Below are 230686 nucleotides of genomic sequence, written 5' to 3' on the forward strand. Positions count from 1 at the left end.
TCTATAGGGTTTCAACGAAGTAAACTGAACTGTGTCTCCAATATTATACCCCCAAAGTCCGGCATTAGTGGAAATTATTAAAACATAATTCACTCCCATTTCAACTTCGCCAATGGTATATCGTCTAGGTTTATCCGTATAAAATTCATCACTTTTTACAAATTCGTAAAAAATACCCGCGTTCAATAAAAGCAACATTCCCTTTTCTTTTTGGGAATCTTGGTATGCAAAAAATCCCTCCGAAGCTGGGAAAAGTTCGATACTGTCGACTTTTCGACCTATTAAATTTTCGAATTTCGCTCTATAAGGTTCGTAATTCACTCCTCCATATATGAACAAATTGAAATTCTTGAAAATTTCACCTACGTTCTTCCCGCCTTTTTGCTGCAAGCGTTCAAAGTACATTTGTACCCAAGAAGGAATTCCAGAAATCACTGTCATGTTTTTATCGAATGTTTCTTCGACAATGGCATCAATCTTAGTTTCCCAGTCTTCAATGCAATTTGTTTCTAACGATGGCATTCGGTTTTTTTGTAAATATTTTGGAACAAAATGAGCCACAATTCCTGACAATCGTCCAAATTGTATTCCGTGTTTTTCTTCTAATATTGGACTTCCCTGCAGGAATATCATCTTACCATCCACAAAGTCTGAATTTCCAGTTTCGTGTATGTAATGTAAAATGGCGTTTCTAGCCGCTTCAATATGATACGGCATTGATTCCTTAGTTAAGGGAATGTATTTGGCACCGGAAGTAGTTCCAGACGTTTTGGCAAAATACAAAGGTTTCCCTTTCCATAAGATGTTGGCTTCTCCTTTTACCACTTTTTCGATATAAGGCTTCAAATCTTCGTAATCCCGAATCGGAACCTGATTTGCAAAATCTTCTGTGGTTTTTATTTTTGCAAAATGATGGTCAACACCAAATTCAGTGTTTTTGGCATCTTTGATTAATTGGGCAAAAACAGCTTTTTGGGTCGCAATTGGATTACTGGCCCAGGCTAGAGTTTTCGCATATATTTTTTTGGCAAATAGTTTTGCCGAGACTGATTTTATGGACATTTATTTTGAAAATTTATTTTTTAATTCTTTTTCGGTACTAACAATAACATAAGCAACTGAAATTATTATGGCAATTAAACCTCCTATTGTAAATATTTCTTTTTCCAAGATAATTCTTGAACCTATTATTGAAAATAAAATCAAAAACACCCCTGCTTGAATTAGTTTTACTGAAGAGTACTTTTGTGAGTATTTCCATTTCTCAGGGGAACTCATAGAATTTGAAGTTCTGTATCCGTAAAGGTAATTTATCTTTTTTGGCGGAAAGAAATACGTTATAATTCCTGCGATCAAAAATATTATCCCCGAAACAATGGCGGGATTGATATATTCGTTAATTGTTTCCATCCTTATTTTTTATTGCTTTTTTTATCTTTCTTGACTTCTTTATCGACTTCTTTCCTTAATTCCAGTTCTTCCTCTGAAGGGGTTAATTTCCCGTGAGGAACCACTTCTTCTGTAGAGGCCATTATGGAATCTTTATTGAATTTTGCATATTCTAATTCTCCATTTAGCACTTTTTGAATGGATTGAATATAGGCTTCGTTTTTCTTTAAAGCTAACGTTAAAGAATCTGATTTTAAAGCTAATACTGTAGCGTCTTTTTTTAATTTAGAGGAAGAATAACCCGGTATAAACTCTCTTAGAGGTGTAAAAGCAATAATTAAAGTGGTGATTGAAATTAGAATAATAGCCCCTATTGACGCTACCACAAATACGTTCATCATTGTCAGTTTTAAAGAAAAAGTTTCTTCAAAAGTATCTTCATTAAGTATTATTAAACGCCTTTTGTTGAATAGATTTTCCTTGAGTTTTTTTCTTTTTAATCTTTTCTCGGACATAAAATTTGATTATTTAACAAATATAACAATTTAACTTAATAATTGTATCGGCTGGCCTATATCCCTTTTAATCTATTGATTGAAATTGTTTTAATATTTATTTAACTTTATTGAAACCAAATAATTGCCTATAAATAGAATCTTATTAAGTTATTCTTTTTACCTTTGTACCTTATTCTAAAAATTAGAAAGATGAATTTTTTAACTATAACATTAGCTCTAATGCCCGGCGGATCAGAGTGGATATTAATTATTGCAGTTGTTTTATTACTTTTTGGAGGTAAAAAAATTCCAGAATTAATGAAAGGATTGGGAAGCGGAATTAAAGAATTTAAAAATGCCGCCAAAACTGAAGAGTCAGCTGATAAAAAAGAAGAAAGCGAAAGCGAAAAAAAATAAAAAAAGTCCCGAAATTTCGGGACTTTTTTTATAGGTTTAAATTATCATCGTCAACTGAATTCGTTTTCGATCCTCATCCACTTCCGTGACTTTTACCTGAACGTGTTGGTGTAACTTCACCACTTCGTTTACGTCGCTTACAAAACCTGCTTTTAGCTGTGAGATGTGAACCAAACCACTTTCTTTCACTCCGATATCCACAAAACAACCAAAATTAGTGATGTTATTCACAATCCCCGGCAAAATCATTCCTGATTTTACGTCTTTTATCGTTTTTACGTTGGGATCAAATTCAAATACTTTGGCTGATTTTCTTGGATCCAATCCCGGTTTTTCCAGTTCTTTAATAATATCTTTCAATCCCAATAAACCAATTTCTGCAGTGATGTAATTCTCCGGTTTTATCAAAGCCGTTTTTTCTTTATTGGCAATCAAATCATTGACGGTTAATTTTAAATCTTTAGCCATTTTCTCCACAATTCCATACGCTTCAGGATGTACGGCTGAATTATCCAAAGGATTTTTCGCATTAGCTATTCGAATAAAAGCAACCCCTTGTTGATAGGCTTTTTCTCCAAGTCTTGGTACTTTTTTTAATTGTTTTCTATTTTCAAAAGGACCGTTTTCTGAGCGATAATTAACAATGTTTTCGGCCAGCTTCTCTCCTATTCCACTCACATAACTCAACAAATGTTTACTTGCGGTGTTGATGTTTATCCCTACCGAATTTACGCAACGAATTACCGTATTATCCAGTTCTTCTTTCAGTTTGGTTTGGTCAACATCGTGTTGGTATTGGCCTACGCCAATGGCTTTCGGGTCGATTTTAACCAATTCGGCCAAAGGATCACTCAATCGTCTCCCAATAGATACTGATCCACGAACGGTTACATCATAATCCGGAAACTCCTCACGGGCAATTTTAGAAGCTGAATAAACCGAAGCTCCAGCCTCGGAAACGATGAAAACTTGCACGGGTTTGTCAAAAGCTATTTTCTTGATAAAGAATTCGGTTTCTCTTGAAGCGGTTCCGTTTCCTATTGAAATAGCATCTATTTTATACGAATTCACCATCGAACGGATTTTTTTCATCGCCATTGCCTCCTCTTTTTGAGGAGCGTGTGGATATATGGTTTCGTTGTACAACAAATCCCCTTTTTCATCCAAACAAACGATTTTACAACCCGATCTAAAACCAGGATCAATAGCCAAAATTCTTTTTTCTCCTAATGGCGGCGCTAATAAAAGTTGTCCCAGATTATTGGCGAAAACCTGAATCGAATTGGCATCCGCTTTTGCTTTGGCTTCTTGCAAAGCTTCATTGGAAATTGCTGGATTCAGCAATCTTTTATAACTGTCTTCAATGGCCAGTTGAACGTGTGGCGTGGTTTTATTTTGACCTTTTAAAACTAATTCGTCTATAATTGAATAGGCATCATCAATGTCAACTTCGACTTTAAATTTAATAAAACCTTCGTTTTCAGCACGAAGCATCGCTAATAATCGGTGAGATGGCGCTTTAGTCAACGGTTCTGACCAATCAAAATATTGATTGAATTTTTGTGCTCCTTCTTCGTCTTTTTTAGTTTTTACAACCTTAGTGGTTATGGTAGCTTTTCGTTCGAATAAACGTCTTAATTGTTTTCGAACATAGATGTTTTCATTAATCCATTCGGCAATAATATCACGCGCCCCTTGCAAAGCCGCTTCTTCATTTTCTACATTTTCATTCAAATATTGAGTGGAAATAAAATCGACATCATCATTATTTTGCGCCATAATGATTTTAGCTAAAGGCTCTAATCCTTTCTCGCGTGCCATATCGGCTTTTGTTTTTTTCTTCTTTTTATAAGGAAGGTAGAAATCCTCCAGTTCCTGTAAATCAAAACTTTTATCAATTTTAGCAAATAAACCTTCGTTCATAGCGCCTTGCTCTGTAATCGATTTTAAAATCGCTTCTTTGCGTTTTACTATAACTTCATATTCTTTTTGAAGTTTGGCTATATTTTCAATCTGCACTTCATCAAGATTTCCGGTTGTATCTTTTCGATAACGGGAAATAAAGGGAATGGTACAGTCTTCTTGTAAAAGCGCTACCGTTTTTTGAATATTAATCGCTGCCGTAGCAACAATTTTTGAGATGAATTGTATGTTAGTCATTTTACTTTTTTTCGAACAGCTAAAATAATATCTTTGAACCTTAAATTGAGTTAAATGACTGTTTTATTCTACTGTATTTTGATTATAAATAGTTTTGCCTTTGTATTAACCGGTTATGATAAGCGACTGGCAATAAAAAATAAAAGAAGAGTATCTGAGAAAACGCTTTTAAGTATTGTGGCTTTCGGAGGTACTGTTGGAGCCGGAATTGCAATGGGACTTTTTAGACATAAAACAGCTAAAAGATCTTTTTTATTTAAGTATTTCGGAATCCTGTTAATTCAAGTTTTGTTACTTTATTATTATTGTAAGCTCTAAAATAAAAATAAAAAAGCCGAATTTAAAAATTCGGCTTGATTAATATTATAAGGTGCTAAGCACCCAAAAAAATTTATCGTTAACAATAAATCTTATCAATTCTATTTTGATGTCTTCCTCCTTCAAAATTAGTATCTAAAAAAGTCTCAACCATTTCTACTGCTTGATGAATAGAAGTAAAACGTCCAGGGACGCATATAATATTAGCATCATTATGCTGACGTGATAATGCAGCTATTTCTTTATTCCAACATAGAGCGGCACGCACTTTTTGGTATTTGTTTGCTGTCATGGCAATTCCGTTTCCGCTTCCGCAAATTAAAACTCCAAAATCAACATTTCCATGTGCTACATCTTTTGCAACTGCATGGCCAAAATCAGGATAATCCACACTGTCGCTTGAATCTGTACCGTAATTAGTAACCTCATGTCCTTTTGCTTTAAGCATTTCAACAATGGCTTTTTTGTAATCTGGACCAGCGTGATCGTTTCCTATTGCTATTTTCATTATATATATATTAAGTTGTGTGGTGCAAATTTACCAAAAGATTATTAAAATTTATATTATAGATGATTTTGTTTATTGGATATAAAAAAAGTTTTTATAATTATATATGGATATGTGTGTTTAAGTGCCACATTACTAATAAACTAGTAGTTATTAACAATTCTTAATAATATATAAAACACTGTAAATCAATACGTTTTCAATAATTAAAATGTTAAAATTTTACATTGTTAATAACCAAACTTAAATCCTTGAAAATCAAGGAAACGTATGTTGATGAAAAATGTTGATAACTTGAGATAGAAAATAAGAAGTTTATTTTGGTGTTTATTAAAAAAAATGTAATCCAAAACCCATATTTATAAACCTAATAAAGTTTGATGAATTTTTAGAATAGTTATCAATACTCAAAAACAGTTTATCAACATAAATTTTAAAAATACTTATTTACAATTTGGTTAGTTTTTAGTTTATCAACCATTGTTAATTAAAACTTAAAAACACTTTAAAACTAGAACTTTAGATAAATATAACATTGTTGATAACTCAGAATAACATCCTTAAACTTGATATCATAGCATTTCTAAATAAATTTATTGCCACTATTAACACACTATAATAACCATAAATTAATTAATTAAATTTAAATTTTCTTTTTGTTGTATTATATATATGTTGACAACTTTGAAAAATTTAAACGATTTTTAAATTGTTATCGTACTTCATTTCCTGAAGAATAGTTTTGACACTCAAAAAATCATTAGGATGAATTTTAAGTTTAATTCCTCCAAGAGCGTTTGAGTACATTGGAACAATCGATGACATCATTTCATTCTCAAAAAAGTATTTCAATCCTTCTTGATCTAAACGATGTTTAAGAATTTCTATTTCATGAATGTAATCAAAAATAGCAATGGTGATAAATGCTTCCATTTTTGTTGTTTTTATAAAGATACAACTATTCTTGAAAGTTATTTTTTCTTTAAAACTGGGAGCTATTTTCTTATAACTGTTAACTATTTCGTAATTTTCGACTTTTAAGAAACGATTTATGAGTAAAAGATTAAGAAAGCCGGTAAAAAAAGAGATAGATTTCTCTGAAAAAATTATAAAAATATTATCGCAAAGTGCTAATAAAGCATTCAATTATAAACAAATAGTAGCAAAGCTTGACCTTGATGATACACAAAGTAGAAATCAAATTATCAAAGATTTAAAGATAATGGCTGCTGCAAAATTAATTATAGAATCAGAACCAGGGAAGTATTTAATTAAAGCCGAAAGTAAAGAATATTACGAAGGTAAAATTGATATGACAGGGCGAAGAACTGCTTACTTTGTTTGTAGTGAATTAGATGAAGATGTCTTTATTCCAACAAATAATTTAAACCATGCACTAGATAAAGATATCGTAAAAGTGTATGTTTATAACAAACGAAAAGGGAAAAAACCAGAAGGTGAGGTTATTGAAGTTATCGAAAGAAACAAAACTGATTTTGTGGGAGTAATTGATATTCAAAAGAATTTCTCTTTTGTATCTACTGCCAATCCAAAAATGTATACCGATATTTTTATCCCAAAAGATAAAATAGGGGAGGCGGAACAAGGAGATGTAGTTTTAGTTCATATCGAAGACTGGCCTGCTAGAGCGGATAGCCCTTTTGGTAAAGTAATAAAAGTACTAGGAAAACCAGGAGAACACGATACAGAGATTCATGCTATTTTAGCCGAATATGGTTTGCCATCAGAGTTTCCTATTGAAGTGGAAACCTATGCTCAAAAAATAGATACTTCTATAGATGAGACTGAGATTGCGAAACGTCGTGATATGCGGGATACACTAACTTTTACAATCGATCCAAAAGATGCTAAAGATTTTGATGATGCATTATCATTTAAAATATTAGAAAATGGAAATTACGAAATAGGTATTCATATTGCCGATGTTTCCCATTATCTTGAAGAAGGAACCATCCTTGATGATGAAGCGTATCAAAGAGCAACATCAGTATATTTAGTGGATAGGGTAGTACCTATGTTACCTGAGGTGTTATCTAATTTCGCATGTTCTTTGCGTCCAAATGAAGAAAAGTATACATTCTCGGCTGTTTTTGAAATTTCACAAAAAGCCGAAGTTGTTAACCAATGGTTTGGTAGAACTGTTATTTATTCTGATCAACGATTTGCGTATGAAGAAGCACAATACATTATTGAAACCAAAGATGATGTAATTCCTGAGGAAATTTCAATAACAAATTCATCTTATAAAGTATCAGAGAATATTGTAAATGCTACTTTAAAACTAGATGAGTTAGCTAAAATTCTTAGAAAAAGAAGAATGGCTGAAGGTGCTATTTCATTTGATAAAGTAGAAGTAAAATTCAATTTAAATCAAGAAGGAGAACCTGAAGGTGTTTATTTTAAAATATCAAAAGATGCCAATCATTTGATTGAAGAGTTTATGCTTTTAGCTAATAAAAAAGTGGCTGAATACATTGGAAAACAAAAGAAAACTTTCATTTATAGAATTCACGATGAACCAAATGAAGATAAACTGTTTGCTATGCAAGCTGTTATTGCAAAATTTGGACATAAAATTGATTTCAAACAAGGTTCTATTTCCCAGGCTTTAAATAAGTTAATGGCAGATGTTAATGGAACTAAAGAACAAAATCTTATTGATACTCTAGCTATTAGAAGTATGAGTAAAGCCAAGTATTCTACCGATAATATAGGTCATTACGGATTGGCTTTTGATTATTATTCTCATTTTACTTCCCCTATTCGTCGTTATCCTGACGTTATGGTACACCGTTTGCTACAGTTTTATTTAGACGGAGGTAAATCAGTAGATGAAGAAACTTATGAAGTAAAATGTTTGCACTCTTCCACAATGGAAGGTTTAGCTACAAATGCTGAAAGAGATTCTATCAAATACATGCAAGTAAAATACATGCAAGATCATCAGGATCAAGAGTTTTTAGGTGTAATTTCTGGAGTTACCGAATGGGGTATCTATGTAGAAATTATTGAAAACAAATGTGAAGGAATGGTGCGTATTCGTGATATAAAAGACGATTATTACACATTTGATGAAAAGCAATATGCACTAGTTGGAGCAACTTCTAGCAAGTTGTTACAATTAGGGGATGAAATCTTCGTTAAGGTTAAAACTGCCGATTTAGTTAAAAAACAATTGGATTTTAACTTTATAAGAAGAATGGAATAATCAATAAATTATAGAATATGAAAAAGATAATGATACTAGCATTGGCTTTTGTTACTCAAGTAACATTTGCCCAAGTGACTAAAAATATAGGTGATTTTAATCAAGTTAAAGTTTATGATAAACTGAACGTAAAATTGATTTCATCATCTGAAAACAAAGTAATTATAACAGGGGAGAGGGAAGATGAAGTAGAGTTTGTTAATAAAAATGGGGAATTAAAAATTAGAATGCCTTTTCCTAAACTTTTATCCGGTACTGATATTTCTATTAAGTTATATTATAAAAACATAGAAAGTATTTCCGCTAGTGAAGGATCTCTTGTTTCCAGTGAAGATGTTTTTAAACAAACTATTATGGATTTGAATTCTAGAGAAGGTTCAGAGATTAATCTACAATTAGATGTTCAAAAAGTAAATGTAAAAGCAGTAACTGGTGGAAAAGTGGTGTTATCAGGAAAAGCGATAAACCAAGATGTAGTGATAATGTCAGGTGGAGTTTTAGAATCAAGAGATTTACATAGCTCACAAACCACAATAACTGTTTCTGCGGGAGGAAATGCTGAAATATATGCTACTACTCTTGTTGACGCAAAAGTTAAAGCAGGAGGCTTTATTTATGTTTATGGTAATCCAAAACAGATCAATAAAGAAACATTACTTGGTGGAAAAATTATTGAGAAAAATTAATCTTTTACCGATTTCACAAAAACAAATTTTGATTATTCATGATTAACGATATTTTATCCGGAATTCCCTGGGGAATTTTCTTGAGTTTTATGATAGGTCCTGTTTTTTTTATTTTACTTGAAACTAGTATTATAAAAGGATTTAGAGCTGCATTTGTATTTGATTTAGGAGTTGTATTAGGAGACATTGTATTTATTGCTATTGCTTATTTAGGGAGTTATAGATTAATTCAAAGTTTAAAAGACAAGCCGGCTCTTTTTATTTTTGGAGGAATACTGATGTTATCTTATGGTTTAATTTCTTTTATCAGTTTACGGAAAGAGAAAAAAGTTGATACTAAAGCAATTGACCGGGAAATAATAAAGAAAGACTACTTAAGTCTTTTTATTAAAGGTTTTTTTTTAAATATTATCAACATTGGAGTTCTTGGGTTTTGGTTGGCTGTTATTATTTCTGTAGGGCCAAAACTAGAAATGCAAAGCTCCAGAATGATAACTTTCTTTACAACTGTTATTGTAACTTATCTAATTATTGATTCTATTAAAATTGTATTGGCTAAGCAGTTAAAAACTAAAATGACTCCTTCTAATATTCTTAAAATTAAAAAAATAATTAGTGTTGTTTTAATGGTTTTTGGATTGGTTTTAATTACTCAGGGTTGGTTTCCAAACGAAAAAGAAATGGTCAAAAGAGCTTTCGAAAAAATAGAAAAAAAATAATTATAAAGATTTCTAAACCTCTCTATTCGAGAGGTTTTTTTATGCTTTTTTTCTTCGAAGGTCATCGAATAAACAAGCAGATTCGAACCTACATTTATCTAAGGTTTATTAATATTTAATATAATAATACGTCTTAATTTCTTAGAAGGTTATCGAATAATAGAGCAGATGTGAACATTCCTTTACTTAATTTTCTTAAAAATTAAATATAAAAATAACTTTCAAATTTCTTTTAAGGTTATTGAAGTAACGAGCAGATTCGAACATTCCTTTACCTAATTTTTATTACAAATTAAGTATAAAAAAACACCTTCAAATTTCTTTTAAGGTTATTGGATATTCCGCTGCAAAGGTCGCCACGATTCCGCTACAAAGTACGCCACCCATTCCGCTACAAAGGTCGCCACGATTCCGCTGGAAAGGTCGCCACTTATTCCGGAGCAAAGTACGCCACTTTACTCTTGGTTTAACACTTTTAACGGACTGACATTCCGGCACAAAGGTCGCCACCTATCCCGGGTCCATTATCTCACTAAGTAGAGATTTAACCGCCAATTACTATAAGTTTGGTTTATAATCAAAAAACCACTTGCAGTATGGCAAATAAACTACTTAGTATGATTAAGATAAGACAGATACTTTTATTCTTAGAACGTAGTGTTTCACAGCGTTCTATAGAAAAGGAAGTGAAAATTTCTAGAAAAACAATCGCACTGTATTTGCAAAAATTTGCGCAAACTGGAGTTGATTTTAAAGAATTATTAAAGCGTTCCGATCAGGAGCTTGAGCAAATACTTGGGCTTATAAAGCCTGTTGTGGTAGACGATACTGACCCTCGGAAAGATCATTTTAACAATCTGAGTGGGTATTTTAATAAGGAACTCAATCGAACCGGTGTTACGCGTCTACTGCTTTGGGAAGAATATATTAAAGAATATCCATCAGGATTTCAGTATTCCAGGTTCTGTGAACTTTTACAGGATCAGGAGAAGGTTAACAATGCGGTGATGCATTTCGTCCATACCCCTGCAAAGCTACTCGAAGTAGACTTTGCGGGTGATATGCTTCACTATGTAGATACTTCAACAGGAGAACTAATTGCGTGCCCGGTATATGTTGCAGTGCTTCCTTTTAGTGGTTATGGTTATGTAGAGGCTTTACCGGATGCAAAATTACCTCAAGTGGTTAAAGCTTTGAACCATACTATTGCGTACTTTGGAGGGGTTCCCCTGACTGTTAAATCGGACAACATGAGGCAATGGGTGTCAAAAAGTTGTAAATATGAACCTGTATTTACTGATATGCTCGAGCAATGGGCAAACCACAATAATATCGCTCTGCTGGCAGCTCGTCCCTATAAACCAAAAGATAAACCCTCTGTTGAAAATAATGTAAAGATCACCTATAGGCGCATTTATGCCACTCTGCGTAACGATACTTTTCATAGTCTTTCTGAACTTAACAAGGCCATTAGAGAGAAACTCGATAGTCATCATCAGTTGAACTTTCAGAAGAAAGTATTCAGTAGACTTGAGTTGTTTGAAAGCCAAGAGAAAATAGCACTACAACCCTTGCCAGAATCCCCATACAGTATCAGACATTACACCAAGGCAAAGGTGCAAAAGCATTACCATGTGCTTGTGGGTGAAGACTGGCACTTTTACTCTGTTCCATACCGCTACATTGGAAAAGAGGTACGCATTTCTTATGATCAAGACATCGTAGAGATCTATTCTGATGGACAAAGAATTGCTGTGCATACTAGGAATTATACCAGCCATGGCTATACCAGTACTAGGGAACATATGCCCGAAAGACACCAGGCCATAAGTAATCAACGTGGATGGAGCCCTGAATACTATCTCAAAAAAGCCGAAGAAAATGGACCGTATAGTTTTGAATTCTTCAAAAAAGTAATGGACAGTAAACTGATAATCGACCAGTCCTATACCGCTTGTTTGGGTCTGCTGAGATTAATGAATTCGTATGGCAGTATCCGAATGGAGGCTGCATGTAAGCGGGGTTTAAGAGGTAACAAAATCAGCTATGGTGTCATTAAAAATATCCTGGAAAACAATATGGATTTACTCGAAGAAGAGGCTCCTGCTGAATTCCGTATCCCTGACCACAAAAACCTCAGAGGCCCTGAAGCCTATAATTAAACAACTTAAATAAATCCTAATAGAAATGAATACACAAAACACATTAGAACAGCTTAAAGGTCTTAAATTAACGGGCATGGCCAAAAGGTATGAAGCCGCACTATCACTTCCTGTACATGAAATAGAGGATGTCCATTCTTTGATTGCTATGATTACTCAGGCAGAAGTAGAATACAGAGAGTACACCAGAACACAAAAGTATCTAAAGGTTAGTAAACTGCGTTACCATGCATTACCAGAAGATATAATCTGTAATGCAGAAAGAGGCATTACACGAGAACAGGTATTAAGACTTTCTGATGGCATGTTTATAGAAAAAGGCGAAAACGTTCTGATAACTGGTGCCACTGGTTGTGGTAAATCTTTTATGGCCTGCGCCTTAGGGCGCAGTGCTTGTTTGCTTGGTTACCGTACTCAGTACTTTAGTATGAATAAGTTCATGGATGCCGTGACCCAAGCAAGGCTCGATGGTTCGTATCTGAAATGGATTAGGGGTATCTCTGCAAATAAGCTGCTGATCCTAGATGACTTTGGGTTGAAAGCCCTGAACAATGACGCAAGGATTGCATTGCTTGATATTCTCGAAGATAGATATGGTTTAGGGTCAACTATGATTACTTCACAGTTACCCGTGGACACTTGGTACAACTTCATTGAGGAGCCAACTCTGGCCGACGCTATTATGGACAGATTGTCAGCTTCGGCACACAGAATAGCACTAACAGGCAAATCTTTGAGAACTAAAAAAAATCATTAACTTTGAAAAATATCATCTTTACTTAGTGATGATAAAGGACGGTTTGACTGGCGTACTTTACTCCGGAATAAATGGCGACCTTTAGCGCGGAATGGTGGCGTACTTTCGTCGGAATATCTAGTTATTGAAGTAACGAGCAGATTCGAACATTCCTTTACCTAATTTTTATTAAAAATTAAACATTAAAAAAATCTTCAAATTCCTTTTAAGGTTATTGAAGTTACGAGCAGATTCGAACATTCCTTTACCTAATTTTTTCTAAAAATTAAACTTAAAAAGACTCTACAAATTTCTTTTAAGGTTATCGAAGTTACGAGCAGATTCGAACATTCCTTTACCTAATTTTTTCTAAAAATTAAACTTAAAAAGACTCTACAAATTTCTTTTAAGGTTATCGAAGTTACGAGCAGTTTCGAACATTCCTTTACCTAATTTTTAATAAAAATTAAACATAAAAAAAACCTTCAAATTTCTTTGAAGGTTTTAGAGGCATCGAGCAGATTCGAACTGCTGTAGGAGCTTTTGCAGAGCCCAGCCTAGCCACTCGGCCACGACGCCCATTGTTGAATGGATGGCAAAAGTAGGTAAAAAGTTTAAAAATTTAATACTAAATCTTGAAAAATTTTAAAAAACTTTTGTTTCATCCTTTCTGAATTAGTTTAAATTCTCTTGGCTTCACTCTAATTTATGATCTGTATTCTTCCAGTTCTATAGTAACTGCTTCTACATCACCACCAATAGGAGGATTCAATTTAGAAACACCCAAAAGTATTCTTGATACCGATGCTATTTCATTAAATATTCTACTTATAATTCTATGACCCACATGTTCTAATAAATTAGCACGAATTGCCATTTCTTCCACTACAATCTTATTTAATAACACATAATCTACTGTATCATTCAAATCATCTGATAGGCAAGATTTCCTTAAATCAGTCTTGATTTCTAAATCTACGGAGTAATCCGAACCTATTTTTCCTTCTTCAATCAAACATCCATGATAGGAGTAGGTTCTTATATTTTTTAGTTTTATAGTGCTCATTTTGCTGTTATTTTAAAAATTGTTTTTCCTTTATTCGATAAAAGTACGAAGTTATTTAAGTTTTATCCATATATAGTTAAATTACCAAAACATCAATTAACTAATTAACGAACTATTTTGGTAACTTTGCTCTTTTAATATACAAACATGTCAACTGAAGAAAAATCACTCCATTTTATAGAACAAATCATTGAAGAAAATTTAGCTAACGGTTTTCCTAAGGAGAATCTACGTTTTCGTTTTCCACCAGAACCTAATGGGTATTTACACATAGGTCATGCTAAATCAATTTGTTTGCAATTTGGTTTAGGATTGCGTTATAACGCCCCTGTAAATTTACGTTTTGATGATACTAATCCTGCTAAAGAAGAGCAAGAATATGTTGATGCCATCAAGGATGATTTGCTATGGTTAGGTTTTAATTGGGCCGAAGAACGCTACGCTTCTGATTACTTTCAGCAATTGTATGATTGGGCTGTTGCTATGATAAAAAACGGTAAAGCATATATAGATAGTCAGTCTTCTGAAGATATGGCTATTCAAAAAGGGACACCTACACAACCCGGAGTTGATGGTCCTTATAGAAACCGTTCAATTGAAGAGAATCTTACTTTATTCGAAGGAATGAAAAACGGTGATTTTCCGGAAGGAAGTCATGTTTTAAGAGCAAAAATTGACATGAAATCAACTAATATGTTGATGCGTGATCCATTGATGTATAGAATTTTACACCGTCATCATCATAGAACAGGAAATGATTGGAAAATCTATCCTATGTATGATTATGCGCATGGTGAAAGTGATTATATAGAACAAATATCACATTCTATTTGTACGCTAGAATTTGTAATGCATAAGGAATTATACAACTGGTTTTTAGATCAAATTGCTGATGTTTCTAAAGTAAGACCACATCAATATGAATTTGCTCGTTTGAATCTTAATTATACTGTAATGAGCAAGCGTAAATTATTACAACTTGTTCAGGATAAAATTGTTAATGGCTGGGACGATCCTAGAATGCCAACTATTTCGGGTTTACGCAGACGTGGTTATACAGCTAATTCTATTCGTAAATTTTGTGAAATTATAGGTGTTGCAAAACGTGAGAATGTGATTGATGTATCACTTTTAGAATTTTGTTTACGGGAAGATTTAAACAAAACAGCGCCTAGAGTCATGGCTGTTTTAGATCCAGTAAAATTAGTAATTACGAATTATCCTTCTAGAAAAGAAGAATGGTTTGATGCCGAAAATAATCAGGAAGATGAGGCAGCAGGTTTTAGAAAAGTACCTTTTTCAGGTGAATTATATATTGAGAGAGAAGATTTTTTAGAAGTTGCTCCAGCTAAATTTTTCCGTTTGAGTATTGGTAATGAAGTTCGTCTTAAAAATGGGTACATCATTAAAGGTGAAAGTGTTACTAAGGATAAAAATGGCGTAATTACTGAAATTCAAGTAACATATGATGAAGACAGCCGAAGCGGAAGCGGGAGTGAAGCTTCACAAAGAAAAGTTGCTGGTACCTTACACTGGGTTTCTATTCCTCATGCTTTAGAGGTGGAAGTTCGTATGTACGACCGCTTGTTTATTGATGAAGCTCCGGATACTCATAAAGAGAAAAATTTCCTTGAATTTATGAATACTTCTTCACTTGAAACCGTAAAAGGGTATGTGGAACCAAGTTTAACTACTATTCAACCTGGCGACAAATTCCAATTTCAACGTTTGGGTTATTTTAATGTTGATAAAGATTCAACTACCTCTAAATTAGTGTTTAACAAGACAGTTGGTTTAAAAGATGCTTGGGAAGAAAAAGGAAAAAAAGAAGCTAATTTATTGATGAATACCCAAAAAGAAATCAATAAATATGTAAAAGAGAAAGATGAAAACAACGCTGCTGTATTATTAAATAGCATTGTTGATAACATAGAGAGTATTGACAATTTCAGTTTATTAACTCAAACTGTTGTCAAGAATGTCAAGAATGACAATAACTCATTATTGTTTGCTAATTTGATTTTACTAAATTCTGATAAAATTTCATCTAAGGATATCGAAAAAGATCCTTTATTGAAATTATATGGAATGTCATTGAAAAGTCAGTTGGCGTCTGTTCGAATTTTAGCCATTCAAAATATTTTAAGTGATATTCAGAATAGTGTAGATTTTAAAACTCAACTCTCAGATTTAAAAAATTTAGAGAAAAATGAAAAAGTACTTGAAATTTTAAATTACTTTTATCCAGTATAGTTTTTACCAATTGAAAGCGTCTTTTATAAGGCGCTTTTTTTATTATTGTATTTTACTATTACTTATTGAATTATTATAATATTTTTCGATTATAATCGACCTTCATATATTGAATTTAATTAATTAAAAAACATTATTTGTATTCATATGTGTTTTGGTGTTTTTGTGTCCAGAAACAGCTTTATATGCGTTTTTACCGCATTTATTTTCAATTTAACTGCTTATTAACAACAAGATGTTAATAAATATTGTATCTTTAGAATAATATTAACAATAATCATAAAATTTATGTCAAGTAATACAGGGAATACATTATTAGCTCTTTTAACTGGAGCGGCTATTGGAGCAGGAGTAGGAATTTTGTTTGCTCCGGATAAAGGTTCAAAAACTAGAGTAAAAATTAAAGACGGATATAAAGTAGCAAAAAAAGATTTGAAATTTAAAATTGACGACGTATCATCAGATTTGAAAAGTAAAATGAAAATAGCAAAATTAGACCTGGAAGAAACCTATGATGATATGCTTTGTAATATGAGTGTAAAAACAGAAGAGGTTATTACTTTTTTGGAAGCTAAACTAGCAGACTTAAAAACACAAAACGCAAAACTTCAAAAATAAATTATTTTTCAAATTACTATTGATAACTTAAAAATCAAAATATGGCTTTTGAAGAATTAAAAGAAAACGCTGAAGACATTCAAGAACAAGCAAAAGCTTATATTGAAACTAATGTTGCTTTTTTAAAATTATGGGGTTTCAAGATGATTATGAAATCCACAACAACAATATTGAAATTTATTTTAATACTTTCCTTTTTTTTAATTTTTATTTTATTTCTTTCAATTGCAGGAGCTTATGCATTAGCTGATATTTTAGACAGTTTTGCATTAGGTTTTCTTATTGTTGCTGGAATTTATTTGGTTTTAATAATTTTAATTTACATTTTTAAAAATAAAATAATTGAAAAACCGTTTTTAAAGAAATTTTCCGATATCTATTTTAATGACTAATCTATGAAAAACAAACAATACACTTCTTTCGATCAGATTGACAGAGAATTGGAAATTTTAAGAATTGAAAAAGAAATCAATCATCAAAAATTACTTTTAGTCGTTCAAAAAACAAAAGAAAGTTTACAACTTCTTAATATGGTTAGTGGTTTAGTGGGTACTATTAGTGCTCCTTTTTCTAATGCTTATACAGGTATTTTAAAAATGGGTATTCCACTGATTATCAAATTTCTAAGGCGTAAAAAAAGAGGCTGTTAAGCCTCTTTTTTATTTTATGGTAAAAACTATTCCTCTTCAGATTCGTCCTCTTCAGACTTTTTTTCTGGTAGATTGTCAGTATATTTATCCTCTTTTTTAGTTACAATTCTTTTATTTTTTTTCATCATTTCTCCTACTTGATTAGAAGCGCTAAATGAAGCCACCATATTATTTAGCATATCGCTTCCAGCTTGTGGTGAATTAGGTAATAATATTAAATTCGAATTTGTGTCTGCACCAATTGCTTGTAAAGTATCATAATGTTGTGTAACTACAATCAATGCCGAGGCTTCTTGTGAGTTAATACCAACTCTATTTAATACATCAACACTTTCTACTAATCCTCTCGCAATCTCTCTTCTTTGGTCTGCAATACCTTGTCCTTGAAGACGTTTACTTTCCGCTTCGGCTTTTGCTTTAGCTACAATTCTAATTCTAGATGCTTCGGCTTCAAATTCTGCTACCGTTTTCTCTCTGTCTGCAGCATTTATTCTATTCATTGCATTTTTTACTTGAATGTCTGGATCAATATCAGTAACCAAAGTATTAATGATCGTATAACCGTAAGTAGTCATTGCTTCATTTAATTCTCTTTTTACCGCTATTGCAATATCGTCTTTTCTTTCGAATACATCATCCAGTTTCAACTTTGGAACTTCAGCTCTAACTACATCAAACACATAAGAAGTAATTTGATCATGAGCATATTCTAATTTATAAAAAGCATCATAAACCGTTTCTTTTACAACCATAAATTGTACAGATACTTTTAGTTTTACAAAAACATTATCTTTTGTTTTTGTTTCGATGATAACATCCAATTGTTGGATTTTTAAATTCACACGTCCTGCAATACGGTCTATCAAAGGTATTTTTAATTGTAATCCAGAATGTCTTACACTGTGAAATTTACCAAATCGTTCCACAATAACGGATGTTTGTTGTTTGACTGTGAAAAAGGAGGATAGAAAAATAAATAATCCAAATACAAGAAAAATAATAAGAGCAATGTCCATAATTAGTATATTTTAGTTAAAAAACACTGTTAAATTACAAAAAAACTTTAGGTTTGTCACGGATTATAATTTTTATTGTGGTTTTGCCTTAATATCAATAACATAACCATTAATAGATTTTCAGTTTTAACCCATTATAATACCACAATAATGAAAAAGTTATTTATTAGCTTAGTTTTTTTTATACTAAGTAGTTCCGTTTTTGCACAATATTACTATAGAGATTCTAATCGAATTGGAATTACAGTAGGAGTTAATCAACTTTCTTTAAACACTGAAAATTTTACCACTAATCCTGAAATGGGATGGAATGCAGGACTTTCTATGCGTGGAAATTATTATAATAATTGGGATATGGTTTATTCCCTACAGTTTAGCGAAAACAATTTTACAGTACCAACAAGAAAATTAGGTATACTGGCTCAGGACGTTAATTATAAATTAGCTTCTGCTCAGGTATCTTTACAAATGAGTTATAGGTTAATTGAAAATCATCTAACTTTTGAGTTTGGTCCTATAGTTCAGGTCAATGGAAAATTAAAATTGGATGCAGACAAAGAAAATAATATTATAAACGGTACAACACTGTTGGCCAAAAATATAGTTGATGTTTCTAATTTTAATTTTTATCCTAGTGTGGGTTTTACCGCTGGAGTTAAACATTTTCGATTTAATGTTTCCTACCAATACGGTCTAAATAACTTTCTTGGGAATTTAAACAAGAATAATTTAGGGGTAGATTTTAAAGGAAACCCGGGTATTTTAAATGGCAATATTATTATTTATTTATAAAAAAAGCTCCCAATTTATTGGGAGCTTTTGGTTTTATAGAGTAGCTATTGCTTTCTGAATTCTGCTTATAGTTTCTTTTTTTCCTATAACTTCAACGATATCAAATAGGTGAGGACCTTTAAGGGCTCCAACTAAACTCAATCGAAAAGGCTGCATTACTTTACCCATCCCAATTTCGTTTTTCGTCATCCAGTCTTTTACAATAGTTTCGATATTCATAGATGTAAAATTTTCGATGTTTTCAAGAACAGTTGTCAGTTCCTGCATTAATGCTGGCGTCTCTGCTTTCCAGTTTTTAGATGCTTTCTCATCAAAAACTGTAGGAGCCACAAAAAAGAAATCACTCATTTCCCAAAACTCTGACACAAAATGCGCTCTTTCTTTGATTAATGAAACGATTTTTACAACTACATCATCTGCAATTGTAATCCCTTTTGATTCTAAAATAGGAGTGAAGTCTTTAGCTAAATCTTCGTTTTTTGCATTAATTAAGTATTGATGATTGAACCATTTGTTTTTCTCAGGATCAAATTTTGCTCCCGCTTTATGCACTCTATTCAAGTCAAAAGATTCTATTAGTTCGTCTAAAGAATATAATTCTTTTTCTGTTCCGTCATTCCAACCTAATAAGGCCAAGAAGTTAACAACTGCCTCTGGGAAAAATCCTTTCTCTCTGTATCCTGATGAAATCCCTTCTTCGGTATTCCATTCTAATGGAAATACAGGAAATCCTAATTTATCTCCATCACGTTTTGATAATTTTCCGTTTCCTACTGGTTTTAATATCAAAGGCAAATGAGCAAATTTAGGAGCTTTCCAATCAAATGCTCTGTATAATAAAACGTGTAATGGCATTGAAGGCAACCATTCCTCTCCACGAATAACGTGTGAAGTTTCCATTAAATGGTCATCCACGATATTTGCTAAATGATACGTTGGCATACCATCACTTTTAAACAATACTTTATCATCAAGTAAGTTGGTTTCAAACTTTACATCACCACGAATGATATCCTTTAAATGAAGTGTTTCATCAACCGGAGTTTTAAAACGGATAACATAATGTTCTCCATCAGCAATTCTTTTAGCTGTTTCTTCCACAGAAATCACTAAAGAAGTGTCCATTTTTTCTCTGATGGTATGGTTGTATATGAATGTTTTTCCTTGTTCTTCATCTGCTTTTCGTTGTGCATCTAATGCCTCTGCAGTATCAAATGCATAGTATGCCCAATCTGAATTGATTAATTGATCAGCATATTCCTTGTACAAATGTTTTCTTTCGCTTTGACGGTAAGGACCAAATTTTTCATTTTTACCAATAGTTTCGTCTGGAGAAATCCCTAACCATTCCAAGGCTTCCATAATATAGGCTTCAGCACCTGGAACAAAACGATTTTGATCAGTATCTTCAATTCTTAGAAAGAAGGTACCGCCATTTTTTTTGGCAAATAAATAATTAAATAGGGCAGTACGGACACCACCAATATGTAAAGGTCCTGTAGGACTTGGTGCAAAACGCACACGAACTGGATTCGACATTTTTAGTAAATTTTGCTGCAAAGATACAATTTCATACAGTCAAATTGATTGTTTGAAAATGAGATTGTTTATAGACTGTTTAATTATTTGAATTTGTATTAACATTTCTATATTGATATAAATTGTTACTTTTATAGGTTATAATATAATAACTTATATATTTTGGATACTTCAAATGTTATTTATCAAAAGCTGGAACAGTTTATTAGTAAATATTATACTAATGAATTGATACGTGGAACCCTCTTATTTATAGGTTTTGGGTTGTTGTATTTCTTGTTCACGCTCTTTGTGGAATATTTTCTTTGGCTTAAGCCAATGGGTAGAACGCTTTTGTTTTGGACATTTATAGGTGTTGAAGCGTTCCTTTTGTTTCGTTTTATTTTGTTTCCAATATTCAAACTATTAAAAATTAAAAAAGGTATTGGGTATACAGATGCTTCTGTTATTATTGGTAATCATTTCTCGGAAGTGAAAGATTCACTTACTAATTTTATTCAATTGATGGATTCTGGAAATCATCAAAAATCAGAATTGTTATTGGCTTCCATTGAACAAAAAGCCAATTCGTTGCAACCCATTCCTTTTAGTAAAGCTGTAAATTTTAATTCGAATCAAAGATATTTACCCCTTGCTATTATTCCCATTTTGTTTTTTGCTGTCTTTTATCTCTCGGGAAACAACTCAATAATCTCTCAAAGTTTAAATAGGGTAGTGCATTTTAATTCTGTTTTTCTTCCTCCAGCACCTTTTCAATTTGTGGTTTTAAATTCTAAATTACAAACAGAACAGAATCAAGATTTCATTCTTAAGGTTAAAACAACAGGTAAGGTGGTTCCTGAGAATGCTATGATTTATTTAGGAGACGAAAGTTATTTTATGGAGGCTGGTAAATCAGGTGAATTCGAATATAAGATTACTAAACCTATTGCCGATATTTCATTTCATCTTGAAGCAAATTCAGTTTCTTCTAAGGAATATGAACTCAATGTTATTACGGTTCCCTCAATTGCAAATTTCGAAATGCAGTTGAATTACCCTTCGTATCTTAAGAAAAAACCTGAAGTAGTTAAAGGAACTGGGAATGCTATAATTCCTGAAGGAACTCTCGTTTCTTGGAGAATAAACACTTTGGCAACCGAAAATATGGTTTGGATGGATGCAAAAGCGGTTTTTCCTTTTGTAAAAGCGGAAAACAACTTTTCTTTATCTAAAAACATTACTCAAAACACAGAATATCAAATTATTACGTCAAATAACAAAATAAAAAACCACGAAAAACTGAATTATCAACTTACTGTCATCAAAGATCAGTATCCCACCATTAATGTTAACCACGCTCCAGACAGTTTGAAGGTAGATAAGAGTTTTTTTTTGGGTCAAATATCAGATGATTATGGTTTATCCAAGTTGCACATTATTTACTATCCAAAGAGTAAACCTGAAGGAGTCAAACGTGGAACAATTGCAATTAAGCAAGATATAAATGACCGTTTTGTTTTTTCTTTTCCAGGGAATCTTCCTGTTGAAAAAGGGGTTTCTTATGAGTATTATTTTGAAGTTTTTGATAACGATAGTGCTCATAATTTTAAAAGTACTAAGTCTTCTATTTTCTCTAATCGCGTTGCTACTGATGAAGAGAAGGAAGATCAGATATTGAAAAACCAAAAAGATAATATCAACAGTTTAAATAAGTCAATAAAAAATCAAGACAAGCAAATAGCTGAATTGGATAAGTTGCAAAAATCAGGAATGGAGAAGAAGAGTTTTGAATTCAAAGACCAACAAAAAGCTAATGATTTCATCGATCGTCAAAAAATTCAGGACAATATGATGAAGGAGTTTGCGGAGAAAATGAAAGACAATTTGGATCAATTCAAAACGGATAAAAAAGATGAGTTTAAAGAAGAACTTCAAAAGAGGTTAGATAAAGCTGCTAATGATTTAGAAAAAAATCAAAAACTATTGGATGAACTTAAAGAGCTTAATGATAAAATAAAGAGTGAAGATCTAATGGAAAAGTTAGATAAGTTTAAACAAAATAGTAAGAACCAGATCAAGAATTTACAACAGTTAGTAGAACTTACTAAGAAGTATTACGTAGAAAAGAAAGCAGAACAAATTGTAGATAAATTAGAAAAGCTTTCGGAGAAACAAGATGCGCTTTCTAACAAGGAGAAAGAAAATACGTTAGACAAACAAAAGGATATCAATAAGACATTCGATAAAATACAAGAAGATTTAAAAGACCTGCATAAGGAGAATAAGGAGTTGAAATCTCCTATGGATATCCCTACAGATTTAGAGAAAGAACAAAGTATAGACGATGATTTAAACAAAGCTTCTGAAGAATTACAGAAAGACAATGCCGCTAAAGCAAAACCAAAACAGAAAAGTGCTGCCAAGAAAATGAAAGAAATGGCCGGAAAAATGGCAAAGGGTATGGAAGGTGCTGAGCAGGAACAAATGGAAGAAGATGTGAAAATGCTAAGACAGATTCTGGATAATTTATTGACTTTTTCTTTGTCTCAAGAAGATTTAATGAAGCAGTTTAAAAGTCTTAGAATAGGTTCTCCTGCATTCAATAAGAATATTAAAATTCAACAAAATCTCAAACAACAGTTCAAACACATTGACGATAGTTTGTTTTCTATGTCACTGCGTAATCCTAAAATCACTGAAGATGTAACTAAAGAAATTGGGAATGTGCATTACAATATAGACAAATCTTTAGAGAATTTTTCAGATGCCCAGTTTCCAAAAGGATTGTCGCATCAACAATATACAATTTCATCAGCTAATAAATTAGGTGATTTCTTAAGTGAGTTATTGAATAATATGAAACAGTCTTTATCAGGAATGGGTTCAGGCAAACCAAAACCGGGGAGTGGAAGTGGAATGCAATTGCCAGACATCATTAAAAAGCAAGAAGGATTGTCTGAAAAAATGAAAGAAGGTATGAAACCCGGACAAAAACCGGGAGAAGGAAAAGACGGCAAAGATGGCAAAGAAGGTTCTGGAAACACAAAGGGTTCTGGTAATGGTCAAAATGGTGAGGATGGAGAAGGGGATGCCAAAGCGATTATGGAAATTTACAAAGAACAAAAACTCCTTCGAGAATCACTTCAAAACGAATTAAACAAACAAGGATTAGGTGGTAGTGGCCAAAATGCAATGGAGCAGATGAAGCAAATCGAAAAGCAATTATTGAATAAAGGTTTTAATAATGAATCCCTTCAAATGATGTTGAATTTAAAGTATGAATTATTAAAATTAGATACCGCCGTTCAACAACAAGGACAAGAAAACAAAAGGCAGTCTGAGGCCAATAAAAGAGAATTCAATAATCGTTCTAATGTACTGCCGGAAGCTTTGTTAGATTATTTAAACAGTATTGAGATTTTAAATAGACAATCATTACCTTTGCGCTCCAATTTTAACCTTAAGGTTCAAGAATATTTTAATAAAAAATGATTAATTTCAATTACGAATCCGACTTTAATTTAGACAATGAAGAGGTTATTGCTTCTTGGTTGTCTAATGTGATTTTATCCGAGAACAAGAAAGAAGGAGAGATCAATTACATCTTCTGTGATGACGAATATCTTCACAACATCAATATGGAGTATTTAAACCACGACACCTTAACTGACATAATTAGTTTTGATTACTCTATGGGTAATGAATTACACGGTGATATTTTTGTTTCCGTGGAGCGTGTCGCAGACAATGCCGCTGATTTTAAAGTTTCTTTTGATGAGGAACTGAAGCGTGTTTTAGTTCACGGTGTTTTACATTATTGCGGTTACAAGGACAAAAGCGAAGAGGATGCTGCTTTAATGCGTTCAAAAGAAGACGAAAAGATTGCGTTGTTCCACGTGGAACAGTAAACATCGATTCATAAATAAAACATAATGTTTCACGTGGAACATTATGCTTTGATTAGTTTTGCAGAACAATTAGTTTCACGTGGAACAATGTATAAATAAAAAGGTGTTTAACGGGGTGAAACCCTGATAACAAAGCCTTCGCCCGACGTCAGTCGGGACAAATAATTAAGAATATGTTTTTAGAGGAATACGATGTTATTGTAGTTGGTGCTGGTCACGCAGGTTCTGAGGCAGCCGCTGCCGCTGCTAATTTGGGTTCGAAAACTTTATTGGTTACTATGAGTTTGCAAAACATCGCGCAGATGTCTTGCAATCCTGCGATGGGTGGTATTGCAAAAGGCCAGATCGTTCGTGAGATTGATGCCCTTGGCGGATACTCCGGAATTGTATCTGATAAAACCGCGATCCAATTCAAAATGTTGAATAAATCGAAAGGTCCTGCGATGTGGTCGCCAAGAGTTCAAAGTGACCGTATGCGTTTTGCTGAAGAGTGGCGTATGATGTTAGAGGGAACTCCAAATCTTGATTTTTATCAAGAGATGGTTCAAGGGTTGATTATTGAAGGTGGGAAGATAAAAGGAATTCGAACTTCGCTTGGAATTGAAATCAAAGCGAAATCAGTTGTTTTGACCAATGGAACTTTTTTGAACGGTTTGATCCATATTGGGGAGAAACAATTCGGTGGAGGTAGAGCGGGCGAAAGTGCTGCTTATGGAATCACTGAAGATTTGATTAAAGTAGGTTTTGAATCCGGAAGAATGAAAACAGGAACGCCTCCAAGAGTGGACGGACGTTCTTTGGATTATTCAAAAATGAACGAAGAAAAAGGAGATGCGAAGCCAGATAAGTTTTCCTATTCGGATATGACCACGCCGTTAATTCATCAAAGATCTTGTCATATGACGTACACGTCTTTGGATGTGCACGATATTTTAAGGGAAGGTTTTGATCGTTCTCCTATGTTTAATGGAAGGATAAAAAGTATGGGCCCGAGATATTGTCCTTCAATCGAGGACAAGATTAATAGGTTTGCTGATAAAGAAAGACATCAATTATTTGTTGAACCAGAAGGTTGGAAAACGTGTGAGGTTTATGTGAATGGTTTTTCTACTTCTCTTCCTGCGGACATTCAATATAAAGCTATGAAATCTGTTGCTGGTTTTGAAAACGTAAAATTTCTTCGTGCGGGATATGCAATCGAATACGATTATTTTCCACCAACACAATTAAAACATACTTTAGAAACGAAGTTAGTGGAAGGGTTGTATTTTGCTGGACAAATTAACGGAACTACGGGATATGAAGAAGCAGCTTCTCAAGGATTGATGGCTGGTATAAATGCACATTTAAAAGTTCACGAAAAAGCGCCTTTAATTTTAAAAAGAGACGAAGCGTATATCGGGGTTTTAATTGATGACTTAATTACTAAAGGAACCGAAGAGCCGTATAGAATGTTTACCTCTCGTGCAGAGTATAGAACTTTGTTGCGTCAGGATAATGCCGATTTCAGATTGACGCCAATGTCACACGAAATAGGATTGGCTTCTGAGAAACGTTTACGTCGTATGGAGCATAAATTAAAAGCTTCCGAAAAAATGGTAGCTTTCTTTAAAGAGACAAGTGTGTCGATTGCTGAGGCAAATCCTGTTTTGGAATCTAAAGGAACTGCTTTAATTTCTCAAGGGGATAAAATGTTTAAAGTTTTCTCTCGTCCACAAATAGATTTAGAGGATATGCTTAAGTTTGATAAAGTTCAAGATTACATTAACGAGAATGAGGTGGATCAGGAAATTCTGGAACAAGCCGAAATTCAAGTAAAGTATTCTGGCTATATAGAGAAAGAAAGAAATAATGCTGATAAGCTAACGCGTTTAGAAGATGTGAAGATTCCTGAAAACTTCGATTATGAAAAAATTAAATCGATGTCTATTGAAGCAAAACAAAAACTAAATCGTATTCGTCCTGTAACGATTTCTCAAGCATCAAGAATTTCAGGAGTGTCACCAAGTGATATTTCTGTACTGTTGATTTATATGGGACGTTAAGAGTTTGTTAGTGATCAGTGGTCAGTGTACAGTTTGTAGGGGTCTGTTTAATCTGCGGTCTATTTTGGCCACTGAATACTGATCACTGTTTACTGAACACTGAATAAAGAACACTGAACACTGAACACTGAATACTGATTACTAAAATTGTTCCACGTGAAACTATTGCCGAAAGCCAGGCTGTGACTGAAGAGTTGTTGAAATAAAATTATGGAGCCTCAAGGAAATTTTATTTCTTTTGGTTTTCGAATAAAAGAAGAATAATTACAATTAAACTAATTAATGGATATTTCAGAAAAAAAGCATTTTCTAACCTTGAAGGATTATTCCGTTTCCAAAGAAACTTTCGATTTGTATCAGGACGAAGCCTTGGATATGTTAGTTACTTTTCCGCAGCCTGATGAAAATAATCTGGCTCGTTATTACGAAAGCGCCGATTACATTTCGCACACCGATTCAAAAAGATCGTTATTTGAAAAAGCGTATCATTTTGTAAAAAACATTGCTTTAAAAAACAAACTGGATTTGATTAATTCACTTCAGTCTAATAAAGGAAGGATTTTGGATATTGGAGCCGGAACAGGAGAATTCCTTTCGGTGACTAAACAAAACGGTTGGCAGACAACAGGAGTGGAGCCAAGTGATAAAGCCAAGTCCATTGCAATGAATAAGGGAATTTCGTTTGTTGAAAACACATCCGAGTTGGAAAGCAACACTTTTGACGTGATTACAATGTGGCACGTTTTAGAACACGTACCTGATTTAGATAAACAACTAAAAGAATTAAAGCGCTTGTTGAAAGTGGACGGAACTTTAATTGTGGCGGTTCCTAATTTTAAATCTTTCGATGCAAAGCACTACGGAAAATTTTGGGCGGCTTACGATGTACCCATTCATTTTTGGCATTTTTCAAAAACTTCAATTAAATTACTTTTCGAAAAAGAAGGAATGCAATTGAAAAAAGTGCTTCCTATGAAATTTGATTCTTTTTATGTGAGTCTTTTATCGGAAAAATATAAAACCGGGAAAATGAATTTCATTAAAGCTTTTTTTGTCGGTTTACGGTCGAATTGGAAAGGGAAACGAAATTTTGAATATTCGTCTCACATTTACGTCATAAAAAACAGCTAATTTTGATTTTAAGCCTGTTTAAGCTTGTTTTTAATCCGTATTGAGTATTTCATATGCTCTTTTATAGAAATTCGCTTAAATTAAACCCTGTAAGGTCAATTTTTATAATTATGTTTTATAGCTATTGTTATATCGATAATTAAAATTTATACCATAAAAAATGTCGCATTTATCAAACTTTTTGAGGATGCTGTCTATTTTTTTATATTTTTGTCATCAATACTTAAAAAAACTAGAAATACACCAAAATGAAAAAAGGATTATTAATTATCGCATTATCTATATCACTTTTCGCTTGTAATAAAACTGCGGAAGTAAAAGAAGTTAAAACCGCTTATGTAGATACTTCTATTTTAATGAAAGAGTATACAGAAGCAAAAGATCTTGAAGCTAAATATAAAGCACAGTCTGAAGAAAAAGGAAGATTGCTTGAAGCAGAAATAAAACGTTTCAAACAAGATGCTGCCAATTTTCAATCTCAAGCACAGGCTAACGGTCAATCTTGGGCACAACAAAGAGGAGCTGAATTACAAAAAAGAGAACAAGAATTGAGTTATGCTCAACAAGCCTTGTCTCAACAATTACAACAAGAAAGTGGAGCCGAAATGGATTCATTAGTAAGTGGAGTAAAGAAATTCATCAAATCTTACGGTAAAGAAAAAGGATATTCTTATATCTATGGAACTGGAGACGCTGCGACTGTTTTGTATGCTGAAGATAAATTTGACATCACAAAAGATATCATTAAAGCATTGAATGACAAGTACAAATCTGCTGCTAAAACTGAAGATAAAAAAGAAGAAAAAGCAGAAGCTAAGAAATAATACTTTCTGTTTCTATTACATCAAAATGCCTTCATCTGAAATTCAGAATTGAAGGCATTTTTTATATAAGATATTGAAAATAATATGGTGTTATTTTCAATATCTTTATCTTTTAATTATACGCCTAATGCAAGAACTCTCTGAAGCAGCTGCTTACACACTGCAATTCATCAATCAAACACAACGTTCTGTTTTTTTAACAGGAAAGGCTGGTACCGGTAAAACAACTCTGTTACGTGAAATTATAGCTACCACCCATAAAAACACGGTAGTTGTTGCGCCTACAGGAATTGCGGCTTTAAATGCTGGTGGAGTTACAATTCACTCCATGTTCCAACTTCCTTTTGGTGGATTTATTCCTTCTTTTAACGTGGAATCCCAATTTACGGAATCGATTAAATTTGAGTCCAAAGACACTTTGCGCAGGCATTTTAAAATGGGAGGTTTAAAGAAAGCGGTGATTCGCAATATGGAACTCCTGATTATAGACGAAGTGAGTATGCTCCGTGCGGATTTATTAGACGCAATGGATTATATGATGCAAACCGTTCGAAAAAAAACAACTCCTTTTGGTGGAGTTCAAGTATTGTATATAGGAGATTTATTACAATTACCTCCCGTTATTCGCGACGAGGAATGGCGAACGTTGCGCAATTATTACAAAGGGAAATTCTTTTTCCATTCCCACGTGGTGCAACAAAATCCGCCTTTGTATATTGAATTATCTAAAATTTTCCGTCAAACGGATGATGCATTTATAGCCGTTTTAAATAATCTGCGTAACAACCAGATTTCGCCCCAGGATATTCAGGTGCTGAACAAGTTTGTAAAACCAGACTTTGATTTAAAAGCCAACAAAGGTTACATTACATTAACCACCCATAATGTCAAAGCCGATGCTATCAATGCCCAGGCTTTGCAAGACCTGAAAGGGGAATTAATAACATATAAGCCTGATGTAGTAGGGGACTTTCCTGAAAAAATATTTCCAGTTGAAGAGCGATTACAACTTAAACTTGGTGCCCAAGTGATGTTTGTAAAAAACGATCTGTCTCCTGAAAAGAATTATTTCAATGGGAAAATGGGGGTTATCCAGTCGCTTTCGTCTCAGGAAATTCTGGTTCATTTTCCTGAAGAAGACAAAACCATCGAAGTGGATAAATACGAATGGCAAAACATTCGCTACAAAGTGGATGAAATGACAAAGGAAATCGAAGAAGAGGTTTTGGGAACTTTCGTCCATTATCCTTTAAAATTGGCCTGGGCCATTACGGTACATAAAAGTCAGGGATTAACTTTTGATAAGGCTGCAATTGATGTGTCGCAAGTTTTTCTTCCGGGACAAGCATATGTGGCGCTTTCCCGTTTACGTTCGTTAGAAGGGCTTATTTTGCTCTCACCGTTGCGTATGAACGGAATTTCTAACGATCAAGATGTGATGGATTATTCGCTGAATAAAGCTTCAGATGAATTATTAAAGAATTCGCTGCATTTCGAAACCAAGAATTTCATCCATAATTACCTGATTAACACCTTCGAATGGGCTGATTTGGCACAGGAATGGCGCAATCACAAGTACAGCTATACTGAAAATTCAGAAAGTTCGGCCAAATCAAAGCACGCACTTTGGGCAACCAAGCAAATGGAGGCTATCGATTCCCTTTTGGATCCATCCAAAAAATTCATCATCCAGCTGAATAAAATATTCGCTTCTGAAACGGTGGATTTAATTCACGTTTCCGAGAGAATACAGGCGGCTTTCTCTTATTTCTTGAAACCAATGGACGAATTGGTTTTTGAACTTATTTGGAAACTGGAAGAAGTAAAGCGCGTCAAAAAAGCAAAAGCATTCCACGATGAGTTAGTGGTGCTCGAAGAATTGCAAACCAAAGCGGTATTGCGATTAATGAAAGCGAAACTTTTAATAGAAACGGTAGTTTCCGGGGAAACCATCTCCAAGGAAAAACTTACTTCCGAAGAAATTAAACAATACAAAACACGCAAAACGGATGCTATTCAAAAACAATTCAAGGAGCTAAATATTACTTTGATTGAGGATGATGCGGCTATTGAGCGTTATACATCCAAGAAAAAATCAGATACAAAAGCGCCCAAAAAATCGACGGTAGAGGAAACCCACGAATTGTGGCTGGCTAAAAATTCGATTCAGGATATCGCCACGATACGAAAACTAACCACACAAACGATTGAAAGTCATCTGGTGAAGTTGATACAGTCTAAAAAAGTAGTCATCAGGGACGTTTTGCCCCAGGATAAAATCGAGGAACTTACGGAAGCTTTCCGTTACCACAAAGAAGAATCGCTAAACGGTTTAAAGGAGCAACACGGCGATAAATTCTCTTGGGACGAACTTAGGATGTATAAAGCGAGTTTGAATTAGGAACACCACGATCGGGTTTTTTAAGGAGCATTGTTCCCGCTATTCGTTATAATCTTGTGGGGCAAAACAAAAGCCCCACAAGGATTTCCACTGCTATCGGGGTTAGGGAATAAGATTTGGTGATTTAAGTGTCATTCCAACCTGCCAAATTAAAAGCGCAATCTGAGTTATAAACACGTGATGCAGCAGCCGTGATTGCTTCGTTCCTCGCAAAGACACAAACCACGTTATTGGCGATCCCGATAACTATCGGGAGAAGCAATCACACTAACAATGATAACAGAAAGACGATGAAAGATAAATCAAATCGCTGCGTTTTTCATCCTTAGGCAAAGGACAAAGCTCATAAAAAAAATCCCCCAAAAAGTAAAAACTATTTGGGGGATTTTAAACCTTAAAAAGGGTTGTTATTATAATGATTCTATCAAAATCCAAGCTTCTGGATTATGTGTTTTTTGAATTTCATTTTTAGCTTTTTCCGCTTCAGCAAAAGTTTTGTAGCTACCGTATAAAACGGGAAATAAACCGTGCTTGTTGATATCTATTCTTCGGGCTTTAAAACCTAATTTGTTTAAGTTTTTAAATATTTTCTCCGCATTTTTTTCGTCTCTAAAAGCACCTGCCATAATGTGGTACGGTAATTTCCCTTCTTTTATGGAAAGTGTAACCGCTGGAATTGGGCTTTCGATGAAAAATGTAGCTTCTTGTATTTTTTGTTCTACTTGTTTTTGTACCGCTGATTCTACTAATAAAGTTTCAGATGCAATTTGGTTTTGGTATAATGGGTATCCAACACTTCCCGTTAATCCTAATCCAAGTACAAAGATCGCTGCATATCGTAAATAAGGACGACTTCTTCTTTCCTCAAGTTCCACAATTTCTGAAACAAAAACATCTTCTTCTAAAGCTTCTATTTTTTGTTCGAAAATTTCTCTTTTTACAAGTGGGGAAACAAAAGAATTTAAACCAAAAGAACTTGACAAATAATTCGTTTGATCGTAAGGGGTGAATATCACGCCATTGTCTACATTCAAACGCAAGTCACCCACGTTTTTAATCGAACAAATTCCAGTTTCCTGAAGCGTTTTTTTCCAATTCAAAACCTCATATTGGATAGCGCTTACCGCATAATCGTAAGATGTCTTTTCTGATTGCGCAATATGATTTGCTAACAAGCCATCATTATTTTTAATGTTGGCATTAAAAGAAATCATTTTTTTCGGTGGAAAAAATGAATTTGAGCTTTCATTCAGCTGTGCCGACTGAATTTCGGTCAAAAAAGCGCCGAAACCAGGAACGGTAACACATTGATAACGATATAAAAGCTGGGCGATGTAAGGTTGGATATTCATACTTACAAAGTTATACAATGAAAATAGTTATCAAAATTTTATTCACAATTTTTATTAACAATTGCCAGAAATAATTTATACTTTTCAGAAACAATAGGTTAGCCTTAAAAACCTATTTATAAAAAAATGTTTTATTTGAGTTTAAGGATGCTTTTTGTGGTGGCCAACAGTACTATTTTATAAATTGTAATATCGTTTTTATAATGACAGACCAGGATTTATTTCATTTAATGGCCTTGCAAAGGGTAGAAGGAGTTGGGGACATAATGGCCAAAAAACTGCTGACTCATTGCGGAACTGCCGAAGCCGTTTTTAATTCCAAGACCTCTCAACTTGCCGCAATTGACGGAGTGGGAGCTATGTTGTTAAAAAGTTTAAAAGACAAATCGGTTTTTGAAAAGGCCAATCGGGAATTGGAGTTTATAAAATCCAATGACATTAAGGTGTCCTGTTTTCTGGACGAAGATTATCCTGATCGACTAAAACATTGCTTTGACGGCCCCGTTTTATTATTCACTTCGGGGAACATCGATTTAAAAAACCGAAAGATCATTAGTATTGTGGGCACACGACAAATCACTTCTTACGGAACGGAGTTTTGCAGAAAACTGATTGAGGATATCGCGCCGCTGGATCCCATTATCGTGAGCGGTTTTGCGTATGGAGTGGATATCGTGGCACACCAGTTGGCTATGGATAACAATCTCCAAACGATAGGTGTGGTGGCGCACGGTTTGAACCAAATATACCCCAAAACTCATAAGAAGTACGTCGCCAAAGTCGAAGAAAACGGTGGTTTCATGACCGAATTTTGGAGCTCTTCGAATCCCGACAAGGAAAACTTCGTGCGCAGAAACAGAATCGTGGCCGGAATGTCTGAAGCCACAATCGTGATTGAATCCGCGGATAGGGGAGGTTCGTTGATTACCGCTAATATGGCAAACGATTACAACCGCGATGTATTTGCCGTTCCGGGACGCGTAACTGACAAGTACAGCGCAGGCTGCAACAACCTGATAAAAACCCAAAAAGCCAATGTGCTCACCAGCGCCGCCGACTTGGTTTACATCCTGAATTGGGACTTGGAGAAAGAAACCAAATCCGTGCAAAAACAATTGTTTGTTACCCTGGACGACGATGAACAAAAAGTCTATGACTACCTCTTAAAAACTGGTAAAGAAATTATGGACATCATTGCCTTGCGTTGTGATTTCCCCATTTATAGGATTTCAGGACTGCTATTGAATATGGAACTCAAGGGCGTGGTAAGGCCGTTGCCGGGGAAATTGTTTGAGGCGATATAGAATTATTTAACCGCAAAGTTCACAAAGAAAACACTAAGGCCACAAAGTTTTTTAAATGAAAAAACGCAAAGAATTATTCTATTAAATAATTCTTTGCGTTCCTAGTGAAACCCTTTGGGCTCTTTGTGGTTAAGTATAAAGTTTTCTCGCTAAAACTTAATTATAGACCCCATCAAAATACTCATTAATAACAACCCATTTACCATCTTTTTTTTCTAAAACATATACTCCCCCAGCTGATGAGTCTCTAAAAATAATTGTATAGGAATAAAAATATAAAAGCGCATATTTATTATTTGAAAACAATAAAGGTCGCGATATCTTATACCCTTTACTAAGGTTTTTTAGATGTTGATCAATTTCACTTTCTTGAAATTGCTTATTGTATTCCATAATTGGAATATGCAATAGGTCGAAATCTGTTTTTTTCCAATAATAGGGAATAGTATCATTTTTGTATTTAGCCTTCAATATGGCAATCCCTTTTCTATTTATTGACCAATAATCTTTTTCTTTTAAATTATTATTTAAGTAATAGTTTACGTCTCTTTTGTTATATACTTCTTCATAAGTCTCTATTGCTCGATTTCTAGTAAGCGATTGATTTATAAGGTAAATCATCTTTACGTATTTTTCATTCTTATATTTTTCATTTAAAAAATCTTTAACGATTTCATTCTCTAGTTTAGTAGTGGAACAGGAGAATAATATAAAACAAAGGAGGGATAGTGACAGGTATGTTTTCATTATTCAATGGGTTTATTCAATTTCAATACCCGATTCTACGTGTATATATTCTGTTTTTTTAGTGGAGTTCTTTACTAAAAACACGACATAATTACTAAATAAAGCAGCAAGTTTTTGATCCTCCAATTTTTTATTTTTATCATAAAACTTTGATGAACGCACATATTTTTTAAGTGACAGAATTTTTTTGGGATTTAGATTGTTTTTTACCTCACCTTTTTTAAAGAAAAAAGACCCGTTGTTGCCACCACTACTGTCATCTAGATAAAAATGACTAGGGATTTCAACATATGCATTTATATATGTTTTGTCATATTTAAAAAAAAGTGTGTCTTTTGGTTTTTCTTGAGCCTTTAATTTCGATGTCGAAATTAAAGAAAGTAAAATAATAATAACGGTTTTCATTTTTAAATTTTTATTAGACTTTAATTAATTCTCATAAAATAGCGTAATATCCACAAAGTCTTTTAAATGAAAGAACGCAAAGAATTACTTGATATAATAACTCTTTGCGTTCCTAGTGAAACCCTTTGCACTCTTTATTGCTAAATAAAATCGTTTCCGTTATTTTAAAGCATTGTATAATATCTCAACAGGATGTCCCGCTTTTCGGCCCGTACCGTCCGCTATTTGATGTCTGCAGCTGGTTCCAGATGCTGAAATCAAAGTGGCTTCTTGTTCTGAACGAATGGCCGGAAACAAAACCAGTTCCCCAATTTTCATCGAAATGTCATAATGCTCCGTTTCGTATCCAAAAGAACCCGCCATACCGCAACATCCGCTTGGGATATTCAGCACGGTATAGTTTTTAGGCAACATCAATATTTTCTTTAACGGCACTAAGGACGACAGGGCTTTCTGGAAACAATGTCCGTGCATGCGCACGCGTTCTTCTTTATCGGTAAAACTATCAGATGTAATGCGTCCTTCGTCCAGTTCTTTAGCCAGGAACTCTTCGATCAGGAAGGTTCTGCCGGCAAATGCTTTGGCTTTGACTTTCAAATCACCACGACACAAATCAGGATATTCATCCCTAAATGACAATATCGCCGAGGGTTCGATCCCTATTAATACCGCATTCTCCGGTATGGATTTGGCGAAAGCCGCCGTATTTTTTTCGGCAATATCACGCGCTTCTTTCAGCATTCCTTTCGAAAGATAGGTTCTTCCGCTGATGCCTATTTCAGGAATCACGACTTGGTAACCCAAACGGTTCAACAGGTAAATTGCTGTCTGGCCTATTTCAACATCATAATAGTTCAAAAACTCATCATTGTACAAATACACCGTACCGTTGACAAAGTCTCCTTTTTGACTGTGTTTTTTAATCCACTTGGCAAAAGTGATTTTGTGCATCAAAGGCAGTTTTCGCTCGGTTGCAAAACCGGTCAATTTCTTGATGATATTTCCTAAAATCCCTTTGGTCGATAAATTATACGCCCAAGGAATGGAAGCAAAAAGCCAGTTTATTTTTGGTGTATTTCCTATCAATTTAGAACGGAATTTCACCCCGTTCTTATCGTGGTATTGTTGTAATGTTTCCGCTTTCAGTTTTGCCATATCCACATTCGAAGGACATTCGGATTTACATCCTTTACAACTCAAACATAAGTCAAGCACTTCAAGAAGGCCTTCATCATCAAATCTATTTTCTTTGGTAGAGTTGGTGATGGTTTCCCTAAGGATATTGGCTCTGGCACGCGTGGTGTGTTTTTCGTCACGGGTGGCCATATAACTTGGGCACATCGTTCCACCACTTTTTTCGGTTTTTCTACAGTCCCCAGATCCGTTACACATCTCGGCAGCACGCAGGATTCCGTTGTGTTCCGAGAAATCAAAATAGGTTTCTGGCATAGGCGTATCCTGACCCGGTGTGTACCTTAGGCTGGTGTCCATAGGCGGCGTGTTCACAATTTTCCCGGGGTTGAAAACGCCCCAAGGGTCCCAAGTTTGTTTCACTTGAATGAACAATTGGTAGATTTCCTCGCCAAGCATTAAGGGGATAAATTCCCCGCGAAGTCTTCCGTCACCGTGTTCCCCGCTCAGCGAACCTTTGTATTTTTTTACTAAATGGGCTATATCGGTCGCTATGGTTCTAAAAAGTCCGGCGCCTTCTTTGGTTTTTAGGTCAATGATAGGGCGAAGGTGCAATTCTCCCGTTGCCGCGTGCGCATAATGCACGCAGTTTAGGTTTCTTTCTTTCAGGATGGCATTGAAATCTTCGATGAAATCAGGTAAATCATTCACGTCAACCGCTGTGTCTTCTATTACCGCAACGGCTTTAGCGTCACCAGGAATATTAGACAACAATCCAAGACCAGCTTTTCTTAGTGTCCATACTTTGTTTGTGTCTTCTCCATAAACAATAGGGAAATGATAGCCCAGATTTTTAGAACGCATCAAAGCTTCCATTTCTTTGGCAATACTATCGATTTCTTCTTGGGTATCTCTTAAAAATTCAACGGCCAAAATAGCCTGAGGATCTCCTTTTACGAAGAAACGGTTCTTGCTTTGCTCTATATTTTCCTTGGTACATTCCAGAATATAATGGTCAATTAACTCGACACTGTCCGGATTAAATTTTAGTGCTTCTAAGTTGGCTTTCAACGATTCGTTGATGCTGTCAAAATGCACGCAAACCAAGGCTGCGAAAGGTTTTAAGGCATCAACCAAATTCAGTTTTATGGCAGTTGAAAAGAACAAAGTTCCTTCAGACCCTGCAATTAATTTACAAAAATTGAATTTTTCGTTCGGATCGCCAAAAGGCATACTGTCTGCCAATAAATCCAAGGCATAACCGGTATTTCTTCTCGGTATTGATTTTTTAGGGAAATTATCGTCGAATAAAGTTCGGTTTGTTGTAGATGACAATATATCTTTGGCCTGAACATAAATGGCCTGTTCGAGCGGGCTAACTACATTAATTCCGTTGCATTTGTCTTCAAATTCTGCATTTGTCAAAGCGCCAAAAGTCACTTCGTTACCATCAGCCAAGAATCCTTTGATTTCAAGCAAATGCTCCCGCGTAGAACCGTAAATAACGGATCTCGCTCCACAGGCATTGTTTCCTACCATTCCGCCAATCATACAGCGGTTACTGGTGGAAGTCTCAGGACCAAAAAACAATTTATAAGATTTTAAATGAAGATTCAGTTCGTCCCGAATCACTCCCGGTTCTACCCAAGCCGTTTTATTGGCTTGATCTACCGAAAGGATTTTGGTGAATTCTTGCGAAATATCAACCACAATTCCGTTCCCAACAACCTGTCCAGCAAGCGAAGTTCCTGCCGCACGAGGAATCACGCTGCTGTTGTTTTCTCTGACAAAAGCAATGATTTTTTGGATGTCTTCCTTTGTTTTAGGAATGGCTACCGCCAAAGGCATTTCTTTATACGCACTCGCATCCGTGGCGTAAAGCGTACGCATGGTGTGGTCATAAAATAATTTACCGTCTAATTGCTTCTCTAAACTTTCAAGTTTGCTATTGTTGATGGAAAGGGTGTTGTTATTTTTCATTTAAAACAAAATCGTATTTTTAATATAGAATTCTATATCGAATGGTATTTGGAATCTTTTTTAATTTTTTCTCCAGCTCTTTGTTATGGAAATTATCAATATCCGTAATCACGTAACCTAAAGTTTCGTTTGTTTTTAGATACTGACCTAGAATATTATTGTCATATTCAGAGAGTATGGTGTTGATTTGTGCCAATATTCCTTTTACATTTTCATGAACGTGCATAATACGGTGCGCACTTTGAAGTTCAGGAAGTTGAATTTCAGGAAGGTTGACACTTCCGTAAGTGGTTCCTGTATTGATGTATTGGATTATTTTTCGGGCTACATAATGGCCAATGTCAAATTGTGCTTCTTCGGTACTTCCACCAATGTGTGGCGTAAGAATCACATTAGACATTCCGCGCAAGGATGATAAAAATGGCTCTTCATTGTTACTAGGCTCTTCAGGGAAAACATCCACTGCCGCTCCGCGAATTTTACCGCTTTTTAAATTGGCTGTCAAGGCTTCAATATCCACCACATGACCTCTAGAAAGATTCAAGAAAATCACTCCTGGTTTCATATATTCAAAAGCTTCGGCATCGATTATATTTTTATTGCTTGCTCGTCCATCAACGTGTAGCGAAACCACATCTGAAAGTGCTAATAGTTCTTTCAAAGAAGAACATTTCTTAGCGTTTCCAAGTGCCAGTTTATCAACAGAATCATAGAAATATACTTTCATTCCCATTGCTTCAGCAATGATGGAAAGTTGGGACCCGATACTTCCGTATCCTACGATTCCCAATTTTTTACCGCGAATCTCCACGCTATTTGTGGCTGATTTGTCCCAGATACCTGCATGCATTTTTGTGCTTTTGTCGAATGTATTTCGAACCAACATAATAATTTCACCAATGGCAAGTTCCACAACAGAACGGGTATTGCTATACGGCGCATTGAATACAGACACTCCTTTCATGCTACACGCAGTAAGGTCTACCTGATTTGTACCAATGCAAAAAGTTCCAATGGCATGCAGTTTTTTAGCACATTCCAAAACCTTCTCCGTAACATGGGTTTTAGAACGGATTCCAAGGATGGAAACTCCTTTTATTTTTTCACACAATTCATCTTCAGATAATGCGCCTTTGATCACTTCTACATTGTAGCCTTCGTGTTCAAATATTTTCACGGCATCTTCATGCACGTTTTCTAATAAAAGTACTTTTATTCTGTTTTTTGGGTAAGAAACCGAAGCTTTATACGACAAATCATAAAGAATTTCATCTAATGATGGCGCAATTCTATCCGCTTTTTCAACAACTATTGGTCGGCTCACGTTTTCTGTAAAAGCAAAAAACTTAGATACGGCACCACCTTCCAGCGTTTCATAATCCGTATATCCATCACCTATCATAATCACCTCTCCAGGTAGATTAAGTGATTTTATTTTGTACACTTTCCCTTTGTTCTCACACAACTGGTCTTTCTCGTCAAAACCGATGATTTTTCCATCATGATCGAATTTGAAAGTATTGGCCAAAACATGTTCTGGTTTGATACCATACTCTTGAACGATAGGGATAATGATTTCTTTAAACCCATTAGAAATAATATATATATTTTCTGAATGTTGCTTGAAGAAAGCTCTGTTTCTTATGACTGATGCGGTTACTTTATTTTTTAATTCTTCGATTACAGCTCCTAAATGATCTCTATTTGCTTCTAATAAATTAATTCTGCTGGTTAAGGATTCTTTTAAGGATAGTTTTCCTTCCATCCCAAGATCAGTTAATCGTTGGATTTCGCTTAATATTTGTGTTCCTGCAGCGCTATTGTCATAAATTACTTCGCATAATACATCAAGTGCTTCCACTCGAATAAAAGTACTGTCAAAATCGAATATGAATGTTTCTGGATTCTCTGTCATTATCTTATTAGTTGAGTGTTTGTAGTAGTCAGTTAAAACGGTTAATTATTTGCTCAAAGATAAGACCTCAATTGGAACTGAAAAAATATAACCTTATAATCCTTTGCTAGTTGAATAAGAAATGGTGTTATTGTAGTAATTGTACTTTTTAATTATACATATTAAATCAAATAGCTGTTTTTAATATTAATAATAAGATTATAGATAATGTAATTTACTGTTCTAGTGACTTTTTTTCTAAGTCAAAAACTATTAATAAGTTGGTTTAGGAAGTATTCGACCTTTTTTAATATATAAAATTCCCCTTTTTCAGGAGGGGAATTCGATGTGTTTATATTCTAAATGTGTAATTAGAATTATGTTGTGACGAATTATGCGTTTTGCAACTTAACATCAGTACTTTCAAAAATCTTATCAGCAGATGCTGCGATAAAACCTTGGTACAATTCTCCGTTTGGCATTGCATAACGAAGTGCAAATTCATAATAACAAGATGGAATTTCAAACGTTCCCTCATCAAAATTCACCGTATACAAATCAGCTAAAGTGCTTGATTGCTCTAGCAATTGTTCTGGTGTACCTTTAATTTTTCCTCCTGATGCGTTTAGTTTCCATCCTTGAGCTTCCAAGAAATCATTCAATTCCTCTAAAGTGTCAAAATCTCTTAATGCATTAGTGTTTATGGTAAAGTGATTAGCACGGAATCCGTAGATATACATCCAAGCGGCATATTCAGATTCTTCCAACAATGATTTATATATTGCCTGAGAATTTGCTTCCCAAACTGATCCACTCAATACCAATTCAGGATTGTTAAAGATGTTTTGGTCGCAATTGTCCAACATGTTTTTTACAGTTTCTTGCAATTCTGTCGAACATTTTTCCAACTCTAATTCAGAGATAAAAATTCTTGGGGCATCTTTGTCCGTAGTGTGTTCGTAATGTTTTGCAAATAATTTTTTCGAATCAAAATTATAGTCACCTCTTGCTTCGTAACCAACATTTAAGAATGGTTTTTCCAATACTTCGATATTGACACGCTTATCATTAAAGGTACGAATTGCAATATGGTCGTTTTTGATTTTTTCTCCTTTTTCTTCTAATAAAGCATGGATTTTTTTTGCAGATGGGGTAATATCAGCGTATTGTTCCCATAATTTCGAAAGTAGTTGATTTTTGTCCATTTCTAAGTATTTTTTATCGTTGTGATTATGACACAAAATTATATACAATTGTGGTATTGTAACATATTTATTGTTCGAATATTTATAAATAGACATTTTGATTCTTTTTTATTGTAATTTTGACACTATAAAACTCTGTTTTAACAAAAGAATTGTCAAAATAATAGAATCGACTATATCAACTTTAGCTACGCAATTATGAAACACCATGAAAATACTGACTATTTAGACCAAGAAATCATTAGAAAGCTTAGTGAAAACGGAAGAATGCCATTTTCTGAATTGGCTAAAGAATTAAATATTTCCAATTCATTAGTGCATTTGCGTGTTCGAAAACTGCAAGAATCTGGAGTTATTACTGGATTTTCGGTGAAATTGAATGCCAAGCAAATTGGTTTTGAAACGATAACTTATACTGGGATAGCGACTAAAGAAGCGCGTTTTGCATATGCCATTTCAGAGCAATTAAAAATGATTCCTGAAGTGGTGGAATGCCATTGGGTTTCCGGTAAATACGCGCTTTTCATAAAGATTGTTGCGGCAAATAATGAAGCACTTCGAAAGGTACTTTACGATCAAATTCACGCCATAGAAGGAGTAGGGGGAACCGATTCCTTTATTTCTTTTGGTTCAGCGTTTGAGAAGAACCTGCCTATGAAATAAAAAAAGACCCTTAAAACATAAATTAATTATGCTTTAAGGGTCTACTATTTTAAAGGTTGTTTTGGGTAATAGATTCTCAAAAGATAGCTTTTTCATTAATTGACATTTGATCCCTAAAATTATCATAATCACTCCACTTTTACCATATTTCTAACTCAATCTTTTTCTCTATTTTCCAATGATTATTTATTTTTTTTAATAAAAAAGCATTAACAACTCCGTCTTTTTGAGAAGATTGCTTTGAATAGAATAGTATTGCATAATCATCACTGATATATGGTTGATATAACCTTATTAATCCTACATATCTCTCTCTAAAAGCCTTGCTCATCTTGAAATTTAAGAATTCAACAATTTCGAACTTTCCAGTTTTCTTTAATCTACTTAGATCAATAGATTCTATTTTGACTTTTGGTTTTTCATTCAGTAATTTTAAATATTCAGGGTATTCCCCGTTTTTTAATTCACTTACTACACCACTACTGTACTCATCTGAAGAAGCAATTTTTTTATCTACACATATTTTATAATCTTTGAAGACCCTTTGTTTTACCGGATCATTTGGAGTTAAAAAAAAAGTATGATAATCATAAGCTATTGTATCTGTTAATACAAGAAAATTATCATTCAAAATATCGTAAAAAGCATCATTTTGATTTTTTTTACAACTCAAAATTGCTGTAAGGACAAAACAGTAATATATATACCTTTTCATAATAATAAAAGAATTAAAAATATTTACTAAATTTAATCACAACGATCCCTGCATTGTCATACTCAATAAGCACATTAAAAGCATCTCTTTCAAAACCTTTACCAAAATCATAAACACCTTCACTTTTTTTATTTTGAATGATTGGAGCTTTAAAAAATTGTATCCCATTTTTTCTAAAATATCTTTGAATTTACCACTCACTAAAAGTTTTGAATTAAATCCAATACTAGGACAACTAACCAAATCTGTTAATTTGGCTTTTTATTTCCAAAATAGCATTAGAAGTTATTGGTTCAAAATCTATTTTTTCAAAATTAATATGCCCAATAAATTTGGGTTCTTCCCAAACATGACAATTATGTACCGCATTAATAGCATGGAAAAACTTACCTACAATTTTTTTGTTCATACTTTCTTGAATGATATAATACATAACTTAAAAATTTAATTGATTAATAGGTGTATTAGGATTATTTGCTATTTCTGTTCTAATTTGTGAAATAATTTCATTGACTTTATTATAACATTGACTAGGAGTAGCATTCGGATTTGCTTCTTCAAAAAGTTTTAGTTTCTGAAAAATTAAATCATCATAATGACCGTGACTACCTCTATGAACTGCCGTACTCAAAGGAATTCCCTTTAATGCTTCGTTCATATGAAAAGCATCAGCAGATTTAGCTGCTTTTTGTACGATAGGATTTTTTTTATTGCTAAATAAAATTATTTATTAATCTACATTTTTAGTAAAATAAGTACATCCCAATTCAAACCAACTTTGTCCAATCTTTATAGGTTTCATTTCAACTTCTATATCTTCTCCTTTGTATCCAAAGCCTTGCAAATCATCTTCTCCCATATACTCGTCTAATTCATCATCAAATAAGAATTCAAGTTTGTTTTTTACTAGAAATATTGCCATTAGGACCTGACTTCTTATATCTTCTTCTTTTTGATCAGTAAATCGGATTATGCCAAGTTGTTCATAAACTGAAATTGGATCATAAAAATGATAGTCAACTACTTGAATCATTTCACGACTTTCTATATCATCAGGATACTTTGGCAGTTCATATTCTTCACACAATGTATGAAAAGCAATATTAGCTTGCTCCTTATGAGACTTTGTTTGACTTTCAATTTCTTTTAATATTTTAGATAGTTTTGCATCGGTATTTATCCATTCCTGCAATGGATTGTGTTCATTATTACTTTGCTTTTCCATATATTTTTTCTCTTTCGCCTCCTTGAAGCCATTCATTTAGTGATAATTCTATAGGTTGAAATTCGATGCCGGTACAACCAGCATCTTCTATTTCTTGTTTTAGTTTTTCAGAAACAAAGTATATTCCTGAAAACGAATATCTAATCATAAAAAAATCGTTATTGATTTTATCCTTTGATAATACTAATTTTTCAATCCTCAAATTACATTCTTTTTTACCTCTTACTTCTTCAATTTTCAATTCATAATCTTTCAGACTATTTATGCTTAAGTATAAGCTATTAATATTTTCAGATGTTATTTCTTCAAGCAAAATTTTTGAATTTAAAAAATCAACGTAATCATTGTTGAATTCATACATATTCAAAATCCAATAATCTTCGGCTAATAAATTGTTTTGAATTATTGGTGATTTAAAAAATTGCATTCCATTTTTTCTGTTTTTTTCTAAAATTGTTTTCAATTTCCCACTAATTAATAGTTTGTTTGAAAAACCCATTGCAGAATTCGTATCTATCAAATCTGTTTGTTTTGATTTTGGGTGTAAAATTGCATTTGCTATTATGGGTTCAAAATCAATCTTTTCAAAATGTATCTGTTCAATGAATTTTGGCTCGTTCCAAACATCACAATTGTACTGAATACCTTTTGTTTGAGGATATTTTCCAATAATTTTTAAATTTCCAGATTCTTGTATGATATAATAATTCATATTAGAAAATTAATTGATTAATTGGTGTATTTGGATTATAACAATACAATACTTACTTTTAAGAGTGTTGTGAATACTAAAATAATACCCCATTCTGTTTGAAATAGTATGGTGTTGAGTGTCATTTTTTTAAGAATTAAACGGCTTCAAAACCTTTATTAGAAGGAGTACAAGGTTATTGTGTTAGTTCTAAGTGACAAAATAAGCCTAAACTTAAAGACATTTCGCGCTAGCGAGGTATTAAAATATCACTGGATTTCCGATCTGCATAATTCCCATGATTTATTCGAACAATGATGCTTGAATTATTTTCTGTAACACTTCCTACTTTTATGTTAATCAGGTTTTCAACAATAAATAATTTGCAAATCAACAACTCTCCACTTTGGCAGTTTGAAATATAAATAGTATCTGAAACTTCACCCGTTTCTGGATTGCCGGCACTCCCGGACGGATTTGAAGTGATAATAGTTTTAACAAAATTTTCTTTTAATTCAAACCGTTGACAATCAATAATACTCCCTGCAAATTGATTTAATTCAGAGCTTCTAACTTCTTTATATTTTAAAGATTGAGCTTTACACCCAATTGATAAAACAGAAAGAAACAAGAATATAAATGTTTTCATAAATAATAATTTTAGTTTAATTGCTTTGCACTGAAACATGAATATGTTCTTGATGTCCACCTACAGGCCAATATGTTTTAAATAGATAAAAATAATTTCAAATTTAACTATGGCCAATTAACAAAACAATACCCACTTTTAGTGATTTTTTAATTTATAAAACAATACCCCGTTCTGTTTGAAATAGAACGGGGTATTGTGTGTCATTTTTTATGAATTAAACGGTTTCAAAACCTAATTTTTCTCTCACTCTAGCCAAAACACCATTGGCAACAATTTCGGCCTTATTTGCGCCTATTTTTAACAAACCATCTACTTCAGCAAGGTTGTTCATATAGTAATTGTATTTTTCTCTTTCTGTTTTGAATGTTTCTGTTATGAGTTCAAACAATGCTTGTTTAGCATGGCCGTAACCATAATTTCCACCTAGATAATTAGCAGTCATAGCATCTAATTGCTCTTGGTTTGCCAATAGTTTATATATAGCAAAGGCATTACAGGTTTCCGGGTTTTTTGGGTCTTCCAGTGGAGTGCTGTCGGTATCAATACCCATCACTTGCTTGCGCAACGCTTTGTCGTCAAGGAATATATTGATAATGTTATTGGCTGATTTGCTCATTTTCCCGCCATTGGTTCCTGGAATAAGCATACTGTCTTCCTGAATTTTAGCTTCTGGAATGACAAAGGTCTCTCCCATTTGGTGGTTGAATCTTGAAGCCACATCACGTGTGATTTCAAGGTGTTGCAACTGGTCTTTCCCAACGGGAACCAATTGTGCATCGTATAATAAAATATCGGCAGCCATCAGCATTGGATACGAAAACAAACCTGCATTTACATCTTCCAGTCTATCCGCTTTGTCCTTGAATGAATGCGCTAATGTCAAACGTTGAAAAGGGAAGAAACAGCTCAAATACCAAGACAATTCCGCAGTTTGAGGCACATCGGATTGTCTGTAAAAAACAACTTTATTCACGTCTAAACCACAAGCAAGCCAAGCCGCAGCCGTGCTATAAGTATTGGTTCTCAATAAAGCACCATTTTTTATTTGTGTAATCGAATGCAAATCTGCTATAAAAAGGAATGATTCGTTTTTGGGATCGTTAGATAATGCTATTGCCGGAATAATTGCTCCTAGTAAGTTTCCTAAATGTGGTGTTCCTGTACTCTGAACTCCCGTAAGTATTTTTGCCATTATGATTTTTTTCTGAACCGCAAAGTTCGTAAAGATTTTTACAATTTACACATAGTTATTTTTTTTAACCCTAATGGATTTAAAGTTTTTAATTTTAGAGATGATTTTTTTGTGTAAAAAGAAGATAAAAATCAATCGTTGCTGTAATTAAAAATTATAATACCGCAAATTCACAAATTTTAAATGCACTGAGAAACCTATGTAATTTGCGAATTTGCGGTTGTAACTTTAGATTCTCAATTTTAATACATTTTGTGCTCTTTATGGTTATTAATAGCAAATTCAATTGTTTTTAATAAAAGTTACATAGGATTCCCTATTTTTGGACATATGAAAGGAATGAAGATTGTTTTTTGGACATTATGGCGTGTATGGTTTTATATTTTAATGACCATTCCCATACTTATTATGTTTCCGTTTTTATTGGTTTCCATAACTTCTGACAAAGGCTATAAATATTTTTTTAAAATGGCTCGAATATGGGCCCGGTTTATCCTTTTTGGGATGGGGTTTTATTATAAAATTGACAAGTCACAGGAATTAGATTCCCATAAAAGTTATATGCTTGTGGCTAATCACACTTCCATGACTGATATTATGCTGATGCTTGTTACCGTAAAGAACCCTTTTGTTTTTGTGGGTAAAGTAGAATTGGCTAAAATTCCTTTATTTGGATTTTTCTATAAACGAACTTGTATTTTAGTGGATCGTTCCTGTTCAAAAAGCAAGTTGGGGGTTTTTAACAGTGCCCAGGAAAGAATCAATCAAGGTTTAAGTATTTGTATTTTTCCAGAAGGTGGAGTTCCTGATGATGAATCGGTACTATTGGACACCTTTAAAGACGGAGCTTTCCGACTGGCAATCGAGCATCAATTACCAATTGTCCCTATCGTTTTTGCCGACAATAAAAAGAGGCTGTCTTACACGTTCTTTAGCGGAAGCCCAGGAGTTATGCGTGTTAAAATTCTTTCTAAAATTGACACATTAGAAAAAACTAGTGTAAATAGAAAGGAAATTAGAGACCATGTTAGAGAAGAAATGTATTCTCAACTAATAAAATACGAAAATAAAAGTTAGCAAAGGGTTTTTAAAGACCGTTTCTGTTTGTATTATAAAAAAAAAGAGCTGACCGTAGTCAGCTCTTTTTTTAGTTATTAGCAAGCTCTAAAATGTGAGCTTTGATTTTCACTTCTAATTCATCAGCTAATTCTGGGTTGTCTTTAATTAAAGACTTCACAGCATCACGACCTTGTCCTAACTTGGTGTCACCATAGCTAAACCAAGAACCTGCTTTTTTAATGATGTCAAATTCTACTGCTAAATCTAAGATTTCTCCAGTTTTAGAAACTCCTTCTCCATACATGATGTCAAATTCAGCCACTTTAAAAGGCGGAGCCACTTTGTTTTTAACCACTTTTACTTTAGTTCTGTTTCCTATTACATTATCACCGTCTTTTATTTGAGTAGAACGACGAATATCTAAACGAACCGAAGCGTAAAATTTCAATGCATTTCCTCCCGTTGTTGTTTCTGGATTTCCGAACATTACTCCAATTTTCTCTCTCAATTGGTTAATGAAAAACACAGTACAGTTTGTTTTGCTGATAGTTCCAGTTAATTTTCTCAAAGCTTGAGACATTAAACGAGCGTGTAATCCCATTTTAGAATCTCCCATTTCACCTTCAATTTCACTTTTTGGTGTCAAAGCGGCAACCGAGTCAATAACAACAATATCAATTGCTCCTGAACGAATCAAGTTTTCAGCAATTTCAAGTGCTTGTTCCCCATTATCTGGTTGCGAAATGATTAAATTTTCGATATCAACACCTAATTTTTCAGCATAATTTCTGTCGAATGCGTGTTCAGCATCGATAAAAGCAGCAATTCCACCCGCTTTTTGAGCTTCGGCAATAGCATGAAGTGTTAATGTGGTTTTTCCAGATGATTCCGGACCGTATATTTCTATAATTCTACCTCTTGGATATCCACCAACTCCTAAAGCTAAATCGATTCCTAATGATCCTGATGAAATGGTTTCTACCTCTTCAATGGCTTTATCACCCATTTTCATCACCGTTCCTTTTCCGTAGGTTTTGTCTAGTTTGTCAAGCGTAAGTTGTAGCGCTTTTAATTTGGCTTCTTTTTCTGAACTCATCTTTTCTTTTACCTTTTCTTTCATCAATTTATGTTTTTTAAAACTCTAAGAGATTGACAGTTTGTATTAATTAACTGTCGGTTTTATGTTTATCGTAATTTATATACTCGTAAAAATACTTCTTTTTTTGTTTCGAAAACACAATAAGAAGTAATTAGTGTTTTACGTTTAAATGAAGAGCGCTTTTAACTCTGTAGCTTCTTCAGGTTTGATTTTTCCGGCTAATAGTAAACTTAGTTGTTTTCTTCTTAGTGCGGCATCAAAACGTTGTTTTTCTAATTCTGTTTCAGGAATAATTTGAGGGACTTCTACCGGTCTTCCAGCATCATCAACCGCTACAAAAGTATAGATAGCTTCATTCGCTTTAGATTTGATTCCTGATTCGCGGTCCTCAATCCAAACATCTATGAAAATTTCCATAGAACTTCTAAAAGATCTCGAAACTTTGGCTTCAACCGTAACCACACTTCCTAGTGGGATTGCCTGGTTAAAAGCAACGTGATTTACAGAGGCGGTAACGGCAACTCTTCTGGAATGTCTACGCGCAGTGATACTTGCGGCACGATCCATACGCGCCAATAATTCACCTCCAAAAAGATTGTTTAAAGGATTAGTTTCGCTTGGTAATACTAAATCGGTTAATATTGTTAACGATTCCGAAGGATGTTTAGGTGTCATTTTTTTATTTGTAAAAAGGATTACGGTTTTTTTAATTTAACCAATATACTGCCATAACAGCAGGAATAAAATACATAACGATAGTTCTGGCTCCGTCATAATCTTTTGCTAATCGTTGACCAAAAAGCAACATAAGCAAAGTGATACAAGAAAAAACAGCTCCGTAAAACCCGAATATTCGACCATTATTTATTAATAATTCGATACAGCCTACAATACATAAAATTCCTGCGATTAATTCTAAAACAAGAATGTTCATAAGCGCCAGAGGGACGTGGTTTCTTAAAGGAGTATTGGCAAAATGACCTTTCAACCAGTCGACATTGTCTTTCCAATAAAATAACTTGTCATAACCGGATTGAAGAAATGAAATAGCCAAAAAGACTAAAATTAACATAGAGGCAACGTTGTTCATATTTATTATTTTTTATGGATTAGACGTGTGAGTTTTATGGATAAATCAGTTAATATGATTTTTGCATTTCCGTTTCGTTCCACATGATACATAGCATCAGATAGTTCCTTGAAAATGTCTTGAATGTTATTCCCGTTCACGAAAGGCGCGAAATTCTCCAGTTTAAATTTATCTACTTTTGGTTCGAAGTAAACTAAACTTTTGGTTTCATAATTAATCAATAAAGCTTGACGGAACATTTCAATGCAAAACTGCAGAAATTTTTTCTGGGTTTCTCTTCCCAATCCAGCAATTTTTTCGCTCCAAAGAATTAAATCTTGTATGGCTGCAGCATTTCCTTTGGCTTTAAAAGCAGCACGAACCCAGGTTACAAACCATTGTTCAAATGGGAATTCGTCATTGTCATCATGCAATAAATGCAAAGCAACATTATAATTTCCTTGTGCTTGATGTGCAATTTTAGCGGCTAATTTTGGCTCGGTGTTTTCTCGAGTGACTAAAGCTTCAGCAATTATAGGTTCGGTCAATCCATTGAAATGTAAAACTTGACATCTGGATCGAATGGTTTGGATAATATCTTCTTCGTTTTCGGAGATTAAAATGAAAACCGTTTTTTCTGGTGGCTCTTCCAGTAATTTTAGCAGTTTGTTTGAAGCAGCGATATTCAATTTATCGGCCATCCATACAATCATTATTTTATGACCGCCTTCATACGATTTTAAGGATAATGCTTTTAAAATTTCCTGCGCATCATCGACTCTGATTTCTCCTTGTTTATTTTGAACTCCTAATATAGCATACCATTCAAACAAGCCACCGTAAGGGTTTTGCAAAATGAATTGTCTCCAGTCAGTTATGAAATCAAGGCTTTTTGGACTTTTTTTCACTTCTTCGGTGGTAACCGTAGGATAAGCAAAATGCAAATCAGGATGTGAAATTTTATCAAACTTCAAGTTACAGGCTGTATTAGAACCTGTATTTTCTCCGTTTTGATTGCTGCATAAAATATATTGCGCATAGGCAATTGCCATTGCCAATGTGCCACTTCCTTCAGGACCCACAAACAATTGTGCGTGAGGAATTCTACCTAAATTGGCACTTCTTGTCAAATGACTTTTGATGTGTTCCTGTCCTAGAATTTCTGAAAATCGCATGAAGCAAAGATAGAAGAAAATGGGTTAGTCTAAAATTTTCAACTGTAAAGTTTAAGAAAAGAAAATCTCAAAACGGAATCCTTTTAACAGCTGTTATTTAATCTTTATGGAGGTTGTTTTGAGGACAGAAAGGGCAACCTGATTAAACTTCATTTTATTTATTAATTTACAACGATTTCGTTGATTTTATGCTAAATTTTTTGATTTTTTCAGATTTAGGGGTGCTTTAAAAGTTCTATATTTGCTATTCTTTAAAAAACAAAAACACACAACAAAATGAAAACTTTAAACAACTTTGATTTTAAAAATAAAAAAGCAATAATTCGCGTTGATTTTAATGTACCCTTAGATGAGAATTTTAATGTAACGGATGCCACTCGTATTGAAGCGGCAAAACCTACTATTGATGCGATTCTTGCTCAAGGTGGAAGCGTGATTTTAATGTCGCATTTAGGAAGACCAAAAGGAGTTGAAGAGAAATATTCATTAAAGCATATATTAAAAAAAACAGCTGAAATTCTTGGAGTACCGGTTCAGTTTGCTGCTAACTGTATTGGTGAAGAAGCTGCAACTGCGGCTTCAAACTTACAAGCGGGAAGTGTTTTATTATTAGAAAATTTACGTTTCCACAGTGAAGAAGAGGCTGGAGATGTTGTATTCGCTAAAGAATTAGCTTCTCTAGGGGATATTTATGTTAATGATGCTTTTGGAACTGCTCACAGAGCCCATGCTTCCACAACAATTATCGCTCAGTTTTTCCCGAATGAAAAATGTTTCGGATTATTATTGGCTAAAGAAATTGAGAGTTTAAACAAGGTTTTGAAAAACAGTCAAAAACCAGTTACTGCTGTTTTAGGCGGATCTAAAGTATCTTCTAAAATCACGGTTATTGAAAATATACTTGACAAAGTAGACCACATGATTATAGGTGGCGGAATGACTTTTACTTTTGTAAAAGCATTAGGAGGTAAAATAGGAAATTCTATTTGTGAAGACGATAAGCAGGAATTAGCATTGGAAATATTAAGATTGGCCAAAGAAAAAGGAGTGCAAATACATCTTCCAGTTGATGTTGTTGCAGCCAATGCTTTTTCTAATGATGCCGATATTCAAATTATAGGCGTTAATGAAATTCCTGATGGATGGCAAGGACTTGATGCGGGACCTAAATCACTAGCCATTTTTGAAAAAGTGATAATGGAATCTAAAACTATTCTTTGGAATGGTCCTTTAGGTGTTTTCGAATTAGAAAAATTTGCAAACGGTACAATTGAACTTGGAAACTATATTGCTGCTTCCACTAAGACTGGAGCTTTTTCTCTAGTAGGTGGTGGTGATTCAGTTGCCGCAGTGAAGCAATTTGGTCTGGAAGACAAAATGAGTTATGTTTCTACAGGTGGAGGCGCTATGTTAGAGATGTTAGAAGGTAAAGTATTGCCTGGTATTGCTGCAATTTTAGACTAAAGTTTCATTTTTAACAATATTTATTGATTTATTTAGTTTTAACCTATTAAGTTTGTATTCACGATTTTTCATAATCGTTTGTAATTTAGTAAGTTGATAAAAAATAAAATGAATATAAAAAATACCACAGTAATATTTTTACTATTATTATCAATCCCTTTGTTTTCACAAAAATTTGTCGAAAACAAAGGGATTTCTAATGCAGTTTATTTAGATTCCATAAAACGTTCTTTTGTCAATGATGAACTGGCTACTTGTGTAGACAGTATGTGGATGAAAGAATTGACTAATTTAGACTTGTATAATGATATAACCTATGATATTGAGAACCTCAATGTCGATAAAAAAGTCGATTATGATTTGCCAACAGACTTGTTGAAATCAAGACTTTTAGCTATGAATGCCAAGTCCCCTTTCCGTATTGAATATAATGAGAGTCTGGAAAACGTGATTAAGTCTTTTTTAAAATACCGAAAAAGATCTTTTGAAAGATTAATGGCCATTTCTGAATACTATTTCCCAATGTTTGAAGAGGCTTTCGCCAAACAAAATGTACCCCTTGAGATCAAATATCTTGCGGTCGTAGAATCAGCTTTAAATCCTAAAGCAGTTTCTAAAATGGGCGCAACTGGTCTTTGGCAGTTTATGTATCAAACAGGAAAACAATACAATCTTAAGATTGACTCCTATGTGGATGAACGAAGCGATCCTTTGAAAGCTACAGCAGCTGCCGCACAATATATGACCAACATGCATTCTATTTTTGGCGACTGGGAATTAGTTTTAGCTTCGTATAATTCGGGTCCTGGAAATGTTTCTAAAGCAATTAGACGTTCTGGAGGTCAGCAAAATTATTGGAATATTCGAAAAAACCTACCTAAGGAAACACAAGGATATGTTCCTGCTTTCCTTGCAACAATGTACATTTATGAATACCATAAAGAACATGGAATAAAACCGGATAGAGCTATTTTGCCTCATTTTGCAACAGACACGGTTATGCTTAAAAGACAAATGTCATTCAAGCAAATTTCTGACTTACTGGATGTTCCTATGACACAATTGCAACTTTTAAATCCTTCTTATAAGTTAAACGTGATTCCGTTTTATGAAGATCGTAGTCATTTTTTAAGATTGCCAAAAGACAAGATTGCCGTTTTTACTTCTAATGAAGATAAAATTTATACCTACGTTCAACACGAAATGGATCTTCGTGAAAAACCTTTTCAATTTTCTAAAGCAATTGCTGTAAAAGAAACTACGAGTTCATCAATGCAGAATAACATTGGAACCAAAACAAACTTTTACAAGGTGAAACGTGGGGATAACCTTGGGGTAATTGCCACTAAATACAATGTTGATATTTCCGATTTAAAAAAATGGAACGGACTTAAAAGCAATGCTATCGTTTCTGGGGCCAATTTGAAAATTATGGTGACCGAATCTATTGCTGCTGTTAAAAAAGAAGTGGTTGCTGAAAAATTAACTACCGATAACCATAGAATTGTTACCGCTGAGACAAAAGCACATAAAGAGGATAAAATTAAAAAAACGGATTCCATTGCCACTGGCCATACCACTTATTATGTGGTTCAAAAAGGGGATAACCTTGGTAATATCGCAAAAAAACACAATGTTACCATCGCCGATATCACGAACTGGAACCATATTTCAGGAAACACTATAAATCTAGGCGCTTCATTACAAGTTTCGGCAGCTGATGTGGAGTCTAAAACTGAAATAGCTTCTGCTCCTGAATTAAAAGACATTGAATATGTAGTTCAAAAAGGGGACAACCTTGGGAATATTTCTAAAAAATTCGGAACCGCTTTAGCCGATTTAAGAGAATGGAATAAATTACAAGATAATAACATCGCATTAGGGAGCACGTTAATCGTTGCCAAAAATGAAATAGCAATTATTACATCCAATGCCGTTGCGAGTTCATATAAGAAAAATGAATTGTCAACCGCTAAAAAAATGGAGGCTGATTACCATGTAAAAAAAGGAGATTCTTTATATAGTATCGCCAAAAAGTACCCTGGAGTGACCATTTCCGACTTGAAAAAATGGAACGATATCAAACCCGAAGGAATAAAACCCGGAATGAAATTAAAAATCAACGGATAATACAATAATCTTCTATAAATTTGGGTTTTATTTTATAATTGAATTATAATGAATAAAGCCCATTTTTTATTTCTCTTCGTTTTCCTTTTAATAATATCCTGTAAAAAGGATGACCATGTTCTTGCCAGAAAAACAACAGGATCAATCAACACTATATCAGTTATTATAGATGATCAGTTATGGAATGGCGAGATAGGAGACACTATTCGCAATAAGTTTGCTTCTCCCGTTGTAGGATTACCTCAAGAAGAACCTCTTTTTACCATAAATCAATATCCAGTTAAACTTATGGAAGGTTTTATGACCGATAGCCGAAATATTATCGTGGTTAAGAAGGAAGGAAAAAACAAATTTGAAATCAATAAAAATCAGTACGCCAGTCCTCAAAATGTTTTTCATATTTCAGGAAAAACGGCAGACGATATAATAGCTATTATTGAAAAAAACAGTTCTGAAATAATTAAGATTATCAGACAAACGGAAATTGAAGAAAACCAAAGAATCAATAATAAGTCTCAGTTTAAAACAAAAATTATTACTGATAAATTTCATATTTCGCTACAAATCCCTTCTAATTATAAATATGTATTTCAAGAAAGTGATTTTATTTGGTTGAAAAAAGAAATTGTTAGCGGGAACACAAGTTTGTTGATTTATCAGGTTCCGATAAATGCCATTAAAAACGACAAGAATATTGTATCCAATATTATAAAAATGCGTGATTCTATTGGTGAATTGTATATTCACGGAAAAGAACCTGATGCGGATATGAGGACTGAAGAGGCCTATTCTCCCTATTTTTTTAAGATAAAAATTGATGGTAAGGAAGCTTATGAAACTAAGGGGACATGGGAACTGAAGAACGATTTTATGTCAGGCCCTTTTATCAATTATGCTATTATTGATAAAGAAAATGACAGAGTATTGGTTTTAGAGGGATTTTGTTATTCACCATCAAAAGAAAAAAGAGATTTGATGCATGAACTGGAATCTATAATAAAATCAATTCAAATTATTGAAAAATGATATTTAGAATTTATAACACAAACAACTTATGGCTATACAGTGGCAAATAAAGGCTTTTGAGGGGCTTTCAGTGCATGAATTATATGATTTACTGAGATTAAGAAGCGAGATCTTTGTCGTGGAGCAAAACTGTGTTTATTTGGACCTCGACGGAAAGGATAAAGTGGCGCTACATCTTTTCGCAGAATATGAAGGGAAAATTGTGGCATATGCCCGTCTTTTTAAAGCAGGAATTAGTTTTGATAATGCATCAATAGGCAGGGTAGTTGTCGATGCCAATTATCGAGACAGGAAATGGGGACATGATTTAATGAGGGAGGCAATTTCCGGAATCGCACATCATTTTGGCGAAAGCCAGATTACAATAGGAGCTCAATTATACTTAAAAAAATTCTACGAAAGTCACGGTTTTGTTCAAACAAGCGAGATGTATCTGGAAGATGATATTCCACATATTGAGATGAAACGAGAATAATTATATTTTTGTAATTAGAAATTCAACTCTACGATCTAGTGCTTCCCCCATTCCAAGGGGGAATTTGTTTCCAGAACCTCTGTAAGACATTCGGAGGCTATTGATGTTTTTTGATATTAAATAGTGGAAAACAGCTTTGGCTCTGTTAACAGAAAGTTTTCGTTCTCTGGTTTTCTGGTCTATAGCGTCTTCATAATAACTAGGCGTGCAGCACACATGGCCTCTTATTTCAAATTCTAATGTTGGTTTTTTTTGAAGAATAGCTACGATTTTGTCTAACTCCTCTTCAGATTGTTTGCTAATTACACTGCTTCCTAAATTAAAATAGATCTTCTCAAAATAAATCCGATCACCTATAGAATGCTTTTCTTGAATGGAGTTGTAGATTCCTTTTCCAAAAGTGTTTTTCTTTACGATTAATAAATCGACACGCCTGTTTTTGGTCCTCACATCCATAAGGTTTTCTACCTCGTCATTTTTGATGATAACACGTCCTCGGCCTTCAATGATAACAATTTTGTTTTTATTAAAACCATTATTTGTAAGTAGGGTTCTTACTGTGCTTACCCTGTTTTCAGATAGTTTATAATTGTAGTCATTGCTACCTCTATCATCACAGTATCCATAAATTTGTATCGATTCAATTTTAGATGTATCAGCCTTTTTGACAAATTCAAGGATTTTGTTTTCCTGAAACTGATCAATAGCATATTTATCAAATTCAAAATATACTGTTTCTACCTTTTCCCCTTGAGCCATAAGAGAATTAAGCGTTGTAAAAACAAGAAAAAACAAGAATTTTTTCATCATATTTTTAAGATGCTTTTATATTGAGTTGAATTGTTTAAGATACTCACGGCTTTCTTTATTTCGATATTGTTTTTTATATAATAGTTATAAACGCCTTCTTGATATTGAAATCTTTTTATGATTTCATCTACCATCAGACTTTTAATTTCATTTTGATTTTTATCTAACAATTTTTCCTCGCTTTTTTGGACAGAGGTTAATAATTGTTGGTATTCTGCTATAATAGCATCGTCTATTTTTTCTTTTTTGGCTACAGCCAATGTGTTTTTCAAAGCGATTTCGGTTTCGGTATCAAAACTGATATTTCGTGCTTTTAGAAAATTCTTGAATTCTTGAAAATCGGTATCAGTTATAGTTGGGATTTGCTCTCCTAAATTTGGGTTTTTATAATAGTAATCCGTTACATAATTAAAGATGCCGTCATTTTTAATTAATGCATTTGTAATAGCGCTTTTTTTAGATTCCTCAAGTTCCACATCAGGCAATATGCCGCCTCCGTCATAAACCGTTCTGCCTTTACGGGTTTTAAAGGCGTTGTAGTTTTTGCCTTCAGTTCTTGTGGCCAGTCCGTTTTTGTCTTTATGCGCATAATCTAAAGCCTGAATGCATCTTCCGGAAGGAGTGTAATAACGGGAAATAGTAACCTTAAGCTGTGTTCCATAGGTAAGATCCACAGGTTTTTGCACTAATCCTTTTCCAAAACTTCTGCTTCCTAATACAACGGCGCGATCTAAATCTTGTAGTGCTCCTGATACAATTTCTGATGCTGAGGCGCTATTGCCGTTAACGATGATAACCAGTGGAATTTCGGTGTCTACAGCTTCGTTAACTGTTTTATAAGTGTAGTTGTTTTTTTCGTTTTTAGATTTAGTGGTAACAATGATCTCATTCTTTGGAACAAATAAATTGCAAATGTTTACCGCTTCATTCAATAGCCCTCCTGGGTTGTCTCTTAAATCTAAGATGATCCTCTCAGCACCTTGTTTTTTTAAATCTTCTAAAGCTTCTTTGGTTTCCAGTGCCGCTTTTTTATTGAAATGGGCAAGAACAATATACCCGGTATTTGCGTCTATTTTCGCGTAAAAAGGGACTGATTTAACGGCCACTTCATCTAGTATAAGTTGGGTAGTAAGTGTTTTTCCCTGACGCAGGTATTTAATGTCGATTTTAGTGTTTTTTGTTCCTTTTAAGAGCTGTGAAGCCTCGTCTTTGAAATCAGCCAGAAGCACATCTCCTATTTGGATGATTTCATCACCCGCTTTTAAACCTGCTTTGTCCGCGGGAAAATTTTTGTAGATTTCCTTAATGGTTAATTTGTCTTCTTTTCGAGTGATTAATGCTCCAATACCGGTATACTCTCCGGAATTGTTTATTTTAAATCGAAGTACATCCTGTTCGTTAAAATAAACGGTATAGGGATCTAAACTGGCGAGCATACCCTTGATGGCTTTGTCCATAAGTTCCCCAGGATTTGCCTCGTCAACATAATTAGTGTTTAATTCTTTAAAAAGAGTAGTGAATATTTCTATTTGTTTGGCGATTTCAAAAAAGTCATCTTTGAAGCTGCTGCCCACAAAAAGAAATGCTGAGGCAACAATAGGAATTACGAATTTTTTTTTGAAAAAAGAGGCCATGTTTATTGTCTTTAATTATTGATGACTAAAATAGCAATTATTCATCAATAACAATACCAATACAATAAGGAATCTCTTAACGGAGCTCAAATATCAAGAAAAGTTATTCTGGTTTTAATTCGTTTTTGTCACTTGGAGTCGTGTTTTTTCCTGTTTGGATTAAAAACTTTTCAAACAACTGGATGGTTTTAGTGTTGATTTCTTCATAAGATAAACGGTCCTTCGTTTGATAAAACAACATAAAAGCATAGGGTTTGTCTAGATTATCGATAAGAATATGTTTGTTAAGACGATAGGTTTCTCTTAATATTCTTTTGTAATAATTTCGGTCCACAGCCCTCTTGAAGTTTTTCTTGGAAACGGAGACTCCCATTTTAATTTTTTCCTTATCACTTAATTTCCCGGAATAATAAACCAATCGCAATGGATATTTTGACACTGATTTTCCTTCAGAAAACAGTAATCCTATAGTGATTTTGCTTTTTAATTTTTCGTTTTTTGGATAAGTGAAGTTCATTTGTATAAAAAAAGGACAAAGATTTAAGTCTACAAAGGTACAATTAAACCCCAAACCTATTAAAGTTTAGCTTTTAAATACCACTAAAAAAATATTTCTTACTTTTGCGGCTAATTTTTTAAGCATGAAGAAACTTTTTTCGTATCCCATATCGGTAATTTATTATTTGTGTTTTGGATTAATGCTGGTTATTTTTCACCCTATACAATGGGTTTGTTTCAATTGGTTTGGATATCAGGCACACAAAAAAAGCGTTGATTATTTGAATTTTTTCTTAGTAAAATGCACAAACATATTAGGGACAACCTATAAATTTGAAAACATAGAAAGTATCCCTAAAAATGCTCCTTTGATTTTTGTGGCTAACCATCAAAGCTTGTATGATATTGTTGCTATGATCTGGTTTTTACGCAGGTTTCATTGTAAGTTTGTCAGTAAGAAGGAATTAGGTAAAGGGATTCCAAGTGTATCTTATAATTTAAGACACGGAGGATCAGTGTTAATTGACAGGAAAGACCCTAAACAAGCTATCCCTACAATAAAAGGGCTGTCTGAATATATAGAAAAACACAATCGTTCAGCGGTGATTTTTCCGGAAGGAACAAGAAGTAAAACAGGAAAACCAAAAGAGTTTGCTCAAAGTGGTTTGAAAATATTGTGTAAGTATGCACCCTCTGCCTATGTGGTTCCCGTGAGTATTAATAATTCATGGAAAATCGTTAAATACGGATTTTTTCCGCTTGGTTTAGGAAATCGTCTTACCTTTGTAATACATAAGCCTTTAGCAGTGAAAGATCATAATTTTGCTGAACTAATGGAAAAAACAGAATTTGCAGTAGTAAATGGAATAAAAATTTAAATTATATAAAATGTCTATTAAAAACATTCGATTAGAAGTAATGCAGTTTTTAGAGAAAAACGTTGACAGTTTTGTTGATCAGTATTTAATACCGGTTGAGAAAATTTGGCAACCTTCTGATTTCTTGCCTAATTCTGAAAGTGACACTTTCTTTGATGAAGTAAAGGAGTTAAGAGAAATCGCAAAAGATTTACCTTATGATTTCTGGGTTACTTTAGTAGGGGATACCATTACTGAAGAAGCTTTGCCAACATACGAATCATGGTTGATGGATGTAGAAGGGATCAATCAAATTGAAGGCGGCGGAAATGGTTGGTCTAAATGGATCAGACAATGGACTGGGGAAGAAAACCGTCATGGAGACTTGTTGAATAAGTATTTGTATTTGTCAGGGCGTGTTAATATGCGCGAGATTGAAATGACAACACAACATCTTATCAATGATGGTTTTGATATTGGTACGGGAAGCGATCCATACAAGAACTTTGTTTACACTAGTTTTCAAGAATTAGCAACTTATGTTTCTCACAACAGAGTGGCACAAATGGCTAAAAAGTATGGAGACAATAAACTTTCAAAGATGTGTAAAATGATTGCTGGAGACGAGATGCGTCACCATCATGCATACAGTGAGTTTGTAACCCGTATTTTCCAAGTGGACCCTAGTGAAATGATGCTTGCTTTTCAATATATGATGAAGCAAAAAATCGTAATGCCAGCGCATTTCTTGAGAGAATCTGGACAAAAGATTAGCACTGCGTTTGAGCAGTTTTCTGACTCAGCACAACGTATTGGTGTTTATACAGCTGCTGATTACGTTGATATTATGCAAAAATTAATTGACAAATGGGAAATCGACAAGATTACTGGTTTGACTGACGAAGCCGAAAAAGCGCGTGACTATCTAATGAAATTACCTGCAAGAATGGCTAGAATTTCTGAGAGAATTGTTATTCCTCAAGAATCTCATATTTTCAAATGGGTGGAACCAGCCAGAATGTAATTTTTAGTTTCATAAATTTAAAGTGTTGATTTTTGAAGTTTCCAACTTTGAAAATCAACATTTTTTTTAAAAGTATAAATAATGATCAATACGGATATAGTAAGTAAAACAATCAGTTTTGTAAAAGAAAAGCTTAATGATGCCGAAGGCGGACACGACTGGTTTCACATCGAAAGGGTTTATAAAAATGCTTTGTTGATTGCTAATGATGAAAATTGTGATGTAACGGTTGTCAAATTAGGCGCTCTACTTCATGATATAGCCGACAGTAAATTTCACAATGGGGACGAATCAGTTGGACCAAAAGTAGCTCGCGAATTCTTGGAATCTTTGAACGTGTCTGAAGAGGTAATCGTTCACGTGGTTAACATCATTGATAATATCTCTTATAAAGGAGGCAATTTTGAAAAGAAATTCACTTCTATTGAGTTGGATATAGTTCAAGACGCGGATCGTTTAGATGCTATAGGAGCTGTTGGGATTGCCCGAGCGTTCAATTATGGCGGATTTAAAAACAGAGCGCTTTACGACCCTAAAATCGCTCCAAACACATCAATGACAAAAGAAGAGTACAAAAGCAGCAATGCGCCTACCTTAAATCATTTTTACGAGAAGTTATTGCTATTAAAAGACAAAATGAATACCCCAACCGGAAAACAAATAGCACAAGAAAGACACCGATATATGGAAGGGTTTTTATCTCAGTTTTATGCGGAATGGGATGGGGAAAAATAAGTGTTCAGTGTTCAGTGTTCAGTTTTTTGTACTTCCCTGATATAGGTTGACCACAAAAGTCAAGTTATATGAATGCAAATTTAAAAGAAATTAGGAAACTCCGAGTTTATTCGGAAGAGTTTAAAAAAGGAATCGTAAGTTTTTACGAAAGCGGGAAGTATAGTGTTCTGCAATTAGAACGACTTTACGGAGTAAATAACGTTACAATCTACAATTGGATTTATAAATTTTCTACTTTTAATGAAAAAGGAATTAGAGTTGTAGAAATGAAAGATAGTAACATTGATAAGCTAAAACAGTTAGAACTCAAGATAAAAGAACTTGAACAAGCGGTTGGTCAGAAGCAAATAAAAATTGATTATCTCGAAAAGATGATTGATATAGCTAAAGATGAATTTAATATCGACATAAAAAAAAACTCCAACACCCCACAATCAGCTGGTTCGTTGAGAACCAGAAAGTAATAAGTTTTTCTTTAAATCAGCTTTACGAAACACTTGAAATAAGCAAGCAAGCAGTTAATCAGTATTCAAAAAGACAGGTTGCTTTTGAAAGAAAGATAGAATGTCTGATTTTAGAAGCAGAGGAACTAAGGAAAGAACACCCTGGTTGTGGGGTTGAGAAAATGTATTATGCTTTGCGTCCTAATTTCATAGGAAGAGATAGATTTATCGATACGTTTATGGATTTAGGGTTCAGGATAAAAAGGCATAAAAATTACAGGAGAACAACGTTTTCTGTGAAAGTTTATTTTCCGAATCTAATAAAGTCAATGTCTGTATATGCTCCGTCGACGATTTGGCAATCGGATATAACTTATATTTATGTTGGAGAAAGATTTTATTACGCAGTGTTTATAATAGATGTTTATACAAAGAAAATCGTTGGACATCAACTATCTAATCATATGAGAGCTACTGCTAATACCAAACACATGTATTATATGGCCCAAATTTTATCTAAAAATACATAGCTATATCCACAGATACTCATTACCTCTTTTTTGCTTGTAGCTTTTACGACATTAGTAATGAAATCTTCTACATCTTCCAATGAATTATAAAATTTATTAGAAAATTCTCGTTTGTATTTTGCCCACATTTTTTCAGCGGGATTAAGTTCTGGACTATATGGTGGTAGAAAAACCAAAACAATATTTTCAGGAATGATTAATTTTTTTGCCTTATGAAACCTTCCATTATCCAGCACCATTATTTTGAGTTCTTTCGGATTTTCCTTTGAGAAATTATCTAAAAAAACTTGAAAATTATCAGCGTTGCAATGTGGGAGTATTAATTGAAAATGGTCTCCAGTTATGGGCGAAAAAGCTCCAGAAAGCCAAGTTGATTTAAAAACTTGTTGGAAAGCACAAATCGGCTTAACACTAATAGCAGTAACTGATTTTCCGTTTCGAGTGAACAAACCAAAACGCGATTCATCTTGAAAATACAAGTTTACAGAGTCAAAATCACCCACCGTATTTAGTGCTATTTCTTGACAGATTCGTCCGAAGTCTTTTTAAAAGAGATTCCCTGATCTTCGTCTTTTTTGACATGACTTTTGCGGGCTACTTTTACACTTGATTTAAAATTCCTGATGCAATAATAAAGCAACGTATTGTAATTGAAAGTCTTCCCTGATTCTTTTTCAATCCAATCTTTAAGCTCAACATAGCCTTGAAGTCCATTTTGAGGGTCGTTGAGTTTTGTTTCCAACATATTGTGTTCAATAGCATTAAAAGCCGACGGCTTAAAACCTGTTTTTTGATGCTTCATCAAACCCTCAATTCCAGAATTAAGGTATAATGTCCTCCAATTCTGAACGCTATTAGGGTCAACCACAGCTAATTTAGCAACCTCACGTTTAGAAATCCCTACTTTTTCGTTTTGCTTCAAAATCAGCAGAACTCTCAAACGTTGACCAATAAACGGAATAGATTGTTTGAGCAGATTTTTTATTTCTTTTTCGGTTTCCTTAATTACCAAAATTTTTGCATGCGCCATGATTACTTTTATAATATAGTCCAAATATAACATAAAAAAACCAATTATCAAAATTGGTATATATTATATTTTCGTTTGGTATAATTTAAGCGCAATGCAAATGGCATTAGAAAACAATCAAGCTCCAATGATACACCACTCTGATAGAGGTAGTCAGTATATTTACAATGAATATATAGCTCTTCTCAAAGTGAGTGGATGCGAAATCAGCATGGCATTGTCAGGACAAGACAATGCTTATGCAGAAAGGATTAACAGAACAATAAAAGAAGAGTATATAGACCATTGGAAACCTAAAACATTTGAACAATTAAAAAAGGATGTAGATAGAGCAGTTGAACATTATAATAATAAGAGACCTCATAACAACATAGGGAAATTAAGCCCTGTTGATTTTGAAAATAATTGGTTCAATAATCCTCTTTTTTCTAAGCCTATTATTACTATTTTTGACAATGATAAATTAATAGAAATCGGTCAACTTTAATTAGGGACGTGCATGATCAGTAATACTGCCAACTAATTACTGCCAACTGAACACTAAATAATCCCCTTCGCTTTCATTTCTATAATTACATCCGCAGCATTCTTAAATGTGGGTGCTTGTTCAACAATACTTCCCACTCTTTTCTTGTTGAGTTTAAAAGTGATATCATTTTCTGTAGTGAATAATAACGCGGTTAAAAACGGGTTATTCATATATGGAGCCAAAACGATAAAAGCTTCGTCAAGCGTATGGAAACTCTCTATTTCTTCGGTTTTGTATCGGGCTGTGACTGATAAAGTATAGCCGCCTTCTTCCAGTAAAACGGGTCTTACATAGATGTTTTTTAATTCCGTATCCCCAATGGTTTTAGCCAAAGTTAATTTAGCATAAGTACCGTTTTGGACACTTTCTTTTACTTTTTCCCAAAATTGAACGAATACAGGTTGAAAAGACATAAACTTATTTTTAAACGTTGGATTATTTTCCAATATCGATTTGCAAAATTAAGATTTGTAAATCAGAATTACAGTCTATTAAATGAAAATTTAAACTGTGAATAACTTTATTAAACAAAAACCGCCCATTCTCAATGTGAATGGGCGGTTTGTTATTTATTTTTAACTTGAAAACAGCAAAAAGGATTTTCAAGTTGTAAAGGATTATTCTCCCGTAAACACTGCTTTCCTTTTTTCTAAAAAGGCAGTTGTTCCTTCTTTGAAATCTCCGGTACCAAAACATTTTCCGAATGCTTTTATTTCGGTTTCATATCCGTTTTCTCCGTCTTTAAAATTAGCATTAATTGCGTTGATGGCTTTAGTAATGGCCAAAGGAGAGTTTTTCATAATTCGTTGAGCGATACCATTACAATAATCTAAAAGTTCAGCTTGAGGAACCACGTGGTTTACTAATCCTGTCCTGTAAGCTTCGTCAGCAGTTACCATTCCGGCTGTCATAATCATTTCCATAGCGCGTCCTTTACCTATCAATTGTGGTAAACGTTGGGTTCCTCCATATCCAGGAATTACTCCTAATGAAACTTCCGGCAATCCCATTTTGGCATTGTCAGAAGCGATTCTAAAATGACAGGCCATAGCCAGTTCTAATCCGCCTCCAAGTGCGAAACCATTCACTGCCGCAATTACAGGGATTTTTAAGTTCTCAACAAAGTTGAATAATATTTCTTGTCCTTGTGCGGCTAATTGAACTCCTTCTTCTATTGAAAAGTGAGCAAATTCAGCGATATCAGCACCAGCTACAAAAGCTTTTTCTCCGCTACCAGTTAAAATAATTACACGCGTATCGTAACTTTTCTCCAAAGTTTCAAAGGCGCTGTGTAATTCTAATATCGTTGCTTTGTTTAATGCATTGAGTTTAGTAGGACGATTTATAGTTATGGTTGTAATGTTATTTTCGGTAGCGATTAAAATGTTTTCGTAGTTCATTATAATGATTTAAGAGTTAGTTATTGGAAGGCTAACCGTAAAACGAGTTCCTTTTCCAAGTTCAGTATCAAAGGTAATTGTTCCTTTGTAATTTTCAATAATATTTTTAATAATACCTAGACCTAAGCCCATTCCACTGCTTTTGGTGGTAAATTTAGGTTCGAATATTCGGCTTATATCCTGAGGGTTTATTCCTATTCCGTTGTCTTCCACAGTAATCAATACATTGTTTGACTCTTTGTTTACAGTCACAAAGATTACCTTATTTTCCTGTTCCTCGGGAATAGATTGAATAGCGTTTTTGACCAAATTTGTAATGATACGAATAAGTTGGGTACGGTCTATTTTCGAAATAATCTCTGGTGATTCACTTTTAAAAATGATAAGTTCGTCATTAAAAATGTCTAATGCCAGTTCAACGACATCTACCACATTCAGTGTTTCGTTTTGTTGGGCCGGCATGGAAGCAAAATTCGAAAAAGCAGAAGCAACTGCATTCATTGTGTCAATTTGCTGTATTAATGTTTCTGAGTAATCCTTCATTTTTCGCATTATTTCTGGATCATTCGGGTTGAATTTTCTTTCGAAACTCTGTACCGTCAAACGCATTGGAGTAAGCGGGTTTTTGATTTCGTGTGCCACTTGTTTGGCCATTTCGCGCCAAGCTTCTTCTCGTTCACTCTGGGCTAGTTTTACGGCGCTTATTTCTAGTTCATCAACCATTCGATTATAAGCGGTAATCAACAGATTAATTTCTTTACTGCTGGCTTCCAAAACAATTTTCTTGTTCTTTTGATTCAAACTTGTTTCGTTCAGCCTGTCGGAAATCGTTTTTAGTGATTTTGTTATATAGGAAGAAAGAAAATAGGCCAGTGCAAAAGCGACAATCAGCATAAAAGAATACACTTGTCCTAATCGAATAAGGAAATTGTTTAGCTCATTTTGATAAAAACTTTCGTCTTCCAGATAAGGCAGGTTTAAAACACCCAAAGGCTTGAATTTATCATCTTTTATCTGGCTAAAAGAAGATCTTTTCTTCGTTCCATCTATGGTTTTAATATCAACATATCGTTTTTCTATTGAAGAACGCACGAGTTTTAAAATGTATTTTGGAATAGGAGGCGCTTCTTTGTCAACAGAGAAAGATTCTTTGGAGGATTTTAAAAGTTGGCCATCCAGACCATAAATATTTATCTCTATGTTGTGAATATGCGCCAGTTCATGAATTTTATCCTTGAAAATAAGGTCTAAATTCTCAGTGGTTAACGGGTACGTTGTTGTTGAAAGCACATAATTAATATGTTCTTTTATCGCGTTTTCCTTGCGTTCCAGTCGTTCCTGATGGTATTCTTTGGCTTCGTTTTTAAATTGAATAATCGATATGGTGGCCAGCAAAACAGATGCTACCACAATAAGTACGATCATCGAAAGGAATATTCGAATTCGCAGCGAAAGCATAGATATTTTGAAGCCTTTTAACATAGTGTTCAGTATTCAGATTTCTTAGTGTTCAGTATTTAAATTTTCAATATTCAGTATTTCTACTGATTACTAAAGTTCTGCTTACTGATCACTATTTTTCTCACGAATTCGTTTGTAAAATTTAAACCCTAACATTATAGTTATCGAAAATAAAAATATCCCGACAACTCCGTAAATCCAGTTCACGGCATTTTTTAAAATTACTAAAAATACTACTGCAAAAAGAATTATTGTTGCGCCTTCATTCCACAATCGCATAAAAGTAGTTGTGTGTTTTACTTCGTCATTTTGTAATTGCGTGAATATCTGCTGGCATTTTCCATGGTATAAGTACAACAAGAATACAAATCCAAGTTTTACGTGCATCCAGGGCATTTGTAGCCATATTGCTCCAGCATCAGTGAAAAACAACATCCAAAAAGCAAATATACTTGCCAATACCGCTGAAGGCCAAGTGATGATATACCACAAGCGATAGGTCATTATTTTGTATTGTTTTTGTAATATTTCTTTTTCAGGTGAAGGTTTGTCTGCAGCTTCAATTTGGTAAACAAACAAGCGTACGATATAAAACAAACCGGCAAACCAGGTAATTACAAAAATAAGGTGCAGGGATTTTAAGTAATTATAATATTCCATCACTATTTATTATTTGGCGGAAGCCCATTCATTAATCCAGTTACTTACCGTTTTACACCAATCATCGCTGTCGTTTAAACAAGGTACCGCCGTGAATTCTTCACCTCCATGCGCTTTAAATTCGTGATTTGCTTCCATAGCTATTTCTTCTAATGTTTCTAAACAATCAGCGACAAAAGCAGGGGTTACAACAGCTAATTTCTTGATTCCCTTTTCAGGCATTTTATTCACTTCCACATCCGTGTAAGGTTCAAGCCATTTGTCACCCGCTAAACGCGATTGAAAAGTTTGACTGTATTTTCCTTCTGGAATACCAAGTTCTTTAATTACTAATCTTGTAGTTTCATAACACTGGTGACGGTAACAAAATTCATGCGCTGGCGAAGGAGTGTTGCAACACGATCCGTCAATTTTACAATGTGATTTTGTAATGTCGGTCTTGCGAATGTGACGTTCCGGCAAGCCGTGATAGGAGAACAATAAGTGATCGTATTCAATGTTTTCTAGATGATTTTTAATGGAATCAGATAGGTTTTTTATATAATCAGGTTTGTTGTAGAATGCAGGAACGGAAGAGAATTTCATATTAGGAAAATATTCTTTTCTAATTTCTTCTGCTTTTTCTAAAACCGTAACAGTCGATGACATCGCGTGATGAGGATACAATGGAAAAAGCAATACTTCAGTTACTCCCTTATCAGCTAATTCTTTTAACCCAGAATGGATATTAGGATTTCCGTATCGCATTGATAAAGCCATTGGCACTTTTACCTGAGGTATAACTTTATCAAACATTCTTCTGGATAAAACCACTAAAGGAGATCCTTCTTCCCACCATATTTTTGCATAAGCTTCGGCTGATTTTGCAGGTCTTTTTCTAAGGATAATTCCTCTTACAAGTAATGCTCTTAATAGAAAGGGAACGTCAATTACGTATTTATCCATTAAAAATTCATCTAAATAGGGCTTTACATCTTTAGCTGTTGGACTTTCCGGGGAACCTAGATTTACTAATAATACACCTTTCATTTTATATGTTTTTGTTTCGTAAAAGTAACTAAACTTACTTTTTTATAAATTTGGATTAACTATTTTTTATTGATTGTAATATAGAAAATCAATCTTGATTATGTTGTAGGATTGATTGACATCAAATATTTTTTGGGCGTGGTTGCAAATTTCTTTTTGAAAGCAGCTATGAAATGACTTCCTGTGCTGTAACCTATTTTCAGTCCTACTTCATTTACGTTATAGGAACCGCTGTCTAATAGTTTTCGGGCAAAATCCATTTTGTAGTCAAACAGAAAGCCGTAAACCGTGTCGCCGTATATTTGCTTGAAACCCATCTTTAGTTTCTTTAGATTCAATCCTACCTGATCTGCGAGTTCCTGTAGTCCTGGTGGCTCGACCATATTGGCAATGATGATTTCCTTTGCCTTTCTTATTTTTAGCACATTGTCTTCGTCAGTTAGAAACGGACATTGTTCTGCATTGGGATCTTCTGTCCTATTAAAATACAAACTTAATAATTCGTACCCTTTTCCTTTATAATACAAGTTTTTAATGGAAGGATGTAAACTGTAATGAAACAACTGACTTAATACAATCGCCATTGACGGACTCACATTTCCTTCATTGTAATATTTCTTGTCTTTGTTTTCCCCGCTTAAAAAAGTGATGTAATCCGCTTCTGTTGAAAATAAGGCGTGGAATTTTTTGATGGAAATGATTACCGATATCACCCATGAATTAGGAGCCAACTCTAAATTTAAAGGCAATTCCTTCTGGGGATTGTACAGTAGCAAGGATTTCTCCTCTTTAAGTTCCAATGCGTAATTCCCTTGATTGAAAATAAATTTAGCACTTCCTTTCAGTCCAAAGTGAAACTGAATCAGTCCGCTGCTTACTTCACGCTGTGCATGAAATACCTCAGTGCCGTCATTTAGAAAACGTATTAATGTAAAATCATCTTCAATTTTTATAATTTCTTGAGAACCCATAGCGACATTTTTAAATTAAAAATATGACAATTATCAGTATTTATTATTTAGAGTCACTCTAAACAAACCAGCTCAAACACCCTGATAATAGAGCAAAAATAGTGTTTTTTAGATAAAAATAGCTGTTTAGGAACAAAAATACATGTAGCGATACAAAAAGAACTTCTAGCGTTACTTTTATAAATAGTATAGTGATAATTTTGTTTCACTTTTTAGAAAGTAGTAATATGGAAAATAATAACCTATCTAAGCATCATTATTTTTACTCTGTTGGATTAAGCTATAAAAAAGCAGACGCCGATATGAGAGGGAAATTTAGTCTTGATGCATCAGCAATAATACGTTTACTTGAGCAGGCAAAAAGCGAAGGAATAGAAAGCCTAATCGTAAGTTCTACTTGTAATCGTACAGAAATTTACGGATTTGCTGAGCACCCTTTTCAATTGATAAAATTGATTTGTGAAAATAGTAACGGTACTGTTGAAGAGTTTCAAAAAGTAGGTTTTGTATATAAAAATCAAGAAGCGATAAGCCATATGTTTCGTGTAGGAACAGGTTTAGACAGTCAGATTTTAGGAGATTTTGAAATCATTTCTCAAATAAAAAGCAGCTTTATCCAATCTAAAGCAATGGGATTAGCTAATAATTTCATGGAACGTTTAGTAAATGCGGTTATTCAGGCCAGCAAAAAAATCAAAACAGATACCGAAATAAGTTCAGGGGCTACTTCAGTCTCTTTTGCCTCTGTTCAGTACATCATTAAAAACGTTGAAAACATCGGTAATAAAAACATCTTGTTGTTTGGTACCGGTAAAATAGGGAGAAACACCTGTGAAAACTTGGTAAAACACACCAAAAACGAGCATATTACCTTAATTAACAGAACGAAGGACAAGGCCGAAAGATTAGCTGGAAAACTAAATTTAATAGTAAAAGATTATTCTGAATTGCATCTGGAACTTCAAAAAGCAGATGTGGTGGTTGTTGCAACGGGAGCTCAAAACCCTACGGTTGACAAAGCCATACTGAATTTAAAAAAGCCATTGTTGATTTTAGATTTATCGATTCCTAAAAACGTACATGAAAATGTGGCCGATTTAGAAGGAGTTACTTTAATCCATATGGATCATTTGTCTCAAATGACAGATGAAACCTTAGAGAACAGAAAAAATCATATTCCTGCAGCCGAGGCAATTATCGAAGAAATAAAAGAAGAATTTAATATTTGGACCAAAGGAAGAAAATTTGCTCCAACAATCAATGCGCTTAAAGAAAAACTGAATGCCATTAAAAATTCTGAATTGGATTTCCAAAGCAGAAAAATCGTTGGCTTCAATGAAGAACAAGCTGAAATTATAAGCGCAAGAATCATTCAAAAAATAACCACACACTTTGCTAACCACTTAAAAGATGATGACACTATGGTGGATGAAAGCATCGAGTGGATTGAAAAAGTTTTTAAAATAGGTGTTTTAGCAAAATAAAAATTGATAACATTAAGAAATTAAGATACATTTAGTGTTTTAACTATCTTAAAATTCAAATTTATGACGCAGAAGCAAGTTACACAACTGTCTTACGAAATAACAGGTTTTGCCATTAAAGTACACAAAAATCTAGGGCCTGGACTTTTAGAAAGCGTTTATGAACAATGTTTGAAATTTGAGTTAGAAAAAAATGGTTATGAAGTAAAACAGCAATTGATTGTTAAGATTGATTACGATGGTCTCGAATTAGAATCAAATTTAAGGATAGATCTTTTAGTAAACGATTGTATAGTTGTGGAATTAAAAGCGATAGAAAATGTGTTACCAATTCATGAAGCTCAATTATTGACTTATATGAAGTTACTTGAAAAACCTCAAGGGTTGCTAATTAATTTTAATACAATGAATATAACAAAATCATTAAAACCCCTTGTGAATGAATATTTTTCAAGATTGGATAGTTATTGAAAAGGAACTTAATGCTCCTTAACTTCTTAATGGTTTAATAAAAAATCAAATGATTATTTATCATTTGTAAAAACAAAAATGGCAGAAAAAACAATACGAATAGGAACTCGCGATAGCGAACTCGCGCTTTGGCAAGCTCATACAGTAGAAAAAAAACTGAATGATTTAGGATATAAAACCGAAATTGTTGCCGTAAAATCTACGGGAGATATCATCCTTGATAAACCTCTTTACGAACTTGGAATCACCGGAATTTTCACTAAAACGCTCGATGTTGCCATGATCACCGGTCAGGTGGATATCGCAGTGCATTCTATGAAAGATGTTCCTACGGCTTTGCCTATAGGGATTGTCCAAGCCGCAGTTTTAGAAAGAGCAAATACAGTTGATGTGTTGGCCTATAAAGAAAATTTAGATTTTTTGGAATCGAATGGAACTATTGCTACCGGAAGTTTACGACGCCAAGCTCAATGGTTAAATAGATACCCAAATCATAAAGTAGTTGATTTAAGAGGGAATGTTAATTTGCGTATGCGAAAATTAGCAGACAATGACTGGAATGGCGCTGTGTTTGCAGCAGCCGGACTGGAAAGAATAAATCTTAAATCCGAAAACCAAATTGCTTTGGACTGGATGATTCCAGCTCCTGCACAAGGCGCAATGTTAGTTGTAGCTATGGGAAATGACAATTTTACTTTGGATGCCTTATCGCATTTAAATGATATAGAAACTGAGATAGCCACTTATATTGAACGTCAGTTTTTGAAAACATTAGAAGGTGGTTGTACGGCTCCTATTGGTGCTTTGGCAAAATATAATGAAGAAGAGGACACTATCCATTTTCAAGGTGCTTTATTCTCATTAGACGGAAAAGAAAAAATTGAAATCGATAAAATTGTTCCTATCGAAGAATGGAAAAAATTAGGTTTCTATTCAGCACAGGAAATTTTAAATAATGGAGGAACAAAATTGATGACGGAAATTAAAAATAATTTGAAGAAATAATGAGCCAAATAAGCATTTTATCAACCAAAACATTGTCAACTGAACAAAGGCAAGCATTTCTTGAGGCTAATTTAGATGTTTTAGAACAAGATTTCATCGAAATAAAAAACAACATTTTCGAATTGAATAAAATCAACACTAATTTGATTTTTAGTAGTCAAAATGCTGTTTTAAGTTTAATGGAACAAAACGATTGGGAAGTTCTTAAAACTAAAAGTGTTTTTTGTGTTGGAATTAAAACCAAAGAATTACTTGAATTGAATGGTTTTCAAGTGGATGTTTATATGGATTATGCATCTGAACTGGCTGAAATTATTACTTTAATTTATAACAAGGAAAGTTATACTTTTTTAAGCGGGAATTTGCGCAAGGAAACGTTGCCGAAAGCGTTAAAAAGAGGAGGAATAACATTTAATGAAATAGAAGTTTATCAAACCAAGTTAGCGCCTTTCAAAATATCGGATAAAGAGAAATTTGATGGAATTATGTTTTTCAGCCCATCTGCCGTTGAAAGTTATTTGACAAACAACAAAATCAAGAACGAAATTTGTTTTTGCGTAGGCAATACTACGGCAAAAACATTAGAAACAAATAAAATTAAAAACATTGTAATTGCCGAAACACCTACAATTGAAGAGGTGATTGAGGAAGTTATTGAATATTATAAAACAGAAAGTATCTAGCATTCAGCTAAAATTAAAGTATATGATAAAGAACGACTTATTTTTAAAAGCATTAAAAGGAGAAACAGTTGAACGCCCACCAGTTTGGATGATGCGTCAAGCAGGTAGATATTTACCGGAATTTATCGCATTGCGTGATAAATATGATTTTTTCACCCGTTGTCAAACTCCAGAATTAGCTGCTGAAATCACCGTACAACCCATTCGTAGAATTGCTCCAGATGCAGCTATTTTGTTTTCGGATATTTTGGTGATTCCACAAGCAATGGGAATTGAAGTGTTGATGAAAGAAAATTTTGGTCCGTTTTTGCCAAATCCTATTCGTACGATTCAGGATGTGGAAAAAGTAATTGTTCCTGATGTTCACGAAACGCTTGGTTACGTTTTTGATGCTATCAAATTGACGAAGGAAATGTTGAATGATGAGGTGCCGTTAATAGGTTTCGCAGGTTCTCCTTGGACAATTATGTGTTATGCAGTAGAAGGGCAAGGTTCTAAAAGCTTTGATAAAGCAAAAGGATTTTGTTTCCAATATCCTGAAGCAGCACACGTTTTATTGCAAAAAATTACCGATACCACTATTTTATACCTAAAAGAAAAAGTAAAAGCGGGAGTAAATGCCGTTCAAATTTTTGACTCTTGGGGAGGAATGTTATCACCAGTTGATTATCAAGAATTCTCTTGGAAATACATCAACCAGATTGTTGAGGCATTGGCCGATGATGCTCCGGTAATTGTTTTCGGAAAAGGATGCTGGTTCGCTCTAGGCGAAATGGGAAAAAGTAGAGCTTCTGCATTAGGAGTTGACTGGACTTGTTCACCAAGAAACGCTAGATATCTTTCAGGAGGAAATATCACATTACAAGGAAATTTTGATCCATCAAGATTATTGTCTCCAATTCCTGTTATCAAAAAAATGGTACACGAAATGATCGACGAATTCGGGAAAGACAAATACATCGTGAATTTAGGTCATGGTATATTACCAAATATTCCTGTTGATCACGCGAAAGCATTTATTGATGCTGTGAAAGAGTATAAGCAATAATTACAACGAGTATTCCTGTAAGGTGTTTAACCTTGCAGGATATCAAAAATCACAATGAAAGAACAATTCTTTAAATACATACAAAACCTTCAAGACACCATAGTCGCAGGACTAGAAGCGGTGGACGGTCAAGCCAAATTCCGTGAGGATATTTGGGAACGTCCTGAAGGTGGAGGAGGAAGAACCCGCGTTATAGAAAATGGTGCCGTTTTTGAAAAAGGCGGCGTGAATATTTCTGCTGTTCATGGTAAATTACCGGACAGCATGCAAAAGCTGTTCAATGTAGGCGAAGCAGACTTTTTTGCGTGCGGACTAAGTTTGGTTTTGCATCCAAAAAACCCAATGGTTCCCACAGTACATGCTAATTGGAGGTATTTCGAAATGTACGATGATAAAGGAAATGTAATCCAACAGTGGTTTGGCGGAGGACAGGATTTAACACCTTATTATTTGTTTGAAGAAGATGCGATTCATTTTCACCAAACCTGTAAAACGGCTTGTGACAAACACAATCCCGAGTTTTACCCAAAATATAAAAAACAATGCGATGCTTATTTTTGGAATGCACATCGAAATGAAGCCAGAGGAATAGGCGGATTGTTCTTTGACTATTGCAAAGAAACAGAAACGATGTCAATGCAGGACTGGTTCAATTTTGTGTCTGAAGTGGGAAATAGTTTCCTGGAAGCGTATGTTCCCATTGTCGAAAAAAGAAAAACATTGTCGTGTTCTGCTGAACAAAGAACTTGGCAGGAAATTCGCCGTGGTCGTTATGTGGAGTTTAATTTGGTTCACGATAAAGGAACTCTTTTTGGACTAAAAACTAACGGAAGAATCGAAAGTATCTTGATGAGTTTGCCGCCTAATGTACAATGGGTTTATGATCATCATCCTGAAGCAGGAAGTGAAGAGGAGAAATTAGTTCAGGTTTTAGAAAACCCAGTCGATTGGATTAGTTTGGAATAAGTATTTCGAACACAATAAATTGTGATGAAGTTAAAGGTTGTTTTTATTGTCTTACTATTTTGTAATTTGCTTTCAGCTCAAGAAGGTGAATTATTACATGCTGAGCGCCATAAATACAACCCTTTATATCGGGCAAACTACTTTAATAAGATGATTTTTAAAGTAGATTTAAACAGTGATATAGATAATTTTTATGTGGCAAATCTAAATAGTACTGAGAATAGTCAAAGCAGTTTTATTCCAAATCAACGTTTGAAATTGAGACTGTCATTCGATTATAAATTTTTGGGTGTGTTTCTGTCAACATCCCCAAGTTTTTTGCCGGGAAACAATCGTGATTCTGATAAAGGGAAAACAAAAACACTTGATTTAAGTTTTAAATTTTTTTATTCAGACAGGCTAAGACAAGAAATAGATTTTAAAAAAACAAAAGGGTTTTATCTAGCAAATCCACTTAAACCGTCCTCTGTGGATATTTATCCGGATTTACAGATAAATACAATTGGTGGGCGAACTTTCTATATTCTAAATAATAATTTTTCATATAGAGCTTTCGAGAATATGACCGAAAGACAATTAGTAAGTGCGGGAAGTTTGATTCCTTCTTTAAGTTATTATTTTAATAATTTAATTACTAGCGAATATAATACGGGCAAAAAAAATCTGTTACAAATTCATTCTTTTGATAGTTTATTGCAACTGGGTTATATGTATAATTTTGTACTTGGAAAAAAGTGGTATGCAACTGTAGGGTGGCATCCTGGAATTGGATATAATGCTTCAAAAAGTTTTTTTAACGATAAAGAAAAAGAAGCTGATTTTGAGATTAAATCGACAAATTTTAATTTTAATTTCGATTTCAACATATCTTTAGGGTACAACAATAAAAATTTATTTTCAGGGGTGAAATTCAATTACAGAGACTATGAATATAATAATCAAAGAACAGCCGAATTGATAAACTCTAAAGCTCATTTCGAACTGTTTATAGGATATCGTTTTAAGACTGTGAAGTCTGTTGAAAAAGTATTTGAGTCTGTAGAAGACGTTTTTTAAGTTAATTAACAAAAAATATATATGTTTCCATTACAAAGAAATCGCCGTTTAAGAACTAATGAGTCTATTCGTTCTTTAGTTCGTGAGACTAGTTTAAGTCCCAATGACTTTATGCTACCTATGTTTGTAGCCGAAGGGAAAGATGTGAAAATCGCCATTCCATCTATGCCAGGAATTTACCGTCATTCATTGGATAATACAATAAAAGAAGTAAAGGAAGCTTGGGATTTAGGAATCAAGGCTGTTAATATATATGTCAAAGTAAGCGAGAGTCTTAAGGATAACGCCGGGAATGAAGCTTGGAACAAAAACGGATTGATGCAACAAACCATCCGCGCCATAAAAGATGCAGTTCCGGAAATGATAGTAATGCCAGACGTGGCTTTAGATCCTTATTCGATCTACGGACACGACGGAATCATAGAAAACGGACAAGTAATCAATGACGCAACAGTTGATGCTTTAACGCGAATGAGTTTAAGCCATGCTGAAGCTGGTGCCGACTTTGTAGCGCCAAGCGATATGATGGACGGACGCGTTTTAGCCATTCGTAAAGCATTAGAACAAAACGGTCACCATAACGTGGGGATTATGAGTTACAGTGCTAAATACGCCTCGGCTTTTTACGGACCTTTCCGTGATGCTTTGGATTCTGCACCCGTGAATTCTTCAAATGTTCCCAAAGACAAAAAAACATACCAAATGGATTATGCAAATCGCATCGAAGGAATTCGTGAGGCTTTGCTAGACGTGGAAGAAGGTGCTGATATCGTTATGGTAAAGCCAGGAATGGCTTACTTAGATATAGTGCGTGAAGTAAAAAATGCCGTTCACGTTCCAGTAGCTGTTTTTCAGGTTTCTGGGGAGTATGCTATGGTCAAAGCCGCTGCCGAAAGAGGCTGGTTAGACCACGATAAAATTATGATTGAGCAGTTGTATTGCATTAAAAGAGCCGGAGCGAGTATTATTTCGACCTACTTTGCTAAAGAAGCTGCAGCAATATTAAATAGATAGATTTTAAATTAGGGTTAAGATCCACAGGGTGTTACAAAATAATTAACTTTGAGATATAAATGATAAATTATGAAAAAAACACTTATAATTGGATTTGTAGCTCTTTTAGTTTTTGCTTGTAAAAATAAAGAAGAAGAGTCATTTGGTAAACAAGAAGAAACTTCTACTGTAGAATCCGCATCTTCTGAAGGGATGAAAGCAGCTACTCCAGAAAAAATGGGAGAATCATTATTTAACGGTAAAGGGAATTGTTTTAGCTGTCATAAAATTGACACTAAATCCATTGGTCCCAGTGTTCAAGAAATCGCTAAAATATACAAGGATAAAAATCAGAACATGGTCAGTTTTCTTAGAGGGGAAAGCGATGCCATCGTAGATCCAACTCAATTTGAAGTGATGAAAGCTAATTTTGCCATTACAAAAGCGATGTCTGAAGAGGAATTAAAAGCTATTGAAGCTTATTTTTATAGCCATTTAAAATAAATAGTAGATTGCTTTTTTAAGAAGCAATTCCCGCTATCCGCTATATCTTTATATTTTTAAAGAAAAAACATAAAGGATGCCGCTTTTATCGGGGCTAAAAACAAAAACCATTCGTTCATCCGAATGGTTTTTTTATGTAAAAGAACTTCTGAATTATTTTATTTCAGTCATCAACCTCTTTTTGCGCCATTGTGTTTTATTTTTTCTATTTTTATTTAATGGAAACAGCATACATAAAAACACCTTTGGGTACAGCTACAATTATTGGAGACGAAGACGGAATTTCAGTAATTTCCGTTTCTGATGATGGTGAAATATCTGTGACTATTCCAGTAGTGCTTCAAGAGGCAGTTTCTCAATTAAACGATTATTTCGACAAAAAACGAAATGATTTCAGTTTCAAACTTAATCCTAAAGGAACTGAATTTCAGCAAAAAGTGTGGAATGCATTATTAGATATCCCTTATGGGAAAACGAGAACCTATCTTGAGCAGTCCAAGATTTTGGGAGATGTTAAAGCCATTCGTGCTGTAGCTTCCGCCAACGGGAAAAACCCGTTGTGGATAGTGGTTCCCTGCCACAGAGTCATCGGTTCTGACGGTTCACTTACGGGTTATGCAGGTGGTTTATGGCGTAAAAAATGGTTGTTGGAACACGAAAACCCTACAAACCAACAAAGTTTATTTTAAAAATATTTTTATGATAGAAAAAATCCGCTTAGACAACATCTTATTTCTTGACATAGAAACTGTTCCGGAAGAGGAAGATTTTAATGCTTTGGATTCAGAGATGAAAGACCTTTGGGAACACAAAACCCAGTACCAACGCAAAGACGAATTCACTCCAGAAGATTTTTACGATCGAGCAGGTATTTGGGCCGAGTTCGGGAAAATCGTTTGTATTTCAGTTGGTTATTTTGTAACCAAAAGTGATATTCGTAATTTCAGGGTGACTTCCTTTTTTGGTGAAGAAAAGAAAATACTACACGATTTCAATAATCTGCTAAACAATCATTTCAATCAACCGCAACATGTATTATGTGGACATAACGCAAAGGAATTTGACATTCCTTTTATCGCGCGCCGAATGATCATCAACCAAATAGCCATTCCTAATAAACTGAATCTTTTTGGTAAAAAACCTTGGGAAATTCCGCATTTGGATACTTTAGAACTTTGGAAATTTGGCGATTATAAACATTATACGTCCTTAAAGTTGATGTGTAAAGTGCTTGGAATCCCTTCTCCAAAAGGAGATATTGACGGAAGTCAAGTAGGCCACGTATTTTATGTTGACAAAGACATTGATAGGATTGTAACCTATTGTGAAAAAGACACTATCGCCGTTGCCCAGATTTTCCTTCGATTAAGAAGAGAAGATTTATTGATAGAGGAAGAGATTTTTCACGTTTAAAGAAGTATTTATTGACATTGTAATTGTTTCTTGCAATTGTTATTGATTTATTACATTTACAAAAATTATAAGATATGGTATTGAGTAGATTTTGGTTGGTGATCTTTATTTCGTCAATTGTTTTTATTGTAGCGAGTTTGTTTACCGGAAACAGTTACACTATTGATTTTGTTTTAAACGGTAAGAAAGACGATCCTATTTTAATATCCGAAAAATACGTAGACCAATTGCCTGCTTTTATAAAAGACAGCATCGCTAGCGCTCCTAATAAAACGATGGTGATTAACAATATCACAACAAACCCTGATACAACTTATGTTTATTCTGCCAAGACAGTAAAAATCTATAGTGGTGTTCAAAAATCAGACGGTTTATTACCCACTTGTAAAAACACCTTACTCGATTTAATAATTCCGCTTATTGCTTATTTAGCCTTTTTCTGCGGATTGATGGAGTTGTTGATTATTTCTGGGGCTTCGGGTAAATTAGCTGTGGTTCTGAGTCCCGTATTTGTGAAAGTCTTTCCTAGTATACCTAAAAATCATCCGTCAATATCTTATATGACTCTAAATTTCGCCGCTAATTTCTTGGGTCTTGATTCAGCAGCTACGCCATTTGGACTAAAAGCAATGGAAAGTTTACAGGAACTCAACCCCGAAAAAGACAAAGCCAGTGATGCACAAATTATGTTTATGTGTCTCCATGCTTCTGGACTAACATTGATTGCCACTTCTATTATTGGTTATCGTGCTGCTGCCAATGCCAGCAATCCAGCCGATGTGATGTTGCCTTGTATTATAACTTCGTTCATTGGTACTATTGCCGCTTTTCTTATTGTAGGTGTCAAACAAAAAATCAATTTCAAGAGCGCTTCCTTAGTGGTAGCCTTGTTTTCTTTAATAGCTGCTATAATTGGTTTGTTGATGTATATAAACCATTTGGATTTAATAGAAAAAAATTATTTTACAGCTAATCTTTCAAGTTTGATATTAGTGGGAATAATTGTTTTCACTTTGATCTTTTCATTTATTAAAGAGAAGAAATTCGCTGATGCAAACACTACTGTTTTTGATTCTTTTGTTGTTGGAGCTAATAATGGTGTTAAAACAGGAGTGGTTATTTTTCCTTATGTTTTAGGAATGTTAGTAGCCATTTCTTTATTTAGAAACAGTGGTTTATTTGAAATAATTAGCAACTGGATTGCTTTTATCTTCTCTAATATGGGTGTTAGTAAACAAATTACGGATGCTTTGCCAGTTGCTTTGCTTAGGCCGTTTAGTTCTGCTGGATCACGTGGATTTTTGATTGACTCTATGAATACTTTTGGAGCTGATTCTTTAACAGGAAGATTGAGTAGTATTTTTCAATGTAGTGCTGAAAGTACTTTCTATGTAATTGCGGTTTACTTTGGATCCGTAAATATAAAAAACACTCGTTATGCCTTGCCTATAATGTTATGGGTTGATTTAATTTGTGTTATAACAGCTATCTTTGTGGCAAGTTGGTTTTTTTAAACCGCTATGAATAGTTCTCCATAAATATTTAAAATATATATATTTAAGTTCATTGAAGTTTGACTATTATTGGTCGGATTCCAATGAGCTTTTTTTGTTTTGGGTGTTTCTTTTTATAATTATTTAAACAAGAAAACAGACAATTAAGGACTTATATCACAATAAATTCCCTCTACAATTCTTATATTTGGCGTTTAAATAATCATCATATATTATGGAATTTATATACCAGGATCCTTATCCAATTTTAAAAGACGATACACAATACCGTAAAATCAGTTCTGATTTTGTAAAAATGGAACAACTTGGAGACAGAGAGATTTTAACTGTTGACCCTAAAGGGTTAGAGTTATTAGCTCAGGAAGCGTTGAAAGATGTTTCTTTTATGTTGCGAACAACGCATTTAGAAAAATTGAAAGCGATTCTAGATGATCCGGAAGCGACGGATAACGATCGCTTTGTGGCTTATAATTTATTGCAAAATGCCGTTGTGGCTATAGAAGGTGAATTACCTTCTTGTCAAGACACCGGAACAGCGATTGTAATGGCTAAAAAAGGAGAAAACGTATATACAGGTGTCGATGATGCTGAATGGCTTTCAAAAGGAATTTTCAACACGTATCAGGAACGTAATTTAAGATATTCTCAAATTGTTCCTATCAGTATGTTCGAAGAGAAAAATTCAGGTTCAAATCTTCCGGCACAAATTGATATTTATTCTAAAAAAGGAGCTTCTTATGAATTTTTGTTTTTAGCAAAAGGTGGAGGTTCTGCCAATAAAACCTTTTTGTATCAAAAGACAAAATCATTACTGAATGAAAAAGCAATGGATGAATTCATCCGTGAAAAAATAAAAGATTTAGGAACTTCTGCTTGCCCGCCTTATCACTTGGCGTTTGTAGTGGGAGGAACTTCTGCGGAAGCGAATTTATCGGCTGTTAAGAAAGCATCTGCGGGTTATTTTGATAATTTGCCAACAACTGGAAACATGGCTGGTCAAGCTTTCCGTGATTTGGAATGGGAAAAAAGAGTGCAATTGATTTGTCAAGAGAGTTTGATTGGGGCACAGTTTGGCGGAAAGTATTTTACGCATGATGTTCGAGTGATTCGTTTGCCACGTCATGCCGCTTCTTGTCCAGTAGGACTGGGTGTTTCTTGTTCAGCGGATAGAAATATAAAAGGGAAAATCACTAAAGACGGAATTTTTGTCGAGCAACTGGAAGTGAATCCAAAAAGATTATTGCCAGAAACAGCACCACATTTAGAACCAGCCGTTGAAATTGATTTGAACCAACCAATGGCAGATATTCTTAAAAAATTATCACAATATCCTATCAAAACCCGTTTGAAACTAAACGGTACTTTGATTGTGGCGCGGGATATTGCGCATGCGAAAATAAAAGAATTGCTGGATGCGGGTAAACCTATGCCAGAATACTTTAAAAATCACCCAATATATTATGCAGGACCTGCAAAAACTCCAAACGGAATGGCTTCAGGAAGTTTTGGGCCTACAACCGCGGGACGTATGGATGTTTATGTAGATGAATTCCAAAAACACGGTGGTAGTATGGTTATGCTTGCTAAAGGAAATAGAACTAAAGAGGTAATGAATGCTTGTAAAACCTATGGAGGTTTCTATTTAGGATCTATTGGTGGACCAGCAGCTATTTTAGCCAAAGAAAATATTCTTTCTGTTGAGGTAGTTGATTTTGAGGAATTGGGTATGGAAGCCGTTCGTAAAATCACGATTAAAGACTTTCCTGCTTTCATTATAACTGATGACAAAGGAAATGACTTCTTTGAGAATTTGTAATTGTAAATTTCAAATAATAAAATATTGTACAAATATATTAGTAAAAAAGGTCGCTGTAAAGCGACCTTTTCTCTGGATTATTGTTTCTCAAATAGCCCTCTTTTTTATATGTCCTAAGTATGGTAATGAAAGTTTATAAGGATGGGTTAAAAAAATGCATCCTGATAAGGGATGCATTTATGTTTAAAAGATATTTTTTAAATGGGTTTTATTCTATTATCATTTCTGGAATATCTCCTTCAATAATTAATGTTGCTTCGGTGGAAGCGATAATATGTTCTACAGAAACTCCTGGAGCGCGTTCCAATAATTTAAATCCTTTAGGAGTTACTTCTAATACAGCCAATTCAGTTACTACTTTTTTCACACAACCTACACCAGTTAAAGGCAAGCTGCATTTTTTTAGAATTTTAGACTCTCCTGCTTTATTAACGTGCATCATAGCAACGATAATGTTTTCTGCAGAAGCCACTAAATCCATTGCACCACCCATTCCTTTAACCATTTTTCCCGGAATCTTCCAGTTAGCGATATCACCATTTTCGGCTACTTCCATCGCGCCTAGAATAGTTAAGTCAACATGCTGACCACGTATCATTCCAAAACTCAAAGCCGAATCAAAATAAGACGCCCCTGCTAAGGTGGTTATGGTTTGTTTTCCTGCATTTATAATGTCAGCGTCTTCTTCCCCTTCAAAAGGGAATGGACCCATGCCTAAAACGCCATTTTCACTTTGAAATTCGACATCAATTCCTTTAGGGATATAGTTTGCTACTAATGTTGGTATTCCAATTCCTAAATTCACGAAATAACGGTCTTTAAGTTCTTGTGCAATACGTTTTGCTATTCCTATTTTATCTAACATAGTGTTAACTGTTTATTTTTATTAACCATTAAGAAATTAAGATTCAGTAAGCTGTGTCTTGGCTGAGTAGTACTCTTAAATGAAGAGGAAATTTATTAAGACTCAGTATATGACAGAACACTCAAAACTGAACACTGATTACTCTTTTTGTCTCACGGTGCGTTGTTCGATTCTCTTTTCGTATTGCTCTCCTTGAAATATTCTTTGAACAAAAATTCCAGGAATATGTATTTGATTAGGGTCTAATGTTCCTGCTTCAACTAATTCTTCCACTTCTGCAACGGTGATTTTAGCTGCACCACACATTGAAGGGTTGAAATTTCTTGCCGTACCTTTGAAAATCAAATTTCCTGCAGTATCTCCCTTCCAAGCTTTCACAATAGCAAAATCAGCTTTGAAAGCATGTTCCATTATGTGCATTTTTCCGTTGAATTCACGAACTTCTTTCCCTATTGCTACTTCAGTTCCATATCCAGCGGGTGTGAAAAAAGCGGGAATTCCTGCTTGAGCAGCACGACAACGTTCTGCTAAAGTTCCTTGAGGAATTAATTCAACATCGAGTTCTCCAGATAACATCTGACGTTCAAATTCAGCATTCTCCCCAACATAGGAAGAAATCATTTTCTTGATTTGCCTTTTATGTAACAACAATCCAAGACCAAAATCATCTACACCCGCATTATTAGAAATACAAGTAAGGTTATTGGTTTCCTTTTTTACAAGCTCTGCAATAGAGTTCTCTGGAATTCCGCACAATCCGAAACCGCCAAGCATAATGGTCATTCCGTTTTCAACTCCTTGAAGTGCTTCTTGAACGTTTTGAACTTTTTTGTTAATCATATGTTTTTTTTTAAGCCAGACGACAGTTTTGTTTCACTGTATCAAAGTGATTTCTTCTGTATCTGGTAATAGAATTTATAATGAAGCTATATTTTATAATTCAAATTCATCAGTATTCTGATCCAGTTCTGTTGAGTCTTTTGCAACAGCTCTATAACAGTCTACTTTTATGGATAGATTTGCCGGTCTTTCAAAGCCTTCTTTAGATACTTTTAAATTTTCATCGGCATAACAAAGTTTCATAAAATAAGCCCAAACTGGCAAGGCTGCTGTTGCTCCTTGACCATAAGTAATACTTTTAAATCGAGCTGAACGGTCTTCACAACCTACCCAAACCCCCGTTACTAAATTTGGAACCATACCCATAAACCAACCATCAGATTGGTTTTGTGTTGTACCCGTTTTACCGGCAATAGGATTTTTAAAAAGATAAGGATATCCTGTCCATCTGTTGTCACCGCTTCCTCCATCTTGTGTTCTTAGTCTGTTACCAGATCCACCTTCAGTAACTCCTTCCAATAATTTGATTACTGCAAAAGCAATATCTTTATTTAATACATCGTGAGATTCAGGAATAGGTTCGAATATTACTACACCACTTTTATCTTCTATTCGAGAAAGAAATTGAGGTTTAGTATACACACCTTGATTTGCAAATGTACTATAGGCAGCAACCATATCTTCAACCGTTATTTCAACCGCTCCTAAAGCAATAGAAGGTTGATGTGGAATTTTAGATTTCACTCCTAATTTATGTGTTAACTCCACAACTGCTTCTGGACCTACTTTGTCCATCAATTTAGCAGATATGGTATTGATTGAATTAGCCAAAGCTTTTTTCAAAGTAACCATTCCGCGGTATTTATTGTCAGAGTTTCTTGGTGTCCAACTTTCAGTAACGTGATGACGGCCTACTGGAATCGTAAATGGTGAATCAATAATTGAATCGCAAGGAGACATATTTAATTGTTCAATAGCGGTGGCGTATACAAAAGGTTTAAATGTAGAACCTACTTGTCTTGCCCCTTGAGCTACGTGATCGTACTGAAAATATTTGTAATTTATTCCTCCAACCCAGGCTTTTATGTTTCCTGTTTGTGGCTCCATTGCCATAAGACCTGACTGTAAAAAATGTTTGTAATAACGTATTGAGTCAATTGGCGTCATTATCGTGTCTTTTTCTCCTTTCCAGGTAAAGACAGTCATTTTTGCTTTTTCACTAAATGATTTTATAATTTCTTCTTCACTTTTGTCCATAGATTTTAAAACGGCCCACCTGTTAGAAGTTTTCATGGCTTGGGTTAAAATTCTTTGTGTTTCAGCATCAGATATGTTTACAAAAGGAGCGTTTTTATTGTTTTTTGATTGAATAAAAAACTCTTCTTGAAGATTTGCCATATGGGCAGAAACCGCTTTTTCTGCATGCAATTGCATTCTGGAATCGATAGTGGTGTAGATTTTTAACCCGTCTTTATAGATGTCGTAATCTGATCCGTCCGGTTTCTTGTTTTCATCTACCCATTTCTTCATGTAATCACGTAAATACTCTCTAAAATAAGTCGCTGAACCTTCACGGTGGCTTTCTAATTTAAAATGTAAAGTGATAGGTAAACTTTGAAGTTGTAATTTTTGTTCTTTGGTAATCATGCGTCCTTTCTCCATTTGCGCAAGCACCACATTTCTACGATTCTTTACTCCCTGAGGGTTTCTTACCGGGTTGTACAAACCAGAGTTTTTAAACATTCCCACTAATATAGCCGATTCGTCTATTGTTAAATCCTTTGGGCTTTTCGAAAAATAAGTTTGTGCTGCAGAGCTCACTCCTACGGAGTAATTCCCGAAGTCATACACATTGCAATACATGGCCAAAATTTCATTTTTGGTGTATTGTCTTTCCAGTCGAATGGCAATAATCCATTCTTTTGCTTTTTGTACAATTCTAAAAGGTAAAAATTTAGAACCTTCTCCGTGAAACAATTGTTTGGCTAATTGTTGGGTTAAAGTACTCGCTCCTCCGCTGGTTCCAAGGCTTAACATAGCTCTCAAGGTTCCTCTACCGTCGATTCCGGAATGTTCGTAAAAACGCTCGTCTTCGGTTGCAATTAATGCCTGAACTAGATTTTTAGGCAAATCAGAATACTTCAGTTGAGAACGGTTTTTTTGGAAATATTTACCAATTACCACACCGTCAGCCGAGATGATTTCGGTAGCTAAATTAGAGTCAGGATTTTCTAGGTCTTCAAAAGAAGGCATAGAACCAAAGATTCCCCAAGATGCAAATACGAAAAAGAGAACTAGAGCTCCAAGTCCAAAAAAGAAAAGTTTCCAAAATTTCTTTGAGTAATATTTAATGTCTTTTTCTACAGCTTTCATCTGATTGTTTTTTTTATTAGTAGCCATAACTATTTATCCAATTCTTTTTTTTCTATCCTAAAACCTATTTCCGTAATTCCGTCCAAAAGCTTGACGCCAGGAACCTTTCCAGTTTCTCTGACAGCCTGTTTTATATGGACTTTATGCTTGCCTTTTAATTTTATGTTCTCTTTGTAAAAAAGTTTGCTTTCTTTAATGTCAGAAAAGCCGTTGCCTAATAAACTACCGTCAGGATTTGCCATTTGGTATTCTAAGGTGTCCACTTTCGTGAAACCATTTGGTTTTTCAATAGCAACTATCAAAAACAAATTGTTAAAAGGGTAATTGTTATTGTCTCTTAAATTGATAAACAAATCATATCCTTTTGTAGAATCCAATTCGGGCAATTCGAAAGTGACAATACTGTCTTTGTGCCAGGCGCTTCCAACAGATTTATACTCGTCAAACACTCTTTTTTTATCACATGAGAAAAAAAGGACCACAACCAAAAGGAGTAAGGCGTTATTTCTTAGGCTCATTTTTAGTAATAATTATTGGTTTTCTAGGTGCTGCAGGTTTGTTCTCCTCAGGATTTGTCTGATTCGTGTTTGCAGGTTTGCTGTTTGGGTTTTTGCTATTCCCTTGCTTTTTATTCCCTCCTTTATTTCCTGGTTTTTGATTCGGATTATTAAGAACAGCTTTGTTAGGAACTACTTTGTTTGCAGGATTATTAATTGCAGGGGCACTAATTGCAGGTTTGTTTTTGTTAGCAATTATTACATTTTCTCCAGCTTGTTTCGGTTTGTTGTTTGGTTTTTTCTTTTTCTTAGGTTGGTCAAAACGCGTTAAACTTTCTTGACCCATTGCATTATTAAAGTCTTTTTCTATTTCCTGAACGATTTCGATAGCGAAATCCTCTAAAGAGCTGACTTTAATTTTTAGCTTGTTTTGAGCCATTACCTCTTTTACTTTTTCAATACTCAATACATGCCAGTTAGCATAATTGTTAGTATAGGCAAACCACATTAAACCTTTGAAAATATCTTGTTTTTGACAAACAGCCTCTCCTTTTTCAGTAACTAATTTAGTGTCAAAATCAGGAAAATCTTTCAATGCATCCATATAAGTGTCTAACTCATAGTTCAAACAGCATTTTAATTTCCCGCATTGACCCGCTAATTTTTGCGGGTTTAAAGACAATTGTTGGTAACGTGCAGCCGAAGTGTTTACACTCCTGAAATCAGTTAACCAAGTAGAACAACACAATTCTCTACCACAAGAACCAATACCTCCTAAACGAGCCGCTTCCTGACGGAAACCAACTTGTTTCATCTCTACTCTTGTACTGAATTCTTTTGCGAAATCCTTGATTAAAAGTCTAAAATCGACTCTATCGTTAGCAGTGTAGTAAAAAGTAGCCTTAGATCCATCACCTTGAAATTCAATGTCAGATATTTTCATTTCCAGTTTTTGGGCAATTGCAAGTTCACGAGCTCTAACTTTCATCGGCTCTTCTTTGTCACGTGCCACTGACCAAATATCAATGTCTTTTTGGGATGCTTTTCTATAGATTTTTGGAACCTCATTACTAGTGTGATTAACTCCTTTTTTCTTCATTTGAATCTTTACCAGTTCCCCTGTTAAAGTTACAATTCCGATATCATGTCCTGGAGAAGCGACTGTCGCCACAATGTCTCCCATACTTAAAGTTAATTTCTCCGTATTGCGGTAAAACTCTTTTCTTCCATTCTTAAAACGAACTTCAACACAATCAAAGGGAGCTTCTCCAGTGGGTAAACTCATGTTTGAAAGCCAATCGAAAACAGTTAATTTATTGCAGCTATCGGTGCCGCAAGTCCCATTATTTTTACAACCCTTTGGTGCACCACCATCAGAAGTTGAACAACTTGTACATGCCATAATTTTATATATAGTGTTGTGATAAACACAACTTATGTTCTTAAAACGATTAATGGGTAAAGATAGTATTTTTTAATTTTATGTTACAACCTTTGAAAACACCTATTATTCATAAGATTTTATTAAAAAACCCATTAAAGCGAATGCCTTAATGGGTTGGTTTTGAGTTTTGATAATAAATATTTTTATCCGATGACTTTGTATAATTTATCTGATAATCGAATTCTGAATGGTAATTTGAAAGTACAAGTATCTCCAGAAACCGCTTTTTCAGCAGGTACTTCATGGACAAACATTTCTGAAACCACTAATTTTTGTTCTCCAGTAGTTTCTCCTTTGATCAAAATTGTGTCGCCAATGTTAAGTTCGTTTTCTTCAATCAAAAACTGACCTACACTTGGTTTTGGGAAAAAGTGAGTTCCTTTTCCAAGATATTGTTTTTTTATTTTAGGTTCTTTTTTCGCCAATGCTTTCGATTTTGTCAAATCACTAAGATTTGGAACATTTGCCAATGGGTCTTGATTAGCATCTCTGTTTTTAAAAGTCAATACATCCGATTTTCCTTTTTTGAAAATCATATTGCCATTTTTGATACCTCTTCGAATAGTTTTTTGCTCTTCTTCCGGTAAATGAATCACTTCGATACAGGCTGTAGAACAACAACCTTGCATCGCTTGAGCGCATTTTTCACATTGGAGAAAAAGTAAATGGCAACCTTCGTTGATGCAATTGGTATGTACATCACACGCATCACCACATTGATGGCATTGGGACACGATGTCGTCTGTTATTCTTTCGCCTAAGCGGTGATCAAAGACAAAGTTTTTACCTATGAATTTACTCTCCAGATTTTCTTCCTTAATTTGTTTAGCATAATTAATTATACCTCCTTCTAGCTGGAATACATTCTTAAATCCTTGATGTTTAAAATAGGCAGATGCTTTTTCGCAACGAATTCCTCCGGTGCAATACATTACTAAATTTTTATCTTCCTTAAAATCTTTTAATTGCTCATTGATAATAGGTAATGATTCCCGAAAAGTGTCCACATCAGGTGTAATGGCTCCTTTAAAATAGCCTATTTCACTTTCGTAATGATTTCTAAAATCTACTACAATGGTATTTGGGTTTTCTAAAATTTCATTGAATTCTTTTGCTTTCAGGTGAACCCCGATGTTTGTAACATCAAAAGTTTCATCATTTAATCCGTCAGCAACAATTTTATCACGCACTTTTACGGTCAATTTCAAGAAAGAATGGTCGTCATGTTCCACAGCCACATTCAAGCGAAGCCCTTTCATAAAATCGTAGGCTTCAATCGTGTCTTTAAAAGCATAGAAATTATCGGCAGGAAGGGATAATTGGGCATTAATCCCTTCGGTGGCTACGTAAATTCGGCCTAAAACTTCGAGTGGGTTCCAAGCTAAGAATAATTCGTTTCTGAATTCTGTTGGATTTGGTAAATGCGCATAAGCATAGAAAGACAAAGTAAGTCTTTGTTTTCCGGCATCATCAATCATGATGGCTCTTTCTTCTGCGCTTAAAGTGTTATACAGTTGCATGCTATAAACGGTTTAAGTGTGAAAAATTATTTTTGCAAAAGTAGGGAATTTTTTTAGAGCTTCAAAGTTGCAAAGGTTCAGAGTCGCAAAGGTTCAGAGTCGCAAAGTTGCAAAGTTGCAAAGTCGCAAAGTTGCAAATGTTCAGAGTTTCGAGTTTAAGAGTTTCAAAAATTGGAGTAAACCAGTTCCCGCCAATCCTTAATTTAACTTAATTCCTTAATGGTTTAAGTTATTTAGCCGTTCATTATGTTTTATGCCGTCCCGAAAAGTAGGTACTGAGATAAAAGGATGCTGTTTCCATCCGGGTATAATTCTATCATATAAAACAGAACGGGTTGTTTAATTCAAATAAAAGGTGTTACTTAGTTTAATGTTATGAAAATCAAATTGATAGAATGTTTTTATTTATTTAATCGAAGAATCTATGAGAAGAATCTATTTTGTTATTTCGACCCTTTTGTTATCATCGGCTGCATTTTCTCAGGGAAATAGCGCTAATGGTGGTGACATAAAAAAGAATGCAGTTTCTTTTTCTATTTTAGGGACAACTCCAATAGTGGGTTTGACTTATGAAAGGATTTTATCAAACCACCTCAGTATAGAAGCGGGGATTGGACTTCCAAGTTTTGGTTTAGGAGTAAAGGTGTTTTTTAGTGAAATTAAAGAACAGAAAATGATGTTTAATACTGGATTAACTGCAACGTATGTTGATTTTGGTGACTCTTATTTGTTTTCGGGAAATACTGTAATCCTCTATTTACCCATAGGACTTAGCTATTACGGAGTTAAAGGATTTAATTTTGGAATCGATTTAGGCCCAGCATTAAATACAGGTTATGAAGACGCAGCAATTATCATTCCTTATGGAGGTATTAAACTTGGAAAACGGTTTTAATTGAAACTCCTCTTACTTGTTGTTATTGATTACGTTCTCAGTAAGTATTTGAGACACTTCTTTCAATTTTCCTTGTTCGTATAATTTTGGTAAATCCTTTAAAGGAGTTTCTAAAGCCGCTTCATAATTGATATAATCCTGAAAAGTTACCCCATCAATTACCCTTGTGTTAAAAGCGCTTCTAAAACGTACCCCGCCTTCATTTACGCGATAATTATAAGCTAAATAATCAATCTTATGGGTTTGTTTATTTATCCAATAATGGAATTCATCATCAAAATCTTTACCTCCGCCTTCTTGACTAAAAGTTACTCCCACAACATCATACTTCTTTCCTTTAATTGTAATTTCTTCAATAAATTTCTTGTTTACTGAAACATCTTGAAGTTTATAGGGAAGTGTTGCAAAATAAATCACGGAATTTAGTGCTTCCGAAAATTTACCAATATCTTCTTTGCTTAAAGTTTGTAATTTATTGTTTATATACCTTTCAAAGGTTGCGTTGCTGATTTTATCTTTAATAAGGGAATCATTCTTTTGTACCTCAGATGAGTATTCAAAATTTTGTCCGTTGTTTTGAAAACGATACTTTTTACCTCTAAAAACAAATGAATAATCAGCATTATTGTATAAGTCACCTCCGTGAGCCACGATTGCTTTATTGACTAAAGAATCCGCTTTCGAGAATTGTTTTTCAGCTGTAATGGTATCAGATTTAATAGTTTCCTCCTGGCTGTCTTTTTTCTTATTACAAGAAAATACTACAGCAGCCAAAACACAAAAAGAGAGTATCGATTTTTTCATTTTTTAAAAGTATTACATTTTGTAAGGAACAAAAAGAACAAATGAGTTTTTATAAAAATTTTAACTATGCCTGCTTTATTACGCTGACTTATTGGTTTCTTTAGGTGTCAACTAATTGGTAGTGGGGCATAATGTAATTTTGCTCTAACGGTGGTAGTATCCTCGCGCACTCGGGTTTGCACAGACAGTTTTACAAGTCGTTTAATTCATTTATTTTATATAGTTTAAACTCAACGTCCATATCTTTAACATATTCTTCTATGGTTTGTTTAAATCCTGCTTCTTTTCGCCAACTATTTATTGAATCAACGTTTTTTATTGGCCATAAAAAGTAAATCCATTCGCCTTTTTTGTTAGCTTGTCCTTTTATTTGGGTGCCATAAATTTGCTCTATTCCCTTGTACATTAAATTCCGGTCCTCCATCATAGCTAATGAAGTTTTAGCGAGATCTCCGTTTTTAGTTGCTTTTCTAATTAATGGAAGGTACTCATCGATTTTTTTAGAATGTTGGATTACATAAAATATGGCATTATTAGAAGTTTCACCGGCTATTGATTTACTGGGGTAGCCATATTTCTTGATAATACTTTCTACTGCCACTAAATTTGCACTATCAATTTCGCGTGTTAAGTTGTATTTTTTATTGCCTTCTAAATCTTTCTCAGAAATTTTCATTTCAGAAAGTAATTGCGCTTTTCTTTCTGCAGATATATTGCCATTTAATATTTCTCGAATTCCTTGGTCTTTTAGTAAAATGGTTTCCAGTTTTTCTCTAAGTTTAACATTAATTTTATTTTGCCCAAAGTTGGCTTTATCCTTTTTATTTGCCACACAAGAGATAAAAACGATCGATAACATCAAATAAATTATTCTTAAATATTTCATTTTTCAAATTGGTTACAACTAATTAACATTATCAAATATATACATCTTTTTTCGCTTTACTCCCCAAATGTTTTTAGCCCAGATGGGAACAGCACCCTTTTACTGGCTTCTTTAGCCAGGAAAAGATAGAGTGTACAGCTGGAAGTTGCTCCAAATAAAAAAACCACGTGTAAACGTAGTTTTAGAGTAATTGTAACATTTATTTTTTATTTGATAACGGTACAAACTCCGTTGACACATTTAATTTCTGTAGGTGGGGATACTAGCATACAGTCTGAAACTGCATTGTTTTGAATGTTGTGTAGTCGATCAATTTCATTGTAGGCTTTTACCATATCTTGCAATTTGGCCAAGTCAACGCTGTTTGAAAAAACTAAATAAGACCTAGGACCACCACAAGGTTTAGATCCAAAGGCAATGTAACTGCATCCTATACTATCCGAACAAGAAAAGGAGTTGATGTAATTCTGAATTTCTTGTTTTTTGGTTTCTAATTGTGCTGAAGTTATGGGGTCTGATGTGTAATTGTCGTCAGAACATTGAAAACTTTGCAGCACAAATGAAAGCGCTAAAATTTTAAAAAACCATTTCATAAAAATTTATTTTGGTTAAAGTAAAAACTAAATTTACGCTAAATATGTAAATAAACAATAGTTTATTAAAAAGCAAAAAGCACTAAATTAATAGTGCTTTTTGAAAATTTTGTGCCTAAAATAATTAACAATACTCGTTGAAAGCATCTTTCAAGTTTTCTGCAATCATTTCTGCTGGGCGACCTTCAATGTGGTGACGCTCTAACATATGTACTAATTCTCCGTTTTTGAACAATGCCATAGATGGTGAAGATGGAGGAAAAGGGAACATATGTTGTCTAGCTGCATCTACTGCTTCTTTGTCAACACCTGCAAAAACCGTGATTAAATGATCCGGTTTTTTTGCTCCGTCTAAGCTCATTTTTGCTCCCGGACGTGCGTTTCTTGCTGCACAACCACAAACCGAATTCACAACAACTAATGTTGTTCCTTCTGATTTTATTGCGTTTTCTACTGCTTCTGCACTATGTAAATCTTGAAAACCTGCTACTGTCAATTCAGCTTGCATTGGTTTTACCATTTCTTCTGGATACATATCTTTGTATTTTAAATATTAGTTTTTGAAAGTGCAAAGTTACGAAGTTCTAACGGATTAATGTGTTAGAATCTTGTTAATGCCTTTTTGTGATTTCTTTCAGCAGTACCAAAATTTTTCTTGAATCAATATACGAACTTTGCTGATACAGAATAGTTTGGTTTGTGTCCAAAATTGCAATGCTGGGGTAGGAGACAATTCCATCTATAGTTCCAAGCGCTTCCGCTAACTCGTGAACACCAGTATTTTGACCTTTTGGTTTGTATTCGAATGTGTGCTTGTTGAATGTAATTGGTTTTTTACTTTCGGCATCAAGGGAAACAAAATAGAAGTTTTCATTCAGCAGCCTGATGACTTCGGGGTTTTTGAAAGTGGAATTCTCCATTAGTTTGCAATACTTACACCACGAAGTATGTATAAACACAAATGTAGGTTTTGGATTTTCAATTGCTAGTTTCTCCGCTTCTTCAAATGAATAAGTTCTTAGTTGGGCAAAACCCGATGGGATCACCATAATCCAAAACAAGAGTATAACGACTGTTTTTTTCATAATATCATTTTTACTTTGTGTTTTTTGAAACATATAAGTGATGTAAGAACATATAAGTAGATTGTCTTTAAGTTTCCTGATCCTGCCTTAAATTAACTTATATGTCTTATATGGTTAATAAATCAGTTATGAAATTGTTTTTATTTTAAAGTATATCTTAAACCAAAAAAGCTTCTAATTCCTTGATTAGGCCCGTAAACATAACCCGGATCGAAGGTTAAGGCATAAGGATTATCAGCAGTGGTTTGTACATTTCCATTGGTGTCATAATCAACGTTTTTATCGAATGGATCATTTGTTCTTGCAATAATAAACGGGTTTCCTTTATTCGGTGTCCAGTTCAGCAAGTTTTTTACCCCTGCGTAAATTTCTATATTCTTGAATTTATTGAAAGTAAACTGGATGTTCTGGATACTCCAAGTAGGCGAATATTCCTTTCTTGGGTCTAAGTCTCCCAATAAAGGCAAACGCATAGGTCCGTAAACATTTCCGGTGTAATCCACATCCAAGAACATTTTATTTATTCGATACGAAATCGCCCAAGTCCCCGTGAATTTCTCCGTAAGCAATTGACGAGATCTGATGTTGTTTTCTGTTTTGGACACATCCATAAATGTCGCGCCAAGAATCAATTTCAGGCCATTATTGAAAACCATATCCAGGTTGGTGCTTATCCCTTTTGTAACGGCAAATCCATCTAAGTTTTTGTATATAACTTGATTGGGGTTGCTGTCATAATCTGGAATAATGGAATTACTGAAATGCGTGTACCAAGCCGTTGTTTCCCAACCGATGAAGTTTCCGTTTCCGGTGTACATTTTCTTCAGGTAGTTGATGTTGGCATTATAGGAACGCTCCGGTTTTAACTCTTCAAGTACAATCACATCACGTGATCCTGTTAGGGCTGCGTGTTCTTCGGTAAAAAGATTGACGATTCTAAACCCTGTTCCGGTATTGAATCTCAAAATATTGTTGTCATCTATTTTCCATTTATAGGCTAATCGGGGCGTAAAAATCGAACCGTGATTGTTGTTGTAATCGTAACGAGCTCCAAGAAGTATTTTATGGTTTTCATTTATGGCAATTTCATCTTGGACAAACAAACTCGGTATCCAATTGATGTCTTCCTTGACAGTTGCTGGAGTATTATCATCATAATATTGGTAACGTAGAGCTGTTCCAAAAAGCAAATCGTGATTATTTAATTTTTTATCCCAAGTCAACTGTCCAAAACCGATGCGTTGTTTAGCCAAGTAAGGAATGTTCCCATAAACCGAATTCTGGTCGTGATCCGTATAAGAAAAGGAAAACAACATTTTTTCGGCAATTGGCAATTCATAGGCACCAAGCAATTCCCAGCGTTTGGTATAGATGCTTTCGCCATAAACCTCGCTGCCTCCACGGTGTTTTTTCTCCCATTGCAATTCGCCACCCCAACGGTCTTCATAAAAATAACGCCCCGCCATAGAGAACAATTTGTTGTTTTTGCGATTGAAATTCCACTTTTGAAAAACCGAGATTCTGTCTTGTAGCGTTAAATCTGTAAAATTGTCGTTGTTGTTGTCAACTGGGTTACTATAGTTGAAGTAATTTATTCCAGTTAACAAAGATGCGGTTTTACCAATATTAGCTTTAAAACCCAAATCCACATTCAGTTCGCCCCAATCAGTGATAAAAGAATCTGCCGAAAAAGCAGCTGCGTTTTTAGGGTTTTTCGTGATGATGTTGATTAATCCACCCACGGCTTCACTTCCATATAAAGAAGAAGCGGGGCCTTTCACTATTTCGATACGTTCCAATAATGAATTGGGAATTCCAGACAAGCCATAAACCGTCGAAAGTCCGCTAACAATAGGCATTCCGTCAATTAACACTAAGGTATAAGGGCCTTCAAGACCATTAATATGAATGTCACCGGTGTTGCAAACGTTACAATTCAATTGAGGACGTACACCATTTACATTTTGTAGGGCTTCAAAAATATTTGCTGTTGGGTTTTTTTGAAAAAACACCGGTTTGTACACTTCCACAGGAACGGGACTTTCTATTCGGGATACCGGTTTTAATGTTCCGGTTATTACCACTTCGTCCAGGGAATTGTTTTCTTTTAGGTTAAAATCTAATGTTATGGTAACGGTGTCAGTAACAGTAATATTTTTTCTTTGGGATTTGAAGCCGGTATAAGAAGCTACAACTTCATAGTTTCCAACACTCACTTTTTTTAAGCTATAAAGACCATCTCCATTGCTAATAGTTGCGTTTTTAGTGTTTTTCAGCACAATATTGGCTAAGGGTAGAGGCATCCCATCAGAAGTTACTTTCCCTTTTATGGTAACTTGGGCAAATGATGCAGTATTAATTAGAATACAAAAGAACAAAAACGGTATTAGATTTTTCACAACTATGTTTTAGATTGGTATAAACTTTAAATTTAGGCAAATCTAAAAATAATATTTCATAAAACAAAAAAACATATCTATATTTGCCTCAAATAGTTATAAAATGGGTAAATCGTTAGAGGAAGTTCACGGATCAGTCACTACACAAAATAAAAAATCGGTATTCAAGAAAATACTTGCTTTTTTTGGTCCTGCATATCTTATAAGTGTAGGATATATGGATCCGGGGAATTGGGCAACTGACATTGCTGGAGGTAGCCAGTTTGGGTATTCTTTACTTTGGGTTTTATTGATGAGTAACATTATGGCTTTGTTGTTACAAAGTTTGAGTGCGAGATTAGGAATTGTTACCCAACGTGATTTGGCCCAAGCCTCTCGAGAAACGTATTCTCCTTTTATTAATTACATTCTCTATTTTCTTGCTGAGGTTGCGATTGCCGCCTGTGACCTTGCCGAGGTTTTAGGAATGGCCATTGGTATCAATCTATTGTTTGATATTCCGCTTATTGAAGGAGTAATGATTACCGTTTTGGATACTTTTTTATTGTTGTTTCTTATCAATAAAGGAATCCGAAAAATGGAAGCTTTTATCATTGCTTTGGTAATGGTTATTGGTGTTTCTTTTATATTCGAAATGATTTTTGCACAACCTGAAATGGGGAAAGTAATCTATGGTCTTATTCCTTCGATGCCTAATGAGGCTGCATTGTATATTGCAATTGGAATCATTGGAGCAACCGTTATGCCACACAATTTATACTTGCACTCTTCATTGGTACAAACCAGAAATATTGATAGAAGCCCTGCCGGAATAAAACAGGCTTTAAAATACAATTTCATCGATTCTACCATTGCATTAAACTTAGCCTTTTTTGTAAATGCCGCCATTTTAATATTGGCCGCAGCTACGTTTTATAAAGTCGGAATGTATAATGTTGCCGAAATTCAAGATGCACATAAGTTTTTAGAGCCGCTTTTAGGAACGAAGTGGGCACCTGTTTTATTTGCAGTTGCTTTAATTGCAGCGGGTCAAAGTTCCACTATAACAGGAACATTAGCCGGACAAATAATTATGGAAGGATATCTTAATTTAAGAATCCAACCTTGGGTACGTAGAATAATCACACGACTAATAGCAATTGTTCCTGCCGTTATTGTGATTACTATTTTTGGGGAAGGGGTAACAGGAAAATTACTGATACTAAGCCAGGTGATTCTGAGTTTACAACTTGGGTTTGCGATTATTCCGCTGATTCATTTTGTGAGTGATAAATCAAAAATGAAAGGATTTCATATTGGTAAATGGACTAAAATCGCTTCTTGGATTGTTGCTTTAGTTATTGTAACGCTGAATGCAAAATTAGTTTTAGACGAAATTTCAGGGTGGTTAGAAACTTCAGATAATCCAATAGTATTATGGTTAACAGTAGTTCCTCTGGCGATTAGTTTCTTGATTTTGTTGCTGTATATCGTATTTAAACCATTTGTTTCAAAATCTAAAATAGACATTCAAAACCATTCTCCACACAGTTTAAAACTTCAGTTTACTAAAGGGGTAATATGTTCTAAAAAGAATATTGCCGTAGCATTAGATTTTTCAAGTGCTGATGAGGTTGCCTTAAACAATGCTTTTGAGTTAGGAGGAATTGAAGCTGTATATACTTTAATCCACGTGGAGGAATCAGTAGGAGCAATGCTTTATGGCGAAAATGTTGAGGACCACGAAACCTTGATTGATGAAAAATTATTGAAAGAATATAAAGAGATGCTTTCCGAAAAAGGATTTAAAGTAGAAACCAAATTAGGGTTTGGTAATCCAAATAAGGTGATACCGGAGATTGTCAATGCAGGGAATTTCGATATTTTAGTAATGGGAACGCACGGTCATACTGGGTTTGGAGATTTGATTTTTGGAACTACAGTCGATAAATTACGCCATAAAATTTCAATACCTTTGTTGGTTGTAAAACAATAATATTATTTAGGAGCTTTTTCCCGCCATCCGCTATATCCACGCCAAAAAGCGTGGGATGCCGCTGCTGTCGGGGCTAAAAATATAAAAATGACACACTCAGAAGAAAATTATCTCAAAGCCATATACCATCTTGCATTAGTTTCAAATGCTGATGTAAGTACAAATTCCATTGCGGAATTGATGGATACCAAAGCGTCATCAGTAACAGATATGCTTAAAAAATTGGCTGAAAAAGATTTGGTTAACTATAAAAAATACCAAGGCGTATCTCTAACGGATAAAGGAGGCTTAGCAGCCAAAATGATTGTTAGGAAACACCGTCTTTGGGAAGTTTTTTTAGTTGAAAAACTAGATTTCTCCTGGGATGAGGTGCACGATATCGCGGAACAATTAGAACACATAAAATCAGAAAAACTGATAAATAAGTTGGATGACTTTCTTGGGAATCCTACCGAAGATCCTCACGGAGACCCGATCCCAAATGCTGACGGACAGATATTAAAAATCGAAAAACAACTGCTTTCTGAATTAACAGAAAATCAAAAAGGGATATGTGTTGGCGTTAAAGACACTTCCTCTGAATTCTTGAAATACTTGGATAAGCAGGAAATTGCGCTTGGTTCCATAATTGAAATCATTGGTAAGGAAAGTTTTGACCTTTCTTATAAAATCAAGGTTGACGGTAAGAGTTTGACTATTTCGAATAAAATTGCGAGCAATCTATTTGTAAAGCTAACTTAAGTATCTTTATCATTGTTGTGTGATATACATAAAAAGTTTTTTAACTCAATAGATACAGTCCCTACGGGACATTTTACAGGGACTTATATTAGATTGCTACCGATTTTTAGCTCCTAAAGGAGCAACCTTTTTTTGGTTTAGATATTGGTTTGCAACTTCAATTTTTATTTTGCTAACAATATTTAGCTTCTTTAGGATTTACCCCGGTAGGGGTTTGATAACGGTAGCTATGTTTTACAAGATGCAATATTGTCCCGTAGGGACTTAACCGTATTTATAATGATCAATAAAGATTACTTAACTAACCCCATTTAAAAATGAAAAATATATTCGTTCTGTTTCTATTGACATTTAGCCTTCTGACTTTTGCTCAAAATGATGATAATTCAGCTCTTAAATATCAAAAGATCACTCAAAAACTATGTCTCAGCAAAAAGGGATATCAATTAGTGCTTAAAGAAGTTGTAAATGATTCCCGTTGTCCTGAAAAGGTTACTTGTATTTGGGCAGGAGAGGTTTCAATTGTTGTTTCTGTTTATATGGATGGAAAATTAATTGAAGACAATACAATTACAATTCCAGGCAATAACAATCAGAATTATACAACTTGGGTTTCTAATTACTTGCCTGCTGCTAAAAAAAATGTTAAAAACATAACTGTTTTTCCTTATCCAAAAGAGGGAAGTACAATCAATCCAAAGGATTATTACTTGAAAATTGGTTATTTGAAATAATTTAAAATCGCTTTTATCGTCCTCTTTTCTGCTGATAAAAAAAATAAATACCATAAAAACCGCATTAGTGAACATTTGTTTATTAATGTGGTTTTTGTGTTTACTGAGTTCAATGTGTTGAAAATAAAGTGGTTGTAAGTAAGTCGATGAAATCACTTTCAATGAATTTGATTATTATTTATAAATAATCTAAATAAACGTTTGTTATTCTAGAATTGGTTTTTATATTTGCACTCGAATACTATTTTAATTCAATCTAAATAAACAACAATGCAATATAGAAATATTTTTTTAGCTTCAATGGCGGTCCTAGCCTTAACTGCCACATCTTGTTCCACTGACGATGCTCCAGCTGAATTAGCTGTTCCAACAGCATATTCATTTAATCGTAATGCAACAACCTCTGTTGATTTTTCAGGTCAAAAAAGTCGTTTGTTAATGTTAGACGCAATGGGAGAATATATAAAAGTCAACGCAACAATTGGAGTAAATGACACAAAATTGGTTGCGATGTACTCAAATACTGGAAGCCCTTTTTCTGCTTCAGATTTAAATGCTTCTGGAAAACAATTGTTTGACAAAACAGCTTCTTCAACTGATTATTTTAGTTTGAATCTAGGAGGGGGATCTTCAGTAGAACAACAAGCGGTTAGAAATCTTTTCAGTGCTACATTTGTAGATGCTAAAAACGCAAGTCAAGGAGCAACTGCTGCTGCTGGAGTAGCGGGTCTTTATTTAGACGTTAGCACTTCCGGAACAAGCAAAAGGCTTTTTGCTGCAAACGGTCTTGAGCCACAACAAGTATTGTTGAAAGGTATGATGGGTGCTTGTTTTATGGACCAAATCGTAAACAATTACTTAAGTGTAAATAAGTTGGATGCTGTAACTACTAAAGCAGATAATACAAACAAGGTACTTGTGTCTGGAAAGAACTATACCGAAATGGAGCACAACTGGGACGAAGCTTACGGGTACATTTATGGTGCAGATGATTTGACCACTACACCATCTACACCAGTATATAAGTTTTGGAGCAGTTATATAAATCAAGTAAATGCTGATGTTGATTTCAACACGGTTTCTGCCGATATTAATCTTGCTTTCCGTAAAGGTAGAGCCGCAATTACTGCCAATGATTATGCTACTCGTGATGCACAAATTAATATCATTAAAACTAAAATCGCGTTAATTCCTGCCGTTAGAGCGGTGTTTTATCTTCAAGAAGGTAAAGGGAAATTAACTGTTGATGGCGGGGCAAAAGCTTTTCACGCTTTATCTGAAGCTTATGGTTTTATAATGTCATTGCGTTATACAAACAAACCAGGTACAAACAACCCTTACTTTTCTAAATCAGAAGTCGATACGATGTTAGCGTCTCTTACTAGCGGAACAAACGGATTGTGGGATATAAATACTTTACCGGCTAAATGTGATGCAATTTCGATTCAAATTGCCACTAAATTTGGTTTCACTGTTACTCAAGCGGCAACAGTTAATTAATACAATTTAGAAAAGTAAGAGAACCACGATTCTCTTGCTTTTTTTGTTAACTTTGCAAAAAATTTGAAGAGATGAAAAAAGTGATTTTATTTTTAGGTATTGCGGCTATGTTGTTTGCCTGTTCAGGCGAAAGTTCAAGCTCCAATACGGACACTTTCGACAGAAAAGGAATGCTAGAAAATTGGGCTGATAATATCATCATTCCAAGTTTTCAAAACTACCAGTCTAAAACAAGTGCTTTAGCAACAGCTTCAGCTACTTTTACGACTACACCTACTGAAGCTAATTTGACAGCACTTAGAGCTTCTTGGTTGGAAGCTTATAAAGCGTATCAAAAAGTGGCTGCTTTTGAAGTAGGAAAAGCACACGACTTGATGTTCCGTTACTATAATAATTCATTTCCAGTTAGCGTGTCTGACATTAACGCTAACATCGCTGCAGGTGATAATCAATTGGATTTATTGACAAAATTTGATGAGCAAGGTTTTCCTGCCTTGGATTATTTATTATTTGGTGTGGGAAATGATACCGCTTCAATTCTTGCAAAATATACTACTGATACGAATGCAGCTAAATATAAAAGTTATCTTATGGCGGTAAGTACTCGTATAAAATCATTTTCTGATTTAATCGTTGCGGACTGGACAACTGGTGGTTACCGTACAGCGTATGTATTAAACAATGGAACAGGAGTAAGTAGTTCAACTAACAAAACAATCAATCTTTTTGTACAGTATTATGAATATTACCTTCGTTCTGTAAAAATAGGATTCCCAGCCGGAAAATTTTCAGCAACTACAAGACCTTCAGATGTAGAAGCATATTATAAAAATGACATTTCAAAAGAACTATTGGAAATTGGACTTCAATCTTCTAAAGACTTTTTTAACGGAAAACATTTTAACTCCACAACTACGGGATTAAGTTTAAAAGCCTATTTGGATTATTTAAACGTAGTACGTTCAGGTGAAAGTTTAAGCACTACGATTCTAAGTAAGTATGCTGAAGCATCTACTTCTATTGGTGTTTTGAACGCTAGTTTCTCTCAACAAATTCAAACTGACAACACTAAAATGCTTGCTGCTTTTGATGCTTTGCAAAAAAACGTTGTCTGCTTTAAAATTGATATGATTCCTGCATTGAATGTTGTAATTGACTACCAAGATAACGATGGTGATTAATTATGAATTTCAATCTAAATAACTATATAAACAAATACACAGAAGCCGCAACGCTAGCCTTTTTTAGGCTGGCGTTTGGTTTAATGATGGTTTTGAGTATCATCCGTTTTATAAGTTATGGATGGGTTGAAAAACTTTATATTGACCCAAAATTCCATTTTACTTTTTATGGTTTCGAATGGGTGAAACCCCTAGGGAATTATACTTATTTGTTGTTCTTCATCTGCGGATTATCCGCATTTTTTGTTGCTTTAGGGTACAAATATCGAATGGCGATTATCGTTTTCTTCTTTAGTTTTACGTACATTGAATTGTTAGACAAAACGACCTATCTCAATCATTACTATTTTATTTCCATAATTAGCTTTTTGTTGATTTTTTTACCCGCTAATGCTAGCTTCTCCATAGATGCTTTTAAAAACAAAAACCTGGTTTTTCAAAAAATCCCTAGTTGGAATCTAGATATTTTAAAGCTAATGCTGGGAATAGTCTATTTCTATGCGGGATTGGCAAAACTAAATTCTGACTGGCTGATAGACGCTATGCCGCTTTCTATATGGTTACCCGGAAATGCAAATCTACCATTGATAGGTTCGATCTTGGAAAAAACTTGGGCTCATTATAGCTTCAGTTGGATTGGCGCACTTTATGATTTAGCCATTCCATTTTTATTATTGTATAGAAGAACCCGAGTTTTCGCTTTTGTTCTAGTCGTGATTTTCCATATTCTTACCAGGATTTTGTTTCCTATTGGGATGTTTCCCTATATTATGATCGTCAGTTCACTGATTTTCTTTGATAGTTCGCTACACCTTCTCTTTTTTAAGAAAATAGCATCTGTATTAAAATTCAGCGCGGAGTATTTTGAAAACGGGAAAACAAAAATTCAAAATTATAATGGATTGTATAAAACCAAAGTGGCGTTTCTGATGGCATTTATGGCGTTTCAATTGGCATTCCCTTTTCGTTATCTATTGTATCCCCAAGAGTTGTTCTGGACTGAAGAGGGTTATCGATTTTCGTGGCGAGTAATGCTTATGGAGAAAGCCGGTTATGCTAATTTTATCATTACAGATTCAAAAACTAAAAATTCTTTCCAGGTTAATAATAGCCAGTTTTTAACCACTTTTCAGGAAAAACAAATGGCATTTCAGCCTGATTTTATATTGGAATATGCCCATTATTTACACGATTATTATTCAAAACAAGGCGTGACTAATCCCGAAGTTCGAGTAGAAAGCTATGTCGCACTCAATGGTCGACTTAGCCAGCCTTATATCAATTCAAAAATAAATTTAATACAAGAATATGAATCATTCAAACACAAAACTTGGATTCTTCCTTTTAATGATGAAATTAAAGGCTTTTAGTTGTATTCTGTTTTTAATGGTTTCCGCAGCTGGATTTTCTCAAAATAAAGTTTCTGGAATTGTTAAAAACACTGAGAATAAAAAACTAGCTGGAGTAGAGGTTTTTATCGATGCATCAAATCAAAAAACAATTACGAATAAGGAGGGTTTCTTTGAGTTTAAAAATGTCAACACAGGAAGTCATAAGTTTGTTTTTTTTGCTGAAAACTACTTTTATTCTGAACAGACAATCACTGTTAAAGAGGGTGCGAATGATGTTGCTATCGTTTTGTCTCCTATGAATGTGGAACTTTCTGAAGTTGTCATTAAAAAGCAAAAAGAGAAAATATTTGCTTTGAGAAGATTGAAAGATATAGAGGAAACTGCTATTTATGCCGGAAAAAAAACAGAAGTAATCTCTATTGAAAAATTAACCGTAAACAAAGCTACTAATAATGCTCGTCAAGTCTATTCTCAGGTAGTGGGATTGACTATTAATGAAAGTAACGATGGTGGTTTGCAGTTGAGTATTGGTGGACGTGGTTTAGATCCAAACCGTACTGCCAATTTTAATACACGCCAGAATGGTTATGATATCAGTGCCGATGTACTGGGTTATCCAGAGAGTTATTATGCAACTCCAACCGAGGCTTTAGAAGAGATTCAAATCGTTCGTGGTGCTGCATCTTTGCAGTATGGAACACAATTTGGCGGAATGGTTAACTTTAAATTAAAGAGTCCAAGCAAAAAAGAAATTGAGTTTACTAATAGGTTAACGGCAGGTTCTTATGGTTTGTTTACCAGTTTCACCAGTTTAAGTGGAACGGTGGATAAATTCAGTTATTACACTTTTTACAACTATAAACAAGGAGATGGTTTTAGACCCAATTCAGAGTTTGATTCGAAAAACTATTTTGCTAATTTAAACTATCAATTCACTGATAAAACATCAGTACATTTTGACTATACCCATTTCAATTATTTAGCGCATCAAGCCGGCGGATTAACGGATGTTATGTTTTTGGATAACCCAAAACAAAGCAATCGTACTCGAAACTGGTTTGGCGTGAACTGGAATTTATATGCATTAAAATTGAAACACAAATTCGACCACGATGCTGATTTTTCATTGCAATTATTTGGATTGGACGCCAGCAGAAAAGCGGTTGGTTTCAGAGAAAACCGTGTGAATACGCAAGATGTTCCTGGTGCTGAAAGAGATTTGATTGTTGGGGATTTTGTCAATTGGGGAGCAGAAGCCCGTTATTTAAAACGCTATTCGATTAAAGAAAATAGTAGCGCATTTTTAATTGGAACCAAATACTATCAATCCAAAAATTCCGGAATTCAAGGTCCTGGAAGTTCGGGATCGGACGCTAATTTTAATTTGGCTACCGATGAATTTCCAAATTATAAAAGCCAGTCGGATTTTAGTTTCCCGAATTTGAATGTGGCCATTTTTGGTGAAAACATATTCAAGCTAACGCACAATTTCTCTCTTACACCGGGTTTTCGTTATGAGAATATTAGAACGCAAGCCAATGGATATTATAGAAACATAGTTTCAAATCAAACGGGAGTGATTTTAGACGAAACAAAATTCGAAAACAAAACGGTTAATCGGGACTTCTTTTTATTCGGACTAGGGATGAGCTACAAGCCATTTAAAAACACCGAAATTTACGGTAACATTTCTCAAAATTACCGTTCAGTTACTTTCAATGACATACGTACAGTAAGTCCGAGTAATATCATCGATGAAAATATTAAAGATGAGAAAGGATATACTTCTGATATTGGAATTAGAGGAAATATTGAAGATAAATTAACTTTTGATGCCAGTATTTACGGTTTGTATTATGATGATAAAATAGGGGAGTATCCAAAAGCGATTCCTGCAATTGTGCGCTATCGTTCAAATATTGGTACAGCAGTAACCTATGGTTTTGAGGCATTGGTGGATTGGAATATTCAAAGGACATTTTTCCAGGAAAAGGAAGATTTTATATGGAAGTTATTTTCGAATATAGCATTCACGGATTCTCAATATTTAAAATCAGATGTTAATAATATCAAGGGAAATAAGGTGGAATTTGTTCCGCTTTATAATATTAAAACAGGAACAGGATTAGGATATAAAAACTTTATGACGAGTTTGCAGTTTACCTATTTGTCAAGTCAATTTACAGATGCTTCAAATAATACAACAAATGTTAACGACGGGGTTTATGGAATATTTGGCCAAATCCCATCTTATTACGTTGTCGATTTATCGATGTCTTACAAGTGGAAAAAATGGAAACTAGAAGCAGGGATCAATAACTTAACAGATAAAAGTTACTTCACCAGAAGAGCAACCGGTTATCCCGGTCCAGGGATTATCCCGTCTGATCCAAGATATTTTTACACCACTTTAGAATTTGTGTTTTAGTAAAAGATACTTCATTAAAAAAGGACTGCATTGCAGTCCCTTTTTTAATGGTTTTAAGTCAATGTTCCCGAATTAAAGCCTAGACGAAGTGTTGGCAGACAAACTGTGTTTAAAAGACGAATTTAAGATGTTGAACATTAATTAGGATCCTTTTTTAAAACCAATCAAATTTCTATATTTCTTTTCGCTTTCTTCCAGGGCGACTTCCAGATTTTTGAAATAAGTGATATCTTTTATGTTTGAAACTGCAGCGATCACATAATTGTTTTCATCTACAATTGGTCGGCCACTAATAACAACCCGTTTCTTCACTTTGGTTTCATTGTCTTCAATTATTATTTCGACATCCTCAGTTGTTTCTCCTTTTAACGCTTTCTCTAACGGGAGGTTTTGTGCGGGAAAAACGGTGCGTTCATCAGGATAATAGAGATCGTATTTTGTTGACCAATCTATGGTTGCTGCAACTTCAGAATCTTGCTTAATACCAATGATTTCTTCTGCCATTCGATTCGAAAGAACTATCCTTTTTTGGCTGTCAGTAACTATAATCCCTTCTCCAATATTCTCAAGAATTAGTTTTAATTTCAATTCGTTAAGACGCACCAGTTTATCAGCTTCTCTCTTCTCATTTTCCATTTTTTTAGTTAATGAAATATCTTTTATAAAATAAATAAAGATATACTTGCCCAAAATAGTGGCCTCAGAGACGGTTAGTTCAATTTCAAACTCAACATTTTTTTTGTTTAGTCCAGTGATTTCAATAGTTTTATTAATCATAGGACCTTCACCTGTTGACAGGAAATGTTTGATTCCTTCAATTTGGTTTTCTCGATGTTGAATCGGGATAATTAATTCATGCATGGATTTTCCCAAAGCTTCTGCTACTGACCAACCGAATATTTTTTCGGCTTTAGGATTCCATCTAATAATACTTCTCTCTTCATTTATTACAATCAAGGCATCTGGAGCTTCTTCAAATATGGTTTGCAATTGACCTTCGCTTTCTTTTAATTTCTGTTCGGCTGCTTTACGTTCGGTAATATCCCTCATAATCGACTTATGTCCCGTAATTCTATTGCCTTCTCTTAATTGAATTACCGTTTGTTCAATCCATTTTTGCTCTCGGGATTTGGTTATTATCGGGAATGAAAACAGCGTTTCGTCTATTTTATTTTTAAACTGGCTTAAATAAAATTCTTCGACCCTCTCCTTCCATTCTGGAGCAACGAGTTCTGATATTTGTTTTCCAATAAGTTCCTTTTGGGTGAAACCCGTAAGTTTTTTACAAGCAGGATTGATATATGTAAATACGCCTTTATAATCTGAAGTATGAACTACATCTCCCACATTTTCTACTATTTCACGATATTTTTCCTCACTTGTACGGAGCGTTTCAATAGCTTGAGCTAATTGAGCTGTACGTTCTGTTACTTTTTGTTCTAATTCTTCATTAAGGGTTTTAATCTCGGTTTCTGAAGTTTTTCGTTCCGTAATATCATGGATTACTAATACTCCTCCAGTGATTTTTCCAGTTAAATCTTTTAAAGGTCGCGCTGTTGCTACCACAAAAAGGCCTTCTGTTTTTCTATAATTTTGAATGAATATTTCCATATTATCCACTTCTTCCCCGTTTAAAGCTTTTACAAGTGGAAGCTCATTTGTGTTTATAACTGTTTTAGTTTCTGGCCAAAAGAAGCCGTATGTTTCTGCCCATTTGTCTATTGCAATTTCCAGCGGTCCCAATCCAATTATTTTTTCACTTGCGGCATTCCATAGAATGAATTTTCTGTTTTCATCTACAACAATTAATCCATCACCCATATTCTGAATAACTGATTGTAAAAGAATGTTTTGTTCACTCAATTGAACTTTTGATTGCGCTACTTCATTATCTCTTTTTTCAATGTTCTCTAACATATCATTTAGCCCTGCGGAAAGAATGCTGATTTCGTCTTTACCTTCAACAACCATTCTAATTTTATAATCAGCCGTGTCTTTTATTGTTTGAATTACCGTTACCAAGTTCATCAATGGTTTCGAAATATACTTTTTGATGAACAGTGCAATAAGAAACGCTAATGCAATTCCTACTATCAATAAAACAATTCCCAGACTCAAAACGTCCATTTTTATTTTATTCAGTTCTGATAATTCAAAACGAATTCTAACTTGTCCTATAATTTCATCGTCTTTTGTAATGTTACTGTAAACAAACAAATTTTCCTTTGTAAATAGAAAACTTTCATCTTCTTCTATTTGATTAGAAAACTTAAATTTTTTGTTGGAACCTGGTTTAGTATAGCTTGCAAACACGTTTCCTTTTTTGTCTAAAATGGTAGCGTTTAAAAGATCATTTTGTACTGTTAGTTCCGATAGAATTTTTTCGGCGGCGCTATTATCAAGAAACTCCAATGCTGAAACAGAATTGAAACCTACTACCTGTGCGATAGCAATGGAGCTTATTGCTTTTCGGTCTTTAAATCCTTTTATGTCTATTAGCACAAAAGCGGTAATGCAAATCCCAAGTACTAAAGCAGATGTAAATACCTGCATAAGGACCAGTTTATTCTTTATTGATATGTTTCTTATATTTATCATTTGCAGGTTTTTTTTAAGCTTTTAGGAATTTGATAGACTTCTATTTTGTTGCGACTATTGTACAATTATGGCATGTTGCAGTAAAAAGGAACTAACTCCTATACCAGCTTTGTTTATTGCTTTTAAATTCACTTCAAATTTTAATTTATCATCTATATACACAAAATTCATATGTGCTCCTTTTTTTCCGAAACCATTACGTTCTGTTACAATTAAAATAGGTTTTCCGGAATATTTTGAAAGTATTGTTTCTAATGAGACTGAAGTGTTATAGGGCACAAATAAGATGTGGCAAAACCGTAGATCTGATAAGTTTTTATATTCCTTTATTTCTATGTTTTTGTTTTTAGCCAAAGCGGTTAAGGACGATGTAATAGGACTGTCTTCTAGAATAGCGATTTTAAAAGTTTGTTTTTTTGAGTAATCTTTCCAATACACATAATCCACAAAACGATTTAGAAAATCGGCTTTTAGTTCATATTCTTTAGTCTCTGATTTCTCCTGTGCTGAAATAAAATTCACTCCTATGAAGAGGATAAATATTCCGAAAAAGAATATGCGGATTTTAGTTTTCATACCTGATATTTTTTTTGGTGTTCTCTAGTGCCTTTGTTTTTATTCAGTTCCAATTAGAATTTATAAATCAATGCTAGATTAAATAAAGTTCCTAATTGGCTGAAATGATATCCCTGATAGGTCATTTGTGAATAACGTCCATTGAATGTAATTAGATTAAATTGAGATCTCACTTGATTGGGATCATTTAAAATGGCTGTTCCTATTTCATTTTCGGCTTTAAATTTCCATTCTGGTAATACGTTTAAAATATTATTGACATTAAATGCTATTGTAATTTTTTTTGTTGCGTTGTAATTAATCCCTATATCAGTTACTATTTTAGGGGTAAACTCGGTTCTTAAATTTGGATCCAAACCTTCTTGTTTGAATTTTGTTTTCCCGAATAATGTGTTGTTTAGGGATAAATCAAATTTTTTAATTAAATAATTGGTTCCCAATATCCATTTTGTGTTTGGCCTCGAAGTAAACATTAATGCATTTAAGGATGGTCCGAAATTATTACTGGCTACTTCTGAAATTCTTTTGTTTTCAAGTGTAATGTTTCCAGACAGGTTAATTCCTAATTCTCCTTGACCAAGTTTTAACTCATTGTAATTCAATACAATATCTAGGCCAGAAGTTCTGGAATCAAAAGAATTTTCAAACCAGGCCACACTTCCAAATTGAGTATCGACTCTGTCTCCTAAAATGATTCGGTCTTCTACTTTTATGTTATAGTAATCGATCGTTAAGTCTAGTTTTTTTAATGGGCTGGCTCCAATTCCTACAGTTATGTTTGTCGATTTTTCAGCGTCTAATTTGGGAATTCCTAATTTACGTGCCTGTAGAGAAATATTGTTAATTAATCCCACTATCTGGATTCCTTGACCTGGAACGAAGGAGAATTGTGATTTTTGAGTGTAAATTTGGTGTAATGTTGGGGCTCTAAAACCAGTGGACACTGATCCTCTCAGTGTTATTTTGTCCTGATTGAATTTATATCTTGAACTTATTTTCCAAACTGCGGCTCCTCCAAAATCGCTATAATCCTCATATCGAACCGTTGCATTTACTAAAAAATCCTTGTTGAAATCATAAGCCAAATCAAAGTAACCCCCGATGTTGTAACGGTTCCATTTTCCTGAATCTTCAGGTCTGTTTCCTGAAAATGAATCTGCGCCTTCCCCATCCCACGAAGCTTTATCTCCTTCGATAACCTCGAAAGTTTCACTTCTAACTTCAGTCCCAAAAGCAATACTTACTTTATCAGATAAGATTTTTGAAATATCTAAATTCCCAACGATGTGGTTAAAAGCAGCTCCTCCCGGTTTGAAAGATATTGGACTGTTTTCCTGATAGACATTCGATCCATTGCTGTCTTTTATCTGGGATTTGTTTTGGCTGTTTTCAACAGTATAAGACTGTGAGTTTCCCCCAACGGTTATACTCGTTTCCGTATTCCATCCATTTTTAATTGATTTATACCCAAGAGTAGCATTGTAATCATTCAAATCTCCTGTAAACGTAGGTTGATAGCCTTTGTATGAAGCTGCAGTTCCGTCACCAAACAAATCTTTTAAATAATCTGGATATGCAGCTGAATTACGCCAGTTTGGGATGCTACTGTTTTCAAATGGATTCTTGATTGGTCTGAAATAAGAAGTTCTATAATTAGCAAAAGAGTTTACTTTTTTATAGACATAAGCCGCGTTATAAAACAGTTGGGTTTCATCAGATAAATCTATTCCTCCGTTTACTAAAAATTTAGCCGTGGCTGTTTCCGGAGCCCCATTGATGTTGCCCGCTTCGGGGTTGTCCTTTAGAAAGGCATCTATGGTTTGTCGTCCCGTTATATTCCCTTGGTTTATAGTTGCATATTTTGCATTATAATCTGAAGTTCCTATGTAATCATTAAAAACAGAATTTATCTGGGTTTGTGTCATCCCCGTTATATCGATTCCGTTCAATGTATTGTTGTTATTTATATAGCTTGATGGTGTGTTTGGGTTTATTTTGATAAAATCATTAAATTCTCCTTCAGCATCCACGCTTCCGGGTCTATTGGCTAAGTTAACTTTAGATACATCGATAGTATAATTTACAAAACCTTTATTGCCTACAGTGGATCCATCGTTAAAGCTTACTCCAAACATTTCCCCGTCACCTTCTGAGGTAATCCCTAATCTTTTAGTTACTGATGCCTCATCTGTTCTGTTTTTTAATATAATGTTTATGACACCAGCAATCGCATCCGATCCGTATTGTGCCGAAGCGCCATCGCGTAAAACTTCAATTCTTTCTATCGCATCCATCGGTATTGCTGATATATCTGCTGCGGTTTCTCCTTGACCGGGAGAAGTTTGAACATAGAGCAACGAGCTTAAGTTTTTCCGTTTTCCGTTTATTAGAATTAAGGTTCTGCTAGGTCCCATGTTTCTAATTTCATATGGATCAAGTAATGAAGTCGCATCGTTAACGGGAGTTTGTGCTGTGTTAAAAGAAGGGATTTTATATTGTAGTGCTTTATCAAAAGTAGCTTGCCCTGTAGCTTTCAGTTCCTCAGATGTTAGTACGTCAATTGGTAATGAAGTAATGGTATTACTCCTTGGGACAGCTCTGGTTCCGGTAATCACGATCTCGTTTAGACTTTGTCTGCCTTCTTCTGATAAAAATACATTTAGGGTTGTTTCATTTGTTTCGTATTCTAACTTGGAGAATCCCAAATAACTAAAGACTAAAATTGCACCTTCACTAACCTTTATTTTATAGGCACCATTGAGTTCAGTAGAAACGCTATTGCTAGTCCCTTTTTCGGTAACATTTACGCCTGAAAAACCTACTCCAGCGTTATCAAATACATAACCGGAAATTTCCTTTTGTGCAAAAAGGAAACTTAGGTTCAGTAAAAACAGTATTAAGGTTAACTTTTTCATTATAAGTTGTATTGGTTCTTAAATAATAGGAAATCAATTGCAACATATTAATATTGAATGTTTTAAATAAGCCTTTTTATTATTGATTAATATAAATAGGCAAAGTATATATTCGAATAAGAAAATAAATGATAATATAAAGTTGGGGTATTTATGACTAATTTTAGATTTGGCTTTCTATAAAAGCATAAAAAGAGATAAATTCTCAGTTTTGTAAAAATTATAATTATCTAATCTTTAGGATCGAATTTTATAATAGTTAAAAAAATTCCATTTTCCAGTGCAGGTTCGAAATTGAAATTATGGTTCAAAGACATTATTGTTCAAGTGCAAGTTGAATGCTGTTTTTAATGTGAAACAAAACACAAACAACTGATAATTAGATTAAAAAGACCGAATAATGCTATGTAAATTTAGTTAATTTAAGTCAATTAGTATTAAATAAACAACGCTTTTTTTGTGTTTTAAGAAAACTTTAATCCGATTTTAGAATTCTATAAAATCGGAAACAGAGGAGAAATAAAGAGAATAGTTCCCGAAGATTAAAGCTATTTAGCTTTAATCGAATAGATTAATGACAACCGCAATCACCATCACCACAATCTTTGTCCGACTTCTTCTTTTTGAGAAAGAATTTCCGGAACAAGAAAGCTACTGCAATTCCCAAAGCGATAAAAGCAACTAGTTCTTGAATCATATTGTTTTATTTTAATAATTGATAAGCAATCAGCGCTGTTGCATAGGCAAATCCAGTCATAAAAATAAGTTGTCCCAAAGGCCATTTCCAGGTATTGGTTTCTTTTTTGGTAATGGCTAGCGTACTGGCACATTGTAACGCAAAAGCATAGAATAACAATAAAGATATTCCAGAGGCAAAGTTGAATATTTTTTTTCCTGTTTCAGGATTGATCTCTGCCGCCATTTTATTCTTGATCGTGTCGTCGTTATCGCTGCCACCTACACTGTAAATAGTGGCTAATGTACCCACAAAAACCTCTCTTGCCGCAAATGAGCTGATGATGGCAATTCCTATCTTCCAGTCATATCCTAGTGGAGAAATAGCAGGCTCTATGGCTTTACCCATTATCCCTATATATGAATTCTCCAGTTTAAAAGAGGCTATTTTACTGTGTAATTCATTTTTAGGAAGGTTAGCATTCTCTATTTTAGACAGCTGTATTTGTTCAGCATTTTTAAAATTTTCTCCAGGACCATAAGAAGCCATAAACCACAAAACAATTGATATGGCCAAAATGATTTTTCCGGCTCCGGTAATAAAGGCTTTTGTTTTTTCAATTACATTAATTGCCACATTTTTGAACATAGGCAATTTGTAATTTGGCATTTCTACCACAAAGAAGGTTTTCCCTTTTATTTTTAATATTTTATTCAATATATAGGCTGAGAAAATTGCCATTCCAAAACCCAAAAGGTACAGTAGCATCAGGGTTAATCCTTGGAGATTTAGTATCCCCAAAACACGATTGTCAGGAATTACAAGTCCAATAATAATGGCGTAAACGGGTAGTCTTGCTGAGCAAGTAGTAAATGGAGTAACCAGAATTGTAATTAATCTTTCTTTCCAGTTTTCGATATTACGGGTAGCCATAATTGCAGGAATGGCACAGGCTGTTCCGGAAATTAAGGGCACCACACTTTTACCTGATAAACCAAATTTGCGCATTATTTTATCCATCAAAAACACTACTCGGCTCATATAACCACTTTCTTCCAATATCGAAATAAATAAAAACAAGAAGGCTATCTGGGGAATAAATATTAGTATTCCGCCTATTCCCGGGATGATTCCCTGCGAAATCAAATTAGTTAACACTCCTGCCGGAAGGGAATCATTTGCCAGTGTGCTTAAAGAAGCAAAAGTGGTGTCTATAAAGTCCATTGGAATTTTGGACCATTCAAAAATGGATTGGAAAATAACAAACAATATGGCAAAGAATATCACATAACCTCCCACTTTATGTGTCAACACGCGATCCAGTTTAGAGCGAAAATCTTTAGCAACAGCTGTGTTTACCTTAAGTCCCACTTTTAGAACATCATTGATGAACTGATATCTTTTTATTGTTTCTTTTTGTTGTAATCTTTTTAAATCTGAATGTGATTTGGTGAAAGAACTGTGGATTTCTTTTCGTTCCAAGTTCAGGAAATTTACATCCTGGGTAATCACCAGCCAAAGTTTATACAATAACTGATTTGGAAATGCTTTGCGCAAATTATTGAAATAATCAGGATCAATGCTTGAGGCATTCAAGCAGGGTTCGGTTGATATGGTCTTGTAAGTAACAATAAGGTTTTTCAATTCTTCGATACCAAAACCTTTTCTGGAACTGATAAGGGCAATCTTGGTTTTTAAGTGCTCTTCAAGATAGGGAATGTCTAGTGAAATTCCTTTGTATTCCATTCTGTCAGCCATATTTATGACTAATATCGTTGGAATTTCCAAGTCTTTTATCTGGGTAAAAAGAAGTAAGTTTCTCTTTAAATTTTCCACATCGGTAACCACAAGGGCTACGTCTGGATATAATTTATCGTTTTTGTTTAACAGTAATTCAATCACTACGTTTTCATCAATCGAGCTTGCATTAAGGCTGTAAGTCCCTGGTAAGTCTAGGATATTGGCTTTGACATTATTGGGTAATTTGCAAAAACCCATCTTTTTTTCAACCGTAATACCTGGGTAATTCCCTACTTGCTGGTTAAGACCTGTTAACTGATTAAAAACAGAAGTTTTACCTACGTTTGGGTTCCCTATTAGAGCGACGTTGATGTTTTGCATGCTTATTATAGATTGCTTTTGATTAGTTCAACTTCAATTTCACAGGCAGTTTCTACACGAATAGCAAGGTGTGAACCATTTACATTCAAATAGAGAGGATCACCAAAAGGGGCGATTTGAAGCAATTCGACTTGATTCCCAGGCAAACAACCCATTTCGAGTAGTTTTAATGGAACGATATCAATATCAAAATCTTTGATAATGGCTTTTTCGCCTTTTTTAAGTGAATTTATCGTTGTTCGCAAGTCTTATTTAGATTGAATTAAGATTGCAAAAGTACATATTATAATAGTAAAATAAATGATAATTGTCATTTTTGTAAAAATGAAGGAACGCAATTGTATCTGTATTGTGTTATTCCTTTGACAAAAAGTTAATGTCTTCAATTAATTTTTTCATCTCTTCTTTATTAGTTCCGTCATAAAACCCACGGACTCTTTTTTTAGAATCCACCAAAACGAAATTTTCAGTATGTACCATATCGTAGAGTTCACTTGGCTTTCCTAGTTTCACTGCCAAATACGATTTTCTTGCCATAGTGTAAATTTCTTTTTTGTCGCCGGTAACCAAGTTCCATTTGCTATCAATAACACCATGTTTTAAAGCATAGGTTTTCAACACAGGAACACTATCGGTTTCTGGGAAAACGGTATGGGAAAGCAGCATTACCTTAGGATTATTTAAAGTCGCTTTTTGAATGTCGGCTAGATTTGTAGTCATCTTAGGACAGATAGACCCACAAGTTGTGAAGAAAAAATCGGCAACGTAAATTTTGCCTTCATAATCTTTTTGAGTGATCGTTTTACCATTTTGGTTAACAAAAGAAAAATCGGCGATAGTGTGGTATTTACTAATGTATTGCACCGTACTGTCAACCAATTCTGGATTAACATCAGCCGGATTATAAATGGGAAGCATTTTAGCTGGTTTGAGCGCCGTATAAAATAAGTAAAGGGTAATGGTTGAAAACACAACAAACACGCCAATAAATTTCCAGTACTTATAAATAACAGACTTCATAAAAAATATTTTTGCAAAAATACAAAAAAATGCCCCTTTTCCCATTGATCTAATTATTATTTGAAGCCCATTAGATTATAACTTAATTTATCGATAGCTTTGTAATACTAACCAAACACATTAATAAAATGAAAATAAAGCTTAATAAACAGCTTCTTTATGCGATTCCTGCAATAATTGGATTCGCGGAAGCACAAGCACAGGCTGTGCCGGCTAATAAAGTACCTGGAATTAATACTTCCTATTTTGATAATACTGTAAAACCTGCTGATGATTTCTTTCGATTTGTAAATGGGGCCTGGCTTGATAAAACCGAAATTCCGAGTGACAGGACTACCTGGGGAAGTTTTAACGAGTTGCTTAAAAAAACAGATAAAGACGCATTAGAGATACTGAAACTTGCGTCTAAAAACACAAAATACAAATCGAACACGGATCAAGGAAAAGCGGTAAATCTTTACAAATCGATATTAGATACTGTTGCTAGAGACAAACAAGGAATCATTCCGTTATTGCCTTATTTAGCAAAAATTGACGCAGTAAGAAGTGCTACTGATTTGCAAAAATTAATGATCGAAATGGAACCTGTCGGCGGAATTGGTTTTATAGGAATAGGAGTTGGAGCTGATGATAAAAACAGCACTAAGAATTCTCTTAATTTGGGAGTAGGTCGATTAGGATTGCCTGATAACGATTATTACTCTTCGGATGAAAAGGACACTAAAGAAAAAAGAGAAAAATACCGTGCGCATATAGCAAGAATGTTGCAGTTTATAGGGGAATCTCCAGAGAAAGCAAAGGAAAGTGCTGACCTGGTTTTGGCTTTAGAAATTGAATTGTCACAACCAAGGTTGGATAGAGTAGAGCGTAGAGACGGTAGATTACAATACAATCCTATGACTATTGCTGAATTGCAATCGATGACTCCTGCCATTAACTGGAATGAGTATTTTACAGGTCTTGGTTTCACGAAATTAGACACTGTAATTGTTTCTCAGCCGAGATATATGAAGAAATTACAAACCATTCTTGCTGAAAACAAAGTGGAAGCGTGGAAAGAATACATGAAATGGACTTTGCTAAATAAATCCACTTCAATGTTAACCACTACTATAGAAGCAGCTAATTTTGATTTTTACGGTAAGACATTAACCGGAGCGATAAAACAAAGACCTCGTGAAGACAAAGCATTACAAATGGTTAACAATACCATAGGTGAGGCTTTAGGGAAATTATATGTTGAAAAAATGTTTCCTGCTGAAGCTAAATTAAAAGCAGAGAAAATGATAAAGAATATTATTCTTGCGTATCAAAACCGTATCAATAATTTGACATGGATGTCTGCTGACACTAAAACGAAGGCCATAGAAAAACTGAATAAAATCACTATCAAAATAGGATACCCTGACAAATGGAAAGATTATTCGACGTTAGAGATTAGTGACATTGCTAATGGGGGGACTTATTTTGAAAATATGAAAAATTTGTCAAGATGGAGTTTTCAAAAAGATATTGAAAAATTATACAAGGCAGTTGATAAAACAGAATGGTATATGTCACCACAAACTGTAAATGCTTATTATAACCCTTCTTATAATGAAATCGTTTTTCCGGCAGCCATACTTCAAGCTCCCTTCTATAACTATCAAGCTGATGAGGCGGTGAATTACGGTGGTATAGGGGCGGTTATTGGACATGAAATTTCACATGGTTTTGATGATTCTGGAGCTAGATACAATGCCGACGGGAATTTAGTGGACTGGTGGACAGCTGAAGATTTAAAACAATTTACTGCTTTAGGAACTGCTTTATCTGATCAATATAGTGCTTTAGAGCCATTGCCTGGTGTACATGTTGACGGTAAATTCACTTTAGGGGAAAACATAGGGGATTTAGGCGGAATAAATGCTGCTTATGATGGCTTACAATTGTTTTTAAAGGAAAAGGGAAATCCGGGACTTATTGATGGTTATACTGCTGAACAAAGATTCTTTATCTCTTGGGCTACTGTATGGCGTACAAAATCGCGTGATGAAGCCATAAAAAACCAAGTAAAAACAGATCCACATTCTCCAGGGATGTACAGAGCTTACGTTCCTTCACAAAATGTCGATGCTTTTTATAAGGCATTTGGAATTCAAAAAGGAGACGGTATGTATATCGAACCGGAAAAAAGAGTTAAAATCTGGTAACAGATAAATTAAGTTGAAAAAAATCTCAAGTGAAAGCTTGGGATTTTTTTGTTTTATTCGAATATTAATTAAGTAGTCTAGTTTTGAGGACTTTAATTTTTAGATAATATTAACATATTCAAATGCATTATTAATTAGATTTGTCAGGATAACCAAGAAACAATAAAAATGAAAAAAACCGTCAATAAGCAGCTTCTTTTTGTGATTCCTGCAATTATGGGACTTACTGTAAGTCAAGCTCAAAATGTACCGGCCGCGAAAGAACCGGGTATCAATGTTAAATACATGGATACAAATGTAAAAGCAAGTAATGATTTCTTTCGATATGTAAACGGAACCTGGTTAGAAAACACACAAATACCTAGCGATAGAAATTCTTGGGGAAGTTTCAACGAATTGCGTCAGCGTACAGATAATGATGCTTTGGCTATTTTAAAAGAAGCCTCTTTGAATCCAGTTTATAAGTCCAATACCGATCAAGGAAAAGCAATCAATTTATACAAATCCATTTTAGATACTGTAGGTAGAAACAAAGCTGGAATAGCTCCTTTAAAACCGTATTTAAAAAAGATAAATGCAATTAAAAACACTAAAGATTTAGAGGCATTTTTAATCGAAATGGAGCCTGTAGGTGGGATAGGGTTTTTTGGAGCAGGCGTTGGTATAGATGCTAAAAACAGTAATAGAAATGTAATAAATGTTGGTTTAGGGAGCGTAGGTTTACCTGACAGGGATTATTATTTGTCAGAAGATGCTGACTCTAAAGAAAAAAGAGAAAAGTATGTTTTGCACGTTGCTAAAATGTTGCAGTTCTTAGGTGAAAAACCAGCGGATGCTAAAGTAAGCGCCGATAAAATTCTAGCTTTAGAAATAGCGATGTCAAAGCCTAGATTTGATAGAGTTGAGAGAAGAGACAGAAGAAAGTCATATAACCCAATGACTATTAAAGACCTTCAAAAATTAACTCCTTCTATTAATTGGGATAATTATTTTACTAAAATTGGTTTGGCTAATGTTGATTCTCTAATTGTTTCACAACCTAAATACCTTACTGCTTTAGAAGATATTTTTAAAGAAAACAAAGTTAATGATTGGAAAGCATACATGCGATGGACTTTGTTAAACAGAGCCTCCTCTCAATTATCAACTGATATTGAAAATGCAAACTGGGAATTCTATGGTAAAACTTTAACTGGAGCTGCTAAACAAAGACCAAGAGACGAGAATGCACTTCAAACCATTAATGGTTCTATAGGGGAAGCTTTAGGGAAATTATATGTAGAGAAAAAATTTCCGGCTGAAGCCAAAGAAAAAGCGGCGAAAATGATAAAAAACATATTTCTAGCTTTTGAAAACCGAATCAATAATTTGGCTTGGATGTCAGCAGAGACTAAAGTAAGTGCTGTTGCAAAACTGCATAAATCAAGAGTAAAAATTGGATATCCTGACAAATGGAAAGACTATTCAGCTCTTACAATAGTAAGTCCAGAAGAAGGTGGGACTTATTTTGACAATGTTAAAAACTTATCAAAATGGCGTTTTCAAGAGAATTTAGCTGAGTTGAATAAACCGGTTGATAAAGAGAAATGGGGAATGTCGCCTCAAACTGTAAATGCATACTACAATCCTGCTTACAATGAAATTGTATTTCCAGCAGCTATTTTACAACCTCCGTTTTACAATTACCAAGCTGATGAGGCTGTAAATTACGGTGGAATTGGAGCTGTTATCGGTCACGAAATATCGCATGGTTTTGACGATTCAGGTTCAAGATACAATGCTGACGGAAACTTGGTTGACTGGTGGACTGCTGATGACTCAAAACAATTTAGCGCTTTGACAACTGCTCTTGCTGATCAATATAGCAAGTTAGAGCCTTTGCCAGGGACTTTTGTAGACGGTAAATTTACTTTAGGAGAAAACATTGGTGACTTAGGTGGTATAAATGCAGCTTATGATGGTTTACAATTGTACTTAAAAGACAATCCTAGTCCAGGTTTAATTGATGGTATGACACCTGAACAACGTTTGTTTATTTCTTGGGCTACTGTATGGCGTACAAAATCACGTGATGAAGCAATTAAAAATCAAGTAAAAACGGACCCGCATTCTCCAGGAATGTATCGTGCTTATGTGCCGTTACAAAATGTTGATGCTTTCTACAAGGCTTTTGATATCCAGTCTAATGACGGGATGTATATTGCTCCTGAAAATAGAGTTAAAATCTGGTAGTTTAAAGAATATGTGATGAAAGCTAAAAACCCATCTTTACGATGGGTTTTTTTGTTAGCTATTGTAGGATGAGGTAATTGGTAGTGCTAATTTACACTTCATTGTCAGTACGTTACTGGAAATGCTTTTAACCAATAACCTGCTTTTTCAAGAGGGAAAAAGGTCTAGAATAAGAAGTATTTATTTTTTAAAAAGGATTTTTTCTTTTCCGTTTGTATATTCGACAGTCAAAATGGGCTCAAAAAATCCTTGCTTATTTTGCTTTTTGACATATTTTATGGAGTCTGATACGAAATCGACTCTCTTAACTATTGTTTTTACCATACAGGTAATTAGACCTTTTTCTTTATCAACTATCATATGACCTAAACTCAATATGCTATTATCCTTATAATAAATACAGGCGCAGATAGATTGTTCTGTGTTTCCTTTTTTGAAAAAAAGGGAATATCCTTTTTCATTTACTTCGTAATGATTAAAATTTTTATAGTAGGCTTCATATTTATACTTTCCAATTTTAATTTTTTCCACCTTTTCAGTCTCCTGACAATAAATGAAAGGAGTACATGAAATGGCGATGAATAGAATTGTTCTTTTTGTTAATGTCATAATGCGTTGTATTTAATTTAAAACCCAAATTCTTATTGATTTCACTCCGCCGTTGGGAGATGTATTTGCGCCTCCAATTACATATCCGTTCTTAATTAGATCAGCATGTCCCGAATAGCCAGCACCCAAAAGTTTGTTTTCATAATTCAAGCTGGTACTTGTTTGGATAAGCGCAAGTTGATAAATCTTTAAACTTATGTTAATAAGAAAAGCGGTTGTAAACAAGTTTAAAACCGCTTTTCGTTATTGTTTAAGATTTAATTTGTCTCATTATAACTATATAGAATACAAATAATGCAATTAATCCTAAAAAGTACAACCAGTCTTTGTAAAAATATTTACCTCCTGTTTTTTTGATTATATAGATAATTGACATAACTATTAAATTAAAGATTGTTGCAATTGCAAAATAGGCAGGATATAAAAAAGCCAAAGCATCAGATTCTATTATTCCCCAATAAATAAAAAATGTAAGAGATAGAATTTGTAAAATAAAATTTAACCAACTCAAATAAATAAATTTGTTTTTTTGAATATCTGATAAAATGAAGAATAGATAAAGAGATGTTAAAAATAAAATAAACATTAAAGTTGCACTAGCTAAATATATGCCATTCGTATTTTGAATACTGATTTTGAATAGTAAATCTAAAATTATTAGCAAGATACTTGAAAGACCGGCTACGATAAAGATCTTTTTTAAAATAATAATATTTTTTTTCATAATGAATTTTTTAATTACATCCTAAATCACTTATTGCTACTTCTCCTCTCAAAACTTGGCGAACTTTTGTCCAATCTGGCCTCCAAATTGTATTTTGAGAAGGTGATGGCGCAACAGAGCTACCTCCGTTATTTTCAACATAGTTATATATTTTTGTTTTTAAACTGTTCCACAATATGTCAGGATTATTAAAAGGACTTCCTAAAACAATGTTGCTGTTTTCTGCCATTAAGGATTCAAAACTATCAGTCATTCTATCAACTCCTCTAGTGTAAAAAGTATCTCGGTTATATGTCTTACAAGATAATACTAAAAGACTTACTGTTACTATTAAAGTATTTTGTACTAATTTCATAATTTTAATTTAAAATCCATATATCTGTATAATCTATTGGTAAAGTTTCTTTTTTGTAATAGTAGAAATACATTTAAATATCGGACTACTGCAAAACTTATTAAATACAATCTCTTAAGATGTTGGAATTTATAATTGTTTAAACATACTTTCTATTTTTAAATTCTCAAATACAGTTCTTTAATCGCTAACGACACGAAAGGATTCGTTCGGCAGCAAGGATTTAAGAGGTGTTTTATTTGACCTTTGTATGTTCTTGATATGCTCTCTTTGCAACAGAATCGAGTTCTCGGCTGGCGAAGTAACATAAACACGTTTCTAAAAAATGCCTTTTATGTTTATCTGTTTCATCATTATAATATTCTGTTGCTGGCAAATTGTCAATTATTTTTTTACTATCAGATTTAATCTTAGGCCATAATGACATTGGAACTGCTGCTTCGAGAAATATATCTTCTTTCTGTATTAATTTGAAAATTGAATCATTTTTATAGCCTTGAAATAAACAGTCAAAAAATGCATTTTGTTTGTACTCTATGACCCAACTGTTTTTAGGACTCGGTTTGTTTTTAGAATATCCAGGATAAAAAAAGGCGTCTCCATAATATGTATTGAGGTCTTTACTACCTTTAACGGCTGAACATGAAAATAAAGTTAAAATAAACCCTATTGCTATTACTGTTTTCATTAGTTTAATATCCATACATCGATTCTTTGAATTGGTAAATTGAAAAAGCATTTAAATGCACAATTGCCGTAACCTTTACTATCAGTAAATAAAAGATCTGCATGTCCTGACGTACTTGTATCTAATCTATATTGCTCTGTTGTTATCATTGAATATATTCCGTACTTGTTCTTTAATTCATTTGGAAAATATATTCCGTTTGGCCCTCCATCGGCAGCGTTGTAGGAAAGATGATTGGCATTTATGGGAGTATTTCCTATTCCTGTTTTTGTACCGAAAGTTTTTCGCATCCAAGCATTAAGTTCTTTGGCGTTTAGGAAAATGAATTTCCCAGCAAATTCGCCACTTCCTTCAAGTGTGATGCCTGGTAAATCTGGAATAATAATACCTGACCTTACTAGAGCTATAGAAACTTTTAATGCACAAGTGTTCGCGGTTCTTCTTGGATTATCAATTCTAGCTTGCTGAACTGTTCCCCCAACCAAACCATAGACATTATCAGCACCCTCCATAAGTTTTCCGTCTTGAGAACGAGCCATGTTATTAACATAATTATTATAAGTTGGCAAATTTTGTTGCTGAAAAGTTAAATTAGGATTTCCCCAATAGGCAGCATCATAATCACCATCTTGCCCTTCCGATGTTCCCATAAACCAATTTTCGAACTGTTCCCAGGAAACACTTACATTATTATAAAGAACACGAAGTGAGATTAAATTTCTTGAATTATCCCTACTTTCTTGTGTAAGTGTAGCTAAGTATGAGTTAAGAAATGTTGTATATTCATTTTCATTAACAATAGCCCACCCTTTCAAATCATTTGATAGATCAGCCCAAAATGCAGCTGCTGTTTCTGCTTTTTGTAATAATATGAATGATTTTGGATTACTTAGATCAAATAAGTTAGGATCTATGACATATCCGCTGGGATCAGTTAAATTAGTGCCACTACCACCACCACCTTGAGATTCAATATTTGTTGTCTCAACTAAAGCTTCTACAACTTTACCATCTACTGGCAGTCTAAAAGCGTAATAGTCTACGCATTGATTACAATTATCACAGGTGCCATTGGCGCATTCTTCTGTACGTGTACAATGTCTATTTCCTGTTACAAAAACAGTAGTGTAGCCTGTGCCTGATGATTTTGCATAGGACTTATTATTAGTGTTTTGATCTGGAGTTGATTGATAAACAAGTCTCATTTTACCTTTAAATTGTTTGGTATTAGCAGTAATAAGGTCTTTGTGATTTTGATCCGTAGGTATCATTTCGATAATTGACGTTTCCCAAATTCCATTTTTATTATATACATTAAGATTAAAAATACTATTCCGCATGACTATTTTTGGAGTAATCTTGAAAGTATAAGTAGTTTTATTTTGTACAATAAATTGTTTAATGTAAGTAGTATCAATATTGAAATCATTTAAAGTGTGATGATTTTGTCCAACTTTTTTAGCTTGAGTGTTTAATGTGACCTCTGGTAAACTAATGGTGTTTTTGAAATTTTTTAGTCCGGTCTTATTTTTAAACTGTTCGAATGAAATTTCGTTTTGTGGAGTTGCAGCCACATCGTTTTTATTAATGTCTTGAGTATCTAGGCTGCAATTAGTCATAAAGTACGCTAGTACAAACAGAAAAAGAATTCTGCTAATGTAGCTTAGAGTTTTGTGGTTTGTGGTTTGTGGTTTGTGGTTTGTGGTTTGTGGTTTGTGGTTTGTTTCAAAATTTGATTTATAAAGTTAGGGCTATTTAATTAAATAACTAGTGCCAAACTTACAAAAAGTAAATTGTAAATAAAACACCCACTTTTAGTGATATTTTTATACAAGCACTAATAGTCATAACTAAATATAATACTCGAAGTTGACCACTTCACAAAAGTCAATGTCTAACTTTGGACAGTAGAGAGCTTGGGATTTTTTTATGCTAAATTTTCATCATTTTTACTTTTACTTCTTCTTGGTTTTTCTTCTCCAAGAGTGATTTTCTCGTTTTCCTTATGGAATGATTGACCATATACAATCCGCAAAGGGTAACTGCTCCACCTAAAATAATGGGTTTTGTAAGCTCTTCATTGAAAATAACAGCGCCTAAAAGTACCGCCACAATTGGGTTGATGTAAGCATAGATGCTGTTTAATTCCGTTGGTAGTTTTTGCAAAGAATAGATAAAAGCTATAAAAGTTAAAACAGAACCTACAATTACCAAATAAGCGATGGCGTACCAAGATTGTATTGGAATAGCACTTAGGCTTACAGCTGTATTTGTTGTTTCGGTATAGGTAATAAGGATCATACTTGAAATAAGCATTTGCAGTCCAATACTAAAATAGGGATTAAAACTAGGTGCTTTTTTCTTGGTGTATAAGGTTCCAAAAGCCCAGGTAATGGTTGCTATAATTGAAATTAAAATCCCGAATCTAAAATCAGCATTTAAAAAGTCAGACAAATGATCATAGAATACGATACAAATTCCTCCAAAACTAATCATTAAACCAATAACCGCTAATCTAGCGATTCTCTCCCCGCCAAGGAAAGTGATAATGACAATCCATAAAGGGAAAATGGCACCAATGATAGCACCCAGTCCACTACTGATATATTTTACTCCCCAAGTACTAAGTCCATTGCTTAATACAAAGTTAAGAATGCTTAGAATTATGATTGTTTGCCATTGTTTGCCTTTTGGCCAAGTTGCTTTTTTAAACAAGAAGAAGGAAACATAAAGCATTCCGCCTATAAATTGCCTAATTCCCGCAAGTTGTAAAGCTGGCATATGTCGTACGCCCTCTTTGGAAGCAATCCACGTAGTTCCCCAAAAAAAACTTACCCAGCATAAGGCTAGAATTGGCAGCCCAATGGAATTTATCTTATTTGAAAAGGCATTTTGAATTTTAGTTTTCACTTTATAAAGGATTTACAGTAAAAGAATAGCGGAGTGTTTTTTCTAATTTATCACTTAGGACAGTTTTTCCTGTCGAAAGATTCTCGTGATTGAACTTTGGCGGAACAAGTCCGTTTTCCAATGCTTTTTGAGTATAATAAACTTCTCTTGAAGGGTGAAATGGTGTAACTGCATTAAATGTTTTTCCCCAAGAATTGGTTTCCAATATTTTTAGAATAATCCCGATACAATCCTCTTGATGAATGAGATTAATAGGCGCCTCAGGATTGTCTAAATTCTCTTTTCCCGCCATAAACCTAGCGGGGTGACGATCTTTGCCTATTAAACCCCCAAAACGCAATACAGTGGTTTTAAAATGACTCTCTACCAGTAACAGTTGCTCGATTGCCAATAATTGTTTGCCACTTTCGGTAACGGGAATTGGGATTGATTGTTCTGTAATTAGATCATTGGCATCGCCATAAACTGCGGTTGAACTGATGAAAAGCACATTTTCAACAGTAGATTGCTTTATGAAAGGCAGTAGACGGGTTATTTTATTGACAAACGAATTGTTATTGGAATCCGAATAATCTTTGTTTTTCCCTCTTAATTTGGGCGGAATTGCTATAATAAGTGTTTTGCTTCCTTCTAAAAAATCAGAGGTAGTGTCCGGTGTGTTCTCGCTGTCTAGCTCCAATAAAAAAGGGTTGATTCCTATTTCTTCAAGCGTGGAAAGTTTCTCTACTGAAGTCGTGGAACCCTTAACGGAATAGCCGTTTTTTATCAAAACCTGCGCCAACGGAAGTCCCAGCCAACCACAACCCAAAATGCTAATTCGATCCATTGTGCTATTTATTTAATTCAAATCACATAAGAAGTAGTTCCTTAGAGTTGTCTAATGTGTTTGCAACTGCAAATTTCAGCAAAATTAATTTACTTTAATGCTGTCCATTGCAATTTTTGTTTTTTCTTTTTGGAGTGGATTTAGAGTTGGATTAAGTTGAGGTTGTTCAACAATGGTTGTGCTTAATTTTATCTTCTGCTTGATCACTACGGCATCGTTCAACACAAAAGGGGTTGGCATCATCCAATTTTCTCTTTTCGAAATAGTAAATAAAGGATTCGACATCAAATCAAATGAACTTTCCATTAATTCCATATCAAATTCAGTTCCTGCATTAATTACAAATTGAAGCTCTAATGGAGCGTTATTCACAACATAATAACTCAAAACCTTCTTGCCATTTCTTTTAAAAACAGCTCCGTTTTTATCTATTGCTTTAGCGCCATTGGCAATTAAATTATTGATCTCCATTTTTTCATTGGCAAAAATATCATAACGATTGACTTTTCGATTTGGGGTAATTCGTAGTTTTATAAATCTTTCGTTGTCAACTATGCTGTTTTCAAGAAATTCGATAGTTGGTTTCTGAATGAATTTTTTAGGTGCTTCTGTGGCATAGGTAAACCCTGAATTGTATTTGCTGAATAAAGGCGTTTGATTCAGGTTTTTAGCTGCTTTCGGGTTTTCACCCAAATAGCTTTTAGTCCAAGAATCTAGGTTGGTGTCGTATGTTGCCCAGTTCGCTTTGTCTGTATCTGCATCATAGATGTATAATAAACTATTGGATTTAGCTTTTCCTAATTCGTAACCCGATTCGTAGTGTGCTTTCGCAAAAAATCCGATGGCTATGAATAAAAAGATAGTGGACCACAATCTTTTATTGGCGAAAGCCTGAAAAACAGGCAATAGCAATCCAAAAGTTAAAACAGTCAGTAAGGCACTTCCAAAAAGCACTTTTAATCCAAGACCGATAGGGAACATTTGGATAAAAGGCGCGATGAGTAACAAGGCAGGAATGCAAAACAACAAGTACAAATTGAGACTTGATTTTTGGGTAAGGATGAAATAAGCAAATGAAAACAAACCAAAATAAACAGGGATAATTAAAAATCCAGCACCTTTAAGACTATAAACTATCAATCCATTGATGATAAGCCATAAAATTAGTGGTGCAACATATTGATTTATTGTTGCTTTTTTGAATGTTGAAGTTGTGTAGAACGCAAAGCATATAGATAAACTTAATGCGACAAAAGCGGCAATATAAGAATGACCGTTGTAGGTAAAGCCGTTTAGTAAATCATTGTATTGTGGATAAACTAAAAGCAATCCTTTCCACCCGAAATAGGTTACTAATCCCGTTATAATTAGAGATCCTAATAAAGGAATAAACCCTTTTAGGATAGCCGGTAACGAAATTATTCGTTTAGCAATTCCAATAAACAGTAATAATATAAATAGTGCTATTGCTATAATTAGCATTGGTAAAACCCAGTCAAAAGGATAGCTTATAAACGTAAAAGGAATATTAAAATAGACATAATCTTCTGTTGCTTGAGTAGTGTTCAAATTAGCATTCGAAAAATAATTCAAAAGCGGCATTAAATAACTGCCTTGATGCGCTAAGCTGTTTGGGTTTAAATGATTGATATCGTCCTGAGCCGTGTGGTAATTGTAATGATCGTCTATAAATGCAAAGTTAAAACCCTGAATGTTTCCTTGTCCTCTAAATACGGTCAAGTCAGTATCGTTAGGCAACATTTTGTAAATGCTATACATCAAAGAATTAGAAACCGGAAAGCTTGCATTTGCAGCAGCAAATTCTTTTACAAGTCCTGAGTTTCCTTTGTTGGTTTCCATTAACATATAACTAGGGCCCGAGGTTCCTCTAGCTTCAAAATTCAGCACCAAGCCTACTTCTTTTGCCCAATGGTGTTTAGTCACAAATAAAGCGGCACCATTTAATCCTAATTCTTCCGCATCAGTAAACAGAATTATGATGTCGTTTTTGTGTTGCTTTTTATTGTGTATAAAAGCGCGTACACTTTCAAGAATTGTGGCTACGCCAGTTCCTGCATCGCTAGCTCCGTGTGAGTAGGAGTGAGGAGCGCTATCATAATGGGACAACAATAATAATGCTTTGGAGCTATTAGTTCCCTTAATTCTGGCAATTATGTTTTTTGAATTTACCAGATTCCCCCAATCAGTTAATGTATATCCTTCTTGAATTGAAGTTTCCAATCCAAGTTTTTCCAACTCTTTAATTAGATATGAAGCTACAATATCGTGATTTGCAGAACCTACATAATGAGGTTGTTTAGAAATTGCTTTTACTTGCTTTAAAGCTCGGTTTGTAGAAAATTCAGAAAGAGGGATTTTATCATCCGATGTCCACTGCGGCATCATAGTAAAATAAACAAATCCTAGTATTCCAAGGATAAAAACAATAGAAAGAATTGAGGTATAATTTTTATTCATTTATTATATATTGGGGTCTATATATCTTTTTTAACTAACATGTAAAAATCATTTTCAAGGGCGAGATAGCCTTGGTCATATAGGAAATAGTAGGTGTTTCCTGTTTTGGTGTTCAAAATGTTGGTGAAAAACTCAAATTCAAAACCTTTACTCAGGAGTTTTGCTCGATTAGTTTTTGATTTTCCTTCGGTGTTAAGCTCCGAAAGGACGCGATAATTTTTGCGCAACTTATTATTTATGTTGCGCATGTAATTATTGCTGTCTTTGTTTATTTTGTTGTTAAAGGCATTGCGACAACCGTCACTGCAGAATTTTTTATCTTCCCGCCCCACAATTTTCTCTTCACATTCTAAACAATTTTTCATCTATTATAATTTTTTTAAACTATATAAATCGTGTCTTCTGTCTTTCATTATTTTCACACTTCCGTGTTCGTGAAGTTCTTTTAAAAGATTGATATCTACATCAACAATCAAAGTCATTTCGGTATTAGGAGTTGCTTCTGCCTTAACTCCATTACTTGGAAACGCAAAATCAGATGGTGTAAATACTGCTGCTTGTGCATATTGTATATCCATATTATTTACTTTGGGTAAATTACCCACACAACCTGCAATAGCTACATAACATTCGTTTTCAATTGCTCTTGCTTGTGCGCAGTGTTTTACTCGAGTATATCCATTTTGGGTATCTGTAAGAAAAGGGACAAACAAGATATTCATTCCTTCATCAGCCATTAATCTTGAAAGCTCAGGGAATTCAACATCATAACAAATCACAATTCCTATTTTTCCACAGTCAGTATCGAAGGTTTGAATTGTATCTCCTCCAGTGATTCCCCAATGGAAAATTTCATTAGGAGTAATATGAATTTTACGGTACATTTCGTTTGTACCGTCACGTTTACATAAAAAACCAACATTATAAACATGTCCATTTTCTATAAAAGGCATACTCCCGGTGATAATATTGATGTTATAAGAAATAGCAAACTCTTGAAACTTAAGTTTTACATCTTCGGTATGTTTAGCTAATTCCCTAATCGCCTCTGCTTCTGATAAATGATTGTAATCAGCCATTAAGGGCGCTGTGAAAAACTCTGGGAATAAGGCAAAGTCACTTCCGTAACCAGATACAGTATCAATAAAAAACTCGGCTTGTTCAAAAAGAGCGTTTAGATTAGACAATGAACGCATTTGCCATTGGATTAATCCAAGTCTAACCACACTTTTTTTATGGTTAATTAGTTTTGGACTATCATCATAATAAATATTATTCCATTCTAGCATTACTGCATATTCTTGAGATTCAGTATCGCCTTCTAAATAATTTTTCAGCACACGAATTTCATGGAAATCATTGCTTAATTGAAATGATAAAACAGGGTCGTATAATTCTTTTTTCTTTACTTTTTCAATATATACTTTTGGAGTAATCTCATCTTTATATTTTCCATAAGATGGAATTCTGCCTGCAAAAATGATTGATTTCAGGTTTAATTGCTCACATAATTCTTTTCTAACATCATATAAACGTCTACCTAGTCTTAGACCACGGTATTTTGGATTGATAAAAACATCTATTCCGTAAATAACTTCTCCGTCAGGGGTATGGGTTGAAAAAGTATAGTTGCCAGTAATATCTTTGTAGGTTTTAGTTTTGAATGCAAAATCTTCAGTTACTAAAATAGATAATGCTGAACCTACTACTATTCCGTCAACTACAATAACAAGTTGTCCTTCGGGGAATTTTTTTAATAAAATCTCTAATTGTTCTTCTTTCCAAAATGATTCAGCCATTTCTGGATATGATTCAACCATCGATTTTTTTAATTCTTTGTAGTCCTCTATTTTTAAATTTCTTAATTCAATAGACTGTATTGTATTTGACATATATAATTGATTTGACAACAAATATAGTACAAATATTATCCGTTTACAAACGTTTACAAATATTTACAACCGAAAGTAATTGAATGCTAACCGAATAAGTTGCTTTTGCTGTCTAATCTTTGCAATGTCGAAACAAACAAGTATCGGCAAGACTTTTATACATAACAATAACAATTAAAATTTACACGCCATGAATGCATTAAGAAACAAAGTACAGTTAATCGGTCACGTAGGACAAGAACCAGAAATCAAAACTTTTGATGGGGGAAAAAAATTAGCTAATATCACGTTAGCTACAAACGAAAGCTACAAAAATGATAAAGGAGAGAAAGTAGAGGAAACGCAGTGGCACAAACTAGTGGCCTGGGGAAAAACGGCTGACATTATCGAACAATATGTTACCAAAGGTAAAGAGATTGCAGTCGAAGGCAAATTAACCCATAGAAGTTATGAGGATAAAAACGGAGATAAACGCTATGTTACCGAAGTTGTCGTTCATGAAGTACTTTTATTAGGAAAGTAGTTTTTTGGGGTCAGTAATCAGTTATTAGTGGTCAGTTGCCAGAACTATAGTTTAAAAAACGAAGATACCCTCTTAAATAAAAACAGCCACGTCCTTCAAAATTGAGACGTGGCTGTTCTTTTTGTTTTAATTTGTTTAATGAAGAATATGTTGGAAAACCAAGGTGTTAATATAAATTCCAATTGAAAACTGATCACTATTTTTTTTGAGGTAAGTCAAACCTTGGACAGCGCTTATCTTCACCTTTTTTATATTTTTCACAACATTCCGTCTTTAAGTCTTTTTGAGGCTTGTCTTTTTTAAGGAGTTTTTTTTTATCCTTGTCCTTGTCCTTATTTTTATCCTTTTTGCCCAATTTTCAAAGAATTAAGTTCAAAGTAAATATACGCTTTAATTAGGCGACTTATCTTGGGTTTAACTTAATTATAAGCTATTATGCTCCCTTGTTTGCCGTAAGTTGTTGAATATCCCTGTCAAATAAATACAGCCCCCCTTTGTCGTCTCCTATAAGGTTTATTTTATCTAATATGTTTTTAGCCTGAGCTTCCTCTTCAATTTGTTCGGCAACATACCATTGTAAGAAGTTATGTGTTGCGTAATCTTTTTCAGTAAGAGATATGTGAACTAATTCGTTTATAGATTCGGATACAAACACTTCATGTTTATATAATTCTTCAAACATTTCTTTGAAGGTACTATAGGCCGTTTTAGGTGCTTTCAGCTCGGTTACCTGAGCATGGCCACCACGTTCATTGATGAATTTAACCATTTTTAGCATATGGGCGCGTTCCTCATCAGATTGGGCATACATGAATTTTGAAATACCTTCAAGGCCATGGGTTTCTGCCCAAGAAGCCATAGAAAGGTAAGCTTGAGAAGATTCAGCCTCAATTCGAACTTGATCGTTCAGTGCGGATTCAATATTTTTTGATAGCATAAGAAATGTGTTTCTTGTAAAGTTACAAAAAAAGAAAACACTACTGATTCATTAATTCTTGAAAAAGATCTACAAATTGGCCTAAATGTAATCCATCCATTAATCCATGGTGTACATGAATTGACATTGACATTGTTCTTTTACCTCCTTCACCAGTAATCATTTTTCCAAAAGAAATTTTAGGACAACTATCCTGAAAAGTATAACTTCTAGCATGGGAAAGCGAAGTGAAATTAAGCCAAGGAATTGCGGAGAAATGGATTACGTTATCCGTATCAAAAGCACTAGTAAAAAGACCGGGCGTGTTTTGAACACGTTCTATTTCAACCAATGCAGTTGCCGTAAAAACCGCAAAATCAGGATCGTATTTAATCAATGAAAACCCAAAAGTGCTATCCTCTCTCCCTATAGTAGCCGAACCGTCGATTTGATCGTAAATGTATACTTGATCATCGGCAATTCTGTATCTAAAGGATTCATTAGTATTAACCGCAACCAATGTTTTGTGAAGGTAATATATAAAAAAGGAGGAGCCTATAGCTTTAGAATTTTCATAGGCTTTGGTACAGTCTATTTCAACAGTAGCGCCAAAAAAGGGCTCTTCAAATTTTCGAAAAAAATGAAAATGTTCTTTGCGGGGCCATCTCTCTATGTCCAAAAGTGTTTTCAATGTTTTGTTGTTTTATTATTTGTCAAAAATACCGTTATTGGTTTAATGAAAAAAGCCCTAAAGGAATTTTCCTTTAGGGCTTTTTGATAATCTATTAGGTAAATTATTTAACTCTGAAAGTTACTTTTCTAACTAATCTTCTAGCAAGTTCTGAATCTTTATCAACTGAATTATCTTCGCCAGCGGCAATTACGTTCAGTCTTGAAGCGTCAATATTAGCTTTTATCAAAATGCTTTTCACTTTGTTTGCTCTTGCATTAGATAATTTATCGTTGTAAGCTGTTCTTCCTAATTCGTCAGCATGACCTATGATGTCAATTGAAGCAGTAGGATTGTTTCTCAAATAAGTTAAGATGAAGTCAATTCCTTCTGTCGAAACATTCGTTGGAGTTGATTTATCAAAATCAAAATAAGTAGCAATATAACCACCATTAATTAAAGATGTAATTAATTCGTTATTGCTTAAAACAGAAGACTTATCCGTTTTACTTGTATAGTTTTCCATGATGTATTTTTCTACGTCATCTGGAACATTATTTTTGTTAGCGTCAACTGATTTCCCTTTAGTGTTAACTAAAGCCCCATCAGCAGTGTTTGCCTCTTGATCTAGGTAATCAGCTACACCATCATTATCAGTGTCTAACATTTTATTTTCAATAGCAGCAATTCTATTTTCAATACCGTCTAAACGACCTTCATTGTCAACAGTCCAGTCTGCATGTTTTGCGTTTTTCCCTAAGTAAACTGTAATACCAACAGTTCCGTTGAAAAGTACTCCTGCAAATCCAGGTGTTCCAATTGCGCTTGCACCATCAAAAGTACGGTTTTGTTTAGCATTAAGTATTGTTGTGAAATCTCCAGTTAATGCAACTCTGTTAGATAATTTAATTTGACCTGTTACACCAGCCATGAAATTACCCATTTTGTCTGTTCCAGTACTATTGTCAGATTCTCCAAAACCTAAACCAAATCCAGCATGACCTAATAAACCAAGAGTGTTAGTCCATGTTTCAAAGTTCATTATTCTTCCTAAGTTAGCTACACCTTGTAAATCTGCTCTGTAATATTTAGAGTCAAAACCTACTGAGTTTTCACCTTCTTTAAAGCTGTTGTATCCGAAGTCAGCTTTTAAACCAAATTTGTTGTTAAACATATATCTAACTCCTAGATCAGCTACATAAGCACTTGTTACTGCAGTTCTGTATCCAGCAGTCATAGGTCTCATAGGTTTGTTTAAACCTCCAGCTAATTCAACTGACCATTTGTTATAGTCATTGTTAGTAACTGTTTTTTCAGTCTCTGTTTGAGCACTTACTGTTGTGAATGCCGCAGCAAAAATCAACGATAATATAAGTTTTTTCATAATTTTCTTTTTTATAATTTGTGCAAAATTACGACATATTATTTGATAAGAAATTTCAATCAGTTAATTATATAACAATAGATTGTTATTATATAAATAACCAATCTTTTTCGGTTTTTTAATGGAAATTTCTCAGGTTTTTAACAGATTAATTTAATGGTATGTAATTATTTTTAGGCCATTTTTAATATAAAGGACTTTAAATAATCGTTTTAGAGTCTAATTAGGTTGTGAAAAGGGAAAAAAATTGAGTTTAGTATATTTAAAAAACGGGGAGTGCACCTGCTATTTAAACCTTGTTAATACGTCAGTTATTTTTTCATAAGCTCTGAAGTTTTCATGCACTATCTTATGATTAATCTTTTCATGGGCCCATGTGGTGTGAAACGGAATGTGAGCCGCATGGCCACCGATAGCCAAAACAGGTAAAACATCTGACTTAAGAGAATTTCCAATCATAAAAAACTCATCGGGTCTTATTTCCAGACGTTTGATTAGGTCAGAATAATCAACTTCTTGCTTGTCTGACATTACTTCGATATGGTGAAAATATTTGCCCAGTCCTGAATTGTGTAATTTCCTACGTTGGTCCAATAAATCCCCCTTGGTGGCAACAACTAATTTATATTTACCGTGTAAAGCTTCTAGGGTTTCTTCTACACCTTCCAATAAATGAATTGGTTTTTCAGTTAATTCTTTTCCGTATTGAATGATGCGTTCTATAACTTCAACCGGAATGGTGTTATTGGAAATGGTCATAGCGGCCTCAATCATCGAAAGAATGTAGCCTTTTATTCCATATCCGTACAATTTTAAATTGTCAATTTCAATTTTAAAAAGTTGTTGTGAAATCCCCTGATGTGACAAGTAATCACTCATTAATACACAGAATTTTTCTTCTGTCTCAGCAAAATAAGTTTCATTTACAAATAAGGTGTCGTCAGCATCGAAGGCTATTACTTTTAAATTTTTCATTTTCATTTTTTTAATTTACCAAAGAATTATCTTCTTTCGCTTTGTTAAATATATTTTTGACTGAAAGTGTTTTGGTGAAAAATGTGATTCGGATACCCAAAAGTAAAATTACACCTCCAATAATCATGTTTAAGGTTATTTTTTCATCCAATAATAACCACGCTAATAGAGATGTCAATACGGCCTGACTCAGTAAACTCAATGAAACTCGTGTGGCGCGCATGTGTTGTGTGGCATAGCTAATCGATAACCAAGCCATCAATTGGCATACCACAGCTTGAACAAATAAAACCAACCAACCCATATCTGAAAAACCCGAAAAAGGTTCGTTCATTACTACACATACTACAGCCAGATATACTGTTGAAGCTAGTAGGCTGATAGTCATAAAAGAAAGGACGTCCATTTGAGAAAGCGCTTTTTTACTCACCAATAAATAAATCGAATACAATATCCCAGACAATACGGCTAAAATGAAAGCGTTGTCAAAATTCAACTCCAAGAAAAACTCGAAGCCAACTAACATCGCCATACCAAATAAGGAAACCACGGTTCCTATCCAGAAATTAGTTGCGGGTTTTGTTTTTAAGAAAACATATGAAATAATTCCAACCCAAAGCGGTGACAAATTAGTAAGCAATGAAGCTTGAGTAGCGCTTGATTCCTGAATGGCAATGTTCCAAACTGCAACATCCGAGGCAAATAACACACCACACAAGATGGCAAGTAGTAAGACGCCTGTCTTTGGGAATGCAAACTTTTTTGTGATCAGCACATAGGGTAATAATAAACTAACCGCAATTGCCATTCGGTAAAAAGCCGAAATCAACCCGGGAGTCAATCTAAGTTTAACTAATATAGGGAAAATCGAAATACAAAGTATTCCGAAAGCAAGTGCTAGTCTTGGTTTTGCATTTGTCATTTTGATTGTTTCAGAAGTTTAATTCCACCATTTTTAAGTAATTGGCAACTTATCTGTTTTCGAAAATAACGCTTAATTTTTCTGTGTAAGTATAATTACCGCAAATTCGCAAATTATGTTTTCAATTTAGAAGTGAAATATGCGAATTTGCGGTTTATAATTAATTTATCGTCTCACCATTGGCAACACCATCAGCATCTGGATTTACAAAAACCAGTTTTCCTTCAGCGTTTGTAGCCATTAAGATCATTCCTTGACTTTCCACTCCACGTAAGTTTCTTGGAGCCAAGTTGACTAAAACAGTTACGCGTTTCCCTACGATATCTTCTGGTTTAAAACTTTCAGCTATTCCTGAAACTATCGTGCGAACATCAATACCGGTATCTACTTTCAATATCAAAAGCTTGTTCGCTTTTGGCATTTTTTCTGCTTCCAAGATGGTTCCAACACGCATGTCCATTTTAGAAAAATCATCAAACTGAATCGCTTCTTTTTGTGGTTCGGCCTTTTTGTTTTCGGCAATATTAGCTGTTTTAGTCGCTTCCAGTTTATCAATTTGTTTCTGAATTTCTTCGTCTTCAATTTTGGCAAACAACAATTCAGCTTCCCCTATTTGGTGACTAGCTGGAAGTAAGTCTGAAGTTTCTGAAATCGTACTCCAGTTCAACGGACTTTCGATTTTCAATATTCTTGATAATTTGGTTGCAGTAAAAGGCAAGAAAGGTTCGCAAAGCGCACTCAATGCTGCGGCAATTTGAAGTGCAACGTACATTTGTGTTTGTACACGACCTTCATCCGTTTTTATCATTTTCCAAGGCTCTTCGTCGGCCAAATATTTATTTCCTAAACGAGCTACATTCATCATTTCGCCCAAAGCTTCTCTAAATCTATAACGTTCTACAGAACTTGAAATAACTGCTGGATACGCTTTTAATTCCGTTAAAGTAGCTTCATCCACACCAGATAATGTGTTTGGACTTGGAACAATTCCGTTGTAATATTTATTGGTTAAAACCACTACTCGGTTAATGAAATTTCCGTAAATAGCAACCAATTCATTATTGTTTCTCGCTTGAAAATCTTTCCAAGTAAAGTCGTTGTCTTTCGTTTCTGGCGCATTCGAAGTCAAAGCATAACGCAAAACATCTTGCTGATTTGGGAATTCTTCCAAATATTCGTGCAGCCAAACTGCCCAATTTTTAGAAGTAGATAATTTATTTCCCTCCAAGTTCAAGAACTCATTTGCAGGCACATTGTCAGGCAAAATATAGCTTCCTTCGGCTTTCAACATCGCAGGGAAAATGATACAATGAAAAACAATATTGTCTTTCCCTATGAAGTGAACCAACTTGGTATCCTGATCTTTCCAGTACGGTTCCCATTCTTTTCCTTCGCGCAAAGCCCATTCTTTGGTAGCTGAGATGTATCCAATAGGTGCATCAAACCACACATATAATTTCTTTCCTTCGGCACCAGCAACAGGAACATCAATTCCCCAGTCCAAGTCACGAGTTACCGCACGAGGCTCTAGTCCGCCGTCAATCCAAGATTTAACTTGTCCGTAAACATTAGGTTTCCAGTCGTTTTTATGTCCTACAAGAATCCACTCTTTCAAGAAATCTTCGTAACGATCCAAAGGTAAAAACCAGTGTTTCGTTGATTTCATAATTGGAGTATCTCCCGTGATTGTTGATTTTGGGTTAATTAAATCAGTAGCGTTCAAGGTAGAACCACATTTTTCGCATTGGTCACCGTATGCTTCTTCGTTACCACATTTCGGGCAAGTTCCTATGACAAAACGGTCTGCCAAGAATTGATCTGCTTTCGCATCATACAATTGCTCAGTAACTTGTTCTATAAAGTCTCCTTTTTCATATAATTTCTTAAAGAATTCCGATGCAGTATCGTGATGAATCTTTGCCGAAGTTCTAGAATAATTGTCAAACGAAATTCCAAAATCCAAGAACGATTTACGAATAATACCATCGTATTTATCAATTACTTCCTGAGGTGTAATACCTTCTTTCTTGGCTTTCATAGAAATAGCCACACCGTGCTCGTCGCTTCCGCAAACAAATAAAACGTCTCTTCCTTGCAATCTCAGGTAACGTGAATAAATATCGGATGGCACGTAAACACCCGCCAAATGGCCAATGTGAATTGGTCCGTTCGTGTAAGGCAATGCCGCCGTAATCGTATATCTTTTTGGATTCTGTATCATGATTCAATTTTATTGGCTGCAAAAATAAGGAATAGAATTTTATTTGAAGCTATTTAGCTCCGCTGAATCTTCGATGTCCCGCTATACGTTGCAAATATATTCACTGAACTCCGCAGAGAATAAAAGCTACGTGAAGTAATCTTTTACTTTTTAAAGGAAAAAGTAAAAGGATTTTTACTCCAAACGAAGTTCACTGAACTCCGATGAAAATAGAAATTAAGTGAAGTAATCGGGGCTATTAAACTCCAGTTATGAGGTTGTTTTTTATGTAAATAATTACTTATATTTGGTAAAAAACCAAATGAAAAGAAACTTTGTTTTTGTACTTACTACAATAAGTTTCGCTGCATTTTCACAAGAAAAAACAAACCCAGTTGTGTTTTTAGACCTAAATGTAGGCTATGCTTGGGGAGGTTCAAGTGGCTTTATAAACGGAACTTCTCTCAATTATCAAGTGAAAGATAATTTATTCACTATCAGAACAACACAACTTATTGATTCCAATTTAGATGTAATATCCCCATATTTGCCGCTTCCTGTTTTTGAAGTTAAAGAAACTGTAATGGAATATGGCTTGTTGTATGGGAAAAGATATGTTTATGACAGCAAATCCTTGAGTTTTTCGGCAGGTATTGCATTAGTTGAAAGACAATTGTGTTCAAATGTAGAGGGTGTAAGTAGTGCATTTTCAGATAAAACAAATTCAATTGGTTTCCCATTTGAGGTTAATATAAAATGGTTCAAATCGATGAAGGATAAATATAGAATTTATGGTATTGTTCCCGTTGGTAAGGCTACAAGTTTTGGTAATAGTATTGGTTTTAAACTAATAGGCAATATTTCTAAAACTTCCTATGTGGGAATTCAACTTTCGTTTGGATTAGGATTACATAAGGCGTATTCAAAGAGTTGATTTTTCATCGAAACACATAAAAAAGTAAAGATGCGTTTTTAATCTGGCTTTGGTTTATCTTTGTAACGCAATCAATGAAGAAAACATTATGGCAAAAGGACCCGAAAAAAATACTAAAAACAAGGCTTTACATACCAAATTGCTAAATAGAAAAAAGGCGAAACTTCAAGAAGAAAAAAAAGAAAAAGCACTACGATTGAAAGCTTTGGTCACCAAAATGAACCAACAAAAAAATAATAGTGAACCTGATACACAATAAATACCAGAGTTTAATCATCTGCGTATATCTGTGAAATCTGCGTGAAAAATTATTGCACACAGATTTTGCAATTTTCCGCGGATCATAATATATATTTGAATTAATAAGTGTTTACTTCAAGAAAAAAAGCACTCCGATTAAAAGCTTTGGTTACCAAAATGAACCAGCAAAAGAATAATAGTGAACCAGATGCACGATAATTTTCAGGGTTTAATCATCTGCGTATATCTGTGAAATCTGCGTGAAAAATTATTGCACACAGATTTTGCAATTTTCCGCAGATCATAATATATATATGATTTAATAAGTGTGATATAATTTTACCTGCTTCTTCATTTTTATAAGCAAAAAAAAAAACATTTCCATTCTTCGCTATTTTACCCGAAATTTGCAATCAATTCATTAAACAAATATCCAAATGGAATTCGGTAAAATAATTATTTCAGAAACTGCTGCAGCTAGTGAAAGTCCACAAGACATAATCAACTCAAATATTTCGGTAATCAACTTAATGCGTGAAGAAAAAATTGATGACGATTTGATTCACGAAGATGCAATGATGAGTTATTACTTGGATTATTATACAGCCCAATGTACTGAAGGTAATTTTGCGCAATTTGTATACAATTCCCGTTGGGACTCAGAATTAAACGAATTGGTAGAAGAAGGTTTGGCTTTGATTGGTGCTGAGAAACACTTAGAATTCTTTCAACAACAAAGCAAGAAAACCAAATTAATGAGCAGTGTAAAGCGAGATAAATTCTTGAAAGGAAAGTTAGAAGGCGTAAATCCAACAAGAGATATCTTAAACGCACAGTCATTTGCAGCAATAGAAGAAGATTTAGTGAGTTTGAACGCAAATTTTTTAAAATCACACCCAGATACTGAGGTACTTTCGGTAGACGATATGTTTGCTGTTTTGGAGGAATTTGTGGGTCACGAGATTAAAAGAGCTTAGGCCGAGTCAATAGGAGCAAGTCGAAAGTTTTAAAGTTGTTTTGTATTGCACTCAGTTGTTATTTCAGCATATATTATATCTAAATAAAGATATGACAAAATTACGTTATCTCTTTGCTTTTGACTTTAGGACTTTTGACTTTAGACTTTTGGTTAAACTTTGTCCCGTTTCTATCAAACATTTCCTTAAATTTGCTTCCATTATATAAAAAGTAGAGTTATAAAAATCAAGCTATGTTACAAATTACATTTATTAGAGAGAATCAGGAACAAGTAATCAAGGCTTTGGCAAAAAGAAATATGGATGCCACTAGTGTTGTTGAAGAAGTCGTACAACTGGACGAAAAACGTCGTTCTACACAAGTAGAATTAGACAATATCTTAGCTGAATCTAATAAATTATCCAAAGACATTGGAGGCTTGATGAAAAGCGGTGAGAAATCAAAAGCCGCTATTCTTAAAGAAAAAACAGTCCTTTTGAAAGAGAAAAGCAAGAAATTAGCCGAAGAAGCGGATGTAATTGCTGCTGAACTTTTGGAAAAATTATATACATTACCTAACCTTCCAGCTGATATTGTTCCAGTAGGGAAAACACCTGAGGAAAACCTAAACGTTTTTGAAGAAGGTGAAATTCCAGTTTTACATGAAGGTGCTCAACCGCATTGGGAATTGGTGAAAAAATACGATATCATCGATTTCGAATTAGGAGTAAAAATCACAGGAGCAGGATTTCCAGTTTATAAAGGAAAAGGGGCAAGATTACAACGTGCCTTGATCAATTATTTCTTGGATAAAAATACGGCTGCAGGTTACAATGAAGTTCAGGTGCCTCATTTTGTAAACGAAGCTTCAGCTTATGGAACAGGTCAATTACCAGACAAAGAAGGACAAATGTACCACGATGCTACAGATGATTTATACTTAATACCTACGGCTGAGGTTCCGGTGACGAATTTGTTTCGTGATGTAATCTTATCTGAAAGTGAGTTGCCGGTTTTAACCACGGCTTACACACCATGTTTCCGTAGAGAAGCTGGTTCTTATGGTGCTCATGTACGCGGATTAAACCGTTTGCACCAATTTGACAAAGTGGAAATTGTACGTGTGGAACATCCAGACAACTCTTATAAAGCGCTTGACGGAATGGTGGAGCACGTAAAAGAAATTCTAAACGAATTGAAATTGCCATATAGGATATTACGTCTTTGCGGTGGTGATATGGGTTTCACATCAGCATTAACGTATGATTTTGAAGTTTTTTCTACTGCGCAAGACCGTTGGTTAGAAATCTCTTCTGTTTCTAACTTCGAGACTTTTCAAGCAAATCGTTTGAAATTGCGTTTCAAAGACAAAGAAGGTAAAAATCAATTGGCACACACTCTAAACGGAAGTGCTTTAGCATTACCTAGAGTATTAGCAGGAATATTAGAAAATTACCAAACTCCAGAAGGAATTGTAATACCAGATGTATTGCGTCCATACTGTGGATTTGATATTATTGACTAACTAGTGTTCAGTCCTCAGTGATCGGTGTTCAGTTTGCTTTTATAACAACACACCGTTTTGTAAACTGAACACTGAATACTGAACACTTTTTAAATGAAGAAATATTTTCTACATATCACTCTGTTTTTTTCATTGGTTTGTTTTTCTCAAAACGAGCAATTGGCACAATATTTCTATGACAAAGGTGATTTTGAAAAAGCACTAGTCAGCTATGAGGAATTACTCGTGGCGCTTCCGTCTAATACGCAGTATTTTCTAAGAACCATTGAGTGTTACCAACAACTTCAGAAATTTGATTTGGCCGAAAAAGCGATTCAATCTCGATTAGATAAATACAAGCAGGGGAATCTTCTGGTGGAATTGGGATACAATTTTCAATTGCGAAAGGATGATGTCAAGGCTAAGGTTTATTATGATCAAGCATTGGATAAAATCAATAAAAATCCAAATGAAGTGTATGGCATTTCCAATTCTTTTGAGAGAAAGGTATTGTTGGAATACGCCTTAAAAGCCTATCAAACCGCAACCAAATTAGAACCAAATTTTAATTTCAATTATCAAATTGGTCTTCTATATGGTCAATTAGGAAATTCGGCGATGATGATAGCTACTTTTCTGGATGAAGCTTTTGCAAATCCTCAAAATTCAATTCTGATTCAAAATCAACTGTCTCGTTTTATGACTGATGAAGGCGATTCCGGGTTTAATGAAACCTTGCGCAAGGAATTAATTGTTAGGGTTCAGAAGAATCAGGATCTTTTTTGGAACCGCTATTTAAGTTGGTTTTACGTACAGCAAAAAGAATTTTCTAAAGCCTTTATTCAAGAAAAAGCAATCTATAGACGCAATCCGGAATCGTTGTCTAACATTGTGAATCTGGCACAGCTTGCTATCGAAGAAGAAGAAGCTGATGTTGCTGTTTCCATTCTTGGTTTTGTTCTGGAAAACACGAATGATTTGGAGCTACTTATTCAAGCACAAACCTATTTGATTAAAATAAAAATCGAAAAGGCGCAGGAAAAAGAATATGCTGCTATCAATACGGAAATACAAGCTTTGTTAACAACCTATGAAATAAGCCATTTTACCTTACCTTTGCAGTTGATACAAGCGCATTTTGTGGCTTTTAATCTAAAGCAACCCGAGCAAGGAAAAGCGATAGTAAAAAAAGCGCTCGAACTGCACTTGAATGAGTATGAAGTGGCGCAAGCCAAAATGGAATTGGCTGATATTCTTTTATTCGAAGAAAAATTCAATCAGGCGCTGATTTATTATTCGCAGATAGAATTAGATTTAAAGAACGATGTGGTGGGTCACGAAGCGAGTTTAAAAGCGGCCAAAACGAGTTATTTCAAGACTGATTTCGAATGGGCATTGAAACAATTTAAGGTGTTGAAATCGGCAAATACGCTATTGATTGCTAACGATGCCTTAGAATATTTTCTTTTGATAAATGACAATACGGTTGCTGATTCTACCCAAACGGCTTTGAAGGAATTTGCAAAGGGGGATTATCTTTTATATCAAAACCGAATTAAAGAGGCAACAACCCAGTTTCAATCGATTTTGAAAAATTATAAAGGACAGGAAATAGAAGCAATAACTTTATTACGACTGGGTAAAATATATGAAAAAACAGTCGATTATAATTTGGCTTTAAGCCAATACCAAGCGATTATAGACAACCATAATGAAGGGATTTATATGGATGAAGCTTTGTATTTTTCGGCAGAGATTTATAATAAAAAATTAATTATGCCTGAAAAGGCCAAACCACTTTACGAGAAAATACTTTTCAATTATCAGGACAGTATTTATTTTGTGGATGCCAGAGTAAAATTCAGGCAATTAAGGGGAGACACTAATTTATAATTCAAGAACAAGGATTTTGACCTAAAAACCAAGACCTAAAACCTAAAACTAATAATGATAATATACAACGTAACGATAAACATACACGAAAGCGTTCACGATCAGTGGATGATATGGATGCAACACAAGCACATTCCTGAAATTCTGGCTACAGGAAAATTTTCTTCTGCTAGATTAGTTCGTGTTTTGATAGAAGAAGAAATGGGAGGAGTGACTTATTCAGTGCAATACACTACTGACAGTAAAGAAACTTTAGAGAAATACTATCAAGAAGACGCACCTGCTTTTCGTGAAGAAGGAACAAAATTATTTGGGGATAAAATGCTCGCTTTTAGAACGGAGTTGGAATTGATTTCTGAACACTAGTTTTTAGTGATCAGTGTACAGTAATCAGTGTTCAGTTTTGGTTAGTACATCAAATAGGTATTAAAAGTATATATTTTAGAATTAGCATAGGCTTCCTCTAATTTAAAAAATAGTTTAATGGAATAAGTATTGAGTTGGTCAACTTTAAACTTGGAACTTTAAACTTTAAACACAAAAAATGGAAAAAGTAAAAGCAAAAAAACACCTCGGTCAACATTTCTTAAAAGACGAGAGTATTGCAAAAGATATCGCAGATACATTGAACTTAGAAGGTTATGACGATGTGTTAGAAATAGGCCCAGGAATGGGAGTATTAACAAAGTATTTGTTAGACAAGCCTATCAATACGTATGTAATTGAAATCGATGAAGAATCAGTTACGTACTTAGACGAGAATTACCCAAAATTAAAAGATAAAATCATTTCTAAGGATTTCCTGAGATATGACATCAACGAGACTTTTCAAGGAAAGCAGTTTGCCATCATTGGAAACTTTCCTTATAACATTTCGACACAAATTGTTTTTAGAACATTAGAATACCGCGATCAGATACCTGAATTTGCGGGAATGTTCCAGAAAGAGGTGGCACAACGTATTTGTGAAAAAAAGGGAACGAAAGCTTACGGAATTTTATCTGTTTTAGTTCAGGCTTTTTATGATGCGGAGTATTTATTTACAGTGGATGAAAACGTATTTATTCCACCTCCAAAAGTAAAATCGGGTGTGTTGCGCTTGCGTAGAAAAGCTGATTATTCATTGCCTTGTGGTGAAAAACTATTCTTTACTGTCGTAAAAACTGCTTTTCAACAACGTCGTAAAACACTTCGTAATAGTTTGAAAACCCTGAATCTATCTGATGAACTTAGAGCAGATGAAGTTTTTAATCTTCGCCCGGAGCAACTAAATGTAGCCGAATTTATTGAACTTACTAAAAAAATAGAAGCCGATGGAATTTAAAATCAATAAAGACTTAATACTCGAATTAGAGCAACACATTGTCAATAAGAACGATAAGGAATTAGAACGCCTTCTTAGTGACGTGCATCACGCCGATATTGCCGAGATTCTGGACGAACTTGATTTTGACGAGGCAACCTATATATTTAAAGTATTAGATTCTGAAAAAACTTCCGAAATCCTTCTTGAATTAGAAGACGATTTAAGGGAAAATATCTTAAAAAGACTTTCTGCTAAAGAGATTGCAGAAGAGCTTGATGAGCTGAATACGGATGATGCGGCGGATATTATCGCCGAACTTTCCCAGGCCAAAAAAGAAGAGGTAATCTCTGAGCTGGACGATTTAGAACACGCAAAGGACATTATTGACCTTTTGCGTTATGCTGAGGACAGCGCAGGTGGTTTGATGGGGAAAGAGCTTGTGAAAGTCAATGAAAACTGGAGCGTGCTTACTTGCGTTAAAGAAATGCGTGCCCAGGCCGAAAATGTTTCGCGTGTGCATTCCATCTATGTAGTGGATGACGAAAACAGATTAAAAGGAAGATTGTCTCTAAAAGATTTATTGACCACTTCGACTAAAACGCAAATTGGCGAAATCTATATCAAGAAAGTAACCTCTGTTAATGTCGATGCCGAAGATGTTGAGGTAGCTAGGATTATGCAAAAGTATGACTTGGAAGCAATACCGGTTGTTGATGCTATGGGACGATTAGTAGGACGTATCACCATTGATGATATTATTGATGTGATCAGGGATGAAGCTGACAAGGATTACCAGTTGGCAGCGGGTATCTCAAATGATGTTGAAGCGGATGATAGCATTCTGGAATTGTCAAAAGCACGTTTGCCTTGGTTGGTTCTCGCACTTTTGGGAGGTTTTATAACCGTAAGAGTATTGGGTTTATTTGAAGGAGCCATGGCTTTACACGGAAACTTATTCTTTTTTACACCACTTATTGCTGCAATGGCAGGAAATGTTGGAGTACAATCTTCGGCAATTATAGTTCAAGGTTTGGCTAACAATACCTTGAGCGGTTCTTTGTTTAACCGTCTTATTAAGGAAGTTGCATTAAGTTTGTTTAACGGAGCCATTCTAGCTAGCATCTTGTTTTTAGGAAGTTATTTCCTTTTGGACGAGCCGCCTATTATGGGTTTTGTAATTACGAGCGCATTAGTATCGGTGATTATCATTGCATCGCTAATAGGGACATTTGTACCCTTGCTGCTTGATAAGTTTGGGATTGACCCCGCACTGGCAACAGGACCATTTATAACGACAAGTAATGATATTTGTGGAATTCTAATCTATTTTTCTATTGCACAACTAATTTTAGGGTTTTAATCTTAAAATTCGAATAAAACTATAACAACCAACTAACTACGAACCAAGATGAATATTCACATTATAGGAGGCGGAAACCTTGGAGCTTCAGTAGCCACAGGAATTGCAAAATTCTCCAGCAACCATAGTATTACGGTAACGAGAAGGAATACTTCCAAAATCAAACATTTAGAAGAACTCGGAATCATCTTGTCTACTGATAATTGCCACAATATTCAGGAAGCCGACATTGTGATATTGACCATAAAACCCTATCAAGTAGATTTAGTTCTTGCCGAAATTCTTCCTGCAATCACTAATAAAATTGTTGCTTCGGCAGTGAGTGGATTGTCTATAGAATCACTTCAAAGCAAAATAGGAGACACGAACCAAGCCATTCGCATTATGCCAAATATTGCGGCACAGTTTGGAGAATCCGCAACGTGTATTTCGTTTCAAGAAAAAAATGCGCTTCAAGGGCGAAAATTAGTAACCTTGTTTCAAGATTTAGGAACAGCGCCTATCATTGACGAAAAATTAATGGATGCTGCCACAGTTCTTGCCGCAAGCGGAACCGCATTTGCTTTGCGTTACATTCGCGCCTCTATGCAAGCCGGAATCGAGATAGGTTTCGACTGGCAAACGGCCTTGGCAATATCAGCACAAACCGTAAAAGGTGCTGCCGAAATGCTAATGGAAGAACAAGTGCATCCAGAACAATTAATCGATCGCGTGACCACGCCACAAGGATGTACCATTGCGGGATTGAACGAAATGGAAATGCACGGATTCAGCGCGTCATTAATACGCGGAATCAAAACTTCTCTAAAACAAATCAAGGGATAATAATTAAATTTTTTTGGGCATTCCCCGCCAAAAAAAGGCGGGTCGGGCTGTCCGCTATATCCACGCAAAAAAATGCGTGGGATGCCGCTTCCATCCCTAATGCGAGCCCTCGTTCAACCTCTTTATATTAAGCGTTTTTTTGTCATTTCGACCAAAGGGAGAAATCACATAACAAGAGCAAATAATGTGATTTACTTCGTCTGTTCGCTAACGCTCGAGTCTCCTTCGTCGTAATTGTAAAGGTTACTTAATAATGCGAATCAAGGGTTCGAATGTGCCGTTAGGCACTAAACATTGGTAGAAAATATGAATTGGAACGAGTTTAGCGTGCCGTAGGTACGCAACAAAACGATAGGTGTTGCGTGCCTACGGCACGCTAATAAATTTTGAGCTAATTACTACCGATAATTATTGCCTAACGGCACAAAATACAATCTTTTAACCCTTGATCGCATTAATAACTTTGGAAAACTAAAAACCACTATTTTAAACAATAACAACAATACAAATGAAACCACTTATTAAATTAATGACATTAACATTTTTACTTTCAGGATTAGTTTACGCTGGACTTTTGGCGGGTTTTGATTATTCAGAAGGCAGTGAATTTAAATTATGGAAATTCATTTTTAATGCTTGTTTTTTTGGTTTGTTTATGGCTTTAATGGCTAGGTATAATTATAAAAAGCAAAATAAAAAAAAGGAGATTTCAATATCCTAAATTGTAAAATCCAAATGTGTAACTTTGAGCAACATTAAAATTAAAAGCAAAATGTTGAAACCAGAAAACATTAAAATTCTACACATCGATAGCAACAACCCAATAATGTGGGAACAATTGCAAGGACTGGGTTTTGTGAACCACGAAGATTTTACTTCTTCCAAAGAAGAAATCGAAGCCAAAATCCAGGATTATCAAGGCATCGTTATTCGTAGCCGTTTTAATATCGATAAAGCATTCTTGGATAAAGCGACTAATCTACAATTCATAGCACGCGTTGGAGCGGGGCTGGAAAGCATCGATTGCGATTATGCGTTGTCCAAAAACATCGAACTCATCGCGGCACCCGAAGGAAACAAGAACGCCGTTGCCGAACATACTTTAGGAATGATTCTGTCGCTTTTCAATAAACTAAACACGGCTGATAGCGAAATAAAATCAGGGCAATGGAATCGGGAAAGCAACCGCGGACACGAACTTGATGGCAAGACCGTCGGGATTATAGGTTATGGAAATATGGGAAAATCATTTGCAAGGAAACTGCGCGGTTTTGATGTAAAGGTGATTTGCTATGATATTCAGGAAGGAGTAGGTGATGTCAATGCGACTCAAGTTACTCTTGAAGAACTACAATTAAATACTGATGTGCTGAGTTTACACATTCCTTGGACACCAGAAACCAATAAAATGGTGGATAAGCCCTTTATCGATGCGTTTGCGAAGCCTTTTTGGATAATAAACACCTCAAGAGGTAAAAATATTGAAACTGCTGATTTGGTAGCCGCTATGCAATTCGGCAAAGTGTTGGGTGCTGGGTTAGATGTTTTGGAATATGAGAAATTATCTTTTGAAACTCTTTTTCAGGATGAGAACACTCCGGAAGCTTTCCAGTTTTTACTGGAAGCTAAAAACGTCATTTTAACCCCTCACGTTGCAGGCTGGACATTTGAAAGTCACGAGAGACTAGCTCAGGTGATCGTAGATAAAATAAAAGCGAAATATTTTGGTCAGCCAAAGACGGATTCAGTAGAGAAAAGAGTAACAGGAATTGGAGGCATTTTCTTTAAATCTAAAAACTCCAAAGAATTAGTCGCTTGGTACGGAAAACACCTTGGTTTTAAAACCGATGATTACGGTTCGACCTTTTGGTGGAAAGACAACAACGGCGCCGACTGCTCTACGCAATGGTCCCCGTTTGCAGAGGATACGAATTATTTTGCGCCAAGCGAAAAACAATTTATGCAAAATTTCAGGGTCGCAAATTTAGAAAAATTATTGCGTCAGCTGGAAGAGGAAGGGGTAACGATTGTTGGGGAAATGGAGACTTTTGAATACGGTAGCTTTGGTTGGATTTTAGACCCAGAAGGAAATAAAATTGAACTTTGGGAACCTATCGATAGCGTTTTTAAATAAAATTTCATAAATTTAAGTATCGTAAATCTATAAAAGTAAGCTTTCTATGGAAAACTCAAAACACGAATATTGGAATGATCCTCAGCCTGTTCAACAGGACAATAAAAAATTGGCTGCGGGATTACTGGCTATAATTTTGGCTCCTTTTGGGATTCATAAATTTCTATTGGGATATACCACCGAAGGGATAATATGGTTAGTAATGAGCCTTTTTACTTGCGGGATGCTTACAGGTATATTAGGGATTATAGAAGGAATAATTTATTTGACAAAATCCGATCAGGAATTTTACAATACGTATCAGCTTAATAAAAAAGGCTGGTTTTAAACATAAAAAAGTCTCGACATTGTCGAGACTTTTTTATGTTTATTTGTTTTTAGAAAAGGAAATTTAGTCCTCTTTTTCGGCAAGCTTTCGTTCTAGCTCCGCTTGAAATTCTTCCATTACCGGTTTCATAGTACTTTCAGGAATATCAGCTATTCGAATATACATTAAACCATCGACAGCATTATTGAATAAAGGGTCAACGTTAAAAGCAACTACTCTTGCGTTTTGTTTGATGTATTTTTTAATCAAAACTGGCAGTCGTAAACTTCCTGGCTCCAGTTCGTCAATAATTTTATCAAACTTGTTTAAGTCGGCTTCCGTTTCATTAAAGATGAAATCTTTGTCGGCATCTTTTAGTTTTACTTTATAGGCCTTTTTAGGGTGTATGTATTGTGCTATATAAGGGTCGTAATAATTCGATTTCATAAATTCAATCATCAAAGATTTAGAAAAATCCGAAAATTGATTGCTGATACTTACGCCACCAAGCAGGAATTTATGTTCTGGAAAACGCAATGTGGTGTGAATGATCCCTTTCCAAAGAAGGAAAAGAGGCATTGGTTTTTGTTGGTACTCCTTAATGATAAATGCTCTACCCATTTCAATGGATTTGTGCATCATATCGTGTAATTCAGGTTCGAATCTAAATAATTCATTCAAATAAAATCCTTCAATTCCGTGAGCAGGATAAATTTCAGAACCCAATCCCATTCTATAGGCACCGGCAATTTTTTGGGCTTCCTCATCCCATAAAAAGAGGTGGTGGTAATATTGATCAAATTTGTCTAAATCGATAGATTCATTCGTTCCTTCACCTACTTCTCTAAAAGTAATTTCACGCAGTCGTCCTATTTCGTGAAGGATGTTTGGGATTTTCCCCGCTTCAGCAAAAAATACTTCGTAATTTTTACTTTGCAACAATCTGCAATCTGCACTTCTTAATGCATCTACTTCAGCAATCATTTTCTCACCGTTTGCTGGATTTGCTATTTCCTTTGGGCTTCTTGTAATTTTTAATGTTGGGGGAGTCAATAGTGGTTTGCTTTCCTTTTCAAAAGGATTTGCAAGCATATATGTTTTCTTTCTTAAGAACTCTGAGTATTCTTCGATCGATTTGTACTCATTCTGTTCGTTTACAGAAATAGGCTTCCCAACTCTTACTTTTATCACACGATGTTTCTGGCTAAATACTTCAGATGGAAGTTTTGCTGTTCTAAAAGTCCCGCTGATTTTTGAAAGCAGGTAGAAAAAGCGACTGTTTTTTGCATGGAAATAAATGGGCACAACAGGAACCTGAGCTTTTCGGATTACCTTCATAGCACCTTCTTCCCATGGTTTGTCAACCATTAATTTTCCGTCTTTATAAGAGGACACCTCACCTGCGGGAAACATACCTAATGGTTTTCCGTCACTTAAATGGCGTAGCGTTTCCTTGATTCCCACCACACTGGACTTGGCATCTTTGTGGTTTTCAAAAGGATTAACCGGCATAATATATTTTTTAAGAGGCTCAATTCGATGCAACAAGAAATTGGCTATAATTTTGAAATTTGGTTCTCTTTCAAGCATTAATTTCAATAATAAAACCCCGTCAATTCCTCCCAATGGGTGGTTTGAAACGGTGATATAGGCACCTTCTTTTGGTAATCGTTTTAAATCTTCTTCTGGAATTTCAAACTTTATCTGTAGATCATTCAAAATACCATTTAAAAAATCAACATCCTGAAGGTGTTTGTTTCTATTGTATACTTTGTTTAATGTAGAAATCTTAAGCATTTTCATTAATAACCATCCGGAAAAGGTACCGAACACTCCGTATTTCTCAGCATTTATTGCTTTTGCAACTTCTTTAGCGGTTACTAAACCCATTTATTTTCTATTTTTTGAGCGAAAAACAAAGATAGAAAAAAACTCCATTATCCGACTATTACTATATTTGATTTTCTTGTTTTTTCTGGTATATCCTTTTTAATTTTTATTACTTTTGGAACACAAAAAAATTTACCAATGAAAATTGTTTCATATAATGTAAACGGAATTCGGTCGGCTATTTCCAAAGGATTCATAGAGTGGTTACAACAATCTAATCCTGATGTGGTTTGCCTTCAGGAAATTAAAGCAACACCTGAACAGATTCCTTTATTGGATTTTGAACTTGCGGGGTATCCCTATCATTATTGGTTTCCAGCCACTAAAAAAGGATATAGCGGAGTTGCCATATTGTCTAAAATTAAACCCAATAAAGTGGTTTATGGTACCGGAATCGAACACATGGATTTTGAAGGTCGAAATGTTCGTGTCGATTTTGATGATCTATCTGTGATGAGCCTTTATTTGCCTTCAGGTACAAATAGCGAAAGATTGAATCATAAATTTATGTTTATGGATGACTTTCAAAATTATATTACGGATCTAAAAGCTACCATTCCTAATCTAGTTATCTGTGGGGATTACAACATTTGTCATGAAGCCATAGACATTCATGATCCAGTTAGAAATAAAAAAGTTTCAGGGTTTTTACCAGAAGAAAGAGCCTGGCTTGATGCTTTCTTGAATAATGGTTTTATAGATAGTTTCCGTTTTTTAAACAAAGAACCGGATAATTATACTTGGTGGACTGTTCGTGTTCCTACGGCAAGACTCAACAATAAAGGCTGGCGTATTGACTATTGTTTAGTTAGTGATTCAATGAAAGACAGAATAAAAAGAGCACTTATTTTACCGGAGGCAAAACATTCTGACCATTGTCCCGTTTTAGTAGAAATAGAATAACATTCAAATAAAAATAAATTCCCAAATAAAACTGTAAATATGATAAAAAAAATCTCTCTTGGATTGCTAGTTTTAGCATTGACTACATCCTGCGTTTCAAAGAAAATATACAATGATCTGGAAAGTAAGTATACTGATTTGAAAAAAGAAAATAGAAGTGTCGCAGATGAAAATGCGGATCTTTTAAAAGCTAAAAGTCAATTAGAAATTGAAAGAAACGCTTTAAAAGCCGATTTAAATAAAGCCAAATCAGAACGTGATAAATGGCTTGCTGATTATGGTGCTTTAAATAATAAAATGGATTTGTTGAAAGAGTCTTATAAGGCTTTAGAGAAAAACAGCAATGAATCTTTACAAATTAATATGAGTAAAAACCGTGATTTACTGGAGCAGTTAGATGCAAAAGGGAAAGCATTGGCTATTGAGCAAGAACGATTGAACAAGAGCGCACAAAGGCTACAGGAACTAGAATCTATGATTGCTTCTAAGGAAGCGGCTATGAAGAAGTTGAAAGAAACGCTTTCAAAAGCTTTGAATAGTTTTGAAGGAAAAGGATTGACAGTGGAGCAAAAAAACGGAAAAGTTTATGTGTCTATGGAAAACAAACTTCTTTTTAATTCCGGAAGCTATTCAGTAGGACCTGAAGGGAAAAAAGCGGTAGTGGAAGTAGGTAAAGTTCTAGGGGACAATCCTGATATTTCAGTTTTAATCGAAGGTCATACTGATGATGATGGATTTACAAGCTCAGGACCTATTGCAAACAATTGGGACTTGTCTACTAAAAGAGCAACTGCTATTGTTGCTATTTTAAGTGAAAACACTAAAGTCAACAAGAAAAATTTGACTGCGGCCGGAAGAAGTGAATTTTCGCCTTTAGCATCAAATGCAACTGCAGAGGGGAAAGCAAAAAATCGTAGAATTGAAATTATCCTAACGCCAAGATTAGACGAAATAGCTGAAATGCTGAATGAAATAAATTAAAAATTTTCAAAGTTACTAGTTACAAAGGTTCAGGGTTTTTACTCTGGACCTTTTCTTTTTTTTAAATACCTTTGAAGCTTAGAACCTATTGATATTACTAAAATGAAATATACTACACTACCTAATACTGATATAAAAGTTAGCAAAATTTGTCTTGGAACGATGACTTTTGGACAACAAAACACGGAAGCAGAAGGCCACGCCCAAATGGATTATGCCCTTGAAAACGGAGTTAACTTTTTTGACACTGCCGAGATGTATTCCATTCCTGCCAATAAAGACACTTACGGAAGCACCGAGAAAATTATTGGGACTTGGTTTAAGAAATCCGGGAAAAGATCAGCCATAGTTCTAGCTTCTAAAATTGCGGGACCTAATCCTAATTTTGGCTATATGAGAGATACTATGGATTTCTCTCCTTCGAGTATTAAAACTGCTTTGGATCAAAGTTTACAACGCCTTCAAACGGATTATATTGACTTGTATCAGCTGCATTGGCCGGAACGCAAAACGAATTACTTCGGGCAGCGTGGTTTTCATACACAGGATGATCAATGGGAAGATAACATTCATTCCGTATTGGAAACTTTGGACGGATTTATTAAAGAAGGAAAAATAAAACACATCGGTTTATCTAATGAAAATGCGTGGGGAATTATGCGTTTTCTTGAGGAAAACAAATACAATAATTTGCCTCGAATAAAAACAATTCAAAATCCATATTCGTTATTGAACAGGCTTTTTGAAAATGCCTCTGCTGAAATTTGCAGTAGAGAAAATGTAGGTTTGTTGGCGTATTCACCCATGGCTTTTGGTATTTTATCAGGTAAGTTTTTAACCGGGGAAAAACATCCAAAGGCGAGACTTACTTTGTTCCCTCAATACTCAAGATATAGCAGCGATCAATGTACCGAGGCTACTCGGTTGTACAATGAAATTGCCATTAAAAACGGTCTTAGTTTAACCGAATTGTCTTTGGCTTTTATAGAACAACAACCTTTCTTGACCAGTACTATTATTGGTGCTACAACATTGGAGCAATTAAAAGAAAACATTGACACGATAAATGTTACTCTTTCTAAAGAAGTTTTAAATGCTACTGATGCTGTCCAGGCGATAATCCCTGATCCGGCACCTTAATTAAATAGTATTTAATCGAGTTGTTTGTCATTTCGACAAAGGAAGAATCACACTTATGAGATTCCTCCTTTGTCGAAATCACAAAATAATAGCAAATTTAAACCTTTGCGAACTCTGTGGTTATATGCTAAAATTCATATTCCTTATCGACTTTCAAAGAATCAACAGCTGTTGTGTCCTGAACTCTTACTCTGATTAGGGATTTGGCAGGTCCTGAGATTGTTAATTTTTGAGATTTGTAAATGGTATCATCAATGGCTAATAGTCCCCTGCGAATCATAATGTTTATCAAGAAAGATTCTTGTTTTGTGGCGAAATCTTTTAAACTTCCCTGATCATTAAATTGATGCATAAATTTTCTTGGACTGGGAATTATTCGAGCGAGATATAAACATTCATTTAATGTTAAATCTAGTGGGCGTTTCTGAAAATAGAATTGACTCGCTTCTCCAATTCCATATACATTAGGCCCCCATTCAATAATGTTGAAATACACCTCAAGCATACGCTCTTTGCTAGTTATTCGATTATTTTCCAAAATGTAAACCAATAGTATTTCTTCTAGTTTTCTAGAGAGTGTTTTCTCGCGGGTAAGAAATGCGTTTTTAACTAGTTGCATACTAATGGTACTGGCTCCGCGGGAGAATTTTTTAGTTTTTATATTTTTAATAATGGATTGCTTGAATGCTTCACTAATAAAACCATTATGGGAAAAGAAAGAAGGGTCCTCTGTGGTCAAGACACATTTTCTTAAGTAGGGAGAAATTTGATCTAACGGAGTGAAATTTGGGTTGGAAGCACCTATAAATACTGGGCGTTGCAACACATTTTTAATTATGGCTCTATACATGAATTCACCGTTGAGTTTATTTAGATTAGCCTCGCCGTATTTTGTGATTTTTAATTTTTCTTTTTTCAAGTTGCTGTTGAAAACCAGGTCGTTTGCGTTGTTTTTGTTGAACTTGAAATCTAATTTATATTCAAAACTGCCTTCTGCTTCCATTCCTTGAAAATTGGTAAATAAACCGTCAGGGAGAGAGGAAATGAAATCTTGCGCTTTCATTTTCGGGATAGCCACTTTTAGTTTGTAGACCGTATCCGATTCTGTATCGTAAGAAACATAAGGATGAAATTTTATTTTGTTGAATTGTACGGTCGAACTACTGTCAATCGAAATAAAATCAGAGCCTAATAGGAAGCGATAGTCAAATCTAGCATTTTTTATAAGGACATCCTTGTTGGCTATTTTCGAATGGTTTATTCTTAGGTTGGTTATAGACGTAAAACCGTCAATATGTAGTTCTCCTCCGCTGCGATCAATGTTTTGGATGTTCAGTCTTATGGAGTCAAAACTAGAGCTTAAATTATAGCGTTCGTCAAAATAAGGAACCTTGATAGCGCCTGTATCAATATTAAAGAATCGGAGGTCTGCTTTTTCATTTCTTGGATCTGCGAGTCCTTTAATTTTCCATCGCTGTGTAAAAGTGTTGGTTTGAATGTTAATGTCGGTTTCCAATTCTTTGTTTTTCAACACTAATTTTTGGATGGCTATAGTCGCTTTCTTACCATTATCATCCAGTTTGAAAGTTAGGTTTTCAAGTCGCATATCTGTTGGCACTAGATTTAGCGCTTTGGAAATAATTCGATAAGCAAACTTGGCATAATCTCTTCTTTCGTTAATCAGAGACTCTTTGTTGTCTTTGTTCAAAAAGGCGTCAAAATTTTTAATATCCCCTTTTTTTATAAGTTGGATAAGACCATTTTTAATTTCTAAAGTTCCCAGTTGAATGTCTCCCGTTAGTAGTTTATAGACATTTATGCTGCTTTTTAAGTTTTGAATTTTAAAAAGAGTGTCGGCGTTTTTAGGGGCTAATATTATTTCTTTCAATTGGAAGCCTGAAAACCCAACAAAACTCGCTTCTTTCACGGTTAAAATGCTGTTATAGTCTCTTTCGATCCTTTTAGCTGTTTTTGCAATTGCCTCTTTTAAGATGGCGTCCCTAAACAAGAAAAACACACTAATTAGTAGAACTATGAAAACTGCAATTATTTTTAATGCTATTATTGTTTTTTGTTTTCTGGTTCTCATAGGTGTTTTATCGTTTTAATCTGCGGAATACTCCTAATGTCACAAAGTACAAAGGCAAATTTAAAAGAATAGTTTGAATTTAGTTTCCAAAGCCTCATAATCTTTTAGGTATAAAAAAACCACAACACTTATTAAGTTGTGGCTTTTTTTAAAATAGTAAATCAAATCAATTGACTTTATTTTTGCTTGCTTTGAATTTCAATTAGTGGTTGTAGAATTGTTTTACTTTGGCCACAATCTGATTAGAAGTCATATTGTCTGACGTTTCAACAGTAAGTGATTTACCAGCTTTTGCTGATTTATCTTCGTTGATTTTCTGTTGTAGTTTGTTTTTGGTTTCGGCTGGACCAAAAAGATATAGCTCGTCAGACCCATCCACTGTAGAGACGACGTCTTTTAGAAAGTTATTCATTTGGTGTTTTCTTCTTTCTTCAAAAGTCTTATCTGAGTTGATATGTTGATTTCCTTGAAAACTTCCTTTGTCGCCTTCTTTATCATGGTACACTTTGTTTTCCAAATCAGATTGCACTTCGCATACAAATTCCTTTCCGTCATTTAAAGTTACGATGACTGCTTTTGTTGAATCAATCCATATACCTGTTTGCTTTTTCATGTTTTTTATTTTTAGGTTAAATGTGTCTTTTTGTTCATTTCTAAATTATAATGAGTGAAGAATTCAGTGCATTATTTTCACGAAGATAAAAGTTCGCTTATTCTGCTTATCAATACGTGTTCCGACTTGTTTTTTCTCGCAAATGATTTTGCAATAGCGTTTGCAGTTTTAAGTATCAATTCGTTTACTGATGGCGTAAATAAGCTACTGTGTATTTTTTTAAAAATGTCTAAATCAATCAGTACCTGATCCATTTCACAATCATTCTCTACAAGCCAATCAAATACAATTTCTATTTGGTACGCACTGTCGGAGCCAAAGATGTCATGCGTGTTTTCTAATGGCAACCATTCTGATTTTATGATTTCTTTGAGTTTTATAATTTCTTCCTCGCGCACATTTTTATCAACTGAAGCGATGCCGTAAAAAAGCTTGCCTAGTTGCTGGTAGAAACGAACCATTGTTTTGTCTGATGGATTCATTTTGAAAGGATTAATTGGAAATGTTAGATTATAAAGTTACAAATAAAAGGAGCGAAATTTGTTAAAAAAAAGCCATAAATAGTTAATTGTCAACAGACAACTCTATTTATGGCTTTTTTTAATTTCTTATTTCCGAGTTCTACTAGACGTAGATGTTTTATTTATTCTAACTGTAAATGAATTTTTATTCAAATAACATACTTGCCACATCTTCAATTTTAGCAACAAGTTGAATTTTAATTCCGGTATTTTTAAGTGTAATTTTATTGTATTTCGAAACGAAAATGGTAGAAAACCCCAGTTTTTCAGCTTCCTGGATGCGTTGATCTACTCTGTTCACCGGCCTGATTTCACCTGATAAACCAACTTCTCCCGCAAAACAAAAATCTTTATTAACGGGGATGTCCTCATTAGATGATAATATAGCTGCTACTACTGCTAAATCAATGGCTGGATCATCTACAGATATTCCTCCGGTAATGTTCAGGAAAACATCTTTGGCTCCTAATCGGAAGCCGGCACGTTTTTCTAATACGGCTAATATCATATTTAATCTTTTGGCATTATATCCTGTAGTACTACGCTGTGGTGTACCGTAAACTGCGGTGCTTACTAAAGCTTGTATTTCAAGCATCAGTGGGCGCATCCCTTCTATGGTAGTGGCAATGGCAGTCCCTGAAAGTTGTTCGTCTTTATGTGAAATTAAGATCTCAGAAGGATTAGATACTTCTCTTAAACCGTTGCCCAGCATTTCATAAATTCCTATTTCGGCTGTGGAACCAAATCGGTTTTTTAAGGAACGCAGAATGCGATAGACATGGTTTCTATCCCCTTCAAATTGCAAAACGGTGTCTACCATGTGCTCCAATATTTTTGGCCCTGCGATGTTTCCATCTTTTGTTATGTGACCTATAAGAATCACGGGAATATTAGTTTCCTTAGCAAATTTTATAAGCTCAGCCGTAGTTTCACGTATTTGAGAAATACTTCCGGGTGTAGAATCTATATAATCAGTATGAAGTGTTTGAATCGAATCTATGATTACAATCTCGGGTTGGATAGCTTCAATTTGTTTGAAAATATTTTGTGTTTTTGTTTCAGTAAGGATATAGCAATTATCCCCATTTGGGGTGATTCTTTCCGCACGCATTTTAATCTGCTTTTGACTTTCCTCTCCTGATACGTATAATGTTTTGTATGGTAGTTTGAGCGAAATTTGGAGTAACAATGTGCTTTTCCCAATCCCGGGTTCTCCACCTAAAAGAATTAAAGAGCCAGGAACTATTCCGCCACCAAGTACGCGATTAAGCTCGCCATCAGTGGTGTTCATTCGGATTTCTTGAGCCGAATCAATTTCGTTAATTCTTAACGGTTTTGGTGATTTACCTTGTGTGGGTGATTCTGTTTTCCAAGCTGATTTTTCCTGTTTTTGGATGATTTCCTCAGCAATGGTATTCCATTCTTTACAGGAATTGCATTGACCTTGCCATTTGGCATATTGGGTGCCGCAATTCTGGCAAAAGAAGGAAGTTTTAATTTTTGACATTATTTTTTCTGTGTTAAGCTTTTCATTTCGTCGTATTTCTCATACATCATATCCTTGGTTAAACCTCCAATTTCTTCAGCTTGAGACGCGCTTTGGAATTTTTTCATTGCTCTTTTTGCATCTCCGTTTTTTTCATACATCAAGCCTAAATAATAATCGCCAAGCATCGATTTTGGATAGTATTTGTTGGCGATTTCAGCTAATTTATCGAAATCGTTAAATGCATTATTTTTTAGAATTGCAGCTTCTATAGCTTTAAAATCATTGATTCGTACCGGGATTCTTAAACCTGTTTTTTTAAATAAGTCGTCATATCTGTTAATCAGATAATCAGCATATCCACTTTGAAGAACAACAATTTTATCTGAATATTCAGTTGAAGAAATAGGTTTGTAAGTTCCGAAAATTTGATACAGAGCACTTGGAATTGAAAAAAGGACTAAAGAATAGTGTGTTGCATCTTTAAAGGAATCATATTTAAAGTTTAAATAAGGATTTTCTACTGCCTTTATGTTTCCATCCAGGTTTTTTATGGGTTCAAGAAGTTGAGGTATGTCACTATCGCCTGAAGAAAGGTAATAGAAAACGGGTTGTTTTAAATTAGCTAATTTTTCCGGAATTCTAGTTTCCATTTGTGTGGCAAGTTCAGGGCTTAACGAAATAAAAGCATTAAATAAAGGGACGTCTTTATAAAGGAAAAAATTTAAAAAACCAGCAGTAGTATCGTGTCCAGCAATAATTCGGAAAGGGGCAACGCGGTATTTTTTTTCGATATAAGGAATCAATTCGCCTGCAACAAACTCAAAAAACATTGCCCCTTTTTTAACGGGCAAGCCAGTTGCGGTGTCGAAACTACTATCAGAATATCGCTCCCCGTTTTTATTTTGATTTACACTTACAATAATCATTTCAGGTAAATCATCCCAATAGGCACCATAAGTTAAAGCTCCATTAAAAGGATCGAATAAATATTCGCCGTCTAATAAAAAAAGTAAGGGGTATTTCTTAGTCTGGTTTTGGTTATAGGAAGCGGGTAGCGCTATTGATATTTCTCTTTTTTCACCTAATTTATAAGAGTCGAATGTTTCTGTGTTTTTTTGTGAAAATACTGAAATGCAAAAGAAAAATAAAAGGGTTATCTGTTTCATAATTTTGGGGTATTAGAAATTGAAATCGTATTTTAAACGGAACAGCTAATATAATACTTTAATTTGCTTCTAGGATATAACAAGATATGTTTAAGAGATTGATACTTTGTGGCAATATCTTATAATAAAAAAACACTCCCCGAAAACTAAATATAGTTTCGGGGAGTGTTAAAGATTATGATTTTCAATAGTTTAAGTCAGGGTGTTGTCTTTCTCGTTCGGGAATATAATCCAAGGCTTGAAAGTTTTTGCTTCCTCAAATTCCAAAGTTGCATAAGAGATGATAATTATAATGTCATCTTTTTGAACTCTTCTGGCTGCAGGTCCGTTAAGGGTGATTTCTCCAGAATTTTTCTCTCCTTTTATGGCGTAGGTGTCAAAGCGTTCTCCATTGTTGATGTTAACAATAGATACTTTTTCGCCTTCAATAATGTTAGAAGCTTCGAGTAAGGTTTCGTCAATAGTAATACTTCCGATATAATTTAAATCGGCTCCAGTTACTTTTACACGGTGAATTTTGGATTTTAAAACTTGAATTTGCATACTACAAAATTATATTAATTTAATGAAATTGTATCTATCAATCTAATATTATTGATAAATACGGCAATAAATGCGCGGTATTTTTTATTTTGGGTTTTTCTGACACAAGGCAATAGCGTTGCTTCATCGGCAATTTGAAAATATTCTAAGGTAAAATGTTCGTTTTTTTCAAACGTTTTAATAACCCATTCCGATACTTCTTTGGCGCTATTTGTTTCAAATTTTTCTTTGGCTAAAGCCAAAGTTTTATAGATCACAGCAGCCTCTTCTCTTTCGTTTGCAGTTAAGCGTTCGTTCCTGGAACTCATCGCCAGTTGGTTGGATTCCCGATATATAGGACAACCAATAACATTGACTTTTAGAGAACTTTTAGAAACCATTTTCTTGACAATTTGTAATTGTTGAAAATCCTTTTCGCCAAAATAAGCGTTTGTGGGAGTGACAATTTCGAACAAGCGTTTTACTATAGTTCCCACACCGTCAAAATGGCCTGGTCTGAATTTTCCTTCCATTTGGTTTTCCAATCCGTCAAAATCAAATGGATGTGATAGTATGCTTCCTTCATAAATGTCATCAACTGTTGGTGCAAATAAAATAATTTGATCGCTTAAGGTTGAGATTTTTCTGATATCATCTTCTAAGGTTCGGGGGTATTTATCAAGATCCTCCTTGTTGTTGAATTGGGTAGGGTTTACAAAAATACTTACAACAGTACTGTCATTTTCTAACAATGATTTTTGCATCAGTGACAGGTGTCCTTGGTGCAAAGCGCCCATAGTTGGGACAAATCCGATTTTGAAATTAGTGGTTCCGATAGATTTTAAATGATCTATTAAAGCTACTTTTTCATAGAAAATATGCATGACTGTTTTATTAAAATTAAGTGCAAACATAATATTTTAGTTAATAACTGCATAAATTTTTGTAATTTTGCGTGGTTTTTATTACCAATAAACTAAGTAAATTACAATATGAAAGATAAGAGGATATTATACGTATCATCTGAGGTGGTGCCTTATCTGGCTGAAAATGAGGTTTCTTTAATGTCTTACGATGTTCCAAAGATGGTGAATGATCAAGGCGGACAGATTAGAATTTTTATGCCGAGATATGGGAATATAAATGAAAGAAGACACCAATTACATGAAGTAATCAGACTTTCAGGGATGAATTTGGTTGTTAATGATCTTGATATGCCATTGATAATTAAAGTGGCATCTATTCCTAAAGAAAGAATTCAGGTGTATTTTATTGATAACGATGAATACTTTAAAAGGAAAGCAACTTTTACAGATGAAGATGGAGTGATGTATCCAGATAATGATGAACGTGCTATTTTCTTTGCAAAAGGAGTTGTAGAAACGGTTAAGAAACTCAACTGGGTTCCTGATATTATTCATGTTCATGGATGGATGGCTTCAATGTTGCCTATTTATATGAAGCATTATTATAAAAATGAAGCTTTGTTTTCAGACACTAAAATTATTACTTCAGTTTACAGTCAGTCTTTTGACGGTACTTTAGATGCGGGTATGATTAATAAAGTTGAAATGGATGGAATTCCTGCGGATGCCATTGAGGATTTAAAAACTCCTGACTATGAGAATATTATAAAAGCTTCTATTAAGCATTCTGATGCTGTAATTGTTGCTTCAGATAGTTTGTCTCCAAGTTTAACAAAATTTATAGAATCTTCAGGGAAACCTTTTTTACCTTTCGCTCCGAAAGATGGATTCGCGGAAGCGTATACCAACTTTTATTTAAACGAGGTTCTGTAAATTAAACTTTTATTATTAAATATGTACAATAATTCTTCTGTTAAGAAAATTCTTTTATTAGCAAGTGTCGTTCTTTTATGTTCTTGTGATAAAGATTATAATACCATAGGTGATGGTTTAATAGGTGGTGAAAACTTTGGTTTTGATAAGTATACTTCCGAAGTCGTTGCCTATAATCAAAAAATAACCCCTGTACAGTCTAATGATTTGCCAATAAATGCTTTAGGTATTTATGACGATCCTGCTTTTGGAAAAACTACCGCTAATTTTGCTACTCAAGTATCTTTGGAAACATTGAGCCCAACTATTGGTACTAACCCTGTTATTGAAAGTGTTGTTTTGACAATTCCTTATTTTGTAGATGCTACTCAAACAGTAGTATTAGCTGATGGAAATAGAACCTATGTGTTAGATTCAATTTACGGGTCTAGTAGTGCAAAGTTGAAATTAGGTGTTTATGAGTCTGGTTATTTTATGAGAGATCAGGATCCTTTAACTGGATTTGTTGAAAAGCAGAAATTCTTTACGGATCAAAACGCAGCTTTTGATAATGCTAAAGTTGGTAACAGATTAAACGATGATATTGCTAAATCCCAGAATGACGAGTTTTTCTTTGATGCAGCAGAATACCGTGAAACTACAACCGTTGATGGCGTTACTAAAACGACAGCTACTGTGCCTGGAATGCGATTAAGTTTAAATAAGAGCTTTTTTGCTTCAAAAATTTTAAATGCCCCTGCCGCTAAATTATCTTCACTTGATGTTTTTAAAGATTATTTTAGAGGGTTGTATTTTAAAGTTGAAAATTCAGGAACTAGTGCAGGAAATTTATCTATGCTGAATTTTAAAGCGGGTAAAATTACCATTAAATATAAAGAAGATACCTCTACTACTGATAATACAAAAGTAGAAAAAACTATAGTTCTTAAACTTGAAGGGAATACAGTAAGTCTTTTAACTCAAAGTAATAGCAATGTTTCTTATGAGAATGCAACAAACACAGCTAATATCAATAGAACTAGTGGTGATAAGAAATTATTTCTAAAGGGTGGAGAAGGTTCAATGGCAATCTTGGAATTATTTGGACCTGATGCTGACAACAATGGTGTTGCTGATGAATTAGAATTAATTAAGAATAAAGGATGGTTGATAAATGAAGCAAATCTTGTTTTTCATATTGATGCTAACACTATGGCAAACAGTTTTGAGCCACAAAGAATCTATCTATATGATCTAAATAATAATAGACCAGTTATAGATTATGATTATGATGGTACTTCAGGTGCTGCTAAACATAATGTTAAAACATTACACGGTGGAATAATTACTAAATCAACAGCGGCTAACGGTAGAGGTTTGACTTATAAGATCAGAATTACGAATCAAGTACGTAATCTTATTAAAAAAGATTCTACAAATGTAAAATTAGGTCTTGTTGTAACTGAAGATATTGGTATTATTACTTCTAATTATTTGAACACTTCAAATTCTTATATTTCTAGAGTGCCAAAAGCATCTGTAATGAATCCCTTAGGGACTGTTTTATTTGGAAATAATATACTTACAAATGATCCAGATTATGCTAAGAGATTAAAACTTGAAATTATTTATACAAAACTTAATTAAACTAAATTATGTGTGGAATTGTAGGATATATAGGCCATAGAGAAGCTTATCCAATTGTTATTAAGGGTTTGAAAAGACTTGAATATAGAGGTTATGATAGTGCTGGTGTTATGTTGTATGATGGTAAAGATCTAAAAGTTTGTAAGACTAAAGGAAAGGTTGTAGATCTTGAAACTAAAGCTGATAAAGAATTAAAAACAAATGGAACTATAGGAATAGGTCACACTCGATGGGCGACACATGGTGTGCCTAATGACGTGAATTCTCATCCTCATACTTCTAATTCAGGTGATTTAGTAATAATTCATAACGGAATTATTGAAAATTACGGTCCTTTGAAGTTGGAATTAATCAAAAGAGGGTATGTTTTCCATTCGGATACAGACACTGAAGTTTTGGTTAATCTTATTGAAGAAATTCAAAAAAACGAAAACATTAAATTAGGTCATGCGGTTCAATTGGCATTAAATCAAGTTGTAGGTGCTTATGCAATTGCAGTATTTGATAAAAAAAATCCAGATGAAATTGTTGTAGCTCGTTTAGGAAGTCCTTTAGCAATAGGAATAGGAGAAGGAGAGTATTTTATTGCTTCTGATGCTTCACCTTTTATCGAATACACATCTAACGCTATTTATTTAGAAGATGGTGAAATGGCTAATATCAGACTTCATAAAGTTTTGGAAGTTAGAAAAATTAAAGATGATTCATTAGTTGATCCTTATATTCAAGAACTTCAAATGAATTTGGAGCAAATTGAGAAGGGAGGCTATGAGCATTTTATGTTAAAAGAGATATATGAGCAGCCAAGTGTAATAAAAGATACTTATAGAGGGAGATTACATGCAAATGAAGGAATAATTCAAATGTCTGGGGTTGAGGATAATTTAGAAAAATTCTTAAACGCTGACAGGATTATTATTATTGCTTGTGGAACTTCTTGGCATGCTGGTTTAGTAGCCGAATATATTTTTGAAGAGTTTGCTCGCATCCCAGTAGAGGTTGAGTATGCTTCTGAATTTAGATATAGAAATCCAATTATAAACAGTCGTGATGTAGTTATCGCTATTTCTCAATCAGGAGAGACAGCTGATACTATGGCTGCAATTAAATTGGCAAAAGAAAATGGTGCTTTTGTTTTTGGTGTTTGTAACGTTGTGGGTTCTTCTATTTCTAGGGAAAGTCATGCTGGAGCTTATACGCATGCAGGACCTGAAATAGGTGTAGCATCTACAAAAGCTTTTACCACTCAAATTACTGTTTTGACTATGATAGCTTTGCGTTTAGCAAAAGCTAAAGGGACTTTATCGCAATCAGATTTTCATATGTATTTACAGGAGTTGGAATTAATTCCAGAGAAAGTTAAAGAAGCATTGGAAACTAATGATAAAGCTAAAGAAATAGCGGCTATTTTTAAAGACGCGCCTAACTGTCTGTATTTGGGGAGAGGTTATAACTTCCCGGTAGCTTTAGAAGGAGCGTTGAAGCTTAAAGAGATTTCATATATACATGCTGAGGGTTATCCTGCTGCTGAAATGAAACACGGACCTATTGCTCTTATAGACGAGCATATGCCTGTGGTTGTTATTGCTCCTAAGCAAGGACATTATGATAAAGTTGTGAGTAACATACAGGAAATCAAATCCAGAAGCGGAAGAATTATAGCTGTAGTTACTAAAGGAGATACGCAAGTACGTGATTTAGCGGATTATGTGATTGAGATTCCTGAAACTTCAGATGCTCTATCTCCATTAATTACAACAATTCCATTGCAACTATTGTCTTATCATATTGCTGTTATGAGAGGTTGTAATGTGGATCAACCCCGTAATTTAGCTAAGTCTGTTACTGTAGAGTAATATCTTAATATTGTTTTAAAATGAAAGCGCTCACCTTGTGAGCGCTTTTTTTATGGCATAAATTTCATATGTTGTGAATTATTATGATATATGTAATTATAGTCTTAAAAATTATATGTATGCATAGTAAATTACTAAAATTAATGTGTAAAATACATTAATCCTTTAAGGAATAATAATGTGATATATTCATTTATGTGATTAGAACTATGATAATTATTAATTTTTTTTAACGTTTTTTTAATAATATTAAAAATAATTGTAATTTGGCAACTTAAACCAACAAATATTTAACTAAATGAGAGTGTATTTACTATTTATGTCATTGTTTTTTTGCAGCATTACTTTTGCTCAAAGTTCAATTTCGGGTGTTGTCACAGATGCTGGCAATCAACCAATTTTTGGCGCCAACATCAAAATTTCTGGTGATAATGCTGGTGCAGTTACTAATGCTGATGGACAATTTACTTTAAGTTCGTCTAAAAAACTTCCTTGGACAATTACTATTTCAAGTGTGGGGTACGAGTCTAAAAAATTGACCGTTACTTCAAACAACCAAAAAGTATCAGTACTACTTGAGGACGAAGAAACTAAATTAGATGAGATTGTAGTTTCTGCGTCAAGAACTCCAGAGCGTGTTTTTGAATCTCCGGTTACCATTGAAAGAATGGGAATTGCTGATATTAAGAAAACAGCTTCTGCTTCTTATTATGATGGTTTGGAAAACTTAAAAGAGGTTCAGATGAACACGAGTAGTTTGTCTTTTAAATCGATCAACACACGTGGTTTTGCTACAGTGGCTAATACTCGTTTTATGCAGTTAGTGGATGGAATGGATAACTCTTCTCCTTTGTTGAACTTTGTTCTTGGGAATATGATTGGTATTTCTGAAATTGATGTTCAAAGTGTGGAATTGTTACCTGGAGCATCTTCTGCTTTGTATGGTGCAAATGCATTCAACGGAATTTTATTTATGAACAGTAAAAGTCCTTTTACAAGTCAAGGAATTACAGCTTACGCTAAATTTGGACAAACAAGCCAAAAAGCAGCGGGTAATAATGAGTATGTAGATTACGGAATTAGAATGGCGCATGCCTTTAGTCCAAAGTTAGCTGCAAAAGCAAATTTCACCTATATGAAAGGTACGGACTGGTACGCTACAAATTATGATGATAAAACGGTTGCTGGTAGAACAAGAGGGCATCATAATTATGATGGTATCAATACTTACGGGGATGAGGTAACTACAAATATTTATAACGTAGGACAGAAATTGGTTGCTGGTGGTCTATTGCCTTCAGGTCTTGCAAACTTGTTGCCAAAAGAAAATGTATCTAGAACAGGATATAATGAAACTGATTTAACGGATAATAAAGCAAGTAATACTAAAATTGATTTCTCTGTGCATTACAAGCCTTTCGCAAACGATGTGGAAGTGATTTGGCAAAGTAAATTTGGATACGGTAATGCTGTTTATCAAGGAGCGAATAGATATTATTTGAATAACTTCTTTATGCAACAACATAAGTTAGAGATAAAAGGTAAAAACTTTTTCGTAAGAGGATACACTACAACTGAAGATGGTGGAAAATCATACGATATGTTGTTTACTGGTATTAATATAAATAGACAGTGGAAAGATGATAATACATGGTTTGGTCAGTATGCGGGTGCATATTCTCAAGCTTTTGCAGGTTTATTTGGTTCGACTTACGCTGGTAATGCGGCCGCTTCTCATGCGTTTGCGCGTGGTGCTGCTCAAACAGGTAGATTAGTTCCTGGTACAACAGCATTTAACAATGCTTTTAATAAAGTAACTAATGAGGCTAGTGTTTTAAAAGGGTCTAAATTAGTTGATAATTCTAAAATTTATCATTCTGATGCTAACTACAACTTTAAAGACCTTATTGAGTTTGCTGAAATTCAAGTTGGGGGTTCTTACAGAGCTTATGAATTAAATTCTCATGGTAGAATTTATACTGATGCAAATGGACCGATTCTTTACAATGATTATGGTGCATATACACAAGTATCTAAAAAATTCATGGATGATCGTTTGAAATTCACGGGATCTATTCGTTATGACAAATCTCAAAATTTTGACGGGAACTATTCTCCAAGAGTTTCGTTTGTTTACACAGGTGGTGGTGATAAAAAACATAATTTCAGAACATCGTTTCAAACAGGTTTCAGAAATCCAACAACTCAAGATCAATACATCGGTTTTGATGTAGGTAACGCTATATTACTTGGTTCAGCTCCTGATAACTTAACTAGATTTAGTGAAACGAGACCTATTTTTACTGCTGCTGGACAGTTTTTGGCTGGAGGGAATAGTGTTGTGATTAATGGATTAAATGCTTATAATAACTCTTATACGGCTTCTTCTGTGGGTGCTTTTAGTGCTTTGGCAGGGACAAATATAATTGCCGCTTCTGCTTTATTAAGAAAAACAAATGTTTCTTTCGTTAAGCCTGAGCGTGTAAAAGCATTTGAAGCGGGATACAGATCTGTTGTAGAAGGATTTACAATAGATATCAATGGATATTATAACATTTATAATGACTTTATTGGAAACCTAAACGTAGTTGCTCCTCTATATGGTAAAGCAGTAGATTCTCCAAACCCTCTTCTAGGTAATGCGGATCCAGGTGCTCAAACCTTACACGCGCTTGGTAATGATAACTTTAGAGTGTTCCAGTTGTATACCAATACTAAAGTTGAAATTAATTCATTTGGTTTTGGTTTAGGATTGTCTAAAAAATTATTTGGAGATTTCGAGGCTGGATTGAACTATAACTTAGCTCAGTTTGATTTTGATCAAGCGCAAGATCCTAGTTTTGAGCCTGGATTCAATACGCCTAAGCATAGAGTTAAAGTGTCTTTCGGTAACGAAAAATTATTTGAGAACTTTGGATTTAATGTAAGTGGAAGATGGAATGATGAATATTTATGGCAATCTACAATGGTTGATGGAGTTATTCCTTCTGCTACAGTTGTTGATGCTCAAATCAATTATAATTTCCCTAAGTTGAAATCAACTCTTAAAGTAGGGGCTTCAAACATTGGTGGAAAAGAATACATGCAAGTATTGGGTGCTGGATTAATTGGGCAACAATATTTCGCTTCTTGGACTATCAATCCATAATTCTAGATTAAAAACTATTAGGAAAAACCACTCGTTTTAGGACGCAGTGGTTTTTCTTTTTTTAACCGTATTCTTCGGTTATTTAGTGTTCGTTGCGCAATTTGTAAAGTTTTCGATTTTTTTACATAAAAAATTATTGATTTTATATTTTAAAAATTATCTTTGCACTCTGAAAAAAGTATCTAATCGGTTAATTTTGGTTCGATATATTTCATAAACCTAAATAGCTATTTAATAAACACATAAGTAATGTCAAAAGTAATAGGAAAAGTTGCGCAAATCATTGGTCCAGTAGTTGATGTAGTTTTCAACGGTAAAGATGTTGAACTTCCAAAAATTTATGATTCGTTAGAAATCACTAAAAAAGATGGTACTTTATTAGTACTAGAAGTACAATCTCACATTGGTGAAAACACCGTTCGTACCATTTCGATGGACTCAACAGATGGTTTGAGTAGAGGTTATGAAGTAGTTGGGACAGGGAATCCAATTCAAATGCCAATTGGTGCAGATGTTTACGGACGTTTGTTCAACGTAATTGGTGATGCAATTGATGGTTTACCTGAATTGCCAAAAACAGGAGAAAACGGAATGTCAATTCACCGTCAAGCTCCAAGATTCGAAGATCTATCTACTTCTTCTGAAGTTTTATTCACAGGTATTAAAGTAATCGATTTAATTGAGCCTTACTCAAAAGGGGGTAAAATTGGATTGTTTGGTGGTGCTGGTGTTGGTAAAACTGTATTGATTCAGGAGTTGATTAATAATATTGCAAAAGGTCACGGTGGACTTTCAGTATTCGCAGGAGTAGGGGAAAGAACACGTGAAGGGAATGACTTACTTCGTGAGATGTTAGAGTCAGGAATTATAAAATACGGGGATGAATTCATGCACTCTATGGAAAATGGAGGATGGGATTTATCTAAAGTAGATTTACCAGGAATGAGAGAGTCTAAAGCTACTTTCGTTTTCGGACAAATGAATGAGCCACCTGGAGCTCGTGCTCGTGTAGCACTTTCAGGATTATCTATCGCTGAATATTTCCGTGATGGAGCAGGAACTGACCAAGGTAAAGATGTATTATTCTTCGTTGATAATATCTTCCGTTTTACACAAGCAGGTTCTGAGGTATCGGCACTTTTAGGTCGTATGCCATCTGCGGTAGGATACCAACCAACATTAGCTACCGAAATGGGAGCGATGCAAGAGCGTATCACATCTACTAACAAAGGATCTATTACATCTGTACAAGCGGTTTACGTACCTGCGGATGATTTAACTGACCCGGCACCAGCAACAACGTTTGCTCACCTTGATGCAACAACTGTATTGTCTCGTAAGATTGCAGAGCTAGGTATTTATCCAGCGGTTGACCCGTTAGATTCTACTTCTCGTATCTTGACACCACAAATTCTTGGTAATGAGCATTATGACTGTGCGCAAAGAGTGAAGGAAATTCTTCAAAAATACAAGCAATTGCAAGATATTATCGCAATTTTAGGTATGGAAGAATTATCTGAAGAAGATAAATTATCAGTTTCTAGAGCACGTCGTGTTCAACGTTTCTTATCTCAACCTTTCCACGTAGCGGAACAGTTTACAGGATTAAAAGGAGTTTTAGTAGATATCAAAGATACTATCAAAGGATTTAACATGATTATTGACGGTGAATTAGATCACTTGCCAGAATCAGCTTTTAACCTTAAAGGTACTATTGAAGAAGCTATCGAAGCTGGAGAAAAAATGTTGGCAGAAGTCTAAAAAATTATAAGTTATGAGTTATGAGTTATCAATTTTTCGAATAACTCATAACTCATAATTCAAAACTCATAACTATGTTATTAGAAATTGTATCACCAGAAGCGTCTTTATTCAAAGGAGAAATCACTTCAATATCTGTACCGGGTGTTAACGGAAGTTTTCAAATTTTAAATAATCACGCGCCAATAGTTTCGCTACTTCAAAAGGGGACTGTAAGTTTTACAGCACCAAGTTTTAAGTTTAACAAAGAAACTGCAGGGTTATTCTCGAAAGTAAACGATCAGAATTATACTCTTGCCATTTCTTCAGGAACTATTGAAATGAAAGACAATAAAGTTATTGTCTTAGCAGATTAATACATTTTAATTTATATAAGAAAAACGTCAAGCCTTGCTTGACGTTTTTTTTGTTTTCAATTGCACGTTTTATTAACCCCTTCAGGGTTCAAAACTCTGAAGGGGTTTGTCGTGTTTATAAATCTTTAACATATTCCATTATGTCACCAGGTTGACATTCTAAAACCTCACAAATGGCCTCCAAAGTCGAAAATCGAATCGCTTTTGCTTTTCCGGTTTTCAAGATGGAAAGATTGACTGTGGTGATTCCTATGCGTTCCGCCAATTCGTTGGAACGCATTTTACGTTTGGCTAACATTACATCTACGTTGATTATTATGCCCATAATTATACGGTTAAATCATTTTCTGTTTTTAGTATATTTCCTTTTACAACAACGTCTGAAAAAGCTAATAAACCAATAGCTATCGCTATTAACAATAAGTATATTATGATATCTGATAATATTTCGATTTCAGATGATTGTTTCATACACATTAAGACTATCGCTATGCCAATAATACTCATTATTAGCAGTAAGTAGCCGCTTATTTTAAATCTTTCTGAGCTTTTGAAATTAAAATAGCCATCTTTAATAAATCCTTGCAGCCCTTTTTGAATATTAAGTAATGCAATAATTAATATAGAAATTCTTAACAGCATAATATACGGACTGTAATTACCGAAAACGGAGTCCTTATAAATTAAAGTTAAAGCTTCGTTAGACATATTGTATCGTAAACACTCATTGATAGGGATTGCTAATATTAATATTCCGATGAATATTTTTAATACCCAGTTTAAAATGATAATTTTTTTCATAACATAATATTTTTTTCAAATATACAATAATTATTGATAAACGATAATTAAAAATCAAATAACAATAATTATATTTGAATCAGAACAAATAAAAGTTACTTACTTTTGCACAGTATGAAACAATTACCAACTTCTTTATCCAATAAACTCGATCAACGTATTCAAGCCAATGCCTTGCGAATACTAACGGAACCCAACTCCCGAGTTGACTTTTCGTCGAATGATTATCTAGGTATATCAAAGTCGGAAGAGATATTCCATAAAACACATCAGTTTTTAATTGATAACTACATTATTCAAAACGGCGCAACTGGCTCCCGTTTGTTATCTGGAAATCATATACTATATCAAGAAGCCGAAAGTTTCATTGCTCATTTCCATAAGGCTGAAGCCGCTTTAATTTTTAATTCGGGTTACGATGCCAATGTTGGGTTTTTTAGCGCTGTGCCGCAGCGTAACGACCTTATTCTTTATGATGAATTAAGTCATGCTTCCATTAGGGACGGAATATTGATGAGTAACGCTAAATCCTATAGATTTAATCATAATGATTATGAAGATTTAGAGAAACGAATAGTTGCCGCTAAGTCTAATTCGTCAATTAATGAGATCTATATCGTTACTGAAAGTGTTTTTTCAATGGATGGTGATAGTCCTATATTGGAATTGCTAGTTAGCATTTCAGAAAAATACGGGGCTCATTTAATAATTGATGAAGCACATGCGCTGGGAGTTTTTGGAGAAAAAGGGGAAGGACTGGTTCAAATGCTACATTTGCAGGATAAGGTTTTCGCCCGCATTATGACTTTTGGTAAAGGATTAGGATGCCATGGAGCGGCGGTATTGGGAAGTGAGGGTCTAAAAAGCTATCTGGTTAATTTTGCGCGAAGCTTTATTTATACAACTGGTCTTTCGCCACATTCAGTTGCTACGATATTGATTGCTTACCAATTCTTAGAAAAAGAGGATAAAGCAATTGACACCCTCCGCCAGAATATCGTTCATTTCAATCAGGAAAAGAATTTATTGGGATTAAAACCACTTTTTGTCCGTTCTAAATCGGCCATACAATCGGCTATAATTCCTGGAAATGAAAAAGTGAAGTCCATTTCAAGGCTATTTCAGGATAAAGGTTTTGATGTCAAGGCCATTTTGTCACCAACAGTTCCCGAAGGACAAGAACGACTTCGTTTTTGTTTGCATAGTTTTAATTCTAAAGAAGAAATCACCGAAGTTCTAGCTTTATTGAGCAAGTTTCTCTTTCAATAGACTTTTTTTTTGTTCTTTTATTCGAAAAAAATTATCGTGTAAACCCCTGTTTTTGTTACGTTATGAAAAATGCTTAAATTTTTTTTGTAACGTTTTACTTGTTTTATTACTTACGAGTAGTATCAAGTTAAACAACATAATTATGAAAACAGAAACAGCAAAGAAAGGTAGAGAAAGAAACTATTTTGGCTCTATTGTAATTTTTATTAGTTCGTTTATATTGGGAGCTTTGTTTGTTAGGGAGTATCTTTTTAATTAACCAAATATTGACTCATCATTACTCCTGATTATAATTTGTCTTCTTGCAACAGGAAATCCATCTGCTTTAAGATCAAAATATAGTAACTAATTCCATCGGGTTTCAATCATCAAATCAAAAATCAATCATTAAACCAAAAATCAAATTATTATGAAAAAATTATTCAAAACAGTAGCAGTTGTAGCCGTAGTATTAATTTCCAACGGAGTTTTTGCACAAGCAAAAAAAGGAGTTTCAGTTAGTTCAAATGAAAAATCGCTGTTATGGGAAATTTCAGGAAATGGATTGTCAAAATCTTCTTATTTATACGGAACAGTTCACATGATTTGTGGAAACGATTATTTTTTGTCAGATAAAACCAAAAAAGCTTTTGCTGCTTCTGATAATTTAGTCTTAGAGGTTAATTTATCAGACCCAAATGAAATGAATGCTGCCCAACAACTAGCATTCGGGAAAGAACCATTAAGTACAACATTGAGCCCACAACAATTGAATGACCTTGATGTTTTATTACAAAAGAAGACAGGAATGACGGTCAAACAAGTCGATAAATTCAGTATGTTGTCAGTAATGAGTTTTATTACCATGAAATCTTTTGGGTGTGAAGACTTAAAGATATACGAAATGGAATTTATTGGAATGGCAAAAGGGTCAAATAAAAGTGTCGCTGGTTTTGAAACGCTTCATTCACAAATGGATATTTTAAGCAAAGCTTATTCTGATGCGGAGATGATTACAATGTTACAGGAATCTACTGATGAAGACACAAAAAAGCTGGTTCAAAATTATATTCAGGAAAATCTTCCGGAATTATATAAAGATATTACGTCTCCAAAAGTGATGAATGAAAACACAAAAAAATGGATGCTAGACGTAAGAAATGAAAACTGGGTTATAAAAATGCCTGATATGATGAAAGATAAAACTACTTTTTTTGCAGTAGGAGCTGCTCATTTATTGGGGGAGCAAGGAGTGATAAATTTATTGAGAAAAAAAGGCTACAGCGTTAAACCGATTATGAAATAAGACTGTTTTGAAAGAAAAAGAACCAGAATTTTTAAACCGGATTGAAAAACACAAAGGGATTTTATATAAAGTTTCTAAGATGTACATGGACAATGATGATGATCAACAGGATTTGTTTCAGGAGATTGTTTGTCAACTTTGGAAATCGTATGATTCTTTTAGAAACGAAAGCCAATTTTCGACTTGGATGTATCGGGTAGCAATTAATACAGCGATTGTATTTTTAAAAAAAGAAAAAAGGAAAGTAGATCGCTATGAATTATCGTCAACTGATATTAAAGAAGAAAGTGATGATTCGGAAATTAAAGAAAGCCAAATTGAGCATTTTTATAAAGCGGTTCGAAATTTAGAAAAAATAGATAAGGCTATTATTTTTTATCAACTTGAAGGCTTGTCTCACAAAGAAATAGGAGATAATTTAGGTATTTCGGAAGGGAATGCCAGGGTGAAATTAAATAGAGCAAAAGAAAAATTAAAAGAAATAATTAAAAATCAAGGATATGGATTTTAACGATATACAATCAGCATGGGACAATGATAATTCTCAAAATGTGGAAGTCCCTTCCAACTTAGATAAAATCAAATCAGCCAATATGCCTGTTGATGCGATCAGAAAGAACTTAAGAAACGAATTTTTCATTCAAATTCCAACAATGATTCTTTTAGGTTTCTTACCACAATTGCAACATTTGTTGCCCAAATATTATACTGTTTTTTATTTGTTTTACGGAATTGCAGTCGCTACTTCAATTTATTATTTAATTAAATTATACTTGTTTTATAGACGAATAAGTAATAATACATTGGATACTAAGGATAATTTATATAAAACCTATTTTGATATAAAATTAAATATGGAGTTGTATAAATCGTTTACTTATTCCTTGATCCCTTTTGCTTTAGTGGCTGGATGTTTATTTGTAATTTCTAAATCTCCGTCTATTTTAGAGCTCTATCTTATTAACGACTCAATTGATAATTCTCCTCTCGCAATATTGATACTAATATTTATTGTTTTAATACTTCTTATTGGGCTTATGACTGAAGTTTGGGTTAATTTTTATTATGGGAAATATGCCAAACAAATTAAGAAAGTAATTGACGAATTAAAAGAAGAATAATAAATCACCCATCTTAACGATGGGTTTTTTACTTTTGTACTCTAATTTAATTATTATGAAAATATTCGTTACTGGAATTGGTACTGATGTAGGGAAAACCATTGCATCAGCCATAATTGTAGAATCACTGGAGGCTGATTATTGGAAGCCCATTCAAGCTGGAGATCTGGAAAATTCAGATACTATCAAAGTGAAATCGTATGTTTCTAATTCCAAAACCGTTTTCCATAACAACAGTTACGCCTTAAAAACTCCCGCAAGTCCACATTATGCCGCGGAACTCGATGGAGTCACTATAGACTTAAATAAAATAACGGAACCGGAAACCAATAATCATTTGGTTGTTGAAGGAGCAGGCGGAGTTTTTGTGCCAATAAACAATACGGATTGCGTGATTGACTTGATTCAGTCAGACTATAAAGTGGTTGTAGTTTCTCGTCATTATCTAGGCAGCATCAATCATACTTTGATGACTATCGAATCTTTGAAAAACAGAAATATCACTATCGCTGGAATCGTTTTTAGCGGTGAAGAAAATAAAGCAACCGAATCTATTATTCTTGCTAAAACCGGAGTTAATTTCATTGGTAGAATAGAGCAAGAACCTTATTTTGATCAAAATGTAATTAAAGAGTATGCAGCTATGTTTAGAGAAAGATTATTAGAGTTGTAATTTCTAAATCCCGATTCCTAACTCTTAAATCCTTAATCAAAAATGAACTTATCACAAAGAGACCAAAAACACAATTGGCATCCCTATACCCAGCATAAAACTGCTCAATCGCATATTGCAATAATGTTAGGCGAAGGAGCATTGCTCTGGGATGAAAACGGTAAAGAATACATCGATGCAATAGCTTCTTGGTGGGTAAATCCTTTTGGTCATAGTAACAATGTAATTGCCGAAGCTATTTATAAGCAATTAACCACTTTAGAACACGTGCTTTTTGGTGGATTTACGCATGAACCGGCTGTATTACTTTCGGAAAAGTTGATGGAGATATTGCCTGAAAATCAAGAAAAACTCTTCTACTCTGATAATGGATCAACCTCGGTTGAAATAGCAATCAAAGTAGCAATGCAGTTTTTTTATAATAAAGGAGTGAAAAAGACAAAGATCATTGCTTTTGAAAACGCTTTTCATGGTGATACTTTTGGAGCTATGGCGGCCAGCGGAATTTCTTTTTTCGTCGAAGCTTTTAAAGATTCCATGATTGAAGTGATTCGGATTCCAGTTCCAGTAAAAGGAAAGGAGCAAGAGAGTATCGATGCTTTGGAAAAATTAGTTAAAACGAATGAATTTGCTGCTTTTATATTCGAGCCTTTAGTACAAGGCGCTGCTGGAATGGTGATGTATGAAGCGTCCGAATTAGATAAACTTATTGCCATTTGTAAAGAAAACCAAGTTTTTACTATCGCTGATGAAGTGATGACGGGTTTTGGTAAAACAGGGAGAAATTTTGCTTGCGATTATCTTCAGGAATTGCCAGATATGATGTGTCTTTCAAAAGCATTGACTGGAGGAACTATTCCTATGGCAATTACAAGTTTTACCCAAGAAATATTTGATGGTTTTTACGATGATGATATCAATAAAGCATTGTTTCATGGACATACATTTACTGCAAATCCTACTGGATGTGCAGCTGCATTGGCCAGTGTAAAGTTGTTAGCAACTCCAGAAATGCAAGAAAATATTATACGGGTAAATCAATGTCATCTTAGTTTTCAAGAAAAAATAAATCAGCATCCAAAGGTACGTTTCACTCGTGTATTGGGAGTGATTTTTGCACTGGAAATTAAAACTGAAAGTAACGAGAGTTATTATGGTTCGTTAAGGAACAAGCTCTATGATTTTTTCATTGAAAACGGGGTTATTCTTCGCCCTGTTGGGAATATAATTTATATTTTACCACCTTATGTAATTAATGATGTTCAATTGCAAAAAATTTATTCAGTTATCGAAGAAGCTCTTGAAATAGTTTAGTTTTTGAAATTTTTTACATGACTTTATTAAGGGATTGCTTCTGGATTATTAGTAGCTCTAAAGTCATTTGATGATTAAAAGTCAGAAATGACACAAATAGTATGAATTCGCATAATTTTTTTCGAAAAAGAATCCGCTTTGTATCCTTTGAAGGCAGAATGGTTTCTTAAATTTGCACTTTAATAATTAGTTCGAATTAGTGAAATTCGGTTTTAAAAAACAATAGCATTTTGTCCAAAATAATCTCCATTACTGCAATAGCATCGATTTCTCCTTTAGGGAATAATTCCGAAACGATTTGGAATAATTATCTGGACGGAAATCACTATTTCACTAAACAAGATTTAGATCATAAAAACACGGTTGTTGCTAGTTTAGATTCAAATTCGAAAGAGATAATTGAATCCTTAAAACAATCCGATAACAAGTATAAGTTTTTAGACAATTCAGTGCTGTATGCTATGGCAGCATCAAGAGAGGTAATTTTGAAATCAGGTTGGAATCAAAACGATGTATTCGGAATCAATATTGGTTCTTCGAGAGGGGCCACTGATTTATTCGAAAAACACCATCAAGAATATCTAGAATCAGGGAAAGCGCAAACTCTAGCATCACCCACCACAACTTTAGGGAATATTTCTTCGTGGATCTCCCATGATTTACAAAGTTCAGGGCCTGAAATATCACATTCAATTACCTGTTCAACGGCTTTACATGCGTTGTTAAATGGCGTGGCTTGGTTAAGAGCGGGAATGGTAGATAAATTCCTTATTGGAGGAAGTGAAGCTCCATTGACTGATTTTACGATTGCTCAAATGCGTGCTTTAAAAATTTATTCTAAAAATGAGGAAGAATGGCCTAATCGCGCTTTCGATTTAGAAAAAAACCAAAACACGATGGTGCTTGGGGAAGGAGCGGCAGTTTGTTGTATGGAAATTGGTAAAAAAGAAAATGCACTCGCCTATATAGAAGGAATTGGGTATGCAACCGAGATTTTGGAGCACAATATTTCGATTTCGGCAGAAGCGACTTGTTTCCAAAAATCAATGGCAATGGCTTTGCAAAACACTACTTTATCTGAAGTTGATGCAATTGTGATGCATGCGCCAGGAACCATAAAAGGAGATTTATCTGAGTTTAAAGCTATTGAGAAAACCTTTGGCGAAAGCCTGCCATTATTGACGACTAACAAATGGAAAATTGGTCACACTTTTGGCGCGTCCGGTATGTTAAGTGTAGAGTTGGCCATAATGATGATGCAACACAATACGTTCGTCGGAGTCCCTTTTGCGACAGCACAAAAGCAAACTAGACCAATTAAGAAAGTATTGGTAAATGCAGTTGGTTTTGGAGGAAATGCAGTAAGTGTTTTGTTGTCTTTGTAATAGAAAAACAGAAGGAAGTAGCTTCGTGTTTAATATCTATTTTTTATTTTCTAATTCTTTCACTTTATCGTAAACCAAATTGCTTTCAAAACCGCGTCTTAAAATGTAATCGCAGAATTTTTTGCGTTTTTTTAAACTATTGGTTTCCGAAATCGAATCCCAGTGTTTTTCGGCAAGCATATGAAAAGTCTCTTCGTATTCTTCAGGAGTGATTTCTTTTAACGCAATGGTAATGAGTGTTTTATTAATTTTTCGGGCTTTCAATTCGTTAGTGATCCTGATTTTTCCCCAGTGTTTTATCCTGTGTTTTCCGCGTGCAAAACTGCGTGCAAAACGCTCCTCGTTAAGAAAATTGTCAGATATGAGTCTTGCAATAATCACGTCAATCTCATCTGAATCCATTTTCATACTTCGAAGTTTATGTACAACTTCTTCATGACAGCGCTCCTGATACGCGCAATAATGTTCTATTTTATGTAAGGCATCTTTTATAGAATATACGTCGTTCATCGGGTTTGAATTTGTGACCGAAATTAAGAATTAGAGTTGGATATATTCAGTTGTTTATGAGAAAAATTAAATGATTGTATTCGTAAGCGATTTTAATATTTTAACGAGACTTAAATCGCACAAAATAAGCTGATTAAGAGTGTTTTTGACAGTTTGTTTATGTCTTTACAGTAATTTTTTTTTAACTTTGTATAGCCTATCATGATCTTGAAATTCAACGGATTAACCTGCTTGTTTTTATTATTAATTCAATAAAAAAAGTCATGGAAACACTTCTACATAAATCAAGATATTTTTTCTTACTATTATTGTTTTTCGCTTTTCCTTTAATTGTAAATGCGCAATGTACTATTGCAACTACAACAAATGCAAGCGCTTTAACATGCGGCATTTCTCCTACCCTTATCGCTTGTAATGGTATTTTAAATATTGGTAACGGGACGAGTGCCACTGTTTTAAATATGAATAATGCATTAAATTTAACATGTTTAGGCCCGATTCATCTAATTGTTAAAAATAATGCCTCTATTGATTTTTCTTCCGGAAATAATCGTTTAACTCTTGCGGCAGGGTCTTCAATTTCTTTTGAAGGAAATGGGACTTTGATAGGAGGTAGCTGTAATGCTTCGGAAAGAATTTATATAGGAACTGATTTAATAGCGTCTTGTAATGGAGGAGCTGGAGCCGATTTTAACTTTGCTCAATTAGTGGCTCAAGGAGGTTATAATCCGGTATCTGTTACTCCTTCCTCGGCATCTTCTTGTGTTGCGCCAGTAAGTTTTACTTTCACGGCGACTGCTTCACCCTCAACAGGAGCTACATTTAATTGGTATGACTCACTAACTAGTGGGGTATTACTTTTTACAGGAAACTCTTTCACTACCCCTGCAATTTCAGTTACTACCACATATTATGTTGATGCTACTTATGGTGTTACTTACACAACTACCCCTCGCAAAGCGGTTGTAGTATCGATAGATGCTACAACAACCTGGAACGGGACTTCATGGTCTAATGGAAGTCCTACTAATAAAAACATCATATTCGCCGGTAATTTTAATTCAACTTCAAATCTTGTTGGCTGTTCTTGTCAGGTAAATTCAGGGAATGTAGTGTTCAATCCGAATCATAGCTTAACGCTGACGAATGGCTTAACGGTATCCGGTGGTTCTTTGACTTTCGAAAACAATGCAAGTTTAGTGCAAATAAATGCCGTTACTAATTCAGGAAATATTACATATAAACGACAAACATCAATTATCAGGAAATTGGATTACACCTATTGGTCTTCTCCGGTTTTTCCACAAACCTTGATTAATGTGTCGCCTAATACTGCTTTAGATAAATTTTATTCTTTCAATGCGGCTACTGATAGTTGGGTTCTAGAAAGTTCAACAAACACCATGATTAAAGGGAAGGGGTATATCATTAGAGGGCCTCAGTTTTTTCCTGCTCCAAATCCTCCTTCAGGAATTCATCAAGCTTCTTTTATAGGGGTGCCAAATAATGGTCCCGTTACTATCCCTGTAACGACTGGTACCGTTGAATCCTCCCATTTAATAGGGAGTCCCTATCCTTCCGCATTGGATGCAAATTCATTCATAAATGCAAACAGTGGCGTTATAGACGGAACCCTGTATTTTTGGACACACAATACAGCCATTACTAATAATCTGTATACTTCGGATGATTATGCAACTTACAATTTAACGGGGGGGGTAGCAACTGTTTCAACGATTGGAACCGTTGCCGATAGTGGTGGTGTAGTTCCTACCGGTAAAATTGGTTCAGGACAAGGGTTTTTTGTCACTAGTGTAGCATCAGGAGATATTGTTTTCAATAATAGTATGCGGGTAGGTGTTGGTGGCATCACTGGAACTAACGATCAGTTTTTTAAAATAAAAGGCGACAATAAAATTGCAGAAACAGATGAAAAACACCGCGTTTGGCTTAATTTAACGAACACTCAAGGAGCATTCAAGCAAACGTTAATAGGGTACTTGACAGGTGCCACTAATGAGTATGATAATTTATATGATGGCGAGAGTTTTGACGGTAACGAATTTATTGATTTTTATAGCATTCAAAATGATATAAATTTGGTAATTCAAGGCAGACAGCTGCCTTTTGATGAAACAGACGAAATTTCCCTGGGTTATAAAACTGAAATTGAAGGCTTTTTTTCTATTGGTGTTGAAAAGGTTGATGGGGATTTACTTCAACAAAATGTGATTTTAGAAGATAAAAAAACAAGCAAATTTCAAAATTTAACAGCAGCTCCTTATAGTTTTTCCACTGAAAAAGGGGAGTTTAAAGATCGCTTTGTCTTGAGTTATAAAAACAACTCATTACCTGCAAGTGCTAATTTATCATCGGATAAAAGCGTAGTTGTTTCAATTAAAAACAAACAGATAGTTTTACATTCTCCTGGAGAAACAATGAAAAAAGTCTTTGTCTATGATCTTTTAGGGAAAGAAGTTTATCGCAATGAAAAAATAGAGGGGAGCAATCTGATAATTAATAATTTGAAATCAAACAATCAGACATTAATTGTAAAAGTTATATTGAAAAACGGGCAATTATCCACGACAAAGATTATTTATTAGACACCGCTTACTTATACTAACATATAATTACACCATCTTATTAAATTGAGATGGTTTTTTTATTCCGAAAAGTCATAATAGTTTGCATTTCCTTTGTTATATAATAAGTACAATAAATAATTTTGCGTTATTGTAAATATTTTTTTTAAAAGGGAATAAGATTTTGACTGTAAGTGTGTTATGCAAGTTTAAAAATGCGATTATAACGAATATTCTTGCATTTTGACGACTTTCTACGGCGTTGCGTATATTAAATTTGTACTTTGTTGTGTGTGAGGTTTTTATTTTGATATCAACCAAATGTTTAATTATAAATGTTAACAAAGTATGATCAAAAAACTACTTCTAACAGTTTTTTTAGTTTTATCAAGTATTACAGTTCTATCTCAAAGTCTTGGGGATTATCGCTCTAACACATCTTCGGGTTTATGGTCTGCACTATCAAGCTGGCAATATTATAATGGAAGTTTTTGGGTAGCACCCTCAGGGACATCTCCGCAAGGATTTCCAGGGCAATTTACTGGAACTGGTTCGGTTTTGATTCAGGCAGGAAATACTATAACTATTGGTGACACTGGTATTTCAACACAAACAATGGGGACAGTTACAATTAATGGGACTTTGATCTTAACTGGAAAAAACTCATCACAAGTTGAATTTTCATTACTTACAAATAGTATTATTGTTTCATCGGGAGCAACTATTAAATTTATTGACAAAGTAAAATTATCATTACCGGTTAATGCATCTTTATTAACTTCAACAGGTGGTCTTACAGGAGATTGTAGTAATAATCAGGATATTTATATTGGACTGTCTATATATGCTGTTTGTACGGGTGGCGGAGGAATCCTAAACTTTTCTCAAGTTATGACAAGTGGAGGTACTTTAAATACAATTATTTCTACGAATTCCCCATTATGTGAAAATGGGACTATAAATTTTTCAGGAGCGATTTCAAATACGGGTTGGACAATCGTAAGTTATCTTTGGTCAATAACACCGCCGTCTGGTAGTCCAATTACAGCTTCAACTCAAAATGTTAGTGTAGCAAATGCCCTTTCGGGGAATTATATGGCTAGTCTTACGGTAACAGCAAAATATGGGTCTTCTTCGGATTATACAAATATGAAAACAGTAAATGTTGTTGTCAATTCAAAGCCTCCAACTCCAACAATCACAGCTGTAGGTTCAACTACTTTTTGCTCAGGAGGTAGTGTAACTTTAACTTCAACTGTAGGAACTAGTTATTTATGGTCAACAGGAGCAACTACACAGAGTATAAACCCAACATCAGCGGGCAGTTATACCGTTCAAGTTACTAATTCAAGCGGTTGTCAAAGTGCGTTGTCATCAGCAACAGTTGTTACGGTTAATGCTTTACCCAATAATGTTGTTAATGGCTTTTCGGCAACTACCATTTGTACTGGTGGAAGTCCACAATTGACTTTTGATGCAGATGACACTACATATTCCACGCCATATAGTATAACTTATAAGAATGATATTACTTCAATTCAATATACAGTTTCAGTAACATCTAAAGATAATTTTAGTTTTATTCCAGGAGGCAATCCTACATCTAATGCAGGTTATACTTTAATTTCTATATCTAATGCCACTTGTACAAATTCACTTGTTTCTAGTTTTGGGGATTCGGGGGCTAATTTGATTGTTCGTCCAATGCCTACAGCTACGATTAGTGGCGCTACAAGTGTATGTGTTGGGGCTGCACCTCCAAATGTAACTTTTACTAACCCACAGACTGTTGGTTTAACGGTAACTTATACTATTAATAATGGGGGGCTTCAAACTGTAGATATTGTTGCTAAAAGTGGAACTGTATCAGGGACTACAAATGTACCGGTTGCAACAAGTGCTGCAGGTACTTTTGTTTATAACTTAGTAAGTGCGACCTATCAAAGTACGGCTTTCTGCTCCAATGCAATTTCAGGAAGCGCTACGGTTACGGTTAATCCAAATTTACCAGCAAGTGTAAGTATTGCTGCTTTACCTTTGGGAGCAATTTGTTCAGGTACATCAGTAACATTTACAGCTACCCCAACTAATGGAGGGACAACACCAGCTTATCAATGGAAATTAAATGGAGGGAATGTTGGAATTAATTCGGTAACTTTTACAAATGCATCATTGTCAAATTCGGATGTAGTTACTTGTGTTATGACAACCATTGCATCATCTTGCATAACAGGAAGCCCGGCCACTTCGAATATCGTTACAATGACTGTTCCAGACGCTGCAATTTGGAATGGCAGTGTATGGACAAATGGCCCTCCGGCAAGTACTAAAGCTCTTGTTTTTAATGGAACTTACACTTCGTCAGGAGATATGGAAGCTTGTTCGTGTCAAGTGAATTCTGGAGTCGTTACAATTAATTCAGGACATACTTTGAAAATAACTGATGGAGTTACAGTATCCGGAGGAGCTTCACTTACTTTCGAAAACACATCTAGTCTTGTGCAAATTAATGATGTACCTAATTCTGGTGTTATAACTTATAAAAGATCAATAATTGGTATCACTAATAATGATTATACTTATTGGTCTTCTCCTGTTAAAAATCAAACCCTATTTAATGTCTCGCCAAATACGATTTCAAGTAATTTTTATTCATTTGATCCGGTGGCTGATGACTGGAAACGGGAAAGCACAGCTGCTATAATGTCAGCGGGTATCGGGTACATAATAAGTGGTCCTGAATTTTTCGCTCCCAATCCTCCGGGGTTTCATGTTGCTCCTTTTAGAGGGGAGCCACATAACGGAACAGTAAACATTCCTGTAAACACTACAATTGAATCATCTTACTTATTAGGAAATCCATATCCTTCTGCCTTAGATGCAGATTCATTTATAGTCGCAAATAATGCAGTTTTAGATGGGACACTATATTTTTGGACACACAATACTGCAATTCAATTAAGAGACAATATTGCTCCAGGTACAGCTGGTTCTGGGGCCTACGCCTATACTTCAAATGATTACGCTTCTTACAATTTAACTGGCGGTGTAGGTGTGGGAACATCAGCTAAAAGCGATCCTGGGCATCCTACTGACCCGACTGATCCTGATTTAGGCTTAATTCCTTCAGGAAAAATTGGTTCAGGTCAAGGTTTTTTTGTTACAAGTAAAGCTGGTGGAAATATTGTATTTAATAACAATATGAGGGTAGGTGTAGGATCGATAACGGGTAACAACTCTCAGTTTTTTAAGACTGTTTCTAATTCAAAAACCGGTAGTGAAATTGAAAAACATAGGTTATGGTTGAATTTAACTAATAGTCAGGGTGCATTTAAGCAAACATTAATTGGTTATATAACGGGCGCTACTAATGGTTATGATCACACTTATGATGGGGAGAGTTTTGACGGAAATGAATTTATTGATTTTTATACTGTAAATGAAGATAAGAATTTAGTTATCCAAGGGAGAGCTTTGCCATTTGATGAAACAGACACAATTAATTTAGGATATAGCTCAACAATTGAAGGTTCTTTTTTCATTGATATTGATCAAGTAGATGGATTGCTAATGGATCAGGAAATTTTTCTTGAAGATAAAAAATTAGACATTATTCACAATTTGAAAAAGACGGCATATAATTTTTCTACTGATAAAGGGGTCTTCAATGACCGATTTGTTTTGAGATATACCAACAAGACTTTTGGGAACAGTGATTTTGAAATGCAGGATAATCGTGTTTTAATATCTAATAAGAATAAGGAAATAAAGATACATTCATCAGCTGGAATAATAAACAAAATAGTAGTTTATGACTTATTAGGAAGATCACTTTATGAAAAGGAGGATATAAATAACACATCGTTTAAAATCCCGAACTTAATGGTAAATCAACATGTTTTATTGGTTAAAGTTATGTTCCAAGACGGTCAAATGGTTTCGAAAAAAATTGTCTATTGAGAATTCTATTGTATTAAGGATGGCGGATTCAAGTCATAAAAAATCCCGTCTTGTATTTAAACAAGACGGGATTTTTTGAAATTATAAATGTAAAATATATCTATTTTCCTTTCATAGAAGCTTCAAGATTTCGCTCGATTGCGTGTCCTGGGCGTGACCATTTTGGTTTTTCTCCTAAAGATTTGAATTCTGAATCTTCTGCTTCAACTGTTTTTGGCTGAACCACTTTTGTAAATGGTTTTTGCGGATTTAAACCTAGCATTTCAAACATTTTCATGTCTTCATTTACATCAGGGTTTGGAGTGGTAAGTAATTTGTCTCCTGCAAAAATTGAATTAGCACCTGCAAAGAAACACATAGCTTGTCCTTCACGGCTCATATTCATTCTTCCTGCAGATAGTCGTACTTGTGTTTCAGGCATAATGATTCTGGTAGTGGCTACCATTCTTATCATTTCCCATATTTCCACTGGTTTTTCTTCTTCCATTGGAGTTCCTTCAACAGGAACTAAAGCATTAATTGGTACAGATTCTGGCTGAGGGTTTAAAGTAGAAAGCGCTACAAGCATTCCGGCTCTATCCTCGATACTTTCTCCCATACCTATTATTCCTCCGCTACAAACGGTAACATTCGTTTTACGAACATTCTCAATTGTTTGCAAACGATCTTCAAATCCTCTTGTTGAGATTACTTCTTTATAATATTCTTCAGACGTGTCTAAATTGTGATTGTAAGCATAAAGACCTGCTTCTGCTAAACGTTGAGCTTGGTTTTCAGTAATCATTCCAAGTGTACAACATACTTCCATGTCCATTTTATTGATGGTACGAACCATTTCTAGAACTTGGTCAAACTCAGGTCCGTCTTTAACGTTTCTCCAAGCAGCTCCCATGCATACACGAGAAGACCCGCCTGATTTTGCTCTCAAAGCTTGTGCTTTTACTTGGCTTACTGACATCAAATCATTGCCTTCAACTGCAGTATGGTATCGAGCCGCTTGTGGGCAATACCCACAATCTTCAGAACACCCACCCGTTTTGATAGATAATAATGTTGATACTTGAACCACATTAGGATCGTGGTGTTCTCTATGAATAGAGGCTGCTTCATAAAGCAAATCCATCATAGGTTTATTATATATGGCTATTATTTCTTCTTTAGACCAATCGTGTTTTGTAATGCTCATTGATGCGATTTTTTAATGCACCAAAAGTAGTCAAATTGTTCTAATGTAACAAAGTCTTGTTGTTTAATTAAGTGAAACCAAAAAACTTTAAAAAAGAGTTAGGGTTAATCTGAAGGATAACGACTTTTCCAAAACAGTAACAATGTAAATGTGACTATTACCGCGGATACTATGCCTTCAATAAGTATGGAAATGCTGTAGCTCATTACTGATGGGCTTCCTGCGAACAAAAAAGACTCTGAAAGGGATTGTACATAAGAATCTCCACCCATTGCATAACTGTATGTTATTAAACCTATAGTGCTTAAAAATATACCGGTTAACGAAGTAAGCAATGCAGATATAGCGTTTGTTATAAAGACGATCTGACCTTCCTTAAAATTAGATTTAAGGGTTCTGTTAGTTCCGTAAAAAACAAAAAGTATGTTTAATAACCGTAAATAATACAGATCAGCAAGACCTAATACTTCCATTAATAAAAAGTAAAGACCAATCCCGATAAAAATAATACCTCCATTGTATAGTTCTTTAGGTAGTTTCATACACTTAGTTTTAAAAGAGTTAATAAACGGAACTGTTTAGTATTCAAAGACTAACATATCAAAGTTACGTAAAATATGTGTATTATTAAACGAAATTCATTAAGAATTAGTGTACTAATTGCTAAAGTTTGTTTATGTAAGAAATTGCTGAATCGGCATCTTTTTGTAGTTGACTTTTTAATAATTCAACTGAATCAAATTTTTGTTCTGGTCGAATGTAATGCAATAATGAAACCGATATTTCCTGATTATAAAGATCTGAATTGAAGTTAAAATAGTGCACTTCGATTGATAGGTCTTGTCCACCTACAGTGGGATTATAGCCAATATTCATCATTCCGAAAACTATTTTGTTGTTGATTTCGCTTTTTACAACATAAACACCGTTTTTCGGAACCAATTTGTAACTTTCCTTTATTTTTAAGTTTGCAGTTGGAAACCCAATGGTTCTGCCAAGTTGTTTTCCTTTAAAAATCGTACCCGAAAAAAAATAGTCGTATCCCAGGTATTCATTGGCTAATGCCATATTCCCTTCTGATAAAGCCTTTCTTATTTTTGTAGAGCTCACTGAAATAGCATCAATTTCCTGTACTGAAATTTGTTCTACTTCAAATCCGTAGTGTTGCCCAAATTCGATTAGATTATCAATATTTGCTGTTCGGTTTCTTCCAAAACGATGATCGTGGCCAATAATGATTTTATGAATATGGAATTGATCTACAAGAATGGTACTTACAAATTCTTCCGCTGTTAATCTCGAAAATTTTTCGTCAAAAGGATGAATTACTAAATTTTGAATTCCGATATTTTCTAATAACTCAATTTTTTCAGAAATTGTGTTTAACAATTTAATATCTGATTGTTCTTGTAGAACCATTCTTGGATGTGGAAAAAATGTAAGCACAAGACTTTCATACTTCTCGTCCTTTGTTTGTTGTATCAGTTTTTCCAGTATTTTTTTATGACCAATATGAACCCCGTCAAACGTTCCTAGTGTAAGGATCGTTTTTTTATTAGAACTAAAATCGTTTATTGAGTTGAAAATCTTCAAAAGTTGTTGTTTTAAGATTGTGCAAATTTATAGTATCTATTTTAATTATATTGGTATGAGGAATCGAAATAATATAGATATTAGTACTGTTTATTTAAAAAAGTGATAACATTTTATGGAAATGTGGCTTTATTAGGGTTGTTTTTTTTAAAATAGGGGAGTGTATTTATAGATTTTAATATAAATGCCTTAATTTTGATGTTTTAATATCTCATTTACATGAAAAAAATCATCATCCTTCAATTACTTTTTATTACTTTTTCTGCAGCGTATGCCCAAAACACTACTCCATGGGTAAAAGTGGAACGGAATAACGTTTTCCTTTCTGAAAAAAACGGGGGTGATTTTAAATCAGAGGATCAATTGTTTTATAGATTAAATATAGATGCTGTTAAAAAAACGCTATCGACTATTCATGGTAAAACCGTTTCTAAAAATGGAGTTGAACTTTCTATGCCTAACGGGGATGGTTTAATGGAGAAGTTTATGGTTTGGGAATCTTCTAATTTTGATCCAGAATTACAAGCTAAATATCCTGACATTAGGTCTTATAGGGGTATTGGTGTAACAGATTCCAAAGCCACTTTGAATTTCAGTTTGTCTCCAAAGGGTTTGCAAACTATGATTTTAAGAGCAGATTCAGCATCAGAATTTATAGAATCAGTTCCCGGCAAAGAATCAACTTATGTGCTTTTTACCTCCACTTCCAGAAATAAAGGGAGTTTGCCTTTTTCCTGTAAAACCGAAGATGTTGTTCTAAATAGTCAATTGTTAAATAAAACTAGTAAAATATCCGCTAATAATCAGGTTTTTAAAACGTTGCGTTTGGCATTGTCTTGTACGGGTGAGTATACGGCCTACCATGGCGGGACCAAAGCATTGGCTTTAGCGGCGATGAGCGCTACAATGACACGGGTGAACGGGATATTCAATAAAGATTTAGCGGTAAAGTTGATTTTAATTGCAAAAAACACTGATTTAATATATGAAAATCCAGCTACAGACCCTTATTCTCCTGCTTCCGAGATGGTTGATTGGGGCTTACAACTTCAAAAGAATTTAACGGCAACTATTGGCAATGGCAATTATGATATAGGGCATTTATTCGGAGCTTCAGGCGGGGGTGGTAATGCAGGTTGCATTGGTTGTGTTTGCGTAGATCCAGTTGATGCAACTTCTTTGGCTAAAGGGAGTGCTTATACCTCTCCTTCTGACGGTAAGCCTGAGGGAGATACTTTCGATATTGATTTTGTTGCGCATGAATTCGGCCACCAACTGGGTGCTAATCATACATTTTCATTTGATAGCACTGAAAACACAGGAGTTAATGTGGAACCCGGAAGTGGGTCTACTATTATGGGTTATGCAGGAATTACTAATTATAATGTTCAGGATAATTCGGATGATTATTTCGCTTATGTGAGCATTAATCAAATTCAAAACAACTTGGTGTCAAAACCGTGTGTCGTCGATATCCCATTAACAAATACTCCTCCTGCCTTGAATGCAGGTGGAAATTGGGCTATCCCGAACGGTACCGCATTTATTTTGAAAGGATCAGGTTCTGATTTGGATGGGGATGTTTTAACTTATTGTTGGGAGCAAAAAGATTCGTTTTTAACGCAATCTGGAGCTAGTAGCGTCGCTTTTCCCACTAAAGTTGATGGTCCTCTTTTTAGGTCTATTAGACCTAGTGGTTCTGCAACAAGATATATGCCTTCTTTAAATAATGTGCTTGCTAATAAGTTAACGACCACCTGGGAATCAGTTTCTTCTATAGCGCGTACTCTTAATTTTACTTTGACAGCTAGAGAGAATGCTCCTGCTGCAGGTAATGGCCAAACAAATACGGCTTCCGTAGTTGTGACTGTTAGCGGAAGTGCAGGTCCATTTGCGGTAACCTCACAAAACACGGATAATTTCAATTGGTATAAAGGGGAAAGCAAAACGATAACTTGGAGCGTCAATGGTTCTAACGCTTTGCCTGGTTCGGCCAATGTGAATATCAAGCTTTCTGTTGACGGGGGATTGACTTTCCCGACAATTTTGGCGGCCAATACCCCAAATGACGGTTCGGAGACTATTGTTGTGCCAAATATTGCGGCGGCAACAAATTGCAGGATTCTAATCGAGCCCACCGCCAATATTTATTATGCGGTAAACAGCAATTCATTCCCAATAGGGTATTCGATAAGTTCTTCCTGTAATACTTATGCTTTTGGCGTGCCTATTCCCATTCCGGATGGTGTTTTAACGTATTCAACAAGATCAATTTCAGTGCCTACAACGACAGCTACAGTCTCTAAAGTGAGCTTAAATGTTGATTTTAAACATACATGGATGTCAGATGTTCAAATTGAATTGATGAGTCCTCAAAGCACGATTGTGAGGTTGTTTGACAGGAATTGTACTAGTACCAACAGTAGTTTTGTGTTGAATTATGACGATAATGGAGGGGCGCTTTCTTGTGCTACCACTGCACTTCAAACGGTTAGTCCTTCTCAACCTTTGACTAATTTTAATGGGCAAAACCCTCAGGGGAACTGGGTTTTTAGGGTTAGGGATGTTGATGCTCCTAAATCGGGAACTATAAATTCGGCATCGGTTACGATATGTACTAAAACATTTACATTAGGTACGACTGATTTTGAAATTAATGATTTTGTGATGTATCCAAATCCAAATAAAGGGGTTTTTAACATTCAGTTTACAAGCCAATCAGAGCGTGGTATCAAAGTTTTGATTCACGATATTATTGGAAGAAAATTATTCGAGAAGGAGTATGGAAACAAGGTTGACTTTAATGAGAGTGTTACAATGCCAAATCCACAATCAGGAATTTATTTGTTAACTGTCGTTGATGGGGAAAGAAAGTCTGTTAGAAAAATAGTGATAGAATAAGCTGTTCGATAATAATAAAAAAAGGGAAAATGTATTTTACATTTTCCCTTTTTTTATTTTCCGTTATACATATTCATTGTGTTTTCGAGTCCCGCAGTTCCAAATGATTTAATTATCTCTGAGGCCAGTTCAAATCGTTCCGTAAGTTTTGCTTTCTCGGTTTCGTCCCATTCTCCCAATACATAATCCACCTGCTGTCCTTTTTTAAACTCGTCACTGATTCCAAAACGGAATCGGGTATATTGATTTGTATTTAGGATCAAATTGATGTTTTTAAGTCCGTTGTGGCCTCCGTCGCTTCCTTTTGGTTTAATCCTGATTGTCCCAAAAGAGAGATTTAGATCATCAGTAATTATCATTATGTTTTCCAGTGGAATATTCTCTTTGTCCATCCAGTATTTTACCGCTTTTCCACTGAGATTCATATAAGTGTTTGGCTTTAACAGAAAAAAGCTTCTTCCTTTGAATTTGTACTCTGCAAGTGAACCTAATTTTACGGTTTCAAAGGATAGTCCTTCTTTTTTAGCCAAAAAATCGACTACCTTAAAACCAACATTGTGTCTTGTGTTTACGTATTCAGCTCCAATGTTGCCTAAGCCTACTATTAAATATTTTTTCATACAATCTGTGTTCTCTTCTGTCTTAGTTGATGTAAACAGTTTTTGGATCCATTTTATCATCTGGCAAAAGTAATGTAATTAGATAATTTCTCAATTAGAAAATGAGATTATATGTGAATGCGACTGCGGCTATTTGGTCTCTCTGGAGATAGATGATGTAGATAGCCCTGATGGGAGTGTTATCCTTTTATGCCATTGTTTGGCATAAAAGATATAGCGGACAGCAGGAGGGGTGTTTCTTTAATAGTTATAAAGGATGCTTTAAACATAAAGTATTAAAATAAAAGCAAAAAAAAAGCACCAGTTGTAAAACTGATGCTTTTAAGTATGATTGAAAAAATATTATTTTTTCTTTCCTTTTGCAGGTCCTGCTTTTGCAGCTTTTGCAGCTTCTTGAGCCGCTTTCATAGCAGCACGAGAAATCTTCACTTGACAAATTACTGTGTTGTCAGGGTGCATAATTTTGAAATTTTCAGATGGCACTTTAGTAACATATAATTTGTTACCCATGTCAAGTGGAGTAATGTCAGCTTCAACAAAATCAGGAAGATTTTTAGGAAGTGCTCTTACTTTTAATTTACGGTTGTTCAAACGTAAATCCCCACCAGCCATAACTCCTTTAGAGTTTCCGATGATTTTTACTGGAACTTCCATAGTGATTTCTTTGTCATCAAAAATTTGAAAGAAATCAATGTGTAAAACCTTGTCAGACACAGGGTGAACCTGAATGTCTTGAAGAATTGCATCGAAAGTTTTTCCGTTAGCCAATTCAATCACAACTGTGTGAGCGTTTGGAGTGTAAACCAAGCTTTTGAATGCTTTTTCTTCTGATGAAAAATGTACTGGTTGATCTCCTCCGTATAACACGCAAGGAACCGCTCCAGCATTACGTAGGGCTTTAGTTGCTACTTTACCCACGCTTTCTCTTTCTGATCCTTTAATTGTAATCGATTTCATTGTAAAAAAATATAGTTATTAAATAATTTACTTGTTTGGCTTTAAGCTTTTGGCTATCAGCATTTTTATAATTTCCAGACCTAAGTCTTACATTATAAATTTTCCACTAATGGAATTGTTGTGGTGCACCATGTGCATAACTTCAGCAAAAAGAGGTGCACAACTCAACACTCTTATTTTATTTGATTCTTTCTTTAATGGGATAGAATCAGTAACAATTAATTCTAATAATTTAGAATTTTCTATTTTTTCGTAGGCGTCTCCTGATAAAATGGCATGGGTACATATAGCTCTTACGCTTAATGCTCCTTTTTCCATCATTAAATCAGCGGCTTTCGCCAATGTTCCTCCGGTATCAATCATGTCATCAACTAAGATTACATTTTTACCTTTTACTTCACCTATCAACTCCATAGTGTTGATGATGTTAGCTTCTTTTCTTTGTTTGTAGCAAATTACGACATCAGATTCCAGGAATTTAGAATACGCATATGCTCTTTTTGAACCTCCCATATCTGGAGAAGCAATTGTTAAATTGCTAAGTCCTAAACTTTTTACATAAGGCAAAAAGATAGTAGATGCAAAAAGATGGTCCACTGGTTTTTCAAAGAATCCTTGAATTTGATCTGCATGCAAATCCATTGTCATTACTCTTGTTGCTCCAGCAGTTTCTAACAATTTCGCTGTTAGTTTTGCTCCAATCGGAACTCTTGGTTTGTCTTTTCTATCTTGCCTTGCCCAACCAAAGTAAGGTATTACTGCGGTTATATGTCTGGCCGAAGCACGTTTTGCAGCATCTATCATAAGTAACAATTCCATCAAATTATCTGAATTTGGGAATGTAGAACATACAATAAACACACGTAAACCTCTGATAGACTCCTCGTAAGAAGGTTGGAACTCACCATCACTATATTTTGACATAGTAACTTTTCCTAATGGAATTCCGTACTCTGCAGCGATTTTCTCCGCTAGATAGACACTTTGTGAACAAGCAAATATTTTAGCTTCAGGTTCTAGGTGTGACATTTAATTTGTTGTTTTGTAGTTAGTTGTGTGTTTCGTTTTTAACGAGCTGCAAATTTATGAAATTTATTCAACTCTGAAAGGAAAATTTTAAGTATTTTTTTTCGAATATCTAATTATATTTTTTACATTTGCACCGTGTTAAAGGAATTGATGGTTGATTTAAACACAATCACATCTTTTATTGCGTTGAGATAACTGCTGTTATTTCATGTCTGCTAAGCCCGGATGGCGGAATTGGTAGACGCGCTGGTCTCAAACACCTGTGGGAAACCGTGCCGGTTCGACTCCGGCTCCGGGTACAAAAACCGCTTCGAAAGAAGCGGTTTTTTTGTTTTATTTTTTTTTCGAAGTTTAAGTGTTCAGTCGTGAAATATTATAAATAGCAGTAGGTTATGTGGTTACTGTATTTTTTAATAAGTTATATTTCTTTATATTATTATTAATATCAATAATATCAAGACTGATATAGCTATGGAAATTATGAAGCCGCTACCTATGTAATAATAAAGTGTGTTTTCTTTACTATCTATAGTTCTAATATTAATTCTACTCTTCTTAATTCTTGATTTTGGATCTGTCATCAAAAGTTTATTTTGTATCTTTTCTTTTACATCAAATTTCCAAATATTAAATTGTTTATACAATACCCACTTTTAGTGATATTTAGGTTTTTTTATGGTAAATAATTACAGACTGAAATTGTTAAAGAAATTGTAGTGCTGTTTTTCGTCACCACCTTTTTTATAATTGGCAAGCAACAACGTTTTTTTTATCTACACCTTTTTTATCACATAGGTCACAATTCCCCAAATGATCAGTTCGTTATCCTCTGTTACTTTTATTGGACTGTAATTTGAGTTTTCTGGCATAAGGTACAGGCAGTCTTTCTCTAGTTGAATTCGTTTTACAGTGAATTCACCGTCAACACAACAGATTGCGATTTTGTTGTTTTGCGGTTCCAGGCTTCGGTCCACAACCAAAACATCTTTATCATTGATACCTGCATCAATCATGGAATTGCCTTTGACCCTGATATAAAAAGTGGCCAATGGATTCTCGCTCAACTCCTTGTTTAGGTCAATGTTGTTTTCCATAAAGTCCGCAGCGGGCGAGGGAAACCCCGCCGAAACAGCATCAGTAATGAAGGGGATATTCAGTTCGCTTTCAAAATCGGGATGGAAAAATATCAGTTTTTGCTCTTTCTTTATTGGCATTTTATTTCGAGTATCTCTTTAAAGTTTGTTGTGTATTTTGGTGACAAATGGTTTTGATTCATGTTCCAGGTCAATCCTAAATTTTGGGTGGCCAATTTTACTTGAGTGTAGCCAATTTTTTTGTTGAGGTTGTCCATCACTTTCATCAAGGCTAAATGTTTTGGGTTTTCATCCTCAAACAGCAGGAACTGTTTCTTGTCCTCGTCGATTAATTCGCTTACTATTACCCCCGCTTTTTTAAACTTCAAATGCTCATTTCCATTATAAAGCTGTTTCAACATATCGATGGCCACATTCGAAATCGTCAAACTGGAATTTGTAGCATAGGGCAAGGTTATTACCATATTAAAATAATATTTTGAAGTCTCAACAGTATGCTTATCGATAACCAACATCACGATTATGGTGTGACAGCAGGATTTTTGTTTCCGCAACTTCTCGGCGCACACGGAGGCGAATGTTGTTATGCGTTCCCGCAGTAAATCAAAATCGGAAATTTGTTTGGGAAAGCTTCTGGTGACGGAAATGCTTTTCTTTTGATTTGGAATGGGTTCCAAATCCAATACCGATTTTCCCTCCAACTCATATTTCAACCGTAGCCCAATAACGCCCATTTCTTTTTTTATCCAAGCTTCATGCTGTGGCTGAATGAAATCGAATGCGGTAGTAATGTTACGCAGTTTTGCTTTTTTGGTGGTTCTGTATCCAATGCCCCAAACGTCCTCGATTTGGGTCCATTTCAAGGCTTTGATTCGTTTGTCGTCATCATCAATTACATACACGCCCGAGGTTCTGTCCTGAAATTTCTTGGCAATCTTGTTGGCGACTTTTGCCAAAGCTTTGGTTGGAGCAAAGCCAACACAAACCGGGATTCCTACCCATTTTTGAACCCGTTTTTTCATCTGGACACCATAATCATAATATCCGTCAATTGCCATTCCGTCAAAATTCATAAAGGCTTCATCGATACTATATATTTCGATATTGGGTGTGAATTGACCTAAAACCGACATCACTCTATGGCTCAAATCACCATAAAGAGCATAATTGGACGAAAATAATTTGACATTTTTTTCTCGGACCAAATCTTTGATCTGAAATGCTGGGGCTCCCATCGGGATTCCAACAGCTTTTGCCTCGTTGCTTCTGGAAATTACGCAGCCATCATTGTTTGACAATATAGCAACCGGCTTTCCGTTGAATTCCGGTTGGAAAACACGTTCGCAAGAGGCATAAAAATTATTGCAATCGACTAGAGCATACATAATGCAAAATTACTCAATAAGCCTTTAGGAGAGTTCGGAACTAAAATTAATTTTAGGGATTGTTGATAAGTAGTTTTGAGCAAACCATTTTCAATTTATAACTGTTTTTTACTTTTTTTCGAATGCTTAATTCACTAAAACCACAAGAAAATTTTAAATCACAGTTCTAGAATTGTATTAAATAAAACTTAATGTTTACCTATGAAGAAAATATATTATTTTATTTTTTGGATGCGTAATGTATAGATTTATAGATGATTAACGCTAAATAAATGGTTTGGAACCCTAAAACACGAAACCGTGATTTAAATCTTTGGCACGCAACTTGAATATACCTAATCAAATAAGTAAATAAGCGAAAGCCGAAAAGCTCAAGAGTAGGCAAAAATATAAATAACAATTATTATGAAAAAAATTACTTTTTTAGTAGCTAGTATCTTCTTATTTGGAGGTGGTATAGCAAACGCAACAGAGAAAAACAATTTTTCTCATGAACGTAGATTAGCTGTGGATTTTAGAAATGCTGAACCTATTGTGTTCGTAGAAAGAGGAGTTGAATTCTTCGTGTTTCCTGACGGCCAATTTGATTTTAATACACGTCCATCAACATCTAACGATGTATATCATAGGTCAGGTAGAAGTAGCGCAGTAAACAGAACGTATGGCGCACCATCTTCTTTTAGAAATGGAAATTATGGTGTAAAGGTGGAACACGATAATTTTGGTAGAGTTAGACGAATTGGAAACGTGTTTGTTAACTATGATTCTAATGATAGGATTAAACGAATTGGGTCTGTATACATGTCTTATAACCGTTTTGCATTAGAGCAAATAGGTGGTTTACAAATAATCTACAACCGTCGTGGTCAAATTATTGATATGGTAGGAAACGTAAAAGGAGGTAGAGGAAGCGAATATTCCCAAAACAATAATGGAAGTTATGATTATGGAAATAGTCAAAACTCAAATGATCAAGATTACGGTAACAACCAAAATACTAACGATCAAGATCAGTATTACTTTAAATCAACTGGTACAAAAACTAAGGATTCTAAAATATCTGGAAGTTTAGATATTCGAGTTGATAAAAGATAATAGATTTGATGCAAATGTTTATTAAAAAAGCCCCGTTGGTTCTAATACCAACGGGGCTTTTGCTTATATCAAAATCTTTATTTAGTCACATCCATCAACTCCACAACTGTCTCCGTCTTTAGTATCTAGATGAGTTATTTTTGAACCAAATTGTCCTTCTTTCCATACTTTTTCCAGTGTTTTTACAAAAGTCTCCTCATGTTGTGCTCCGGATACGGCATATTTATTATCGAATACAAAAAACGGTACACCTTGAACCCCTATGTTTCCTGCCATTTCTATATCCTGTTTTACGTCATTTGCATACGCATCAGAGTTTAATACTTCATTAATGGCTTCTGCATCAAGACCCACTTCCAGTCCAAGTTCGCTCAATGTTTTATTGTTATTTATGTTTTTACCATCTGTTAAGTAGGCTTTAAACAATAATTCTTCGAGCTCATGAGATAGTTTATGTTTTTTAGCCAAATGCAATAAACGATGCGCATTAAAAGAATTGGCCATAATCGCTTTTTCAAAATGAAAATCCAATCCCGAATTTTTAGCATTCTGCGTCATATTATCCATCATTTCTTTGGCCCATACTTTGTCTTTTCGGTATTTCTCTGCTAGATGATCCGTTAGATTATCATCCGCTGAAGCAACAAAATTGGCATCCAACTGGAAACTCTTCCATTCGATTTCAACGTTTTCTTTATGCGCAAATTGCTCTAATGCTCCTTCAATTCTTCTTTTTCCTATATAGCAATACGGACACATAATATCCGACCAGATTTGTATTTTTAATTTATTTTCCATTGTGATTGTGTTTTGAACGTCTTGTTGTTTGTATATACAAATGTATTAAAAACGTTTTGGAAATTAATACTGTTTGGGTTTTAATTGGGATTTGGGAATTTGTTAGACAGCTTCCGGTATTCTATAGTAAACAAAAAACCCATCAAAATTACTCTTGATGGGTTTTGTATATAAAGTTTAAAAATATTTTCTATGCCAATAAATCCAAGACTAAAGATGGAAACAAACCTAAAGCGATATTCAAAACAATCGCTATAATAGCCACTGCATAAATAACAACAGGAGTTCCTGTTCTCGTTTCGTTCGCCTCTTTAGTATACATCACCAGGATCAATTTAAAGTAGTAACCAACGCTTATAATCGAATTGATAACCGCAACGATAACTAATGCAATATAACCCGCTTCAATCGTTTGATTGAATAAAAACAGTTTAGCGAAGAATCCAGCAAAAATTGGAATACCAGCCATTGACAATAAAGAAGCGGTAAGAATAGCTGCTAATAATGGGTTGGTTTTTCCTAATCCGTGGAAATTGGTGATGTCTTCGTTTTCGTTGTTTTTACAAACATATAGTATTACACTAAAAGCAGCGATTCCAGCTAAAGCATAAGCAGATGTATAGTATAATAAAGTTCCAGCTGCATTAGCCGTACTTAATAAAGTCATCAACATAAAACCGGCATGTGAAATTCCTGAAAAAGCCAACATACGTTTTACGTTCACCTGACGCAATGCCATAATGTTTCCTACTGTCATTGAAGCCATAGAAACGATAACGATAACTAATTGGAAAGAACCTGAAAGATCAGCATTCATAATAGTTACTAACTTATATAAGGTAGCGATAGCAACTACTTTTGCCAATGTACTCATCAAAGCTGTTGTCAATGCAGGAGAACCTTCATAAACATCTGGTGCCCAAAAATGGAAGGGAACAGCTGCTATTTTGAAAAGCATTCCAACAAAAAGCAATACAATCCCGATAGGGAACCATACAGGCAATTCTGCTGAACTGGATAATTCACTGATTTCAATAACATCAAAGCTTCCCATAGCTCCGTATATTAAACAGATACCAAACAATATAATACCTGAAGCGAAAGATCCCATTAGGAAATATTTCAATCCTGCTTCGTTACTTTTTAAACTCGATCTGTCACTTGACGCCAAAACGTATAAAGCAATAGATAAAATTTCGATACCTAAAAAGAACATCGCTAAATTTCCAAAAGAAACCATTGCAACCGCACCTGCTAATAAAAATATTTTTATCGCAACAAAATCTGAGATTTTGGCTTGTTGGTGTTCGTAAAATTTATGACCTAATGTTATTAAGAAAATAGTTAGAATGATAAACAACCCAGAAAATGCAGTTGAAAATTTACTAACAATAATCATATTGTTGTAGTACGAATCAGGAGAATTAAATTCAGAGATATTAAGTCCAAGTACGGCCAATAATCCAATAATTGTTACTGGAATAATCGCTTTTCTTAAATCGATGATTTCAAATAAAAGGCATAAAACACCTAATCCTATTATAGCTATTAATGTATTCATATTTTGATTGTTTGATTTGGGATTTAAGAATTAGGATTTATTAGCTGCTAATCGTATAATTCTTTATGCCTAACCTTAATTTTTGATGTTGTTTTTTTCTTTTATTGTTCTTATTCCCGCTGAAAAAATGGCTACCAATTCATCGGCTTCTTTTATTAATCTTTCAAGCTCAATTGTATTACATTGTATTTCTAAACCTTTAATAAATTCTAACCAAAATAAACTTTCATCAGCTTCTTCATCAACGATTTTTAATTTATTTAAAAAATCAGCGTTTGATTTGCCTCTGCAAACTGCTCTATAATTAGCAGCAACTGATGAAGAGGATTTAAAGAGTTGGTAGGAAACCACATCAACCGCTTTGTTTTTCTCTAATTCCATTAGAAATTTAAACACATTTAATGCAAATGTTTTGGTGCGATTTTTAAGTTCTTCTTTAGTCATATCGTGATAATCCTAATTCTTAAATCCTTTAATCCTAAATTTATTTAATTCTATTAATTTGAGTTAAAATATTTTCCAAACTTGGTGTAATCAAATCTGTAATTGGTTTTGGATACATTCCAAAGAAAAACAAAACAGCAATGATTATTACCAAAGCAAGCCCTTCTTGAAAAGTAACCTCTGCAAATGGTTTTGTATTGGTTTCACCTAACATAACTTGTTGGTACATTTTCAACATATAGTAAGCTCCTAAAATAATCGTTGTTCCTCCTAAAAGTGCAAACCAAACATTTATTTGAGATAAGCTGTACAGTACCGTAAATTCTCCAACAAAGTTAAAAGTTGTTGGCAAAGCCACAGAGGCTAAAACCAAAATCATAAACATAGAGGCAAATTTTGGCGTTTGTGTACGAATACCACCCATTTCAGCAATTGCTCTAGTTTCATATCTTCTGAAAATAATTTCAGAGATAAAGAACAAACCAACAACCACAAAACCGTGAGCAATCATTTGTAATACTGCACCGCGCAATCCATCAAGTGTAAGTGTATAGGTTCCTGCAGCAATTAGACCCACGTGGGCTAATGAAGAGTAAGCCAATAATTTTTTCAAGTCTTTTTGTCTCAATGCTACAATAGAACCATAAATTACTCCTGCAATTCCAAGACTAATTAATATAGTTGAATGACCTTTTGCAGCTAATGGAGTAATAGGTAATTGCCAACGGATAACACTGTATAATCCCATTTTCAACATAATTCCTGAAAGTAACATAGTACCTACAGCAGGAGCTTTTTGGTACACATTTGCTTGCCAAGTATGAAAAGGAATCAATGGAATTTTAATGGCATACGCTAAAAAGAATGCAGCGAAAATCCAAATTTGTTCGTTTACTGTTAAGTCTAAATTATACAAATCTTCAATTAAGAAGCTACCTGCTTTTTGGTACATATATACAAAAGCAACTAACATAAATAAAGATCCTGCAAGTGTGTAGATAAAGAATTTCACCACTGCTTTTTTACGTTCTTCTGCATCACCATTACCCCAAATCAAGGCGATGAAGTAAATAGGTATTAAGGCTAATTCCCAGAAGATATAATATAAAAGACCATCAGAAGCTAAAAATGTTCCCACCATGGCAAAAGCCATAAATAAGATTAGTGCATAGAAAGCTTTTGCGTTTTTATAGTCATTCCCAAAAGAAGTGAATATGATAATTGGTGTCAATGCCGTTGTCAGTAATAACATAGCGATGGACAAACCATCAGCATGTAATGCAAAGGAAACATTGGGTTGGTTGATCCATTGGTTTATAAAACTAATGTTCTCACCTAAGTTGAAATGGTTTAACAATACAAGCGAACATCCTAAAGAAGCTAATCCAAAGAACAAAGCCACTTTTGAAGCCAGTTTGTCACCAGCGAAATAAGTTGCAAATGCGCCAACTAATAGTATAATTAATATAAGAGATACGTTCATATGATATGATTATTGAGCTAAAAATAAATAGGTTACAATGGCACAAAGTCCTAAAACAAAAGCAAAAAGGTAACGACCAATACTTCCGTTTTGTAATTTCTTTCCTTGAAAACCAATTTCGTTGGTTAATGTTCCTAATCCAAGTACTAATGAAGATAAAGACGTTTCTACAGTATCTCTAAAGAATCTTGATAATGCATTTGTTGTTTTTACAAATAATGCATCGTAGATTTCATCGATATAGTATTTATTGTAAAGAACTTTTGCAAAACCTGTAATAGCAGCATCCTCAGCCGGTACTTCATTTTGTTTGATATATTTAACATAAGCAATTACAATTCCAACTAATCCACCTATTACGGCAACAGTCATCAAGGCATATTCTGTAGTTCCAAAATGATGAGCTTCATGAGATGCTTTTGAAAATAAAGGGGCTAAATATCCATTCAACCAGCTATATGTTGGTAAACTAATCAAACCGCCCACTGTTGCTAAAATTGCCAAAACAATTAAAGGGAAAGTGATCAATGTAGGACTTTCATGTAAATGACTTTTTTGCTCTGCCGTTCCTCTAAATTCTTTGAAGAAAGTAAGGTATAATAAACGGAACATATAGAATGCAGTCATAAGTGATGCTAACGAAGCGATGAACCATAATACTTTGTTGTGTTCAAAAGCAACCATTAAGATTTCATCTTTCGAGAAAAATCCTGAAAATGGAGGGATTCCTGAAATGGCTAGTGAAGAGATTAAGAAAGTTATGAAAGTAATTCCCATCACTTTTTTCAAACCTCCCATTTTGCGCATGTCTTGTTCGCCATGTAAAGCGTGTATTACTGAACCTGAACCTAAGAACAAACAAGCTTTAAAGAAAGCGTGTGTGATTACGTGAAAAACGGCTACTTCATAAGCACCTAATCCCAAAGCCAGGAACATTAATCCCAATTGAGATACGGTAGAGTAGGCCAGTACTTTTTTGATATCGGTTTGTACCAATGCAATTGTAGCCGCTACCAGAGCGGTAACAGAACCAACAATAGCAATGATGTTTTGAACGTCTGGAGCTAAATCGAAAACGAAATTCAATCTCGTAATCATAAAGATACCTGCAGTTACCATCGTTGCAGCATGTATTAATGCAGAAACGGGTGTAGGTCCAGCCATTGCATCAGGCAACCAAGTGTACAATGGAATTTGTGCTGATTTTCCACAAGCTCCAATGAACAAAGCGAAAGCGGCAGCTGAAATCCAATATAAGTTTAAATCTGTTGCTCCAGCGATTGCTGTTTTTAAAGTAGCATAATCCAATGTCGAAAACATAGAACCCAAGATGAAAATCCCGATTAACAATCCTAAATCCCCAATACGGTTCATAATGAAAGCTTTCTTGGCCGCATCATTGAAATCTTGGTTTTTATGCCAGAACCCAATTAGCAAGTAAGAACAAAGTCCAACACCTTCCCAACCGATGAATAATACTAATAAGTTACTTCCAATTACCAAAGTAATCATAAAGAAGATAAACAAGTTTAAGTAAGCAAAGAACTTGTGCATATTCTCGTCATCATGCATATAGCTGATTGAGTACATATGAATCAATGAACCAATTCCAGTCACAAAAAGCAACCATAATATCGATAATTGGTCTAATTGAAATCCAAAATCAACTTTGAAATTGCTGATTTGAATCCAATCAAATAGTGAAATGTGGATTCCTTCAGGATTTGAAGAAATTACTCCAAAGAAATAAGCAGTCACGATAAAAGAAACCACAATTGTTAACGTCCCGATAAATCCAGAAGCTGATTTTCCGATGCTTTTTCCAAAGAAAATATTAAATAAAAATCCTAAAAAAGGAGCTAGTAATAAGAGTAAAGCTAAATTCGTATTCATTATAGTTTATCCTTTTAAGTTTTTTAAATTATTGATGTCAATCGAACCTAAATTTCTAAATATCGCTACCAGTATAGCAAGTCCTACTGCAACTTCAGCAGCGGCAACAGCCATAGAGAAGAATACAAAAACTTGTCCTTGTGCATCCTGATGATAAGTAGAGAATGCCACAAACAATAGGTTTACTGCATTCAGCATAATTTCGATAGACATAAATACGATGATGGCATTTCGTCTGTATAAAACTCCAAAGACTCCAATACAAAAAAGTATTACAGAAAGGAAAATATAGTTTTCGATGCCTATTTCATTTAAAATATTGTTCATTATTTCTCTGTTTTTTCTTTTTTAGACAATAGAACTGCACCAATCATAGCTACTAAAAGCAATATAGATGCAAATTCAAAAGGAACCATGTACTCATTTAAAAGTACTTTACCCAATATTTTTATCGATTGGTAATCTTCTCCTGTTATATCATATTCTCCAATAATAGGTTTAGAGTTGATGAAAACAGCTAGCAATACTAATGATATAAGACAAAAGGAAACAATAGCACCTAAACGTGTAATTCTTGGCTTATGTACTTCGTTTTCTTTATTCAGGTTCATTAACATGATGGTGAATAAAAACAAAATCATTATCGCCCCAGAATAAACAATTACGTGAACAAATGCTAAAAATTGAGAATTCAGTAATAAGTAATGTCCTGCTATAGAGAAAAAACAAATTACTAGATAAAGCGCACTGTGTATTGGGTTTCTACTAAAAATTGTCAAAAATGCAGTTGACAAAGTGATGGCTGCTAAAAAGCAAAATATAATAAGTATCGTCGACATTAGTTAGCGTTTTTAAGTTGAGCATTTTTCATTGCGATATCTAAAGGCATAACTAGTTTGTCTTTTCCAAAAATGAAATCTTCTCTGTTAGAACTAGAAGGAACCAATACTTTTGAAGTCGTTAAGTAAACCGCGTCTTTTGGACAAGCCTCTTCACACAAACCACAAAAAATACAACGCAACATATTGATTTCATATATTTCAGCGTATTTTTCTTCTCTGTATAAATGCTTCTCGTCCGCTTTACGTTCTCCCGCTTTCATTGTAATCGCTTCCGCAGGACATGAAAGTGCACATAAACCACAAGCTGTACAATTTTCTCTTCCTAGTTCATCACGTTTCAATTGATGTTGTCCACGGTAAACAGGGCTCATCTCACGTACTTGCTCTGGATACTGAATCGTAACTTTTCTTGTGAATAAATGTTTAATCGTAATGATCAAGCCTTTTACAATTGCAACAAGATACAATCTTTCCCAAAAGGTCATCTCTTTATTAGAGACTTGCTTTTTTCTTCCCGATAAGGATATGGTTTCTATTGACATTTTTTTTATTTTATTTGAAGCTATTTCCTGCTATCCGCTATATCCACGCCAAAAAGCGTGGGATGTCGCTGCTATCAGGGCTATTGCTTTTCTGTATAAATTATATTAATCCTAATTTATTCCCCCTTCGGGGGTTAGGGGGCTTAAAATCCTAAATAAGCTGCTATATCTGCTCTCAAAATTACAATTCCTGTAATGATTATATTGAAGATAGAAAGTGGGATTAATATTCTCCATCCTAAATGCATCAATTGGTCATATCTAAATCTTGGAATAGTCCATCTTACCCACATAAATATGAATATGAAACCACATATTTTAGTAAATAAAACACCAATTCCTATTACATTAGCAATGTTTACTCCCCAGTTTTCTACAGCCCAAGCCATTCCAGGATAGTTATATCCTCCAAAGAATAATACAGCTAATATTGTAGAAGAGATAAACATATTTGCATATTCAGCAAATAAGTAAAAACCCATTTTCATCGATGAATATTCAGTATGGTATCCACCTATTAATTCTGTTTCACATTCCGCTAAGTCAAATGGAGTTCTGTTTGCTTCTGCAAAAGAACAAATCAAGAAAATCAAGAAAGAAAGTGGTTGGTAAAATACATTCCAATGCATTCCCGGTTGTTGCGCTGAGATTTCTCTCAAACTCAAAGTTCCCGTCATCATCAACAATGCAATTATTGATAATCCCATGGCTACTTCATAAGAAACCATTTGTGATGCAGCACGAACCGCACCTATCAATGAGAATTTATTGTTAGAAGCCCATCCACCTATCATAATTCCGTAAACACCTATAGAAAGGATTGCGAAAATGTATAATAATGCATTATCAATATCTGTTGCTTGTAAAATAATGTCTCTTCCAAAAAGATGAAGTTTATCACCCCATGGAATTACGGCACTCGTCATCAAAGCTGTACTCATAGCAAGTGCAGGTCCTGCGAAGAATAAAAATCTATTTGGTGTATTTGGCTCAAATTCTTCTTTCGAAAATAATTTTAAACCATCGGCAAGGGGTTGTAAAATCCCTCCTTTACCTGCTCTGTTTGGACCAATACGGTCTTGAAGCCAAGCGGCAACTTTACGTTCGGCTAGAGTGGAATACATGGCCATAAGCATTGTAATTGCAAAAACTACAAGTATGATGACTCCTTTTTCTATTATAATAGTACTATCCATATTTTAAAGATTTCCGTGTTTAAAATTAGCCTCTTCATCTTTTTCTAATGGAATAGCAGGCATACTGATTTTAACTCGGTCTTGTTCGCGTCCTTTTAAAATTTGATCTTCAGTGTTTATAACAACAGTATCTAATTCCTGTGTGTAATTGTTTTGATTGATAACAGAATCTTTGTCAAATTCTCTTGGTCCTTCAATTACCCAGTCAGCAGTATCTTTGTGGTCAAAACGACAACCGTTACAAATGAATTCTTCTACCTCGTGATAAATATCTTTTCTACCGGTAACTCTTTGTATTTCGTCACCAAACATCCAAAGCGTTGTTTTGCCACAACATCCAGGAGTAGTACACTCTCTGTGTGCATTGTAAGGTTTGTTGAACCAAACTCTAGATTTGAATCTAAATGTTTTATCGGTTAACGCTCCCACTGGACATACATCGATCATATTTCCTGAAAATTCGTTATCGATAGCTTTAGAAATACAAGTTGATATGTTAGAATGATCTCCTCTGTCCATTACTCCGTGCACACGATCGTCTGTCAATTGATCAGCAACCATTACACAACGGTAACAAAGGATGCAACGATTCATATGCAATTGAATATTTGGACCTATATTTTCTGGTTCAAATGTTCTTTTTTCTTCTATGAAACGACTTTTTGCTTTTCCGTGTTCAAAACTTAAATCTTGTAAATCACATTCCCCAGCCTGATCACATACTGGACAGTCTAATGGGTGATTGATTAATAAAAATTCAGTTACAGATTCTCTGGCTTCTTTAACCCTGTCAGATGATTTACTGTTTATTTCCATACCATCCATGCATCCTGTAACACAGGAAGCCATTAGTTTTGGCATAGGTCTTGGATCGGCGTCACTTCCTTTTGCAACTTCCACTAAACAACAACGGCATTTTCCACCGCTCCCTTTTAGTTTAGAATAATAGCACATGGCTGGCGGAACACTTTCCCCACCAATCATTCTTGCAGCCTGCAAGATGGTTGTTCCTGCTTCTACTTCAATTTCCTGACCGTCTATTGTTACTTTCATTTCTTTTAAGTCTTAATGTCTTAATGTCGAATGTCTAAATGTCCTATTGTCTGGTGTCGAATCGATCGACTTTATGACTTTTGACTTTATGACTTTTGACTGTCATTTAAATATTTAATAAATCCACTCAATAATTTTGATATATCTGTAACATTTAAATATAATTCATCGAATTCTATCTTCGAAATATAATTTAAATCTAATGCCAAATATAACTGCGACCTGACTTCTCCGGCCGACGCTTTTGCAACATATAAAAAATAAACAAATTCTTTATCTGTATTTCTTTCGAATCCTTCAGCTATATTTGAAGAAATTGAAATTGATGCTCTTCTAATTTGTCTAACTAAATCGAAATCTTTTTTAAAATCTGAATTCTCAGTTATTTCATAAATTCTTTTATTAAATAATCTAGATTTCTGCCAAGAATTAATTTCTTCAAAAGAGTTAAACTTACCCATTCTTGTTTACGTTATGACTTTTGACTTTGAGACATTTAGACTACTAAAAGGCTCAGTAGTAAAGTGATCTCTGTTTTTTATTCTTTCCGGGAAACGTACATGGTACTCAAATTCTTCTCTAAAATGACGAATAGCTGCTGCTACTGGCCATGAAGCCGCGTCACCTAGTGGACAAATTGTGTTTCCTTCAATTTTACTTTGAATGCTCCAAAGCAAATCGATATCTTCTTCACGACCGTGACCGTTTTCGATACGGTGTAATACTTTCTCTAACCATCCTGTTCCTTCACGACAAGGCGAACATTGTCCACAACTTTCATGGTGATAAAAACGAGCGAAATTCCAAGTATTGCGTACAATACAAGAAGTGTCATTATATACAATGAATCCACCTGAACCTAACATTGATCCAGTTGCAAATCCACCATCACTTAATGATTCGTATGACATTAAACGGTCTTCACCATTTGCAGTTTTATAAATTAAATCAGCTGGTAAAACAGGCACTGATGATCCTCCAGGAATCAAGGCTTTCAAAGGTCGGTCTGAACTCATTCCGCCTAAGTACTCATCTGAATTCATAAATTCGTAAACACTTAATCCCAATTCAATTTCATAAACACCAGGATTTTTGATATGCCCAGATGCAGAGATTAATTTGGTACCAGTCGATCTACCAATTCCGATTTTTGCATACTCATCACCTGAATTGTTTACAATCCAAGGCACTGATGCAATAGTTTCCACATTGTTTACTACAGTTGGATTTGACCACAATCCAGAAACTGCTGGAAATGGTGGCTTGATACGAGGATTTCCTCTTTTTCCTTCTAATGATTCAATTAATGCAGTCTCTTCACCACAAATATAAGCTCCGGCACCACAATGAACATAAAGTTCTAAATCGTAACCTGTTCCTAATATATTTTTTCCTAACCAACCTGCAGCTTTCGCTTCAGCAATGGCTCTTTCCAGAATTTTATAAACCCACATGTATTCTCCACGAATGTAGATGTATGATAGGTTAGCACCCAAAGCAAAACTAGAGGTAATCATTCCTTCGATCAATAAGTGAGGAATAAATTCCATCAAATAACGGTCTTTGAAAGTCCCTGGTTCTGATTCATCGGCATTACAAACCAAATGTCTTGGTTTTCCTGATTTTTTATCAATAAAACTCCACTTCATTCCAGCTGGGAATCCAGCACCACCACGACCACGTAGTCCTGATTTTTTTACTTCTTCAACAACTTCATCAGGAGTCATTGCCTTCATCGCTTTTTCTACAGAAGCATAACCACCATTTTGGCGATATACTTCATAAGTTTTGATTCCTGGAACGTTTATTTTATCTAATAATATTTTTTTTGACATCTTATTTATCTTGTAATATTATTTTTCCTTCTTTACAATCAGTGATTAGCTGATCCATTTTTTCTGGTGTTAGGTTTTCTTTGTAGAAATCACCTAATTGTAACATTGGTGCATAACCACAAGCCCCAAGACATTCTACACCTACAACTTGGAACAATCCATCTGAAGTGATTTCACCTTCTTTAACGCCTAATTTATCACAGGTGTAATCCATTAAGTTTTCAGTACCGTTAAGACAACAAGGGGAAGTTCTGCAAAATTCGAACATGAATTTTCCAATTGGTTTCAAATTATACATAGTATAAAACGAGGCTACTTCGTAAACTTCAATGGGTTTGATTTCAAGGATTTCAGCTACTTTGTCCATTAATTCAATACTCAACCAATTGTCGTGAGCATCCTGAACTTCATGTAAAACAGGTAATAAAGCTGATTTTCTTTTGTCAGAAGGGTAATGGCTGATTAATTCATTGATGCGATTCATCAATGTTTCAGTCATGTTTATGTTTTGTTTTTGATCTGTATGTATCATAATTTATGCGTCTAATTCTCCAGCAATTACATTCAAACTTGATAAAATCACAATAGCATCTGAAAGCATTGCTCCTTTAATCATTTCTGGATACGCTTGGTAATAAATAAAACAAGGTCTGCGGAAATGCAATCTATATGGGGTTCTGCTTCCGTCAGTAACTAAGTAGAAACCTAATTCTCCGTTACCGCCTTCAACAGCGTGATATATTTCGGCTACTGGAACTGGAATTTCACCCATTACAATTTTGAAATGATAGATAAGCGACTCCATATTAGTGTAAACATCTTCTTTTGGAGGTAAATAATAGTCAGGAACATCCGCATGGAATTCATTTCCTTCTGGCATTTTTGCTAATGCTTGACGGATGATGCTTAAACTTTCCCAAACTTCTGCATTACGAACACAAAAACGGTCGTAAGTATCACCTGATTGTCCTACTGGAACACTAAATTCAAAATCTTCGTATGAACTGTATGGTTGTGCCACACGAACATCATAATCTACACCTGCCGCACGTAAGTTTGGCCCTGTAAATCCGTATGAAACGGCTTTCTCAGCTGATATTGGCCCTACATTAACTGTACGGTCAATGAAAATTCTATTTCTTTCGAATAAGTTTTCAAATTCTTTCCAAGCTGCAGGAAATTCTTCTAAAAACACATCTAGTTTTCTAAAAGCTTCAGGAGACCAGTCTCTTTCGAAACCACCTATTCTACCCATATTTGTAGTTAAACGAGCACCACAAATTTCTTCGTAGATTTCGTATACTTTTTCCCTGAATTGGAAAACATAAAGGAAGCCTGTATAAGCTCCAGTATCCACTCCTAAGATCGAGTTACAAATGATGTGATCCGTAATTCTCGCCAATTCCATTACGATAACTCTTAAATATTGAGCTCTCTTTGGAACTTCAACACCTAATAATTTTTCCAATGTCATCCACCATCCCATATTGTTAATAGGAGAGGAGCAATAGTTTAATCTATCTGTAAGGGGTGTGATTTGGTAAAAAGGACGGTTTTCAGCAATTTTTTCAAAAGCACGGTGAATGTAACCAACGGTTGGTTCAGCATCCAAAATGCGTTCTCCATCCATCAATAGTATATTCTGGAAAATACCATGGGTTGCTGGGTGAGTAGGACCTAAATTTAGAATTGAAAGTTCACTTCCGTCTTCATTTAGCTTCTCTTTTATTATTTTAGCATATCTATGCTCTGGTGGTAATAATAGTTCTGACATTTATAGAATGTGAAAAATTATATATTGTGTTCTTAGCAATTGTCTATTGTTCTTCCGAAAAAACGGTCGTCTTTATCCGTTCTTCCTCCATCTTCCATTGGAAATTCTTTTCGCATTGGAAAAGAAACCATCTCATCCATATTCAAAATACGTTTCAATTGAGGATGACCTATGAAGTTGATACCGTAAAAATCGTAAGTTTCTCTTTCCATCCAGTTTGCACTTAGGAAAATAGAAGATACTGTTTTGATTTCAGGCGTTTCTCCGTTGATGTATACCTTAATTTTGATTCTTATGTTTTCATACCAATTGTGTAAGTGGTAGACCACTGCAAACTGGCGATCCGCTTCGTTTTCAGGATAATGTATAGCACATAAATCAGTCAAAAAGTTAAAACGGGTAGTTTCATCGTTTTTCAAAAAAAGAATAACAGCAGTAATTTTATCTGCGTTTACTTCAAATGAAAAAATATCCTTTTCTTGTTGATATTGGAAAACAGCAGAACCAAAAGTTTCTGTTAATTTATCCTGGATTTGGGTTGTGTCTAAAGCCATTTTATTTGATGTTATAAGAAGCTAATAATTCTTGATATTCAGGAGAATTTCTTCTTCTTACCGACTCATTTTTAACTATTTCTTGTAATTTCATTACGCCATCTACAATTTGTTCCGGCCTTGGAGGACATCCAGGAACGTAAACATCCACAGGAATTACTTTGTCGATTCCTTGTAAAACAGAGTAAGTATCAAAAATACCACCTGAAGAAGCACAAGCGCCAACAGCAATTACCCAACGAGGTTCTGCCATTTGTTCGTAAACCTGACGTAAAATAGGCGCCATCTTTTTAGAAATCGTTCCCATTACCATCAACATATCAGCTTGACGTGGAGAGAAACTCACACGCTCAGAACCGAATCGTGCCAAATCATAATGTGAAGCCATAGTTGCCATAAACTCAATACCACAACATGAAGTTGCGAAAGGTAAAGGCCATAGTGAATTAGCGCGTGCTAATCCTACTACATCATTCAGTTTTGTAGCGAAAAATCCTTCTCCTACAACACCTTCTGGCGGCTCAACCATATTTATATTTGAATTGCTCATTTTTTTAATTTTGAATTATAAATTTTAAATTTTAAATTTTGAAATCATTCATAATTTAAAATTCAACATATAAAATAATTGTTTATTCCCACTCTAATGCTTTCTTTTTGATGATGTAGAAAAACCCTACCAAAAGTAAAAGCATAAATACGATCATTTTCATCATTCCTTCCATACCTAATTCCTTGAAATTAATAGCCCATGGATAAAGGAAGATAACCTCTACATCGAATAATACAAATAAAATAGCTACAAGGAAATATTTTACTGAAAAGGGTATGCGTGCATTTCCTACAGATTCAATACCACATTCAAAGTTGGCGTCTTTAATTTTAGAGGATCTTTTAGGTCCTAATTTACCGGATATAATAATTGTCCCTATGACAAAGCCCACAGCTAAAAGGAGCTGCATTAAAATAGGAATATAATTTAATTGATCAGATTGCATATTTATCGATTTTTTGTACTAAAATAAACCACAAAGATAGGTTTAGGGGATTTAAAACACAAGTGTAATGCAAGTTTAAGTTGGAATTGAATTGCGATTACTTCTTAATTTTTAATGATTATAAATAAAGGGTTTTATATTTCATTTGTTTCATAAGAATTTTCACAATTAAGCAAAAAAAAACGTTCCGAAATAAATCGGAACGTTTTGAACATTCGTAGGCTTTATAAATAAATTTATAAGCTTAGATAACTGCTACTTTCGCAGCAACTTTTCCTTTTCTTCCTTCTTCTTCTTCATAGCTAACTCTGTCACCTTCGCGTAATTCTTCCGCGTTGATTCCTGAAGCATGAACAAAAATGTCTTTTCCTGTTTCTTCGTCTGTAATGAATCCGTAACCTTTAGATTCATTGAAAAATTTAACTGTACCTGTACGCATTGTAATAGTAATAATAATTTATAATGAGGCAAATGTAATATTTAATATCATACGAATGATATTATTGTGCGTTTTTTTGTAAAAATAATTGATATTCAGCGTTTTGGTGCTTAAATACGGTCTATTTTTATATGCAATTCCTTTAATTGTGCGTCGTCAATTGTAGCTGGAGCGTCTATCATTACGTCTCTTCCGGAGTTGTTTTTTGGAAATGCAATGAAATCACGTATCGTTTCTTGTCCTCCAAGAATAGCTACTAATCGATCCAGTCCAAAAGCTAATCCTCCATGAGGGGGAGCTCCAAATTGGAATGCATCCATCAAGAAACCGAATTGTGCTTTGGCTTCTTCATCAGTAAATCCTAAATATTTGAACATTAATTGCTGGGTTGCCTTGTCGTGAATACGAATTGATCCTCCTCCAATTTCGTTTCCGTTCAATACCATATCATAAGCATTAGCACGTACTTTTCCAGGATCAGTTTCTAATAAGTGCATGTCTTCCGGTTTAGGAGAAGTAAATGGATGGTGCATCGCGTGGTAACGACCGCTTTCTTCATCAAATTCCAATAAAGGGAAATCAACTACCCATAATGGTGCAAATTCCGTTGGTATTCTCAATCCTAAACGAGTGGCTAATTCCATTCTCAAGGCACTAAGTTGTGTTCTAGTTTTATCAGCAGGACCGGATAATACAAAAATCATATCTCCAGCTTGTGCGCCAGTAGTTTTTGCCCAATTTGACAAATCGCCTTGATCGTAGAATTTATCTACTGATGATTTATAGGTTCCGTCTTCGTTGCATTTTACATACACCATTCCAGAAGCACCTACTTGTGGGCGTTTTACCCATTCGATTAATGCGTCAATTTCTTTTCTAGTATAATTTCCAGCTCCAGGAACTGCAATTCCAACTACTAATTCAGCAGCATTGAAAACAGGGAATTCCTTGCTTTTTGCCACTTCATTCAATTCGCCAAATTCCATTCCGAAACGAATGTCCGGTTTGTCATTTCCGTATGTTTTCATAGCGTGCTCGTATGTCATACGAGGAAACTTGTCTACTTCAATACCTTTGATTTCTTTTAGTAAATGACGCGTTAGTCCTTCAAAAACATTTAAAATGTCTTCTTGTTCCACAAATGCCATTTCGCAATCGATTTGTGTGAATTCCGGTTGTCTGTCAGCACGTAAATCTTCATCACGGAAACATTTCACGATTTGGAAATATTTGTCCATTCCACCTACCATCAATAATTGCTTGAAGGTTTGTGGGGATTGTGGTAAAGCATAAAATTGCCCTTCGTTCATTCGAGAAGGAACAACAAAATCTCTAGCTCCCTCAGGAGTTGATTTGATTAAGTAAGGTGTTTCCACTTCGCAAAAATCTAAATCCGAAAGATATTTACGCACTTCCATTGCTACTTTATGACGGAATAACAAGCTGTTTTTCACAGGATTTCTTCTAATGTCCAAGTAACGGTATTTCATTCTGATGTCTTCACCACCATCCGTTTCATCTTCAATAGTGAAAGGAGGGGTCAAGGCAGCATTCAATATATTTAGTTCAGTAACTAAAATTTCAATTTCTCCAGTTGCAATGTTTTTGTTTTTGGCTTCACGCTCAATAACAGTTCCTTTTACCTGAATCACGAATTCACGACCTAGTGTTTTTGCCAATTCAAATACCGTTTTTTCGGTACGACCTTCGTCAAAAATAAGCTGGGTAATTCCGTAACGATCACGTAAATCGATCCAGTTCATAAAACCTTTATCTCTGGATTTCTGAACCCAACCCGCAAGTGTAACTTCAGTATTTATATGTGAGGCGTTTAATTCGCCACAGTTATGACTTCTATACATAATCAATTATTTGTTTTAAACCCTTTTGTATAAAGGGTTGTTCTTTGTCAAGTACCGTATGGTAACCAAAACCGTATTAATTTACGTCGGCAAAGGTATTAAAAAGGCTTCTTATTTTAGTCCTTTAGTTTGAATTTCGCAAAGATGTTTTATTAGATATTGTTTCTTTCTACCGATTCTGGTAAATCGTATTTTACTTTCTTTTTCATATTTTAGCATCGTCCCTTTGGAAATACCTAAAATGGTTTGCGCTTCTTTAAAGTTGACTGATATTATCATCTGACCCTGATTTGTATTTTCTTTCATGCATTCTACATTAATCCCACATCTTTGTTAATGTGGTACAGTTATATGTAGTAATGGCATGAAAGTTTCTTTTTTGAATTATCTTTTTGATACCCATTGTGGTTATTCTCTTTTATGTATGTCTGAGGTAGCTTGGTTTTCTGCTTTATCTACGGGGTTATTCAGAAAAAACAACTCATCAACTCACCATTGATTAATCATATTAAGATTCAAATCAATCATTTACACATAAGAGGCATAGAATAGCAAGTTCTAAATAAATCAATTTTGTATATTTTTGTATATTCTTTTATGTTTTCTTTCTGTTTTCCCGTAGTACTAAATCGTCAAATACATAGCGATTCTGTAGCCGTTTTTTACAAAATGATGGAATATTGTAAAAACATAGATTTTAACAACAAAACTATCCACTGTTGCTAATTTATTTTTTGGACTTCATTATGAAGTATCTAAATTAATTTTAAAAAGTCTTAATTGTTTTTTAGAAAAATAGAATGATATGCTACAAAGAAGGGCTAATCCGATGTTTTTCTAATCTTGATTACCAATGGATTCATTAAAGCAACCCACTCTCTATTTCATCAATTAAGATTAGAAAATTATCTAAATTTAGTTCATCATCATCGGTCCATATCTCGAAATATCGTTGATATTGAATGATTAAAGTAAGGTGTTCGAGATTGTTTTGGATTTGCAACGGCATGAATTTGTGGCCATATTTTGATTGTTGTCGTATTTCAACCTTCATTTTTTCCGTGTCAAAATAACCAGTATTTATGCTACCTGCTGTAAGGTCAATATAAATAGTTCCGTCAAATTCCTTAAACCCAATCAAATTTTTCAAATAATTTGAATGTGCGTGAAGATCTCCCTTAAACCTTTCGGGTACGCCAGTAAAATCCGTTAGTTGGTTGTGAGAGCAGATTAGGTTACCAAAAAAGTCTATAGGACACCCATGCAAAGATTTTAGCCTATTCATTTTGCAAATTAATTCTCTTCCGATCTCTGGTGCACAGCCATGCAGATCCGTTAATTTATTACGACTACAGTCATAAGTTCCACCCACAGATTTAGGACCATATTTTAATGTGGTCAACTCATTATTATCACAATTGAAATCATATCTGACATGAGTAGGTGATCCTTTCAAAGATTGCAATGCAAGTCCACCACAATTAAATGAGCCATAAATTTTTCCAAATTTTAGAGGTATATAATCCAAGCTGGAATATTTGATATCCACATCACCATGCACGTCGATTGCTCCCATAGAACTGATTGTATATGTTCCCAAGCCCAAAGAGATGTTGAATTTTCTCATGATTGTATTAACCTCAACCCTATTTATGATTCTCCGTTTCCTCATTTCTTTAGCTTTAATACCTGCTAATTTAAAAAATGAAATGCAGAATAGCCAGCGATTAATAACTACATTGATTTACTTATTAGCACCTTTACTGATATAATTGAGGAACTTGGTATGATTACCTATTTTTGACATATGCATGTTTTTCTTATAACAAAGTTTTCTTTTAAGCTTAAAGCTAAGCATATCCCTAACATCATCAATAACTTCAAAAGGTGCCGTTGTCCCTAAATGAATATGGTAACTATTCTCCTTTTTTCCTGTTTCGACGCTATAAATAGTCCGATACGGACAGAGATGTTCACATAAATACATTCCAATTTGATCATAATAATCTGCTGTATGATCATCATGTAAATTAATGGTGATTTCATTTATATAATAGATTTTTTTATGTGTTTTAAGCCTTCTTTTTGCCCTAAATAAATCAATTAGTGAGATGTGTATATGCCACTTATTACTCTTAAATTCGGCTAGTGCGCCATCTTCAATCTTACCTACTTTAATCTTACCTTCCTTTATTAATTTCTTAAGTCTATTTTTTATCATCCGATATTTTAGATCAGTGAAATTGTTTTTTTCTATTTGAATAAGCGAGTAATAGATTGCGGTCATGTTATATAGTTATATTTTAGATATATATAAAACATTATAGGTAGCACGGAGGATACGCAAGATTTATATTTTATCTAAAACTATATATTAAAGAGAAACTGCCCCTTTATCACTTTTTTTAATAAATAATCAAATAAACAATGTAACTATCTGAAATACAACAATATAAAATTTAATATATTTAATTATTTTTTTAAAGAACAGGGAGGTTACATCGATTGAATGTAGAATACATTCGATTATATCCCAAAATAGAGATAATTCATATTGCCCCTTCTAATTTTCAAGATATTCTTAGTGCCCCCTTATAAATTGTAGAAAACGATAATGAATAACTTTCTAGTTTGTTAAAAGTATTGAGGATTTTCTATTCGAAGTAAATCTTAAATGCTTGAAACTATTTCATTACTATCATCTAATAAATCAGTAATAATCCCCCAATTTTCAAGATGCTTTTCTTCCTTATCACCAAACATACGCATCGGGTTATCATTATGTTCTTTACCATTTTTACCTGGTGTCTCTAACCAATTTACATGACCTTTTCTAACTTCTTCAGCAAGCTTCACACTAGAGATTATGTAGAAATTTGGTCTTTCGCCGTCCTTCTTCATATTAACGAAAACAAAGATCAGGTTGTCACTATGCACATCTTCATTTTTTTTGGACAACAGCCACCCTTTTCGTTTGTTATGCTGATTAGTTTTTACTTGTATTCCTATCGATTTAAAGGAATCTTCTGATGAAGCTAGAATATCTACACCAGCAGTGTTTTTCAACGTAATTAAGGCTATATACCCCCTTCTTGATAGCTCCGCTGCCACATAATAGGTCCCAGCTATTCCAGATAAATTTCGTGATATTGTCATTTAGTTCTGATCATTAATTGAATTAAAATAAATCATCTTCTTCATTGTTGAAGTCCTCTTTTTCTTCATTTGGAAGCTCTTCATCAGAAGGCTCTTCATCAGGAAACTCTTCATCAGGAAGCTCTTCATGAGGACGGTCTTCGTTAGGGCGGTCTTCATCAAAGCTGTTTTTAGGAATGAACCAGTGTTTGCTAATATCACTATTTGCGCTATTAGGTAATGGATCAGCATCATTCACTTTGAAAAGAGTTGGGATCTGGACAGAACTACCAAACACCAATGCATGTTGAGTAGGAATTGACGGTAGGCGAAACAAGATATTAGATGAAATGTGTGGTGTCATCTGTCTTATGTGGTTCAAATCATCGGGGTTTTGTATTCTATGTACAATAAAATTGCTGCATTGCGATAAAACAGTTTTAGATAGTTCACTGGGTCTCTGAGATGAAACCATTAAGAATAAGCCATACTTTCTTCCTTCCTTAGCAACTCTTTCAAAAATTTTATTTGCTTCACCGAAATGTGAATTCTTATTCTCAGAAATATATCGATGTGCTTCTTCCAGAATCAAATTTACAGGAAATGAGTTTCTTTCATGAATGGATTTTATTCTTTCAAAAAGCATACGAGTAACAACGCATGAAACAACTTCAACAACCTCATCCTCTGCGGAATTTAAATCAATTACTGTAATTTGAGTCTGTTTTTTGTTTTTTTTGACTCCCAATAATTCATCCAGAAATCGTCTCTTCTTGATATCATCTTCATTTTGAGAAAGAAAGTTAAATTCGTGTCTTTCTTTCAAGCTTTTGAAACGAGTGATTAATGAAGAGCAATAATCACGTATTTGTTTATTGCCATATGCCTCCTCATGTAAAATTGCAATATCCAGGGCATCTTCCAATGTATTAAATGAAAATTTTGTGTCTGGATTAACTTCTGGAATTTTAATTCTGTTAGATAAGAATTTATACTCTCCAGATTCTTCCACTTGTTCAATATATTGAATTAATTGATCTGCTCCAACCAGCCCTCCGTAGTTTACGATTAAACAGTTGTTGATCGTACAATCTACTGTAACCCTATCATATTTTAACTGTGTCAGCACAGTAGCATTAGCATCCAAATAACTAAACTGTTTAGAAAGTTCAATGTCGACAGTTTTGTATTTATTTAAAATAGATATGATCCTATCCCTTTTAGAAGGACTACCAATATCCGATCTTAATATTTGACCAATAGCTGTAGCTAGAATAAAGTTTAATTGCTGTTTAAATTCTTTTGAATTTTGGTTTTGCTCGTTAATTAGAATTGCAATACCTAATGCTTTTCTCAATATCGGCAATTGAGTTTTTTCAGATGCTTGTAATAATAAGGCCCACTCATCAATATTTAAAAACCAATGGGGTAATTTGAAACTGTCGTACTCAATTGTTTCTGTTATATCTTCTTTATATTCAAACGATTCATTGCTTTTTGTTTCATTGATAGAATAATATTTGACTTCAATATCATCATTTCCAAGTTGACTAAATGCCTTGTGGTATTCACCATTAACATCAAAAAATATAAATGAGGCACCAACAGCACTATAATTATCTTTGTTGAATAGTGTTTGAATCATTGATGATATGGTGCATGATTTCCCACTACCAGTATTACCGAGTACGGCAGAATGAGCACCAAAGAATTCATTTATATTTACTTTTACCTTATAATCTGGAAAAATGGTTGAAGTACCTATTTCTAACAGTTTTAACTTCGTTGGACCAGTTATTTCCTGCACTGGAATTTCATCATCGTTGTATTCAAAAATAATATCTAGCTCTTCCTTTTTTATATATAGTACATCAGTGTATAAAGTTGGAAATATTGATACACCATATCTAAATTTCCCTTTTTGAATAGTCCCAATAGGGTTTATGTCCAGATACTTTACAGAATTAGATTTATTAAGAATTTGCTCTTTCTCTCCCTGCCACTTTACATCTGAATCTCTTTCTCTTACTCCAAAAATTTCAGCAACGATGTAGAAATCTTGATTGGGTAATATAACGTATCCATTTATCTGAGCGTACTGATAGATGTCTTCAAAGCCATTGGTTGTAAAGTTTATTGACTGGTTTAATAATTCAACGGTGAATTTGTCAGAGTTGATGCTAATTAGTTTCCCGATTACTCTTTGCTTATCATCTTTAATCATTTCCTTCTCCTTTAGTCCTAAGTAATTCTATAAGATTTTTATTGGCTTCCTCAATCTTATCCTGTGTATAGTCTGGGAATAAATCATTTGCAATGGTGTCAAAGAAATGTAATCCTTTATGACCATCCTCTATAATCACATTCCGATCCGTATCATTATCAACTTCCGTATCGGAGCCTATTATCCATATCCTAGGGTCATTCAAATTTTTTAGTTTTTCAATATTTTTGCGAGCTGGTTCATATTTACCGCCGACATAATATCCCATATCAGAAAAAATAACCAATCTGAAAGACGGAATGGTTAATGCCTGATATATAATATTATTGATATGTTCGTCACCAAAACTAAATCCCATTGTTACTAATGTGCTTTGCTTCTGTGTTATCCTTTTTTGAAACTCTCTGAATAAATCAGCATACGGTGATCCTAAACTTGCGTTTTGTTTTAACGGTGATGGATAGATCATATAATTAGCTTCAGTCTTTAATCGATCAAAGTTTACATCCTGTATTTCTTGAATGCTAAAAAGCTTGTTGTTACTTTCTTTTTCTACCCAGTTCACCGAGCCATGAATTTTAAACAAATAGATAAAACTATCGATTATACTCCATTTTAGAGAGCTAATATCCATTTGTTCCGCAAGTGCATAATTGAAAATCGACGGGTTAAAGAATCGTTCGACAAAACCAGAAAAGCCATTGGTATATGAAATTCCTAAGTTATCCATTGCACGTTCTGAAAACAAATCATAATTGGTCGTAAAGACATTTGGCTTTTGCAAATTACTATCTCTCAAAGAAAGCTTTCGGTAAAACTGCTGATACGTTTCTACAATGTCACCATCTTCTCCTTTATTCTTTTCGTTTAAACATTCATACAATATATACTCCTTTGTTCTTTTGATTATTTTATTTAAATCTTCGAGGTCTTGATCAAAGGCTGATTCTTTAGCTTCCTGAAGTTTTTCTAAATAAAATCTAAAGCTATATAGTGTACCCAAAAAGGTTTCCAGATTTGTTCTAAAAGGCTCGTTCTTATAATTGATTTTAAATTTTTCTAGAATTTCAATATGTTCAGTTTCAAAAACCTTATCCTTTAAATCTGGATGAATATCATCTTTCGGTTCGAATAAATTATCTGCTAATTGCTTCATTGTTGGGATGCCGTTGACTCCTAACGAGCAGCCGGAACCAATCAAAAAAGAAAGATTTCGGGTGTCTAGAATCTTAGATAGATCCTTTTTAATGGTTTCCCTTATCTTGTCAAAATCCTGCTCTTGTGTAATAATATTTTGATTTCCTTTATAAAAAAAATGCTTCATTTATACTTGTATTTTGATTCATTAGCATACATTACCAGTAGCTAACACAGATTATTCTTATTTTAGCTATTCTCCACAATTTTAATTTCCTCTTCACTCAAGCCATAAAGTTCATACACCATTCTATCAATTTCTCTATCAACCTTATTAATTTCTTGCTTGATTATTTGTGCTTGACTTTTGTAATCCTCAAAAAGATCCATCCAGCCTATTTCAGCTTTTTTGGTAAGCGGTGCTCCATTGTGTTTTTTGATGGCCTTGTTTATTTCTTTAATGAAATTAGCAAATGATGAATCGTCCCAGTTTTGAAGTTTGTTTGATAATTTTTGAATATTGAGTTGTCCTGAAAAATACCGTGCAAATTTCTTATTGATGTTTTTATGTTCAATATTCAGCAATAAAATCATATCAACTTTAATTGATAATTCAGCACTTAAAATTTTAGGAATAGGAATAAGTCCAAAATATTTCCATATTAATTGGCATCCATTTTGAATTTGTGTGCAAAATTTAGTTATTAACCACCATCCCATTTTAGAATTTAGTACTCCTAATAATGCTTTGTTATCCGAAGGAATTATCCACATTGAGTCATTACAATAAAGCTCCTGATCGTCAAAAATAAAACAAGGTTTAACTTGAAATTTTTGATACATTATTTTAGGCTTTCTATATAAATCTAAATATTTTTTTGATGGGTTGTTGTCTAGTTCCAACCAATGATGCTGTCCAGAAAATGGTTTCTCAATGGTTACCTTACTTCCGTTACATTGCCCTCTTTTCTTTAATTTGTATTCGTATTGCATTAGGTGATTAAAAATAGCTGGATATTCATTTTCTAAATATTTATAGCTCCCAAATGATGCTAATATTATGTTATCAAGGTCAGATTCGTCAGGCTTACCATATCTTTTTATATTTCTACCCCGTAGAATAGACCCAATAAGTGCGGCCGAATTATTATCCTCCATAATTATTTTATCCTTAACATCATCGGTAATTAAGAAAGCTTCTGTTAAGCCAAATTTAATTCCATAATATGCTTCCCCATTAACAAATTCGTCTAATGTTTTGCATTTTGCTTTCAAATCGGACAATAGTGTATGTTCCTTGTTTGATGATATAACCCAAGTGTCGCCACTAAATTTTGAAGTTTCAAAGATCTCTTGTGACAATATTATATTTGTATCAAAATCAAGAATGTCTTTCTGTAAAGTGGAAACCTTAAAGGAATTACTCGGGTCAGACTTTTGAGAAATGAAAACACAGGGGTATGTAGTTGCACCTTCAAAAATTTGAATATCACCAAAATCTATAAGTTGAATCATTTTGTATTTCAAAAAATATTCTCTTAATGACCTGCCATATCCAGCTTGAAACCATTTATTGGGCATGATATACGAGAGCATCCCATTAGGTTTAAGCAATTCAAATCCTTTCTCTACAAAAATGCAGTATAGATCTCCCTTCTTATTGAATGTTTTGTACCTTTTTTTTTCTAGTGCTTCTGATGTTTCTTTAATTTTTTCTAAATTCACATAGGGTGGATTGCCAATAATAACATCAAAACCACCATTAGTAAACACCTCAGGAAATTCTTCCTTCCAATTAAATGCTTTATCGCCAGCATCCGTTTTACTATCAATCAGTGAATTTCCACATTTGATATTATTATTCAAACTCGTTAGCTTTCGTTTAGGTTGGGCAGTTCGAAGCCATAATGATAATTTAGCAATTTCGATACTTTCCTCGTTAAGATCAACACCATATATATTATGTTCCAAGATTTGGTTTTCAATGTCGGGGAACGCGAAGCCTCCACCAAATAATTGTTTGGTGAGTTCGTCTATATAGGCGTGTTCTTTAATTAGGAAATCTAAAGCTTGGTTGAGAAATGCACCAGATCCGCATGCAATATCACAAATGGTTAATTGTAAGAGCCATTCTCGATAATCTTTAAGTTGTTGTTCTAGTTTGATAATGGTTGTTGCCTGCCTGTTCTTACGCCCTTTAGCATATTCCTCATCCGTTATACCAATTTCTTGCTTTTTCTCAGTACAGAGCTTGCCTATGGTGTTCTCGACGATGTATTTAGTAATGTATTTTGGCGTGTAAAAGACACCATCTTTCTTTCTTTTTGTTTTTTGTTTGTCGAAATCAGTACCTTCAATTTCAGCGTTTACACTTTCAATTTCATTTAGTGAATGTTCGAAAATATGTCCTAGGATATTAACATCAACTTGACTTTCAAAATCATAAGTTGACAACTTTATAGTATGACGGTATAACAAATCATCATCAATGATAACAGCATCTAAAATAGCATCAGGTTTGAATAAACCACCGTTATAAGCGAAGATTTCTTCTTTTTTGTCCGTTCCTTTTCGTCCAGTATCTAGATAATTGAAATATTGTTTGTAACGATCATACAGAGGAACAACCATGTCTAATTCTTTCAATTCCTGCCACTCCTTTAGTATGGTGTTAATTGAATTTGGTGATAGTAATCCACGGTCTTCGGCAAACAGAATAAATAGAAAACGGTCAATCAGTTTTTGTGATTTTTCAAACAGAATTAACTTTGAGGTTTTTTCCCCCAGCTCCATCAGCATAACGTTATTGCGGTTTTGTTTCACCAAATCACGATATAGTTCTCGCTTGAAAAGAGAATAATCCGCATAGAAAGTCTTAGTAATTTTTTCCTCCTCCACAATAGAATCTTCCTTTATTCTAAGGGGTTTATTGGCGAGTATATTGTCTTTAGACAAGCAGAGGTAGAAGAACTCAAATTGCACAGCAGTAAGCGTAAAAAGGTCAAATTCCTCGTAGTCAACGGCATTGTTTATGTAGAACCGTAGTTTTTCAAAATTTGAGGTGATCACATAAATACAACCCGTTTGGTTAGCTTTATAGTCAAATGCTTGCTGACGTATACTTTCCAGATCTTTTGTATTGGTGCCCTTTAGTTCAATGACTCCTAGTGCTTCACCATCTTTTAAGATTGCACCATCAACTTTTTTAGCCCCTTTAATATTCTTTAGCTCCGTGGTAAGGTTGAACTTTGGTGTCGGATTAAGGGTGTAGCCTAATATATCTACAAATAGTTCTCTAAGAAATCCTTCCTGAAATTGTTCTTCTTTACTGTTGCGAATGTTTGCTTGAATTGCGATATTATGAAAATACCTCGTATATTTTCTGTAAGCTTTTTGAACAGTAGCGGTGTCCTGTTGTTGCAAGTATTTTTTAAGGACGGAGGGTTGAAATAATGACATTGATTATGTTTTAACAATACTATACCAAAATAGCCTTTTTTCTTTAATATCAGACTTCCCTTAATAAAAAGTTATGCAGATGATATTAACTATTTGAGCGGCTAGTCAACACAAACTTCTCATATTTGAGATAATACTTTTCCGACGTAATTTGAGTCCATAAAAAGTAACCTATGGTTACATAATTCAATTTCCGAAATAAGTCTAGCTCTATCTCCGCTCCGCATTTTCATTTCGGTAGGGATGTCACAATAGAGCTTGACTCCACATTCAAGTACTACGCATGATTTTCTTACAACAGACTCTTTTCCGTGCCAGACATATAGGAATCTGTCTTCAATCGGATTCTGAACAATCTGGGACAATGTAATTTTGGAATTTATGAATTCCAGCAACTGATTAAAGGATATTAAAAAATATACGGAGCCAACACAGCTGTTCATTCTAGCACGAAATGTTAGCCTGGGTTCAGCCAGTCCTTCCTCTTATATGTAATTGTAAAATATCACCCTCGCAATTAAGTACTGTGTATGAGTTTTTCATCTAATATATATAAAAAATGAATTCTTACTTTTGAGCTATAACCAGATCAATTACCATTTTCCAAAACTTTTGTCACTATTCTGTTTTTGAAATTGATGCTCAATATTTGAATAATGTTGTTTTGTTTCGGTCTACTATTTTTTTTGCTTCTAAATAAAATATTTCCGCTCGATATAGCTTTTCGACTCTGACATATATGCTTACAGCTGTAGTACTTTCTATTTTTTTAGGGTGTGTAATTAGTGCTATTTTGTCTAAAGGCAAAAGATTATTTGCAAGATTCGTAACTAAAGTACTACGCAGGTTATGTTTTGAAAAATCTTTAGATTGTGGTACATTAAAATAAGCAAGGATTTTCTTAACAGTCTTGTTATAGGTCACTGAGCTGTAGTTCCATACGGGGAAGTGATCATTAACACATAATTTTTTCACACAATAAGGAAGTGGTATAAAACATTCTGTACCCGTTTTTCCCTGTTCAGAATCGATGTAACTATATCCATGTTTTGTGCATTTTGCTATAGGTTGACCACTACACCACGACATTGATTGAGTTCTCATTCCTGTTAGAGATGCAAGAATAATGTACTGCCTGGTGTTTTCCCATGTTTTGTTCTCAAATTTATGGTTAATAATCTCTAATAATTTATCTTCCTTCAAATAAAGATCGACTTTTGAATTGTCTAGTTTAACTTTCTTTAGGTCAATTTTTAATTTTTTATGGTTAGCTATCATCCCCAGTTTTTCTCCATTCTCTTGAGCTAATGTACACATTCGAAGCAAGCAACCCTGATAGCTGGAAAGCGTTCGAGGCTTGTACGGTACACCGATTTTCTTTATACGGTTATCATTTGCAAATTTCCATAAATCGTGAAATATTTGCTCCGTCAATTTTGCGAATGTAAGTTTACTTCCAATGTGGGTGTCGTATAAATTAATAATCGAATTAACCACAGGTAATTGTCGTACTGTATTGTGACTTAAACACTCACTTCTGCCTGTCCCTTGAATATTTTTTAGGAAGATTACGTGTTTTTCAATAAAGTTATGGACGGAACTAACAGTACGTGTATTCGCCATAGGGTCATATGCAAATGTCTTGACGATGAAATCAATAATTTCGTGATTCTCTGGATGCTCGTATTCATACCTATTAAATAGTGAAGTCATTACAGCGTCAAATTTCATTTGATTCTTGCGAAAGTCAAATGTTGGTATCAAATGTTCGTTAACTACTTTACTAGAATAGGTTATTCCATTTCCTGATTTTGTGATGTTGCCAAAATACGTGGGTTTTATTGATACCCCCAGGTTTACATATTGGCATTTCGATGTTGGTATACCGTCAACCTTATAAGAAGGTAATGATATTCGAACCCAAACTGGCTCTTGCTTGGTTCTTTTTTCTAAAGGTAATTTGCTACTCGGTTTTAAGTAGAAATTATAAGTCAGTCTCTTCATATTTTTGTAATTTACTGTTATAGCAAAAAACAAATCAAAAGTTTACAATAACCGTATAAAATTTTCTGGACATTAATATACTTTATTGGACTTTGTTGAACTGTAAATTTTTATATTTACAATGTAATCTTCTGATTTGCAATATAAACAACTCGTTTTTAGTTACTTGCAAAACAGCTTTTGACTTCTATACATTATCGAAAATTTTAGACTGCAAAAGTAAACACAAAAATTAAATTAATGCAAAAAACGAGAAAACTTCAAGAAATTAATTTTATGTTAATTTATTATTTGTCTTCGTAATTATAAATTAGATTTGTTTAGTAGTGTTTAAATTACATAATTATGAAAAAAATATTTTTTATCGGATTAGGAATGCTTTGCTCTGTTGTTAGTATAGCCCAAGTGAAAACTAAAATGTCTTTTCATGCTGAAATATCGAATAGAAATTCGGACTCGTTATTTATTCGAAACAGCACGAATGGAAATGTTATTAAAAGAATGGGTGTCAATAAAGAGGGCTTTTTTAAGGATAGCTTTAGTGTTGAGGAAGGGATTTACCTTTTATATGATGGCAAGGAGTATGCTAAAATATTCGTTAAAAATGGATATGATTTAAAACTTAAAATGGATGCTGCCCAATTTGATGAGTCTATGGTTTTCTCAGGTAGTGGAGCTGAAGAGAATAATGATTTAGTGCAAGGCGGACTTTTAGATGATAAATATGATTACAAATTACTTTTGGCTGCGGATGAAGTAACATTCAAAACATTGGTTGAAGATAAAAAATCTGTTGAATTTGCTCGTTTAGACAGGAAAAACTTGGACTCAAATTATAAAGCCCTTCAAAAAAAATATATTGAAGAGTCAATAGGCGGGGTAACGCAATATTATAATCAAATATTAGAGAATAATAAACTAAATGGTTCTATGTCTCCTAGTTTTAATTTTGATAATTATAAGGGTGGTAAAACGAAGCTAGAAGATTTTAAAGGGAAGTATGTTTATATCGATATTTGGGCTACTTGGTGTGGTCCTTGTATTGCTGAAATTCCGTCCCTTAAGAAAGTAGAAGGGAAGTACCACGATAAAAACATCGTTTTCTTAAGTATGTCAATAGACAAATTGAAAGATCTTGAGAAATGGAAGAATATGGTGAAAAGTAAAGAATTAGGTGGTGTGCAGGTTTTTGCCGATAATGATTTTAATTCTAAATTCATTCAAGATTATAAAGTTACAAGTATACCAAGATTTATTCTAATTGACCCAACTGGTAAAATTGTTAAAGCAGATGCTGAAAGACCATCATCTCCAAAACTGGAAGTGGAGTTAGACGCTCTTTTAAAATAAAATAGTTCTACAAAATCAAAAAGCCATTCGCGTGTTTGCGAATGGCTTTTTTTATGGAATAAATTCAGTATTCTTATTCTGGTTTCTCAATCAATACTTTTACTGCTAAATAGAACAGTAAGTGTTTAGTACATTATATTTTTACTTTTTTTGTGATCCTCCAAAGTTTGAATAGATTCACTAAATAATACAATACAGGCACCACAATTAAGGTTAGAAATGTTGCGAACACTAATCCGAATATAACGGTCCAGGCCAATGGTCCCCAGAATATTACATTATCTCCTCCCATATAAATTTTAGGGTCTAAATCACTAAACAATGAAAAGAAATCAATGTTGAAACCTATTGCTAATGGTATTAATCCTAATACCGTAGTTATAGCAGTTAATAAAACAGGCCGTAACCTTGCTTTACCACCACTTACGATGGCTTCAAATATATATTCCTTGTCTAAAATAGTACTTTCCGGTACGTTTAATTCTTCTTTTTTACGGCTCAGTAACAATTCAGTATAATCTAAGAGTACCACCCCGTTGTTCACTACAATTCCCGCCAATGAAATAATCCCCATCATAGTCATCATAATTACAAATGGCCATCCGGTAATCATTAAGCCTAAGAATACTCCAATAAAACTTAAAAACACGGCAACCATTATAATTGCTGGTTTTGAAATAGAATTAAATTGGAAAACTAATATAAGCATAATCAAGCCTAAGCCCGTAAAAAGGGCACCCATCAAGAAGGACATTTGTTTGTTTTGTTCTTCTATTTGCCCTGTAAAATCAAATTTCACGGATTTTGGAGCATCAAAATCTGCCATTTCAGCTTGAATTTGATTGACAACTGATCCTGCATCTGTAAAACCTGGAGACAAAGCGGAATACAATACAACTACTCGATTTAGATCTCTATGTTTAATTGCGCTAAAGGACGAGGTGTTCTTTTGGCTTGCCACTGTCGAAACAGGAATTTCTTTTAATTGGCCTGAAGCCATATCTCTAAAAGTTATATTTTGATTGAAAAGCGTACTTTGATTGTATCGGTCTTCATTATTAAATCTAACATTTATATCATAGTCTTCGCCTGATTCTTTATAAACTCCCGCTTTTTCTCCAAAAACAGAACGTCTTAATTGATTACCAACTTGACCCGCTGATATTCCCATTCCACCCGCTTTTTCACGATCAACCACTACTCTCATAGCTGGTTTTCCTTTGTTGACATCTACCTTTAGTTC

At 34.3% G+C, this 230686-nt stretch carries 206 protein-coding genes, 2 tRNA genes and 1 pseudogene (2 of these 209 cut by a window edge); 89 read left to right on the forward strand and 120 right to left on the reverse strand.

Going from position 1 to position 230686, the window contains the following annotated elements; genetic code table 11:
• The 3 genes in view from FLAK523_RS03840 to FLAK523_RS03850 are tightly spaced (at most 2 nt apart) and all read right to left on the reverse strand, a layout consistent with a single transcriptional unit that may run on beyond the window.
• On the reverse strand, nucleotides 1-1062 hold the 5' portion of the coding sequence (locus FLAK523_RS03840; protein WP_248906706.1) for a GH3 auxin-responsive promoter family protein. It extends 426 nt beyond the left edge of the window; 1062 of the gene's 1488 nt are visible here — the first part of the coding sequence; its start codon is at nucleotides 1060-1062; its stop codon lies off the left edge, out of view.
• Complete coding sequence (locus FLAK523_RS03845; protein ID WP_248906708.1) at nucleotides 1063-1410, reverse strand: SdpI family protein; 348 nt, start codon at nucleotides 1408-1410, stop codon at nucleotides 1063-1065.
• A gap of 2 nt (nucleotides 1411-1412) precedes the next feature.
• On the reverse strand, nucleotides 1413-1904 hold the full coding sequence (locus FLAK523_RS03850; RefSeq protein WP_248906710.1) for a peptidase: 492 nt from the start codon (nucleotides 1902-1904) through the stop codon (nucleotides 1413-1415).
• A gap of 192 nt (nucleotides 1905-2096) precedes the next feature.
• Between FLAK523_RS03850 and FLAK523_RS03855 the strand changes: the two genes are divergently transcribed.
• Entirely contained in the window at nucleotides 2097-2303 is a 207-nt protein-coding gene (locus tag FLAK523_RS03855) for a twin-arginine translocase TatA/TatE family subunit (protein ID WP_248906712.1), read from the forward strand.
• Between the two features lie 36 nt (nucleotides 2304-2339).
• On the opposite strand, the gene FLAK523_RS03860 is transcribed toward FLAK523_RS03855, so the two are convergent.
• A complete protein-coding gene (locus FLAK523_RS03860) occupies nucleotides 2340-4463 on the reverse strand; it encodes a Tex family protein (protein ID WP_248906714.1) in 2124 nt (707 codons plus the stop codon).
• A 54-nt stretch (nucleotides 4464-4517) separates the two neighbouring features.
• Here FLAK523_RS03860 and FLAK523_RS03865 point away from each other — a divergent pair, with 54 nt between their 5' ends.
• Nucleotides 4518-4781 (forward strand): DUF1294 domain-containing protein, encoded by a 264-nt coding sequence (locus FLAK523_RS03865; RefSeq protein ID WP_248906716.1) that lies wholly within the window; start codon nucleotides 4518-4520, stop codon nucleotides 4779-4781.
• 79 nt (nucleotides 4782-4860) lie between these two features.
• Here FLAK523_RS03865 and rpiB read toward each other — a convergent pair whose 3' ends face one another.
• Nucleotides 4861-5289: a ribose 5-phosphate isomerase B gene (gene rpiB, locus FLAK523_RS03870; RefSeq protein WP_248906718.1), complete on the reverse strand. Its 429-nt coding sequence runs from the start codon at nucleotides 5287-5289 to the stop codon at nucleotides 4861-4863.
• Nucleotides 5290-5982: 693 nt separating this feature from the next.
• Nucleotides 5983-6222 carry a DUF2007 domain-containing protein gene (locus tag FLAK523_RS03875; protein ID WP_248906720.1) on the reverse strand — a complete coding sequence of 80 codons (240 nt, stop codon included), beginning with the start codon at nucleotides 6220-6222 and terminating at the stop codon, nucleotides 5983-5985.
• 118 nt (nucleotides 6223-6340) lie between these two features.
• Here FLAK523_RS03875 and rnr point away from each other — a divergent pair, with 118 nt between their 5' ends.
• The 5 genes from rnr to istB all read left to right on the forward strand — a co-directional run bounded on the left by rnr (nucleotide 6341) and on the right by istB (nucleotide 12842).
• Complete coding sequence (gene rnr / locus FLAK523_RS03880) at nucleotides 6341-8518, forward strand: ribonuclease R (RefSeq protein WP_248906722.1); 2178 nt, start codon at nucleotides 6341-6343, stop codon at nucleotides 8516-8518.
• 17 nt (nucleotides 8519-8535) lie between these two features.
• A complete protein-coding gene (locus FLAK523_RS03885; RefSeq protein WP_248906724.1) occupies nucleotides 8536-9204 on the forward strand; it encodes a head GIN domain-containing protein in 669 nt (222 codons plus the stop codon).
• A gap of 38 nt (nucleotides 9205-9242) precedes the next feature.
• Entirely contained in the window at nucleotides 9243-9923 is a 681-nt protein-coding gene (locus FLAK523_RS03890; protein WP_248906726.1) for a LysE family translocator, read from the forward strand.
• 596 nt (nucleotides 9924-10519) lie between these two features.
• Complete coding sequence (gene istA, locus FLAK523_RS03895; RefSeq protein ID WP_248906728.1) at nucleotides 10520-12085, forward strand: IS21 family transposase; 1566 nt, start codon at nucleotides 10520-10522, stop codon at nucleotides 12083-12085.
• 25 nt (nucleotides 12086-12110) lie between these two features.
• Complete coding sequence (gene istB, locus FLAK523_RS03900) at nucleotides 12111-12842, forward strand: IS21-like element helper ATPase IstB (protein ID WP_248906730.1); 732 nt, start codon at nucleotides 12111-12113, stop codon at nucleotides 12840-12842.
• A 487-nt stretch (nucleotides 12843-13329) separates the two neighbouring features.
• Here the strand turns inward: istB and FLAK523_RS03905 are convergent.
• A tRNA-Cys gene (locus tag FLAK523_RS03905) sits at nucleotides 13330-13400 on the reverse strand.
• A 127-nt stretch (nucleotides 13401-13527) separates the two neighbouring features.
• Nucleotides 13528-13887, reverse strand: a complete 360-nt coding sequence (gene folB / locus FLAK523_RS03910; RefSeq protein WP_248906731.1) for a dihydroneopterin aldolase — start codon at nucleotides 13885-13887, stop codon at nucleotides 13528-13530.
• A 147-nt stretch (nucleotides 13888-14034) separates the two neighbouring features.
• Here folB and FLAK523_RS03915 point away from each other — a divergent pair, with 147 nt between their 5' ends.
• The 4 genes from FLAK523_RS03915 to FLAK523_RS03930 all read left to right on the forward strand — a co-directional run bounded on the left by FLAK523_RS03915 (nucleotide 14035) and on the right by FLAK523_RS03930 (nucleotide 17408).
• Nucleotides 14035-16140 carry a glutamine--tRNA ligase/YqeY domain fusion protein gene (locus FLAK523_RS03915; RefSeq protein WP_248906734.1) on the forward strand — a complete coding sequence of 702 codons (2106 nt, stop codon included), beginning with the start codon at nucleotides 14035-14037 and terminating at the stop codon, nucleotides 16138-16140.
• 288 nt (nucleotides 16141-16428) lie between these two features.
• The gene (locus FLAK523_RS03920) at nucleotides 16429-16758 is read left to right on the forward strand and encodes a YtxH domain-containing protein (protein WP_248906736.1); all 330 of its coding nucleotides are present in this window, start codon (nucleotides 16429-16431) and stop codon (nucleotides 16756-16758) included.
• Between the two features lie 41 nt (nucleotides 16759-16799).
• A complete protein-coding gene (locus FLAK523_RS03925; protein ID WP_248906738.1) occupies nucleotides 16800-17150 on the forward strand; it encodes a competence protein in 351 nt (116 codons plus the stop codon).
• A gap of 3 nt (nucleotides 17151-17153) precedes the next feature.
• The gene (locus FLAK523_RS03930) at nucleotides 17154-17408 is read left to right on the forward strand and encodes a DUF6327 family protein (protein WP_248906741.1); all 255 of its coding nucleotides are present in this window, start codon (nucleotides 17154-17156) and stop codon (nucleotides 17406-17408) included.
• Nucleotides 17409-17434: 26 nt separating this feature from the next.
• Here FLAK523_RS03930 and FLAK523_RS03935 read toward each other — a convergent pair whose 3' ends face one another.
• Nucleotides 17435-18424, reverse strand: coding sequence for an SPFH domain-containing protein (locus FLAK523_RS03935; RefSeq protein ID WP_248906743.1), 990 nt, complete (start codon nucleotides 18422-18424; stop codon nucleotides 17435-17437).
• 150 nt (nucleotides 18425-18574) lie between these two features.
• Here FLAK523_RS03935 and FLAK523_RS03940 point away from each other — a divergent pair, with 150 nt between their 5' ends.
• The gene (locus FLAK523_RS03940; protein WP_248906745.1) at nucleotides 18575-19216 is read left to right on the forward strand and encodes a PorT family protein; all 642 of its coding nucleotides are present in this window, start codon (nucleotides 18575-18577) and stop codon (nucleotides 19214-19216) included.
• Nucleotides 19217-19249: 33 nt separating this feature from the next.
• Here FLAK523_RS03940 and gltX read toward each other — a convergent pair whose 3' ends face one another.
• Nucleotides 19250-20755, reverse strand: a complete 1506-nt coding sequence (gene gltX / locus FLAK523_RS03945) for a glutamate--tRNA ligase (protein WP_248906747.1) — start codon at nucleotides 20753-20755, stop codon at nucleotides 19250-19252.
• Nucleotides 20756-20917: 162 nt separating this feature from the next.
• On the opposite strand from gltX, the gene FLAK523_RS03950 reads away from it, so the two are divergent.
• From FLAK523_RS03950 to FLAK523_RS03975, 6 genes are all read left to right on the forward strand, one after another.
• Nucleotides 20918-24229, forward strand: a complete 3312-nt coding sequence (locus FLAK523_RS03950; protein WP_248906749.1) for a DUF4175 family protein — start codon at nucleotides 20918-20920, stop codon at nucleotides 24227-24229.
• Complete coding sequence (gene ybeY / locus FLAK523_RS03955; protein ID WP_248906751.1) at nucleotides 24226-24645, forward strand: rRNA maturation RNase YbeY; 420 nt, start codon at nucleotides 24226-24228, stop codon at nucleotides 24643-24645. Before FLAK523_RS03950 ends, ybeY begins: the two co-directional genes overlap by 4 nt.
• Nucleotides 24646-24818: 173 nt before the next feature.
• Nucleotides 24819-26690 (forward strand): tRNA uridine-5-carboxymethylaminomethyl(34) synthesis enzyme MnmG, encoded by a 1872-nt coding sequence (gene mnmG, locus FLAK523_RS03960; RefSeq protein ID WP_248906754.1) that lies wholly within the window; start codon nucleotides 24819-24821, stop codon nucleotides 26688-26690.
• A gap of 282 nt (nucleotides 26691-26972) precedes the next feature.
• Complete coding sequence (locus tag FLAK523_RS03965; RefSeq protein ID WP_248906756.1) at nucleotides 26973-27821, forward strand: bifunctional 2-polyprenyl-6-hydroxyphenol methylase/3-demethylubiquinol 3-O-methyltransferase UbiG; 849 nt, start codon at nucleotides 26973-26975, stop codon at nucleotides 27819-27821.
• A gap of 248 nt (nucleotides 27822-28069) precedes the next feature.
• Nucleotides 28070-28645 (forward strand): OmpH family outer membrane protein, encoded by a 576-nt coding sequence (locus tag FLAK523_RS03970; RefSeq protein ID WP_248906758.1) that lies wholly within the window; start codon nucleotides 28070-28072, stop codon nucleotides 28643-28645.
• A 127-nt stretch (nucleotides 28646-28772) separates the two neighbouring features.
• Nucleotides 28773-31046: a helix-turn-helix domain-containing protein gene (locus tag FLAK523_RS03975; RefSeq protein WP_248906760.1), complete on the forward strand. Its 2274-nt coding sequence runs from the start codon at nucleotides 28773-28775 to the stop codon at nucleotides 31044-31046.
• Between the two features lie 410 nt (nucleotides 31047-31456).
• Here the strand turns inward: FLAK523_RS03975 and FLAK523_RS03980 are convergent, their stop codons facing one another.
• Nucleotides 31457-32398 (reverse strand): SPOR domain-containing protein, encoded by a 942-nt coding sequence (locus FLAK523_RS03980; protein WP_248906762.1) that lies wholly within the window; start codon nucleotides 32396-32398, stop codon nucleotides 31457-31459.
• 203 nt (nucleotides 32399-32601) lie between these two features.
• Here FLAK523_RS03980 and dprA point away from each other — a divergent pair, with 203 nt between their 5' ends.
• A complete protein-coding gene (dprA, locus tag FLAK523_RS03985; protein ID WP_248906764.1) occupies nucleotides 32602-33702 on the forward strand; it encodes a DNA-processing protein DprA in 1101 nt (366 codons plus the stop codon).
• 156 nt (nucleotides 33703-33858) lie between these two features.
• On the opposite strand, the gene FLAK523_RS03990 is transcribed toward dprA, so the two are convergent.
• From FLAK523_RS03990 to FLAK523_RS04010, 5 genes are all read right to left on the reverse strand, one after another.
• A complete protein-coding gene (locus FLAK523_RS03990) occupies nucleotides 33859-34449 on the reverse strand; it encodes a hypothetical protein (RefSeq protein ID WP_248906766.1) in 591 nt (196 codons plus the stop codon).
• Between the two features lie 12 nt (nucleotides 34450-34461).
• Nucleotides 34462-34854, reverse strand: a complete 393-nt coding sequence (locus FLAK523_RS03995) for a hypothetical protein (RefSeq protein ID WP_248906767.1) — start codon at nucleotides 34852-34854, stop codon at nucleotides 34462-34464.
• Nucleotides 34855-35013: 159 nt separating this feature from the next.
• Nucleotides 35014-37965, reverse strand: a complete 2952-nt coding sequence (locus FLAK523_RS04000) for an FAD-binding and (Fe-S)-binding domain-containing protein (RefSeq protein ID WP_248906769.1) — start codon at nucleotides 37963-37965, stop codon at nucleotides 35014-35016.
• Nucleotides 37966-37984: 19 nt separating this feature from the next.
• The gene (serA, locus tag FLAK523_RS04005) at nucleotides 37985-39880 is read right to left on the reverse strand and encodes a phosphoglycerate dehydrogenase (protein WP_248906771.1); all 1896 of its coding nucleotides are present in this window, start codon (nucleotides 39878-39880) and stop codon (nucleotides 37985-37987) included.
• Nucleotides 39881-40251: 371 nt separating this feature from the next.
• A complete protein-coding gene (locus FLAK523_RS04010) occupies nucleotides 40252-41064 on the reverse strand; it encodes a DUF1338 domain-containing protein (protein WP_248906773.1) in 813 nt (270 codons plus the stop codon).
• Between the two features lie 198 nt (nucleotides 41065-41262).
• On the opposite strand from FLAK523_RS04010, the gene FLAK523_RS04015 reads away from it, so the two are divergent.
• On the forward strand, nucleotides 41263-41727 hold the full coding sequence (locus FLAK523_RS04015) for an Lrp/AsnC family transcriptional regulator (RefSeq protein WP_248906775.1): 465 nt from the start codon (nucleotides 41263-41265) through the stop codon (nucleotides 41725-41727).
• A gap of 139 nt (nucleotides 41728-41866) precedes the next feature.
• On the opposite strand, the gene FLAK523_RS04020 is transcribed toward FLAK523_RS04015, so the two are convergent.
• The 7 genes from FLAK523_RS04020 to trpS all read right to left on the reverse strand — a co-directional run bounded on the left by FLAK523_RS04020 (nucleotide 41867) and on the right by trpS (nucleotide 46202).
• Entirely contained in the window at nucleotides 41867-42442 is a 576-nt protein-coding gene (locus FLAK523_RS04020) for a hypothetical protein (RefSeq protein ID WP_248906777.1), read from the reverse strand.
• 235 nt (nucleotides 42443-42677) lie between these two features.
• The gene (locus FLAK523_RS04025) at nucleotides 42678-42875 is read right to left on the reverse strand and encodes a hypothetical protein (protein WP_248906779.1); all 198 of its coding nucleotides are present in this window, start codon (nucleotides 42873-42875) and stop codon (nucleotides 42678-42680) included.
• Between the two features lie 3 nt (nucleotides 42876-42878).
• Nucleotides 42879-43100, reverse strand: a complete 222-nt coding sequence (locus tag FLAK523_RS04030) for a hypothetical protein (protein WP_248906781.1) — start codon at nucleotides 43098-43100, stop codon at nucleotides 42879-42881.
• A 72-nt stretch (nucleotides 43101-43172) separates the two neighbouring features.
• Entirely contained in the window at nucleotides 43173-43703 is a 531-nt protein-coding gene (locus FLAK523_RS04035; RefSeq protein WP_248906783.1) for a hypothetical protein, read from the reverse strand.
• On the reverse strand, nucleotides 43651-44379 hold the full coding sequence (locus tag FLAK523_RS04040) for a DUF1629 domain-containing protein (RefSeq protein WP_248906786.1): 729 nt from the start codon (nucleotides 44377-44379) through the stop codon (nucleotides 43651-43653). Before FLAK523_RS04040 ends, FLAK523_RS04035 begins: the two co-directional genes overlap by 53 nt.
• A gap of 229 nt (nucleotides 44380-44608) precedes the next feature.
• Nucleotides 44609-45007 (reverse strand): hypothetical protein, encoded by a 399-nt coding sequence (locus FLAK523_RS04045; RefSeq protein ID WP_248906788.1) that lies wholly within the window; start codon nucleotides 45005-45007, stop codon nucleotides 44609-44611.
• A 217-nt stretch (nucleotides 45008-45224) separates the two neighbouring features.
• Nucleotides 45225-46202 carry a tryptophan--tRNA ligase gene (gene trpS / locus FLAK523_RS04050; RefSeq protein ID WP_248906790.1) on the reverse strand — a complete coding sequence of 326 codons (978 nt, stop codon included), beginning with the start codon at nucleotides 46200-46202 and terminating at the stop codon, nucleotides 45225-45227.
• A gap of 330 nt (nucleotides 46203-46532) precedes the next feature.
• On the opposite strand from trpS, the gene FLAK523_RS04055 reads away from it, so the two are divergent.
• A complete protein-coding gene (locus FLAK523_RS04055) occupies nucleotides 46533-47279 on the forward strand; it encodes a 1-acyl-sn-glycerol-3-phosphate acyltransferase (RefSeq protein ID WP_248906792.1) in 747 nt (248 codons plus the stop codon).
• A 70-nt stretch (nucleotides 47280-47349) separates the two neighbouring features.
• Here FLAK523_RS04055 and recA read toward each other — a convergent pair whose 3' ends face one another.
• The 4 genes from recA to FLAK523_RS04075 all read right to left on the reverse strand — a co-directional run bounded on the left by recA (nucleotide 47350) and on the right by FLAK523_RS04075 (nucleotide 50604).
• The gene (gene recA, locus FLAK523_RS04060) at nucleotides 47350-48357 is read right to left on the reverse strand and encodes a recombinase RecA (RefSeq protein WP_248908047.1); all 1008 of its coding nucleotides are present in this window, start codon (nucleotides 48355-48357) and stop codon (nucleotides 47350-47352) included.
• A gap of 168 nt (nucleotides 48358-48525) precedes the next feature.
• Entirely contained in the window at nucleotides 48526-49035 is a 510-nt protein-coding gene (locus FLAK523_RS04065; RefSeq protein ID WP_248906794.1) for an acyl-CoA thioesterase, read from the reverse strand.
• A 31-nt stretch (nucleotides 49036-49066) separates the two neighbouring features.
• Entirely contained in the window at nucleotides 49067-49450 is a 384-nt protein-coding gene (locus FLAK523_RS04070; RefSeq protein ID WP_248906796.1) for a DoxX family membrane protein, read from the reverse strand.
• A gap of 5 nt (nucleotides 49451-49455) precedes the next feature.
• A complete protein-coding gene (locus FLAK523_RS04075) occupies nucleotides 49456-50604 on the reverse strand; it encodes a DNA polymerase III subunit delta' (protein ID WP_248906798.1) in 1149 nt (382 codons plus the stop codon).
• A gap of 276 nt (nucleotides 50605-50880) precedes the next feature.
• Here FLAK523_RS04075 and pgk point away from each other — a divergent pair, with 276 nt between their 5' ends.
• The 4 genes from pgk to FLAK523_RS04095 all read left to right on the forward strand — a co-directional run bounded on the left by pgk (nucleotide 50881) and on the right by FLAK523_RS04095 (nucleotide 55699).
• The gene (pgk, locus tag FLAK523_RS04080; protein WP_248906800.1) at nucleotides 50881-52068 is read left to right on the forward strand and encodes a phosphoglycerate kinase; all 1188 of its coding nucleotides are present in this window, start codon (nucleotides 50881-50883) and stop codon (nucleotides 52066-52068) included.
• A 108-nt stretch (nucleotides 52069-52176) separates the two neighbouring features.
• A complete protein-coding gene (locus tag FLAK523_RS04085; RefSeq protein ID WP_248906802.1) occupies nucleotides 52177-54198 on the forward strand; it encodes a LysM peptidoglycan-binding domain-containing protein in 2022 nt (673 codons plus the stop codon).
• A gap of 48 nt (nucleotides 54199-54246) precedes the next feature.
• On the forward strand, nucleotides 54247-55224 hold the full coding sequence (locus FLAK523_RS04090; protein WP_248906803.1) for a DUF4837 family protein: 978 nt from the start codon (nucleotides 54247-54249) through the stop codon (nucleotides 55222-55224).
• A gap of 28 nt (nucleotides 55225-55252) precedes the next feature.
• Nucleotides 55253-55699 (forward strand): GNAT family N-acetyltransferase, encoded by a 447-nt coding sequence (locus FLAK523_RS04095; RefSeq protein WP_248906805.1) that lies wholly within the window; start codon nucleotides 55253-55255, stop codon nucleotides 55697-55699.
• On the opposite strand, the gene FLAK523_RS04100 is transcribed toward FLAK523_RS04095, so the two are convergent.
• The 3 genes from FLAK523_RS04100 to FLAK523_RS04110 all read right to left on the reverse strand — a co-directional run bounded on the left by FLAK523_RS04100 (nucleotide 55700) and on the right by FLAK523_RS04110 (nucleotide 58660).
• Entirely contained in the window at nucleotides 55700-56509 is an 810-nt protein-coding gene (locus FLAK523_RS04100) for an OmpA family protein (protein ID WP_368670297.1), read from the reverse strand.
• Nucleotides 56506-58143, reverse strand: a complete 1638-nt coding sequence (locus tag FLAK523_RS04105) for a S41 family peptidase (RefSeq protein WP_248906807.1) — start codon at nucleotides 58141-58143, stop codon at nucleotides 56506-56508. The genes FLAK523_RS04100 and FLAK523_RS04105 overlap by 4 nt, the downstream gene beginning before the upstream one ends.
• A gap of 103 nt (nucleotides 58144-58246) precedes the next feature.
• Entirely contained in the window at nucleotides 58247-58660 is a 414-nt protein-coding gene (locus tag FLAK523_RS04110; RefSeq protein WP_248906809.1) for a ribonuclease P protein component, read from the reverse strand.
• A gap of 124 nt (nucleotides 58661-58784) precedes the next feature.
• On the opposite strand from FLAK523_RS04110, the gene FLAK523_RS04115 reads away from it, so the two are divergent.
• The 5 genes from FLAK523_RS04115 to FLAK523_RS04135 all read left to right on the forward strand — a co-directional run bounded on the left by FLAK523_RS04115 (nucleotide 58785) and on the right by FLAK523_RS04135 (nucleotide 62230).
• Nucleotides 58785-59519 carry a 1-acyl-sn-glycerol-3-phosphate acyltransferase gene (locus FLAK523_RS04115; RefSeq protein WP_248906811.1) on the forward strand — a complete coding sequence of 245 codons (735 nt, stop codon included), beginning with the start codon at nucleotides 58785-58787 and terminating at the stop codon, nucleotides 59517-59519.
• A 10-nt stretch (nucleotides 59520-59529) separates the two neighbouring features.
• On the forward strand, nucleotides 59530-60522 hold the full coding sequence (locus FLAK523_RS04120; protein ID WP_248906813.1) for an acyl-ACP desaturase: 993 nt from the start codon (nucleotides 59530-59532) through the stop codon (nucleotides 60520-60522).
• An 81-nt stretch (nucleotides 60523-60603) separates the two neighbouring features.
• The gene (locus FLAK523_RS04125; RefSeq protein ID WP_248906815.1) at nucleotides 60604-61257 is read left to right on the forward strand and encodes an HD domain-containing protein; all 654 of its coding nucleotides are present in this window, start codon (nucleotides 60604-60606) and stop codon (nucleotides 61255-61257) included.
• A gap of 68 nt (nucleotides 61258-61325) precedes the next feature.
• On the forward strand, nucleotides 61326-61721 hold the full coding sequence (locus FLAK523_RS04130) for a transposase (protein ID WP_248902299.1): 396 nt from the start codon (nucleotides 61326-61328) through the stop codon (nucleotides 61719-61721).
• 161 nt (nucleotides 61722-61882) lie between these two features.
• The gene (locus tag FLAK523_RS04135) at nucleotides 61883-62230 is read left to right on the forward strand and encodes a DDE-type integrase/transposase/recombinase (RefSeq protein WP_248906817.1); all 348 of its coding nucleotides are present in this window, start codon (nucleotides 61883-61885) and stop codon (nucleotides 62228-62230) included.
• Here FLAK523_RS04135 and FLAK523_RS04140 read toward each other — a convergent pair.
• Nucleotides 62197-62733: an IS630 family transposase gene (locus tag FLAK523_RS04140; RefSeq protein ID WP_248902447.1), complete on the reverse strand. Its 537-nt coding sequence runs from the start codon at nucleotides 62731-62733 to the stop codon at nucleotides 62197-62199. The genes FLAK523_RS04135 and FLAK523_RS04140 overlap by 34 nt on opposite strands.
• A gap of 11 nt (nucleotides 62734-62744) precedes the next feature.
• Nucleotides 62745-63293, reverse strand: coding sequence for a hypothetical protein (locus tag FLAK523_RS04145; protein WP_248906021.1), 549 nt, complete (start codon nucleotides 63291-63293; stop codon nucleotides 62745-62747).
• A 67-nt stretch (nucleotides 63294-63360) separates the two neighbouring features.
• Here FLAK523_RS04145 and FLAK523_RS04150 point away from each other — a divergent pair, with 67 nt between their 5' ends.
• Nucleotides 63361-63747 carry an integrase core domain-containing protein gene (locus FLAK523_RS04150; protein WP_248906819.1) on the forward strand — a complete coding sequence of 129 codons (387 nt, stop codon included), beginning with the start codon at nucleotides 63361-63363 and terminating at the stop codon, nucleotides 63745-63747.
• A gap of 53 nt (nucleotides 63748-63800) precedes the next feature.
• Here FLAK523_RS04150 and FLAK523_RS04155 read toward each other — a convergent pair whose 3' ends face one another.
• From FLAK523_RS04155 to FLAK523_RS04180, 6 genes are all read right to left on the reverse strand, one after another.
• The gene (locus FLAK523_RS04155) at nucleotides 63801-64202 is read right to left on the reverse strand and encodes a hypothetical protein (protein ID WP_248906822.1); all 402 of its coding nucleotides are present in this window, start codon (nucleotides 64200-64202) and stop codon (nucleotides 63801-63803) included.
• A 204-nt stretch (nucleotides 64203-64406) separates the two neighbouring features.
• Nucleotides 64407-65189, reverse strand: a complete 783-nt coding sequence (locus FLAK523_RS04160) for an enoyl-CoA hydratase/isomerase family protein (protein ID WP_248906824.1) — start codon at nucleotides 65187-65189, stop codon at nucleotides 64407-64409.
• A gap of 9 nt (nucleotides 65190-65198) precedes the next feature.
• Nucleotides 65199-66614 carry an ATP-binding protein gene (locus FLAK523_RS04165; RefSeq protein ID WP_248906826.1) on the reverse strand — a complete coding sequence of 472 codons (1416 nt, stop codon included), beginning with the start codon at nucleotides 66612-66614 and terminating at the stop codon, nucleotides 65199-65201.
• Nucleotides 66615-66752: 138 nt separating this feature from the next.
• Nucleotides 66753-67310, reverse strand: coding sequence for a CopD family protein (locus tag FLAK523_RS04170; protein WP_248906828.1), 558 nt, complete (start codon nucleotides 67308-67310; stop codon nucleotides 66753-66755).
• Between the two features lie 9 nt (nucleotides 67311-67319).
• A complete protein-coding gene (hemH, locus tag FLAK523_RS04175; RefSeq protein ID WP_248906830.1) occupies nucleotides 67320-68339 on the reverse strand; it encodes a ferrochelatase in 1020 nt (339 codons plus the stop codon).
• A 98-nt stretch (nucleotides 68340-68437) separates the two neighbouring features.
• Nucleotides 68438-69310, reverse strand: a complete 873-nt coding sequence (locus tag FLAK523_RS04180; protein WP_248906832.1) for an AraC family transcriptional regulator — start codon at nucleotides 69308-69310, stop codon at nucleotides 68438-68440.
• Nucleotides 69311-69537: 227 nt separating this feature from the next.
• On the opposite strand from FLAK523_RS04180, the gene hemA reads away from it, so the two are divergent.
• The 13 genes from hemA (at nucleotide 69538) to FLAK523_RS04245 (ending at nucleotide 82263) form a co-directional block, all read left to right on the forward strand.
• A complete protein-coding gene (hemA, locus tag FLAK523_RS04185; RefSeq protein WP_248906834.1) occupies nucleotides 69538-70794 on the forward strand; it encodes a glutamyl-tRNA reductase in 1257 nt (418 codons plus the stop codon).
• Between the two features lie 63 nt (nucleotides 70795-70857).
• The gene (locus tag FLAK523_RS04190) at nucleotides 70858-71265 is read left to right on the forward strand and encodes a GxxExxY protein (protein WP_248906836.1); all 408 of its coding nucleotides are present in this window, start codon (nucleotides 70858-70860) and stop codon (nucleotides 71263-71265) included.
• A 78-nt stretch (nucleotides 71266-71343) separates the two neighbouring features.
• Nucleotides 71344-72270 (forward strand): hydroxymethylbilane synthase, encoded by a 927-nt coding sequence (gene hemC, locus FLAK523_RS04195; RefSeq protein WP_248906838.1) that lies wholly within the window; start codon nucleotides 71344-71346, stop codon nucleotides 72268-72270.
• The gene (locus tag FLAK523_RS04200) at nucleotides 72270-72953 is read left to right on the forward strand and encodes a uroporphyrinogen-III synthase (RefSeq protein WP_248906840.1); all 684 of its coding nucleotides are present in this window, start codon (nucleotides 72270-72272) and stop codon (nucleotides 72951-72953) included. The genes hemC and FLAK523_RS04200 overlap by 1 nt, the downstream gene beginning before the upstream one ends.
• A 22-nt stretch (nucleotides 72954-72975) precedes the next feature.
• Nucleotides 72976-74001 (forward strand): uroporphyrinogen decarboxylase, encoded by a 1026-nt coding sequence (hemE, locus tag FLAK523_RS04205; protein ID WP_248906842.1) that lies wholly within the window; start codon nucleotides 72976-72978, stop codon nucleotides 73999-74001.
• Nucleotides 74002-74055: 54 nt separating this feature from the next.
• The gene (gene hemF / locus FLAK523_RS04210) at nucleotides 74056-74967 is read left to right on the forward strand and encodes an oxygen-dependent coproporphyrinogen oxidase (protein ID WP_248906844.1); all 912 of its coding nucleotides are present in this window, start codon (nucleotides 74056-74058) and stop codon (nucleotides 74965-74967) included.
• A 150-nt stretch (nucleotides 74968-75117) separates the two neighbouring features.
• Nucleotides 75118-76023, forward strand: coding sequence for a DUF4421 family protein (locus tag FLAK523_RS04215; protein ID WP_248906846.1), 906 nt, complete (start codon nucleotides 75118-75120; stop codon nucleotides 76021-76023).
• Nucleotides 76024-76044: 21 nt separating this feature from the next.
• Entirely contained in the window at nucleotides 76045-77037 is a 993-nt protein-coding gene (gene hemB / locus FLAK523_RS04220; protein WP_248906848.1) for a porphobilinogen synthase, read from the forward strand.
• 69 nt (nucleotides 77038-77106) lie between these two features.
• Entirely contained in the window at nucleotides 77107-77520 is a 414-nt protein-coding gene (locus FLAK523_RS04225; protein ID WP_248906850.1) for a c-type cytochrome, read from the forward strand.
• A gap of 218 nt (nucleotides 77521-77738) precedes the next feature.
• Entirely contained in the window at nucleotides 77739-78209 is a 471-nt protein-coding gene (locus FLAK523_RS04230) for a methylated-DNA--[protein]-cysteine S-methyltransferase (RefSeq protein WP_248906852.1), read from the forward strand.
• 10 nt (nucleotides 78210-78219) lie between these two features.
• The gene (locus FLAK523_RS04235; protein ID WP_248906854.1) at nucleotides 78220-78933 is read left to right on the forward strand and encodes a 3'-5' exonuclease; all 714 of its coding nucleotides are present in this window, start codon (nucleotides 78220-78222) and stop codon (nucleotides 78931-78933) included.
• A 74-nt stretch (nucleotides 78934-79007) separates the two neighbouring features.
• Nucleotides 79008-80447, forward strand: coding sequence for a nucleoside recognition domain-containing protein (locus FLAK523_RS04240; RefSeq protein ID WP_248906856.1), 1440 nt, complete (start codon nucleotides 79008-79010; stop codon nucleotides 80445-80447).
• A gap of 214 nt (nucleotides 80448-80661) precedes the next feature.
• Nucleotides 80662-82263, forward strand: a complete 1602-nt coding sequence (locus tag FLAK523_RS04245; protein ID WP_248906858.1) for a fumarate hydratase — start codon at nucleotides 80662-80664, stop codon at nucleotides 82261-82263.
• Between the two features lie 208 nt (nucleotides 82264-82471).
• Here the strand turns inward: FLAK523_RS04245 and FLAK523_RS04250 are convergent, their stop codons facing one another.
• The 6 genes from FLAK523_RS04250 to FLAK523_RS04275 all read right to left on the reverse strand — a co-directional run bounded on the left by FLAK523_RS04250 (nucleotide 82472) and on the right by FLAK523_RS04275 (nucleotide 89802).
• Nucleotides 82472-83128, reverse strand: a complete 657-nt coding sequence (locus FLAK523_RS04250) for a CoA transferase subunit B (RefSeq protein WP_248906861.1) — start codon at nucleotides 83126-83128, stop codon at nucleotides 82472-82474.
• Nucleotides 83129-83266: 138 nt separating this feature from the next.
• Nucleotides 83267-83968: a CoA transferase subunit A gene (locus FLAK523_RS04255; RefSeq protein ID WP_248906862.1), complete on the reverse strand. Its 702-nt coding sequence runs from the start codon at nucleotides 83966-83968 to the stop codon at nucleotides 83267-83269.
• 93 nt (nucleotides 83969-84061) lie between these two features.
• The gene (locus FLAK523_RS04260) at nucleotides 84062-86368 is read right to left on the reverse strand and encodes a penicillin-binding protein 1A (RefSeq protein WP_248906864.1); all 2307 of its coding nucleotides are present in this window, start codon (nucleotides 86366-86368) and stop codon (nucleotides 84062-84064) included.
• Nucleotides 86369-86370: 2 nt separating this feature from the next.
• The gene (locus FLAK523_RS04265) at nucleotides 86371-86859 is read right to left on the reverse strand and encodes a gliding motility lipoprotein GldH (RefSeq protein ID WP_248906867.1); all 489 of its coding nucleotides are present in this window, start codon (nucleotides 86857-86859) and stop codon (nucleotides 86371-86373) included.
• Nucleotides 86843-88240, reverse strand: coding sequence for a regulatory iron-sulfur-containing complex subunit RicT (locus FLAK523_RS04270; RefSeq protein WP_248906869.1), 1398 nt, complete (start codon nucleotides 88238-88240; stop codon nucleotides 86843-86845). The genes FLAK523_RS04265 and FLAK523_RS04270 overlap by 17 nt, the downstream gene beginning before the upstream one ends.
• A 185-nt stretch (nucleotides 88241-88425) precedes the next feature.
• Entirely contained in the window at nucleotides 88426-89802 is a 1377-nt protein-coding gene (locus FLAK523_RS04275; RefSeq protein WP_248906872.1) for a rhodanese-related sulfurtransferase, read from the reverse strand.
• A gap of 424 nt (nucleotides 89803-90226) precedes the next feature.
• Here FLAK523_RS04275 and FLAK523_RS04280 point away from each other — a divergent pair, with 424 nt between their 5' ends.
• On the forward strand, nucleotides 90227-90697 hold the full coding sequence (locus FLAK523_RS04280) for a hypothetical protein (protein ID WP_248906874.1): 471 nt from the start codon (nucleotides 90227-90229) through the stop codon (nucleotides 90695-90697).
• Nucleotides 90698-90709: 12 nt separating this feature from the next.
• Here the strand turns inward: FLAK523_RS04280 and FLAK523_RS04285 are convergent, their stop codons facing one another.
• The 6 genes from FLAK523_RS04285 to FLAK523_RS04310 all read right to left on the reverse strand — a co-directional run bounded on the left by FLAK523_RS04285 (nucleotide 90710) and on the right by FLAK523_RS04310 (nucleotide 96464).
• On the reverse strand, nucleotides 90710-91501 hold the full coding sequence (locus FLAK523_RS04285) for a DUF6503 family protein (RefSeq protein ID WP_248906875.1): 792 nt from the start codon (nucleotides 91499-91501) through the stop codon (nucleotides 90710-90712).
• A 190-nt stretch (nucleotides 91502-91691) separates the two neighbouring features.
• On the reverse strand, nucleotides 91692-92387 hold the full coding sequence (locus FLAK523_RS04290) for a DUF6624 domain-containing protein (RefSeq protein WP_248906877.1): 696 nt from the start codon (nucleotides 92385-92387) through the stop codon (nucleotides 91692-91694).
• Nucleotides 92388-92593: 206 nt separating this feature from the next.
• A complete protein-coding gene (locus FLAK523_RS04295) occupies nucleotides 92594-92980 on the reverse strand; it encodes a hypothetical protein (RefSeq protein ID WP_248906879.1) in 387 nt (128 codons plus the stop codon).
• A 124-nt stretch (nucleotides 92981-93104) separates the two neighbouring features.
• Nucleotides 93105-93515, reverse strand: a complete 411-nt coding sequence (locus FLAK523_RS04300) for a BrxA/BrxB family bacilliredoxin (protein WP_248906881.1) — start codon at nucleotides 93513-93515, stop codon at nucleotides 93105-93107.
• Between the two features lie 76 nt (nucleotides 93516-93591).
• Nucleotides 93592-94065 carry a thioredoxin family protein gene (locus FLAK523_RS04305; protein ID WP_248906882.1) on the reverse strand — a complete coding sequence of 158 codons (474 nt, stop codon included), beginning with the start codon at nucleotides 94063-94065 and terminating at the stop codon, nucleotides 93592-93594.
• A 140-nt stretch (nucleotides 94066-94205) separates the two neighbouring features.
• Nucleotides 94206-96464 (reverse strand): TonB-dependent receptor, encoded by a 2259-nt coding sequence (locus FLAK523_RS04310; protein WP_248906884.1) that lies wholly within the window; start codon nucleotides 96462-96464, stop codon nucleotides 94206-94208.
• Nucleotides 96465-96567: 103 nt separating this feature from the next.
• On the opposite strand from FLAK523_RS04310, the gene FLAK523_RS04315 reads away from it, so the two are divergent.
• The 7 genes from FLAK523_RS04315 to FLAK523_RS04345 all read left to right on the forward strand — a co-directional run bounded on the left by FLAK523_RS04315 (nucleotide 96568) and on the right by FLAK523_RS04345 (nucleotide 106375).
• Nucleotides 96568-98439 (forward strand): Nramp family divalent metal transporter, encoded by a 1872-nt coding sequence (locus FLAK523_RS04315; protein ID WP_248906887.1) that lies wholly within the window; start codon nucleotides 96568-96570, stop codon nucleotides 98437-98439.
• A gap of 87 nt (nucleotides 98440-98526) precedes the next feature.
• Nucleotides 98527-99180 (forward strand): metal-dependent transcriptional regulator, encoded by a 654-nt coding sequence (locus FLAK523_RS04320; protein WP_248906889.1) that lies wholly within the window; start codon nucleotides 98527-98529, stop codon nucleotides 99178-99180.
• A gap of 317 nt (nucleotides 99181-99497) precedes the next feature.
• Nucleotides 99498-99914: a hypothetical protein gene (locus FLAK523_RS04325; RefSeq protein ID WP_248906891.1), complete on the forward strand. Its 417-nt coding sequence runs from the start codon at nucleotides 99498-99500 to the stop codon at nucleotides 99912-99914.
• Nucleotides 99915-100184: 270 nt separating this feature from the next.
• Complete coding sequence (locus FLAK523_RS04330; protein WP_248906893.1) at nucleotides 100185-101414, forward strand: DUF4856 domain-containing protein; 1230 nt, start codon at nucleotides 100185-100187, stop codon at nucleotides 101412-101414.
• Between the two features lie 71 nt (nucleotides 101415-101485).
• Nucleotides 101486-102595, forward strand: coding sequence for an imelysin family protein (locus tag FLAK523_RS04335; RefSeq protein ID WP_248906895.1), 1110 nt, complete (start codon nucleotides 101486-101488; stop codon nucleotides 102593-102595).
• Nucleotides 102596-102597: 2 nt separating this feature from the next.
• On the forward strand, nucleotides 102598-103965 hold the full coding sequence (locus FLAK523_RS04340) for an HTTM domain-containing protein (RefSeq protein ID WP_248906896.1): 1368 nt from the start codon (nucleotides 102598-102600) through the stop codon (nucleotides 103963-103965).
• Nucleotides 103904-106375: a TonB-dependent receptor gene (locus FLAK523_RS04345; RefSeq protein WP_248906899.1), complete on the forward strand. Its 2472-nt coding sequence runs from the start codon at nucleotides 103904-103906 to the stop codon at nucleotides 106373-106375. Before FLAK523_RS04340 ends, FLAK523_RS04345 begins: the two co-directional genes overlap by 62 nt.
• Nucleotides 106376-106516: 141 nt before the next feature.
• Here FLAK523_RS04345 and FLAK523_RS04350 read toward each other — a convergent pair whose 3' ends face one another.
• The 7 genes from FLAK523_RS04350 to FLAK523_RS04380 form a co-directional block, all read right to left on the reverse strand.
• Nucleotides 106517-108973, reverse strand: a complete 2457-nt coding sequence (locus FLAK523_RS04350; protein WP_248906900.1) for a PAS domain S-box protein — start codon at nucleotides 108971-108973, stop codon at nucleotides 106517-106519.
• A gap of 54 nt (nucleotides 108974-109027) precedes the next feature.
• Nucleotides 109028-109549, reverse strand: coding sequence for a YfiR family protein (locus tag FLAK523_RS04355; RefSeq protein ID WP_248906902.1), 522 nt, complete (start codon nucleotides 109547-109549; stop codon nucleotides 109028-109030).
• Between the two features lie 53 nt (nucleotides 109550-109602).
• Nucleotides 109603-112464 (reverse strand): TonB-dependent receptor, encoded by a 2862-nt coding sequence (locus FLAK523_RS04360; protein WP_248906904.1) that lies wholly within the window; start codon nucleotides 112462-112464, stop codon nucleotides 109603-109605.
• Between the two features lie 571 nt (nucleotides 112465-113035).
• Nucleotides 113036-113161, reverse strand: coding sequence for a FeoB-associated Cys-rich membrane protein (locus FLAK523_RS04365; RefSeq protein WP_248906906.1), 126 nt, complete (start codon nucleotides 113159-113161; stop codon nucleotides 113036-113038).
• A 6-nt stretch (nucleotides 113162-113167) separates the two neighbouring features.
• A complete protein-coding gene (gene feoB, locus FLAK523_RS04370; RefSeq protein ID WP_248908049.1) occupies nucleotides 113168-115267 on the reverse strand; it encodes a ferrous iron transport protein B in 2100 nt (699 codons plus the stop codon).
• On the reverse strand, nucleotides 115267-115506 hold the full coding sequence (locus FLAK523_RS04375; RefSeq protein WP_248906908.1) for a FeoA family protein: 240 nt from the start codon (nucleotides 115504-115506) through the stop codon (nucleotides 115267-115269). The genes feoB and FLAK523_RS04375 overlap by 1 nt, the downstream gene beginning before the upstream one ends.
• Nucleotides 115507-115615: 109 nt before the next feature.
• On the reverse strand, nucleotides 115616-116281 hold the full coding sequence (locus tag FLAK523_RS04380) for an SCO family protein (protein ID WP_248906909.1): 666 nt from the start codon (nucleotides 116279-116281) through the stop codon (nucleotides 115616-115618).
• Nucleotides 116282-116409: 128 nt separating this feature from the next.
• Here FLAK523_RS04380 and FLAK523_RS04385 point away from each other — a divergent pair, with 128 nt between their 5' ends.
• Both FLAK523_RS04385 and FLAK523_RS04390 read left to right on the forward strand, forming a co-directional pair.
• On the forward strand, nucleotides 116410-118473 hold the full coding sequence (locus tag FLAK523_RS04385) for a M13 family metallopeptidase (RefSeq protein ID WP_248906911.1): 2064 nt from the start codon (nucleotides 116410-116412) through the stop codon (nucleotides 118471-118473).
• 168 nt (nucleotides 118474-118641) lie between these two features.
• Complete coding sequence (locus FLAK523_RS04390; RefSeq protein ID WP_248906913.1) at nucleotides 118642-120705, forward strand: M13 family metallopeptidase; 2064 nt, start codon at nucleotides 118642-118644, stop codon at nucleotides 120703-120705.
• A 180-nt stretch (nucleotides 120706-120885) separates the two neighbouring features.
• Here FLAK523_RS04390 and FLAK523_RS04395 read toward each other — a convergent pair whose 3' ends face one another.
• The 10 genes from FLAK523_RS04395 to FLAK523_RS04440 all read right to left on the reverse strand — a co-directional run bounded on the left by FLAK523_RS04395 (nucleotide 120886) and on the right by FLAK523_RS04440 (nucleotide 131187).
• On the reverse strand, nucleotides 120886-121314 hold the full coding sequence (locus tag FLAK523_RS04395) for a hypothetical protein (protein ID WP_248906915.1): 429 nt from the start codon (nucleotides 121312-121314) through the stop codon (nucleotides 120886-120888).
• A 250-nt stretch (nucleotides 121315-121564) separates the two neighbouring features.
• Nucleotides 121565-122038: a hypothetical protein gene (locus FLAK523_RS04400; protein ID WP_248906917.1), complete on the reverse strand. Its 474-nt coding sequence runs from the start codon at nucleotides 122036-122038 to the stop codon at nucleotides 121565-121567.
• Nucleotides 122039-122048: 10 nt separating this feature from the next.
• Nucleotides 122049-122393 (reverse strand): hypothetical protein, encoded by a 345-nt coding sequence (locus tag FLAK523_RS04405; protein ID WP_248906919.1) that lies wholly within the window; start codon nucleotides 122391-122393, stop codon nucleotides 122049-122051.
• A 235-nt stretch (nucleotides 122394-122628) separates the two neighbouring features.
• On the reverse strand, nucleotides 122629-123081 hold the full coding sequence (locus tag FLAK523_RS04410; RefSeq protein WP_248906920.1) for a hypothetical protein: 453 nt from the start codon (nucleotides 123079-123081) through the stop codon (nucleotides 122629-122631).
• Nucleotides 123081-124700, reverse strand: coding sequence for a T6SS effector amidase Tae4 family protein (locus FLAK523_RS04415; RefSeq protein WP_248906922.1), 1620 nt, complete (start codon nucleotides 124698-124700; stop codon nucleotides 123081-123083). Before FLAK523_RS04415 ends, FLAK523_RS04410 begins: the two co-directional genes overlap by 1 nt.
• 313 nt (nucleotides 124701-125013) lie before the next feature.
• Nucleotides 125014-125991 (reverse strand): DMT family transporter, encoded by a 978-nt coding sequence (locus tag FLAK523_RS04420; RefSeq protein ID WP_248906924.1) that lies wholly within the window; start codon nucleotides 125989-125991, stop codon nucleotides 125014-125016.
• 1 nt (nucleotide 125992) lies between these two features.
• Nucleotides 125993-126817, reverse strand: coding sequence for an SDR family oxidoreductase (locus FLAK523_RS04425; RefSeq protein WP_248906926.1), 825 nt, complete (start codon nucleotides 126815-126817; stop codon nucleotides 125993-125995).
• 84 nt (nucleotides 126818-126901) lie between these two features.
• Nucleotides 126902-129295, reverse strand: a complete 2394-nt coding sequence (locus FLAK523_RS04430; RefSeq protein ID WP_248906929.1) for a M20/M25/M40 family metallo-hydrolase — start codon at nucleotides 129293-129295, stop codon at nucleotides 126902-126904.
• Nucleotides 129296-129312: 17 nt separating this feature from the next.
• Entirely contained in the window at nucleotides 129313-129660 is a 348-nt protein-coding gene (locus FLAK523_RS04435) for a hypothetical protein (protein WP_248906930.1), read from the reverse strand.
• A gap of 3 nt (nucleotides 129661-129663) precedes the next feature.
• Nucleotides 129664-131187, reverse strand: coding sequence for a carbon-nitrogen hydrolase family protein (locus tag FLAK523_RS04440; RefSeq protein WP_248906932.1), 1524 nt, complete (start codon nucleotides 131185-131187; stop codon nucleotides 129664-129666).
• A gap of 190 nt (nucleotides 131188-131377) precedes the next feature.
• On the opposite strand from FLAK523_RS04440, the gene FLAK523_RS04445 reads away from it, so the two are divergent.
• Nucleotides 131378-131710 carry a single-stranded DNA-binding protein gene (locus FLAK523_RS04445; RefSeq protein ID WP_248906934.1) on the forward strand — a complete coding sequence of 111 codons (333 nt, stop codon included), beginning with the start codon at nucleotides 131378-131380 and terminating at the stop codon, nucleotides 131708-131710.
• Between the two features lie 433 nt (nucleotides 131711-132143).
• Here the strand turns inward: FLAK523_RS04445 and FLAK523_RS04450 are convergent, their stop codons facing one another.
• The 6 genes from FLAK523_RS04450 to metG all read right to left on the reverse strand — a co-directional run bounded on the left by FLAK523_RS04450 (nucleotide 132144) and on the right by metG (nucleotide 138798).
• Nucleotides 132144-132647, reverse strand: a complete 504-nt coding sequence (locus tag FLAK523_RS04450; protein ID WP_248906936.1) for a ferritin — start codon at nucleotides 132645-132647, stop codon at nucleotides 132144-132146.
• A gap of 40 nt (nucleotides 132648-132687) precedes the next feature.
• A complete protein-coding gene (locus tag FLAK523_RS04455) occupies nucleotides 132688-133317 on the reverse strand; it encodes a chloramphenicol acetyltransferase (RefSeq protein ID WP_248906938.1) in 630 nt (209 codons plus the stop codon).
• 103 nt (nucleotides 133318-133420) lie between these two features.
• The gene (locus FLAK523_RS04460; RefSeq protein ID WP_248906940.1) at nucleotides 133421-134680 is read right to left on the reverse strand and encodes an OmpA family protein; all 1260 of its coding nucleotides are present in this window, start codon (nucleotides 134678-134680) and stop codon (nucleotides 133421-133423) included.
• A 285-nt stretch (nucleotides 134681-134965) separates the two neighbouring features.
• Nucleotides 134966-135655 (reverse strand): HAD family hydrolase, encoded by a 690-nt coding sequence (locus FLAK523_RS04465; RefSeq protein ID WP_248906942.1) that lies wholly within the window; start codon nucleotides 135653-135655, stop codon nucleotides 134966-134968.
• A gap of 10 nt (nucleotides 135656-135665) precedes the next feature.
• The gene (locus FLAK523_RS04470; protein WP_248906944.1) at nucleotides 135666-136577 is read right to left on the reverse strand and encodes a DMT family transporter; all 912 of its coding nucleotides are present in this window, start codon (nucleotides 136575-136577) and stop codon (nucleotides 135666-135668) included.
• 160 nt (nucleotides 136578-136737) lie between these two features.
• Nucleotides 136738-138798: a methionine--tRNA ligase gene (metG, locus tag FLAK523_RS04475; protein WP_248906946.1), complete on the reverse strand. Its 2061-nt coding sequence runs from the start codon at nucleotides 138796-138798 to the stop codon at nucleotides 136738-136740.
• 301 nt (nucleotides 138799-139099) lie between these two features.
• Between metG and FLAK523_RS04480 the strand changes: the two genes are divergently transcribed.
• The 12 genes and pseudogenes from FLAK523_RS04480 to FLAK523_RS04530 all read left to right on the forward strand — a co-directional run bounded on the left by FLAK523_RS04480 (nucleotide 139100) and on the right by FLAK523_RS04530 (nucleotide 150258).
• Entirely contained in the window at nucleotides 139100-139711 is a 612-nt protein-coding gene (locus FLAK523_RS04480; RefSeq protein ID WP_248906948.1) for a hypothetical protein, read from the forward strand.
• Nucleotides 139712-140388: 677 nt separating this feature from the next.
• Nucleotides 140389-140928 (forward strand): hypothetical protein, encoded by a 540-nt coding sequence (locus FLAK523_RS04485; protein ID WP_248906949.1) that lies wholly within the window; start codon nucleotides 140389-140391, stop codon nucleotides 140926-140928.
• Nucleotides 140929-141161: 233 nt separating this feature from the next.
• Complete coding sequence (gene serS / locus FLAK523_RS04490) at nucleotides 141162-142433, forward strand: serine--tRNA ligase (protein WP_248906951.1); 1272 nt, start codon at nucleotides 141162-141164, stop codon at nucleotides 142431-142433.
• A gap of 93 nt (nucleotides 142434-142526) precedes the next feature.
• Nucleotides 142527-144305, forward strand: coding sequence for a tetratricopeptide repeat protein (locus FLAK523_RS04495; protein ID WP_248906953.1), 1779 nt, complete (start codon nucleotides 142527-142529; stop codon nucleotides 144303-144305).
• 54 nt (nucleotides 144306-144359) lie between these two features.
• Nucleotides 144360-144671, forward strand: coding sequence for a DUF4286 family protein (locus FLAK523_RS04500; protein ID WP_248906955.1), 312 nt, complete (start codon nucleotides 144360-144362; stop codon nucleotides 144669-144671).
• A 178-nt stretch (nucleotides 144672-144849) separates the two neighbouring features.
• A complete protein-coding gene (rsmA, locus tag FLAK523_RS04505; RefSeq protein WP_248906957.1) occupies nucleotides 144850-145629 on the forward strand; it encodes a 16S rRNA (adenine(1518)-N(6)/adenine(1519)-N(6))-dimethyltransferase RsmA in 780 nt (259 codons plus the stop codon).
• Nucleotides 145619-146971, forward strand: coding sequence for a magnesium transporter (gene mgtE / locus FLAK523_RS04510; protein WP_248906959.1), 1353 nt, complete (start codon nucleotides 145619-145621; stop codon nucleotides 146969-146971). The genes rsmA and mgtE overlap by 11 nt, the downstream gene beginning before the upstream one ends.
• Nucleotides 146972-147019: 48 nt before the next feature.
• Nucleotides 147020-147796 carry a pyrroline-5-carboxylate reductase gene (gene proC / locus FLAK523_RS04515; RefSeq protein WP_248906961.1) on the forward strand — a complete coding sequence of 259 codons (777 nt, stop codon included), beginning with the start codon at nucleotides 147020-147022 and terminating at the stop codon, nucleotides 147794-147796.
• A 508-nt stretch (nucleotides 147797-148304) separates the two neighbouring features.
• Entirely contained in the window at nucleotides 148305-148517 is a 213-nt protein-coding gene (locus tag FLAK523_RS04520) for a hypothetical protein (protein WP_248906963.1), read from the forward strand.
• Nucleotides 148518-148568: 51 nt separating this feature from the next.
• Nucleotides 148569-149513, forward strand: a pseudogene (locus FLAK523_RS04525) (2-hydroxyacid dehydrogenase); the annotation flags it as partial.
• Nucleotides 149490-149930, forward strand: a complete 441-nt coding sequence (locus FLAK523_RS15265; protein WP_368670300.1) for a VOC family protein — start codon at nucleotides 149490-149492, stop codon at nucleotides 149928-149930. The pseudogene FLAK523_RS04525 and the gene FLAK523_RS15265, both read left to right, overlap by 24 nt.
• 46 nt (nucleotides 149931-149976) lie before the next feature.
• Nucleotides 149977-150258 (forward strand): TM2 domain-containing protein, encoded by a 282-nt coding sequence (locus FLAK523_RS04530; RefSeq protein WP_248906964.1) that lies wholly within the window; start codon nucleotides 149977-149979, stop codon nucleotides 150256-150258.
• 63 nt (nucleotides 150259-150321) lie between these two features.
• Here FLAK523_RS04530 and FLAK523_RS04535 read toward each other — a convergent pair whose 3' ends face one another.
• A complete protein-coding gene (locus FLAK523_RS04535) occupies nucleotides 150322-152127 on the reverse strand; it encodes a lysophospholipid acyltransferase family protein (RefSeq protein WP_248906967.1) in 1806 nt (601 codons plus the stop codon).
• A gap of 138 nt (nucleotides 152128-152265) precedes the next feature.
• On the opposite strand from FLAK523_RS04535, the gene FLAK523_RS04540 reads away from it, so the two are divergent.
• The 3 genes from FLAK523_RS04540 to FLAK523_RS04550 all read left to right on the forward strand — a co-directional run bounded on the left by FLAK523_RS04540 (nucleotide 152266) and on the right by FLAK523_RS04550 (nucleotide 155151).
• A complete protein-coding gene (locus FLAK523_RS04540; protein ID WP_248906969.1) occupies nucleotides 152266-153030 on the forward strand; it encodes an exodeoxyribonuclease III in 765 nt (254 codons plus the stop codon).
• A gap of 39 nt (nucleotides 153031-153069) precedes the next feature.
• Entirely contained in the window at nucleotides 153070-154011 is a 942-nt protein-coding gene (locus FLAK523_RS04545) for an OmpA family protein (protein ID WP_248906971.1), read from the forward strand.
• Nucleotides 154012-154113: 102 nt separating this feature from the next.
• Nucleotides 154114-155151: an aldo/keto reductase gene (locus FLAK523_RS04550; protein WP_248906973.1), complete on the forward strand. Its 1038-nt coding sequence runs from the start codon at nucleotides 154114-154116 to the stop codon at nucleotides 155149-155151.
• 127 nt (nucleotides 155152-155278) lie between these two features.
• Here FLAK523_RS04550 and FLAK523_RS04555 read toward each other — a convergent pair whose 3' ends face one another.
• The 7 genes from FLAK523_RS04555 to panC all read right to left on the reverse strand — a co-directional run bounded on the left by FLAK523_RS04555 (nucleotide 155279) and on the right by panC (nucleotide 162465).
• Nucleotides 155279-157240, reverse strand: a complete 1962-nt coding sequence (locus FLAK523_RS04555) for a transglycosylase domain-containing protein (protein WP_248906975.1) — start codon at nucleotides 157238-157240, stop codon at nucleotides 155279-155281.
• A gap of 202 nt (nucleotides 157241-157442) precedes the next feature.
• Nucleotides 157443-157853, reverse strand: a complete 411-nt coding sequence (locus tag FLAK523_RS04560; protein WP_248906977.1) for a hypothetical protein — start codon at nucleotides 157851-157853, stop codon at nucleotides 157443-157445.
• A 77-nt stretch (nucleotides 157854-157930) separates the two neighbouring features.
• The gene (locus FLAK523_RS04565) at nucleotides 157931-158335 is read right to left on the reverse strand and encodes a hypothetical protein (protein WP_248906978.1); all 405 of its coding nucleotides are present in this window, start codon (nucleotides 158333-158335) and stop codon (nucleotides 157931-157933) included.
• Between the two features lie 184 nt (nucleotides 158336-158519).
• Complete coding sequence (gene radA, locus FLAK523_RS04570; protein ID WP_248906981.1) at nucleotides 158520-159881, reverse strand: DNA repair protein RadA; 1362 nt, start codon at nucleotides 159879-159881, stop codon at nucleotides 158520-158522.
• Nucleotides 159881-161029 (reverse strand): alpha/beta hydrolase, encoded by a 1149-nt coding sequence (locus FLAK523_RS04575; protein WP_248906983.1) that lies wholly within the window; start codon nucleotides 161027-161029, stop codon nucleotides 159881-159883. Before FLAK523_RS04575 ends, radA begins: the two co-directional genes overlap by 1 nt.
• Nucleotides 161030-161221: 192 nt before the next feature.
• Entirely contained in the window at nucleotides 161222-161572 is a 351-nt protein-coding gene (gene panD / locus FLAK523_RS04580) for an aspartate 1-decarboxylase (RefSeq protein ID WP_248906985.1), read from the reverse strand.
• 14 nt (nucleotides 161573-161586) lie between these two features.
• Nucleotides 161587-162465 (reverse strand): pantoate--beta-alanine ligase, encoded by an 879-nt coding sequence (gene panC, locus FLAK523_RS04585; RefSeq protein ID WP_248906987.1) that lies wholly within the window; start codon nucleotides 162463-162465, stop codon nucleotides 161587-161589.
• Between the two features lie 78 nt (nucleotides 162466-162543).
• On the opposite strand from panC, the gene FLAK523_RS04590 reads away from it, so the two are divergent.
• The 6 genes from FLAK523_RS04590 to FLAK523_RS04615 all read left to right on the forward strand — a co-directional run bounded on the left by FLAK523_RS04590 (nucleotide 162544) and on the right by FLAK523_RS04615 (nucleotide 172097).
• Nucleotides 162544-163350, forward strand: coding sequence for a glycogen/starch synthase (locus tag FLAK523_RS04590; RefSeq protein WP_248906989.1), 807 nt, complete (start codon nucleotides 162544-162546; stop codon nucleotides 163348-163350).
• Between the two features lie 21 nt (nucleotides 163351-163371).
• Nucleotides 163372-164976 (forward strand): DUF4270 domain-containing protein, encoded by a 1605-nt coding sequence (locus FLAK523_RS04595; protein WP_248906991.1) that lies wholly within the window; start codon nucleotides 163372-163374, stop codon nucleotides 164974-164976.
• A gap of 8 nt (nucleotides 164977-164984) precedes the next feature.
• Nucleotides 164985-166832: a glutamine--fructose-6-phosphate transaminase (isomerizing) gene (glmS, locus tag FLAK523_RS04600; RefSeq protein ID WP_248906993.1), complete on the forward strand. Its 1848-nt coding sequence runs from the start codon at nucleotides 164985-164987 to the stop codon at nucleotides 166830-166832.
• Nucleotides 166833-167130: 298 nt separating this feature from the next.
• Nucleotides 167131-169980 carry a TonB-dependent receptor gene (locus FLAK523_RS04605; protein WP_248906995.1) on the forward strand — a complete coding sequence of 950 codons (2850 nt, stop codon included), beginning with the start codon at nucleotides 167131-167133 and terminating at the stop codon, nucleotides 169978-169980.
• 249 nt (nucleotides 169981-170229) lie between these two features.
• The gene (gene atpD, locus FLAK523_RS04610; protein WP_248906997.1) at nucleotides 170230-171741 is read left to right on the forward strand and encodes a F0F1 ATP synthase subunit beta; all 1512 of its coding nucleotides are present in this window, start codon (nucleotides 170230-170232) and stop codon (nucleotides 171739-171741) included.
• Nucleotides 171742-171815: 74 nt separating this feature from the next.
• Nucleotides 171816-172097: a F0F1 ATP synthase subunit epsilon gene (locus FLAK523_RS04615; RefSeq protein ID WP_248906999.1), complete on the forward strand. Its 282-nt coding sequence runs from the start codon at nucleotides 171816-171818 to the stop codon at nucleotides 172095-172097.
• Between the two features lie 115 nt (nucleotides 172098-172212).
• On the opposite strand, the gene FLAK523_RS04620 is transcribed toward FLAK523_RS04615, so the two are convergent.
• Nucleotides 172213-172422, reverse strand: a complete 210-nt coding sequence (locus FLAK523_RS04620) for a helix-turn-helix transcriptional regulator (protein WP_248907001.1) — start codon at nucleotides 172420-172422, stop codon at nucleotides 172213-172215.
• A gap of 2 nt (nucleotides 172423-172424) precedes the next feature.
• Nucleotides 172425-172898, reverse strand: a complete 474-nt coding sequence (locus FLAK523_RS04625; protein WP_248907003.1) for a DUF2975 domain-containing protein — start codon at nucleotides 172896-172898, stop codon at nucleotides 172425-172427.
• A 114-nt stretch (nucleotides 172899-173012) separates the two neighbouring features.
• On the opposite strand from FLAK523_RS04625, the gene FLAK523_RS04630 reads away from it, so the two are divergent.
• From FLAK523_RS04630 to FLAK523_RS04660, 7 genes are all read left to right on the forward strand, one after another.
• Nucleotides 173013-174167 carry a pyridoxal phosphate-dependent aminotransferase family protein gene (locus FLAK523_RS04630; RefSeq protein ID WP_248907005.1) on the forward strand — a complete coding sequence of 385 codons (1155 nt, stop codon included), beginning with the start codon at nucleotides 173013-173015 and terminating at the stop codon, nucleotides 174165-174167.
• A 409-nt stretch (nucleotides 174168-174576) separates the two neighbouring features.
• Nucleotides 174577-175452 (forward strand): TraB/GumN family protein, encoded by an 876-nt coding sequence (locus FLAK523_RS04635; RefSeq protein ID WP_248907006.1) that lies wholly within the window; start codon nucleotides 174577-174579, stop codon nucleotides 175450-175452.
• Between the two features lie 7 nt (nucleotides 175453-175459).
• A complete protein-coding gene (locus FLAK523_RS04640; RefSeq protein ID WP_248907009.1) occupies nucleotides 175460-175963 on the forward strand; it encodes an RNA polymerase sigma factor in 504 nt (167 codons plus the stop codon).
• Nucleotides 175953-176573, forward strand: a complete 621-nt coding sequence (locus FLAK523_RS04645; RefSeq protein ID WP_248907011.1) for a hypothetical protein — start codon at nucleotides 175953-175955, stop codon at nucleotides 176571-176573. The genes FLAK523_RS04640 and FLAK523_RS04645 overlap by 11 nt, the downstream gene beginning before the upstream one ends.
• A 55-nt stretch (nucleotides 176574-176628) precedes the next feature.
• Nucleotides 176629-177246, forward strand: coding sequence for a dethiobiotin synthase (gene bioD / locus FLAK523_RS04650; protein ID WP_248907025.1), 618 nt, complete (start codon nucleotides 176629-176631; stop codon nucleotides 177244-177246).
• Between the two features lie 42 nt (nucleotides 177247-177288).
• Complete coding sequence (gene bioA, locus FLAK523_RS04655; protein ID WP_248907027.1) at nucleotides 177289-178560, forward strand: adenosylmethionine--8-amino-7-oxononanoate transaminase; 1272 nt, start codon at nucleotides 177289-177291, stop codon at nucleotides 178558-178560.
• Nucleotides 178561-178790: 230 nt separating this feature from the next.
• Entirely contained in the window at nucleotides 178791-179945 is a 1155-nt protein-coding gene (locus FLAK523_RS04660) for a beta-ketoacyl synthase N-terminal-like domain-containing protein (protein WP_248907029.1), read from the forward strand.
• Nucleotides 179946-179981: 36 nt separating this feature from the next.
• Here FLAK523_RS04660 and FLAK523_RS04665 read toward each other — a convergent pair whose 3' ends face one another.
• A complete protein-coding gene (locus tag FLAK523_RS04665) occupies nucleotides 179982-180455 on the reverse strand; it encodes a regulatory protein RecX (protein ID WP_248907031.1) in 474 nt (157 codons plus the stop codon).
• A 263-nt stretch (nucleotides 180456-180718) separates the two neighbouring features.
• Between FLAK523_RS04665 and FLAK523_RS04670 the strand changes: the two genes are divergently transcribed.
• Both FLAK523_RS04670 and FLAK523_RS04675 read left to right on the forward strand, forming a co-directional pair.
• Complete coding sequence (locus tag FLAK523_RS04670) at nucleotides 180719-183061, forward strand: T9SS sorting signal type C domain-containing protein (protein ID WP_248907033.1); 2343 nt, start codon at nucleotides 180719-180721, stop codon at nucleotides 183059-183061.
• Between the two features lie 327 nt (nucleotides 183062-183388).
• On the forward strand, nucleotides 183389-187000 hold the full coding sequence (locus FLAK523_RS04675) for a T9SS sorting signal type C domain-containing protein (protein ID WP_248907035.1): 3612 nt from the start codon (nucleotides 183389-183391) through the stop codon (nucleotides 186998-187000).
• Between the two features lie 100 nt (nucleotides 187001-187100).
• Here FLAK523_RS04675 and bioB read toward each other — a convergent pair whose 3' ends face one another.
• From bioB to FLAK523_RS04690, 3 genes are all read right to left on the reverse strand, one after another.
• Nucleotides 187101-188186 carry a biotin synthase BioB gene (gene bioB, locus FLAK523_RS04680; protein WP_248907037.1) on the reverse strand — a complete coding sequence of 362 codons (1086 nt, stop codon included), beginning with the start codon at nucleotides 188184-188186 and terminating at the stop codon, nucleotides 187101-187103.
• A 104-nt stretch (nucleotides 188187-188290) separates the two neighbouring features.
• Nucleotides 188291-188728 carry a hypothetical protein gene (locus tag FLAK523_RS04685; RefSeq protein ID WP_248907039.1) on the reverse strand — a complete coding sequence of 146 codons (438 nt, stop codon included), beginning with the start codon at nucleotides 188726-188728 and terminating at the stop codon, nucleotides 188291-188293.
• A gap of 121 nt (nucleotides 188729-188849) precedes the next feature.
• Nucleotides 188850-189779, reverse strand: coding sequence for a bifunctional riboflavin kinase/FAD synthetase (locus FLAK523_RS04690; protein WP_248907041.1), 930 nt, complete (start codon nucleotides 189777-189779; stop codon nucleotides 188850-188852).
• A 219-nt stretch (nucleotides 189780-189998) separates the two neighbouring features.
• Here FLAK523_RS04690 and FLAK523_RS04695 point away from each other — a divergent pair, with 219 nt between their 5' ends.
• Nucleotides 189999-192680, forward strand: a complete 2682-nt coding sequence (locus tag FLAK523_RS04695; protein ID WP_248907042.1) for a reprolysin-like metallopeptidase — start codon at nucleotides 189999-190001, stop codon at nucleotides 192678-192680.
• Nucleotides 192681-192733: 53 nt separating this feature from the next.
• On the opposite strand, the gene pth is transcribed toward FLAK523_RS04695, so the two are convergent.
• From pth to FLAK523_RS04710, 3 genes are all read right to left on the reverse strand, one after another.
• A complete protein-coding gene (pth, locus tag FLAK523_RS04700) occupies nucleotides 192734-193360 on the reverse strand; it encodes an aminoacyl-tRNA hydrolase (RefSeq protein WP_248907081.1) in 627 nt (208 codons plus the stop codon).
• Nucleotides 193361-193642: 282 nt separating this feature from the next.
• Nucleotides 193643-194257, reverse strand: coding sequence for a 50S ribosomal protein L25/general stress protein Ctc (locus FLAK523_RS04705; protein WP_248907083.1), 615 nt, complete (start codon nucleotides 194255-194257; stop codon nucleotides 193643-193645).
• 87 nt (nucleotides 194258-194344) lie between these two features.
• A complete protein-coding gene (locus FLAK523_RS04710) occupies nucleotides 194345-195286 on the reverse strand; it encodes a ribose-phosphate pyrophosphokinase (protein ID WP_248907085.1) in 942 nt (313 codons plus the stop codon).
• Between the two features lie 219 nt (nucleotides 195287-195505).
• Here FLAK523_RS04710 and FLAK523_RS04715 point away from each other — a divergent pair.
• Nucleotides 195506-195585: transfer RNA gene (locus tag FLAK523_RS04715), tRNA-Leu, on the forward strand.
• A 474-nt stretch (nucleotides 195586-196059) separates the two neighbouring features.
• On the opposite strand, the gene FLAK523_RS04720 is transcribed toward FLAK523_RS04715, so the two are convergent.
• Complete coding sequence (locus FLAK523_RS04720; protein WP_248907087.1) at nucleotides 196060-196500, reverse strand: LexA family transcriptional regulator; 441 nt, start codon at nucleotides 196498-196500, stop codon at nucleotides 196060-196062.
• Nucleotides 196491-197765 carry a Y-family DNA polymerase gene (locus FLAK523_RS04725; RefSeq protein WP_248907089.1) on the reverse strand — a complete coding sequence of 425 codons (1275 nt, stop codon included), beginning with the start codon at nucleotides 197763-197765 and terminating at the stop codon, nucleotides 196491-196493. Before FLAK523_RS04725 ends, FLAK523_RS04720 begins: the two co-directional genes overlap by 10 nt.
• A 405-nt stretch (nucleotides 197766-198170) precedes the next feature.
• Here FLAK523_RS04725 and FLAK523_RS04730 point away from each other — a divergent pair, with 405 nt between their 5' ends.
• A complete protein-coding gene (locus FLAK523_RS04730; protein ID WP_248907091.1) occupies nucleotides 198171-198860 on the forward strand; it encodes a hypothetical protein in 690 nt (229 codons plus the stop codon).
• 81 nt (nucleotides 198861-198941) lie between these two features.
• Here the strand turns inward: FLAK523_RS04730 and FLAK523_RS04735 are convergent, their stop codons facing one another.
• The 27 genes from FLAK523_RS04735 to FLAK523_RS04865 all read right to left on the reverse strand — a co-directional run bounded on the left by FLAK523_RS04735 (nucleotide 198942) and on the right by FLAK523_RS04865 (nucleotide 228093).
• Nucleotides 198942-199658: a DsbA family protein gene (locus FLAK523_RS04735; RefSeq protein WP_248907093.1), complete on the reverse strand. Its 717-nt coding sequence runs from the start codon at nucleotides 199656-199658 to the stop codon at nucleotides 198942-198944.
• A gap of 190 nt (nucleotides 199659-199848) precedes the next feature.
• Entirely contained in the window at nucleotides 199849-201219 is a 1371-nt protein-coding gene (locus FLAK523_RS04740) for an NADH-quinone oxidoreductase subunit N (RefSeq protein WP_248907095.1), read from the reverse strand.
• Nucleotides 201220-201294: 75 nt separating this feature from the next.
• Complete coding sequence (locus FLAK523_RS04745; protein WP_248907097.1) at nucleotides 201295-201600, reverse strand: four helix bundle protein; 306 nt, start codon at nucleotides 201598-201600, stop codon at nucleotides 201295-201297.
• Nucleotides 201601-201703: 103 nt separating this feature from the next.
• A complete protein-coding gene (locus tag FLAK523_RS04750; protein ID WP_248907099.1) occupies nucleotides 201704-203146 on the reverse strand; it encodes a NuoM family protein in 1443 nt (480 codons plus the stop codon).
• Nucleotides 203147-203155: 9 nt separating this feature from the next.
• A complete protein-coding gene (nuoL, locus tag FLAK523_RS04755; protein ID WP_248907101.1) occupies nucleotides 203156-205039 on the reverse strand; it encodes an NADH-quinone oxidoreductase subunit L in 1884 nt (627 codons plus the stop codon).
• A gap of 6 nt (nucleotides 205040-205045) precedes the next feature.
• Entirely contained in the window at nucleotides 205046-205366 is a 321-nt protein-coding gene (gene nuoK / locus FLAK523_RS04760) for an NADH-quinone oxidoreductase subunit NuoK (protein WP_248907103.1), read from the reverse strand.
• Nucleotides 205366-205878: an NADH-quinone oxidoreductase subunit J gene (locus tag FLAK523_RS04765; protein ID WP_248907105.1), complete on the reverse strand. Its 513-nt coding sequence runs from the start codon at nucleotides 205876-205878 to the stop codon at nucleotides 205366-205368. Before FLAK523_RS04765 ends, nuoK begins: the two co-directional genes overlap by 1 nt.
• Nucleotides 205878-206423 carry an NADH-quinone oxidoreductase subunit I gene (locus tag FLAK523_RS04770; RefSeq protein ID WP_248907107.1) on the reverse strand — a complete coding sequence of 182 codons (546 nt, stop codon included), beginning with the start codon at nucleotides 206421-206423 and terminating at the stop codon, nucleotides 205878-205880. The genes FLAK523_RS04765 and FLAK523_RS04770 overlap by 1 nt, the downstream gene beginning before the upstream one ends.
• A gap of 143 nt (nucleotides 206424-206566) precedes the next feature.
• Nucleotides 206567-207619: an NADH-quinone oxidoreductase subunit NuoH gene (gene nuoH / locus FLAK523_RS04775; protein WP_248907109.1), complete on the reverse strand. Its 1053-nt coding sequence runs from the start codon at nucleotides 207617-207619 to the stop codon at nucleotides 206567-206569.
• 3 nt (nucleotides 207620-207622) lie between these two features.
• Nucleotides 207623-208672 (reverse strand): 2Fe-2S iron-sulfur cluster-binding protein, encoded by a 1050-nt coding sequence (locus FLAK523_RS04780; RefSeq protein ID WP_248907111.1) that lies wholly within the window; start codon nucleotides 208670-208672, stop codon nucleotides 207623-207625.
• A gap of 86 nt (nucleotides 208673-208758) precedes the next feature.
• Nucleotides 208759-209133 carry a four helix bundle protein gene (locus FLAK523_RS04785; RefSeq protein WP_248907113.1) on the reverse strand — a complete coding sequence of 125 codons (375 nt, stop codon included), beginning with the start codon at nucleotides 209131-209133 and terminating at the stop codon, nucleotides 208759-208761.
• A gap of 6 nt (nucleotides 209134-209139) precedes the next feature.
• Nucleotides 209140-210507: an NADH-quinone oxidoreductase subunit NuoF gene (nuoF, locus tag FLAK523_RS04790; RefSeq protein WP_248907114.1), complete on the reverse strand. Its 1368-nt coding sequence runs from the start codon at nucleotides 210505-210507 to the stop codon at nucleotides 209140-209142.
• Between the two features lies 1 nt (nucleotide 210508).
• Nucleotides 210509-211039: an NAD(P)H-dependent oxidoreductase subunit E gene (locus FLAK523_RS04795; protein WP_248907116.1), complete on the reverse strand. Its 531-nt coding sequence runs from the start codon at nucleotides 211037-211039 to the stop codon at nucleotides 210509-210511.
• 3 nt (nucleotides 211040-211042) lie between these two features.
• On the reverse strand, nucleotides 211043-212281 hold the full coding sequence (locus tag FLAK523_RS04800) for an NADH-quinone oxidoreductase subunit D (RefSeq protein ID WP_248907118.1): 1239 nt from the start codon (nucleotides 212279-212281) through the stop codon (nucleotides 211043-211045).
• 32 nt (nucleotides 212282-212313) lie between these two features.
• On the reverse strand, nucleotides 212314-212835 hold the full coding sequence (locus FLAK523_RS04805; RefSeq protein ID WP_248907120.1) for an NADH-quinone oxidoreductase subunit C: 522 nt from the start codon (nucleotides 212833-212835) through the stop codon (nucleotides 212314-212316).
• 1 nt (nucleotide 212836) lies between these two features.
• Complete coding sequence (locus tag FLAK523_RS04810) at nucleotides 212837-213385, reverse strand: NADH-quinone oxidoreductase subunit B (protein WP_248907122.1); 549 nt, start codon at nucleotides 213383-213385, stop codon at nucleotides 212837-212839.
• An 82-nt stretch (nucleotides 213386-213467) separates the two neighbouring features.
• Nucleotides 213468-213833 (reverse strand): NADH-quinone oxidoreductase subunit A, encoded by a 366-nt coding sequence (locus FLAK523_RS04815; RefSeq protein ID WP_248907124.1) that lies wholly within the window; start codon nucleotides 213831-213833, stop codon nucleotides 213468-213470.
• A 244-nt stretch (nucleotides 213834-214077) separates the two neighbouring features.
• The gene (locus tag FLAK523_RS04820; RefSeq protein ID WP_007137066.1) at nucleotides 214078-214272 is read right to left on the reverse strand and encodes a cold-shock protein; all 195 of its coding nucleotides are present in this window, start codon (nucleotides 214270-214272) and stop codon (nucleotides 214078-214080) included.
• A gap of 110 nt (nucleotides 214273-214382) precedes the next feature.
• On the reverse strand, nucleotides 214383-216134 hold the full coding sequence (gene aspS, locus FLAK523_RS04825; RefSeq protein WP_248907126.1) for an aspartate--tRNA ligase: 1752 nt from the start codon (nucleotides 216132-216134) through the stop codon (nucleotides 214383-214385).
• 111 nt (nucleotides 216135-216245) lie between these two features.
• Nucleotides 216246-216440: a hypothetical protein gene (locus FLAK523_RS04830; protein ID WP_248907128.1), complete on the reverse strand. Its 195-nt coding sequence runs from the start codon at nucleotides 216438-216440 to the stop codon at nucleotides 216246-216248.
• Nucleotides 216441-216996: 556 nt separating this feature from the next.
• Nucleotides 216997-217806, reverse strand: coding sequence for a hypothetical protein (locus FLAK523_RS04835; protein ID WP_248907130.1), 810 nt, complete (start codon nucleotides 217804-217806; stop codon nucleotides 216997-216999).
• A 72-nt stretch (nucleotides 217807-217878) separates the two neighbouring features.
• Nucleotides 217879-218421 carry a hypothetical protein gene (locus FLAK523_RS04840; protein ID WP_248907132.1) on the reverse strand — a complete coding sequence of 181 codons (543 nt, stop codon included), beginning with the start codon at nucleotides 218419-218421 and terminating at the stop codon, nucleotides 217879-217881.
• A gap of 383 nt (nucleotides 218422-218804) precedes the next feature.
• Nucleotides 218805-219290 (reverse strand): hypothetical protein, encoded by a 486-nt coding sequence (locus tag FLAK523_RS04845; RefSeq protein ID WP_248907134.1) that lies wholly within the window; start codon nucleotides 219288-219290, stop codon nucleotides 218805-218807.
• Between the two features lie 22 nt (nucleotides 219291-219312).
• The gene (locus tag FLAK523_RS04850; RefSeq protein WP_248907136.1) at nucleotides 219313-221493 is read right to left on the reverse strand and encodes an ATP-binding protein; all 2181 of its coding nucleotides are present in this window, start codon (nucleotides 221491-221493) and stop codon (nucleotides 219313-219315) included.
• Nucleotides 221486-222817 (reverse strand): SIR2 family protein, encoded by a 1332-nt coding sequence (locus FLAK523_RS04855; RefSeq protein ID WP_248907138.1) that lies wholly within the window; start codon nucleotides 222815-222817, stop codon nucleotides 221486-221488. Before FLAK523_RS04855 ends, FLAK523_RS04850 begins: the two co-directional genes overlap by 8 nt.
• A 62-nt stretch (nucleotides 222818-222879) precedes the next feature.
• Nucleotides 222880-226089 (reverse strand): N-6 DNA methylase, encoded by a 3210-nt coding sequence (locus FLAK523_RS04860; RefSeq protein WP_248907140.1) that lies wholly within the window; start codon nucleotides 226087-226089, stop codon nucleotides 222880-222882.
• A gap of 642 nt (nucleotides 226090-226731) precedes the next feature.
• Nucleotides 226732-228093, reverse strand: a complete 1362-nt coding sequence (locus tag FLAK523_RS04865; protein WP_248907142.1) for a site-specific integrase — start codon at nucleotides 228091-228093, stop codon at nucleotides 226732-226734.
• A 345-nt stretch (nucleotides 228094-228438) separates the two neighbouring features.
• Here FLAK523_RS04865 and FLAK523_RS04870 point away from each other — a divergent pair, with 345 nt between their 5' ends.
• Nucleotides 228439-229443, forward strand: a complete 1005-nt coding sequence (locus FLAK523_RS04870; protein WP_248907145.1) for a TlpA disulfide reductase family protein — start codon at nucleotides 228439-228441, stop codon at nucleotides 229441-229443.
• Between the two features lie 133 nt (nucleotides 229444-229576).
• Here the strand turns inward: FLAK523_RS04870 and FLAK523_RS04875 are convergent, their stop codons facing one another.
• A protein-coding gene (locus FLAK523_RS04875) for an efflux RND transporter permease subunit (protein ID WP_248907147.1) crosses the window boundary here: on the reverse strand, nucleotides 229577-230686 show its 3' portion. It continues 2361 nt past the right edge of the window; the window shows 1110 of its 3471 coding nt (coding positions 2362-3471); its start codon lies off the right edge, out of view — the gene reads right to left on this strand; its stop codon occupies nucleotides 229577-229579.

The organism is Flavobacterium sp. K5-23 (assembly GCF_023278045.1).
In the GTDB taxonomy this organism is placed as follows: domain Bacteria; phylum Bacteroidota; class Bacteroidia; order Flavobacteriales; family Flavobacteriaceae; genus Flavobacterium.

Coding starts and splice junctions, on each gene's coding strand:
- FLAK523_RS03845 (WP_248906708.1), bottom strand. CDS start 1,410: ATGGAAACAATTAACGAATATATCAATCCCGCCATTGTTTCGGGGATA.
- FLAK523_RS03850 (WP_248906710.1), bottom strand. CDS start 1,904: ATGTCCGAGAAAAGATTAAAAAGAAAAAAACTCAAGGAAAATCTATTC.
- FLAK523_RS03855 (WP_248906712.1), top strand. CDS start 2,097: ATGAATTTTTTAACTATAACATTAGCTCTAATGCCCGGCGGATCAGAG.
- FLAK523_RS03860 (WP_248906714.1), bottom strand. CDS start 4,463: ATGACTAACATACAATTCATCTCAAAAATTGTTGCTACGGCAGCGATT.
- FLAK523_RS03865 (WP_248906716.1), top strand. CDS start 4,518: ATGACTGTTTTATTCTACTGTATTTTGATTATAAATAGTTTTGCCTTT.
- rpiB (WP_248906718.1), bottom strand. CDS start 5,289: ATGAAAATAGCAATAGGAAACGATCACGCTGGTCCAGATTACAAAAAA.
- FLAK523_RS03875 (WP_248906720.1), bottom strand. CDS start 6,222: ATGGAAGCATTTATCACCATTGCTATTTTTGATTACATTCATGAAATA.
- rnr (WP_248906722.1), top strand. CDS start 6,341: ATGAGTAAAAGATTAAGAAAGCCGGTAAAAAAAGAGATAGATTTCTCT.
- FLAK523_RS03885 (WP_248906724.1), top strand. CDS start 8,536: ATGAAAAAGATAATGATACTAGCATTGGCTTTTGTTACTCAAGTAACA.
- FLAK523_RS03890 (WP_248906726.1), top strand. CDS start 9,243: ATGATTAACGATATTTTATCCGGAATTCCCTGGGGAATTTTCTTGAGT.
- istA (WP_248906728.1), top strand. CDS start 10,520: ATGGCAAATAAACTACTTAGTATGATTAAGATAAGACAGATACTTTTA.
- istB (WP_248906730.1), top strand. CDS start 12,111: ATGAATACACAAAACACATTAGAACAGCTTAAAGGTCTTAAATTAACG.
- folB (WP_248906731.1), bottom strand. CDS start 13,887: ATGAGCACTATAAAACTAAAAAATATAAGAACCTACTCCTATCATGGA.
- FLAK523_RS03915 (WP_248906734.1), top strand. CDS start 14,035: ATGTCAACTGAAGAAAAATCACTCCATTTTATAGAACAAATCATTGAA.
- FLAK523_RS03920 (WP_248906736.1), top strand. CDS start 16,429: ATGTCAAGTAATACAGGGAATACATTATTAGCTCTTTTAACTGGAGCG.
- FLAK523_RS03925 (WP_248906738.1), top strand. CDS start 16,800: ATGGCTTTTGAAGAATTAAAAGAAAACGCTGAAGACATTCAAGAACAA.
- FLAK523_RS03930 (WP_248906741.1), top strand. CDS start 17,154: ATGAAAAACAAACAATACACTTCTTTCGATCAGATTGACAGAGAATTG.
- FLAK523_RS03935 (WP_248906743.1), bottom strand. CDS start 18,424: ATGGACATTGCTCTTATTATTTTTCTTGTATTTGGATTATTTATTTTT.
- FLAK523_RS03940 (WP_248906745.1), top strand. CDS start 18,575: ATGAAAAAGTTATTTATTAGCTTAGTTTTTTTTATACTAAGTAGTTCC.
- gltX (WP_248906747.1), bottom strand. CDS start 20,755: ATGTCGAATCCAGTTCGTGTGCGTTTTGCACCAAGTCCTACAGGACCT.
- ybeY (WP_248906751.1), top strand. CDS start 24,226: ATGATTAATTTCAATTACGAATCCGACTTTAATTTAGACAATGAAGAG.
- mnmG (WP_248906754.1), top strand. CDS start 24,819: ATGTTTTTAGAGGAATACGATGTTATTGTAGTTGGTGCTGGTCACGCA.
- FLAK523_RS03965 (WP_248906756.1), top strand. CDS start 26,973: ATGGATATTTCAGAAAAAAAGCATTTTCTAACCTTGAAGGATTATTCC.
- FLAK523_RS03970 (WP_248906758.1), top strand. CDS start 28,070: ATGAAAAAAGGATTATTAATTATCGCATTATCTATATCACTTTTCGCT.
- FLAK523_RS03975 (WP_248906760.1), top strand. CDS start 28,773: ATGCAAGAACTCTCTGAAGCAGCTGCTTACACACTGCAATTCATCAAT.
- FLAK523_RS03980 (WP_248906762.1), bottom strand. CDS start 32,398: ATGAATATCCAACCTTACATCGCCCAGCTTTTATATCGTTATCAATGT.
- dprA (WP_248906764.1), top strand. CDS start 32,602: ATGACAGACCAGGATTTATTTCATTTAATGGCCTTGCAAAGGGTAGAA.
- FLAK523_RS03990 (WP_248906766.1), bottom strand. CDS start 34,449: ATGAAAACATACCTGTCACTATCCCTCCTTTGTTTTATATTATTCTCC.
- FLAK523_RS03995 (WP_248906767.1), bottom strand. CDS start 34,854: ATGAAAACCGTTATTATTATTTTACTTTCTTTAATTTCGACATCGAAA.
- FLAK523_RS04000 (WP_248906769.1), bottom strand. CDS start 37,965: ATGAAAAATAACAACACCCTTTCCATCAACAATAGCAAACTTGAAAGT.
- serA (WP_248906771.1), bottom strand. CDS start 39,880: ATGACAGAGAATCCAGAAACATTCATATTCGATTTTGACAGTACTTTT.
- FLAK523_RS04010 (WP_248906773.1), bottom strand. CDS start 41,064: ATGGACAAAAATCAACTACTTTCGAAATTATGGGAACAATACGCTGAT.
- FLAK523_RS04015 (WP_248906775.1), top strand. CDS start 41,263: ATGAAACACCATGAAAATACTGACTATTTAGACCAAGAAATCATTAGA.
- FLAK523_RS04020 (WP_248906777.1), bottom strand. CDS start 42,442: ATGAAAAGGTATATATATTACTGTTTTGTCCTTACAGCAATTTTGAGT.
- FLAK523_RS04025 (WP_248906779.1), bottom strand. CDS start 42,875: ATGTATTATATCATTCAAGAAAGTATGAACAAAAAAATTGTAGGTAAG.
- FLAK523_RS04030 (WP_248906781.1), bottom strand. CDS start 43,100: ATGAACGAAGCATTAAAGGGAATTCCTTTGAGTACGGCAGTTCATAGA.
- FLAK523_RS04035 (WP_248906783.1), bottom strand. CDS start 43,703: ATGAATGGCTTCAAGGAGGCGAAAGAGAAAAAATATATGGAAAAGCAA.
- FLAK523_RS04040 (WP_248906786.1), bottom strand. CDS start 44,379: ATGAATTATTATATCATACAAGAATCTGGAAATTTAAAAATTATTGGA.
- FLAK523_RS04045 (WP_248906788.1), bottom strand. CDS start 45,007: ATGAAAACATTTATATTCTTGTTTCTTTCTGTTTTATCAATTGGGTGT.
- trpS (WP_248906790.1), bottom strand. CDS start 46,202: ATGGCAAAAATACTTACGGGAGTTCAGAGTACAGGAACACCACATTTA.
- FLAK523_RS04055 (WP_248906792.1), top strand. CDS start 46,533: ATGAAAGGAATGAAGATTGTTTTTTGGACATTATGGCGTGTATGGTTT.
- recA (WP_248908047.1), bottom strand. CDS start 48,357: ATGAGTTCAGAAAAAGAAGCCAAATTAAAAGCGCTACAACTTACGCTT.
- FLAK523_RS04065 (WP_248906794.1), bottom strand. CDS start 49,035: ATGACACCTAAACATCCTTCGGAATCGTTAACAATATTAACCGATTTA.
- FLAK523_RS04070 (WP_248906796.1), bottom strand. CDS start 49,450: ATGAACAACGTTGCCTCTATGTTAATTTTAGTCTTTTTGGCTATTTCA.
- FLAK523_RS04075 (WP_248906798.1), bottom strand. CDS start 50,604: ATGCGATTTTCAGAAATTCTAGGACAGGAACACATCAAAAGTCATTTG.
- pgk (WP_248906800.1), top strand. CDS start 50,881: ATGAAAACTTTAAACAACTTTGATTTTAAAAATAAAAAAGCAATAATT.
- FLAK523_RS04085 (WP_248906802.1), top strand. CDS start 52,177: ATGAATATAAAAAATACCACAGTAATATTTTTACTATTATTATCAATC.
- FLAK523_RS04090 (WP_248906803.1), top strand. CDS start 54,247: ATGAATAAAGCCCATTTTTTATTTCTCTTCGTTTTCCTTTTAATAATA.
- FLAK523_RS04095 (WP_248906805.1), top strand. CDS start 55,253: ATGGCTATACAGTGGCAAATAAAGGCTTTTGAGGGGCTTTCAGTGCAT.
- FLAK523_RS04100 (WP_368670297.1), bottom strand. CDS start 56,509: ATGATGAAAAAATTCTTGTTTTTTCTTGTTTTTACAACGCTTAATTCT.
- FLAK523_RS04105 (WP_248906807.1), bottom strand. CDS start 58,143: ATGGCCTCTTTTTTCAAAAAAAAATTCGTAATTCCTATTGTTGCCTCA.
- FLAK523_RS04110 (WP_248906809.1), bottom strand. CDS start 58,660: ATGAACTTCACTTATCCAAAAAACGAAAAATTAAAAAGCAAAATCACT.
- FLAK523_RS04115 (WP_248906811.1), top strand. CDS start 58,785: ATGAAGAAACTTTTTTCGTATCCCATATCGGTAATTTATTATTTGTGT.
- FLAK523_RS04120 (WP_248906813.1), top strand. CDS start 59,530: ATGTCTATTAAAAACATTCGATTAGAAGTAATGCAGTTTTTAGAGAAA.
- FLAK523_RS04125 (WP_248906815.1), top strand. CDS start 60,604: ATGATCAATACGGATATAGTAAGTAAAACAATCAGTTTTGTAAAAGAA.
- FLAK523_RS04130 (WP_248902299.1), top strand. CDS start 61,326: ATGAATGCAAATTTAAAAGAAATTAGGAAACTCCGAGTTTATTCGGAA.
- FLAK523_RS04135 (WP_248906817.1), top strand. CDS start 61,883: ATGTATTATGCTTTGCGTCCTAATTTCATAGGAAGAGATAGATTTATC.
- FLAK523_RS04145 (WP_248906021.1), bottom strand. CDS start 63,293: ATGTTATATTTGGACTATATTATAAAAGTAATCATGGCGCATGCAAAA.
- FLAK523_RS04150 (WP_248906819.1), top strand. CDS start 63,361: ATGGCATTAGAAAACAATCAAGCTCCAATGATACACCACTCTGATAGA.
- FLAK523_RS04155 (WP_248906822.1), bottom strand. CDS start 64,202: ATGTCTTTTCAACCTGTATTCGTTCAATTTTGGGAAAAAGTAAAAGAA.
- FLAK523_RS04160 (WP_248906824.1), bottom strand. CDS start 65,189: ATGAACTACGAAAACATTTTAATCGCTACCGAAAATAACATTACAACC.
- FLAK523_RS04165 (WP_248906826.1), bottom strand. CDS start 66,614: ATGATCGTACTTATTGTGGTAGCATCTGTTTTGCTGGCCACCATATCG.
- FLAK523_RS04170 (WP_248906828.1), bottom strand. CDS start 67,310: ATGGAATATTATAATTACTTAAAATCCCTGCACCTTATTTTTGTAATT.
- hemH (WP_248906830.1), bottom strand. CDS start 68,339: ATGAAAGGTGTATTATTAGTAAATCTAGGTTCCCCGGAAAGTCCAACA.
- FLAK523_RS04180 (WP_248906832.1), bottom strand. CDS start 69,310: ATGGGTTCTCAAGAAATTATAAAAATTGAAGATGATTTTACATTAATA.
- hemA (WP_248906834.1), top strand. CDS start 69,538: ATGGAAAATAATAACCTATCTAAGCATCATTATTTTTACTCTGTTGGA.
- FLAK523_RS04190 (WP_248906836.1), top strand. CDS start 70,858: ATGACGCAGAAGCAAGTTACACAACTGTCTTACGAAATAACAGGTTTT.
- hemC (WP_248906838.1), top strand. CDS start 71,344: ATGGCAGAAAAAACAATACGAATAGGAACTCGCGATAGCGAACTCGCG.
- FLAK523_RS04200 (WP_248906840.1), top strand. CDS start 72,270: ATGAGCCAAATAAGCATTTTATCAACCAAAACATTGTCAACTGAACAA.
- hemE (WP_248906842.1), top strand. CDS start 72,976: ATGATAAAGAACGACTTATTTTTAAAAGCATTAAAAGGAGAAACAGTT.
- hemF (WP_248906844.1), top strand. CDS start 74,056: ATGAAAGAACAATTCTTTAAATACATACAAAACCTTCAAGACACCATA.
- FLAK523_RS04215 (WP_248906846.1), top strand. CDS start 75,118: ATGATTTTTAAAGTAGATTTAAACAGTGATATAGATAATTTTTATGTG.
- hemB (WP_248906848.1), top strand. CDS start 76,045: ATGTTTCCATTACAAAGAAATCGCCGTTTAAGAACTAATGAGTCTATT.
- FLAK523_RS04225 (WP_248906850.1), top strand. CDS start 77,107: ATGAAAAAAACACTTATAATTGGATTTGTAGCTCTTTTAGTTTTTGCT.
- FLAK523_RS04230 (WP_248906852.1), top strand. CDS start 77,739: ATGGAAACAGCATACATAAAAACACCTTTGGGTACAGCTACAATTATT.
- FLAK523_RS04235 (WP_248906854.1), top strand. CDS start 78,220: ATGATAGAAAAAATCCGCTTAGACAACATCTTATTTCTTGACATAGAA.
- FLAK523_RS04240 (WP_248906856.1), top strand. CDS start 79,008: ATGGTATTGAGTAGATTTTGGTTGGTGATCTTTATTTCGTCAATTGTT.
- FLAK523_RS04245 (WP_248906858.1), top strand. CDS start 80,662: ATGGAATTTATATACCAGGATCCTTATCCAATTTTAAAAGACGATACA.
- FLAK523_RS04250 (WP_248906861.1), bottom strand. CDS start 83,128: ATGTTAGATAAAATAGGAATAGCAAAACGTATTGCACAAGAACTTAAA.
- FLAK523_RS04255 (WP_248906862.1), bottom strand. CDS start 83,968: ATGATTAACAAAAAAGTTCAAAACGTTCAAGAAGCACTTCAAGGAGTT.
- FLAK523_RS04260 (WP_248906864.1), bottom strand. CDS start 86,368: ATGGCTACTAATAAAAAAAACAATCAGATGAAAGCTGTAGAAAAAGAC.
- FLAK523_RS04265 (WP_248906867.1), bottom strand. CDS start 86,859: ATGAGCCTAAGAAATAACGCCTTACTCCTTTTGGTTGTGGTCCTTTTT.
- FLAK523_RS04270 (WP_248906869.1), bottom strand. CDS start 88,240: ATGGCATGTACAAGTTGTTCAACTTCTGATGGTGGTGCACCAAAGGGT.
- FLAK523_RS04275 (WP_248906872.1), bottom strand. CDS start 89,802: ATGCAACTGTATAACACTTTAAGCGCAGAAGAAAGAGCCATCATGATT.
- FLAK523_RS04280 (WP_248906874.1), top strand. CDS start 90,227: ATGAGAAGAATCTATTTTGTTATTTCGACCCTTTTGTTATCATCGGCT.
- FLAK523_RS04285 (WP_248906875.1), bottom strand. CDS start 91,501: ATGAAAAAATCGATACTCTCTTTTTGTGTTTTGGCTGCTGTAGTATTT.
- FLAK523_RS04290 (WP_248906877.1), bottom strand. CDS start 92,387: ATGAAATATTTAAGAATAATTTATTTGATGTTATCGATCGTTTTTATC.
- FLAK523_RS04295 (WP_248906879.1), bottom strand. CDS start 92,980: ATGAAATGGTTTTTTAAAATTTTAGCGCTTTCATTTGTGCTGCAAAGT.
- FLAK523_RS04300 (WP_248906881.1), bottom strand. CDS start 93,515: ATGTATCCAGAAGAAATGGTAAAACCAATGCAAGCTGAATTGACAGTA.
- FLAK523_RS04305 (WP_248906882.1), bottom strand. CDS start 94,065: ATGAAAAAAACAGTCGTTATACTCTTGTTTTGGATTATGGTGATCCCA.
- FLAK523_RS04315 (WP_248906887.1), top strand. CDS start 96,568: ATGGGTAAATCGTTAGAGGAAGTTCACGGATCAGTCACTACACAAAAT.
- FLAK523_RS04320 (WP_248906889.1), top strand. CDS start 98,527: ATGACACACTCAGAAGAAAATTATCTCAAAGCCATATACCATCTTGCA.
- FLAK523_RS04325 (WP_248906891.1), top strand. CDS start 99,498: ATGAAAAATATATTCGTTCTGTTTCTATTGACATTTAGCCTTCTGACT.
- FLAK523_RS04330 (WP_248906893.1), top strand. CDS start 100,185: ATGCAATATAGAAATATTTTTTTAGCTTCAATGGCGGTCCTAGCCTTA.
- FLAK523_RS04335 (WP_248906895.1), top strand. CDS start 101,486: ATGAAAAAAGTGATTTTATTTTTAGGTATTGCGGCTATGTTGTTTGCC.
- FLAK523_RS04340 (WP_248906896.1), top strand. CDS start 102,598: ATGAATTTCAATCTAAATAACTATATAAACAAATACACAGAAGCCGCA.
- FLAK523_RS04345 (WP_248906899.1), top strand. CDS start 103,904: ATGAATCATTCAAACACAAAACTTGGATTCTTCCTTTTAATGATGAAA.
- FLAK523_RS04350 (WP_248906900.1), bottom strand. CDS start 108,973: ATGATAAATATAAGAAACATATCAATAAAGAATAAACTGGTCCTTATG.
- FLAK523_RS04355 (WP_248906902.1), bottom strand. CDS start 109,549: ATGAAAACTAAAATCCGCATATTCTTTTTCGGAATATTTATCCTCTTC.
- FLAK523_RS04360 (WP_248906904.1), bottom strand. CDS start 112,464: ATGAAAAAGTTAACCTTAATACTGTTTTTACTGAACCTAAGTTTCCTT.
- FLAK523_RS04365 (WP_248906906.1), bottom strand. CDS start 113,161: ATGATTCAAGAACTAGTTGCTTTTATCGCTTTGGGAATTGCAGTAGCT.
- FLAK523_RS04380 (WP_248906909.1), bottom strand. CDS start 116,281: ATGAAGTCTGTTATTTATAAGTACTGGAAATTTATTGGCGTGTTTGTT.
- FLAK523_RS04385 (WP_248906911.1), top strand. CDS start 116,410: ATGAAAATAAAGCTTAATAAACAGCTTCTTTATGCGATTCCTGCAATA.
- FLAK523_RS04390 (WP_248906913.1), top strand. CDS start 118,642: ATGAAAAAAACCGTCAATAAGCAGCTTCTTTTTGTGATTCCTGCAATT.
- FLAK523_RS04395 (WP_248906915.1), bottom strand. CDS start 121,314: ATGACATTAACAAAAAGAACAATTCTATTCATCGCCATTTCATGTACT.
- FLAK523_RS04400 (WP_248906917.1), bottom strand. CDS start 122,038: ATGAAAAAAAATATTATTATTTTAAAAAAGATCTTTATCGTAGCCGGT.
- FLAK523_RS04405 (WP_248906919.1), bottom strand. CDS start 122,393: ATGAAATTAGTACAAAATACTTTAATAGTAACAGTAAGTCTTTTAGTA.
- FLAK523_RS04410 (WP_248906920.1), bottom strand. CDS start 123,081: ATGAAAACAGTAATAGCAATAGGGTTTATTTTAACTTTATTTTCATGT.
- FLAK523_RS04415 (WP_248906922.1), bottom strand. CDS start 124,700: ATGACTAATTGCAGCCTAGATACTCAAGACATTAATAAAAACGATGTG.
- FLAK523_RS04425 (WP_248906926.1), bottom strand. CDS start 126,817: ATGGATCGAATTAGCATTTTGGGTTGTGGTTGGCTGGGACTTCCGTTG.
- FLAK523_RS04430 (WP_248906929.1), bottom strand. CDS start 129,295: ATGAATAAAAATTATACCTCAATTCTTTCTATTGTTTTTATCCTTGGA.
- FLAK523_RS04435 (WP_248906930.1), bottom strand. CDS start 129,660: ATGAAAAATTGTTTAGAATGTGAAGAGAAAATTGTGGGGCGGGAAGAT.
- FLAK523_RS04440 (WP_248906932.1), bottom strand. CDS start 131,187: ATGTCAAATACAATACAGTCTATTGAATTAAGAAATTTAAAAATAGAG.
- FLAK523_RS04445 (WP_248906934.1), top strand. CDS start 131,378: ATGAATGCATTAAGAAACAAAGTACAGTTAATCGGTCACGTAGGACAA.
- FLAK523_RS04450 (WP_248906936.1), bottom strand. CDS start 132,647: ATGCTATCAAAAAATATTGAATCCGCACTGAACGATCAAGTTCGAATT.
- FLAK523_RS04460 (WP_248906940.1), bottom strand. CDS start 134,680: ATGAAAAAACTTATATTATCGTTGATTTTTGCTGCGGCATTCACAACA.
- FLAK523_RS04465 (WP_248906942.1), bottom strand. CDS start 135,655: ATGAAAAATTTAAAAGTAATAGCCTTCGATGCTGACGACACCTTATTT.
- FLAK523_RS04470 (WP_248906944.1), bottom strand. CDS start 136,577: ATGACAAATGCAAAACCAAGACTAGCACTTGCTTTCGGAATACTTTGT.
- metG (WP_248906946.1), bottom strand. CDS start 138,798: ATGATACAGAATCCAAAAAGATATACGATTACGGCGGCATTGCCTTAC.
- FLAK523_RS04480 (WP_248906948.1), top strand. CDS start 139,100: ATGAAAAGAAACTTTGTTTTTGTACTTACTACAATAAGTTTCGCTGCA.
- FLAK523_RS04485 (WP_248906949.1), top strand. CDS start 140,389: ATGGAATTCGGTAAAATAATTATTTCAGAAACTGCTGCAGCTAGTGAA.
- serS (WP_248906951.1), top strand. CDS start 141,162: ATGTTACAAATTACATTTATTAGAGAGAATCAGGAACAAGTAATCAAG.
- FLAK523_RS04495 (WP_248906953.1), top strand. CDS start 142,527: ATGAAGAAATATTTTCTACATATCACTCTGTTTTTTTCATTGGTTTGT.
- FLAK523_RS04500 (WP_248906955.1), top strand. CDS start 144,360: ATGATAATATACAACGTAACGATAAACATACACGAAAGCGTTCACGAT.
- rsmA (WP_248906957.1), top strand. CDS start 144,850: ATGGAAAAAGTAAAAGCAAAAAAACACCTCGGTCAACATTTCTTAAAA.
- mgtE (WP_248906959.1), top strand. CDS start 145,619: ATGGAATTTAAAATCAATAAAGACTTAATACTCGAATTAGAGCAACAC.
- proC (WP_248906961.1), top strand. CDS start 147,020: ATGAATATTCACATTATAGGAGGCGGAAACCTTGGAGCTTCAGTAGCC.
- FLAK523_RS04520 (WP_248906963.1), top strand. CDS start 148,305: ATGAAACCACTTATTAAATTAATGACATTAACATTTTTACTTTCAGGA.
- FLAK523_RS04530 (WP_248906964.1), top strand. CDS start 149,977: ATGGAAAACTCAAAACACGAATATTGGAATGATCCTCAGCCTGTTCAA.
- FLAK523_RS04535 (WP_248906967.1), bottom strand. CDS start 152,127: ATGGGTTTAGTAACCGCTAAAGAAGTTGCAAAAGCAATAAATGCTGAG.
- FLAK523_RS04540 (WP_248906969.1), top strand. CDS start 152,266: ATGAAAATTGTTTCATATAATGTAAACGGAATTCGGTCGGCTATTTCC.
- FLAK523_RS04545 (WP_248906971.1), top strand. CDS start 153,070: ATGATAAAAAAAATCTCTCTTGGATTGCTAGTTTTAGCATTGACTACA.
- FLAK523_RS04550 (WP_248906973.1), top strand. CDS start 154,114: ATGAAATATACTACACTACCTAATACTGATATAAAAGTTAGCAAAATT.
- FLAK523_RS04555 (WP_248906975.1), bottom strand. CDS start 157,240: ATGAGAACCAGAAAACAAAAAACAATAATAGCATTAAAAATAATTGCA.
- FLAK523_RS04560 (WP_248906977.1), bottom strand. CDS start 157,853: ATGAAAAAGCAAACAGGTATATGGATTGATTCAACAAAAGCAGTCATC.
- FLAK523_RS04565 (WP_248906978.1), bottom strand. CDS start 158,335: ATGAATCCATCAGACAAAACAATGGTTCGTTTCTACCAGCAACTAGGC.
- radA (WP_248906981.1), bottom strand. CDS start 159,881: ATGTCAAAAATTAAAACTTCCTTCTTTTGCCAGAATTGCGGCACCCAA.
- FLAK523_RS04575 (WP_248906983.1), bottom strand. CDS start 161,029: ATGAAACAGATAACCCTTTTATTTTTCTTTTGCATTTCAGTATTTTCA.
- panD (WP_248906985.1), bottom strand. CDS start 161,572: ATGCAAATTCAAGTTTTAAAATCCAAAATTCACCGTGTAAAAGTAACT.
- panC (WP_248906987.1), bottom strand. CDS start 162,465: ATGTTTGCACTTAATTTTAATAAAACAGTCATGCATATTTTCTATGAA.
- FLAK523_RS04590 (WP_248906989.1), top strand. CDS start 162,544: ATGAAAGATAAGAGGATATTATACGTATCATCTGAGGTGGTGCCTTAT.
- FLAK523_RS04595 (WP_248906991.1), top strand. CDS start 163,372: ATGTACAATAATTCTTCTGTTAAGAAAATTCTTTTATTAGCAAGTGTC.
- glmS (WP_248906993.1), top strand. CDS start 164,985: ATGTGTGGAATTGTAGGATATATAGGCCATAGAGAAGCTTATCCAATT.
- FLAK523_RS04605 (WP_248906995.1), top strand. CDS start 167,131: ATGAGAGTGTATTTACTATTTATGTCATTGTTTTTTTGCAGCATTACT.
- atpD (WP_248906997.1), top strand. CDS start 170,230: ATGTCAAAAGTAATAGGAAAAGTTGCGCAAATCATTGGTCCAGTAGTT.
- FLAK523_RS04615 (WP_248906999.1), top strand. CDS start 171,816: ATGTTATTAGAAATTGTATCACCAGAAGCGTCTTTATTCAAAGGAGAA.
- FLAK523_RS04620 (WP_248907001.1), bottom strand. CDS start 172,422: ATGGGCATAATAATCAACGTAGATGTAATGTTAGCCAAACGTAAAATG.
- FLAK523_RS04625 (WP_248907003.1), bottom strand. CDS start 172,898: ATGAAAAAAATTATCATTTTAAACTGGGTATTAAAAATATTCATCGGA.
- FLAK523_RS04630 (WP_248907005.1), top strand. CDS start 173,013: ATGAAACAATTACCAACTTCTTTATCCAATAAACTCGATCAACGTATT.
- FLAK523_RS04635 (WP_248907006.1), top strand. CDS start 174,577: ATGAAAAAATTATTCAAAACAGTAGCAGTTGTAGCCGTAGTATTAATT.
- FLAK523_RS04645 (WP_248907011.1), top strand. CDS start 175,953: ATGGATTTTAACGATATACAATCAGCATGGGACAATGATAATTCTCAA.
- bioD (WP_248907025.1), top strand. CDS start 176,629: ATGAAAATATTCGTTACTGGAATTGGTACTGATGTAGGGAAAACCATT.
- bioA (WP_248907027.1), top strand. CDS start 177,289: ATGAACTTATCACAAAGAGACCAAAAACACAATTGGCATCCCTATACC.
- FLAK523_RS04665 (WP_248907031.1), bottom strand. CDS start 180,455: ATGAACGACGTATATTCTATAAAAGATGCCTTACATAAAATAGAACAT.
- FLAK523_RS04670 (WP_248907033.1), top strand. CDS start 180,719: ATGGAAACACTTCTACATAAATCAAGATATTTTTTCTTACTATTATTG.
- FLAK523_RS04675 (WP_248907035.1), top strand. CDS start 183,389: ATGATCAAAAAACTACTTCTAACAGTTTTTTTAGTTTTATCAAGTATT.
- bioB (WP_248907037.1), bottom strand. CDS start 188,186: ATGAGCATTACAAAACACGATTGGTCTAAAGAAGAAATAATAGCCATA.
- FLAK523_RS04685 (WP_248907039.1), bottom strand. CDS start 188,728: ATGAAACTACCTAAAGAACTATACAATGGAGGTATTATTTTTATCGGG.
- FLAK523_RS04695 (WP_248907042.1), top strand. CDS start 189,999: ATGAAAAAAATCATCATCCTTCAATTACTTTTTATTACTTTTTCTGCA.
- pth (WP_248907081.1), bottom strand. CDS start 193,360: ATGATAAAATGGATCCAAAAACTGTTTACATCAACTAAGACAGAAGAG.
- FLAK523_RS04705 (WP_248907083.1), bottom strand. CDS start 194,257: ATGAAATCGATTACAATTAAAGGATCAGAAAGAGAAAGCGTGGGTAAA.
- FLAK523_RS04710 (WP_248907085.1), bottom strand. CDS start 195,286: ATGTCACACCTAGAACCTGAAGCTAAAATATTTGCTTGTTCACAAAGT.
- FLAK523_RS04720 (WP_248907087.1), bottom strand. CDS start 196,500: ATGCCAATAAAGAAAGAGCAAAAACTGATATTTTTCCATCCCGATTTT.
- FLAK523_RS04725 (WP_248907089.1), bottom strand. CDS start 197,765: ATGTATGCTCTAGTCGATTGCAATAATTTTTATGCCTCTTGCGAACGT.
- FLAK523_RS04730 (WP_248907091.1), top strand. CDS start 198,171: ATGAAAAAAATTACTTTTTTAGTAGCTAGTATCTTCTTATTTGGAGGT.
- FLAK523_RS04735 (WP_248907093.1), bottom strand. CDS start 199,658: ATGGAAAATAAATTAAAAATACAAATCTGGTCGGATATTATGTGTCCG.
- FLAK523_RS04740 (WP_248907095.1), bottom strand. CDS start 201,219: ATGAATACATTAATAGCTATAATAGGATTAGGTGTTTTATGCCTTTTA.
- FLAK523_RS04745 (WP_248907097.1), bottom strand. CDS start 201,600: ATGGAATTAGAGAAAAACAAAGCGGTTGATGTGGTTTCCTACCAACTC.
- FLAK523_RS04750 (WP_248907099.1), bottom strand. CDS start 203,146: ATGAACGTATCTCTTATATTAATTATACTATTAGTTGGCGCATTTGCA.
- nuoL (WP_248907101.1), bottom strand. CDS start 205,039: ATGAATACGAATTTAGCTTTACTCTTATTACTAGCTCCTTTTTTAGGA.
- nuoK (WP_248907103.1), bottom strand. CDS start 205,366: ATGAACAATATTTTAAATGAAATAGGCATCGAAAACTATATTTTCCTT.
- FLAK523_RS04765 (WP_248907105.1), bottom strand. CDS start 205,878: ATGTCGACGATACTTATTATATTTTGCTTTTTAGCAGCCATCACTTTG.
- FLAK523_RS04770 (WP_248907107.1), bottom strand. CDS start 206,423: ATGTCAATAGAAACCATATCCTTATCGGGAAGAAAAAAGCAAGTCTCT.
- nuoH (WP_248907109.1), bottom strand. CDS start 207,619: ATGGATAGTACTATTATAATAGAAAAAGGAGTCATCATACTTGTAGTT.
- FLAK523_RS04780 (WP_248907111.1), bottom strand. CDS start 208,672: ATGAAAGTAACAATAGACGGTCAGGAAATTGAAGTAGAAGCAGGAACA.
- FLAK523_RS04785 (WP_248907113.1), bottom strand. CDS start 209,133: ATGGGTAAGTTTAACTCTTTTGAAGAAATTAATTCTTGGCAGAAATCT.
- nuoF (WP_248907114.1), bottom strand. CDS start 210,507: ATGTCAAAAAAAATATTATTAGATAAAATAAACGTTCCAGGAATCAAA.
- FLAK523_RS04795 (WP_248907116.1), bottom strand. CDS start 211,039: ATGATACATACAGATCAAAAACAAAACATAAACATGACTGAAACATTG.
- FLAK523_RS04800 (WP_248907118.1), bottom strand. CDS start 212,281: ATGTCAGAACTATTATTACCACCAGAGCATAGATATGCTAAAATAATA.
- FLAK523_RS04805 (WP_248907120.1), bottom strand. CDS start 212,835: ATGGCTTTAGACACAACCCAAATCCAGGATAAATTAACAGAAACTTTT.
- FLAK523_RS04810 (WP_248907122.1), bottom strand. CDS start 213,385: ATGAGCAATTCAAATATAAATATGGTTGAGCCGCCAGAAGGTGTTGTA.
- FLAK523_RS04815 (WP_248907124.1), bottom strand. CDS start 213,833: ATGCAATCTGATCAATTAAATTATATTCCTATTTTAATGCAGCTCCTT.
- FLAK523_RS04820 (WP_007137066.1), bottom strand. CDS start 214,272: ATGCGTACAGGTACAGTTAAATTTTTCAATGAATCTAAAGGTTACGGA.
- aspS (WP_248907126.1), bottom strand. CDS start 216,134: ATGTATAGAAGTCATAACTGTGGCGAATTAAACGCCTCACATATAAAT.
- FLAK523_RS04830 (WP_248907128.1), bottom strand. CDS start 216,440: ATGAAAGAAAATACAAATCAGGGTCAGATGATAATATCAGTCAACTTT.
- FLAK523_RS04835 (WP_248907130.1), bottom strand. CDS start 217,806: ATGAGGAAACGGAGAATCATAAATAGGGTTGAGGTTAATACAATCATG.
- FLAK523_RS04840 (WP_248907132.1), bottom strand. CDS start 218,421: ATGACCGCAATCTATTACTCGCTTATTCAAATAGAAAAAAACAATTTC.
- FLAK523_RS04845 (WP_248907134.1), bottom strand. CDS start 219,290: ATGACAATATCACGAAATTTATCTGGAATAGCTGGGACCTATTATGTG.
- FLAK523_RS04850 (WP_248907136.1), bottom strand. CDS start 221,493: ATGATTAAAGATGATAAGCAAAGAGTAATCGGGAAACTAATTAGCATC.
- FLAK523_RS04855 (WP_248907138.1), bottom strand. CDS start 222,817: ATGAAGCATTTTTTTTATAAAGGAAATCAAAATATTATTACACAAGAG.
- FLAK523_RS04860 (WP_248907140.1), bottom strand. CDS start 226,089: ATGTCATTATTTCAACCCTCCGTCCTTAAAAAATACTTGCAACAACAG.
- FLAK523_RS04865 (WP_248907142.1), bottom strand. CDS start 228,093: ATGAAGAGACTGACTTATAATTTCTACTTAAAACCGAGTAGCAAATTA.
- FLAK523_RS04870 (WP_248907145.1), top strand. CDS start 228,439: ATGAAAAAAATATTTTTTATCGGATTAGGAATGCTTTGCTCTGTTGTT.